This is a genomic window from Planotetraspora mira, assembly GCF_016863275.1.
Taxonomy (GTDB): Bacteria; Actinomycetota; Actinomycetes; order Streptosporangiales; family Streptosporangiaceae; genus Planotetraspora; species Planotetraspora mira.
In genome coordinates this window covers 111,998-321,100 of the sequence record NZ_BOOO01000002.1, presented here as the reverse complement: position 1 = coordinate 321,100, position 209,103 = coordinate 111,998, and the positions used below count along the sequence as shown (strand labels likewise).

The 209,103-nt window shown below is 69.2% G+C and carries 188 protein-coding genes, 1 tRNA gene and 1 pseudogene (1 of these 190 running past the window's edge); 95 read left to right on the top strand and 95 right to left on the bottom strand.

Annotated features, from left to right (window positions below; translation table 11 throughout):
* Positions 1-15 precede the first annotated feature (15 nt).
* On the top strand, positions 16-999 hold the full coding sequence (locus Pmi06nite_RS03235; protein WP_203951279.1) for an ATP-binding cassette domain-containing protein: 984 nt from the start codon (positions 16-18) through the stop codon (positions 997-999).
* Entirely contained in the window at positions 996-1,790 is a 795-nt protein-coding gene (locus tag Pmi06nite_RS03230) for an ABC transporter permease (RefSeq protein WP_203951278.1), read from the top strand. Before Pmi06nite_RS03235 ends, Pmi06nite_RS03230 begins: the two co-directional genes overlap by 4 nt.
* Before the next feature lie 81 nt (positions 1,791-1,871).
* On the opposite strand, the gene Pmi06nite_RS03225 is transcribed toward Pmi06nite_RS03230, so the two are convergent.
* From Pmi06nite_RS03225 to Pmi06nite_RS03210, 4 genes are all read right to left on the bottom strand, one after another.
* Positions 1,872-2,765, bottom strand: a complete 894-nt coding sequence (locus Pmi06nite_RS03225) for an amino acid ABC transporter permease (protein ID WP_203951277.1) — start codon at positions 2,763-2,765, stop codon at positions 1,872-1,874.
* Positions 2,762-3,430 (bottom strand): amino acid ABC transporter permease, encoded by a 669-nt coding sequence (locus Pmi06nite_RS03220; RefSeq protein WP_203951276.1) that lies wholly within the window; start codon positions 3,428-3,430, stop codon positions 2,762-2,764. The genes Pmi06nite_RS03225 and Pmi06nite_RS03220 overlap by 4 nt, the downstream gene beginning before the upstream one ends.
* Positions 3,431-3,508: 78 nt before the next feature.
* Positions 3,509-4,369 carry a glutamate ABC transporter substrate-binding protein gene (locus Pmi06nite_RS03215; RefSeq protein ID WP_203951275.1) on the bottom strand — a complete coding sequence of 287 codons (861 nt, stop codon included), beginning with the start codon at positions 4,367-4,369 and terminating at the stop codon, positions 3,509-3,511.
* A 54-nt stretch (positions 4,370-4,423) separates the two neighbouring features.
* Complete coding sequence (locus tag Pmi06nite_RS03210; protein ID WP_203951274.1) at positions 4,424-5,179, bottom strand: amino acid ABC transporter ATP-binding protein; 756 nt, start codon at positions 5,177-5,179, stop codon at positions 4,424-4,426.
* A 292-nt stretch (positions 5,180-5,471) separates the two neighbouring features.
* Between Pmi06nite_RS03210 and miaB the strand changes: the two genes are divergently transcribed.
* Both miaB and Pmi06nite_RS03200 read left to right on the top strand, forming a co-directional pair.
* Positions 5,472-6,983, top strand: a complete 1,512-nt coding sequence (gene miaB / locus Pmi06nite_RS03205) for a tRNA (N6-isopentenyl adenosine(37)-C2)-methylthiotransferase MiaB (RefSeq protein ID WP_203951273.1) — start codon at positions 5,472-5,474, stop codon at positions 6,981-6,983.
* 1,344 nt (positions 6,984-8,327) lie between these two features.
* Positions 8,328-9,050, top strand: a complete 723-nt coding sequence (locus Pmi06nite_RS03200; RefSeq protein WP_203951272.1) for a class III extradiol dioxygenase subunit B-like domain-containing protein — start codon at positions 8,328-8,330, stop codon at positions 9,048-9,050.
* A gap of 140 nt (positions 9,051-9,190) precedes the next feature.
* Here Pmi06nite_RS03200 and Pmi06nite_RS03195 read toward each other — a convergent pair whose 3' ends face one another.
* On the bottom strand, positions 9,191-9,589 hold the full coding sequence (locus Pmi06nite_RS03195) for a hypothetical protein (RefSeq protein WP_203951271.1): 399 nt from the start codon (positions 9,587-9,589) through the stop codon (positions 9,191-9,193).
* A gap of 97 nt (positions 9,590-9,686) precedes the next feature.
* On the opposite strand from Pmi06nite_RS03195, the gene Pmi06nite_RS03190 reads away from it, so the two are divergent.
* Positions 9,687-10,718, top strand: coding sequence for a GlxA family transcriptional regulator (locus tag Pmi06nite_RS03190; RefSeq protein ID WP_203951270.1), 1,032 nt, complete (start codon positions 9,687-9,689; stop codon positions 10,716-10,718).
* 2 nt (positions 10,719-10,720) lie between these two features.
* On the opposite strand, the gene Pmi06nite_RS03185 is transcribed toward Pmi06nite_RS03190, so the two are convergent.
* The 6 genes from Pmi06nite_RS03185 to Pmi06nite_RS03160 all read right to left on the bottom strand — a co-directional run bounded on the left by Pmi06nite_RS03185 (position 10,721) and on the right by Pmi06nite_RS03160 (position 17,412).
* Positions 10,721-11,644 carry a ribonuclease Z gene (locus Pmi06nite_RS03185; protein ID WP_203951269.1) on the bottom strand — a complete coding sequence of 308 codons (924 nt, stop codon included), beginning with the start codon at positions 11,642-11,644 and terminating at the stop codon, positions 10,721-10,723.
* Positions 11,645-11,789: 145 nt separating this feature from the next.
* Entirely contained in the window at positions 11,790-13,553 is a 1,764-nt protein-coding gene (locus tag Pmi06nite_RS03180) for a pectin acetylesterase-family hydrolase (protein WP_203951268.1), read from the bottom strand.
* Positions 13,553-15,133: a hypothetical protein gene (locus tag Pmi06nite_RS03175; RefSeq protein WP_203951267.1), complete on the bottom strand. Its 1,581-nt coding sequence runs from the start codon at positions 15,131-15,133 to the stop codon at positions 13,553-13,555. The genes Pmi06nite_RS03180 and Pmi06nite_RS03175 overlap by 1 nt, the downstream gene beginning before the upstream one ends.
* Positions 15,130-15,984 (bottom strand): ABC transporter ATP-binding protein, encoded by an 855-nt coding sequence (locus Pmi06nite_RS03170; protein ID WP_203951266.1) that lies wholly within the window; start codon positions 15,982-15,984, stop codon positions 15,130-15,132. Before Pmi06nite_RS03170 ends, Pmi06nite_RS03175 begins: the two co-directional genes overlap by 4 nt.
* On the bottom strand, positions 15,981-16,847 hold the full coding sequence (locus Pmi06nite_RS03165) for an anti-sigma factor family protein (protein ID WP_203951265.1): 867 nt from the start codon (positions 16,845-16,847) through the stop codon (positions 15,981-15,983). Before Pmi06nite_RS03165 ends, Pmi06nite_RS03170 begins: the two co-directional genes overlap by 4 nt.
* Before the next feature lie 19 nt (positions 16,848-16,866).
* Positions 16,867-17,412, bottom strand: a complete 546-nt coding sequence (locus tag Pmi06nite_RS03160; RefSeq protein WP_203951264.1) for an RNA polymerase sigma factor — start codon at positions 17,410-17,412, stop codon at positions 16,867-16,869.
* Between the two features lie 1,121 nt (positions 17,413-18,533).
* Between Pmi06nite_RS03160 and Pmi06nite_RS03155 the strand changes: the two genes are divergently transcribed.
* Complete coding sequence (locus Pmi06nite_RS03155) at positions 18,534-19,379, top strand: helix-turn-helix transcriptional regulator (protein ID WP_203951263.1); 846 nt, start codon at positions 18,534-18,536, stop codon at positions 19,377-19,379.
* Positions 19,380-19,649: 270 nt separating this feature from the next.
* Here the strand turns inward: Pmi06nite_RS03155 and Pmi06nite_RS42500 are convergent, their stop codons facing one another.
* The 4 genes from Pmi06nite_RS42500 to Pmi06nite_RS03140 form a co-directional block, all read right to left on the bottom strand.
* The gene (locus tag Pmi06nite_RS42500) at positions 19,650-19,772 is read right to left on the bottom strand and encodes a hypothetical protein (protein WP_275409540.1); all 123 of its coding nucleotides are present in this window, start codon (positions 19,770-19,772) and stop codon (positions 19,650-19,652) included.
* A complete protein-coding gene (locus tag Pmi06nite_RS03150) occupies positions 19,769-20,419 on the bottom strand; it encodes a DsbA family oxidoreductase (RefSeq protein WP_203951262.1) in 651 nt (216 codons plus the stop codon). Before Pmi06nite_RS03150 ends, Pmi06nite_RS42500 begins: the two co-directional genes overlap by 4 nt.
* Positions 20,420-20,704: 285 nt before the next feature.
* A complete protein-coding gene (locus tag Pmi06nite_RS03145) occupies positions 20,705-21,265 on the bottom strand; it encodes an NAD(P)H-dependent oxidoreductase (RefSeq protein WP_203951261.1) in 561 nt (186 codons plus the stop codon).
* Positions 21,266-21,344: 79 nt separating this feature from the next.
* A complete protein-coding gene (locus tag Pmi06nite_RS03140; protein WP_203951260.1) occupies positions 21,345-22,115 on the bottom strand; it encodes an SDR family NAD(P)-dependent oxidoreductase in 771 nt (256 codons plus the stop codon).
* A 237-nt stretch (positions 22,116-22,352) separates the two neighbouring features.
* Between Pmi06nite_RS03140 and Pmi06nite_RS03135 the strand changes: the two genes are divergently transcribed.
* Positions 22,353-22,802: a winged helix-turn-helix transcriptional regulator gene (locus Pmi06nite_RS03135; RefSeq protein WP_239113557.1), complete on the top strand. Its 450-nt coding sequence runs from the start codon at positions 22,353-22,355 to the stop codon at positions 22,800-22,802.
* Complete coding sequence (locus tag Pmi06nite_RS42915) at positions 22,786-23,229, top strand: hypothetical protein (protein WP_203951258.1); 444 nt, start codon at positions 22,786-22,788, stop codon at positions 23,227-23,229. Before Pmi06nite_RS03135 ends, Pmi06nite_RS42915 begins: the two co-directional genes overlap by 17 nt.
* A gap of 35 nt (positions 23,230-23,264) precedes the next feature.
* Here Pmi06nite_RS42915 and Pmi06nite_RS03125 read toward each other — a convergent pair whose 3' ends face one another.
* Positions 23,265-24,257 (bottom strand): aldo/keto reductase, encoded by a 993-nt coding sequence (locus tag Pmi06nite_RS03125; protein ID WP_203951257.1) that lies wholly within the window; start codon positions 24,255-24,257, stop codon positions 23,265-23,267.
* On the bottom strand, positions 24,254-24,538 hold the full coding sequence (locus tag Pmi06nite_RS03120; protein WP_203951256.1) for a MerR family transcriptional regulator: 285 nt from the start codon (positions 24,536-24,538) through the stop codon (positions 24,254-24,256). Before Pmi06nite_RS03120 ends, Pmi06nite_RS03125 begins: the two co-directional genes overlap by 4 nt.
* 662 nt (positions 24,539-25,200) lie before the next feature.
* Between Pmi06nite_RS03120 and Pmi06nite_RS03115 the strand changes: the two genes are divergently transcribed.
* Positions 25,201-25,830 carry a TetR/AcrR family transcriptional regulator gene (locus tag Pmi06nite_RS03115; RefSeq protein WP_203951255.1) on the top strand — a complete coding sequence of 210 codons (630 nt, stop codon included), beginning with the start codon at positions 25,201-25,203 and terminating at the stop codon, positions 25,828-25,830.
* Between the two features lie 276 nt (positions 25,831-26,106).
* Here Pmi06nite_RS03115 and Pmi06nite_RS03110 read toward each other — a convergent pair whose 3' ends face one another.
* The 4 genes from Pmi06nite_RS03110 to Pmi06nite_RS03095 form a co-directional block, all read right to left on the bottom strand.
* Complete coding sequence (locus Pmi06nite_RS03110; RefSeq protein WP_203951254.1) at positions 26,107-26,559, bottom strand: hypothetical protein; 453 nt, start codon at positions 26,557-26,559, stop codon at positions 26,107-26,109.
* 1,005 nt (positions 26,560-27,564) lie between these two features.
* Positions 27,565-27,771 carry a hypothetical protein gene (locus Pmi06nite_RS03105; RefSeq protein WP_203951253.1) on the bottom strand — a complete coding sequence of 69 codons (207 nt, stop codon included), beginning with the start codon at positions 27,769-27,771 and terminating at the stop codon, positions 27,565-27,567.
* Between the two features lie 1,376 nt (positions 27,772-29,147).
* The gene (locus Pmi06nite_RS03100; RefSeq protein ID WP_203942909.1) at positions 29,148-29,633 is read right to left on the bottom strand and encodes a nuclear transport factor 2 family protein; all 486 of its coding nucleotides are present in this window, start codon (positions 29,631-29,633) and stop codon (positions 29,148-29,150) included.
* 272 nt (positions 29,634-29,905) lie between these two features.
* Complete coding sequence (locus Pmi06nite_RS03095; protein WP_203951252.1) at positions 29,906-30,910, bottom strand: LacI family DNA-binding transcriptional regulator; 1,005 nt, start codon at positions 30,908-30,910, stop codon at positions 29,906-29,908.
* A 447-nt stretch (positions 30,911-31,357) separates the two neighbouring features.
* Between Pmi06nite_RS03095 and Pmi06nite_RS03090 the strand changes: the two genes are divergently transcribed.
* Both Pmi06nite_RS03090 and Pmi06nite_RS03085 read left to right on the top strand, forming a co-directional pair.
* Positions 31,358-31,867 carry a hypothetical protein gene (locus tag Pmi06nite_RS03090; RefSeq protein ID WP_203951251.1) on the top strand — a complete coding sequence of 170 codons (510 nt, stop codon included), beginning with the start codon at positions 31,358-31,360 and terminating at the stop codon, positions 31,865-31,867.
* Positions 31,868-32,415: 548 nt separating this feature from the next.
* Positions 32,416-32,955, top strand: coding sequence for a GNAT family N-acetyltransferase (locus Pmi06nite_RS03085; protein ID WP_203951250.1), 540 nt, complete (start codon positions 32,416-32,418; stop codon positions 32,953-32,955).
* 452 nt (positions 32,956-33,407) lie between these two features.
* Here Pmi06nite_RS03085 and Pmi06nite_RS03080 read toward each other — a convergent pair whose 3' ends face one another.
* The 3 genes from Pmi06nite_RS03080 to Pmi06nite_RS03070 are packed head-to-tail and all read right to left on the bottom strand — an operon-like array spanning position 33,408 to position 35,569.
* Positions 33,408-33,692 (bottom strand): putative Ig domain-containing protein, encoded by a 285-nt coding sequence (locus tag Pmi06nite_RS03080; protein ID WP_203951249.1) that lies wholly within the window; start codon positions 33,690-33,692, stop codon positions 33,408-33,410.
* Positions 33,693-33,699: 7 nt separating this feature from the next.
* Positions 33,700-35,058 (bottom strand): DHA2 family efflux MFS transporter permease subunit, encoded by a 1,359-nt coding sequence (locus Pmi06nite_RS03075; RefSeq protein WP_203951248.1) that lies wholly within the window; start codon positions 35,056-35,058, stop codon positions 33,700-33,702.
* Positions 35,051-35,569 (bottom strand): PadR family transcriptional regulator, encoded by a 519-nt coding sequence (locus Pmi06nite_RS03070; RefSeq protein ID WP_203951247.1) that lies wholly within the window; start codon positions 35,567-35,569, stop codon positions 35,051-35,053. Before Pmi06nite_RS03070 ends, Pmi06nite_RS03075 begins: the two co-directional genes overlap by 8 nt.
* A gap of 38 nt (positions 35,570-35,607) precedes the next feature.
* On the opposite strand from Pmi06nite_RS03070, the gene Pmi06nite_RS03065 reads away from it, so the two are divergent.
* The 11 genes from Pmi06nite_RS03065 (at position 35,608) to Pmi06nite_RS03015 (ending at position 48,887) form a co-directional block, all read left to right on the top strand.
* A complete protein-coding gene (locus Pmi06nite_RS03065) occupies positions 35,608-36,159 on the top strand; it encodes a methylated-DNA--[protein]-cysteine S-methyltransferase (protein ID WP_239113555.1) in 552 nt (183 codons plus the stop codon).
* Between the two features lie 29 nt (positions 36,160-36,188).
* Positions 36,189-37,094 (top strand): tRNA (adenosine(37)-N6)-dimethylallyltransferase MiaA, encoded by a 906-nt coding sequence (gene miaA, locus Pmi06nite_RS03060; protein ID WP_239113553.1) that lies wholly within the window; start codon positions 36,189-36,191, stop codon positions 37,092-37,094.
* A 58-nt stretch (positions 37,095-37,152) separates the two neighbouring features.
* Positions 37,153-37,968 (top strand): diaminopimelate epimerase, encoded by an 816-nt coding sequence (dapF, locus tag Pmi06nite_RS03055; RefSeq protein WP_203951246.1) that lies wholly within the window; start codon positions 37,153-37,155, stop codon positions 37,966-37,968.
* Positions 37,969-38,054: 86 nt separating this feature from the next.
* Entirely contained in the window at positions 38,055-38,822 is a 768-nt protein-coding gene (locus Pmi06nite_RS03050; RefSeq protein ID WP_239113552.1) for an SCO6745 family protein, read from the top strand.
* Positions 38,823-38,889: 67 nt separating this feature from the next.
* Positions 38,890-41,172, top strand: coding sequence for a tetratricopeptide repeat protein (locus Pmi06nite_RS03045; protein WP_203951245.1), 2,283 nt, complete (start codon positions 38,890-38,892; stop codon positions 41,170-41,172).
* 76 nt (positions 41,173-41,248) lie between these two features.
* The gene (locus Pmi06nite_RS03040; RefSeq protein WP_203951244.1) at positions 41,249-42,010 is read left to right on the top strand and encodes an SDR family NAD(P)-dependent oxidoreductase; all 762 of its coding nucleotides are present in this window, start codon (positions 41,249-41,251) and stop codon (positions 42,008-42,010) included.
* Between the two features lie 439 nt (positions 42,011-42,449).
* The gene (locus Pmi06nite_RS03035; RefSeq protein WP_239113550.1) at positions 42,450-43,565 is read left to right on the top strand and encodes a quaternary amine ABC transporter ATP-binding protein; all 1,116 of its coding nucleotides are present in this window, start codon (positions 42,450-42,452) and stop codon (positions 43,563-43,565) included.
* A 2-nt stretch (positions 43,566-43,567) separates the two neighbouring features.
* A complete protein-coding gene (locus Pmi06nite_RS03030) occupies positions 43,568-45,490 on the top strand; it encodes an ABC transporter permease (protein WP_239113548.1) in 1,923 nt (640 codons plus the stop codon).
* Positions 45,487-46,467 (top strand): ABC transporter substrate-binding protein, encoded by a 981-nt coding sequence (locus Pmi06nite_RS03025; RefSeq protein WP_203951243.1) that lies wholly within the window; start codon positions 45,487-45,489, stop codon positions 46,465-46,467. The genes Pmi06nite_RS03030 and Pmi06nite_RS03025 overlap by 4 nt, the downstream gene beginning before the upstream one ends.
* A gap of 131 nt (positions 46,468-46,598) precedes the next feature.
* On the top strand, positions 46,599-47,546 hold the full coding sequence (locus tag Pmi06nite_RS03020; RefSeq protein ID WP_203951242.1) for an ABC transporter substrate-binding protein: 948 nt from the start codon (positions 46,599-46,601) through the stop codon (positions 47,544-47,546).
* Between the two features lie 606 nt (positions 47,547-48,152).
* Positions 48,153-48,887 (top strand): HNH endonuclease family protein, encoded by a 735-nt coding sequence (locus Pmi06nite_RS03015; RefSeq protein WP_203951241.1) that lies wholly within the window; start codon positions 48,153-48,155, stop codon positions 48,885-48,887.
* 3 nt (positions 48,888-48,890) lie between these two features.
* Here the strand turns inward: Pmi06nite_RS03015 and Pmi06nite_RS03010 are convergent, their stop codons facing one another.
* Together Pmi06nite_RS03010 and Pmi06nite_RS03005 are read right to left on the bottom strand one after the other, a co-directional pair.
* Positions 48,891-49,562, bottom strand: coding sequence for a response regulator (locus Pmi06nite_RS03010; protein ID WP_203951240.1), 672 nt, complete (start codon positions 49,560-49,562; stop codon positions 48,891-48,893).
* Positions 49,559-51,166, bottom strand: coding sequence for a sensor histidine kinase (locus Pmi06nite_RS03005; RefSeq protein ID WP_239113546.1), 1,608 nt, complete (start codon positions 51,164-51,166; stop codon positions 49,559-49,561). Before Pmi06nite_RS03005 ends, Pmi06nite_RS03010 begins: the two co-directional genes overlap by 4 nt.
* 106 nt (positions 51,167-51,272) lie before the next feature.
* On the opposite strand from Pmi06nite_RS03005, the gene Pmi06nite_RS03000 reads away from it, so the two are divergent.
* The gene (locus Pmi06nite_RS03000; RefSeq protein WP_203951239.1) at positions 51,273-52,643 is read left to right on the top strand and encodes a cation:dicarboxylate symporter family transporter; all 1,371 of its coding nucleotides are present in this window, start codon (positions 51,273-51,275) and stop codon (positions 52,641-52,643) included.
* A 126-nt stretch (positions 52,644-52,769) separates the two neighbouring features.
* On the opposite strand, the gene Pmi06nite_RS02995 is transcribed toward Pmi06nite_RS03000, so the two are convergent.
* The 9 genes from Pmi06nite_RS02995 to aceB form a co-directional block, all read right to left on the bottom strand.
* Positions 52,770-53,873: a CU044_5270 family protein gene (locus tag Pmi06nite_RS02995; RefSeq protein ID WP_203951238.1), complete on the bottom strand. Its 1,104-nt coding sequence runs from the start codon at positions 53,871-53,873 to the stop codon at positions 52,770-52,772.
* Positions 53,870-54,520 (bottom strand): RNA polymerase sigma factor, encoded by a 651-nt coding sequence (locus Pmi06nite_RS02990; protein WP_203951237.1) that lies wholly within the window; start codon positions 54,518-54,520, stop codon positions 53,870-53,872. Before Pmi06nite_RS02990 ends, Pmi06nite_RS02995 begins: the two co-directional genes overlap by 4 nt.
* Positions 54,521-54,630: 110 nt before the next feature.
* Positions 54,631-54,867 carry a DUF2277 domain-containing protein gene (locus Pmi06nite_RS02985; RefSeq protein WP_203951236.1) on the bottom strand — a complete coding sequence of 79 codons (237 nt, stop codon included), beginning with the start codon at positions 54,865-54,867 and terminating at the stop codon, positions 54,631-54,633.
* 76 nt (positions 54,868-54,943) lie between these two features.
* A complete protein-coding gene (locus Pmi06nite_RS02980; protein ID WP_239113544.1) occupies positions 54,944-55,678 on the bottom strand; it encodes an IclR family transcriptional regulator in 735 nt (244 codons plus the stop codon).
* Positions 55,675-56,934, bottom strand: coding sequence for a (Fe-S)-binding protein (locus Pmi06nite_RS02975; protein WP_203951235.1), 1,260 nt, complete (start codon positions 56,932-56,934; stop codon positions 55,675-55,677). The genes Pmi06nite_RS02980 and Pmi06nite_RS02975 overlap by 4 nt, the downstream gene beginning before the upstream one ends.
* Before the next feature lie 49 nt (positions 56,935-56,983).
* Entirely contained in the window at positions 56,984-58,204 is a 1,221-nt protein-coding gene (locus tag Pmi06nite_RS02970; RefSeq protein ID WP_203951234.1) for an FAD-binding oxidoreductase, read from the bottom strand.
* A 49-nt stretch (positions 58,205-58,253) separates the two neighbouring features.
* Positions 58,254-59,705, bottom strand: a complete 1,452-nt coding sequence (locus tag Pmi06nite_RS02965) for an FAD-linked oxidase C-terminal domain-containing protein (RefSeq protein ID WP_203951233.1) — start codon at positions 59,703-59,705, stop codon at positions 58,254-58,256.
* A 46-nt stretch (positions 59,706-59,751) separates the two neighbouring features.
* Entirely contained in the window at positions 59,752-60,831 is a 1,080-nt protein-coding gene (locus tag Pmi06nite_RS02960) for a PDDEXK nuclease domain-containing protein (protein WP_203951232.1), read from the bottom strand.
* Positions 60,832-60,940: 109 nt separating this feature from the next.
* On the bottom strand, positions 60,941-62,527 hold the full coding sequence (gene aceB, locus Pmi06nite_RS02955) for a malate synthase A (protein WP_203951300.1): 1,587 nt from the start codon (positions 62,525-62,527) through the stop codon (positions 60,941-60,943).
* Positions 62,528-62,681: 154 nt separating this feature from the next.
* Here aceB and Pmi06nite_RS02950 point away from each other — a divergent pair, with 154 nt between their 5' ends.
* The 7 genes from Pmi06nite_RS02950 (at position 62,682) to holA (ending at position 72,117) form a co-directional block, all read left to right on the top strand.
* Positions 62,682-63,377: a DUF4097 family beta strand repeat-containing protein gene (locus tag Pmi06nite_RS02950; RefSeq protein WP_203951231.1), complete on the top strand. Its 696-nt coding sequence runs from the start codon at positions 62,682-62,684 to the stop codon at positions 63,375-63,377.
* A 124-nt stretch (positions 63,378-63,501) separates the two neighbouring features.
* Positions 63,502-64,914 (top strand): GTPase HflX, encoded by a 1,413-nt coding sequence (gene hflX, locus Pmi06nite_RS02945; protein ID WP_203951230.1) that lies wholly within the window; start codon positions 63,502-63,504, stop codon positions 64,912-64,914.
* A 470-nt stretch (positions 64,915-65,384) separates the two neighbouring features.
* Complete coding sequence (gene hutI, locus Pmi06nite_RS02940; protein WP_203951229.1) at positions 65,385-66,593, top strand: imidazolonepropionase; 1,209 nt, start codon at positions 65,385-65,387, stop codon at positions 66,591-66,593.
* A 234-nt stretch (positions 66,594-66,827) separates the two neighbouring features.
* A complete protein-coding gene (locus tag Pmi06nite_RS02935) occupies positions 66,828-67,673 on the top strand; it encodes a DegV family protein (protein WP_203951228.1) in 846 nt (281 codons plus the stop codon).
* Between the two features lie 331 nt (positions 67,674-68,004).
* Complete coding sequence (locus Pmi06nite_RS02930; RefSeq protein WP_239113542.1) at positions 68,005-68,655, top strand: ComEA family DNA-binding protein; 651 nt, start codon at positions 68,005-68,007, stop codon at positions 68,653-68,655.
* A complete protein-coding gene (locus Pmi06nite_RS02925) occupies positions 68,652-71,096 on the top strand; it encodes a ComEC/Rec2 family competence protein (RefSeq protein WP_239113540.1) in 2,445 nt (814 codons plus the stop codon). The genes Pmi06nite_RS02930 and Pmi06nite_RS02925 overlap by 4 nt, the downstream gene beginning before the upstream one ends.
* A gap of 55 nt (positions 71,097-71,151) precedes the next feature.
* Positions 71,152-72,117, top strand: a complete 966-nt coding sequence (gene holA / locus Pmi06nite_RS02920; RefSeq protein ID WP_203951227.1) for a DNA polymerase III subunit delta — start codon at positions 71,152-71,154, stop codon at positions 72,115-72,117.
* A 158-nt stretch (positions 72,118-72,275) separates the two neighbouring features.
* Here holA and Pmi06nite_RS02915 read toward each other — a convergent pair whose 3' ends face one another.
* Positions 72,276-72,788: a MarR family winged helix-turn-helix transcriptional regulator gene (locus Pmi06nite_RS02915; protein WP_203951226.1), complete on the bottom strand. Its 513-nt coding sequence runs from the start codon at positions 72,786-72,788 to the stop codon at positions 72,276-72,278.
* 66 nt (positions 72,789-72,854) lie between these two features.
* Between Pmi06nite_RS02915 and Pmi06nite_RS02910 the strand changes: the two genes are divergently transcribed.
* Positions 72,855-74,102, top strand: a complete 1,248-nt coding sequence (locus tag Pmi06nite_RS02910; protein WP_203951225.1) for an MFS transporter — start codon at positions 72,855-72,857, stop codon at positions 74,100-74,102.
* Positions 74,103-74,110: 8 nt separating this feature from the next.
* On the opposite strand, the gene Pmi06nite_RS02905 is transcribed toward Pmi06nite_RS02910, so the two are convergent.
* The 6 genes from Pmi06nite_RS02905 to Pmi06nite_RS02880 all read right to left on the bottom strand — a co-directional run bounded on the left by Pmi06nite_RS02905 (position 74,111) and on the right by Pmi06nite_RS02880 (position 82,563).
* Positions 74,111-74,797, bottom strand: coding sequence for an ABC transporter ATP-binding protein (locus Pmi06nite_RS02905; protein WP_239113538.1), 687 nt, complete (start codon positions 74,795-74,797; stop codon positions 74,111-74,113).
* Positions 74,790-75,743, bottom strand: a complete 954-nt coding sequence (locus Pmi06nite_RS02900) for an ABC transporter ATP-binding protein (RefSeq protein WP_203951224.1) — start codon at positions 75,741-75,743, stop codon at positions 74,790-74,792. Before Pmi06nite_RS02900 ends, Pmi06nite_RS02905 begins: the two co-directional genes overlap by 8 nt.
* Complete coding sequence (locus Pmi06nite_RS02895) at positions 75,721-78,213, bottom strand: ABC transporter permease family protein (RefSeq protein WP_203951223.1); 2,493 nt, start codon at positions 78,211-78,213, stop codon at positions 75,721-75,723. The genes Pmi06nite_RS02900 and Pmi06nite_RS02895 overlap by 23 nt, the downstream gene beginning before the upstream one ends.
* Positions 78,210-80,837: an FtsX-like permease family protein gene (locus Pmi06nite_RS02890; RefSeq protein WP_203951222.1), complete on the bottom strand. Its 2,628-nt coding sequence runs from the start codon at positions 80,835-80,837 to the stop codon at positions 78,210-78,212. The genes Pmi06nite_RS02895 and Pmi06nite_RS02890 overlap by 4 nt, the downstream gene beginning before the upstream one ends.
* 243 nt (positions 80,838-81,080) lie before the next feature.
* Positions 81,081-81,353: a 30S ribosomal protein S20 gene (rpsT, locus tag Pmi06nite_RS02885; RefSeq protein WP_203951221.1), complete on the bottom strand. Its 273-nt coding sequence runs from the start codon at positions 81,351-81,353 to the stop codon at positions 81,081-81,083.
* A 196-nt stretch (positions 81,354-81,549) separates the two neighbouring features.
* Positions 81,550-82,563, bottom strand: a complete 1,014-nt coding sequence (locus Pmi06nite_RS02880; protein ID WP_239113536.1) for a glycoside hydrolase family 18 protein — start codon at positions 82,561-82,563, stop codon at positions 81,550-81,552.
* A 128-nt stretch (positions 82,564-82,691) separates the two neighbouring features.
* Between Pmi06nite_RS02880 and lepA the strand changes: the two genes are divergently transcribed.
* A complete protein-coding gene (gene lepA, locus Pmi06nite_RS02875; protein ID WP_203951219.1) occupies positions 82,692-84,524 on the top strand; it encodes a translation elongation factor 4 in 1,833 nt (610 codons plus the stop codon).
* Between the two features lie 4 nt (positions 84,525-84,528).
* Here the strand turns inward: lepA and Pmi06nite_RS02870 are convergent, their stop codons facing one another.
* From Pmi06nite_RS02870 to Pmi06nite_RS02860, 3 genes are read right to left on the bottom strand one after another with little or no spacing between them, the layout of a single operon-like run.
* Positions 84,529-85,197: a response regulator transcription factor gene (locus Pmi06nite_RS02870; RefSeq protein ID WP_203951218.1), complete on the bottom strand. Its 669-nt coding sequence runs from the start codon at positions 85,195-85,197 to the stop codon at positions 84,529-84,531.
* Entirely contained in the window at positions 85,194-86,264 is a 1,071-nt protein-coding gene (locus tag Pmi06nite_RS02865) for a sensor histidine kinase (protein ID WP_203951217.1), read from the bottom strand. Before Pmi06nite_RS02865 ends, Pmi06nite_RS02870 begins: the two co-directional genes overlap by 4 nt.
* On the bottom strand, positions 86,261-86,743 hold the full coding sequence (locus tag Pmi06nite_RS02860; protein WP_203951216.1) for a hypothetical protein: 483 nt from the start codon (positions 86,741-86,743) through the stop codon (positions 86,261-86,263). Before Pmi06nite_RS02860 ends, Pmi06nite_RS02865 begins: the two co-directional genes overlap by 4 nt.
* 141 nt (positions 86,744-86,884) lie before the next feature.
* Between Pmi06nite_RS02860 and Pmi06nite_RS02855 the strand changes: the two genes are divergently transcribed.
* Entirely contained in the window at positions 86,885-87,511 is a 627-nt protein-coding gene (locus Pmi06nite_RS02855) for an MOSC domain-containing protein (protein ID WP_203951215.1), read from the top strand.
* Between the two features lie 109 nt (positions 87,512-87,620).
* Here Pmi06nite_RS02855 and Pmi06nite_RS02850 read toward each other — a convergent pair whose 3' ends face one another.
* Complete coding sequence (locus tag Pmi06nite_RS02850) at positions 87,621-88,892, bottom strand: glycoside hydrolase family 18 protein (protein WP_203951214.1); 1,272 nt, start codon at positions 88,890-88,892, stop codon at positions 87,621-87,623.
* A gap of 136 nt (positions 88,893-89,028) precedes the next feature.
* On the opposite strand from Pmi06nite_RS02850, the gene hemW reads away from it, so the two are divergent.
* The gene (gene hemW, locus Pmi06nite_RS02845; protein ID WP_203951213.1) at positions 89,029-90,249 is read left to right on the top strand and encodes a radical SAM family heme chaperone HemW; all 1,221 of its coding nucleotides are present in this window, start codon (positions 89,029-89,031) and stop codon (positions 90,247-90,249) included.
* A 68-nt stretch (positions 90,250-90,317) separates the two neighbouring features.
* Here the strand turns inward: hemW and Pmi06nite_RS02840 are convergent, their stop codons facing one another.
* On the bottom strand, positions 90,318-91,130 hold the full coding sequence (locus tag Pmi06nite_RS02840; protein WP_203951212.1) for a DUF3097 domain-containing protein: 813 nt from the start codon (positions 91,128-91,130) through the stop codon (positions 90,318-90,320).
* Positions 91,131-91,418: 288 nt separating this feature from the next.
* Between Pmi06nite_RS02840 and hrcA the strand changes: the two genes are divergently transcribed.
* From hrcA to Pmi06nite_RS02825, 3 genes are read left to right on the top strand one after another with little or no spacing between them, the layout of a single operon-like run.
* Positions 91,419-92,432 carry a heat-inducible transcriptional repressor HrcA gene (gene hrcA, locus Pmi06nite_RS02835; protein WP_203951296.1) on the top strand — a complete coding sequence of 338 codons (1,014 nt, stop codon included), beginning with the start codon at positions 91,419-91,421 and terminating at the stop codon, positions 92,430-92,432.
* Complete coding sequence (gene dnaJ / locus Pmi06nite_RS02830; protein ID WP_203951211.1) at positions 92,433-93,566, top strand: molecular chaperone DnaJ; 1,134 nt, start codon at positions 92,433-92,435, stop codon at positions 93,564-93,566. It begins immediately after the preceding gene.
* 19 nt (positions 93,567-93,585) lie between these two features.
* Positions 93,586-94,317 carry a 16S rRNA (uracil(1498)-N(3))-methyltransferase gene (locus Pmi06nite_RS02825; protein WP_203951210.1) on the top strand — a complete coding sequence of 244 codons (732 nt, stop codon included), beginning with the start codon at positions 93,586-93,588 and terminating at the stop codon, positions 94,315-94,317.
* 33 nt (positions 94,318-94,350) lie between these two features.
* Here the strand turns inward: Pmi06nite_RS02825 and Pmi06nite_RS02820 are convergent, their stop codons facing one another.
* Positions 94,351-94,971: a hypothetical protein gene (locus Pmi06nite_RS02820; protein WP_203951209.1), complete on the bottom strand. Its 621-nt coding sequence runs from the start codon at positions 94,969-94,971 to the stop codon at positions 94,351-94,353.
* Entirely contained in the window at positions 94,968-95,447 is a 480-nt protein-coding gene (locus Pmi06nite_RS02815) for a SigE family RNA polymerase sigma factor (RefSeq protein ID WP_203882703.1), read from the bottom strand. The genes Pmi06nite_RS02820 and Pmi06nite_RS02815 overlap by 4 nt, the downstream gene beginning before the upstream one ends.
* Before the next feature lie 246 nt (positions 95,448-95,693).
* On the opposite strand from Pmi06nite_RS02815, the gene Pmi06nite_RS02810 reads away from it, so the two are divergent.
* From Pmi06nite_RS02810 to era, 7 genes are all read left to right on the top strand, one after another.
* Positions 95,694-96,038: a histidine triad nucleotide-binding protein gene (locus tag Pmi06nite_RS02810; protein WP_203951208.1), complete on the top strand. Its 345-nt coding sequence runs from the start codon at positions 95,694-95,696 to the stop codon at positions 96,036-96,038.
* A 54-nt stretch (positions 96,039-96,092) separates the two neighbouring features.
* Positions 96,093-97,112: a PhoH family protein gene (locus tag Pmi06nite_RS02805; protein WP_203951207.1), complete on the top strand. Its 1,020-nt coding sequence runs from the start codon at positions 96,093-96,095 to the stop codon at positions 97,110-97,112.
* 25 nt (positions 97,113-97,137) lie between these two features.
* Positions 97,138-97,614 (top strand): rRNA maturation RNase YbeY, encoded by a 477-nt coding sequence (gene ybeY / locus Pmi06nite_RS02800; protein ID WP_203951206.1) that lies wholly within the window; start codon positions 97,138-97,140, stop codon positions 97,612-97,614.
* A complete protein-coding gene (locus Pmi06nite_RS02795) occupies positions 97,611-98,906 on the top strand; it encodes a hemolysin family protein (protein WP_203951205.1) in 1,296 nt (431 codons plus the stop codon). Before ybeY ends, Pmi06nite_RS02795 begins: the two co-directional genes overlap by 4 nt.
* Positions 98,907-99,209: 303 nt before the next feature.
* The gene (locus Pmi06nite_RS02790; protein WP_203951204.1) at positions 99,210-99,863 is read left to right on the top strand and encodes a hypothetical protein; all 654 of its coding nucleotides are present in this window, start codon (positions 99,210-99,212) and stop codon (positions 99,861-99,863) included.
* A complete protein-coding gene (locus Pmi06nite_RS02785; RefSeq protein ID WP_203951203.1) occupies positions 99,860-100,195 on the top strand; it encodes a cytidine deaminase-like protein in 336 nt (111 codons plus the stop codon). Before Pmi06nite_RS02790 ends, Pmi06nite_RS02785 begins: the two co-directional genes overlap by 4 nt.
* Before the next feature lies 1 nt (position 100,196).
* Positions 100,197-101,120: a GTPase Era gene (era, locus tag Pmi06nite_RS02780; protein ID WP_203951202.1), complete on the top strand. Its 924-nt coding sequence runs from the start codon at positions 100,197-100,199 to the stop codon at positions 101,118-101,120.
* 392 nt (positions 101,121-101,512) lie between these two features.
* On the opposite strand, the gene Pmi06nite_RS02775 is transcribed toward era, so the two are convergent.
* Positions 101,513-101,857, bottom strand: a complete 345-nt coding sequence (locus Pmi06nite_RS02775; RefSeq protein ID WP_203951310.1) for a hypothetical protein — start codon at positions 101,855-101,857, stop codon at positions 101,513-101,515.
* Between Pmi06nite_RS02775 and Pmi06nite_RS42910 the strand changes: the two genes are divergently transcribed.
* Together Pmi06nite_RS42910 and Pmi06nite_RS42905 are read left to right on the top strand one after the other, a co-directional pair.
* Positions 101,766-102,299, top strand: coding sequence for a DNRLRE domain-containing protein (locus tag Pmi06nite_RS42910; RefSeq protein ID WP_373317242.1), 534 nt, complete (start codon positions 101,766-101,768; stop codon positions 102,297-102,299). The genes Pmi06nite_RS02775 and Pmi06nite_RS42910 overlap by 92 nt on opposite strands.
* Before the next feature lie 773 nt (positions 102,300-103,072).
* Entirely contained in the window at positions 103,073-103,723 is a 651-nt protein-coding gene (locus Pmi06nite_RS42905; RefSeq protein WP_373317241.1) for a LamG domain-containing protein, read from the top strand.
* 147 nt (positions 103,724-103,870) lie between these two features.
* Here Pmi06nite_RS42905 and Pmi06nite_RS02765 read toward each other — a convergent pair whose 3' ends face one another.
* The 7 genes from Pmi06nite_RS02765 to Pmi06nite_RS02735 form a co-directional block, all read right to left on the bottom strand.
* Complete coding sequence (locus Pmi06nite_RS02765) at positions 103,871-104,350, bottom strand: hypothetical protein (RefSeq protein WP_203951200.1); 480 nt, start codon at positions 104,348-104,350, stop codon at positions 103,871-103,873.
* 2 nt (positions 104,351-104,352) lie between these two features.
* A complete protein-coding gene (locus Pmi06nite_RS02760) occupies positions 104,353-105,213 on the bottom strand; it encodes an urease accessory protein UreD (RefSeq protein WP_203951199.1) in 861 nt (286 codons plus the stop codon).
* 5 nt (positions 105,214-105,218) lie between these two features.
* Positions 105,219-105,917 carry an urease accessory protein UreG gene (gene ureG / locus Pmi06nite_RS02755; protein WP_203951198.1) on the bottom strand — a complete coding sequence of 233 codons (699 nt, stop codon included), beginning with the start codon at positions 105,915-105,917 and terminating at the stop codon, positions 105,219-105,221.
* Positions 105,918-105,987: 70 nt separating this feature from the next.
* Complete coding sequence (locus Pmi06nite_RS02750) at positions 105,988-106,845, bottom strand: urease accessory protein UreF (RefSeq protein WP_203951197.1); 858 nt, start codon at positions 106,843-106,845, stop codon at positions 105,988-105,990.
* Positions 106,846-106,896: 51 nt separating this feature from the next.
* Positions 106,897-108,621, bottom strand: a complete 1,725-nt coding sequence (locus Pmi06nite_RS02745; RefSeq protein WP_203951196.1) for an urease subunit alpha — start codon at positions 108,619-108,621, stop codon at positions 106,897-106,899.
* Positions 108,614-108,958, bottom strand: coding sequence for an urease subunit beta (locus Pmi06nite_RS02740; RefSeq protein ID WP_203951195.1), 345 nt, complete (start codon positions 108,956-108,958; stop codon positions 108,614-108,616). The genes Pmi06nite_RS02745 and Pmi06nite_RS02740 overlap by 8 nt, the downstream gene beginning before the upstream one ends.
* Positions 108,959-109,055: 97 nt before the next feature.
* On the bottom strand, positions 109,056-109,358 hold the full coding sequence (locus Pmi06nite_RS02735) for an urease subunit gamma (protein ID WP_203951194.1): 303 nt from the start codon (positions 109,356-109,358) through the stop codon (positions 109,056-109,058).
* Between the two features lie 538 nt (positions 109,359-109,896).
* Here Pmi06nite_RS02735 and Pmi06nite_RS02730 point away from each other — a divergent pair.
* Positions 109,897-110,592, top strand: coding sequence for an ATP-binding cassette domain-containing protein (locus tag Pmi06nite_RS02730; RefSeq protein ID WP_308442478.1), 696 nt, complete (start codon positions 109,897-109,899; stop codon positions 110,590-110,592).
* A gap of 207 nt (positions 110,593-110,799) precedes the next feature.
* Here Pmi06nite_RS02730 and Pmi06nite_RS02725 read toward each other — a convergent pair whose 3' ends face one another.
* Entirely contained in the window at positions 110,800-111,783 is a 984-nt protein-coding gene (locus tag Pmi06nite_RS02725; RefSeq protein ID WP_203951193.1) for a GNAT family N-acetyltransferase, read from the bottom strand.
* Positions 111,784-111,867: 84 nt separating this feature from the next.
* Entirely contained in the window at positions 111,868-112,113 is a 246-nt protein-coding gene (locus tag Pmi06nite_RS02720; RefSeq protein WP_203951192.1) for a DUF2630 family protein, read from the bottom strand.
* A gap of 336 nt (positions 112,114-112,449) precedes the next feature.
* On the opposite strand from Pmi06nite_RS02720, the gene leuA reads away from it, so the two are divergent.
* Positions 112,450-114,177: a 2-isopropylmalate synthase gene (gene leuA, locus Pmi06nite_RS02715; protein WP_203951191.1), complete on the top strand. Its 1,728-nt coding sequence runs from the start codon at positions 112,450-112,452 to the stop codon at positions 114,175-114,177.
* Positions 114,178-114,729: 552 nt separating this feature from the next.
* Here leuA and Pmi06nite_RS02710 read toward each other — a convergent pair.
* Positions 114,730-115,440, bottom strand: a complete 711-nt coding sequence (locus tag Pmi06nite_RS02710; RefSeq protein WP_203951190.1) for a TetR/AcrR family transcriptional regulator — start codon at positions 115,438-115,440, stop codon at positions 114,730-114,732.
* Positions 115,441-115,554: 114 nt separating this feature from the next.
* Here Pmi06nite_RS02710 and Pmi06nite_RS02705 point away from each other — a divergent pair, with 114 nt between their 5' ends.
* The 3 genes from Pmi06nite_RS02705 to Pmi06nite_RS02695 all read left to right on the top strand — a co-directional run bounded on the left by Pmi06nite_RS02705 (position 115,555) and on the right by Pmi06nite_RS02695 (position 117,908).
* Complete coding sequence (locus Pmi06nite_RS02705) at positions 115,555-115,893, top strand: YrdB family protein (protein WP_203951189.1); 339 nt, start codon at positions 115,555-115,557, stop codon at positions 115,891-115,893.
* Positions 115,894-115,907: 14 nt separating this feature from the next.
* Positions 115,908-116,837, top strand: coding sequence for an NAD-dependent epimerase/dehydratase family protein (locus Pmi06nite_RS02700; protein ID WP_203951188.1), 930 nt, complete (start codon positions 115,908-115,910; stop codon positions 116,835-116,837).
* Positions 116,838-116,957: 120 nt separating this feature from the next.
* Positions 116,958-117,908 carry a Gfo/Idh/MocA family protein gene (locus tag Pmi06nite_RS02695; protein WP_239113533.1) on the top strand — a complete coding sequence of 317 codons (951 nt, stop codon included), beginning with the start codon at positions 116,958-116,960 and terminating at the stop codon, positions 117,906-117,908.
* Positions 117,909-117,987: 79 nt separating this feature from the next.
* Here Pmi06nite_RS02695 and Pmi06nite_RS02690 read toward each other — a convergent pair whose 3' ends face one another.
* The 3 genes from Pmi06nite_RS02690 to Pmi06nite_RS02680 all read right to left on the bottom strand — a co-directional run bounded on the left by Pmi06nite_RS02690 (position 117,988) and on the right by Pmi06nite_RS02680 (position 121,662).
* Entirely contained in the window at positions 117,988-118,998 is a 1,011-nt protein-coding gene (locus Pmi06nite_RS02690) for an acetamidase/formamidase family protein (protein WP_203951187.1), read from the bottom strand.
* Positions 118,995-120,419, bottom strand: a complete 1,425-nt coding sequence (locus tag Pmi06nite_RS02685) for an APC family permease (protein WP_203951186.1) — start codon at positions 120,417-120,419, stop codon at positions 118,995-118,997. Before Pmi06nite_RS02685 ends, Pmi06nite_RS02690 begins: the two co-directional genes overlap by 4 nt.
* Before the next feature lie 148 nt (positions 120,420-120,567).
* Positions 120,568-121,662, bottom strand: coding sequence for a substrate-binding domain-containing protein (locus Pmi06nite_RS02680; RefSeq protein ID WP_203951185.1), 1,095 nt, complete (start codon positions 121,660-121,662; stop codon positions 120,568-120,570).
* 47 nt (positions 121,663-121,709) lie between these two features.
* On the opposite strand from Pmi06nite_RS02680, the gene Pmi06nite_RS02675 reads away from it, so the two are divergent.
* Both Pmi06nite_RS02675 and Pmi06nite_RS02670 read left to right on the top strand, forming a co-directional pair.
* The gene (locus Pmi06nite_RS02675) at positions 121,710-122,207 is read left to right on the top strand and encodes a MarR family winged helix-turn-helix transcriptional regulator (protein ID WP_239113531.1); all 498 of its coding nucleotides are present in this window, start codon (positions 121,710-121,712) and stop codon (positions 122,205-122,207) included.
* A gap of 75 nt (positions 122,208-122,282) precedes the next feature.
* Positions 122,283-123,863, top strand: a complete 1,581-nt coding sequence (locus Pmi06nite_RS02670; protein ID WP_239113530.1) for an alkaline phosphatase D family protein — start codon at positions 122,283-122,285, stop codon at positions 123,861-123,863.
* 80 nt (positions 123,864-123,943) lie between these two features.
* Here Pmi06nite_RS02670 and Pmi06nite_RS02665 read toward each other — a convergent pair whose 3' ends face one another.
* Both Pmi06nite_RS02665 and Pmi06nite_RS02660 read right to left on the bottom strand, forming a co-directional pair.
* Positions 123,944-126,391 (bottom strand): poly(ethylene terephthalate) hydrolase family protein, encoded by a 2,448-nt coding sequence (locus Pmi06nite_RS02665; protein ID WP_203951184.1) that lies wholly within the window; start codon positions 126,389-126,391, stop codon positions 123,944-123,946.
* 711 nt (positions 126,392-127,102) lie between these two features.
* Entirely contained in the window at positions 127,103-127,561 is a 459-nt protein-coding gene (locus Pmi06nite_RS02660) for a hypothetical protein (protein WP_203951183.1), read from the bottom strand.
* Between Pmi06nite_RS02660 and Pmi06nite_RS02655 the strand changes: the two genes are divergently transcribed.
* Positions 127,556-127,696, top strand: a complete 141-nt coding sequence (locus tag Pmi06nite_RS02655) for a hypothetical protein (RefSeq protein WP_203951182.1) — start codon at positions 127,556-127,558, stop codon at positions 127,694-127,696. The genes Pmi06nite_RS02660 and Pmi06nite_RS02655 overlap by 6 nt on opposite strands.
* 70 nt (positions 127,697-127,766) lie before the next feature.
* On the top strand, positions 127,767-129,176 hold the full coding sequence (locus Pmi06nite_RS02650) for an HNH endonuclease signature motif containing protein (RefSeq protein WP_203951181.1): 1,410 nt from the start codon (positions 127,767-127,769) through the stop codon (positions 129,174-129,176).
* Positions 129,177-129,495: 319 nt separating this feature from the next.
* Here the strand turns inward: Pmi06nite_RS02650 and rocD are convergent, their stop codons facing one another.
* The 4 genes from rocD to Pmi06nite_RS02630 all read right to left on the bottom strand — a co-directional run bounded on the left by rocD (position 129,496) and on the right by Pmi06nite_RS02630 (position 132,926).
* Entirely contained in the window at positions 129,496-130,749 is a 1,254-nt protein-coding gene (gene rocD, locus Pmi06nite_RS02645; RefSeq protein WP_203951180.1) for an ornithine--oxo-acid transaminase, read from the bottom strand.
* On the bottom strand, positions 130,746-131,582 hold the full coding sequence (gene ddaH / locus Pmi06nite_RS02640) for a dimethylargininase (RefSeq protein ID WP_239113528.1): 837 nt from the start codon (positions 131,580-131,582) through the stop codon (positions 130,746-130,748). The genes rocD and ddaH overlap by 4 nt, the downstream gene beginning before the upstream one ends.
* Positions 131,583-131,689: 107 nt before the next feature.
* A complete protein-coding gene (locus tag Pmi06nite_RS02635; RefSeq protein ID WP_203951179.1) occupies positions 131,690-132,139 on the bottom strand; it encodes an Lrp/AsnC family transcriptional regulator in 450 nt (149 codons plus the stop codon).
* A gap of 109 nt (positions 132,140-132,248) precedes the next feature.
* Positions 132,249-132,926 carry a TetR/AcrR family transcriptional regulator gene (locus Pmi06nite_RS02630; protein WP_203951178.1) on the bottom strand — a complete coding sequence of 226 codons (678 nt, stop codon included), beginning with the start codon at positions 132,924-132,926 and terminating at the stop codon, positions 132,249-132,251.
* Positions 132,927-132,991: 65 nt separating this feature from the next.
* On the opposite strand from Pmi06nite_RS02630, the pseudogene Pmi06nite_RS02625 reads away from it, so the two are divergent.
* The 4 genes and pseudogenes from Pmi06nite_RS02625 to Pmi06nite_RS02610 all read left to right on the top strand — a co-directional run.
* Positions 132,992-133,654: pseudogene (locus Pmi06nite_RS02625) on the top strand (ABC transporter ATP-binding protein); the annotation flags it as partial.
* A 77-nt stretch (positions 133,655-133,731) separates the two neighbouring features.
* Positions 133,732-134,460 (top strand): ABC transporter permease, encoded by a 729-nt coding sequence (locus tag Pmi06nite_RS02620; protein WP_203951176.1) that lies wholly within the window; start codon positions 133,732-133,734, stop codon positions 134,458-134,460.
* 79 nt (positions 134,461-134,539) lie between these two features.
* Entirely contained in the window at positions 134,540-135,457 is a 918-nt protein-coding gene (locus tag Pmi06nite_RS02615) for a LysR family transcriptional regulator (protein WP_239113526.1), read from the top strand.
* 160 nt (positions 135,458-135,617) lie between these two features.
* On the top strand, positions 135,618-136,145 hold the full coding sequence (locus tag Pmi06nite_RS02610; protein ID WP_203951174.1) for an ATP-binding protein: 528 nt from the start codon (positions 135,618-135,620) through the stop codon (positions 136,143-136,145).
* Between the two features lie 60 nt (positions 136,146-136,205).
* Here the strand turns inward: Pmi06nite_RS02610 and Pmi06nite_RS02605 are convergent, their stop codons facing one another.
* The 4 genes from Pmi06nite_RS02605 to Pmi06nite_RS42490 form a co-directional block, all read right to left on the bottom strand.
* Positions 136,206-137,882, bottom strand: a complete 1,677-nt coding sequence (locus Pmi06nite_RS02605; protein ID WP_239113525.1) for a CDP-glycerol glycerophosphotransferase family protein — start codon at positions 137,880-137,882, stop codon at positions 136,206-136,208.
* A 74-nt stretch (positions 137,883-137,956) separates the two neighbouring features.
* The gene (locus tag Pmi06nite_RS02600; RefSeq protein WP_203951172.1) at positions 137,957-139,348 is read right to left on the bottom strand and encodes a bifunctional cytidylyltransferase/SDR family oxidoreductase; all 1,392 of its coding nucleotides are present in this window, start codon (positions 139,346-139,348) and stop codon (positions 137,957-137,959) included.
* Positions 139,349-139,377: 29 nt separating this feature from the next.
* The gene (locus Pmi06nite_RS42495; RefSeq protein ID WP_203951171.1) at positions 139,378-140,088 is read right to left on the bottom strand and encodes a DUF5941 domain-containing protein; all 711 of its coding nucleotides are present in this window, start codon (positions 140,086-140,088) and stop codon (positions 139,378-139,380) included.
* The gene (locus Pmi06nite_RS42490) at positions 140,085-141,662 is read right to left on the bottom strand and encodes a CDP-alcohol phosphatidyltransferase family protein (RefSeq protein ID WP_203951170.1); all 1,578 of its coding nucleotides are present in this window, start codon (positions 141,660-141,662) and stop codon (positions 140,085-140,087) included. Before Pmi06nite_RS42490 ends, Pmi06nite_RS42495 begins: the two co-directional genes overlap by 4 nt.
* 267 nt (positions 141,663-141,929) lie before the next feature.
* Here Pmi06nite_RS42490 and recO point away from each other — a divergent pair, with 267 nt between their 5' ends.
* On the top strand, positions 141,930-142,742 hold the full coding sequence (gene recO, locus Pmi06nite_RS02585) for a DNA repair protein RecO (protein ID WP_203951169.1): 813 nt from the start codon (positions 141,930-141,932) through the stop codon (positions 142,740-142,742).
* A 30-nt stretch (positions 142,743-142,772) separates the two neighbouring features.
* Entirely contained in the window at positions 142,773-143,543 is a 771-nt protein-coding gene (locus tag Pmi06nite_RS02580; protein ID WP_203951168.1) for an isoprenyl transferase, read from the top strand.
* Between the two features lie 47 nt (positions 143,544-143,590).
* On the opposite strand, the gene Pmi06nite_RS02575 is transcribed toward Pmi06nite_RS02580, so the two are convergent.
* The 3 genes from Pmi06nite_RS02575 to Pmi06nite_RS02565 all read right to left on the bottom strand — a co-directional run bounded on the left by Pmi06nite_RS02575 (position 143,591) and on the right by Pmi06nite_RS02565 (position 145,110).
* Entirely contained in the window at positions 143,591-144,139 is a 549-nt protein-coding gene (locus tag Pmi06nite_RS02575; RefSeq protein ID WP_239113524.1) for a CGNR zinc finger domain-containing protein, read from the bottom strand.
* 36 nt (positions 144,140-144,175) lie between these two features.
* Positions 144,176-144,562, bottom strand: coding sequence for a Fur family transcriptional regulator (locus tag Pmi06nite_RS02570; RefSeq protein ID WP_203951167.1), 387 nt, complete (start codon positions 144,560-144,562; stop codon positions 144,176-144,178).
* A gap of 110 nt (positions 144,563-144,672) precedes the next feature.
* Positions 144,673-145,110, bottom strand: a complete 438-nt coding sequence (locus Pmi06nite_RS02565; RefSeq protein WP_239113523.1) for a DUF6703 family protein — start codon at positions 145,108-145,110, stop codon at positions 144,673-144,675.
* Between the two features lie 68 nt (positions 145,111-145,178).
* Between Pmi06nite_RS02565 and Pmi06nite_RS02560 the strand changes: the two genes are divergently transcribed.
* From Pmi06nite_RS02560 to Pmi06nite_RS02550, 3 genes are all read left to right on the top strand, one after another.
* Complete coding sequence (locus Pmi06nite_RS02560; RefSeq protein WP_203951166.1) at positions 145,179-145,502, top strand: antibiotic biosynthesis monooxygenase family protein; 324 nt, start codon at positions 145,179-145,181, stop codon at positions 145,500-145,502.
* 149 nt (positions 145,503-145,651) lie between these two features.
* Positions 145,652-147,034 (top strand): glycine--tRNA ligase, encoded by a 1,383-nt coding sequence (locus tag Pmi06nite_RS02555; RefSeq protein ID WP_203951165.1) that lies wholly within the window; start codon positions 145,652-145,654, stop codon positions 147,032-147,034.
* A gap of 264 nt (positions 147,035-147,298) precedes the next feature.
* A complete protein-coding gene (locus Pmi06nite_RS02550; protein WP_203951164.1) occupies positions 147,299-147,880 on the top strand; it encodes an ATP-dependent Clp protease proteolytic subunit in 582 nt (193 codons plus the stop codon).
* Positions 147,881-147,888: 8 nt separating this feature from the next.
* Here the strand turns inward: Pmi06nite_RS02550 and Pmi06nite_RS02545 are convergent, their stop codons facing one another.
* Complete coding sequence (locus tag Pmi06nite_RS02545; protein WP_203951163.1) at positions 147,889-149,367, bottom strand: alpha/beta hydrolase; 1,479 nt, start codon at positions 149,365-149,367, stop codon at positions 147,889-147,891.
* Between the two features lie 354 nt (positions 149,368-149,721).
* Here Pmi06nite_RS02545 and ppdK point away from each other — a divergent pair, with 354 nt between their 5' ends.
* Together ppdK and Pmi06nite_RS02535 are read left to right on the top strand one after the other, a co-directional pair.
* Complete coding sequence (ppdK, locus tag Pmi06nite_RS02540) at positions 149,722-152,370, top strand: pyruvate, phosphate dikinase (RefSeq protein ID WP_203951162.1); 2,649 nt, start codon at positions 149,722-149,724, stop codon at positions 152,368-152,370.
* Positions 152,371-152,521: 151 nt separating this feature from the next.
* Positions 152,522-154,363, top strand: a complete 1,842-nt coding sequence (locus Pmi06nite_RS02535) for a M14 family metallopeptidase (protein WP_239113522.1) — start codon at positions 152,522-152,524, stop codon at positions 154,361-154,363.
* Positions 154,364-154,381: 18 nt separating this feature from the next.
* Here Pmi06nite_RS02535 and Pmi06nite_RS02530 read toward each other — a convergent pair whose 3' ends face one another.
* Entirely contained in the window at positions 154,382-155,206 is an 825-nt protein-coding gene (locus tag Pmi06nite_RS02530; protein ID WP_203951161.1) for a hypothetical protein, read from the bottom strand.
* Between the two features lie 263 nt (positions 155,207-155,469).
* Here Pmi06nite_RS02530 and Pmi06nite_RS02525 point away from each other — a divergent pair, with 263 nt between their 5' ends.
* The gene (locus tag Pmi06nite_RS02525) at positions 155,470-156,765 is read left to right on the top strand and encodes a deoxyguanosinetriphosphate triphosphohydrolase (protein ID WP_203951160.1); all 1,296 of its coding nucleotides are present in this window, start codon (positions 155,470-155,472) and stop codon (positions 156,763-156,765) included.
* A gap of 111 nt (positions 156,766-156,876) precedes the next feature.
* Positions 156,877-158,133, top strand: coding sequence for an NAD(P)/FAD-dependent oxidoreductase (locus Pmi06nite_RS02520; RefSeq protein ID WP_203951159.1), 1,257 nt, complete (start codon positions 156,877-156,879; stop codon positions 158,131-158,133).
* A gap of 38 nt (positions 158,134-158,171) precedes the next feature.
* Here Pmi06nite_RS02520 and Pmi06nite_RS02515 read toward each other — a convergent pair whose 3' ends face one another.
* Positions 158,172-159,029 carry a M23 family metallopeptidase gene (locus tag Pmi06nite_RS02515; RefSeq protein WP_239113560.1) on the bottom strand — a complete coding sequence of 286 codons (858 nt, stop codon included), beginning with the start codon at positions 159,027-159,029 and terminating at the stop codon, positions 158,172-158,174.
* 189 nt (positions 159,030-159,218) lie between these two features.
* Between Pmi06nite_RS02515 and dnaG the strand changes: the two genes are divergently transcribed.
* The 3 genes from dnaG (at position 159,219) to Pmi06nite_RS02500 (ending at position 163,040) form a co-directional block, all read left to right on the top strand.
* Positions 159,219-161,087, top strand: a complete 1,869-nt coding sequence (gene dnaG, locus Pmi06nite_RS02510) for a DNA primase (RefSeq protein ID WP_203951157.1) — start codon at positions 159,219-159,221, stop codon at positions 161,085-161,087.
* Positions 161,088-161,233: 146 nt separating this feature from the next.
* Positions 161,234-162,373 (top strand): RNA polymerase sigma factor RpoD, encoded by a 1,140-nt coding sequence (gene rpoD / locus Pmi06nite_RS02505; RefSeq protein ID WP_203951287.1) that lies wholly within the window; start codon positions 161,234-161,236, stop codon positions 162,371-162,373.
* 295 nt (positions 162,374-162,668) lie between these two features.
* On the top strand, positions 162,669-163,040 hold the full coding sequence (locus Pmi06nite_RS02500) for a hypothetical protein (protein ID WP_239113521.1): 372 nt from the start codon (positions 162,669-162,671) through the stop codon (positions 163,038-163,040).
* 67 nt (positions 163,041-163,107) lie between these two features.
* On the opposite strand, the gene Pmi06nite_RS41750 is transcribed toward Pmi06nite_RS02500, so the two are convergent.
* Positions 163,108-163,407: a YtxH domain-containing protein gene (locus Pmi06nite_RS41750; RefSeq protein WP_239113520.1), complete on the bottom strand. Its 300-nt coding sequence runs from the start codon at positions 163,405-163,407 to the stop codon at positions 163,108-163,110.
* Positions 163,408-163,562: 155 nt separating this feature from the next.
* On the opposite strand from Pmi06nite_RS41750, the gene Pmi06nite_RS02490 reads away from it, so the two are divergent.
* Positions 163,563-163,635, top strand: a tRNA-Asn gene (locus Pmi06nite_RS02490).
* 268 nt (positions 163,636-163,903) lie between these two features.
* Here Pmi06nite_RS02490 and Pmi06nite_RS02485 read toward each other — a convergent pair.
* Positions 163,904-164,290 (bottom strand): MerR family transcriptional regulator, encoded by a 387-nt coding sequence (locus Pmi06nite_RS02485; RefSeq protein ID WP_203951156.1) that lies wholly within the window; start codon positions 164,288-164,290, stop codon positions 163,904-163,906.
* Between the two features lie 114 nt (positions 164,291-164,404).
* On the opposite strand from Pmi06nite_RS02485, the gene Pmi06nite_RS02480 reads away from it, so the two are divergent.
* Positions 164,405-165,718, top strand: a complete 1,314-nt coding sequence (locus Pmi06nite_RS02480; RefSeq protein ID WP_203951155.1) for an alpha/beta fold hydrolase — start codon at positions 164,405-164,407, stop codon at positions 165,716-165,718.
* Between the two features lie 400 nt (positions 165,719-166,118).
* Here the strand turns inward: Pmi06nite_RS02480 and Pmi06nite_RS02475 are convergent, their stop codons facing one another.
* Complete coding sequence (locus Pmi06nite_RS02475) at positions 166,119-167,003, bottom strand: LysR family transcriptional regulator (protein ID WP_203951154.1); 885 nt, start codon at positions 167,001-167,003, stop codon at positions 166,119-166,121.
* Positions 167,004-167,177: 174 nt separating this feature from the next.
* On the opposite strand from Pmi06nite_RS02475, the gene Pmi06nite_RS02470 reads away from it, so the two are divergent.
* The 4 genes from Pmi06nite_RS02470 (at position 167,178) to Pmi06nite_RS02455 (ending at position 171,405) form a co-directional block, all read left to right on the top strand.
* Positions 167,178-167,657 (top strand): transcriptional regulator, encoded by a 480-nt coding sequence (locus tag Pmi06nite_RS02470; protein WP_203951153.1) that lies wholly within the window; start codon positions 167,178-167,180, stop codon positions 167,655-167,657.
* A 906-nt stretch (positions 167,658-168,563) separates the two neighbouring features.
* Positions 168,564-169,013: an ester cyclase gene (locus Pmi06nite_RS02465; RefSeq protein ID WP_203951152.1), complete on the top strand. Its 450-nt coding sequence runs from the start codon at positions 168,564-168,566 to the stop codon at positions 169,011-169,013.
* A 398-nt stretch (positions 169,014-169,411) separates the two neighbouring features.
* A complete protein-coding gene (locus Pmi06nite_RS02460; protein WP_239113519.1) occupies positions 169,412-170,569 on the top strand; it encodes a nitric oxide synthase oxygenase in 1,158 nt (385 codons plus the stop codon).
* Positions 170,570-170,634: 65 nt separating this feature from the next.
* Positions 170,635-171,405, top strand: coding sequence for an enoyl-CoA hydratase-related protein (locus tag Pmi06nite_RS02455; protein WP_203951150.1), 771 nt, complete (start codon positions 170,635-170,637; stop codon positions 171,403-171,405).
* Positions 171,406-171,456: 51 nt separating this feature from the next.
* Here Pmi06nite_RS02455 and galK read toward each other — a convergent pair whose 3' ends face one another.
* The 4 genes from galK to Pmi06nite_RS02435 form a co-directional block, all read right to left on the bottom strand.
* Complete coding sequence (galK, locus tag Pmi06nite_RS02450) at positions 171,457-172,578, bottom strand: galactokinase (RefSeq protein ID WP_203951149.1); 1,122 nt, start codon at positions 172,576-172,578, stop codon at positions 171,457-171,459.
* 79 nt (positions 172,579-172,657) lie between these two features.
* Complete coding sequence (locus tag Pmi06nite_RS02445) at positions 172,658-173,080, bottom strand: hypothetical protein (protein ID WP_203951148.1); 423 nt, start codon at positions 173,078-173,080, stop codon at positions 172,658-172,660.
* A gap of 77 nt (positions 173,081-173,157) precedes the next feature.
* The gene (locus Pmi06nite_RS02440) at positions 173,158-174,948 is read right to left on the bottom strand and encodes an alpha/beta hydrolase (protein ID WP_203951147.1); all 1,791 of its coding nucleotides are present in this window, start codon (positions 174,946-174,948) and stop codon (positions 173,158-173,160) included.
* An 88-nt stretch (positions 174,949-175,036) separates the two neighbouring features.
* Positions 175,037-175,942 carry a helix-turn-helix transcriptional regulator gene (locus Pmi06nite_RS02435; RefSeq protein ID WP_239113517.1) on the bottom strand — a complete coding sequence of 302 codons (906 nt, stop codon included), beginning with the start codon at positions 175,940-175,942 and terminating at the stop codon, positions 175,037-175,039.
* A 268-nt stretch (positions 175,943-176,210) separates the two neighbouring features.
* Between Pmi06nite_RS02435 and Pmi06nite_RS02430 the strand changes: the two genes are divergently transcribed.
* Positions 176,211-177,410, top strand: coding sequence for a bifunctional glycosyltransferase family 2/GtrA family protein (locus Pmi06nite_RS02430; RefSeq protein WP_203951145.1), 1,200 nt, complete (start codon positions 176,211-176,213; stop codon positions 177,408-177,410).
* 45 nt (positions 177,411-177,455) lie between these two features.
* On the top strand, positions 177,456-178,151 hold the full coding sequence (locus Pmi06nite_RS02425) for a hypothetical protein (protein ID WP_203951144.1): 696 nt from the start codon (positions 177,456-177,458) through the stop codon (positions 178,149-178,151).
* A 35-nt stretch (positions 178,152-178,186) separates the two neighbouring features.
* Here Pmi06nite_RS02425 and Pmi06nite_RS02420 read toward each other — a convergent pair whose 3' ends face one another.
* Complete coding sequence (locus Pmi06nite_RS02420) at positions 178,187-178,660, bottom strand: GNAT family N-acetyltransferase (protein WP_203951143.1); 474 nt, start codon at positions 178,658-178,660, stop codon at positions 178,187-178,189.
* A 232-nt stretch (positions 178,661-178,892) separates the two neighbouring features.
* Between Pmi06nite_RS02420 and Pmi06nite_RS02415 the strand changes: the two genes are divergently transcribed.
* The 7 genes from Pmi06nite_RS02415 to Pmi06nite_RS02385 all read left to right on the top strand — a co-directional run bounded on the left by Pmi06nite_RS02415 (position 178,893) and on the right by Pmi06nite_RS02385 (position 191,109).
* Positions 178,893-179,459, top strand: a complete 567-nt coding sequence (locus Pmi06nite_RS02415) for a copper resistance CopC family protein (RefSeq protein WP_203951142.1) — start codon at positions 178,893-178,895, stop codon at positions 179,457-179,459.
* Positions 179,460-180,133: 674 nt separating this feature from the next.
* Positions 180,134-182,248: a ThuA domain-containing protein gene (locus Pmi06nite_RS02410; protein ID WP_203951141.1), complete on the top strand. Its 2,115-nt coding sequence runs from the start codon at positions 180,134-180,136 to the stop codon at positions 182,246-182,248.
* Positions 182,249-182,356: 108 nt separating this feature from the next.
* Positions 182,357-185,671 carry a galactose-binding domain-containing protein gene (locus tag Pmi06nite_RS02405; protein ID WP_203951140.1) on the top strand — a complete coding sequence of 1,105 codons (3,315 nt, stop codon included), beginning with the start codon at positions 182,357-182,359 and terminating at the stop codon, positions 185,669-185,671.
* A 445-nt stretch (positions 185,672-186,116) separates the two neighbouring features.
* The gene (locus Pmi06nite_RS02400; protein WP_203951139.1) at positions 186,117-187,403 is read left to right on the top strand and encodes an L-fuconate dehydratase; all 1,287 of its coding nucleotides are present in this window, start codon (positions 186,117-186,119) and stop codon (positions 187,401-187,403) included.
* A gap of 153 nt (positions 187,404-187,556) precedes the next feature.
* On the top strand, positions 187,557-188,603 hold the full coding sequence (locus Pmi06nite_RS02395; RefSeq protein WP_203951138.1) for a sugar ABC transporter substrate-binding protein: 1,047 nt from the start codon (positions 187,557-187,559) through the stop codon (positions 188,601-188,603).
* On the top strand, positions 188,603-190,099 hold the full coding sequence (locus Pmi06nite_RS02390) for a sugar ABC transporter ATP-binding protein (protein ID WP_203951137.1): 1,497 nt from the start codon (positions 188,603-188,605) through the stop codon (positions 190,097-190,099). Before Pmi06nite_RS02395 ends, Pmi06nite_RS02390 begins: the two co-directional genes overlap by 1 nt.
* Positions 190,096-191,109 carry an ABC transporter permease gene (locus tag Pmi06nite_RS02385; RefSeq protein ID WP_203951136.1) on the top strand — a complete coding sequence of 338 codons (1,014 nt, stop codon included), beginning with the start codon at positions 190,096-190,098 and terminating at the stop codon, positions 191,107-191,109. Before Pmi06nite_RS02390 ends, Pmi06nite_RS02385 begins: the two co-directional genes overlap by 4 nt.
* Positions 191,110-191,214: 105 nt before the next feature.
* On the opposite strand, the gene Pmi06nite_RS02380 is transcribed toward Pmi06nite_RS02385, so the two are convergent.
* The 6 genes from Pmi06nite_RS02380 to Pmi06nite_RS02355 all read right to left on the bottom strand — a co-directional run bounded on the left by Pmi06nite_RS02380 (position 191,215) and on the right by Pmi06nite_RS02355 (position 198,870).
* On the bottom strand, positions 191,215-193,017 hold the full coding sequence (locus Pmi06nite_RS02380) for a discoidin domain-containing protein (RefSeq protein WP_203951135.1): 1,803 nt from the start codon (positions 193,015-193,017) through the stop codon (positions 191,215-191,217).
* A 129-nt stretch (positions 193,018-193,146) separates the two neighbouring features.
* Positions 193,147-194,124 carry a substrate-binding domain-containing protein gene (locus Pmi06nite_RS02375; protein WP_203951134.1) on the bottom strand — a complete coding sequence of 326 codons (978 nt, stop codon included), beginning with the start codon at positions 194,122-194,124 and terminating at the stop codon, positions 193,147-193,149.
* 28 nt (positions 194,125-194,152) lie between these two features.
* On the bottom strand, positions 194,153-195,151 hold the full coding sequence (locus tag Pmi06nite_RS02370) for an ABC transporter permease (protein ID WP_203951133.1): 999 nt from the start codon (positions 195,149-195,151) through the stop codon (positions 194,153-194,155).
* The gene (locus tag Pmi06nite_RS02365; protein WP_203951132.1) at positions 195,148-196,635 is read right to left on the bottom strand and encodes a sugar ABC transporter ATP-binding protein; all 1,488 of its coding nucleotides are present in this window, start codon (positions 196,633-196,635) and stop codon (positions 195,148-195,150) included. The genes Pmi06nite_RS02370 and Pmi06nite_RS02365 overlap by 4 nt, the downstream gene beginning before the upstream one ends.
* Positions 196,632-198,041, bottom strand: coding sequence for an aldehyde dehydrogenase family protein (locus tag Pmi06nite_RS02360; RefSeq protein ID WP_203951131.1), 1,410 nt, complete (start codon positions 198,039-198,041; stop codon positions 196,632-196,634). Before Pmi06nite_RS02360 ends, Pmi06nite_RS02365 begins: the two co-directional genes overlap by 4 nt.
* Positions 198,042-198,054: 13 nt before the next feature.
* The gene (locus Pmi06nite_RS02355; protein ID WP_203951130.1) at positions 198,055-198,870 is read right to left on the bottom strand and encodes an IclR family transcriptional regulator; all 816 of its coding nucleotides are present in this window, start codon (positions 198,868-198,870) and stop codon (positions 198,055-198,057) included.
* A 767-nt stretch (positions 198,871-199,637) separates the two neighbouring features.
* On the opposite strand from Pmi06nite_RS02355, the gene Pmi06nite_RS02350 reads away from it, so the two are divergent.
* Both Pmi06nite_RS02350 and lepB read left to right on the top strand, forming a co-directional pair.
* Positions 199,638-199,838: a hypothetical protein gene (locus tag Pmi06nite_RS02350; RefSeq protein WP_203951129.1), complete on the top strand. Its 201-nt coding sequence runs from the start codon at positions 199,638-199,640 to the stop codon at positions 199,836-199,838.
* Between the two features lie 7 nt (positions 199,839-199,845).
* Entirely contained in the window at positions 199,846-200,379 is a 534-nt protein-coding gene (gene lepB / locus Pmi06nite_RS02345; RefSeq protein WP_275409539.1) for a signal peptidase I, read from the top strand.
* Positions 200,380-200,382: 3 nt separating this feature from the next.
* On the opposite strand, the gene Pmi06nite_RS02340 is transcribed toward lepB, so the two are convergent.
* Complete coding sequence (locus tag Pmi06nite_RS02340) at positions 200,383-200,847, bottom strand: putative DNA-mimic protein (RefSeq protein ID WP_203951127.1); 465 nt, start codon at positions 200,845-200,847, stop codon at positions 200,383-200,385.
* A gap of 143 nt (positions 200,848-200,990) precedes the next feature.
* On the opposite strand from Pmi06nite_RS02340, the gene Pmi06nite_RS02335 reads away from it, so the two are divergent.
* From Pmi06nite_RS02335 to Pmi06nite_RS02305, 7 genes are read left to right on the top strand one after another with little or no spacing between them, the layout of a single operon-like run.
* The gene (locus Pmi06nite_RS02335) at positions 200,991-201,866 is read left to right on the top strand and encodes an FAD binding domain-containing protein (RefSeq protein ID WP_203951126.1); all 876 of its coding nucleotides are present in this window, start codon (positions 200,991-200,993) and stop codon (positions 201,864-201,866) included.
* 1 nt (position 201,867) lies between these two features.
* Positions 201,868-202,353: a (2Fe-2S)-binding protein gene (locus Pmi06nite_RS02330; RefSeq protein ID WP_203951125.1), complete on the top strand. Its 486-nt coding sequence runs from the start codon at positions 201,868-201,870 to the stop codon at positions 202,351-202,353.
* The gene (locus Pmi06nite_RS02325; RefSeq protein WP_203951124.1) at positions 202,350-204,740 is read left to right on the top strand and encodes an aerobic carbon-monoxide dehydrogenase large subunit; all 2,391 of its coding nucleotides are present in this window, start codon (positions 202,350-202,352) and stop codon (positions 204,738-204,740) included. Before Pmi06nite_RS02330 ends, Pmi06nite_RS02325 begins: the two co-directional genes overlap by 4 nt.
* Positions 204,741-204,756: 16 nt before the next feature.
* Positions 204,757-205,695, top strand: a complete 939-nt coding sequence (locus Pmi06nite_RS02320; protein WP_203951123.1) for an XdhC family protein — start codon at positions 204,757-204,759, stop codon at positions 205,693-205,695.
* 19 nt (positions 205,696-205,714) lie between these two features.
* Entirely contained in the window at positions 205,715-206,596 is an 882-nt protein-coding gene (locus tag Pmi06nite_RS02315; protein ID WP_203951122.1) for an AAA family ATPase, read from the top strand.
* Between the two features lie 54 nt (positions 206,597-206,650).
* A complete protein-coding gene (locus Pmi06nite_RS02310; protein WP_203951121.1) occupies positions 206,651-207,430 on the top strand; it encodes an SRPBCC family protein in 780 nt (259 codons plus the stop codon).
* A 60-nt stretch (positions 207,431-207,490) separates the two neighbouring features.
* Positions 207,491-208,693, top strand: coding sequence for a vWA domain-containing protein (locus Pmi06nite_RS02305; protein WP_203951120.1), 1,203 nt, complete (start codon positions 207,491-207,493; stop codon positions 208,691-208,693).
* 37 nt (positions 208,694-208,730) lie between these two features.
* Here Pmi06nite_RS02305 and Pmi06nite_RS02300 read toward each other — a convergent pair whose 3' ends face one another.
* On the bottom strand, positions 208,731-209,103 hold the final stretch of the coding sequence (locus Pmi06nite_RS02300; RefSeq protein ID WP_203951119.1) for a LysR family transcriptional regulator. The gene runs 584 nt beyond the window's last position; the window shows 373 of its 957 coding nt (coding positions 585-957); its start codon lies beyond the right edge, outside the window; its stop codon occupies positions 208,731-208,733.

Genomic DNA, 209,103 nt, shown 5'->3' with positions numbered 1-209,103 from the left:
TGAGGAGCACCCATCATGACGAACCTGGCCATCGCGGCGAACGGGCTGCGCAAGTCCTACCCCGACAAGAACGGCGACAAGAACAGCGGTAAGAGCGGCGGCAAGGTCGTGCTCGACGGCATCGACCTGGCCGTCCCCGAAGGAACGATCTTCTCTCTGCTCGGCCCCAACGGCGCAGGCAAGACCACCACCGTCCAGATCCTGTCCACCCTGACCCCGGCTGACGGCGGCACCATCCAGGTCGCCGGCCACGACCTGGCCCAAAAGCCCGACGACGTGCGCGGCGCGATCGGCGTCACCGGGCAGTACTCGGCCGTCGACAAGCTGCTCACCGGCGAGGAGAACCTGCTCCTCATGGCAGACCTGCGGCACCTGTCCCGCAGGGAAGGCAAACGCAAGGCCGCCGAATTACTCGAACGCTTCGACCTGGCCGACGCTGCCCGCAAACCCGCCGCGACCTACTCCGGCGGCATGCAACGCCGCCTCGACCTGGCGATGACCCTGGTCGGCGACCCCCGCCTCATCTTCCTGGACGAACCCACCACCGGCCTCGACCCGCGCAGCCGCCGCACCATGTGGCAGATCGTGCGTGAACTCGTCGCCGGCGGCGTCACCATCTTCCTCACCACCCAATACCTCGAGGAAGCCGACGAACTCGCCGACCGCATCGCCCTCCTCGACCACGGACGCCTCATCGCCGAAGGCACCGCCGAAGAACTCAAGCGGCTCATCCCCGGCGGCCACGTCCTGCTGAAGTTCCCCGACCCGAGCCGTCTCGACACCGCCCGCCACCTCCTCGGCGCGGGCACCGCCGACCCCGAGGCGCTCACCCTGCAGGTGCCCAGCGACGGCAGCGTCCACGCGATCCGCGAACTGCTCACCCTCCTGGACGACCACTCCGTCGACATCGACGACATGAGCATCCACACCCCCGACCTCGACGACGTCTTCCTCACCCTCACCGGCCGGCAGAACCAGCAGAAGGAGACCACCCGATGAGCACCGTCACCCTCGCCGCCCGCGACTCGGCCACCATGGTCCGGCGCCAACTCAAACGCCTGCTCCGCTACCCGTCCATGACCGTGCAGCTGGTCATCACGCCCGTCATCATCCTGATCCTGTTCGTCTACGTCTTCGGCGGCACCCTCGGCGCCGGTCTCAGCGACGGACTCAGCAACGGCCTCGGCGGACGCGACGCCTACATCAACTATGTCGTCCCCGGCATCCTGCTCATGGCCGCCGCCACCGCCGCGACCGGAACCGCCGTCATGGTCGCCACCGACATGACCGAAGGCATCATCGCCCGCTTCCGCACCATGCGGATCTCCCGCGCCTCCGTCCTGACCGGCCACGTCGTCGCCAGCGTCATCCAGCAACTCCTCGGCATCGCCGTCGTCATCGGCATCGCCCTGGCCATCGGCTTCCGCCCCAACGCCACCGCACTCGAGTGGCTTGCCGCCGCCGGCCTGCTCACCCTGTTCGTCGTGGCCATCACCTGGCTCGCGGTCGCCCTCGGCCTCAAATCCCCGACCCCCGAAGCCGCGAGCAACGCCCCGATGCCCCTGGTCTTCCTGCCCTTCCTCGGCAGCGGCTTCGTCCCGACCGACTCCATGCCCACCGCCCTGCGCTGGTTCGCCGAGTACCAGCCCTTCACCCCGATCATGGAAACCGTCCGCGGCCTCCTGCTCGGCACCCCGATCGGCAACAGCGCCGCCATCGCCACCGCCTGGTGCGCCGGCATCGCCGCCGTCTCCTACCTCTGGGCCAAGAACACCTTCAACAAGGCCTGACCGTGAACCGGCCGAACAGGGCCGTCAGACCAACAGGTCTGACGGCCCTGACCCTTTCCAGACCTGGTGCGTCTCACTTGATCACGGTGTCGTCTCTTCCGGCAGCCCGGCTCCGGCGCCCAGGCCGACGGCTCCTGGCGGCGCGATCGGCCTGGCGGAGGTCTTCCGGCTGCGCCTGCTCCGCTTCTCCAGCCAGTTGGCCAGGGCGCTGAGCGTCATGTTGAGGCCGATGTAGATGATCCCGATGACGATGGCGGCGGGCACCAGGGAACCGAAGAACACCGCAGGGATGATCTTGAAGCCATAGTTGAGCAGGTCCTCGTAGGCGATGATGTAGCCGAGCGCCGTGTCCTTCAGCAGCACGACGAGCTGGCTCACGATGGCCGGCATCATCGCCGTCACGGCCTGGGGGAGCAGGACCAGCCGCATCACCCCGCCCTTGCGGAGCCCGATCGCGTAGGCCGCCTCCGACTGCCCCCTGGGCACGGCCTGGACACCGGCCCGGACGACCTCGGCGAGCACGGAACCGTTGTAGAGGGTGAGGCCCGTCACCAGCGCGATCAGCGTGTAATCGCCGCTGCCGAGGACGCTGGGCGCGAGATAGGCGAGGAAGAAGATCAGCAGCAGCAGCGGGATCGCACGGGACGTCTCGACGATCGCGCCCGCGGGCACCCTGATCCAGCGGTGGTCGGACAGCCTGGCCAGGCCGAAGACCGCGCCGAAGACCAGTGCGCACACGGCGCCGAGGCCCGCGGCCTTCAGTGTGCCGAGCAGTCCGGGGATGATGTAGTCGGTCCAGGTCGAGGCCTCGATGAACGGGTGCCAGAGCTTCCCCGCCCATTGGCCCTTCTCATCGAACCCGCGGTAGACGAAGTAGAGCACCGCGAGGACCCCGGCCGCGGCGAGCACGGTCAGAGCGTGGTTGCGCAGCCGTGCGCGGGGACCAGGGACGTCGAACAGGACGCTGGAGCTCATCGGGCCACCGCCAGGCGTCGGGCCAGCCATCCGGTCAGGAATCCGATCGGGAGGGTGAAGGCCATGAAGGCGAGGGCGAGCCCGATGAAGATGGGGATCGACACGCCGGTGTCGTCGAAGGTGTCCTTCATGACGAACGCCGACTCCGCCAGATAGCCGGCGGCGACGGACACCGTGGTGTTCTTGATCATTGCGATCATCACGCTGCCCAGGGGACGGATGACGGCGCGGAAGGCCTGAGGCAAGATGATCAGCCGCAGGGACTGGAAGAACGTGAGACCGATGGCGCGCGCGGCCTCGGCCTGGCCCAGCGGCACCGTGTTGATGCCGGACCGGAGCGCCTCTCCCACGAAGGTCGCGGTGTAGGCGGACAGACCGAGCACCACGAGCCAGAATCCGTTGGTGGAGGGCTCGTCGGAGATGGTGAGACCGAGGGTGTCGCTGAGGCCCAGCGCGCTGAAGGCCAGCACCAGCGTCAGCGGTGTGTTCCGTACGACGTTGACGTAGGTGGTGCCCACGGCGCGCAGGACCGGTGTCGGCGAGACCCGCATCGACACGAGGATCGTGCCGAGGATCAGCGAGAGCACCCCGCTCACCAGGGACAGCTTCACGTTCACCAGGAAGCCCGCCGCCAGGTCCGGCGCGTATTTGATCAGGTCATCCATCGTGCTCCACCACGTGACGGCGGCGGCCGGTAACCGGGGAACAGGTCACCGGCCGCCATGGGCGACGGGTCGGACGGCTCAGGCGCAGGGCTCGAACGTGGGTGCGGCGGTGGGGGCCGTGAGCCCCTGTGCCTTGCCGAACCACTTGGCGAACAACTGCTGGGCGGTGCCGTCCTGGTACATCTTGGTGATCGCCGCGTTCACGGCCTCGCAGGTCTTGGTGTCGCCCTTCTTGAGGCCCACGCCGTACTTCTCGTCGGTGAACGGCTGGCCGAGGATCTTGAAGTTCCCGCCGGTCTGGGTGGCGAACCCGGCGAGGATCAGGTCGTCGGTCGTGACCGCGTCGAGGTTGTTGCCGCCGAGCTTGGCCACGCACTCCGAGTAGTTGGCGGCGCCCACGAGCTGGGCGTCGAGGTCGAGCTCGCCGTCCGGCGGCGGGTCGGTGATCCGCTTGTAGGAGTTGGAGCCCGCGGCCTGGCAGATCCGCTTGCCGGCCAGGTCGGTGGGCTTGGTGATCGCGGCGTCGTCACCGCGGACCATCACGTCCTGGTGGGCCACGATGTACGGCCCGCCGAAGGTGACCTTCTGCTTGCGGCTGTCGGTGATCGAGTAGCTCGCGAAGATGATGTCGACCGTGCCGTTGGCGAGGAACGCCTCGCGGTTCGACGAGGCCGACTCCTTCCACGTGATGTCCACGTCGTCGGCGCCTCCGGCAAGCTCCTTGACGACGTACTTGGCCACGTCGACGTCGAACCCCTCCGGCGCCGTGCCCTTCTTCAGGCCGAGGCTCGGCTGGTCCCACTTGGTGCCGACGACGACCGTCTTACCTTCCTTGATCTTGTCGGCGACGTTGGCGTAGGTCTTGTCGCCTCCGCACGCCGCCAGGCCCGCGGACATGGCGGTCACAGCGAGCACAGCCCCGATTCGGCGTAGTCGCATACCTTCCCCCTTCTCTTCCCTGCGCCCGGCCGGTCATGGCCGACACATATGTGGTCAGTGCGTAAGGATCTTGGACAGGAAGTCCCGTGCTCGGTCTGACTTGGGCTGGGTGAAGAACGCCTCAGGAGCGCTCTCCTCGACGATCTGGCCGTCGGCCATGAAGACGACCCGGTGGGCGGCCCGCCGGGCGAAGCCCATCTCGTGGGTGACGACGAGCATCGTCATGCCGTCGCTCGCGAGGCCGACCATCACGTCCAGGACTTCCTGGACCATCTCGGGGTCGAGCGCGGAGGTGGGCTCGTCGAACAGGATCATCTTGGGGTCCATCGCGAGCGCCCGGGCGATGGCGACGCGCTGCTGCTGGCCGCCGGACAGTTGCGCCGGATACTTGGCGGCCTGGGACGCGATGCCGACCCGCTCGAGCAGTTCGAGGCCCCGCTGCTCGGCCTGCTGCCGGGCGATCCCCCTGACCTTGATCGGGCCGAGGGTGACGTTCTCGAGGATCGTCTTGTGGGAGAAGAGGTTGAACGACTGGAACACCATGCCGACCTCGGACCTGAGCTTCGCGAGGGACTTGCCCTCCGCGGGGAGCGTCTGCCCGTCGAACGTGATGTCGCCCGAGTCGATCGTCTCCAGCCGGTTGATCACCCTGCATAACGTCGACTTGCCGCCGCCTGAGGGGCCGATCACGACGACGACCTCGCCGCGGGCGACGCTCAGGTCGATGTCCTTCAGCACATGCAGGGCGCCGAAGTGTTTGTTCACTGCCTCGAGCTTGACTAGAGGGGAAGAGCTACCGGCCTCGGTCATGGTCAACAACGTAGGGGCGTAAATATCGCCAAGTCACTAATCCCTCGGTACCGATCCGATCACAGCCCGCGCACTTCGGGAGGATCCGGACGGTTGTCAACGTGGCTGAAAAGGCCTGGGCGGGCCGATCCAGCGGCGCCGCGATGCTCGTCAGGACCGTTCCCGCGCCAGGTGAAGGGGGTTTTCGGGCGATCCACATCGGGCTTGCGGCCACCGCTCAGGGACCGTTCAGGCGGCCGGTGCTCGCCTGCCGTACGGGATGGGCGGGGGGAGAGCCTAACCTTGTACTGCGATGACTGTGACCACTCAGGGCCCCGAGGGCGCGACCCGGACGTACGAGGTGCGGACCTACGGCTGCCAGATGAACGTGCACGACTCCGAGCGACTGTCCGGGCTGCTCGAGGACGCCGGATATGTCCGCGCCCCCGACGGGGAGACGCCGGACGTGGTCGTGTTCAACACCTGCGCGGTGCGGGAGAACGCCGACAACAGGCTCTACGGGAACCTCGGTCACCTGAGGCCGATCAAGATGGCCCGCGAGGGCATGCAGATCGCCGTCGGGGGATGCCTGGCGCAGAAGGACCAGGGGGAGATCGTCCGCAGGGCGCCCTGGGTCGACGTGGTCTTCGGCACGCACAACATCGGCTCACTTCCGGTGCTGCTGGAGCGGGCCCGCATCGCCGAAGAGGCCCAGGTCGAGATCAAGGAATCCCTGGAGACGTTCCCCTCCACGCTGCCGACCAAGCGGGAGTCGGCCTACGCCGCCTGGGTGGCGATCTCGGTCGGCTGCAACAACACCTGCACGTTCTGCATCGTGCCGTCGCTGCGGGGCAAGGAGAAGGACCGCCGCCCCGGCGACGTGCTCGGTGAGATCCGCACGCTGGTCGATCAGGGCGTCCTGGAGGTCACCCTCCTCGGGCAGAACGTCAACACCTACGGCGTCGAGTTCGGCGACCGGTTGGCGTTCGGCAAGCTGCTGCGGGCGTGCGGCGACGTCGACGGGCTGGAGCGGGTCAGGTTCACCTCGCCGCACCCGGCGGCCTTCACCGACGACGTGATCGCGGCGATGGCCGAGACGCCGAACGTCATGCACCAACTCCACATGCCGCTCCAGTCGGGCTCCGACCGGGTGCTGAAGGCCATGCGCCGGTCGTACCGTTCGGACCGGTATCTCGGGATCATCGAGCGGGTCCGCGCCGCCATGCCGGACGCGGCCATCTCCACCGACATCATCGTCGGCTTCCCCGGCGAGACCGAGGAGGACTTCCAGCAGACGCTCGACGTCGTGCGGCAGTCGCGGTTCGCCAACGCCTTCACGTTCCAGTACTCCATCCGCCCGGGCACCCCGGCGGCCACCATGGACGGCCAGGTGCCGAAGGCGGTCGTGCAGGAACGCTACGAGCGGCTCGTCGCCCTCCAGGAGGAGATCTCCTGGGAGGAGAACAAGAAGCAGACCGGTCGCACGCTCGAGGTGCTCATCGCCGAGGGTGAGGGCCGCAAGGACGACGCGACCCACCGCCTGTCCGGCCGCGCCGCCGACAGTCGCCTGGTGCATCTCGCCGCCGTCGACGCCCGCCCGGGCGACATGGTGACGGTCGAGGTCACCTACGCCGCGCCGCACCACCTCGTCGCCGACAAGGTCCTGGACGTGCGCCGTACGCGTGCGGGCGACGCCTGGGAGGCGCGGCAGGGGCGACCCGCCACCGGCAACGCGGTGAGCCTGGGCATGCCCTCCATCGGGCGTCCCGCTCCCGCGCCGGAGTCGTCGGACGGTTGCTCCGTCCTGTCGCCTCTCGGGAACTAACCGCCGGCCGTCAGGTCGGCGACCACGCGGTAGCAGTAGTCCCGGCGGGCGTCGTGGTAGGTCGCGCACGGATCGGGGAGGCGGCTGGGACCGGGCCGAGGCGCGAGCGCGGTGGGGCCGGGCTGAACCGGGTTTGGGCCGGGCTGAACCGGAGTAGGACCGGGCTGAACCAGGTTTGGGCCGGGCTGAACCGGGGCGGGACCGGGCCGATCCGGGTTTGGGCCGGGCTGAGGCGCCGCCGATCTCGCGGCGCCGGGCGGAGCCTGGGCCGGTGTCACTTCCCGGGGCGCTCGCGCGGCCGGTGCCGCAGGGGCCGGTTTCTCCACGGGCATGCGCGGGGGCAGGACGGGGCGCGGCGCCGGGCTGGTGGGGAGCTCATTCCGACCCGGATGTCCGGGGTTCCGTCGATCGGGGTGCTTCGGGGGAGTGCCTGGACGCGTTTCGGGGGCACCCGGTTGTTCGGCCGGGTCTGTCGGGGAAATCGTGTCGGGCGGCACTTCGCCGGCCCCTTGTGCGCCGGGAGCCTCCCCGGCCACCACACCGGGCGCCCATGTCGCCTCTGGATTCTCAGGGATCGTCTCCGGGGGCGTGGTCGGCGCCTGGACGATGAAGGACGCCGGCGCGGCCGAAGGAGTCGCCGGTTCGTGGGCGACGTCTCCGTTCGACGACAGGGCCAGGACGATGCCGAGCCCGGCGAGGCCGACGACGCTCATGACGCCCATTAGGGCGAGAGCCGTACGGGGCCGCTGGGGATGCCCGGTGCGTGGCGGGGGAGAAAAGTCCGACAATGCCGTGATTCTTCCGTTATTGTTCGGCGACCATTTCGTTATCGCCCAAGTGTTGCTTGCCTCTCCCTCACCCCGCCCCCCAATTCCCCAAACATCTCCCGCGTGATCACGCACAAGTCCCGCGTGATCATGCACAAGTTCGGAGACGGTGGCCCCTGCCAGCCCCAACACCGGGCGTGATCATGCACAGGTTCGGATGAATGGCCGTTGACCTGCACATATAGAGTTCGTGATCATGCGTAAATTCGTGTTGATGTCCGCTGACCTGCTGGTTTGCCCCCCGTGATCATGCACCAGGCCGGGAAGTGCCTGATCACGTACGGCGAAGCCGCAGGTGGGCGACCCTGTGGCCGAGCCTGTGCATGATCACGAATGACGTGGTCCCAGGTGGGCGCCGTGATCCACGAATCTGTGCATGATCACGACTGGGATCGTGGCTGGTCAGATGGCCTGCCGCCGAATCTGTGCATGATCACGCCGAGAAAAGGGCCAGGCGGGGGAGCTGATCCACGAAGGTGTGCATGATCACGGGCGGGGGTGTGGGTAGGGTGGGTGGGTGCTGGTCGCAGCGGGTGTATGCCCGCATCCTCCGCTGATCGTGCCGGAGCTGGCCGGAGCCGCGGCGCCAGAGCTCGACGATCTCCGTGTCGCCTGCGCCGAGGTGATCCGCTCCCTTGTCGACGGAGATCCCGATCTGCTGGTGGTCGTCGGGCCGGCCGAGAGTTCCGCCACCTATCCGGGCGATGCGGCGGGGACCATGGGGCCCTGGGGGGCGGACGTCCGCGCCGGCCGGGGGGAGCCGGTCCTTCCGCTCTCACTGACCATCGGCAGATGGCTGCTCGAGAGATACGCCCCGGACCCCGACGATCTGCCGGCACTGCGCTTCGAGGCCGTGGCCGCCGACACGTCGCCCGATGACTGCGCCGCCCTGGGCCGGGGCATAGCCCGGTCCGCCGATCGGGTCGCGCTCCTGGCCATGGGGGACGGCTCGGCCAGGCTCACCGAGAAGTCTCCCGGATATCTGCATCCCGACGCCGTGCCGTACAACGACATGATCGGTGAGGCGATCGCGGCGGGGGAGACCGGCCTGCTCGCAGACATGGACCCGGCGATGGCCGAGGAGTTGTGGGTCGGCGGCAGGACGGCGTTCCAGGTTCTCGCGGCCGCCGCGGTCGAAGCGGCCGAGAAGTGCGTCAGCGGGGCGCTCTACGACGACGCCCCGTACGGTGTCGGCTACTTCGTCGCGCGGTGGTCCTTCGAAAGGACGCGCCCGTTGTGAGCCGATCATCCGGGGAACGGTTCGAGGAGGTTCGCCGGAGGATTCGGTCAGGGGTCACTCCTTGCGTACCAGGGCGTTCAGCACGCCGAACGGCGGCGTCCTGCGACTGCTGTCCGCCCTGACCGAGACAGGCCCGGTGCTCAATGTGCGTACTCGTCGCGGCGCCACAACATCGCGACGAGCATGAGCGGGAACATCGCCACGTGCGCGATGACCATCAGCGACTCGCCGTCGACGACGTACAGCCACAGGAGAGGGAAGAGCGGCAGCGCGGGAGCGAACATGGCGCCGCACATCTCCAGGGTCGGCGCCCAGCCGTGCCCGCGATACCGCATCCACGCGGCCATGCCCACGGACATGTCGAACGCCATGAGCAGGTAGGCGAGTTCGGGATCCCGTTCGTGTGAGAACCCGAGCCCTGCGGCGCCCAGGAGCAGTCCGAGGAGGATCATCCCGGCGAACATGGCGATGATCATCTCGATGTAGTGCCGGATGAATCCCAGCCGTCGGGAGCGGGTGTCCGATGTCGTCGAAGTCATGCCCCAACGGTGTTTCCCCGCCGGCCGGTGGCCAAGGAAGGTGGATGTGCCGGTCCGAATACTTGGGCTCCCTGTCTTTGCGACATAGTGTCGTGCCATGGCGGAACGGCGGGTCGTCGTCATCGGGTACGACGCGGCGGAGTTGCTCGACATCGCGTGCGTGACCACGGCGCTCCAGATGGCGAACGCCGAGGGCGCGTCGCCCTGTTACATCGTGCGCCTGGCCGCCCCCGGAGGCCGGCCCATCACCTGCGGCACAGGCCTGACGCTCCAGGTCCAGGAATCGCTGGAACGGGTCATCGGCCCCCTCGACACGCTCGTCGTGGTCGGCGGAATCGGGCACGAGGCCGCGGCCCGCGACCGGTCGATCATCGGTCATGTCCGGCGTCTCGCGCGGGAGAGCCGCCGTACGGCGTCGGTGTGCACCGGGGCGGGCATCCTCGCGGCGGCGGGCCTGCTCGACGGCCGGCGGGCCACGACTCATTGGCAGTGGGCGGACACGTTCGCCGCGCGCAATCCGGATGTCGTCTTCGATCCGGGCCCGATCTTCATCAGGGACGGGAACACGATCACCTCGGCGGGGGTCACCAGTGCCCTGGACCTCACGCTCGCCCTCATCGAGGAAGACCACGGCCCCGAACTGGCGCGCCGGGTGGCCCGCAATCTGGTGATCTACATGCAACGGCCCGGCAACCAGGCCCAGATGAGCATGTTCACGACCGCGCCTCCTGTCGCGGACGGCCTGGTCAGGAGGATCGTCGACCACATCAATGGCGACCTGTCGGCGGACCTGACCACGGCGACGCTGGCGGTCGCCGCCGGAGTGAGCGAACGGCATCTGACCCGGCTGTTCCTGCGGCACGTGGGACGGACACCGGGCCGGTTCGTACGGCAGGCGCGCATTGAGGCCGCGGCGCACCTCCTGGCCACCACCTCCCTACCCGTCGCCGTCGTGGCGGCGCGCTGCGGTTTCGGCACGGCCGAGACCCTGCGCCAGGCGTTCGTGGACCGATACGGCATTCCACCGTCGCGCTACCGGTCCGTGAACTCGTCCACGTCCACGTCCACGTCCATGTCCGCGTCCAAGGACACAGTCGCCACCACGGCCATGTCCACGTCGCGCGCCTGAGGTCAGGGACGCCGGCGCGGGACCGGAACCCGCGTCAGGTCGCGAGCTGTGACGATCTCGCCGCCGAACGCCTTCGCGGCCTCCTCGACGAAACGTGGCTCGTCCGCGAAGGAGTACCGCTCGGAGAAATGGGTCAGCACGAGGCGCCGCACTCCGCAGGCCCGCGCGACCTGGCCCGCCTGGGCCGCCGTCAGGTGGCCGTACTCGGCGGCCAGCGCCTCCTCCTCTGACAGGAAGGTCGACTCGATCACCAGGAGGTCGACCCCGTCAGCCAGCGCGTACACGCCGTCGCACAGGCGGGTGTCCATGACGAAGGCCGCGCTCTGCCCCGGTCTCGGCACGCTGCAGTCCGCCAGCGACACGACCGAGCCGTCGTCCAGCGTCACCGAGCCCTCCCGCTGCAACTCGCCGATCATCGGTCCGGCGATCCCTCGAGCGGCCAGTTCGTCGGGCAACATCCGCCGGCCGTCGGGCTCGTCGACGCGGTAGCCGTACGACTCGACGGGGTGGGAGAGGGGCCGGGCGGTCAGGGTCACGGGTCCCGCCGGCCACTGGACGACGTCGCCGGAGGCCGGGCGCGGGGTGATCGCCGACGTGTCGGCGAACGCGGCGGCATGGCGCAGCCGTCGCCAATACGTCTCTCCGCTCGCCGGATAGGCCGCCTGTACGGCGTGGCTCACCTTGTCGCGCGCGATGCGCTGCACGACGCCGGGCACACCGAGGCAGTGGTCGCCGTGGAAGTGCGTGACGCAGATCCAGGTCACGTCGTGCGCGCTCACCCCGGCCATCGTCATCTGCCGCTGGGTGCCCTCGCCCGGGTCGAACAGGAAGCCATGACCGTCCCAGAGCAGCAGGTAGCCGTTGTGGTTGCGGTGCCGGGTCGGCACCGCGCTTGCCGTGCCCAGGACGACGAGCTCGCGGGTCATGCGGGTCAAACTACCGCCCGCCGCCGGGTGCCGGTCGTTCACGTCAAGCCACCGCGCTGAGCCGCCAACGGCCGGATTGTGTGCTCGGCGTCGCACCAGGCACTGACCGCCCGATCGTGGATCGGCTGACTTGGGGCCTCTGTCGTCACTGGTTGCATGTGTCGCAGTGGACGTCGCTGGGCGATTTGCCGGTTACGAGCTGTTTGAGCCAGTCGATCAAGCGGACGTCGTTGACCTTGAGGTCGTAGAACCTGTCGAACTCGAAGAGTCCGTGGCCCTTGCCGGGCGCCGTATAGCTGTGCAGGGTCACCCCGGCGGTCTCGATCGCGGTCTCGTTGGCGTCGATGACGGTCAGGAGGTTCGGTGGGTTCCCGGGCATCCATGTGGTCACCTCCACTGCGGCGGCGGGGTCGAAGGCGTGGTCGAAGCGGGACAGGACGAGTTCAGGAGCATGATGGACGGCTTGGACCCAGAACCGGGGGATGCCCCAGTTACGGACGGTGAGCCCGTCGACCGCCCAGGCGGGCACGGCGTCATAGGCACCCCACGCCTTGGCGAGGACCTTGGCGTTGAAGTCGGGATTGTCGGGCCAGGCGCCGGACTGCGCACCGAACACGGTGACCTTGGCGTGCGGAAGCCGGTCGGCGACCAGGCCGCCGTAGAGGGGAGCGGCGATCGACCCCGCGGTCTTGCCTATGACGACGACCTGCGCGGCGTTCGGATAGTGCGTGGCGAGGTAGTCGAGCGCCGCGGTGCCGTTGACATAGCCGCGGTGCTGGACGGTCAGCGTCGGTGAGTACTTCTGGGCGACGTTGCCGAGGTGCGCGTCACCGGTGCAGGAGCTCAGGTAGATGATCGAGTATCCGGCGAACGGGTTGTCGGCCCGGGTCAGGTCGAAGAAGCCGGACTTCTGGTCGTACGGTCTCTCGCCGCCCTCGTCGTTCCAGTCGTAGAAGTCGTTCTCGCCCGGCTGGCCGGTGCTGGTGAAGGCGCACATCGTGGCGTCCCAGCAAACGCCTCCGCCATTCAGGAACAGCACGACCCTGGTCGGATCGGCCTGCCGTTCCCAGAAGGAGAACCGGCTGCCGTTGGCACACTGGCAGGCGCCTCCCGGCACGATCTGTCTCCACGCGGGCGTTCCGGTGTCGATGCCCCCCGACGGCGGCGCGGTGCGCTGTTCGCTGTCACTGCGGAAGGCGAACACCGTACCCCCGCCCACCAGCAGTATCAGGACGGCGATGACGGTGAGCCGCCATCCGCGCGGAACCGGCCGCCGTTCCCGCTCATGGCCGGCCCACAGGAACGAGACGAGCGCGATCGCGAGGACGGCAGTCCAGCGGTCGTGCGACGCTGTCCAGTCCGGGTCGGTGGGCGTGAGGATCAGTGCCGCCGAGTGCGGCAGGAACCAGGCGACGGCTGCGAGCAACAGCACGGCTGGCGCCGCGATGACGCCCGTGTTCCCGTCGGCGGTGCGCCGCTGCGCGATGGCGGCCAGGGCGAGGGCGGCGGTCAGCAGGGTCGCTGCCTCCAGCGTCAACGCGGCGACGGGCAGGTGTGCGGCGGCCGCGTGGTGGCCGGTCGTCTTCGCGAGGCCGAGAGTGAGCGTCCACCACAGCGCGACGGCCGGCACGGCCAGGGTGACCCGAACCAGGTTGCGGGCCACGCGCGGAGTCGGCACCGTGGGGGTGCTGCGGGTGGCGGGGTCGTCGAGTAGGAAGGCCGCGCCGAGCGCGACGCAGATCGCCGCGATGCGGGCCAGCGTGGTCAGGTGGGTGGCGGTCAGCCTCTCGGTGAGCACCTCGGGTACCAGCAGGACGGCCGATCCCAGGGCCGCGCCGAGCACCATCGGCCGCCACGTGATGGCGTGCGCGGTGGACCGCATCAGCGGGTACAGGGTCCTGGTGTTCATCAGCAGGCCGTGCTCGTGGCCGGGGCAGGTACGCCGAGGATCTGCGCGGCCTGCGCGGCGGTTGTGCCGGGCGCGGTCAGCGTGGCCCACGACTGCTGGACGCGGGCGGCGATGTCGGCGCGCGGGCGGGCCAGCGCCTGCGTCGCCACCGTGAGTTCGGGCGTCGGTACGTAGACGGTCGGGAACCGCTGCGTTTCGTAGAACGAGACGCCACCCCGTTCATCGCGCGCGTCCTCGGCGAGCAGGCCCAGCCCGGTGCCGGCGTGTGTGCTGGCCTGCCCGGCGAGCCAGACCACGAGCACGCCCGCGCCGCCGCAGGCGGTGGCGCCGTCGCGTTGCTCGATGGGTGCCTCGCCGGTCTGGCCGGTGACCAGCCGATATGCGACCTGCCCGGCGAGGTTGGCGGCGGCGGGGCTGTCACCCCAGCTGGTGTCGATGCCGATCGCGCCGGGGGTGCCGGCGGCAGCGTCGTCCGCCCGCCAGGCGGCGAGCAGCTGCTCCGGCCCGGTCCCGCGGTCGAAGGCCGGGATCGCGATGCGTTGCCGGACGGTCAGCTGCGTGGACCGGGCCGTGGCGGGTACCCGGGCCACGACAGCCTGCACGACTGTGTTCCACGCGGGGATCCAGCGGCTGAACTCCGCGAAGGCGCAGTAGGTGACGTGTCCGAGCTCCTGGCAGGTCTCGTGCTGGGACGGCTGGTTCATTACCGCGATCCGGGCCGCGGTGACGGCGGGACTCGGCGGGGACAGCTGGGCCGTGCCGCCCGCCACCGTGCAGGCCAGCGCCACCGCCCCGGCCCCGGCCACCCGGACGCCACGGGCGCCGGCGCGCAGCACGGCGGCGGTGGCCAGCAGCCCGGCCAGGCCGAGGAGGTACCCGAGGTGGGCCGCGGCCGGGCGGGCCAGCAGGGATACCGGTATGGGCATCATGGGGGTCGGCTGGCCCTGCGGTGCCAGCCACAGGGCCTTTCCGCCGTTGGTGAGCGGCTCCAGGAAGACGAGGCCGGCCAGCAGGACGAGCAGCGCCAGGGGTGCGACGACCGCCGACCGGGTGAGCCGGCCCAGCAGGACGCCGAGCGCGCCGAGCAGCAGGACAGTGGCCGGCCCGACCGCCAGCTCGTACGGGTTCGGGTGGCCCGCGGCCGGGGCGCAGATCGCGAGGACCGCCATGCGGGCGAGGATCAGGACGGCGCCGACCACGGCCAGCGGGAGCGGGGCGAGCAGGTGCGCGAGGGTACGTGCGTGGTCCGGGAGGATGAGCACCCGGCTGAGGCCCGTGGTGCCGTCGCGGTGCGCCCGCAGGACGGCGAGGTTGCCGACGATCAGCGCGGCGCCGCCGAGCAGAATCATCATGCCCATCGCGCTGTCGTGGTCGAGTTCCTGCAGCACCGGGTAGCGGGTGGTCTTGGTCGTGAACCAGTCGGACACCCACAGGCCGGCCAGGAGGAGGGTCGCGGCCACGGTCACCGGGTGCCGGAGCATCCGGACCATCTCCACCCGGGCCAGGGCCAGGACGGCTCGGCGCGGGGCCGAGGCGTCGGCCGCCGGGGAGCCGGGTGCTTCGGCCACCACTGCGGTCATGCCGCACGCCCCGCGAGGCTCGCGGCGTCGATCACCATCAGATACCCGTCCTCGATGCTCGGATCGACCAGCCGCGCGCCGGGCGGCGGGTCGCCGATGTTGTGATAGTCACCGTTGCCGGTGCGCCACGCGGCGAGCGCGCCATCCGCGCGGGCCGGGCTGGTCCACACCCGACCGCGCGCCACGCCGGCCAGTGCCACAGGCTCGCCCTCGAACGGGATCCGGCCCTGGTTCAGGACGATGACGCGCTGGCATACGGTGGCCACGTCCTCGGTTTGGTGGGTGGACAGCAGCACGGTGCGTCCCTCGCCGATATGCGCGATGAGCTCCCGGAACCGCAGCCGCTGCTCAGGATCCAGGCCGACGGTGGGCTCGTCGAGGATCACCAGTGCCGGGTCGTCGAGCAGTGCCGCGGCCAACCCGACGCGCTGGCGCATACCACCGGACAAGGCTTTGATCTTCTTGCCGCGCTGGTCGTCCAGGCCGACCGCGTGCAGCACCCGGCGTACCTCGTCGTGCCGGCCGGCCACGATCTCCTTGAGGATCGCGATGTAGTCGACGAACTCGAACGCCGTGAAGTGCGGGTGGAAGCCGGGGTTCTGCGGCAGGTACCCAAGGCGGCGCCGGACCGCCAGTCGGCCGGCGGCGCCGCGCGGGTCCGCGCCGAGGATGCGCAACTGCCCGGCGTCCGCCGGGATCGCGGTGGCCAGGATGCGCAGCAGCGTGGTCTTGCCCGCCCCGTTCGGCCCGAGCAGCCCGGTGACCCCGTCGTCCAGCGCGAACGACACGTCTTTCAGGGCCGTCGTGCGCCCGAACCGCAGGGACAGTCCCTCGGCCTGCACCGTCGTCACGTCGTCCTCCTCGTGGTCGGGTCGGCGGTGCGACCCAGGTGGTGGTTGGTATCGAAGGCGGCGCGGACCTTCCACAGGGCCATCGCCGCCGCGGCGGCGATGGCCGCGAGCCCGGCCTGGCCGGGCGCGGTGAACAGGACCGACTCGCCGGTGGTGACGTGCACGGTGGCCCCCAGCAGCGCCAGCCAACCGAACCCCACGGCGAGCGCCGCCGTGACCGGGCCGAACCGGGGCGTCAGCGCCAGACTCAACAGGGTCAACGCCAGCGACGGTGCAAGCCAGCCGAGCACCACCGGGCTGTACTCCGGCATGGCGAGGCTGGCCACGCCGGTCAGCGCCGTGGTCGCGGACAGCACCGCCGCGCAGCGCAGCAACAGCAGGCGGAAGGTGTGCAGCGGCGCGACGACGGCCAGTTCGTAACTGGGGTCAACGCGCGGGCCGAACGAGATCGCCACGCCGATCAGCGGAAGCAGCGGGGCGATCGCGAGCAGGGGGATCGGTACCGTATTCGACCGTGCCAGGTGCGCGGCGGCCGTGGTGACCGCGAGGGCGAAGCCCACCGCGGTGAGCCACGATCTGCGCAGCGCCGGTGTGCAGGCCAGCAGTCGGGCGGTGTGCGCCGGCAGGCCCAGCCGCACCAGCAGCGCCTCGACCGGGCCCGGCCGGGGGGCGTCCAGCTCTGCGTCCAGCCGTGCCCAGCCGGCCCGGACCGCTGCCGGATCGACGTGCTCCGCCAGCCGTTGCCGGCAGCGCGGGCAGGCCGCGAGGTGTGTCTCGGTCGACCATAGCCACGGCGGCTGTGCCGCGCCGTCGGCGTATGCCCGCAAGTCGTCGTCCGCGACGTGCCAGTCACGGGCGCTCATCGCCCACCTCCCGGGGTCGTCATGTCAGGTCCCCACGCAGTTGCCGCCGCGCCCGCATCGCCCGGGTCTTGACCGTGCCCACCGGGATGCCCAGCAGCGCCGCCGCCTCGTGCGTGCTCAGCCCGTCCAGCACCGTGGCCTGCATCACCGCGCGCAGCTCCGGGGACAGGCGGGCCAGCGCCCCAGCCAGGTCGCCATGCTCCACGCCCAGCAGCAGCTCCTCCTCCGCCGAGGGCGCGGTACGCCAGCGGTGACCGGACAGCAGCCGCAGCAGCCGGTCCCGGGCGTGCTGCCCGCGGATCGCGTCGACCAGCCGTCGGAACCCGATCTGCCACAGCCAGCCGGCGACGTCACCGCGCTCCCGGTACCGGGCCGAACCGCGCCATACCGCCAGGAACGTCTCCTGCACCGCGTCGTCCACCAGCGCCGCGTCCGGGCACCGGTACCGCAGCCGGGTCGCCAACCACGGCCCGTAACGCCGGTACAGCGCCTCGAACGCGGCGCGGTCGCCGGCCGCGGTCGCGGCCAGCAACTCCGCGTCGCTCTGCTCAGGTACGGCGCTCACACCCCATCATCGGATCGAGCCCGTTCGACGGTTCACGCTTCGGTTCGCAACGTGCCGGCCACGGGGTGGCGGGCCCCGGCTGGCCCGGCAGCGCGATGCCGCTACTAACCCCGCCAGGTAAATCTGGACACCGTCAGGTGGTGGAGGGTGATGGGCTGATCTCCAGCGGAGGTGAGCAGTCCACTTTGCGACGCGGCCGGGGATGGCCCGAGTGGCTCGGTCGGGGAGTTGAGAGTCGGTCAGGACACCGGGCTGGCGGCGATATCGAGATAGTCCGATTTGGCGGCTGTTGGCCGGACATAGCGGGCAACGCCAGACTCGACAACGGGGACGAGATCGCTCATGGGACCCCTCCTAGAGTTCTTACCCTAAGGAAAGATCTACCCGTTGTGGTTGCGGTGCCGGGTCGGCACTGCGCTTGCCGTGCCCAGGACGACGAGCTCGCGGGTCATGCGGGTCAAACTACCGTCTGCCGGACGCTCTCCAGCGTGTGCCGGAGCGCCAGGGCGGCCACCGCCGCTGGTCGTGAGTACAGGGCCGGTCGACGCCCGGCAGTTCGAGATGTTTGCGGCGAGAACCTTCTCTACAAGGTCATGGCGGCCCTAACCGGGCCGCACGCGGCGCCCTCACGGCGTACGCCGCCGCCTCCCCCTAGCGCTCCCGGCGGACAGCGCGCAAACAACGCCGGAGGGCTGGCGCGGACGAGTGGAAGGGCCGCCAGGTGACAGTACAAGTCCGCTCACAGGGGATGTCGGGCTGAGCTGGAAGTGCCCGCCAGGTGCCGGCCGCGCGTGGTGATGCCTCCGGCGGGGGCTCCGGCTCCGGGGTGGTGTTCGAACGTACGTGCGGGTTGTGGGGGTGGGTGACCATCCCGCCATCGACCCAGGCAAGCCCAGCAGCCCGCCTCCTCCACCGCAAGCCCGGCTGTGACCGTTGGCATCCAATCACCGAGGAAGGTGCACACGCGCAGGGACACGTCAAGCCGGGCTTGCACCTCCGTCACCGGCCCGCTGCCGCTCCGCGGTCGGGTCGACGGCAAACGGGATGGGGCAGGCAGGTGGCACAGACTGGAGTGAGTCGCCTTTTTGCGCCTTTACCTGCGATTTCTTACGCTGTCTGGCATGGGGACTCCTCTTGGCGACTTCCTTCGCGCTCGGCGACAGATCATGTCCCCCGACGAGGTGGGCTTGTCGCGCGGTGCCAGCCACCGGCGGACACCGGGACTGCGCCGCGACGAGGTGGCCCTGCTGGCCGGTGTCAGCAGGGATTACTACACGAGGCTGGAGCAGGGAAGAGACCGCTGTCCGTCGGATCAGGTGCTCAACGCCCTGGCACGGGTGTTTCAGCTTGATGCCGATGCCACCGAGCACCTTTACCAGCTCGCTCACCCTCGGGCGCGTAGCTGGGGAATCGATGGCGGGAAAGACAAGGTCAAGCCGCAGGTGCTGCGACTCATGGACAGTTGGGGCCACGGGCCGGCGTCCGTGGTGAACCGTCGAACGGACGTGCTGGCCCATAACTCGCTGTTTGCCGCTCTCGCCGAAAGGTTGGGGCGCACCGACAACTTCATGCGGATGCTTTTTCTCAGCCCGGAGGCCAGGCGGGTGTGGCCAGACTGGGAACAGGAGGCCGGTTCCATGGTCGCCCACCTACGCGCCGCTGTGGGGGCAGACAACAAGGATCCGTCCGTGCTCGAGCTGGTCGAGGAGCTCTCGGAGAGCAGCGAGGACTTTCGGCAGATGTGGGCTCGCCATGACGTACGCGCCAGGCGGCACAACGTCTATCGCCTCCACCATCCTCTTGTCGGCGACCTGATCTTCTGGGATGAGTCGTTCTCCATCGACAGTGCCCCCGGCCAGCGTGTTTTCCTCAGCCAAGCGGAACCCGGTCCCTCCGAGGAGGCCCTGGCCAAGTTGAGCGCTATGAGGCCTCGTGTGGACCAGTCATGCGAAACGTCGTCACGCTGAGACGGGATGATTCCCCACCCGACCCCTCGGCGAGACGGGGGTAGGGACTGGCAGGCTCCACGGATGGAGTAGTCGGAGTCCACCTCATCAACGAAGCCGGGATGACGCTGCGTCACAAGCCGCGACCTGCGTCGAGCATCTTCAAGTAAAGGATTCGCTGTCATGCAGGTTCCCCTGGTCCACTCCGGCCTCGGCCAGGCCGTCAGCGCGCGCGATCAGACGGATCAGTGCTCCTTCTACTGGGCGCAACGACAGGCGGCGGGTAGGCCGTCACGACTTGTCGTCTGCTGAAAGCGGCGAGGTGACGCATTTGCCGGTTTCGAGGTCGCAGTACCCCTCGACAGCGTCGGGCAGCAGCTCGAGGGGCTCGAGCGGGTCGTACTTGTCACTCATCGGTTCTCCCACGCCGTGCGGATGGCATCCGCGTATGACTGAACGGTCCCGGCACCGGGGACGCCATAACGACCGGCGAGCACAACGAACGGGACGCCTGTAGCCCCCAGGCGGAGCGCCGCCTGCTGATCGCGGCGGACTTGGGCGGCGAACTGGTCCCCGGCCAGCACGGTGCGGACCTCATCCTCAGGGATACCCAGGTCGACCGCTGAGGCGGTCATGGCGGCGTGGTCGTAGGTGTCCCGGCGACCGCTGAACAGGGAGCGCTGCAACCGGCTCATGAGCTCGTTGGCGACCCCGTGCTGCTTGGCCAGCTGGAGCAGCCGCAGCGCGTCGAAACTGTTGGCATGGATGCGCTCCGTCTCGTACGGCAGCCCATCCTGATCAGCCATGCCCTTCACGCGGCGATCCATCTCGAGCGCCCGCTCCCGGCTCACTCCCATTTTCTGGGCGGTGTAGCTCGCGATCTCGGCCGGCTCTTTCGGAGCTGTGGCGTCAAGTTCGAAGGTGTGCAACTCCAGCTCGATCTCCTCCTGGTGTCCGGACCGCGAGATCGCGGTCTTGAGGCGCTGCTTTCCGACGTAGCAGTACGGGCAGGCCACGTCTGCCCAGACGTCGATGTGCAATTTGTCGGTTTGTGCTGCCATCAGAACTCCTTTAGTGGTACCGGTGCTGGTGCGGTCGTGGGTTCAGGTTGTGGCCGGCTACGACGGCCGCGAGCGTGACTTGCTGCTCTCCGCGAATGATCCGAACCTGCCGGTTTATCCGGATGGTGCGGCCGAGGAAGTCGACGTCATCGACAGCGATTCCGAAGCTTGCCGGTGGCCACAGCCACCGAGGTACGCCATTGCTGCACGCCGGATGGAATGCCGTCCCCGCCCGCCATCTGGCCCCGGAAAGCCTCCGCTCGGAGCGTGCCGGGAATACGGGGCTCAGGACGCGGGGACCTTGATGGCGGCGGCGAGGGCGCTGAGCACCTGCACGAGCTGCGCGACGGCTTCGGCGTCATCGGCCGGGTGGGTCTGGGCGAAGCGAGTCACTGAGTCGGGTATCGCGAGTTTGGCGTCCTTCAGGATCGTGGCGCCGGCGATACCGGCGGACTTGCGGGCGTCGTCCTGGGCCCACACGCCACCGTACTGACCGAAGGCGGTGCCGACGACGGCGGTCGGCGAACCCGCTAGGGCGCCGGAGCCGAACGGGCGGGACAGCCAGTCGATGGCGTTCTTCAGCACGGCGGGGATGGTGCCGTTGTGTTCGGGGGTGACGAGCAGGAACGCGTCGGCGCGCGCGGCGGTCTCGCGCAGGCGGGTGGCGGCGGCGGGACGCTGTTCGTCGGTGTCGATGTCCTCGTTATAGAAGGGCACCTCGGCCAGGCCCTCGTAGAGGGTGACCTTGACGCCGTCGGGGGCGTGTTTGACCGCGGCTTCGGCGAGCTGGCGGTTGTGTGAGCCGGAGCGCAGGCTGCCGACGAGGGCGAGGATGTGGACGGGCATGGGTTCTCCAGACATAGACGTGCCCGGGACAAATACGACTGAGAGAGGTGTGGATCTTGGTTCGCGGTGGTGAGCGGCGCTACTCGCGCATGGTCAGGCCGCCGTCCACCGACAGGATCTGGCCGGTGATCCAACCGGACTCCGCAGACAGGAGGAAGGCGAGCATGGAGGCGAGGTCCTCGGGCTTGCCAAGCCGCGGGAGCGCAGTTTTCTCCAACAGAGCCTCGCGAACCTCTGGGGGCGTGCCGGTACGGACGTTCTCCGTGAGGACGACCCCGGGGGCGACGGCGTTGCACCGGATGTTCTTTTGGCCCCACGCATGGGCGGTGTGGCGGGTGAGCGCGTGCAGGGCGATCTTGGATGAGGCGTACGCGGCGAGCGCCGATTCCCGCTGCCACGCCGCCAGGGAGGAGACGTTGACGATCGAGCCGCCGCCCGAGGCGACCAGCGCGGGCAGGCTTTCGCGGATCATGAGCCCGGCGCCGGTGACGTTGATCCGCATCATCTCGGCCCACACGTCGGGGTCCATGGTGTCGACGCCCTGGTCGCGGGCCATGAGGTCGGCGCCGACGGCGGCGGCGACGTTGGCGACGCCGTCGAGTCGGCCGAATCGGTCAGTGGTCTGGGCGACCAGAGAGGCGATGGAATCTTCGTCCCGAAGGTCAAACTGGACCGTGAGCAGCCGATCGGCCGTTTCCGATGCCTGCTCGCGGGTCCACGCGAGCTTCTCGGCGTTGGTACCGGCCGCGGTCACTCGGGCGCCTTCGGCCAGCAGTCGCTGTACGGTGGCCGCGCCGATGCCCGATCCGCCGCCGGTGACAATGAAGACCTTGTCCTTGAGCCCTTCCATTGCTGGGCATGTCCTTTCGGCTTGTGAGGGTGCGGCGCCGGCTCGGCAGGCGGGAACAATGCCGGAGGCGATGAGGCGGGAATACGCCTAAAATGCCTGGTAGTTACCGCCACGTGCGCAGAACGACCGCTTCGACCGGCGCGTTGACGCTGGTGCGTAAGCCCACTGTGCAGCAGCGCGACAAGGGTTACAAAAGGCATGTTTGTGTTCCTGAGGAACACCGGAAGGGCGTCATCAGTGAGCAACTACGAGGGCCAGGCGGCCTCCACCGGCGAGGCGCGGGCAAACGTACTGCGCCTCTCGGGCCCGTGTGAGCGCTGGGACGAGCGGGACGCGGACTTCATTCGCGAGATCCTCGACCTGGTGGGCGACAAGTGGAGCATGCTGGTCATCGGCGCCCTGGCCAACGGCGACGCCCGCTACTCGGACCTCGACACCGCGATCCCCGCCATCTCCCGGCGCATGCTCACCCTCACCCTCAAGCGCCTTCAGCGCAGCGGGCTAGTCGACCGCGCTGCCTACGCGGAGGTGCCACCCCGCGTCGAGTATTCCCTCACCAGCCTCGGCGCCTCCCTGCTCTCCGCCATCGAGCACCTGGCTGCCTGGAGCGCCGAACAGCACACCGAGATCCGACGCCACCAGGACGCGTACGACATGAGCGCCACACGGAGTGCGTCCCTGGCGTGAGGCGGAGTGGATCCCGTGCCAGAGTGAGGCTTTCTATGATCGCGCTCGTTCGGGCCGGCCGCGCACTCTGGGCCATCGTGCGATCGCGGCCGAGACGCTCAAGCCCCCGCCAAAGAAGTTCGGTGTCACGCACTGGTCGAGCCGACTTCTCGCCGATCGGCTCAAGATCTCCAACATCTCGGTCGCGCGGCGTGGCGGGCCTATGAGATCGAACCGTGAAGCGGAGTCGTTCCGGTTCTCCACCGACCCCGAGCTGGTCGGCAAAGTCACCGACATCCGTAGCCTGTACCTGGGCGCCCACGAGGATCTGCCCGATGACGCGATCGTGCTGTGCATCGATGAGAAGTCCCAGATCGAGGCCCTGGACCGCACGGTGCCGGTACTGCCGATGCAACCCGGCCCGATCGAGCGACGCTCCCACGACTAGTACCGGCACGGCACCACGACCCTGTTCGCCGCGCTCTACCGGTTGATGCGGCTCATGTCGGCGTACCGGTCGCCGACCGGCGCCGCCACCTCGGACAGCTGCTCCAGCTGCTCGGCCGAGAGCACCAGCTCGTCCGCCACCACATTCTGCTCCAGGTTGGCGACCCGGCGCGTGCCGGGAATGGGCGCGATGTCGTCGCCTTGCGCGAGCAGCCACGCGAGCGCAACCTGAGCGGGCGTCGCGCCGAGCTGCTTGGCGACGTCGTCCACCTGCTCCACGATCCGGATGTTCGCCTCCAGGTTGTCCCCCTCGAAGCGCGGGTTGGACCGGCGCCAGTCGTCGGCGTCGAGCTGGTCGAGCGAGCGGATCGTGCCGGTGAGGAAGCCGCGGCCGAGCGGCGAGTAGGGCACGAAGCCGATGCCGAGCTCGCGCACGGTGGGGAGCACTTCGGCCTCGGGGTCGCGCGTCCACAGCGAGTACTCGGTCTGGATGGCGGTCACCGGGTGCACGGCGTGCGCACGCCGGATGGTGGCGGGCGCTGCCTCCGACAGCCCGTAGTGGCGGATCTTGCCTTCCTCGATCAGCTCGGAAAGCGTCCCGACCGTGTCCTCGATCAGCGTCCCCGGGTCTATCCGGTGCTGGTAGTAGAGGTCGATGTAGTCGGTGTTCAGGCGTCGCAGCGAACCCTCGACCGACCGCCGCACATTCTCGGGGGTGCCGTTCAGCCCGAGGACCGGCAGCCCGTTCTCCTCGGGCACGAGGTGGTTGATCTGACCGAATTTGGTGGCGATGACCACCTCATCGCGGTGGCCAGCGAACGCCTTGGCGAGCAGTTCCTCGTTCGTGTACGGACCGTAGATCTCGGCGGTGTCGAAATAGGTGACGCCCAGCTCCATGGCGCGGTGGATCGTAGCGATCGACCCGGGGTCGTCGGTGCCGGCGCCGGTGTAGCCCCCGGACATGCCCATGCAGCCGAGGCCCAGACGCGAGACCTCGAGCCCCTCGCCTCCCAGTGTGATCTTCTTCATGTGGATAGCCTTTCCTGATAGAGACCGATCTTGTAGTCGATAGCGGCGAGGCTCGCCGTCATCTCCCCGAGTTGGCGCTCGACGTTCATCCGGTGGATGAGCAGCAGTTCGAGCCGTTCCGCGGTGCTTTCGTCGCCGCGGCAGGCGAGCTCGACGTATTCGCGCATCTTGGCGATGGGCATCGAGGTCATGCGCAGCTTGGTGAGAAAGGTCACCCAGTTGAGGTCGGCCTCGGTGTACCGGCGATGCGTCGACGACGCCCGGTCGACCGGCGCGAACATGAGCCCTTCGCGCTCGTAGTAGCGCAGCGTGCGTCAAAAGTCCGGTGCGTTCGGCGACATCGGAGATCGACATCGTGCCCCGTGCACGATCCCTATCGATTCGGCCATATCGGCGACAATAGGACTTGAAGTGCGCTCTAAGTCAATCTGGCAGCCTGGGGACATTGGGGCCACCGTGGAGGCCTTGAGCGAGCCACACCATGCCGACGAGCATGAGGGTGCCCCAGGTCCCGTCACCTGGCCGACCACTGGACCGAAAACGAATACGTCGAGTACCTGCACGGCGAGCGTCGGCGCTTCGCGTCGGTGATGCAACCGCACCGGAGGCATCACGCCGGCTCAGGCGGAAACGGCAGCCTCGGAGCGCTATCCCTACGAGGCGAGCAACGCGCTATTCCGCAGGCACATCTTCCCATGACGAGGCATGGCGTTGGGCGATGCTGGCAATCTACGGACGAAGCAAGCCGGGCTTGCCCCTCCCTCGTCGGCCCACTGCCGCTCCGCGGTTGGGTCAACGGTAAACGGGATGGACGGCGGCTCCTGTTCGGTCGGGTGTCAGGCCATCACGGTGTTCATGATCGCGTTGGATGGGCCCAATGTTTCGCTATCCAGCGGAATAGGAACGGAACATTACGGTCGGTAGCGGCAGAGACGCGACTAACGTGATGTTCATGGGTGGGGTTAGCCGCGGCAGCGAGCTCGAGTCGAACATGGTGCGGGAGCGCATCATCGAGAAGGCCACTCGGCTCTTCGCGTCTCTGGGGTACGACGGAACCCCGGCCCTGACGATCGCCGATGCCGCCGGAGTCGACATCGCCACCGTCACTGACCTCGTCGGCGGTAAACGCGAGATCTACATGATGGTGGCGCGTCGGAACTACCTCGCCACACAGGCGATGTTGGACTCGGCATTCGCCGAGTTCACACCCGATCGGGCGGGTGTTCTCTTGGTGGTGGACCGCTTTCTGGACTTCTACATCGATCACCCGGAGATCCCCGAGTTGTGGATACACCGATGGATGTCCGACGCCGCCGACGTCGCCGGGGTTGAGGCTCAGTACGTCAAGCCGAATCGAGACCGCGTCAACGAAGCGTTCCGGCCCGTTGTCGGACCCGATGTGGACGTCGGGCAGACCGTGGAGGTCATCGTCTGGTGCGTCCGCGGCTTCGTGGTAGGTGGCATGCTCTCCCCGAAAGGGGAGCCCCATGGGCCTCGCGACATTGTGTACCTGCAGCGGTTCCGTGCGTACCTGCACCAGCTAGCCACCAGGTTGCTCGGATTGGATGGCTGACGGCTTTCCCTGCTTCCTCCGCTGATCCGCGCCGACGCGGCTGCTCGGAAGCCGACCCAGGGCACTTTTGGGGCCCAGGGGCCTCGCGTGCCCGTTGCGTGCCCGTACGTCGGCAACCAGCGGGGAATCACGGGGACTCACGGTCACTCGACCGGCATATGCCCAGGTCAGCCTTTCCGCAGCTCAGACCGGATGATGTTGAAAGACTTCCCAAGCTGATAGGACTCTGAGCAGACCGGAGAGCACAGCGCGGGTCCGCACCTTTTGTGTGCACGACTACATTGCGGAAAGCACTTCCATTCCCTCCAGATAGTTCAGCTGGATATCAGGGGTTTTGCCGAATGCGAAGCCGACCTTCACAAGGAGTGCAGCTCTTTCTAGCTCTCCAGGTAGTTCGAACGACAGAATCGGTCGTGCTGGCATGCCGTACTGCGTGTAGCGGTTGTCGTCTATCTCGTTCCACATAAATAGGTGTGGCCCATATGTCAATGCGACAAGACAGTGTGGCTGGTACTCATCGTGAGGACAATACGCGTCAAACCAATCCGGGTATCGGGCCTTGGCACTGGCCGTCGCCTCGTCCATGACCTGCACATTGGCCGCAACCGTCAAAGGCACCGGGCCCATCGCGGACGAGAACAGACCGACGCAACCCGACGGATCGACCGCCCACCAATGGAACTGAAGGCCCCAACGCGGATGAACGAAGGGAGACTCCGATGTCGACATGATCCCAGTATAAGAACGCATCTACGACAACCATGGAGTCATCGGGCCGCCGTCGAGCGGCGGCATAGAAGTCCATCGAGACAAGCTTGATCGCGTGCCAGATGCGTGCCAGATTGAACGGCGATCAGCGGGGACTGACGGGGAGTCACGGGGACTCGACCAGCACTGAGCTGCACCCCTGTTTCCCAGCTCAGAGAGGGTAGATCACTAGCCGATTCCCAAGCTGACAGTGTGCACATCTCCGCAGCGCTGCGTACTTGCGGCCTGCGCGCGTTCGGCGGCGGCCTGGCGGGCTTGCGCATGCGGCCCTGGGGGCCGTACGCGCCCGCCACCGCCACGCGCTCGGCCGCTATCCGGACAGGCGCGGTGTGAGCTGTCGCGGCGGGAACGGTGATTGCTACCGGGCGAGCCCAGCCAGCAAGCGTGACCACCACACGTATGCATCAGTTCGCCGCCATCCGCCGGCATATGACACCGAGTGACCGTCGTGCCGTTCAGTCGTACGTCTGAGCCTGTAGATCCCGCCGTATGACACCAGTTCGTAGACCGTCATGACGCACATACAGGTGTGGTCAACAGACCGTCCATCGCCAGGCGAGTCGTCGCACCATGACAGCTCAACCCGTCGTGCCTGCGGTGCCGCAGCATGGGGCGAGACCCTGGGGCAGTCCGACCAGTCGTCATCGGGGCCGAAGGCAATGGCCGCGATCCATGGGTGCGTTGCCCGCAACTCGTCTGCGACAGCTTCCACGTCGGGGGATCCGAGCATGAGATCCGACCGCACGGCGTCGATCATCTCGCCTGTTCGCAGGCGGACCAGAGCAGCCCTACGCCTCGTCTCCGTCGTGATTGTTCGGATGTAGTCAGTGATCAGGCGACCCTCTTGGAGATCGAGCTTGAGTTCGCGCCTGACCGCGTCGCCAGCTTCCCCGGCGAGGATGCGCCGCACTGCTTCGTCGCGGAGGGCGGCAATCTGCGTGCCTGGCCTCCACGGAGGCGCGGACGTCACCGCAGATCGCCGACCGTGAAGCGAGCCTCTTGCTCCGCCCGCTGCCACGTGATCACCATTCGCGCAGCGCAAGCGGCGAGGTTGAGCCCACCTTCGGAGTCAGCGGAGATCTGTCGCCCAGTGGACTTGTGACGACCGTAGAACCGTCCGTCGTCGCCGATCCACGTGTCGAACTCGGCAACCTCGGGGGCAGGCTCGCGCATGGTCTGACCTCCGAATCGGGGGAGCCCTTCGGCGCAATCACCGAGGACAGGGCTGCACGCTTTTCAGGCGAGTCCCCGCCATGCTGGCCAGGTCCCCATACTTGATCTACTCCGTTCGCGGTCTGGGCAGTATCGTCGCCGCAGTCGAGCAGGGTGGCGACGAGTCCTAACTCTTCGGTTCGTGAGCAGTTCCATGCAGCCTGTTGATGTCAACCGTTGATTGATTGCATAGCCAAAGTTCTAGGCAAGTCGTATCCGTACAATAATCTGCGGGGCATGCTGCGCCGGCGCTTATTAGTGCTGGCGCGGTTGTGCTTCTGCCTGCTTCAATATGAGGAAAATAATCATGGAAGAGGTACGCAATACCTCATCTGTCTGGTACTCCGGATGCTTAGTCGGAGGTCTCGTTGGTGTTCCGACAACCCTCATCACGATTTTTGTCATCGGACATATGTGGAGTTCGTGCAATGTAGGTGTGAATGCGGGCGCTAATTCTCTGACGCTGATTTTGTTCGCGCCGATAATTTGGTTGGCCTCTGCGCTTTCATGGCTGATTCTGTATGGTGCGATCGGAAGATTCAATCATGGCGTGGCAATAATGTTCGGAATAGTCTTCAATCTTGGGCTTCTTTGGTTCCTGGTGGCGCACTTCGGTGCGATGGAGTCATATCCAGATCCAATATGCCCGGGGAACGTGCCACCATGGTGGCCGAGTTTCATACCTGTTTGATCTAATCTGTCTGTATGCAAGGTAAGTATTTCCGATCGGGGTGCCCCCGTGATGAAGCGCATTTTATTACTCTCCCACAGAAGGGCGCGTTCGTGTCTGCTCCTAATCAGGTCCAGTAGGAGGTGGTGACACAAATGAAATGGAAGATGGATCGTCACAAGTGGGCGGATCTTGGTGAGGGCGGAATAACTCTCTCGGAGCGGATCGCGGAGTTCATTTCCGCATGCGATCTGATCGTGTGCGTGAGCTCTTTTTTCTGATCGAGGAGGCTGTCGTACCGGGTAAACGGACCAATGAGAGTCGGTGTAGAGACTGTCTCGGCGTTCGGCGGCCTTCTTCTTACCCCACTCACGTGCCAGCGTGCTCGGCTTAGCCTCCAAATTCACTCCTTCCTCTCGACGGAAGGAGACACGCAAGAAGCAGACCGGCAGGGAGAAGCCCCGTAGGGCTGCGCGTACAGCGCAAAACCTACGAGGCTTCAGACAAGTCGCTTCATTCGAGAGTTTGGATTTTTTGGAGGCATCTAGTTATCGGCTATTGCGACATGATGCCGCTGGCGCCACCCGGCGACCGAGAGCCCACCTCGATCTAACATGGTTCGGCCGGAGACCAAGCACGCGATCCCGCGATCACCAGCAACTGCCTTTTAACGGTCGACGTCGCTCGATGGGCGCAGCGCGGTCAGGAGGCTTTCGAGCTGGCCCCATGCCCGTGCGCTGGCAATGTGATCGATGTAATCGCGAGACTCGACGATGAGCCCGTCGCGAATACGGAGAACGAAGACACAGGGCACGGTGAACGCCTCTCCTGTCTCGTCCACGTGCCCCTGGTAAGCGAACTCGGCGACGATCACCTCTGGATCGGCGGTGTCGTGGATGATGATGTTGACCGGCTTACGGTTCAGCGTCCGGGCAAACGGCGGCGGCGCGGTGAAGTGCTCGTGCAGTTCGCTACGGCTCAGCAGCGGCGGCGGGTTGAGCGGGTGAAACGGGTGGGTGACATGGGTCTGTTCGGCATAGAGGTCGGCCAAATTTTCGTACGGCCCTTCGCAGACCCCATTCACCAGGCGGAGAAACACGTCACGCGGGCTACTGTGACCATCGCCGCCGTCCGGATCGGCTCGGGAATCCATGGACCTCACCTTATCGATTTCCACCTCGACAGCTACCCGCACCGGCGTTTCTAGCCCGTGCCCGTCGCGTGCCCGTCAGCACGGTGACTCACGGCAAGCCGCGGAAAGCCATGAGCGAAACGATTAGGCGCGTGACCAGCGTCGCAGCAGGCTAGACAATCGCGTACCGAAACCTTCCGAACTGGGGGTCTAGTCGCCAATGAACCAGAGCTGACGATGGTGCACGCGCCCGAGTCCTGCGCACGGTGGGCGGTCAACGGGTCCTGTCGCCGTCAGACGGCCAGGCTTGATCCGCGAACCACCAGCTCGGTGGCGAGTTCGATGTGGCGGGACTCGATCTTCTCGCCGGCTGCCAAACGCAGTGCCGTGTGCAGCGCGACGGCGCCCATCTCGCGCAATGGCTGCCGGACGGTGGTCAGTGGCGGCGCGGTCATCGTGGCGATCTGGGTATCGTCGAAGCCCACCACGCTGAGGTCCTCGGCGATGCGCAGCCCCCGTGCCCTGGCGACCTGGATGACGCCGAGGGCGTTCTCGTCACTGGCGGCGAAGACGGCCGTCGGCGGGGTCGGCAGGTCGAGCAGTGTGGTCCCTTCCTGGATCCCGTGGGGGTAGCAGAAACCCGCGGTGCGCACGTATTCAGCGGGCACGGGCACGCCTGCGGTTTCCATGGCGGCCCGGTAGCCGTGCATGCGCGCCTGGTTGGAGGCGGCGGTGACGGGGCCGCCGAGGTAGGCGATGCGGCGGTGTCCGAGGGCCAGGAGGTGTTGCGTGGCGGACATGCCGCCGGCGAAGTTGGTCGAGCCGACGCTCGTCACAGGGCTGGCCGGCACGTTCATCGGGTCGATCACCACCACTGGCAGGTGCGCCCGGAGCAGCACCTTGAGTTGAGCCGGCGTTGGCTCCGCGGCAAGTGTGATCACCGCTCGCCGCCCGGCGTCGATTAGGCCGCGAGCCCAGGAGACACCGCCGGCCATGTGCTCGGTGCTGGTCACGACGACCGCCACGCCCGATTCGGCTGCGGCCTGCATCACGCCCTGGACGATCTCGGCCGAGTACGCGCACAGCGGCCCGTCCACCTGCAGCTCGACCGTCGCCGTCAGCTCCGGGCGTGCCGATCGGTGCACGTAGCCATGTTCCACCAACAGGCGCTGCACCAGCATGCGGGTGGCCGGAGCAACGTCGCTGCGGCCGTTGAGCACTTTAGACACGGTGGCCACGGACACGCCCGCCGAGGCCGCGACGGTGGCCAGCGTGGCCTGTGTGGACTTGCTCGGCATTGCTTCCTCCTGGCGCCTGAAGTGTCCCGGCAGGGCCTCACGATGACGCCGTGAGCGCACGGCTCGCCTGGGCGCCACTGCGAGGATCTTCGCGGAAGTCCCCATCGGGTCCCTCCCCGCAGACTGCGATACCTGCCGGAATGTACCGTGAGCCGCGCGTGCCCGTACGGTCGGCAAGCAGTGGGGGAACCACGGTGACTCACGGTCACTCGACCGGCATACGCGCAGCTCACCGTTTCCCCAGGTCACCCGGCATGATGTTGAAAGACTTCCCAAGCTGACAGCGCGGGTTCGATTCCCGTCACCCGCTCCACGCGCAAAGACCCAGGTCAGAGGATGGTTCTCAACCCAGCGTTGATCGTCTCAAAGTACTGGTCTGTCTTCCTTCGTGCGGGACGATGGCGGACGGGATGAGCAGGGCCGTCTGTATCGCTAGTGTCCCAACACATGACAGCTAGACCCACTGATAGCTGGCGGCAAGCCATTGCGGAGGAAGCCCGGGAGCTCGCTGCTGGCGAGCTTGACCCGGAATGCGCCGGTGCTTCAGAGAGCTACCCCGAGCCGATGCTGGCGGACACGGACGAAGTGCTGCTGACCTTCGAGGCGGACCTCTCAGCCCTCGCAAAGCCAACGGACGAAGCCGTACTCGATGTCATCAAACACGTGGTCTTGGCACTCAACAAGGTCAACGCCCATCACGAAGGGGCTTACCAAACGGATGAACGGGAAGCCTTGTGCATGTACATCGACCGAACGCTCGTCCACGCTGGCATCGATGTCGCAGCATTGGCTACACGCCGGGGCCTCCACCGCTACGAGATCACGGACCGCCTGGCGCACCTGGTGAAGCCAGACGCGAACAGCTCCTTCGCCCAAGGTCGCGTGCCAGATGCGTGCCAGATTGAACGGCGATCAGCGGTGAATCACGGGGACTCACGGTCACTCGGCCGCCGCTGAGCTGCACCCCCGTTTCCCAGTTCGCAGAGGGTAGATCAGTAGCCGATTCCCAAGCTGATGGCGCGAGTTGGGCTCGGCCGGCGGATCGTCGGCAAACACGAATGGGCCGACGACGTGTTCACCTCGTGGCGCTGGTGATCGGCACTGATTTACCCGTCGACGGATCGAGCCGCGTGCGGCGAACCTTCAGGTAGGTCTGCCCGTCGATGGGGTTGGACCTGGGCGGCGGGACGCCAGGCGTCGCACTGCAGATGGAATTCGGTCCGATCCCGATCGAGGACCTGCGTGAGGCGTTCCACGCGCTGCACGCGGCTCTGGTGGTCTGACGGTTGGTTCCATTCACGAATCCCGACAGCAGATGTACGGCACTTCGGGAGAGGCGCCGCGCCGCTGCCGAAGTCGATGTTCACGAGAACGGGAGACATCCCGTTCCTAGCAGGCGTGGCTTGTAGGGCCCGGCCCCGCAGGTGAGGGTGAGGCCCGGGCCGGTGGGTTGATCGGTCCGCGAGTCTTGATCGCTGCCGAGTCTTGTTGATTAGCTGGCCGACATGACTGAGCTCGGACCCGTTGCCTGGCCGCCTGAGCCGATCCGGACCGAGAGGCTCGTGCTCCGTGAGTCCGAGGCCCGGGACCGTTCGGCGTTCATCGAGCTGCTGGCGTCGCCTGAGGTGCACACCTACCTCGGCGGGCCCCGGCCGCGTGAAGAGCTTGAGCGCGAGATGCCCGGGGCGCCCGAGCGGTGGCCTGGGAGTTTCGTCGTTGATCTCGACGGGGCGATGATCGGCCAGATCCTGCTCAGGAGAGCAACGGGGCACCGTCGCCCGGCTGCCGCGGGGAAGGCCGATCTCGGTTACCTGTTCCTGCCGCGGGCGTGGGGATTCGGGTACGCCGCCGAGGCGTGCGCGGCGGCACTTGACTGGTTCGACGGCGTCCTTCCCGGCGAGCCGGTGGTGCTTACCACCCAAACCGCCAACGTCGGCTCGATGCGCCTTGCGGCAAAGCTGGGGTTCACCGAGGTAGAGCGTTTCCAGGCCTGGGACGCCGAGCAGTGGCTCGGCCTGCGGTCCCCGGTCACGCCGTCTGCTTGAGCTCGTGCTCGACAGCACTGCTAGGACGGAGCCCAGCAGTGTTGAAACTCATGAACGTCTCACCAGGCGGTCACGGCCGAACGCCTCCCGAAACGCTGTCGACGCGCTGTCCGTTCTCGTGGACGAAGCCAGACGGTCTGGGGCGCGGTGTGGTCAGACTGCCGTTGTGAGTGGGCGTCCGCCGGAGCGGATGCCTTTCTCGCTGCGGATGCGGGCGCGTCGACCCCGAGGGCACATTTGGTCGTGGCCTGAGATAGCGCAACATCGACCTTCTGCCTTTCAGACGTAGGGGACTGTAAGACGCGGCTCTGGCACGAATTCGGTGGTGCCGGATGTTCTCCGGAGTGTGCCGGAGAGCCAGGGCGGCTTCGGGCTGACTGCCAGCTTGGTCGTGGATTGTCCCAGGGGCTCGGTGGTGTGCCGGGTCCCTGGGATCGTCGGGTCCGTGCTGGTTATCGGACGGTGACGGTTTTGGTGGCGGTGGCGGGGGTGCCGATGCCGTTGGTCGCTTGCAGGGTGAGGGTGTAGGTGCCGCCCTGGGTGGGGGTTCCGGACAGGGTGCCGCCGGGGGCCAGTTGCAGGCCGGGCGGGAGTGTCCCGGAGGCGAGGGTGACCTTGGGTGCGGGGGTCCCGGTGGCGGCGAACTGGTAGATGAAGTACTTCCCGGTCTCCGCGGCCGGCGCGGTGGCCGCGGCGAATCTGGCCGGGGCGTTGACGACGATGGTCGCGTCCTCCACGGCGACGTCACGTGTGCCGGAGCGCGAGGGCGGCCAGCGCCCCCACGCCCGCCACGGCCGACAGCAGCAGCCCGCTCGCGTGCAGGGCGTCCACGGGAGACCCCGTGATCGCATGGGAGCTGTAGAAGGTGGCGAGCAGGGCGATGCCGACCGATCCCGCCAGCCGCTGGGAGATGCTGTACAGCGTGTTGGCGTCGGCCACCCGATCGTCCGGCAGGCCGCTCAGCAACATGATCGTCAGCGGTTGCACGGTGAACCCGAGCGCGAGGCCCCGGCCGCACAGCAGCAGGGCGGTCACCCACGACGGAGTGGTGGCGTCGAGGAGGAGCAGCAGACCGGTGGAGGCGGCGAGCACGGTCATGCCTGAGGCGACGATCCCGCGGATCGGGAACCGCTCCGCGGTCCGGTTGCCCAGGGCCACGCCGAGCCCCATCACCAGCCCCTGGGGCAGCAGCACCAGGCCGGTCAGGGTCGTCGAGGCGTTCTGGACCCCGCGGAGGAAGACCGGTACCAGGAACAACACGGCGAACAGCACCACGCTCGCGGCTCCGGCCAGGGCGACGGCGAGGGCTCTGCGCGAGTCGGCGAGCAGGCCGAGATCGACCACGGGCCGCACCGGCCGCTCGCGGCGGGCCCACACGACGTAGACGGCCAGCAGGGCCACACCGGTCGCCCACCACGCCGCCGTCGACGGCCATCCCTGCTGGGCGGCCTCGCTCGTGCCGTACGCGGTCAGTGCGAGTCCCGGGGCGAGCACCATCAGTCCGGGGACGTCCAGGCGGGCCCCGCGATCACCGGGCGCCCCGGCCGACCGCGCGGCCCGGACGGCGCCCACCAGCGCCACCAGGCCGAGAGGGACGTTGACGAGGAACGCTGAGCGCCAGCCGTACGCGCTGATCAGCAGACCGCCGAGGGCGGGACCGATCGCGGGGGCGGTGAAGAAGATCAGCCCGCCGGTCACGGGCATCTTGCCGGTGCCGCGACCGAGCAGCATGCCGACCGCGAGGGGGACCATGGGTGCGGCCACCAGCCCCTGCAGCGCCCGTGCGGCTATCAGGGCCTGCACGCCCGGCGCCAAGGCGCACAGGGCGGAGGCGAGGGTGAACGCGGCGAGCACCCACGAGTACGCGCGGAGGAGGCCGAACCTGCGTCCCAGGTAGGCCGACGCCGCCAGCCCGGCGGCCATCGCGAGCAGGTATCCGCTGATCGTCCACTGGACGGTCGGCAGGTCGCCGCCCAGGTCCCGGGCGATCTCGGGAACCGCCACGTTGACCACGGCCGAGTCGACCATGGACAACACCGGCCCCGCGACGAGGCCGAGGAGCATGAGGGGCGACAGCGGGGGAGTCTCGGGCCGGTCATCCATCGGGGGGCTCCTCGGCGGCGTCCGCCAACTCGTCCAGCCAGGTCAGTTCGAGGCGGTAGGCCTTGAGGTTGTGGTCGACGACGCGGCGGGCCCAGGCGCGGCCGGTGCCCATGAAGGCCTTCTGGTGGAGGTCGACCATGCGCTCGACCGCCTGCCGCCTCGCCGCGATGATCGCGCGGCGGGTCCCGACGTCGATCAGCTCGAAGTAGGCGACCCGGATCTCGAACTCCGCGTGGTCGGCGAGGACCGCCGGGTCGGTGTCGTGGAGGAGGGCGTGAAGCTGGTCGCGTCCCGTGTCGGTGATCGCGTAGATCGTCCGGGGCGGGCGGCCCGGGTCCGTCTCCGCGGCCACGCGCTCGATCGCGCCCTGCTGCTCGAACCTGCGCAACGCCGGATAGAGCGTGTTGTTGTTGATCGCCTGCCCGGTCGCGAGCTCGACACGCTTCTTGATCTCGTAACCGTGCGCCGGGCCCTGCGCCAGCCGATTCAGGATGAGTATGTCGGAGTACACGGAGTTAATCTAATCTAGGTTAACTTAACCTACAAGGCATGATGCGCGACAATGGGCGCATGGCGGAGACCGTGGCGTTCGGCAGCGTGCCGACGAAGCTCGGCGACGTGCTCGCGGCAGTCACCGAGACGGGCGTGGTGGCCACGTCGTTCAACGACGGGCCGGATGTGCGGGCGCGCATCGCCGGTCGCGTCGGCCTGGCCGTCGCCGACGACCCCGCCCGTACGGCCGGGGCGCGCCGGGAGCTTGAGGCGTACTTCGGGGGAGACGTCAGGGAGTTCGCCGTCACCGTCGACTGGCGGCTCATGTCGGCCCTTCAGCGGCAGGTCCTCGGCACGCTCTACACGACCGTTCCGTACGGACAGGTCGTGACCTACGGCGAGCTGGCGGCCAGGAGCGGGACGGCCGTCCCGGCCAGGGGAATCGGGTCGATCATGGGCAGCAACCCGATTCCGATCATCGTGCCGTGCCACCGCGTCGTGGCGGGCAACGGGCTCGGCGGGTTCAGCGGCGGCGACGGAGTGGAGTCCAAGCGCTGGCTGCTGACCCTGGAAGGTCATCTCCCTCCCACGCTCGACTGGGACCTGTGAGCACTCCCGGCGCTGGGAGACTGGGCCCTGTGGGGCAACTACCAGTGATCGCCGTCGTGGGCGCCACGGCGGCAGGGAAATCGGACCTGGCGGTCGAGTTGGCGCTCGAGTTCGGGGGCGAGGTCGTCAACACCGACTCGATGCAGCTGTACCGCGGCATGGACATCGGCACGGCCAAGCTCTCCCTTTCCGAGCGCCGGGGCGTGCCCCACCATCTGCTGGACATCTGGCCGGTGACCCGGACGGCCAGCGTCGCCGAATACCAGGGGCTGGCGCGCCCGCTGATCGAGGAGATCAGGGGCCGCGACCGCGTGCCGATCCTGACCGGCGGCTCGGGCCTGTACGTCAGGGCGGCCATCGACGACCTGGAGTTCCCCGGGACCGACCCGGGGATCCGGGCCCGCCTGGAGGAGGAGCTGTCGGCGACCGGCCCGGCTCCTCTCTACGAGCGGCTCAGGAATCTCGACCCGGCCGCCGCGGAGAACATCCTGCCGAGCAACGGCCGCAGGATCGTCCGAGCGCTCGAGGTCATCGAGCTGTCCGGCCGTCCGTTCTCCGCCACCATGCCGTCGTTCGACGCGATCTACGACAGCGTGCAGATCGGAGTCGAGGTGCCTCGGCCGGTCCTGGACGAGCGGATCGAGCTCCGGGTCGGCCGCATGTGGGAGGCCGGCCTGGTCGACGAGGTCCGCGCCCTCGTGGCGGAAGGCCTGGCCGAGGGCAGGACGGCGAGCAGGGCGCTCGGGTACGCCCAGGTCCTGCGCTTCCTCGACGGCGAGTGGACCGAGGAGCAGGCCCGTGCGGAGACCGTGCGCGCCACCCGGCGGTTCGCCCGCAGGCAGGAGTCGTGGTTCCGCAGGGACCCCCGCGTGGTGTGGCTGCCGTTCGACGCGCCCGACCTCATCGGCCGCGCTCTCGCCCTGGTCGGCGGCTGAACCCGGAGCCGGGTCCTGGGCACTGCCCGAGCGGCCGGCCCGCCTAGACTTCGTTCACATGCGATTCGTGAAGGGGCACGGCACCGAGAACGACTTCGTCATCCTGCCGGACGCCGACGGCCGTCTCGAGTTGGGCCACAAGCAGGTCGTGGCGCTGTGCGACCGGCGCGCGGGCATCGGCGCCGACGGGGTGCTGCATGTCGTGCGGACGAAGCTCTGCGCCGAGGTCGCCGGTCAGGCGGCCGAGGCCGAATGGTTCATGGACTACCGCAACGCCGACGGCAGCATCGCCGAGATGTGCGGCAACGGTGTCAGGGTCTTCGCCCGCTATCTGGTCGACTCGGGGCTGGCCGGCGCGGGGGAGCTGGCCATCGCCACCCGTGACGGCGTCAAGCGCGTACGGCTCGGCGCGACCGGTGACGTCTCCGTCGACATGGGGATGCCGCGGGTGCTCGGTGTGAGCGGCGTGAACGTGAACGGCCGCGAGTATCAGGGGCTCAACGTGAGCGTCGGAAACCCCCACCTCGCGTGTGTCATCGACGACCCGGTCGGGGACCTCGACCTGCGCTACTGGGAGCCGGACTTCGACCGTGAGGTCTATCCCGCCGGCGTGAACATCGAGTTGCTCAACCTGGTCGCGGACCACACCGTGTCCATGCGCGTCCACGAACGCGGCTCCGGCGAGACGCGGTCGTGTGGCACCGGAACGGTCGCCACCGCGGTGGCCGCGGCACACGGGATCGGTGAGACCACCGGCACCTGGACCGTGCGCGTGCCCGGGGGCACGCTGACGGTCACGCTCGACGAGCGGACGAGCCACCTGTCCGGGCCCGCCGTGCTCGTCGCCTCGGGCGAGTATCCCGCCGTCGTCTAGCCGGATCCCCACTGCGGCGGTGGGTTGCAGAAGGTTGTTCTGTTGGCCCATTCTCGGTCCATTAAGTAGACCGAGGAGGAGGACCGATGGATCCGCGCGGCACGGTGGTGGCGACGAAGGCGGCGATCTGGGCCCTGGGCGGGGGCTTCATGATGTCGAGAGAGGTCAAGGGCCTCTGCGACCGCCTCGGCCTGAGCAGCCGGGAGATGTACTTCCGCGGGCGGTGCGGCGTCCTGGGCGAGGTCCATGCCGACGTGGTGGTCGCGGCCTCGATCTTCTTCCCCGCCGACCGTGTGCGCGAGTGGTGGGAGGGCGGCAGGAAACTGCCCGCCGACGAGGCGGCGGACCTCTACGCGTCGGCGTGCCACGCGTGGGGGCGGCGCAGGCTGGCCGGCTTCGAGGGCGCGGGACGTCTCGCCGAACTGCTCGCCGCGATCGCGGACGGCTCCGACGTGTTCTGCGCGCCGTTGTTCGCCGGTTGGCGTGCCGTGTCGCGTCCAACGGGGGAGGCGGAACTCGCCGCCCATCTGCTCCATGTCCTGCGCGAGCACCGCGGCGCCCAGCACACGACGGCCATCGTCGCCTGCGGTCTCAGTCCCCTTGAGGCCACTCTCATCGGCGCGCCGGAGGCCGGAGCGTGGGACCCGCAGTCAGGCAACGCCTCCGTCGCGCGCTTCCTCGAGTGGCCCGAGCCGTACGGCACGCCGTCGCCCGAGGCGGTCGAACGGCGGGCCAGGGCCGAGGAGATCACCGACGACCTGGTGGCCCCCGCGTTCGGCGTGCTGGACGACGCCGAGCGCGCCGAACTGGCCGATCTTCTCGCCGCGGCCGTCGCCACGGCTTTCGCCAGGTGATTTCCCCGGAGCGGTGGCCCTCGCGGTTGTTTGGGGCAGGGTGACCGACCTGGCAGACTGACTGCCCATGGACGTGGACATCTGGGCCTGGGTCGGCGGCACCCAGCGGGAACTGCACGAAGCCGGCAACGCCGGTCTGGCCATGGCGCTGGGCGACGTGCCCGGGCAGGCCCTGGAGGGGCGCTATGCGCAGCTTGACGTCGTGGCGCCCGCCGTCGCCCAGCACGCGGAGACGCTCGGCCTGCCCTGGCTGGAGCTCTTCGTGCGCTATTGGCACCTGATCGGCAGGGTCGGAGACCGGGCCAACGGCGCCGTCGCCCTGGGCGACGCCTCCGATCTGGCCGAGTTCGCCAAGCGCGACGACGTCCGCGACTGCCCGGCCGCACCCGCGGCCGTCGAGGCCCTGGCGATGGCGCAGGCGAACACGGACGGCCCCGGATATGCCGAGGCGCGGCTCGCGTCGCTCGGCGAGGCTCTGGCCGGCGTCGAGCCCGACTCGCTCGTCTTCTCCGGGCTGACCACGCAGTACGTCGCCGCCCTGCTGGACGCCGGACGTCCCGAGGAGGCCGTCACCTACGCGGAGGCGGCCATCGGCCGCCTGGGCAAGGCGGGACGGGAGGCGAGCTGGGAACTTGGCGCCGAGGCCGCCCGCGCGCTGCTCGCCGCCGGGCGCGGGGAGGACGCGCTGTCCGCGCTGGAGGCCGCGACCGGCTTCAAGCCGGACGACCCCGTGGCCAAGGCCCGCCGTGAGGCGCTGCTCACCTCGCTGATCCTCGGCACGCTCGGGCGCATGGAGGGGGCCTACGAGGCCCTGCCCGACCTCGACGTGGTGGGCGACCACCCGCGTGACTGGGTGGAATGGTCCCGGGCCATCGGCCTCCTGGCGAACAGCGGCTCGATCGCCAACACCTGGCAGCTCGGCCGCATCCTCGGCCAGTGGATCACCTACTTCGAGACGATGGGCGGCCACCGCGCGCGGTTCGAGCTGGCCCTGGCCGCCGGCCATCTCGCCGTCGCCCGCCAGGGGATCTGGCAGGCCCGGCTGCTCGCCGACCAGGCGGAGGCGGTGCTGCCCGCCCTGACGACCACCGATGGACTGCCCGAGCGGATCGCCGAACTGCGCGCCGCAGCCGACGGGGCCGCCGAGATCCCCGCGCCGGGAGGCGCGGACGAGCTGGTGGCCCTCTTCGACGCCGCCGACGGGCAGAGCGCGGACCCGGAGCGCTGGGTCGGCTGGCTCGCGCCGCACTCCGGGAAGGACCTGGAGATCACCCGCCGCCACACGACCACGCTCGGCTTCCTCGGCTACCCCTCGATCGGGGCCGGCGTCTACTGGAAGGTGATCGTCGAGGACGGCGACCCCGCCACGGCGAGCGAGGAGGACATCGCCTACCTCAGTGGCCTGCTCATCGAGGCCGGACAGGACGACCGCGTCGAACAGCTGGCGGCACGGCTGCCCGCGGCCGGTTCCCACCTCGCCCTGGCGCGTCTGTACCGGGCGCGCGAGCGCTGGGCGGAGGCCGCAGCGGAGGCCGAGGCCGCGGTCGCGGCCGAAGACTCGGTGGAGAGCCGCCGCCTGTGGTCGGTGGCCGCGCAACAGCTCGGAGACAACGCCGCCGCGGCCGAGATCCTGCGGCCGCTGCTCGACTCCGACGAAGCCGAGGAGGAGGACATCTGGCGGCTGATCGTGGCCGCCACCGCCGCGGAGGACTGGGCGACCGTCCACGCGGCCTCCGCCAAGCTGAACCTGCCGCTCCAGACCACGGAGGGGCCGATCGATGAGCAGTGGCACCTCATCCGCGCCGTCCTCCCCGCGCCCGACGGAAGCCGGCGCGAGGTGCTGGCCCTGCGCACCGGGCCGGCGACGGCACGCCTCGCCGTCCCGCAGCCGCGCGGCATGGAGTACAACGCGGGCGATGTGATCGTCTTCGACCCCCGCCCGCTGGAGCCGGTCCCCGAGGACCCCAAGGAGCAGGAGGACTTCGTCATCCCGTTCGCGGGGGTCACGATGTTGCGGCCCGGCGGCTTCACCAGCTGGTTCTTCGACGGCGTCGCGCCCACCGAGCACGAGTGGACCGAGTTCAACGAGGTGCTGGCCGAGCGGGGCTGGCCGATGTGGGTCTACAGCGACGAGAACTACGGCGTCACCCACCCGGTGTCGGGAGAGCGCCTGCCCGGCGTGTTCGGCTGGATCGCGGTGCCTCCGACCGTCGAGCCGGCTGAGCTCGACGCCGTTCTCGACGACGCCACCGAGCAGTGGACCCACCCCGTCACCTGGGTCGACCTGGCCCGCGAAGTCGGCGTCGAGGTCGAGCGGCACGAGCGCATCGCCAAGGAATACGGGCTGTGACCCGCCGCCGGTCGCTGTTCTAGGATCACGTTCGGTCGATCCCGGGGACGTGGACCCCGGGACCAAGGAGGTCGGCGTGGTACTGGAACGCTTCCGGCTGGACGGCAGGGTCGTGATCGTCACCGGGGCCTCGTCGGGCCTCGGAGTGGCCTTCGCACGAGGCTTCGCCGAGGCGGGCGCCGACATCGTGATCGGGGCGCGCCGCCTGGACATGCTCGAGGAGACACGGCGGCTGGTCGAGGAGACCGGCCGCCGCTGCCTGGCGGTCGCCACGGACGTCGCCGTCCCCGAGCAGTGCCAGGCCCTCGTCGACGCCGCCGTCGCCGAGTTCGGCCACGTCGACATCCTGATCAACAACGCGGGCGTGGGCACGGCCGTACCGGCCCTGCGCGAGACGCCCGAGCAGTTCCGCCACGTGATCGACGTCAACCTGCACGGCACGTTCTGGATGGCGCAGGCGTGCGCCCGCGTCATGCGGCCCGGGTCGGCGATCGTGAACATCGGGAGCGTGCTCGGCGAGACGACCGCCGGGCTGCCTCAGGCGGCCTACAGCGCATCGAAGGCCGCCGTGGCGGGGCTCACGCGTGACCTCGCGCAGCAGTGGACCTCCCGACGGGGAATCCGCGTCAACTGCCTGGAGCCCGGGTTCTTCCACTCGGAGATGACCGAGCAGTATCCGCCCGGCTATCTGGACCGGGTGATGGAGCAGCGGGTGCTGATGAAGCGGGCGGGTGAGCCGATCGAACTCGTCACCACCGCGGTCTTCCTGGCCTCCGACGCGGGCTCCTACATCAGCGGCGCCGTCCTCGCCGTGGACGGCGGCATTCTGATCACCTGACGGATCGGCGGCGTGACGGCCCCCTGGCCGGCGCCGCGCCGTCCCACCTGATGGTTACGTGTCCCATCTGGTGACCAGGCCTGTCCATCGGACGGCGGGCCCGAAGCCTTTCCAGGTAGGCGGCTTTCCCTGTACCGCCGTGGTTCCCGCGGCCACGCAGGCGCGCGCCCAAGGCTCGGATGCATAGATCACTGAATGATCACGATATGGCGCTTATCGTGTTATTTAGGGCTATCTGTGGGGTTGGTGGGGCCTAGCCTCATCACTGTTCAACACGATGAGTTGCGCATCGCGCAACTCCTGTGCATATGCCCAATGAGGAGTCGTTGACCCCCAGCTCTTCATCCACGGTGTGCGAGCGACGATCTCCACGCCGTGCTGTGGCGTTCCCGGGCGTTCACGCCGCTTCTCGGGCGATAGCCGAGTGAGGGGAATCAGAGTGGGCACAGCCGCGATCGAGGTTCGCGGGCTCTGGAAGATCTTCGGCCCCAAGGCCGATCGGATCATCGGTAGTCCCGACGCGGAGCTCGACTCCGCCGCGCTCCGGGCCAAGACCGGATGCACCGCCGCCGTGAGGGACGTCAGCTTCGAGGTCCGCCCGGGCGAGGTCTTCGTCGTCATGGGATTGTCCGGCAGCGGCAAGTCCACGCTCGTCCGGTGCCTCACCCGGCTCATCGAGCCGACTGGCGGCGACGTCGCCATCGGCGGCGAGGACGTGCGGGGCATGTCGGCCGCGCAGTTGCGCGAACTGCGCCGCCACCGGGTCAGCATGGTGTTCCAGCACTTCGGCCTGCTGCCGCACCGCCGGGTTCTCGACAACGTGGCCTACGGCCTGGAGATCCAGGGCGTCGCGAAAGCCGTACGGCACGAGAAGGCGCGGGCGATCCTGTCCCTCGTCGGGCTGGAGGGGCACGAGGACTCCTACCCCGACCAGCTCTCCGGGGGCATGCAGCAGCGCGTGGGCCTGGCCCGGGCGCTCGCCGTCGACCCGGAGGTGCTGCTGTTCGACGAGCCTTTCAGCGCGCTCGACCCGCTGATCAGGCGGGACATGCAGGCCGAGGTCGTCCGCCTGCACCGTGAGGTGGGCAAGACGATGGTCTTCATCACCCACGACCTGTCCGAGGCGCTCAAGCTCGGCGAGCGGATCGCGATCATGCGGAACGGGTCGATCGTGCAGGTCGGCACGCCGGAGGAGCTCGTGGGAGCACCCGCCGACGACTATGTCGCCGACTTCGTGCGCGACGTCCCCAAGTCGCATGTGCTGTCGCTGCGCTGGATCAGCCGGCAGCCTGACGCGGACGAGCCGCTGGACGGGCCGGAACTGCCGGCCGACACGGTGATCCACGACGCGATCCCGGCCGCCATGGCGTCCGCCCGGCCGATCCGGGTGGTCGCCGACGGCGAGCTCGTCGGCGTGGTCGACCGGGTCGACCTGCTCGGCGCGGTCCGCCTCGGCGAAGGGATCGGCGCCCAGGCGGGTGAGGCCCTCGCCGGGACGCCGGCCTCGTCGTCGGCGTCGTCAGCCTCGGCGTCGTCGTCGGCCGAGGAGGCGTAGTGGTGGCCGCCCCCGCCGACATCGCACCGCCCGTCCCCGTAGGGGAACGGGCGCAGCGGCTCGTCCGATGGTTGCCGGTGGCCGGGGCCGTCCTGGTCGTGGCGCTCTACGTGGCGTTCAAGAACACGGCCGTGCTGCCGCACGACGACGACGCCTCGCTGTTCCACTGGCTCAACGACGCCCGTGACTGGGTCGACGAGAACCGCAACACCAGCCCGTTCTTCCTGTACTTCATCAACTACGTCCGCCTCGGGGTGGCCGAGCTCTTCACCCTGTTCCAGACGGCGCTGACCGCTCTCGGCTGGCCGGGGCTCATCGGCGTCGCCGCCGGGCTCGGCTGGCTGGCGGGCGGCTGGCGGATCGCCCTCGTGTCGGTCGTCGGATTCGCCGGGATCGGGGCGCTCGGCCTGTGGGATGCGAGCGTCGACACTCTCGCGCTCACCCTCAGCTCCGTGCTGCTCTCCCTGGTCATCGGCATCCCGATCGGCATACTCGCGGGCCGTTCCCCCCGCGTCCGGCGGATCGTGTCCCCGGTGCTCGACGTCATGCAGATCATGCCGACGTTCTCGTACCTGTCGCCGATCGTGCTGCTGTTCCTCATCGGCCCGGCGTCGGCCACGATCGCCACGATGATCTATGCGATCCCGCCGGCGATCCGGATCACCGCGCTCGCCATCCAGCGCGTCTCACCCACGGCGGTCGAGGCCTCGGAGTCGCTGGGCGCGACCGGCGGCCAGACCCTGCGCAAGGTCCGGCTCCCGATGGCGCTCAACACGATCACGCTGGGCGTCAACCAGACGATCGCGGCGGCGCTGTCGATGGTCCCGCTCGTCGCGCTGATCGCGGCGCCGGGGCTCGGCGTGGACCTCATCCGCGCGCTCGCGCGGGTCAACGTGGGCGCCGCGCTCGTGCCGGGCATCGCCATCGTGATCATCGCGATCGTACTCGACCGCATCACCAGGTCCGCCGCGGTCTCCCGCGCCCGGTCCTCCGTCGTGCGCTGGGCGGGCTTCGCGGTGGCGATCGTGGCGGGCCTCGCGCTCACCCCGGTCCTGGCGCCGGAGTTCCCCGAGCAGTGGCAGATCCAGATCGTGCGCCCGATCAACGACGTGGTCGGCTGGATCGAGGCCAACTGGTACGGGTTCACCGGCTTCCTCAACGACACCGTGGCGTACGGACTGCTCAACCCGCTTCAGGACGTGCTGACCAGCGCGCCCTGGTGGCTGGTCACCCTCGCGGTGCTGGCCTTCGCGTGGCGGTTCAGCGGGCTGCGCGCCGGCCTGGTGGCTGCGGGGTGCCTGGTGGCGATCGCGGCTCTGAGCCTGTGGGAGCACGGCATGGAGACGCTGACGATCGTGCTGGTGGCCTCCGTGATCACGATCGCGGTGGGGCTGGCACTCGGAATCGCCGCGGCCAGGTCGAGATGGTTCGCCGCCGTGCTGCGGCCGATCCTCGACGCCGCGCAGACCATGCCGTCCTTCTCCTATCTGCTGCCCGCCGTCGCGCTGTTCGGCAACGGGCGGTTCACCGCGATCATCGCGTCGCTCATCTACGCGGTGCCCGTGGTCGCACGTCTGGTCGAGGACGGCGTACGGGCGGTGCCGGGGACCGTGGTGGAGGCGGCCAGGTCCGCGGGTTCGACCGATCGGCAACTCCTGTGGAAGGTCCAGCTTCCGATGGCCAAGAGCTCGCTGCTCCTGGCCGCCAACCAGGGGATCGTGATGACCCTGGCGATGGTGGTGATCGGCGCGCTGGTGGGGGCGGGAGCCCTCGGATATGACGTCGTGGCCGGGATCGCGCAGCAGGAGGACTACGGCAAGGGACTGGCGGCCGGCGTGGCGCTCGTCCTGCTCGGAGTCATGCTCGACCGGATCACGCAGGGCGCCAGCGGGCGCCCGAACTCCAAAAAGAAGAGGATCGCATGAAGAAGTTACGCCTGATCGCAGGTGTTCTCGTACTTGGCCTGGGCGCCGCGGCCTGTGGCGGCGCGAAGGTCGACGACACCTCCTCGGCCGCGCCCAGCGCGAACGCGTCCGCAGGTGCGGCCGCGGGCTCGGCGGGAACCGTCAAGATGGCCATCAACGGCTGGGTCGGGTACGAGGCCAGCGCGGCCGTCGTCGACTACCTGCTGGAGAACGAGCTCCACTACAAGGTCGAGAAGGTGACCCTCAACGAGGAGCCGTCGTGGCAGGGCATGGAGTCCGGCGACGTCGACGTCGTTCTCGAGAACTGGGGTCATGACGACCTGAAGAAGAAGTACATCGAGGAGAAGGGCGTCGCCGTCGAGGCGGGCCCGAACGGCAACAAGGGTGTCATCGGCTGGTACGTCCCCGAGTGGATGGTCCAGAAGTACCCGGACATCACGGACTACAAGAACCTGCCCAAGTACGCCGACCTGTTCAAGACCTCCGAGTCGGACGGCAAGGGCCAGCTGCTGGACGGTGACCCCTCCTACGTCACCAACGACGAGGCCCTCGTCAAGAACCTCAAGCTGCCGTACAAGGTCGTCTACGCGGGCAGTGAGGCGGCCCTCATCAAGGCGGCCCAGACGGCCACTCAGCAGCAGAAGCCGCTGCTCATGTACTTCTACGAGCCGCAGTGGCTGTTCTCGCAGCTCAAGCTGGTGAAGATCAACCTCCCGCCGTACACGCCGGGATGCGACGCCGATCCCAAGAAGATCGCGTGTGACTACCCGCCCTACGATCTCGACAAGATCGTGAGCAAGAAGTTCGCCGAGACCGGTGGCCCGGCCTACGAGCTGATCAAGAACTTCACGTGGTCCAACGACGACCAGAACAAGGTCGCCGACGACATCACCAACAACGGCCTGTCCGACGAGGCCGCCGCCAAGAAGTGGGTCGACGCCAACCCCACCGTGTGGCAGGCCTGGATTCCGAAGTGATCGAGTGAATCGGCCGCGATCCTTTGGATCGCGGCCGATTCGCCGCTTTCGGTTGTGAAATACTCTGCCGGTGTCGCCCGCGGTCTCGTCGCCCGCGCACGCCGCTCGTCCTACTTCTGATGAGGTCACTTATGAGGGTCCGTCTTCTTGCCGGGGTGCTCACGATCGCGCTGGCGATGACCGGGTGCAGCGGGAGTTCCGAGAACGCGGGAGGCCCGAGTGCAGGCGCCTCCGGCACGGTGCGCCTGGCCATCAACCCGTGGATCGGCTACGAGGCCAGCGCCGCCGTGGTCGAATATCTGCTCGTTCACCAGCTCGGATACAAAGTCGAGCGTGTGGAGAGTGCGGAGGCGGAATCCTGGAAGGGCTTCGAGAATGGCAAGGTCGACGCCATTTTGGAGAACTGGGCCCACCCGGAGCTGAAGAAGGAGTACATCGACGAGAAGAAGGTCGCCCTAACGGCGGGGGAGGACGGCAACAAGGGCGTCATCGGGTGGTATGTGCCCGAATGGATGGTGAAGCAATATCCGGACATCACGGACTATCACAAGCTTGTCACCTACAAGTCCTTGTTCCAGACCGAGAAGTCGGGCAATTTGGGGCAATTCCTCGCGGGTGATCCGAGCTACGTGACCAACGACGACGCGCTGATCAAGAATCTCAACCTCCCGTACAAGGTGGTCTACGCCGGCAGCGAGGACGCGCTGATCAAGGCGGCGCAGGACGCCGACAAGAACAAGAAGCCGCTGCTCATGTACTTCTACGAGCCGCAGTGGCTGTTCTCCCAGCTGAAGCTGGTGAAGATCAACCTCCCGCCGTACTCGATCGGATGCGACGCCAACCCCGCCAAGGTCGCGTGCGACTATCCGCCGTACCTGCTGGACAAGATCGTCAGCAAGAAATTCGCCGCGGAGGGTGGCAAGGCGTACGAACTGATCAAGAACTTCGTGTGGACCAACGACGACCAGAACGCCGTGGCCTACGACATGGCCGTCGGGAAACTGAGCGCGCAGGCCGCAGCCCAGAAGTGGGTCGAGCAGAACAAGATCGTCTGGCAGGACTGGATCCCCGCCGCCTGACGCCCCCACTCGCCCACCTCCCCGCCCGGCCCCCACACTCCGCCCGCCCGCCCCACACTCCGTGATCATGCACAGGTTCGTGGATACCACCCCTGACCTGGCCACCCCTGGGTCGTGATCATGCACACATTCGCGTAGAGCACCGACGAGCTGGCCGTTCATCGCCCGTGATCATGCGCACATTCGGCGACAGGCGTCCTGACCGGCCACGATACAAATCGTGATCATGCGCAAGTTCGGGGAAACGGCGGATGACCTGGCCGTCCCCTGTTCGTGATCATGTACGAGCGTCGCCCGCAACGGTGAGTGTCACTGCATGATCACGATCGTCGTCGTGCCAGTTCAAGGCGCCTTCCTCCGAATCCGTGCATGATCACGAAATGAGCTTGCGCAGCTCGGGCCGTGCATCACCGAATGTGTGCATGATCACGGGCAATGAACGGCCAGCTCGTCGGTGCTCTACGCGAATGTGTGCATGATCACGCCGAGAGAGGGTGGACTGGGTACGTTTATTTGCGGGTTCTTGGGCATTTGCTATACCTAGGTGGAAAATTTCATGACCTAGGGGTGACTGTGGGCGGGCGCGGATCTCGGATCTTCGTCGGTATGTCGGTGGCGATCGCCGTACTCGCCGGATGTGGGCCCTCGGAGGGGCTCAGCCTGGACCAGCCAGGACATAAGGACTCCCAAGGTGACGACACCGGGAAGTCCCACGGCACGAACCCTCTCGACAACCCGGACGGCGTGGAGCCGGGCCTGGCCCGGATCACCTCGGACAAGGACCGGGCCGACGCCCGTGACCTGATCGACAAGGTGACGACCAAGGGGCGCGGGCCCAAGACCGGTTACGACCGTGACGAGTTCGGCTACGCGTGGGCGGACAACGCCGACGACGTCCCCCTGGCGCACAACGGGTGCGACACCCGCAACGACCTGCTCAAGCGGGACGGGGCGGAGGTCAAGTACCGCAGCGGCTCCGATTGTGTCGTCGTCTCGATGACGTTGTACGACCCCTACACGGGCGACACCATCGAGTGGCGGAAGGAGGACGCGTCGGAGGTACAGATCGACCATGTAATGCCGCTGTCCTACGACTGGCAGATGGGCGCCTCCCGCTGGAGCGACGCCGAACGCAAGCGGATCGCCAACGACCCCCTCAACCTGCTGCCGGTGGACGGCTCGGCCAACTCGGCCAAGGGCGACTCGGGCCCGGCGTCATGGTTGCCGCCCGCCAAGGGCATCCGGTGCTCCTACGCCGTACGGTTCGCCCAGGTCTCCCTCAAGTACGACCTTCCGGTCACGGCCGCGGACAAGGAGACGATGCTCGACCAGTGCGCCTGAGCGTCAGATGAGTCGGTAGAGCAGTTCCGGCCGGCCGACCGACCCGTACTGGGGGACCCGTTGGGCCATCCCGGACTCAGCCAGGTGCTCCAGGTAACGCCGGGCGGTCACCCGGGCCACGCCGATCGTCACCCCCACCGTGTAGGCGGAGACGCCGCCGGGAGTGTCCGTCAAGACGCCGACGATCGCCGCCATGGTCATCGGCGACATCCCCTTCGGCAGGCGCGGCTGAGGGGGTCCGTGCAGCGCCGCGAGGGCGTTGTCGACCTCCTCCTGCCCGCTGGCCTCCCCCGACGCGTCGACCGAGTCCCGGAAACGGGCGTAGTGCCGGAGCCTGTCGCTGAACGCGGTGAAGGTGAACGGCTTGAGCAGGTAGTGCGCGACTCCCACCGACACCGCCGACCGCACGATCGACAGGTCCCTCGCCGAGGTGATCACGATGACGTCGCAGAGGATGCCCGCGCCCCGGACGGCCTTGCACAGGTCGAGTCCGTGCATGTCGGGCAGGTAGAGATCGAGCAGGATCAGGTCGACCGGCCGGCGTCCGAGGAAGCGCAGCGCCTCCCCGCCCGAGCGGACCACACCGGCGACCTCGAAGCCCGGCACACGTTCGACGTAGACCCGGTTCGCCTCGGCGGTGATCTCCTCGTCCTCCACGACCAGTACGGAGATCATGGCCGGCTCTCCACCGGCAGCGGGAGCCGTACGGTGAACACGGCGCCTCCGTCGTCGGACACCTCGATCGTGCCGTTCAGCCGCCGCACGGCCTGGGCGACCATGGCGAGCCCGATGCCGCGGCCGGTGCCCTTCGTGGTCCACCCCCGCTGGAACGCCTCCTGCGCCGCCGCCGGGTCGAGCCCGGGGCCGTTGTCGGTCACCCGGATCAGGCAGTCCGTCCCGTCGGTCCGCACGTGTACGGTCACACGGGCGGGCGGGCTGCCGGACATCGCGGCCTCCATCGCGTTGTCGATGAGGTTGCCGAGGACCGTCACCAGGTCGCGCTCGTCGAGGCCCACGTCGTCGAGCTCGGTGTCCTCGCTGATCGACAGCTCCACGCCGCGTTCGCCCGCCTCGGCGGACTTGCCGAGAAGCAGCGCGGCGAGCACCGGTTCGCGTACGGCCGCGACCACGCGGTCGGTGAGCTCCTGGGCGGCCCTGAGCTCGGCGGTGGCGAACGCCACGGCCTGCTCCGGACGGCCCAGCTCGACCAGGGTGATCACGGTGTGCAGCCGGTTGGCCGCCTCGTGCGCCGCGGAGCGCAGCGCCTCGGCGAAGCCGCGCTCGGCGTCGAGCTGCCCGGCCAGCCCCTGCAGCTCGGTGTGGTCGCGCAGGGTCACCACGGTGCCGAGCGAGCGCGCCCCCGACCGCACGACGGCGACGTTGACCAGCAACACGCGCTCACCGGTGAGGTGGATCTCGTCGGTACGGTTCTCACCGGATGCGAGCAGCTCGGTGAGGGACGGCGGCAGACCGAGATCCGTGACCTGGCGGCCCTCCGCGTCGGCGCCGAGGCGGAGCAGTTCGCGGGCGCCGTCGTTGCACAGCGTGAGCGTGCCCCGGGCGTCGATCAGGAGCAGCCCCTCGCGCACGGCGTGCAGGATCGCCTCGTGGTGGTCGTACATGCGGTTCAGTTCCGTCGGCCCGAGGCTGTGCGTGTGCCGCCGCAGGCGGGTGCCGACGAGATAGGAGCCGACCACCCCGGCCGACAGGCCGACCAGCCCGGCCAGCCCCGCGGCTCCGATCTGCGCGCGGAGCCTGCTGCTGAGCCTCTCGACCGTGATTCCGGCACTGACCAGGGCTCTGACCCTCCCCGCCGGATCCTTCACGGGAGTGATCGTACGCACCGAGGGGCCGAGCGTTCCCGTGTAGGTCTCGCTGAAGGTCTTTCCGGCGAGGGCCTGGGTGATGCTGCCCAGGTAGTGCCCGCCGATCTGACTGCGGTTGGGGTGGGTGAACCGGATGCCGGCCGGGCTCATGATGGTGATGAAGTCGACCTTGGTCTCCGCGGTGACACGGTCGGCGTACGGCTGCAGCGCCGCCGTGGGGTCGGACCCGTTCAGCGCGTCGAGCACCGCGGGGGAGTCGGCCACGCTGACCGCGACGGCCGTGGTCACGCCCGTGGCCTCGTCGGTCAGCAGGTCACGCGCCTGGAGGAACCCGATGGTGGTGCTCACCGCCACGGTCACGCCCACGATGACGATCTGCAGGATCAGGATCTGCCGGGCGAGACTCCAGCGCCGCACCCGGCCGGAGATCACCATCTGCTGTCTCACTTCCACGAGCGCACTTCGGTGATGAACGAAATGTACGCAATAGTGACCCAGGTCATATCGGGCCGCATAGTCGCTCCACTGAAGTTCCTTCCCCCGAGGAAAGTGAGTGTCGATGTCCGCGTCCCCGGTTGAACCCCAGGCCGCCACCCCCGAGCGCCCAGACCGGACCCGTTATTTGTACCTCGCCGTCATCGTGGCGGTGTTGGCCGGCATCGCCGTCGGCTTCGTCGCCCCTGACCTGGGCGCGGCGCTCAAGCCGCTGGGCACCGCCTTCGTCGCGCTGATCAAGATGATGATCAGCCCGATCATCTTCTGCACGATCGTGCTGGGAGTCGGCTCGGTCGCCAAGGCGGCGAGTGTGGGCAAGGTCGGCGGGCTCGCGCTCGTCTACTTCCTCGTGATGTCGACGGTCGCGCTCGCGATCGGCCTGGTGGTCGGCAACCTCATCGACCCGGGGCAGGGGCTGCAGCTCACCGACGAGCTCCGCAAGGCCGCGGAGGCCCAGGCGGCCACCGGCGGTGAGAGCGACACCACCGAGTTCCTGCTCGGCATCATCCCGACCACGCTCGTGTCGGCGTTCACCGAGGGCCAGGTTCTGCAGACGCTGCTCGTCGCCCTCCTCGCCGGGTTCGCCCTCCAGGCCATGGGCCCGAAGGCGGCGCCGATCCTGGCCGGCATCGAGCACATCCAGCGGCTCGTCTTCCGCATCCTCGCCATGATCATGTGGGCTGCGCCCATCGGCGCCTTCGGCGCGATGGCGGCGGTCGTCGGCGCGACGGGCATGGACGCGCTCAAGAGCCTCGGCCTCATCATGGTCAGCTTCTACGCGACCTGTCTGGTCTTCGTCTTCGTGATCCTCGGGCCGCTGCTGTGGTCGGTCGCCCGGATCAACGTGCTCGCGCTGCTGAACTACCTGCGGCGGGAGTTCCTGCTCATCCTGTCCACGTCGTCCTCGGAGTCGGCGCTGCCCCGCCTGATCGCCAAGATGGAGCACCTCGGCGTGAGCCGTCCGGTCGCCGGCATCACCGTGCCGACGGGCTACTCGTTCAACCTCGACGGGACCGCCATCTACCTCACGATGGCCACCCTGTTCGTGGCCAGGGCGACGGGCGCTCCGCTCGAGCTCGGCGAGCAGATCGCCCTGCTGGCCTTCATGATGATCGCGTCGAAGGGCGCCGCGGGCGTGACCGGCGCGGGCCTCGCGACGCTCGCGAGCGGCCTGCAGTCGCACCGGCCCGAGCTGGTCGACGGTGTCGGCCTCATCGTCGGCATCGACCGGTTCATGTCCGAGGCCCGCGCGCTGACCAACTTCGCGGGCAACGCGATCGCCACCGTGCTCGTCGCCACATGGACGAACGAGTTCGACCGGGAACGGGCCGAGGAGGTGCTCGCCGGACGGGAACCGTTCGACGAGACCACCCTGCTGGACGAGGACGCACCCACGCCGCTGAAGGACCGTGAGGAGCCCGCCCTCCAGTCCTAGATCCAGCGGTACGGCACGGCGCCCGCCTCTCACGATCGAGAGGCGGGCGCCGCTGCGCCGTATGCGGGCGGCCGATCAGCCGTGCCGCGGAAGCCCGCGGCCGGTCGCACCGGGACATGCGGTGGATCAGCCGCAGCTCGCGCCCTTCTTCTCGCTGATCGGGTCCGGCGCCTTCGGGGCCTTGTCCTCCACAGAGACCTGGAGCCGCGCGGTGGCCTCCACCACGCTTCCACGGGGTGCTTTCGCCGTCTTCGGGTCGACGACGGTTCCCCGCTCACCGAGCAACTCGAAGGTCTTCGCATCGAAGACGAGATCCTCACGGATGCCCACGTGCACCCGGCCGACGCCGATGCCCCTGCGTCCGGCGGCGTCCGTCACGTTGTCGGTCACCCTGACTCCGGGGATCGTTCCTGCCGCCTTGAACAGCGCGGCACGCTGGTCCGCCGGCATATAGGTCTCCCTGAGCAGATCACCCACCCTGGTCCACGCGTCTGTGTCGGCCGGATTCTTGGTGTCGGGACCCGAGTACAGGTAGGCGCGCATCCCCTTGGCGTCGGTCGGCAGCCTCTTGAGCTTGGTGTAGGTGCTGTCCGGCACGTAGCCGCAGGTGGGCAGCATCAACCATTCGGTATGGCCCGCTTCCCCATAGGCCTCCTTGGGAATGGGCCAGCCCGGATAGGCGCGCGGCTTCAGGTGCTCGACCTTGAGCGCGCCATCCTTGCGGCCGTCGGCCGAGAGCCAGATGGTCCGCTTCGTCCGGTAGAGGTACCGGAACTCCGTGCTGGCCTCCTCAGTCGCCGGGTTCGTCGCGGCACCGTCGGGTCGGGGCGGCGGAGCAGGTAGAGCCTGATCGCTTCCACCCACAGCGTGACCACCGAACGATCCGTACATCGTCTGCGAGGTGACCTTGATGAACTGGTTGTTCCGCGGCTTGAGGTCGGTCACGGCCTGCGCGGCCCTGCCGAGCACCTCGCTCGCCGACATGTTCGTGACCTTCGGCAGCGCTGTCACGTCCGGTGCGCGTCCGCTGCCGCCGGGGGCGGCCGCCAGCACGTTGACCGCCACGACGCTCGCGCCCGCGACCACGGCCACTCCGGCGATCGCGAAGCCGTACGGCTTGCGCCGGGCCGGGGGAGAGGCCAGTTTCCGGCGGGCCGCGGCCTTGGCGGCGGCGGAGTAGGCCGGCACCTCAGGCCGCGCCCGGGTGACCAGGTCGAGTTCGTCGTTCATGAGGTCTGCTCCTTGGGAAGGTCAAGGTGGCGGCGGAGCTTCGCGCGGATCCGGTGTAACCGGGATCGGACCGTCCCTGCCGGGATCTTCAGTGCGTGGGCGGTCTCCTCGTAGCTGAGGTCGGCCCAGGCGATGAGCAGGAGCAACTCCCGCTCGGCCGTCGACAGCCGCGCGAGCGCGGCCGCGAGGGCGGGGCGAAGCGCCGCGGCGCTGGCCCGCTCGGCGCTTCGCTCCTCTTCGTGGAGCTCATGTGTCTCCGCGCCGCCCGCCGTCCGGGCGAGCGCCTTGAGACGCCGGACCTCCGACCTCCGGTGGCCGGAGATGAGGTTGCCGGCTATGCCGTACAGCCATGGCCGGGCGTCCGGCCTGTCCAGGTCGTACCGGTGCCGCTTGCGGAACGCGACGAGGAACGTCTCCGCCGTCACGTCGTCCGCGTGCCCGTGGTCGAGGCCCAGTCGCCTGCTCGCGTAGGCGTGGATCTCGTCGGAGTGCCGGTCGAAGACGCCTGCGAACTCGTCGGGGTCGGCCAGCGACGCGCGGATCAGCCCGGCGTCGGTGGCGTTCTCTCCCGGACCGGCCTGGAGGCCTCGCGCGGCGGCACGGCGACTCCAGGGTCGGGTGCCCTGTTCGGTGGCCGCGGTACTCACCACCCGTTCTGTCCGTTCATAGGGGGAATCCTTCCGTTGGCGGCTTCGCGCCTTTCACCCCTACTCCGCCGGACCCGCTCGGGCTGTTCCCTACTTCCCGCGGAACGGATTCACGACGCGGCGGCCTCGCCGGGAGGTCGCTGGCCGCGGACCTCCAGGGATGCGAGAAGCGCCGCGCTGGCCTCGGTTATCGCCTCGACGGCGCGCTGGAAGGCCTCCGCGTTGTGCGAGGCGGGCGCCCGGAATCCCGAGATCTTCCGCACGTACTGCAGGGCCGCCGCGTGGATGTCCTGCTCCGTCACCTCGTCGGTGAACGGCGGACGCAAGGTCTTGATGCTTCGACACATACGTTCATCCTCCACGGAAACGCCGCAAACGTGTGGGGGATCAGCGACCGAATCAGCGACCGTTTCAGCGATCGTTTCAGAGGCCGAAGACCGCAGAGCCGAAGTCGCCGGCCACCTTCCGCAACATCGAGGCCAGCTCGTCGCGGTCGATGGCGTCGATCCGGTCGGCGGGACCGGACACCGACATCGCCGCGAAGGTCCTGCCGCCGTCCACGACCGGGACCGCCATGCAGTGCACGCCGCCCTCCTCCTCGCCGAGGTCCAGCGCGTACCCCCGGGTGCGGACCTCGTCCAGCTCGCCGAGGAGGCCGTCGACGGTCGTGATGGTCCTGTCCGTACGGCGCGGCAGGCCGGTCCGCTGGAACACCGCCGCGGCGTCCGCGCGCTCGGCGAGCAGTACCTTCCCGACCGCCGTGCTGTGGGGGAGCACCCGCCGGCCCACCTCGGCGAACATGCGCAACCTGCGCGGCGACGGCACCTGGGCCACATAGACGACAAAGTCGCCCTCCAGCACCGCCAGGTTCGCCGTCTCGCCCGACAACTCCACCAGCCGCGCGAGGTACGGCTCGGCCCGGGCGGCGACCATGCGCTCGGCCGTGCCGCCGATCCGCAGCAGCGCCCCGCCGAGCGCGTAACGACGGTCGGACTCCTGCCGGACGTACCCGCGCGCGAGGAGCGTCTGCAGGAGCCGGTGGATCGTCCCGTACGGCAGGCCCGTCCGAGCCGCGATCTCCGACAGACCGGCCTGCCCGCCCCGCTCGGCGAGGGCCTCCAGAACGTCGAGCGCCCTGTCGACGCTCTGCACGCTCACCCGGCGTCCTCCGTGACCCACCCCAGGGTCTGCGGGGAGAGCCCGCGCAGCGCGGCGTCGAGCACCTCCGCGGTGTGCGCGACGCGGATCTCACCCTTGCCCGCGCGCCGGGTCGCGGCCGCGATCTGCATCGTGCAGCCGGGGTTGGCCGACACCAGCAGGTCGGCGCCGGTCGCCAGCACGCGCTCGGCCTTGCGGTCGCCCAGCTCCCGGGCCGCCACAGGCTGGAACAGGTTGTAGGTGCCGGCCGACCCGCAGCAGATGGCGGACTCCGCGATCTCCCGCAGGTCGAGTCCCGGAATTCCGCCCAGCAGCTCCCGCGGCTGGGACCGCACGCCCTGGGCGTGGGCCAGGTGGCAGGCGTCGTGGTAGGCGACGGAGACCGGCAGGGGGTGGCGCTCGGCGACGGGCCCCAGCTCGACCAGGAACTCGGCGAGGTCGCGGACCGCCAGCGCGTCGGCGCGCCCGGACCAGCCGGGCTCGTCCTTCAGCACCTCGGCGTAGTCCTTCATGCTCGATCCGCACCCGGCCGCGTTGACCACGACCGTGTCGACCCCGGCCCGCTCGAAGGTCGCGATCGTGCGCATGGCGAACCTCTTCGCCTCCGCCTCGCGGCCCGAGTGCAGCGAGAGCGCACCGCAGCACCCCTGCCGCGGTGGGATGACCACGTCGCAGCCCTCGAGTGCGAGCACCCGGGCGGTGGCCGCGTTGACCTGTGGAAAGAACTCGCCCTGGACGCATCCGGTGAGCAGCCCCACCGTGGCCCTGCGCCGTCTGCGCGCCCTGACCACGGGCGGGAGCCGTACAGGCCTGGCGGCCGGGGGAGCGAGCTCGGCCATCGCGCCCAGCGTCGGATTCGCGCGTTCGAGCAGCGGCTGGAGCCGCTTGCTCAGCGCCATCGGCAGGCGCATCGCCCGCAGCCTCCGCCGATAGGGGAACAGCGCGAAGACCATGGCCCTGACGGCCCGTTCCTCGGGCGTCCGCGTGTGCTCCTCCTCGACCACGGCGCGCGTCTGCTCGATCAACCGGTCGTACCGCACACCCGAGGGGCAGGCGGTCACGCAGGCCATGCAGCCGAGGCAGGCGTCCAGGTGCCCCGCCATCTCGTCGGTGACCGGCGTGCCGTGCACGTGCTGGTCCATGAGCTGGATCCGCCCGCGAGGGGAGTCCATCTCCTCGCCCCACAACACGTACGTGGGACAGGTGGGCAGGCAGAACCCGCAGTGCACGCAATCCTTGATCAGCTCGGGGTCCATGCGGCGTCCTCCCTGTGACGGTCCGGCGGCCTGCGGTCGCGGGGCTTCATCAGAGGCCTCCGACGAACCGGCCGGGGGACATCCGGTGATCGGGGTCGAACCGGTCCTTCACCCGGCGCATGAGACCGAGCGCCCCGGTCTCGCCCCAGAAGTCCACCGCGACGCCGGGCGGCAGCGCCACGCCTGTCAGCCGGCCGCCGAGTGGCCGGATCTCGTCGCGGACGGCGCTGACGAAGCCGGCGACCCGATCCGGATCCGACGACGTCGGGAGGGCGACGTGCAGGTCGTCCGTGCCCGCCGAGCCGCGTACGTGCGGGGTCAGGGCGAGGCGGGCGGCATGCGCGTCGACCACCCGGAGCGTGGCCGCCAGTGCCGCGGGCAGCCCGCGCAGCGACAGCAGGAGGTCCTCGCCGGGAAGGCGCCCCCACCAGGAGGGCGGCTCCTCGCCGATCTCGGCGTCGACCCCCATCAGGTCCTGTACGGCTTTCGCCCGCTCGGCCGCGGCGACGCCTTCGACGAGGACCGCGAGCATGCCGCCGCCGGGCACGGGCCGGTCGAGCTCGATCGCGGCGGGTTCGAGGACGGACGCGGCCAGCGTCGCCGCAAGTTCCTGGCCGCGCTCGGCCTCCGGAAGGGGAGCGGTGACCCACCGGCTGTCGGCGGCCAGCGGATGCAGCCGGAACGCCGCCTCCGTGATGACGCCGAGCGTGCCGTACGAGCCGGTGAACAGCTTGCCGAGGTCGTATCCCGCGACGTTCTTCACGACCTTGCCGCCCGACTTGGCGATCGTGCCGTCGGCCAGCACGACGGTTATGCCGATGAGCAGGTCGCGGCTGGTGCCGTACCGGAACCTGAGCGGCCCGGCCACTCCGGTCGCGAGCATCCCGCCCACGGTGGAGCCCGCGAGCGGCGGCTCGGCGACGAGGCGCTGCCCCTGCGACGCCAGCGTCTCGCCGAGGGCGCCGAGCGTCACCCCGGCCTGGACGCGGGTCACCAGGTCGCCGGCGGCGTGTTCGAGGACCTCGTTGAGGCAGCAGGTGTCGACCAGCAGGTCGCAGCGGCCGGGCGGCGGCCCCCAGTCCAGCATCGTCCCCGCGCCGGTGGGCACGACGGCGAGGTCGTGCGCGGCGGCCACGCGGAGCACGGCCGAGACGTCCTCGGTCGTCTCCGGCAGCGCCACCCAGCGCGGCAGGACGCCGGCCACCGCGTCGCCGTCGCCGGCGGGGCGCACGGTCGTGCCGCAGGCGGCGAGATCGGCGTCGGCGCTCATGACAGCCACCTCCTGTGAGAGTCGGCCGGGGCCTGCGGGCGGGTGCTCATCAGAACTGCTCGGCCGCGCCGGACTCCACGAGCGGGTGGACGCCCCTGCGCACCCCGGGGACCTCCCCGCACAGCCGTGGGGTGGGGAAGACCTTGCCGGGATTGGACAGGCCCTTCGGATCGAAGGCGCACCGGACGAGTTGCATGGTGTCGAGGTCCTCCTCACTGAACATTCGCGGCATGTAGCGAGATTTATCAACACCGACGCCGTGTTCGCCGGTTATCGAGCCGCCGTGCTCGATGCACAGGTCGAGGATCCGGCCGCTGACGGTCTCGGCGCGCTCGCCCTGGCCGGGCACGGCGTCGTCGAACAGGACGAGAGGGTGGAGGTTCCCGTCGCCCGCGTGGAACACGTTCGCCACCCGGATGCCGAACTCCTCCTGGAGCCGGTCGATCCCGGCGAGGACCTCGGGCAGCGCCGTCCGCGGGACCACCCCGTCCTGGACGATGTAGGCGGGGCTGATCCGTCCCACGGCGGCGAAGGCCGATTTGCGGCCCTTCCAGATCGCGGCCCGCTCCTCCGCGGAGGCGGCGACCCGGATCTCGAAGGCGCCCGTCTCGCGGCAGATCCGCTCGACGGCGGCGAACTGGTGGTCCACCTCGGCGTGCGGGCCGTCTAGCTCCACCACGAGCACGGCCCCGGCCCCCTCGGGGTAGCCGCAGTGGACCGCGGCCTCGGCCGCCTCGATCGCCAGGGCGTCCATCATCTCGATGGCCGCCGGGACGATCCCCGCGCCGATGATCGCCGACACGGCCCGGCCGCCGCCCTCGATCCCGGTGAAGGCCGCGAGCACGGTCGTGACCGCCTCGGGCGTCCGCGACAGCCGTACGGTGATCTTGGTGGCGATTCCGAGCGTGCCCTCCGAGCCGATGAAGGCCCCGAGGAGGTCGTAGCCGGGATCGCGGTCCGACAGCTCGACGATCTCCCCCTGCGGGGTGACCAGTTCCACCCCGACGACGTGGTTGACCGTGAAGCCGTATTTCAGGCAGTGTGCGCCGCCCGAGTTCTCCGCGACGTTGCCGCCGATCGAGCAGATCTGCTGGCTGGAGGGGTCGGGCGCGTAGTAGTGGCCCTGGTCGCGGACCGCCTCGGTGATGGCCAGGTTCGTCACCCCCGGCTCGACCACCGCGCGCCGGTTGGGGATGTCGATCTCCAGGATCCTGCGCATGCGCGAGGTGACGATGAGCACTCCGTCGGTCCGGGGGAGGGCGCCGCCCGACAGCCCGGTCCCCGATCCCCTCGCCACGAACGGCACGCCGTACTCGTCGCACAGCCGCACCACGGCCGCGATCTGCTCGGCCGACTCCGCGAGCACGACGACGCCGGGGGTGGCCCGGTGATAGGTGAGCCCATCGCAGTCGTAGGTCCGCAGCCGTACGGGATCGGTGATCACCGAGTCCTGGTCCAGGATCTCGCTGAGCCGTGCGGTCAGCCGCTGGAGGGTGGACATCGCTACCGTTCCTCCTCGTGCGTCTGCGGCCCCGGGCCCTCGTCGTTCATGGGCCGGCCGGGCCTTCTGTGATGGTTCGCTCGAGAATGTCGTCTTCCCTTGAATCATCTCGCAGAGCAGGGGCGATGGCACCTGCCAGCTCCGCGGGCGTCGGAAGGGCCGCCTGGAGGTCGGCGGGCAACGTGTGCGGACCCACCGAGAGCGGCGAGATCATCGCGCCGAGCCTGTACTCGACCATGATCTGATCGCGCGAGGCGACCAGGAGGACGCCCAGCGTCGGCTCGTCCCGCATCCGGTCGCGGACCTGGTCGTCCACGGCGGCGACGCAGAGATCCAGCCGGTCGGTGTGCTCCGGGGCGAAGCCGTCGGTCCTGAGATCGACGACGACGTAGCGGTGCAACGTCAGGTGGTAGAAGAGCAGGTCGGCGAAGAACTCCTCGCCTCGGGCGGACAGGCGGCGCCGCCTGGCGGCGAACGCGAAGCCCACCCGGAGGTCCTGGAGGAACGTGACGACGGCGTCGACGATCCGCGCCTCGAGGTCGCGCCCGCGACGCTCGCCCCCGTCGAACAGTTCCCTGACGTAGGGGTCGGTGAGCATGTCCCGGACGCAGTCCCGGTCCTCCAGCGGGACCGTCCTGCCGGTGTCGTACAGGGGATGATCGGGCCGCAGGTGGAGCCCGCTCCGGATCATCATCGTCAGCGTGCTCCTGGCCCAGCCCTCGTGGGCCGCCTTCATGGCGTAGAACTCCCGGGTCGCGCGGTCGTCGAGCATGTCGAGCAGGACGACGACGTGACCCCACGGGATCAGCTCCATGGACTGCGGGACGAACTCCGGCCACGCGGCGGCGAAGGTCGTCATGCGGTGCAGGTTGGCCCGGGAGTACCCCCTGGCCCGGGGATATTCGGCCCTGATCTCGGCCGTCAGGCGGGCGAGGACCTCGTCGTACCGGCTGTCGCTCAGCCGGTGGCCGAGGATGTGGCGGCCGATGCGCCAGTACTGGTGGATCAGCTCGCCGTTGGCCGTGAGCGCCGACCGGTAGTGGCTCCTGGCGATCTCGCGAGTGATCGTCCGGGGCGGCTCCACGGGGCCCTCGGCGTGGTCGCCTGTCTCTCTGAATTCGGTCATGCTCCAGATGTAGCGACATCTGGAGGGATGCGCTCGTCTAGTCGTACACCGTTCGAGATCAGGAACCTTCCACCGGGCGGGGAGATTCCTGACCGTCGAATCGGTCATGTCATTGCATGCGGGCATATGCGGGGAGGGTAAGGAACTCCGCGAAATCGTCGTCGAGTGCGACTTCTTTGAACAGCGCGGTCGCCTGGGCGTACAGACCCTCGTCGTAGCCGGGTTCCCCGGCGATCTTCGCGAGCTCCTCGGTGATGATCCGTTCGACGAGCTCGCGGGTCACGACGGCGCCCGAGTCGGCGAGCTCGATGTCGTTGTGGATCCACTGCCAGATCTGCGACCGCGAGATCTCGGCCGTGGCCGCGTCCTCCATGAGGTTGTGGATGGCGACCGCGCCCAGCCCGCCCATCCACGCCGCCAGGTAGCGCAGCGCCACGTCGACGTTGTTGCGCAGGCCGGTCTCGGTGATCTGGCCGGGGGTCTTGGACACCGCCAGCAGGTCTTCGGCGGTGACGTGGACGTCCTCACGCAGGCGGTCGAGCTGGTTGGGGCGCTCGCCCAGCACGCCGTCGAAGACCTCACGGCAGATCGGCACCAGGTCGGGGTGGGCGACCCACGAGCCGTCGAACCCGTCGCCGGACTCGCGCGTCTTGTCGGCCCGCACCTTCTCCAGGGCGACCTTGTTCACCTCGGGGTCGCGGCGGGACGGGATGAACGCCGCCATGCCACCGATCGCGTGCGCACCGCGCTTGTGGCAGCTGCGCACCAGAAGCTCGGTGTAGGCGCGCATGAAGGGCGCGGTCATCGTCACGGAGTTCCGCTCCGGAAGCAGGAACTCCCGCCCGCGGGTGCGGAACTTCTTGATGACGCTGAACAGGTAGTCCCACCGGCCGGCGTTGAGGCCGGCGGAGTGGTCCCGCAGCTCGTAGAGGATCTCCTCCATCTCGAACGCGGCCGGGTACGTCTCGATCAGCACGGTCGCCCTGATGGTCCCGTGCGGGACGCCCAGCAGTTCCTGCGCGCGGACGAACACGTCGTTCCAGAGCCGCGCCTCGAGGTGCGACTCCATCTTGGGCAGGTAGAAATACGGTCCGCGTCCCTTGTCGAGCTGCCGCCGGGCGCAGTGGAAGAAGTACAACCCGAAGTCGAGCAGCGAGCCCGAGATCTCCGAGCCGTCGACGAGGACGTGCTTGTCCGGCAGGTGCCAGCCGCGCGGGCGGACCACCACCGTCGCGAGCTCCTCGTCGGGCTTGAGGACGTAGTCCTTGCCGCCCGAGGAGAAGTCGATCGTCCGGTCGAGGGCGTCCCGGAGGTTGAGATGCCCGCTGATCGTGTTCTCCCACGTGGGCGCGTTGGCGTCCTCGAAGTCGGCCAGCCACACCTTGGCGCCGGAGTTCAGCGCGTTGATGGTCATCTTGCGGTCGACCGGGCCGGTGATCTCCACGCGGCGGTCCTCGAGCCCGGGGGCGGGCGGAGCCACGCGCCACTCCGACTCGCGCACCTGCCTGGTCTCCGGCAGGAAGTCGAGTGTCCCGCCCGCGGAGAGCCGCGCCTGCCGTTCGTCACGTACGGCCAGCAGCTCCCTACGCGTCGTGTCGAACTCGCGATGCAGGGTAGCTACGAAGGCGAGTGCCTTGGGGGTGAGGATCTCGTCGAACCGATCGAGCAGGGGACCTGTGATCTCAACGCCTTCCATCGGCACCCTTTCCACGATACGGAAATATAGTTCTAAAAGGTGGAATCGACGCTACTCCACCGCTGATCCGAGGGTCAATGCAGGGGACGCGTCAGGGGCACTCTTGGGGATCTCCCTGATTGGGCGGGCCGTACCAGGCTGAAGAATCGGTGTCATGAGAAAGCAGAGCATGATCATGGCGGGAGTGGCCCTGGGCTCCGCCCTCACTCTCACCGCGTGCGGCACGGACCTCGATCTGGGCAAGGTCGGTTTCGGCGGCGAGCAGGCCGTCCAGTCCTACGACGTGACCGACGAGATCACGGCCCTGCACGCCAACACGGGGGCAGGCGAGATCGTCATCAACGAGTCCGACAGGACCGGCGTTCACGTCACCGAGACTCTGCACTGGCGGGGTGACAAGCCGCAGGACGGGCACCAGGTCGACGCCGGAACGCTCACGTTGCGCTACCGGTGCCACGACTGCTCCGTCGACTACGAGGTGGAGGTCCCCAAAGGCCTGGACGTGAAGGTCGACTCGGGGTCGGGGACGATCACCCTCCGCCAGCTGACCGGCCCGGTGAGCGCCGCGACGGGCTCCGGCGACATCGAGGCGAGGGGACTGGCCGGCCGTCAGGTGACCGCGACGACCGGGTCAGGCGAGGTCAAGCTGCGCTTCGCGGCCGCCCCCGACAACGTGCACGTCGAGACCGGCTCGGGCGAAGGAGCGGTCTGGGTGCCGTCCGGGTCCTACAACGTGACCGCCGACCCGGGTTCGGGGGAGAGGGAGGTCTCCGTGGTCCAGGACCCGTCGTCCCCCCGGACCGTCGTGGTCAAGACCGGTTCCGGCGACGCCCGGGTCCTCAAGGCGTGAAGGTCCCCCCGGGGCTCCGGGCCTGGCGGAACGCGGCACGACCATAACCAGATGCGGACATCGGGGCGTCGTGCAACCATCGATGGGAAGACACCAGGGGTGTCGGACCGTTCTCCTAGAAGAGATGACATATATGCATGACGAGCCCGAAGACCTGGCCATGGGCGAATACGAACTGGAAGAGCGCCAGGCGCTCCGCCGCGTGGCCGGTCTTTCGACGGAGCTCGAGGACATCACCGAGGTCGAATACCGCCAGCTGCGGCTGGAGCGGGTCGTCCTCGTAGGAGTCTGGACCAGCGGCTCCGTCTTCGACGCGGAGAACTCGCTGCAGGAGCTGAGGCTCCTCGCGGAGACCGCGGGATCGGACGTCCTGGAAGGGCTGATCCAGCGCCGTGACAAGCCCGACCCCGCGACGTACATCGGATCGGGGAAGGCGATCGAGCTGCGTGACACGGTGGCCGCCTCGGGCGCCGACACCGTGATCTGCGACGGCGAGCTCACCCCCGGTCAGCTGCGCCAGCTGGAGGAGATCGTCAAGGTCAAGGTCATCGACCGGACCGCGCTGATCCTGGACATCTTCGCGCAGCACGCCAAGAGCCGCGAGGGCAAGGCCCAGGTCGAGCTGGCCCAGCTCCAGTACCTGCTGCCGCGCCTGCGAGGCTGGGGCGGCAACCTCTCCCGGCAGGTCGGCGGCCGCGCCGCCGGCGGCGTCGGCATCGGCGGCCGTGGTCCCGGTGAGACGAAGATCGAGCTGGACCGGCGCCGGATCCGTGAGCGGATGGCGAAGCTGCGCCGTCAGATCAAGGGCATGTCGACGGCGCGCGAGACCATGCGGCACCACCGCCAGGCCCGCGAGGTGCCGGCGGTGGCGATCGCCGGCTACACCAACGCGGGCAAGTCGTCGCTGCTCAACCGGCTGACGGGTGCGGGTGTGCTGGTCGAGGACGCGCTGTTCGCGACCCTCGACCCCACCGTGCGCCGGGCCCGCACGCCCGAGGGCCGGCTGTTCACGCTCGCCGACACCGTCGGGTTCGTCCGGCACCTGCCCCACCAGCTGGTCGAGGCGTTCCGCTCGACCCTGGAGGAGGTCGGCGACGCCGACCTGATCCTGCACGTGGTGGACGGGTCGCACCCCGATCCCGAGTCGCAGCTCGCCGCCGTCCGCGAGGTGTTCTCCGAGATCGAGGGCGCGAGCGAGATCCCCGAGATCGTCGTGATCAACAAGGCCGACGCCGCCGACCCGGTGACGCTCGCCCGGCTGACCATGAAGGAACGGCGCAGCGTGGTGGTGTCCGCGCGCACCGGCTCCGGCATCGACGAGCTGATGACGATGATCGAGACCGAGCTTCCCCGCCTGGACCACGAGGTCCGGATGCTCGTGCCGTACGACAGGGCCGATCTGGTCGCGCGCGCCCACAAGGAGGGCGAGGTGCTGTCCCTCGAGCACACCGGTGACGGGACGATCCTGCACGCAAGGGTTCTCGGGGCGCTGTTCGCCGAACTGGACCGGGCCGCCAAGCCCGTCGAGACCGTCTGAGGGACGCTTTCCGTCCTCCCGACACGCCCCTGTGAGGGTCACGATTGGTTAGTGGCCCTCCGGGGGTGACCTTGGTACGATAACGCCAGCCTAACGAGACCTTATGGCGCGGGTAACAAAATGACACTAGAACGTGCTGTTACGCGTTGGCGAGTGCGAGGGCATCGGGTTCAAGCTGCGGGGAACGGCTGCCGGTGCGAAGTCGGGGACAGATGTGACGTATCAATACGGCTGTGGCGTATTGGCGTTCTTTCTCAATAGCCCTGTACATCCAGTCGACCTGTGAAATAACGTAACTGAACTGAAATCGCCCGGGTTCAAGATCCTGGCGATAGGGTCATCGCACAACAACCGGTGCGCGATGAGGCAGGAGACCCCCCAATGACGTCCGGACACGGAGCGGACCCAGTGGGCGCGGCGCCCATGAACTGGGACTTTGTCGTGTTCCGGGATGACGGGCAGGTGGTCGGATGACCGTTCGGCTGCTCACCAACATCGGCCGGCTCTGGACCGGTCACGACGTATGCAGCAACGCGGCCATCCTGGTCCACAACGACCGCATCGCCTGGGTCGGACGGGCGGCTGACCTGCCCCAGAGTGTTCCCGGGGTCGTCAACGACATCGTCGACGTCGACCATGTGGAGAACCTCGGCGGCGCCCTCGTCACGCCCGGTCTCATCGACGCCCACACCCACCCCGTCTACGCCGGGAACCGCTACGCCGAGATGGCGATGCGGTCGGGCGGCTCCACGGCCTCCGCGATCAACGCGGCGGGCGGCGGCATCGGCTCGACCGTCACGGTGACCCGCGGCACCGACCCGTGGACGTTGTGCAACGGCGTCCGCGAGAGGCTGCGCGAGTGGCTGCTGGCCGGAACGACGACCGTCGAGGCCAAGACGGGCTACCACCTGACCCGCGACGGAGAACTGGCGGACGTCCGCCTGCTGCGCGAGCTCGAGAAAGAGCCGATGATGCCGCGGGTGCACGTCACGTTCCTGGCCGCTCACGTGGTCCCGCCGGAGTACTTCGGCCGCCAGCGTGACTACGTCGAGGCCGTCGCCACCTGGTGCGCGGACGCCGCCGCCGCGGGGGCCGACAGCGTGGACGTCTACTGCGACGACGGCCACTTCAGCGTCGACGAGGCCCGCTGGGTGCTCGCCTCCGGCCGCAACGTCGGCCTCCTTCCCCGCGTGCACGCGGGCGCCTACAACCGCCGCGGCGCGGTCCAGTTGGCCGCCGAGATGGGATGCTCGTCCGCCGACCTGCTCCACCACACCTCTGACGAGGACATCGCGCTGATGGGCAGGTACGGCGTGCCGGCCGTCGTCTGCCCTGCCACCGCCCTGCAGGGTGGCAGCCTTCCCCCGGTGCGCCGCATGATCGCCCAGGGCGTCCCGATCGCGCTCGGCAGCGACCACAACCCGGGTCACTGCGGCATCACCTCGATGGCCCTGGTGATCAGCCTGGCCGTGTCGGCGTTCGGGATGAGCGTGGGGGACGCGCTTCGCGCGGCGACGCTGGGCGGAGCCCAGGTGTTGGGCGCCCCCGACCGCGGCATCCTCGCGCCGGGTCGCCTGGCGGACATCGTGCAGTGGGACGCCGACCACGAGGGCGCGTTCGCCTGGTCGTACGGCCTCAAGCCCCGCCGGGTCTGGCGTGGCGGCACCCCCGTCCAGTAACCTCAGCTCACCCCCGCATCCCTTGCGCGTGATCATGCACAGGTTCGGCCGAACCCCCGCCGACCTGCCCCTCCCTTGGGCGTGATCATGCATGGATTCGCCGGCAGCGCGCATGACCTGCGGCGATGCGCTTCGTGATCATGCGCACTTTCGCTTATGTGTGCTCTCACCTGCGAAGACACATTCCGTGATCATGCACGTGCCCAGCGGATCGGGAGGGGTTACTCTCTCGATATGTCCTCGATGATCGCTGTCGTCACGGATTCCACCGCGTATCTGGGTGAGGCTGAGGCGGTCAGGTGGGGCGTCGCCGTCGTCCCGCTGCAGGTCGCCTACGACGATCAGATCCTTGAGGACCGGACCCCGATCGACGCCGCCGCCGTGGCGAGCGCTCTACGTGGAAGGGCCACCACGTCGCGGCCGTCGCCGCAGGTGTTCGCCGATGCCTACGAGCAGGCTGCCGCGCGGGGGGCGACGGGCGTCGTGTCCATCCATCTTTCTGGCGATATGTCGGGCACGGTGGACTCCGCCCTCATCGCCGCGCGGGACGCACCGATTCCCGTCGAGGTGATCGACAGCCGGTCCGTCGCGATGGGACTCGGGTTCCCCGTGCTGGCCGCGGCCCAGGCGGCCCAGCGGGGGGCTGCGCTCGCGGAGGTCGTGTCCGCGGCGAGGCGATGCGCCGACGTCACCCGCACGTTCTTCTACGTCGACACGCTCGAGCACCTCCGGCGGAGCGGCCGCATCGGCGCCGCCGCCAACCTCGTCGGCTCCGCGCTGGCGATCAAGCCGCTGATGCATCTCGGCGATGGTGCGATCACCGTCCTGGAGAAGGTACGTACGGCGGGGCGCGCGATCGCCCGCCTTGAGGACCTGGCGGTCGGGGCGGCCACGGACGGGCCGGTGAACGTGGCGGTGCAGCATCTGATGGCGTCCGCACGCGCCGACGCGCTCGCGGAGAGTCTGAGCACGCGGTTGCCGAAACTCGCCCGCATGATGGTCGTCGAGGTCGGGCCGGCGCTCGGCGCCCATGTCGGCCCGGGATTGCTGGGTGTGACGATCTCCCCGACGGCCCAGTGAGCGCCAGGTCTCGGCGGCGCCGCGGTTTCCACAGGCATCCGGTCATCCACAGAGCGCCGTTCCGGCGGAGGCGGAACACCCGCCCGCACCTAGCGTCTCCCGCGTGCGAACCACGCAGCAGGCGGCTCATCGCGTCGCCGCAGAGGCACGTCTGCGCTGTCTGACAGCGTCGGCGCGGTCCGGGCCGCCGGCTGCTCCGCCACGCTCCTCGCCAGGCTCGCCACCGTCACTCAGCCCGCCACCGTCGTTCGGCTCACTCCATGAGGCTCGTACGGCTGCCGCGACGCGTGAGGCTGACGAACCCGGCCCATCGGAGGAGGAACCACCGACCGTGGACACACTCGGGGCGCGGATACGCGGGCGCCTGTCCGGGACGGTGCCGCTGCTCGATCCTGGCGTGCCGGGTCTCAGGGCGCTCGTCGTCCTCGGCGCGCTCGCGGCGATCGCGGCCGGCATCTTCGCGTTGCGGTCGCGGCCGGTGGCCGAGCCGTTGGCCCCTCCCGCACCTGTGAGCGTGGCCTCGGTCGTGGCTTCCCCGTCGCCGACGACGAGTGTGGTCGTGTACGTGACCGGCAAGGTGCGGCGACCGGGGGTGCTGTCGCTGGTGACGGGGTCCCGGGTCGCCGACGCCATCGAAGCCGCCGGCGGGGTCCGGCCGGGTGCGAAGCCGGGTGCCGTGAACCTGGCGCGACGTCTCGTGGACGGCGAGCAGATCGTGGTGGGTTCTCCCACACCGATGACTCCCGGCGGCGGCTCCGTTGCGGGCGCGGCGGCAGGGTCGGCGGCGGGCGGCCTCATCAGCCTCAACTCGGCGACGGCGGAGCAGCTCAACGGCCTACCGGGGGTCGGCGACGTGCTCGCCGCGCGCATCATCGAGTTCCGCGAGGCCCACGGCGGGTTCCAGAGCGTCGACCAGTTGCGCGAGGTGTCCGGGGTCGGAGAGAAGCGGTTCTCGGAGATGAAGGACAGGGTCGCCCTGTGACCGCCGGGCAGGCCGATCCCGGAGGCGGCCCGACGCCGAAGCCCGGGATGGCGCACTCGCTGCTGCTGGTCGCACCCGCTCTGGCGTCCTGGGCGGCGGCGCTCGTCCTGCTGGGGCAACCGGCCGTCGTCGGAGCGGTGGTAGCGGTCACCGCCGCCGTCGCGGCGGCGGCGTGCTGGGCCCTTTGCCCGCGTGCTTCCAGACCGTCCGGCCTGCGAACACGGAGGACATGGCGGTGGGCCCTGGGCGCGAGATCTCCTGCTTTCCGGAACGTGGTCGTGGGAGTCCTCGCCTGCCTGTCGGCCACCGCGGCGGTCGTGGCCTTCAAGGTGCACACCGTCAGCACCGGCCCGGTGCCCGGACTGGCGGCGCGGAGTGCCTCGGTGACGGCCGACGTCGTGATCACCGACGACCCTCGCGTCCGGCCCCATCGCGGTGGGGTCGCCCGCCGGGACAGCGCGGTCGTCGAGGCTCGGATGGTGTCCGTGAGCGCGGGCACGGCGCGGTTCGCCGTGGACGTCCCGGTCGTGTTGTTCGGGTCGGGGGATGGATGGAGTTCCCTGCTGCCGAGCCAGCGGGTCAGAGTGCGGGGGCGTCTGGGGCCCGCGGAGCCGGGCGAGCTCACCGCGGCCGTCATGCTCGTGCGCGGGCCTCCGCGATCCCTCTCCGGGCCCTCGGCGCCGCAGACGGTGGCCGGCGCGCTGCGCGCCGGCCTGCGGGAGGCCAGCGATGTGCTCTCTCCCGACCAGCGAGGTCTGCTGCCAGGCCTGGTGGTGGGCGACGTGTCACGCCTGGACGACCAGGTCAGGCAGGACCTCACAACGGCCGGGCTCAGCCATCTGACCGCCGTCTCCGGCGCCAACCTCGCCCTGATCGCGGGAGCCGCCCTCGCCCTCGCGAGGCTCGGAGGGCTCTCACTGCCGTTGCGCGCCCTCGTCGCGGTCGCCGCGATGGTGGGCTTCGCCGTGGTCGCGAGACCGTCTCCCAGCGTGCTGCGCGCACTCGTCATGGGGACGATCGCCGCCGTCGCACTCGGCACCGGCCGGCCGAAGGACGGGGTGGCCATCCTCTCGGCCACCGTGCTCGGCCTGATCCTCTTCGATCCGGGACTCGCCAGGCAGTACGGCTTCGCCCTGTCCGTCTTCGCTACCGGCGGCATCCTGGTCCTCGCCCCGCCCTGGCGCGAACGTCTGGCGGAGCGGATGCCCGTGCTCGCCGCCGAGGCGATCGCGGTGCCCGCCGCGGCCCAGGCGGCCGTGACCCCGGTGCTGGTGCTGATGTCCGGCAGGATCGACCTGGTGGCGATCCCGGCGAACCTGCTCGCGGGGCCGGCCGTCGCACCGGCCACCGTGCTCGGCTTCGCCGCGGCGATCGTCGCTCCGTTGAGCATGGGCGCCGCGCAGATCCTGGTCCATCCCGCGGGCTGGGCGGTCGGCTGGATCATCGTCGTCGCCGAGCACGCCGCCGGGGTCCCCATGGCGACGATCGGCTGGCCGGGAGGTCCGGGCGGGCTGGTTCTCCTGGCGGTCGCGGCGGTGACCGCTTGGGCGCTGCTACGCGGACGGGCGCGCAGGCGGATCGCCCTCGCTCTGCTGGCGGGCGCACTGGTCGCCGTCCTGGTCGCCGGGCCGGTGGCCTCGCGGTGGCCGCCTCCGGGCTGGTTACTGGTGGCCTGCGATGTGGGCCAGGGAGACGCGCTGGCCGTATCGGCGGGGCCTGGCAAGGCCATAGTGATCGACACGGGCCCGGAGCCGGGACCGGTCGACCGGTGTCTGCGTGACCTCGATGTCCGGCAGGTGCCGTTGATGGTGCTCACGCATCCCCACCTCGACCACGTCGGAGGTCTTGAGGGAGCCATGCGAGGCAGAGCGGTGGGCGCGGCGCTGGTGAGCCCGGGCCGCGTCCCCGAGCGGGAGAGCGCCCGCGTCTCCTGGCGCCTGCGGACGAAGGGAGTCCCCGAATGGGTGATGCCGCCAGGGACGCGGTGGCGGTTCGGCGGCGCGGAGATCACCGTGATCGCCCCGTCCTCTGACGCCGCTCGTGAGGGTCCGGGGGAGGGAGCCATCGCGAACAACGCCAGCGTCGTGCTGCTCGTGCGCTGGTTCGAACCGGCGGGGAGGCTCCTCGGATCCGCGTTGCTCGCCGGAGATCTCGAGACCGAGTCGCAGGCCGTCCTGTCGCGTCTCGGGATCCCGCCCGTCGACGTCCTGAAGGTCCCGCATCACGGTAGCGGGCGCCAGGATCCGGGATTCCTGGCCGCCACCCGGGCGCGTGCCGCGCTGATCAGCGTCGGCGCAGTCAACGATTACGGGCATCCCGCCCCGTTGACGACGAACCGGCTCAGCCGGCTCGGCATGCGGGTCTACCGTACCGACCTGTCCGGTGACCTCGCGGTGACCGTCCAGGAGGGCCGGCTCGGGATCGTGCCGCGGAAGGGCTGAGATCCATACGCCGGCGGATGTGCCACACCCGGCGCGGCGTGGCATGCTGCCAGACATGGCGAACCCAGCTCCCGTGACCCTTGTCGTCGGCGACGAGGAGTTCCTCGTGGACCGCGCCGTCGGGTCGATCGTGTCGGCGGTGCGCGGGACCGACCCGGAGGCGGAGGTGCACGACCTCGTGGGAGGGAAGGTCGAGATCGGGGAGCTGACCCGGCTCGCCTCGCCGTCCCTGTTCGAAGACCGGTCTGTCGTCGTGATCCGCTCGGCTCAGGATCTCCAGAAGGACGTCATCGCCGAGATCGTGAAGTACACCGCTCACCCGGCGGACGACACCGTCCTGATCCTGGCCCACCCCGGCGGGGTCAAGGGCAAGGCCCTCGTCGACGGCGTCAAGAAGGCGGGCGCCGAGGTCGTCACCGTGGCCAAGCCGACGAAGCCGGGGGAGCGGCTGGACTTCATCAAGGCCGAGGTCAGGCGGCACGGCCGGACGATCGCCCCCGCCGCGGCCCAGGCGTTGCTCGACGCGGTGGGCAGTGACCTCCGCGAGCTGGCCGCCGCCTGCGGCCAGCTGGCGTTCGACACCTCGGGGAAGAACATCGACGAGGCCGCGGTCGCCCGCTACCACCGTGGCCGGGCCGAGGTCACCGGATTCGCCATCTCCGATCTCGCCGTCGAGGGACGGCTCGGCGAGGCGCTCGAACAGCTCCGCTGGGCAGTGGCCACCGGGGTGGCGCCGGTGCTGATCGTCAGTGCCCTCGCGGGGGGCCTCCGCTCACTTGCGAAGGTGGGGGGCGCGCCGCGAAACCTGCGCGGAGCTCAGCTCGCCGGCCACGTCGGGATGCCCCCCTGGAAGATCGACAGGGTCAAGCGCCAGCTCAGCGGATGGGGGCCGGAGGGCATCTCCATCGCCATGCAGGCGGTCGCGTCGGCCGACGAGCAGGTCAAGGGCGCCGGCACGGACCCGGCGTACGCCCTGGAACGCGCCGTCCAGGTCATCGCTGCCAGCCGTACCGGCCGCTGAGCCTCCGTACCGGCGGGCCGCGAACAGCTGAGCCGCCGTACCGCCCGCGAACAAGCTGAGCCGTCGTACCGCTCGAGCACAGCCGAGCCTCCGTATCGGCCGCGAACAAGCTGAGCCGTCGTACCGGCTTCGGCCGCCGATCCTGGCGGGGCGCGAGCTCACTCGGCCGGAGCCGCTGGAGCGTGGGGTCCTTCCATCTGCAGCAACATCCGTTTGAGGAGTGCGGCCAGCACATCTTGCTCGGCCGGGGTGAGAACGCCGACCATGTCCGTCTCGGTCTCTCCTCGCACGTCCATCGCCCTCAGCCAGGTCGCACGCCCCTGTTCGGTGAGTTCGACGTCCACGCGCCTGCGGTCCTCCTCACTGCGGACCCGCCGCACGAGGCCGGCCTTCTCCAGGGTGTCGAGCCGCCCCGTCATGCCGGCCGGTGACAGCTTGAGGTCCGCGGCGAGCTCTGAGGGAGTGGCTCGGCCGTGCTCGCCACGTGAGGCGAGCTGATGCAGCGTCTCGAACTCGAAGTCCTGGAGGCCGACGACGGCGAGCGCGGTGTCCTTGCTCCGGTAGAGGTGTTTCACCAGGAACTGCAGCCTGGTGACGATCGCCTCCGCGCGTTCGTCGAAGGGCGCCTTGCCGCGCCAACGGGCGATGTGCCGGTCCACCGAGTCGTCCACCTCCCGATCATACGGCGAAATATATTTAGTTGACGAATAGTTTGCTGACGAAATACCTTCGAAAACATGATTGCTCGACTCCTCGCCGGACGGGCGGTCGCCGCACTGGCCACCGCACTCATCCCCACCGGGCTGACCCTCGCCGTCATCCGGGCCACCGGCTCGGCGCTCGATCTCGGCATCGTGCTCGCCGCCGAGACGATTCCGATGTTGCTGCTGTTGCCGATCGGCGGGGTGGTGGCGGATCGGCTGCCTCCAAGACGCGTCATCCTCGTCGCGGACCTGGCGCGATGCGCGGCCCAGGTGATGATCGGCGCGAGGCTGCTACTCGGTGATCCCTCCGTCGGTGAGATCGCCGGACTGGCGGCACTGACGGGTGTGGCCGTGGCGTTCGGGATTCCGGCCGTGTCACCACTGGTCGTAGCGGTGGCTCCGCCCGACGGGAGGCTGAGGCTTAACGCGCGACTGGGGATGGTCAACGGGTTCGCCCAGATCGGCGGGCCCGCGCTCGCCGGAGGTCTGACCCTCTGGGCCGGCCCGGGCTGGTCCTTCGTGATCACGGGGATTCTGTTCGCCGGCTCGGCCGTCACCCTGGGCGGGCTCGTCACGGCGCCGCCCGCCGGCCCGCGGCGGCACTTCCTCGCCGACCTGCGTGAGGGCTGGCGTGAGGCCAGGCGGCACCGATGGTTCCTCACCAGCCTGCTCGGTCACGGCGTCTGGCACCTCGCCGCCGGTTTCCTGCTCACGCTCGGGCCCATCATCGCGGTGCGCAGCCTGGGCGGGGAGTCCGCCTGGATCGTCATCGCCCAGGCCGGGACCGTGGCGACGGTCGCGGGCGTCTTCCTCGCGCCGAGGCTTCCGATCTCACGGCCGATCGCTGTCGCGAACGCCTCGGCCGCTCTCTACGCCGTCCCCCTGGTGGCCCTGGCGATTCCGGCGCCGCTCGTGGTGGTCGCGTGCGCCTATTTCATCGCCATGTTCGGCCTCGGCCTGCTGATCCCGCTGTGGGACACCGTCATGCAGCGCCGGATCCCGCAGGAGGCGCTCGGCCGGGTCGGATCGTTCGACGCGCTGATCTCGTTCGCGTCGCGTCCGATCGGTCTCGCCGTCGCGGCTCCCCTCGCCGCCTGGGCGGGGACTGCGATCCCGCTGATCGCCGCAGCGGTGCTCGTCGCCTCGGTCAACCTCGCCGTCGTCGCCCTGCCCGAGGTCCGAGAGCGTACGGACCCGGCTCGAGAGCGTACGGACCCGGCTCAAGTGCGTACGGACCACGTCCGCGAAGTGGGCACGCCCGTGGCTGCTCCCGAGAGATGAACCGCACGCTAGGAGGCGGCCTCCTCGAGCAGGCCGTCGCGCAGTTCGAGCACCCGGTCGGCCAGCGCGATCAGGCCGAGGTCGTGCGTCGCGACGACGGCGGTGACCCCCTCGCTCCTGACCAGGGCACGGATCAGCTCCATGATCTGGCGTGCCGTCTGCGAGTCGAGCTGCCCGGTCGGCTCGTCGGCGATGAGGACGCGCGGCCGGTTGGCCAGAGCTCGGGCGATCGCCACCCGCTGCTGCTGACCGCCGGACAGCTCGTAGGGCCGCTGGTTGACGTGATCGGCCAGCCCCACCAGCGTCAGCAGCACCCGGACGCGTTCCTCGCGCTCCTGCGCCGCAGCCTTCGCGAGCCGGAGCGGCACGCCCACGTTCTCGGCCGCCGACAACACCGGCACCAGGCCGAACGTCTGGAAGACGAACCCGACCACGTCCCGGCGCAGCTCCACCAGGCCGGACTCCGCCATGCCGGTGACGGAGCGGCCCGCGATGGTGACCTGCCCCGCGTCCGGCCGGTCCAGCCCGCCCACCAGGTTGAGCAGGGTGGTCTTGCCCGAGCCCGACCGTCCCTTGATGGCGATCAGCTCGCCGGGGAACGCCTCGAACGAGACGTCCTTCAGCGCCGCGACCTCCTTGGGGCCCTTCTGGTAGGTCTTGCGCAGACCCTTTACGACGACCAGCGGCTCAGTCATTCGGCTCACCTTCGCGATCGGCCGGCCATACTCCGATGTGGTCGCGTTCGAGCTCCAGCCGGACCCGGCGCTCCATCTCGAGTTCGTTCATGAAGTCCCGGGGGAGCTGCAGACGGCCGGCGCGGTCAAGCACGGCGTACTCTTCCGCGATCACCCCGCCGTCCTGTGACGTGCGGCGCAGCGTCTCGCTCGACGTGCGCCCGTCGCGGATGCCGATGGTGCGGTCCACCTGTTCCGACACCGTCGGGTCGTGGGTCACGATGACGCAGGTGACGCCGAGCTCGCGGTTGGCGCCGCGGAGGGCGGCGAAGACGTCCTCGGAGGTGTCGCTGTCGAGCTCGCCCGTCGGCTCGTCGGCGAGGATCACCTCGGGGGAGTTGGCCAGGGCCACGGCGATGGCGACCCGCTGCTGCTGGCCGCCGGACAACTCGCCGGGCCGCCGGGCGGCGCATTCGGCGACGCCCAGAAGCTCCAGCAGGTCGCCGGCCCGTGCCTTGTCGACCTTGCGGCCGGCCAGCCGCATCGGGAGCGTCACGTTCTCCCGCGCGGTCAGGTACGGCAGGAGGTTGCGCGCCGTCTGCTGCCAGATGAACCCCACGATGGAGCGGCGGAAGCGCAGCCGGTCGCGGGAGGTCATCGACAGCAGGTCCATCCCGGCGACGCGGGCCAGCCCGGCGGTCGGGATGTCGAGCCCCGAGAGCACGTTGAGCAGGGTGGACTTGCCCGAGCCCGACGCGCCCACGATGGCGATCAGCTCACCCTTGTCGATCAGCAGGTCGAGGCCCTGCAGGGCGACCACCTCGACCGCGGCGCTCCGATCAGAGCCACGGGAGGAGCCTTCGGTCTTGTAGATGCGAACCAGGTTGTCGCACAGGATATGGGCGTTTTCACCGAAGGCGGGACGTGTGACTCCCGCCTGCGCCTCAAGATCGGCCAGACTTGGCATGGCCACCTCCAAGGTAGGAGCCTACGAGGGCGATGAGCGCGACGCCGGCCGCGAACAGCAGCGCGGGCGTCTGCGGGGCGAGCGACGGGGCGCCGTCCGGCAGGCCCGCGTAGGCCGCCAGGTCGACGCCCGCTCCGAGCAATGAGGGCAGGCCGATGCCCAGGGCGACCCCCGCGCAGGTCGTCAGCAGGAGCAGCGGGGTCACCTCCAGGAGGGTGAGGACCCTCGCCTGCCGTCCGGTCAGGCCGAGCACGGCCAGCAGCGCATGGGCCCGGGCACGCTCCGGCGCGCGGGACACGAAGGCGATGGCCACGCCGATCAGCGCGTACACGGCGAGTGCGAGGGTGACCACCCACAGGCCGGTGACGAGTGCCGACGCGAGCGGTTCATCCGCGATGCCGTCGAGCGCCCCGTCCACGGTCCTGATCACGGCGCCCGACGGCATCCCGGCCTTGACCACCGACCTGACGGCCTCGGCGTCTCCGCTGATGAGCAGGGTGTTGGCCTTCCCGGCGACAGCGGGGACGACGATGAGATCCTGACCCGCGACGTCCACGCCGGGGAACGACGTGACGATGCCCTTCGGCACCACGGTCATGTGCTTCGGCCAGGTGATGTCGAAGCTCGACATGGCGGACAGACCGCGGGTGATGAGGGCTCCGGAGCCCGGCGCGCGCGGCAAGGTCAGCGGGCTGCCGGCGACCAGCCGGCGGTAGGCCTCCAGATCGACGGCGACCACGATTGCCGGAAGCCCGCGGAAGCCCACATCGGCGGTGATCGAGCCCACGGAGGCCGGCACCACCGCGTTCACGCCCGGTGTCCGCCGTAGTTCTTCCACCAGGCCGGTGGGGGTGTCCCGATCCACCTCCACCCGGATCTCCGCGCCGATCATCTGCCACGCGGCCTGCCGCTGGGCGGTGTCGATGCCCTGCACGGTGGCCGAGCCGTACGCGCCGATGGACAGGGCGGGAAGCAGCGCCAGCACGGGCAGCGCGACGCCCGCCGCCGCACGCGCCGCCATGGTCAGGCCCAGATACGAGGAGGCGTTGCGGCCTCGTGCGGTCAGCCGTACCAGCAGCCTGAGCGGCAGGGGATAGACCCGCAACGTCACGACCGCGGCGGCGAGGGCGAGAAGCAGGGGAGCCAGCGAGAGGAGCGGGTCGTCGGTGCCGAGCCCGCGGGTGCGCAGCAGTTGCACGCCTCCCACGCCCAGCGCGACCACGAGCACCTCCATGGCGATCCGCCGTGGAGAGGGCCGCGCCGCCACGATGTCGTCTCTGCGCTGGTCCAGCGGTTTCCGGTGTGCGCCGGCCACCCAGACGGCGCAGAAGCAGACGGCCGCCAGGGCGAGCAGCGCGGGCCCGATGTGGACGATCGGCGTGACGGGCCCCGGTACGGCGAAGGAGACCAGGTAGCCGATGAGAGCCGCGGGCACGGCCATGAGGGCGGCCGCTCCGGTGCCCATGAGGGTGACCTGCCGGAGCGAGGCGCCGCGGGCGCGCATCAAGGCGAGGTCGCCGCGTACGCGTTCGGTGAGCAGGCGTACGGCGAGCGCGATCGTGCCGGCACAGACCACGATGAGGCCGCCGAGGAGCACCGCGATGAGCGTCCGCGTCAGGGCGAGCCGGTCCAGGAACTGCGTCATGAGCCGGTCGAGGTTGGTCGACAGGGAGATGCCGGAGCCGCTGTCGGAGATGCGGTAGCGGAAGTCGGCGACCCCGGTGCGCACGGCTTCCGCGTTGCGGGCCGTGACCGCGCCGGACTTCACGGTCATGAACCACTGGTAAGTCCGCTTGGTGTTCATGGTCGCCACGCTGTCGCCGTCGGTGAGGCCGGCGAGGTACATCTGCTCTTCCATCGCCCCGACGGGGAGCGCCCTGATGACACGGCCGAGGCTGTCGTAGTGGGCCCAGAACGCCTTGGCGCCGGTCACCGGCTCATACAGTCCGGTGACCTTGGCGGAGAAGCCGTCGAGTCGGAGGACGTCACCCACCTTGATGCCGACTTCCGCGGCCGCGGGTGCGGCGAGGCCGACGTCGAACCGGGTGCCCTTCCTGGGCCCGGGCGGGCGGCCCTTGACGTAGCGGACGGCGGATTCGGCGGAGGAGACCCATGCGAGCGTCAGATGCTCGTTGCGCCTGTTGAGGATCCGCTGCCGCTCGGTTTCGACGCTGAACAGCTTCTCGGCGTTCGTCACCTGCCGCAGGGCGGGAGGGAGTTCCGCGCGCCAGTCGTCGTCCTTCGCGACGACCTGCTCGATGCTGCCCAGCGGCTCGGCGTAGTAGCTCGTGCTCAGGACCACGCCGAGCGACGTGAGCTGCGGGGGCGAGTTCGACAGAAGCCGCTGGGCGCCCTCGTCGTAGGACGCCTCCAGCATCCGGGGAAGGGCCGCCACGAGCAGGGAGACACTCAGCACCAGCGCGGCCAGCAGGGCCGCCACGCCCCGGTGGGCCGCCAGCAGCCGGATCATCGGTCCTCCCCGGTTCGCAGCACGCCGCCCGGTCCCCGCCGGTGCAGCGACCGGGCCAGGCCGCCGACCACCACCAGGAGGCTCACCGTGATCGTCAGGATGAGGACGGCCACGGTCGGCCACGGGATGTCCAGCAGGACCGGGGGCGTGACGGCGGTCGCCTGCCCGGTCAGCACGATGGCCGGCACCACGACGGCGGCGACGACCCCCGCGAGGAGGACTCCGCCCGCCAGGGAAAGGGCGATGACGAACGACTGCTCGACCGCCAGTAGGGCGATCATCTGGCGGAAGGTCACGCCGAGCGCCCTCAGCAGGGCGAACTCCGCCCGGCGTTCTCTGGCCGACACCGCCGCGTTGACGAGGAAGCCCAGCAGCGCGAACGCCAGGGCGGCGGCGAAGCCGAGCGTCAACGCCCCCTGGAGGCCGGCCGCCAGCGGGTCGGCACCGAGCCGCCGGGCGAGCGCGCCCAGATCGGTGACGGTCTCCGCGGGATCCGCCCCCAGTGCGGTCACCGCACGCGAGGTGTCATGGCCGCTGATGGAGATCCACCATTCCGTGGGATCGCGGGGGACCTTCGCCGCCCGTAACGCCGACAGGTCGGCGAGCACGGCGGGGGTCCCCGCGGCCGTGCCGGGCATGGCGGCGATCGTCCCCGCCACGTGGACGGGCACCACCTGCGAGCCGATCGTGATCGTCTTGAGCTGGGCCAGGCCGGGGGTGACCACGACCGGCAGCGCCGCGCCCTTCTGCTGAAGCCGTGAGGTCAGCGTGGCGAGCGGGGCGTCCGACAGGTCGGGCCGCAGCAACATGATCGTGCCCAGTTTCGCGGCGTCGGCGCCGAGGAGGGTGACGTCGCCGCCGCCCATGGACGCCACACTCCGGTGGACGCCGGTCACGGCGGTCACTCCGGGCAACGACTCGTAGGCCGACTCCCTGGCGTCGCCTCCCGGGGGCACCGCGATCCGGAGATCGGCTCCGGCCAGGTGCCGGGCCTGGTCGTCCTGGGACGCCCGCCAGGTCGAGCCCGTGGCCAGGGAGAGCACTCCGATGGCGATCGCCATGGTCAGCAACAGGGTGGGGCCGGAGTACCGGGTCGGGCGCCGGCTCACCTGGCGCGACCCGAGAGCCGAGGCGAGCCCGGTGCCGCGCGCGGTGAGCCGCTCCACGAGGGCCGACGCCGGTGCGAGCAGGCGAAGGCCGAGCATCCCTCCGCAGAGCAGCGCGAGCGCCGGTCCCGCCACGATCAGCGGGTCGATCCCCAGGCCGCCGCCCGCCGTAGAGGTCACCGGCGCGCCGTAGTGGCGCAACTGCCAGATCGCGAGCCCGGCCAGCACGAGCAGCACCAGGTCGGCGCCCGCTCTCTGGAGGATGCCCTGTCGCGCTCCGCGGCCCCGCGCCCCGCGTTCCTCGACGTAGGTGCGGCGGGCGCTCCTGATGGCGGGCAGCGCCAGGAGCACGGCGCAGGCCAGCGCCACGGCCGCGGAGACCGCGAACATGGCCGGCGCCGACGGCGGCGAGAGCCGTACGTCGGTCGAGCTGGTCAGCCGGAGCAGGACGGGTGCGAGGAACGGCGCCGCGACGGCGCAGGGCAGGGCGACCAGCAGCGCCTCGCCTCCGGCCAGTACGGCGAGGCGGATCGAGCCGCCGCCTCTCGACCGGAGCAGCGCGACCTCCATCTGCCGGTGGTCCGACAGCAGGCGGGCGGTGAGCGTCAGCGCGTAGGCCGCGAGGAGCAGCAGTTGCAGGACCGGGACGAGCATCGTCGAGCGCGCCACCAGGGCCGCCCGGTCGAGCTGGGTGAGCATGTCGGGCAGGAGGCTGGTGACGGTGCAGTCGGTACAGCTCGACCTGACCCCCGGTTCGATCGCGGCGACCGACCCGGCGAAGGGGCGCAGCCGCTCCCGGGGGAGGCCGCTCAGATCGGGTACGGCATGCCAGCTCGCGGAGACGGACGTGGTGAACCGGTCCAGGAAGGTGCCGGCGGACACGACGAGCGGGCCGTAGGTGGTGTAGTCGCCGTTCTGGACGCCTGCCAGGAGCAGCTCGTCACCGATGCCGCCGTCGCCGTACGGGTCGCCGGGACGGAACACTCCCGTGATCCGCACGGTGACCGGTCGGCCGTCGAGCCGCCCCACGACCCTGAGCCGGTCACCGGCCGACAGGCTCATCGCCCGGGCGGCGGCCTCGGACACCGACGCCTGGACGGTGGTTCCGGCGCCCGCGTCCGCCGGCCAGGTTCCGCTGAGGAGTGTGGAGTGCCGGTCGAGGCCCTCATAGGTGGCGAACCTGGTCAGCTCGGGCCGCTCAGCCCTCTCCTGGCCCGGCATCGCGTAGGAGTCGGAGAGCGCGCTCGACGTCACCTGGGCCGGCACGTCGCCGAACCGGGCGGCGACCTGTTCGCGGACGAGCCCGTCGATCCGGGTGAAGTCGCCCGCCGTGACGGAGGAGGTGACCGTGACGACCCGGGTGGCGAGCGGAGCGGTCTCCATCGCCCGGCGGACGCCGTCCTCGGTCACGGACACCGCGTAGACCATGAGGGCGACGAGTGTGGTCGTGGCGAGAAGCACCGAGCCGAGTGCCGCGACCAGTAGCAGTGGCTCACTCAGCGCGCGCCGGACAACCATCGGTGTACGCCCCCGCATGAACCGTCCCTGTCCGCGCCGAATCCAGAGCTTGACACTCTAGGGATCCGGAACGGGTCGTGGATGATCGGTGATCGAGCCGATACGGTGCGGGGATGCCGCTGTGATATCGAAATCGAGACATGAACCGGACGTTCCGTACACACCAGTCGCCAGGTGAGGCGGGAACGTCAAAACGCCGCATCCCGAAGACGGGATGCGGCGTGGACGTCCGCTACGGGACTGCTACTTGGCGGCCTGCAGAGCGGCGGCGCGCTTGGCGATCGCCGACTTGCGGTTGGCGGCCTGGTTCTTGTGGATGACGCCCTTGCTGACGGCCTTGTCGAGCTGGCGGGAGGCGGCATGGAGAGCCGCGACCGTCGCCTCGACGTCGCCCTGGTCTGCGGTCTCGCGGAACTTGCGGACCGCCGTCTTCAGAGACGACTTGACGGCCTTATTGCGCAGCCGGGCCTTCTCGTTCTGCTTGTTGCGCTTGATCTGGGACTTGATGTTCGCCACGAAGAAGCCTCGGTAAAGTCTTGGTCGGATGGGGCGCGCGGGCTCGAGAGAGGGCGCGCCACACGCAGAGAAACAGATTACCAACAGTCCGGCTCGCCGCTCAAATCGCGCATGAGCAGGGGCCTGTCTCTGGATCCTACCCTGCGCCGGCCGGGCGGGGGCCGAAGCCGGATCCGCGATTCCACGTGAACGGCGTTCACCCTGGCCGGACCCAGGCCGTCTCGTACTCCTTCCAGTCCTCCTCCGTGGCCGCGAAGTCCACATAGAGGGCGAGGCCGAGGTTGGACCGGGGGCCGTCATCCGTGAGGGCGAGCCGGGCGCCGTCGGCGGCCGCCTTGACACTCTCGGCGAAGTCGCTCAGGCCGACGAGGTGGTCGTGGTAGGCGGGGGCGCCGATGAGGACGGTCTTGTCCTCGGGCACCAGGCCCATGGCCAGCTTCGCCTGCCGTACGACATGGCCGCCGTAGAGCGACGGCAGGGGAGTCCAGGAGTCGTAGGTCATGATGGCGACCTGGTCGGTGAGATCCGCGACCTGCCGGAAGTAGCCGGGCGTCCAGTACTTGTCGTGGCCGACGATGAGGCGGAGGGGGAACCGCATGCCGGGCAGTGGCTCGATCTGCTGCGTGGCCACCGACAGGAGCTTGGAGCCGATCGCCTGCCGCGTTTCGGTCAGCACGTCCAGGAAGGACCGGTCACCGTCCGACACGGGCTCGAAGTCGTAGTGGACGCCGTCGAACCCGAGATCGGACAGCGCCTTCGCCCCCGCGACGACCCTCGTCCGGGTCGCCGGATCGGCGAGGTCCAGGCCGCCTGCGACTCCGCCGTCCACGACCTGGCCGAGCCAGGCGGACACCCGGACTCCGGGGAGCTTCTCCCGCCACCACTTGAGGAAGTTCGCCGCGTTGGGGTACTTGCCGGCCGGGAGCGTGCCGTCGGCGTCGAACGGGCCGCTGTGCACGTATACGTCACGGATCCCGCTCTGGCGTAACCGGACGGCCAGCGCGTCCACGTCGGCGGCCGTCTTCCTGCCGTCCACCCAGGCGTGCCCCATCCACAGCGCGTCGTGTCCCGTCGTCCTGGCCCAGGCCGCCGGAGAGCCGGTGAATTGGAGCCTCAGCGCGCCCGCCGCGATCAGCCCCAGGGCCAGCACCACGGCCAGGACGATCATCGTCCAGCGGAGAACGTGCCTGATGGTCCGTCTGATGGTCAAGGCAAGCATCCGGACATGCCACCATGGAGGGTGGCTGCTCCGCCAGCCCCGACCGGAGAGCGCGCTGAGCGTGAGGCGAGGCGGTTCGGCCGATCGGGCACACACCTACCTTGTTGAAACGGACTTCGGTGCGCACCCAGCCTGGCCAGACCGACCCCGCGTTGATCCGCAATTTCTGCATCATCGCGCACATCGACCATGGCAAGTCGACCCTCGCCGACCGGATGCTCCAGCTCACCGGTGTGGTCGACGACAGGTCGATGCGTGCGCAGTACCTCGACCGGATGGACATCGAGCGCGAGCGCGGCATCACGATCAAGTCGCAGGCCGTGCGGCTCCCGTGGGACGGCCACGTCCTCAACATGATCGACACGCCCGGCCACGTCGACTTCACCTACGAGGTGTCGCGGTCGCTCGAGGCGTGCGAGGGCGCGATCCTGCTCGTCGACGCCGCCCAGGGCATCGAGGCGCAGACGCTGGCCAACCTCTACCTGGCCATGAACGCCGACCTGCACATCATCCCGGTGCTCAACAAGATCGACCTGCCCGCGGCGCAGCCGGACAAGTACGCCGAGGAGATCGCCGGGCTCATCGGCTGCGACCCGGGCGACGTCATGCGGGTGTCGGGGAAGACCGGCGTGGGCGTCAAGGAACTGCTCGACCACGTCGTCGAGCACGTGCCCGCGCCCGTCGGCGACCCCGACCGGTCCGCCCGCGCGCTGATCTTCGACTCGGTCTACGACACCTACCGCGGCGTCGTGACCTACGTCCGCGTCATCGACGGGCACCTGTCCAAGCGCGAGCGGGTGCTCATGATGTCCACCGAGGCTCAGCACGAGCTCCTCGAGATCGGCGTGATCTCGCCGGAGGCCGTGCCGTCCGACAAGGGCCTCGGCGTCGGCGAGGTCGGCTACCTGATCACCGGGGTGAAGGACGTGCGCCAGTCGCGCGTCGGCGACACGGTCACCAGCGCGGTGAAGCCCGCCACCGACGCGCTCGGCGGCTACGACCACCCGAAGCCGATGGTCTACTCGGGCCTTTATCCGATCGACGGTGACGACTACCCCGAGCTCCGCGAGGCCCTCGACAAGCTCCGGCTGAACGACGCCGCGCTGGTCTACGAGCCGGAGACGTCGGCGGCGCTGGGATTCGGCTTCCGCTGCGGCTTCCTCGGCCTGCTCCACATGGAGATCGTCCGGGAGCGGCTGGAGCGGGAGTTCAACCTCTCGCTCATCTCCACCTCGCCCAACGTCATCTACCGCGTGGTGATGGAGGACGGCAAGGAACTCGTGGTCACCAACCCGTCCGAGTTCCCGGGCGGCAAGATCGCCGAGATCCACGAGCCGATGGTGAAGGCAACGGTGCTGGCGCCCTCCGAGTTCATCGGCGCCATCATGGAGCTGTGCCAGGGCCGCCGGGGCAACCTCATGGGCATGGAGTACCTCTCGGAGGACCGGGTCGAGATCCGCTACACCCTGCCGCTCGGTGAGATCATCTTCGACTTCTTCGACCAGCTCAAGTCGAAGACGCGCGGCTACGCCTCGCTCGACTACGAGCCGTCGGGCGAGCAGGACGCCGACCTCGTGAAGGTCGACATCCTCTTGCAGGGCGAGCCCGTCGACGCCTTCAGCGCCATCGTCCACCGGGAGAAGTCCTACGCCTACGGGGTCGAGATGGCCAAGAAGCTCAAGGACCTCATTCCCCGGCAGCAGTTCGAGGTGCCCATCCAGGCCGCCATCGGCGCCCGGGTGATCGCCAGAGAGAACATCCGGGCCATGCGCAAGGACGTCCTGGCCAAGTGCTACGGCGGCGACATCAGCCGTAAGCGCAAGCTGCTGGAGAAGCAGAAGGAGGGCAAGAAGCGCATGAAGATGGTCGGCCGGGTCGAGGTGCCCCAGGAGGCCTTCGTCGCGGCGCTGTCCACCGACTCGGGCGCCGCGGCCGACAAGGCCAAGAAGTAGCGCGTCAGCGAGGTCCCGGATCGTCGGGCGGCTCAGCGAGGCCGTGCTCGTAGGCGTACCGCACCGCCTGGGCGCGGTCGCGGAGGCCGGCCTTGGCGAACAGGTTGTTGATGTGCGTCTTGACCGTGGCCTCGCTGATGAACAGCTCCCGGGCGATCTCGGCGTTCGTCCTGCCCCGGGCGATCAGCCTGAGCACGTCCTCCTCCCGCGAGGTGAGACCGGCGGTCCTGTTCCGCTGCGGCTCCTTGGCCGTCATGCTCTCCAGCAGGCGACGCTGGACCGAGGGGTCGAGCTGTGCGTCTCCCTCGTGCACGACGGTGACGGCCTGGGCGATCTCCTCCGCGCTCGCGCTCTTGGTGAGGAAGCCTCGTGCGCCGGCCCGCAGCGCGGAGAACACCGACTGATCGTCCGCGTACGTCGTGAGGACCACCACCTGGACGTCCGGGTAGCCCTCGCGGATCCGCCGGGTGGCCTCGACGCCGTCCATCCGGGGCATGCGCAGATCCATGAGCACGACATCCGGGCGGCGCTCACCGGCCAGGTGGACCGCCTCCTCACCGTCTGCCGCCGTTCCGACGACCTCGACGCCGGGGATCAGGCCGAGAAGCAGGACGAGTCCCTCGCGGACGACCGTCTGGTCGTCGGCGACCAGCACGCGGGTCACGTGGCTCACGCGGGCACCTCCAGCCGTACGCGGAACACGCCGTCGCGCTCGCCCGCCTCCAGGTGCCCTCCGAGCAGTTCGGCCCGTTCGCGCATGCCCACGAGGCCGTAGCCGCTGCCGGGTGTCCCCGGCGAGGCGGCCAGTTCGTTCGTCACCTCGAGTGAGCACGACTCGGGACCGAAGATCAGCCGGACGCCGGGCGCCACCCCCGGAGCGTGTCGTCGCACGTTGGTCAGGGCCTCCTGGGTGGTACGGATGATCGCGAGCTCGGCCTCCGGATCGAGGCGGCGCCTGTCTCCGGCCATCGTGAGCTCGCAGCCCACACCGGTGGCGGTCTCGAACTCCCCGGTGAGCGTGGAGACGGCGTCGACGAGCGGCGGCATGTCCTCCCGCAGCGCGGTGATCGCCCTGCGGGTCTCCTCCAGGCCCTGCTTGGCCATGTCCCTCGCGAGCTCGACCCGCTCCAGCGCCTCGTCCGACCTGTCCGCCCGCAGCAGGAGCCGGGCCCCTTCGAGATGGACGATCTGGGCGGAGAGGGAGTGGGCGAGGATGTCGTGGATGTCCCGCGCGATGCGCGCCCGCTCCGCCAGGACCGCCTCGCGGTCCTCCGCCGCCCGCGCGGCCAGGGTGGTCCGCCGGACGTAGGCGAGCAGGTAGATCACTCCGCCGATGGCGATCACGTCCCACGACGGGCCCTTCCCCTCTTCGAGGGTGCCCACCGCCAGTCCGGCCAGGGCCGTGACGGCGGCGGGCAGGGAGAAGGCGGGCGACAGCCGCAACGCGATGACGCCGATCGCGACGAAGACGGCGGAGATCGCGGGGCCTTCCGGCCGCAGGAGATGGAGCAGGAGCGCGCTGGCGACCATCGCGTACGACGCGACGATTACGCGGGGCGTCATCCGGTCGCGCCGTTGGACGGCGAAGAAGGCCGCCGTGACGAAGCAGACGGACAGCAGGGAGTTCGCCAGGCTCGCACCGGAGAGCCGTGGCCCCGGGTCGGACTGCAGCAGGGCGATCAGGAACACCACCACTACTGCGATTCGTATGGCGAGCCTGATGGTCCGCTCCCTGTTCACGCCTTGACGGTAGCGGCCGCCGGCGGGGCGGTCGAGCGCGCCCGTGTGGTGACCGCCACGGCCTGGACGACCAGCGAGAGGCCGAAGAAGATCAGGATGCTTCCCGCCTCCATGGCCACGCCTGCCGCGATTCCTGCGGCGACGAACCCGGCGCGGGCGGCGATCGCGACGAGCCACGCGGCGATCGTCCAGGCCGTGCCCCTGCGCCAGAGCCTGCCGCTCTCATCGCGCCAGATCCGCATGGTGTAGGCCCGCACGAGGCCGAGCGCGACTCCGACGACCAGTTCTCCGGCGAGCAGCCAGACGCTCAGGGCGAAGTGGTCGCCGTCGACGAGGTGTCCCTGGGCCGCCCCCAGGGCGATGAGGACGAGCGGCAGGACGAGGGCGCGGCCTTCCCCGACGGGGCGGGTGCGCATCTGGCGGTAGATCGACAGGGCGAGGACGGCGAGGGCCAGGAGGATGGCGAGCTGTTCGTTCATGGACTTGAAATTAGGCAAGCCGGGCGGCGAGAGGATCGGAGCACGGGTGGAGATCCAGTTCTCCACCCCCCGGGTGGATCCTCGACGTGCCCGCCGGAAAACCGGATGCCCGCGGCGATGCGGATTCATTAGCGTCGGCTCATGCGCATCCTTTCGGTGAACGTGGGCCGTGCCGTAGCCGCCGAGTGGGCCGGGACGCTTCGCCGGACCGCCATCGACAAGAGGGCGGCCGAGGGGCGCGTCGCCGTACACGAAAACGGCCTGGCGGGGGACGAGCGGGCCGACCTCGTCCACCACGGCCATCCTGACCAGGCGGTCTACGCGTACGCGCGGGAGGACCACGACTGGTGGGAGGCGCGACTGGGCCGGGAACTCGGCGACGGCGCGTTCGGGGAGAACCTCACCACGTCGGGAGCCGACGTGACGGAGGCGCTCATCGGGGAGCGGTGGCGGATCGGGACCGCCCTCCTCGAGGTGACGGCGCCCCGGATCCCCTGCGTGACGTTCCGCGGGTGGATGGGGGAGCCCGGCTGGGTCAGGCGCTTCACCCTGGCCGCCCGCCCGGGCGCGTACCTCCGGGTCGTCGAACAGGGTGAGCTGGGCGCGGGCGACGAGATCGAGGTGCTGGTCCGGCCGCGGGACGGCGCGACGATCCGTGAGGCGTTCGCCGCGTATCACGGGGACAAGGACCTGATGCGCAAGATCCTCGCCTACCCCGGCCACGGCGAGAAATGGGACGCGATCGCGGAAAGAGTGCTGAAGAGCTGACCGTCGTGGATCACGAAGGGGACCGGAGCCCGACCCAGGAGCCCCGGCCCCCTCGTGCCGCCCGCCCGTGCTGCGGCGGGCGGGCCCACCCCCACAGGTGGGTTCGGGATCAGCGCAGTACGGAGTACAGCGCCGAGGTGAGTGACGCCTTGGCGTCGTCCTGGTCGATGGACCACAACATGGATCCGCCGAGGCCCTTGAGCCTGATGTAGGCGGCCTTCTCCACCATCACGGCCGGGTCGTCGTAGGACCAGAACTCGTTGCCGTCGTAGAGCCAGAGCGTTCCGGTCAGCAGGTCGCGGTAGCGCTTGCCCGGCTTGGCGACGAGGTTCTTGTAGTCGTCACTGCCGGGGGCCCAGGTGCCCGGAGCGGGTCCGGTGGCCGGGGCGTAGAGGCCGTTGCCCTTGGACGTCACGCCTGTCCAGCCCTGGCCGTACGCGGGGACTCCCACGACGATCTTCTGGGCGGGAGCTCCGCGGCTGATGTAGTCGCGGACCGTCTGGTCGACGCTGTACCGCACGGGGTTGGGGTCGCGCCGGTCGGTGAACAGGTTGCCGTTGTGGCCGGTCTGGAGCTCCCACGGGCCGTGCAGGTCGTACCCCTGGACGGTGGCGAAGTCGAGCTGGCTGAAGACCTTCTTGACCTCGAAGCCGGCGTCGATCTTGGTGGCCGCGGCGGGGAGGAAGGCGGTGAGCTCCGACTTCCGGTCGGCCGCCTTCATCTGGCGGCGCAGATCGGCGAGGAACAGCGTGAAGTTCTGCTTGTCCTCCGGGCGGATGACGTTGCCGTCGTTGCCGGAGGAGCCGGGCCACTCCCAGTCGAGGTCGATGCCGTCGAAGACGCCCGCGCCCGCGCCCGCGGGCAGCCCGGGCAGGTTGCCCTTCAGCCACAGGTCGACGCAGGACGCGGCCAGCGTGGACCGCGCCGCGGGGGTGAGGACGGCGTCGGAGAAGTACTTCGAGCCGGTCCAGCCGCCGAGCGAGATCAGCACCTTCAGGCCGGGGTGCTTGGCCTTGAGCTTCTTCAGCTGGTTGAGGTTGCCCTTGAGCGGCTGGGCGTCTGCGTCGGCGACGCCGTCCACGCTCTCCTCGGCGGGGACGCCGCGCTGCCAGTCGGCCCACGGGTCGGCGGAGTAGCACGTGCCCTCGGGGCCCACGAACCCGAACGCGTAGTTGATGTGGGTGAGCTTGGCGGCGGCGCCGCTGGTCTCGAGGTCCTTGACGTGGTAGTTCCGCGCGTAGATGCCCCACTGGATGAAGTAGGCGACGCGCTTGAAGCGGTCGTTCTTGCCTGTCTGGGCCTGGGCCGCGGGAGGCACGGCGACGGCCGCGAGGCCGACGGCGACCGCCGCGACGAGGAGGTGCTTCAGGAATCGGCGCACGTTTGTGTCTCCTGCTGTCGTTGGGACAACTATTAGGAAACTTTCTTGTAAATTGTCGCCGATCGTAGACCGGGGCGATCGGGCCGTCAATGGCACGGCGTCGATGGCATAGGGGGACTGGCGGCAGACTGGGGGTGTGCCTTCCGCCCTTCCCGACGGTGATCCCGTTCCCGCGTCCGGCGACCTGCCGCAGACCGCGCTCGACGGGCTTGGTTCACGCCCGTTCGGTTTTTATGTGCATGTCCCGTTCTGCGCCACGCGCTGCGGCTACTGCGACTTCAACACCTACACCGCCGCCGAGTTGGGCCCGGGGGCGTCGCAGCGGGACTACGCCGCCACGGCGATCGAAGAGGTACGGCTGGCGCGGCGTGTGCTCGGAGCGGCCGCCCTGCCCGTGGAGACCGTGTTCTTCGGGGGAGGCACGCCGACCCTGCTGCCCGCGGCCGACCTGGTGCGGGTGCTCGGCGCGATCGACGACGAGTTCGGCCTGGCGCCGGGCGCGGAGGTGACCACCGAGGCCAACCCCGAGTCCGTCGACCAGGCCTACCTGGAGGCGTTGCGGGAGGGCGGCTTCAACCGGATGAGCTTCGGCATGCAGAGCGCCAGCGAGCACGTGCTGAAGGTGCTCGACCGCAGGCACAGCCGAGGGCGGCCCGAGCAGGCCGTACAGGAGGCGAGGAAGGCCGGCTTCGAGCACGTCAACCTGGATCTGATCTACAGCACTCCGGGGGAGACCGACGACGACTGGCGCGACTCGCTGGCGGCCGCCCTCGCCGCCGGGCCCGACCACGTGTCGGCCTACTCGCTGATCGTCGAGGACGGCACCCGGCTCGCCGCGCGCATCCGCCGGGGTGAGCTGCCGATGCCGGACGACGACGTGGCCGCCGACCGCTACCTCATCGCGGAGGAGATGCTCTCGGCCGCGGGGCTCGAGTGGTACGAGGTCTCCAACTGGGCTGCCGCCGACGAGGCGCGCTGCCGCCACAACCTGCTCTATTGGACCGGTGGGGACTGGTGGGGCGTCGGCCCCGGGGCGCACAGCCATGTCGGGGGCACCCGGTGGTGGAACGTCAAGCATCCGGCGGCCTACGCGTCCCGCCTGGCGTCGGGCGCCTCGCCCGGGCACGCCAGGGAGGAACTGACCGCCGAGGACCGGGCCGTCGAGCGGATCATGCTGGAGCTCCGCCTCGTCTCCGGGTTCCCGCTGTCCGACCTGCCCCCTCAGGCGCGTACGGCGTGTGCCAGGGCGCTGGGGGACGGCCTGCTCGAGGTCGAGCCGTTCAAGCGGGGGAGGGCCGTGCTCACCCTGCGCGGGCGCCTGCTCGCCGACGCTCTGGTGCGTGATCTGACGCCGTAGCGATTTCGTGCATGATCACGGTTGATGGTTGTGCTGGTCGGGCGGCCTGTCGCCGAAGGTGTGCATGATCACGCGGGGGGTTGGGCGGTGACGAAGTCGATCAGTTCTTCGACGCGTCCGAGGAGTTCGGGCTCGAGGTCGGCGAACGTCTCGACCCGGCCGAGGATGTGCCGCCACGCCTCCTGGGGGTCCATCCGCCAGCCGAGAGCGGCGATCACGCCCTCCTTCCACGGGAGCCCGCGAGGGACGTCCGGCCACCCGGCGATGCCGAGCGCCGACGGCTTGACCGCCTGCCAGATGTCCACGTACGGGTGTCCCACGATCAACACGTGGTCCCCGGTCACCTGGGCCGCGATCCTGCTCTCCTTGGAGCCCGGGACGAGATGGTCGACCAGCACCCCGAGGCGCCTGCCCGGCTCGGGGGCGAACTCCGCCACGATGGCCGGCAGATCGTCGACGCCTTCGAGGAACTCGACCACCACGCCTTCCACGCGCAGGTCGTGGCCCCAGATCTTCTCCACGAGGGAGGCGTCGTGGACGCCCTCGACGTAGATTCGGCTCTCCCTCGCCACCCGGGCGCGCAGGCCCTCCACCGCGACGGATCCCGAGGCGCTCCGCTTGGCGCCCTGCGGCGCGGCGGCCGGCCGTACCAGCGTCACGGGCTTGCCGTCCAGGAGGAATCCGGCGGGCACCAGGGGGAAGATCCGCCGTCGCCCGAACCGGTCCTCCAGGGTGACGGCCTCCTTGTCGCAGGCCACCACGGCGCCGCAGAAGCGGCCTTCCGCGTCCTCGACCACGAGGTCCGGTTCGGCCGGAATCTTGGGGATCTGCCCCCGCTTGGGGCGCCGCCAGTCTCCGGAAAGCACGTCCTGCCCGTACATGCCGGGAACGCTAGCAAATCGCGGACAGGCGCGGCGTGAGGTCGGAGTGCTGATCACGGGATCTCGGGTCCGACGAAGTCCGGCGAGAGTCCGGCGAGAGGACGCGGGGGATCGGGCTCGGACCTTCTCCGGAAGGGGTATTCCTGTTATGTGGCTTGAGAGTGATTCGTGGATGGTTTGTCCGCGGCATCGTCTGTGTTATCGCACCCCGTGGGCGGTAGCCGTACACTTGGCACTCGGGAACACAGAGTGCCAGAGCCCGTGTTCCCCGCACAGGGAGGTGACACTTTGCTCGACGACCGCAAGCTGGCCGTGCTGCGTGCCATCGTCGAGGACTACGTGTCCACCAACGAGCCGGTGGGCTCCAAGGCCCTTGCCGACAGGCACAATCTCGGCGTCTCACCTGCGACGATCCGCAACGACATGGCCGCGCTCGAGGAGCAGGGGTACATCCACCAGCCCCACACGAGCGCGGGCAGGGTGCCGACCGACAAGGGATATCGCCTGTTCGTCGACCGTCTCTCACAGGTGAAACCACTCTCGGGAGCCGAACGCCGCGCCATCGAGACGTTCCTCGCGGGAGCGGTCGACCTCGACGAGATCGTCATGCGGACGGTCCGCCTGCTCGCCCAGCTCACCCGCCAGGTCGCGGTGGTGCAGTATCCGTCGCTGACCAGGTCGACGGTCCGGCATGTGGAGATCGTGCCCGTCGGCGAGCGACGGGTGATGCTCGTGCTGATCACCAACACCGGCCGGGTCGAGCAGCGCGTGATCGATCTGGTCGAGGACGTGGCGGAGGACCGGATCGCGAATCTGCGGGCCGTCCTCAACACGTGCCTCGACGGCTGCGGCCTGTCCAACGTCCCGGAGACCGTCGCCGAGTTGCCGGAACGGCTTCCGCAGGAGGACAGGTCGGTGGCGGCGACCATCCTGTCCGTGCTCCTCGAGACGCTCGTCGAGCGGCACGAGGAGAAACTCGTCTTCGCAGGGACCGCCAACCTCGCGGCGGCCGACTTCAGCGTCGGCCTGCGCGACGTGCTGGAGGCGCTGGAGGAACAGGTCGTCCTGATGCGTCTCCTCGGAGAGACAGGCGGACTGTCCGAGCTGACCGTCCGGATCGGCTCGGAGAACCCGTACACCGGACTTCGCGGCACCTCTATCGTGGCCGCGGGATACGGTTCGGGCGACAAGGAACTGGCCCGGCTCGGAGTGCTGGGCCCGACTCGAATGGACTATCCCGTGACGATGGGTGCGGTGCGCGCCGTGGCGCGCTACGTGGGCCAGATCCTGGCGGGGTCATAAGTGGCCCAGGACTACTACGCGACCCTCGGGGTACGCCGTGACGCCAGCCAGGAAGAGATCAAGAAGGCGTACCGCCGTCTCGCCCGGGCGCTGCACCCAGATGTGAATCCGGATCCGGAGACCCAGGAGCGGTTCAAGGAGGTCACCCAGGCGTACGAGGTCCTCTCGGACACGAGCAAGCGCCAGATGTACGACCTCGGCGGCGACCCGTTCAGCAGCGGCGCGGGCGCCGGGGCGGGCGGTTTCGGAGCCGGGTTCCCGTTCAGCGACATCATGGACGCCTTCTTCGGGTCCTCGGGGACCTCTCGAGGGCCGCGATCGCGCGCCAGGCGCGGCCGCAACGCGACGATCCGGGTCGAACTCGACCTCGCGGAATCGGGGTTCGGCACCACGCGTGAGCTGGTCGTCGACACGGCCGTGTTGTGCGAGGTCTGCCAGGGATCCGGCGCGGCGGCGGGCACCCACCCGGACACCTGTGACATGTGCCACGGCCGCGGAGAGGTCTCGCAGGTCACCCGGTCGTTCCTCGGCCAGGTCATGACCTCGCGCCCGTGCCCGCAGTGCGGCGGCTTCGGAAGTGTGATCCGCCACCCGTGCATGGAGTGCTCCGGCGAGGGCCGGGTCCGCACGCGCCGGACCATCAAGGTGCGCATCCCCGCCGGTGTCGAGGACGGCACCCACATCCAGCTCGCGGGTGAGGGCGAGGTCGGCCCCGGTGGCGGCCCCGCCGGCGACCTCTTCCTGGAGATCGTCGAGCGCCCGCACCAGATCTTCGAGCGGCGCGGCGACGACCTCCACTGCACGGTCCAGATTCCGATGACGGCCGCCGCCCTCGGCACGTCGCTCACCGTCGAGACCCTCGACGGCGCCGAGGACATCGATGTACGGCCCGGCACACAGGCGGGCCAGGTCATCCCCCTGTACGGCAGGGGCGTGCAGCGTCTCAACGAGACGGGCCGCGGCGACCTGCTGATCCACGTCACCGTGGAGACCCCCACCAAGCTCGATCCCCAGCAGGAGGAGTTGCTCAAGGAGTTGTCGAAGCTGCGGGGCGAGGAGCGGCCCCCGGGCAAGTTCACGCCCGGGCAGCAGGGCTTCTTCTCCCGGCTGCGAGACGCCTTCAACGGCCGCTGAGGTCCGTTGTGAGCGGCGCATGAGCGTTCCCGTCTTCCTGGCCGACGCAGCCGACCTCGAGGCGGACCACGTCGTGCTCGACGGCGCGGAGGGACGGCACGCGGCCGCCGTCCGCCGGATGCGCGCGGGCGAGCGGATCGACCTCACCGACGGCGCCGGCCTCCTCGCCGAGTGCGTGGTCCTCGAGGTGGGCAAGGATTCGCTCACCGCCGAGGTGGTCGGACGCCGCCGCGTCGAGGCGCCGGCGCCGCGCCTGGTCGTGGTCCAGGGCCTCCCGAAGGGCGACCGGGGTGAGCTGTCGGTCGAGATGATGACCGAGGCGGGCGTGGACGTCATCGTGCCCTGGTCGGCCGCCCGCTGCGTGACCCAGTGGAAGGGCGACCGGGCGGCCAAGGGGACGGCCCGCTGGCGGAGCACCGCCCGCGAGGCGGGTAAGCAGGCCCGCCGTTTCCATCTCCCCGAGGTCACGGAGCAGGCCACGACCGGCCAGGTCGCGGAGCTGATCTCGCAGGCGGCCCTCGGGATCGTCCTGCATGAGGAGGCCACGGCCTCGCTGTCCGGCGTCACGCTTCCCGAGAAGGGCGACATCGTGATCGTGGTCGGCCCTGAGGGCGGCATCGCCGGCGAAGAACTCGACAGGTTCGCGCAGGCGGGAGCCGTACCGGCCCTGCTGGGGCCGACGGTGTTGCGGACCTCGACGGCGGGGGTCGCCGCCGCGGCCGTGCTGCTGTCCCGGTGCGGGCGCTGGTGACGGAGACCTCAGACGGACCTCAGACGGTCGAGGTCAGGAGGCCACCGCGACTTCGTCGCCCGCGTCGAGCGTGGCCGTCTCCGTCGGGGTGGGTGTCGGCGTGGGCGTGGGGGTGACCGACGGCGTCGGGGTGGGTGTCGGCGTCGGCGTGGGCACCGGAGGAGACGGCGTCTCCTTCTCCGGAGGGCATGACGGAGACGGGGGGATCTTGCCGGGCGGGTGCGTGGCGCAGACCGTCGCCTTGGGAGGTGAGGGCCGCATGCTCGTGGTCGGCTTGTGCGAGGGAGTCGGCGTCACCTGAGAGTGCGGCGTCCCACTGGGGGAGATCACGGGGGTGGGAACCGTTCCGGCGGGGGGACGTCCCGTCGAGGAGGTGTCGGGAAGCTCGGAGCCGTCCGCTCCCGCGACCGAGATGCCCGTGCTCTGGCTCACCTGAGTGCGCAGGTCGGGGACCAGCATGACGACCGTTCCGGCCACGAGGACGGCTCCGGCTACGGAGACTCCGGCTCGCCACCAAAACGTGCCCCGCAGGCCGCGCTTCTCGATCCGGCCGCGGATGATGTTCAGTCCCTCGGGAGACGGCACGATGGAGTCCGCCTCCGCGCGCATGGAAGCGCGGAGCAACTCCTCGAAGTCGTCGTCGGGGAAGGTCATGAGAACTGCTCCAGTGCCATCCGTAGTGCGGCCATGCCGCGGGCCGTGTGACTTTTCACCGCGCCCTTGCTGATTCCCATCGCGTTGGCGATCTCAGCCTCGGACAGGTCGCCGTAGTAGCGGAGCACGAGCGCCTCCCGCTGCCTGGTGGGCAGGCCACGGAGTGCCTCGATCACCGCAGTGCGCTCCAGCTCTCCGATAGCGCCGTTCTCCGCGCTCGGCGCGTCGGGAAGGCCCTTGGGCGCGTATCTCTCGACGACGGCACGATGGCGCAGCACGGATCGTGATCGGTTGACGACCGACTGGCGGAGGTAGGCGAGTGCCTTGTCGGTGTCACGAAGCCGCCGCCACGCGCCATGGATGGCGACGAAGGCGTCCTGCACGACTTCTTCCGCACTGGCCACATCACGGACCAGTAACACCGCGAGACGCACCAATGACCGATAGTGGGCGCTGTAAAGCGCCGTCACGGCCATGTCGGCATCCCACCCGACGGGCACCGCCCCCAGCGACCTGTCGGCCACGAGGGTTTCGGTGGTCACGTCAGTAGGACGCTCGTCACTCCCGGGAAGTTTACGTTCTTCCGAATCATTAGGGGGCATGACCCAGTGGTGTCCTCGCCCGACACTAGGGGTGTTTTTTCGGTGCAGTGTCGCACACACAGACTATCTACGCGGATCTTTCCACGGCATCACTGATTGGCAACGGCTACTCTTTCGCTCGTGACCGACTGCCTGTTCTGCAACATAGCGGCCAAGGAGATTCCCGCGGAAATCGTCCTGGAAACCGACCGGGCGCTCGCGTTCCGCGACATCAACCCGCAGGCGCCCACGCACGTCCTGGTGATCCCCAAGGCCCACCACGAGAACGCGGCGGCGCTGGCGGCGGCCGACGACGGCCTGGCCGACGATCTGCTCCAGGCATGTCACGCCGTGGCCGTGCTGGAAGGCGTGGCCGAATCCGGATACCGCGTGGTCCTCAACACCGGTCTCGGAGCCGGGCAGACCGTCTTCCACGTCCACGCGCACGTCCTCGGAGGCAGGAGTCTCCTGTGGCCACCGGGGTGAGCGGCTAGCATGACGGTAGGAAACTAGGGAGGCGAGCAGGCCGTAGGGCCGCCCATGTCCGAATCACAGGAATTCAACAAAACCCAGGCCAAGGTGGTCATCCCCGATGGGCAGCCGATGGTCAGCCTCCTCGGCTCGCGCGACGAGCTGCTGCGGGTCATTGAGAAGGCCTTCCGCGCCGACATCCACGTGCGCGGCAACGAGATCACCGTCACCGGCAGCCCCGAGGAGAGCGGCGTCGTCGTGCGCCTGTTCGAGGAGCTGGTAGAGCTGGTCACCTCGGGCGCGGTGCTGACGCCCGACTCCGTGGAGCGCAGCATCGCGATGTTGCGGATGACCACCGACCGTCCGGCCGAGGTGCTGTCGCTCGACATCCTCTCCTCTCGCGGACGGACGATCCGTCCCAAGACGGTCAATCAGAAGCGGTACGTCGACGCGATCGACAAGCACACGGTCGTCTTCGGCATCGGCCCCGCCGGCACGGGCAAGACCTACCTGGCGATGGCCAAGGCAGTGAAGGCCCTGCAGAACAAGCACGTGAACCGGATCATCCTGACCCGGCCCGCCGTGGAGGCGGGTGAGCGGCTGGGGTTCCTGCCGGGGACGCTCTACGAGAAGATCGACCCGTATCTGCGGCCGCTCTACGACGCCCTGCACGACATGCTCGACCCCGACTCGATCCCGCGTCTGATGGCCGCGGGCACGATCGAGGTCGCGCCGCTGGCCTACATGCGCGGGCGCACCCTCAACGACGCCTTCATCATCCTCGACGAGGCGCAGAACACCTCGCCCGAGCAGATGAAGATGTTCCTGACCCGTCTCGGGTTCAACTCCAAGATCGTGGTCACGGGTGACGTGACGCAGATCGACCTGCCCGGCGGGCAGGAGAGCGGCCTCAAGGTCGTGCAGACCATCCTCGAGGGCATCGAGGACATTCACTTCAGCAGGCTGACCAGCGCCGACGTGGTGCGTCACCGGCTGGTCAGCGACATCGTGGACGCCTACGGACGCTACGACGCGGCGGTCGCGTCCGAGCCCCGTGAGATCGCCAAGCGGTCCAGGGGCAGACGATGACGAGCACGCGCACGAAGGAGATCCGGTGAGCATCGAGGTGGCCAACGAGTCCGGCGTCGAGGTCGACGAGTCGGCGCTCGTCGAGCTGGCCGGACACGTGCTCGGCCGCATGGGCATCCACCCACTGGCCGAGCTGTCGATTCTGATCATCGACGAGGCGGCGATGGCCGTCCTGCACGAGCAGTGGATGGGGGAGCCGGGGCCGACCGACGTCCTGGCCTTCCCCATGGACGAGCTGCGGCCCAATTCCGGCGGCGGCCGCGAGGACGACTCCTCCACCGACCCCGCGCTGCTCGGCGACGTGGTGCTCTGCCCCCAGGTCGCCGCCAAGCAGGCCGCGGAGGCCGGGCACGGCGCCCAGGACGAGCTGGAGATGCTCTGCACCCACGGCATCCTTCACCTGCTGGGCTATGACCACGCGGAACCAGAGGAACACGCCGAGATGTTCGGCCTTCAGGGCGAGCTGCTCGAGGCGTGGCGGGAGGTGCGGCGGAAGCCGTGAACAACGGCTGGCTGATTTCGGCCGTCATCCTGATCGTGATCGGCGGCCTGCTGGCGAGTGCGGAAACGGCCCTCACGCGCATCTCCAGGGTGCGCGCTGAGGAGTTCGTCAAGGAGGGCCGCCGCGGCGCGGTGCGCCTCCGGGCGATCGTCGCCGACCCGCCGCGCTATCTCAACCTGCTGCTCCTGCTCCGGCTGAGCTGTGAGTTGGTGGCCACCGTCATCGCCACCCTGCTGACCGTCGACTGGCTCGGCGACCAGGGACAGGCGTACGCGGTGGCGGCCGCCATCATGATCGTGGTGAGCTACGTCATCGTCGGCGTCTCCCCGCGTACCCTCGGCCGGCAGCACGCCGAGCCGGTCGCGCTGGCCGGCGCCCCCATCGTGTACGGCCTGACCAGGATCTTCGGCCCGCTGCCGAAGCTGCTGATCCTGCTGGGCAACGCGCTCACGCCCGGCCGGGGGTTCCGGGAGGGCCCGTTCACCTCCGAGGCCGAGCTGCGCGACCTGGTCGATCTGGCCGAACAGCGCCGGGTGATCGAGCCCGACGAGCGGGAAATGATCCACTCGGTGTTCGAACTGGGCGACACGCTCGTGCGCGAGGTCATGGTGCCGCGCACCGACATCATCTTCATCGAGCGCGGCAAGACCCTGAGCCAGGCGCTCTCGCTGGCCCTGCGCAGCGGCTTCTCCCGCATCCCCGTGGTCGGCGAGAACGAGGACGACGTCGTCGGCATCGCGTATCTCAAGGACATCGTCAGGCGGATGCAGGACAACGGCGACTCGGGAGCCCGGATCGACGGGTTCATGCGCCCGGCCACCTACGTGCCGGACAGCAAGCCGATCGACGAACTGCTGCGCGAGATGCAGGCCCGGCAGATCCACCTGGCGATCGTGATCGACGAGTACGGCGGCACCGCCGGCCTGGTCACGATCGAGGACGTGCTCGAGGAGATCGTGGGCGAGATCGCCGACGAGTACGACCAGGAGGCCCCCCGGGTCGAGTGGCTCGACGGCGGAGCCGTACGGGTGACCGCGCGGCTTCCGATCGACGAGTTGGCGGAGCTGTTCGACACCGAGATCGAGGTGGAGGACGTCGACACCGTGGGCGGGCTGCTGGCGCACGCGCTGGGACGCGTGCCCATCGCGGGCTCCGAGACCACGGTCGGCGGTCTCCGGCTGACGGCGGAGACCCTGGCCGGGCGCCGCAACCGCATCAGCACCGTGGTCGTCCGCCCGGTCGAGCCCGCCCCGGGGGACGACGTCGTCAGGGCCTCGGCCGAGCGGGACTGATCCACCCCGATTGTTCGGGTTTGTGCCTCATGTGGCTTGGGCGGCAAGCGTCCGTTAAGCGTTCTGCAAGTGGGTTGGGCCACAGTTCTTGCAAGGCGTCCGGGAGGGGTTCGGGACGCCGGAGGGGGGAGCCCGGCGCGCCGGAAGGGGTTCGCGGCGCACCGGCACCCTCGCTCGGGGGCTCGTGGGGGCTCTCACCCGGCCGGATCGGGTGGGAGCGCCCCATACGTCGTCGCTCGTCACTCCTGGTGGTTGTCGATTTCCGTCCGGGGAAGGAACGGGTCGGCGGAGGAGACGACGGGTATGCGGATCATCCAGGCGGCCCTCGTATGCGGACTTATCGCGATGACGGGGGCGTGCGGCACCGAGGACATGATCCACGCACGCGCGAGATCCACGGCCGAGACCGTTCGACTGCGTGCCGCGCTCGGCACCATGGACGACCTGCCGGCCGGTTTCTCCGATCAAGCCAGAGACGGGTGGCAACCTCCCTTCCGGCCGAAGAAGAAGGCGTGCCGCGTGCTCTTCGACGCCGTGGCGGGCAAGCCGCCTCCGGACGGGCTCGGCGGCACGGCCACGGTCACCTATGAAGGCGACCGCATCGGGGAACTGGCCGGTGTCGGTCTGGCGGTCTACCTCGGAGATGAGGCCGAGGACCACCTGGAGGAATTGCGCGAGGCCATGGGCGAGTGTGTCACCGCCCAAAGTGGTGGCGCGGGGCGCGGAGACCGGCTCGTGGTCTCCCCGTTCCCGATCGAGGACGTCGGCGACGACGTCGAGGCCCGCCGGCTGACCGGCCGCGTCGGGGGATACCCGTACGAGATGCATCTGGTCGTCGCCAACGTCCGGCACACCCTCGTCGCCCTCGTCCACGCCGGTCTGGCGCCGCCCGATGCGGGCCGTACGGAGGAACTGGCCCGGTCACTGGTCCGGGAGGTCGGTAGCCTTGACCCGTGACAGAGACGCTGGACCCCGAGGACTCGAAGATCATCACGCTGGCGCGTTCGATCCGCGCCCGTAACGGCTCCGCCGAGGGAGCCGCGGTGCGTGACGAGACGGGGCGGACGTATGCCGCGAGCGGTGTCGATCTGCCCTCGCTCCAGCTGTCGGCTGTCCAGGTCGCGGTCGCGATGGCGGTGTCGAGCGGCGCGAAGGCCCTGGAGGCCGTCGCGCTCGTCTCCGAGGCGGAGGACCCCGAGGAGCAGGACCTGTCGGTCATGCAGGACCTCGGCAACGGCACGCTCTTTCTGGCGGATCCCGACGGTTCCCTGAAGGGCCGGTACATCTGACGTGAGCGATTTCCGCGCCGACTTCCCTGATGACTTCCACGCCGGGTTCGCCTGCTTCGTCGGCAGGCCGAACGTCGGCAAGTCCACCCTGATGAACGCCCTCGTCGGCACCAAGGTGGCCATCACCTCGTCGAAGCCGCAGACGACCCGGCGGGCCATCCGCGGCATCGTGCACCGGCCCGAGGCGCAGCTCGTGATCGTGGACACGCCCGGCTTCCACCGGCCCCGCACGCTTCTCGGCGAACGGCTGGACAGCCTCGTGTTGTCCACCCTGACCGAGGTCGACGTGATCGGTTTCTGCGTGCCGGCCAACGAGCCGATCGGCAAGGGCGACAAGTTCATCACCGAGAAGCTCGCCGCCGTGAAGAAGACCCCGGTGGTCGCCGTCGTGACCAAATGCGACCTCGCCTCGCGCGAGCAGATCGCCCGCCAGTTGCTGGCGGTGTCGGAGCTGGCCGACTTCGCGGAGATCGTCCCGGTGTCGGCCGAGAGCGGGGAACAGCTCGACGTGCTCGCCGAGCAGCTCATCGCCCGGCTGCCGGAGTCGCCTCCGCTGTACGCCGGGGGAGAGCTGACCGACGAGCCGGAGGCGATCCTGGTCGCGGAGCTGATCAGGGAGGCGGCGCTCGAGGGCGTCCGCGACGAGTTGCCGCACTCCATCGCGGTCGTGGTGGAGGAGATGGGCCCACGAGAGGGCCGCGACGACCTCCTGGACATCTACGCGTTCATGTACGTCGAGCGCCAGTCGCAGAAGGCGATCGTGATCGGGCCCGGCGGCGCCCGGCTGAAGGACGTCGGCACCCGCGCTCGGCAGCAGATCGAGGCGCTGCTCGGCAGCCGCGTCTACCTGGACCTGCGGATCAAGATCGCCAAGGAGTGGCAGCGCGATCCCAAGCAACTGCGCCGCCTGGGCTTCTACGACTGACGCGTTTCCTGCGCGCCCGGTCATCTCGATGACGCTGAAGGGCAACTCCGGGGTCGACGACCGTTCACTGTGTGATCAAGGTCACATCGAGCCCGGAGGGACGGTCGAAAGAACGGCTCGGGGCCGCCCCTCGAGAGGTGCCGCCATTGTCGAGCTGGGAGTTAACCGTACGCTTACCGCCGAGTGGCCGTGGCTATCGGCTGGCCCGCTCGATCCGTTACACGCTTACTCGTGGGGTCACTAAAAGCGGCTTTACCGCTGTTAGTCACCTTCCATACGATCAGTGCGTTTTGTCGCTCCTGATCTTGTAACGGGGTTTGAGTGCGTTCATCCTGGCTAAGGCCTAGTTCCCCCGATTTGACGTCACATCGAGATCGTCCGTCCTCCCGGAGTCACCCAGCGGTCCGGAGGGCGGCTGCAACTTTCGCGGCGTTCGTCCTCGTCACCACGTCGTCGACGATCGCGCTCGTTCCATCCGCCTCGGCGACGTCGAGCGGGCCGTCGAAGGGCGTGGGCCTGTCCGTGGTGGACAAGGCGTCCGCTTCGACGCTGGCCCGCACCTCGGGCAAGGAGGTGCCCGTCGACGGTGCGACGACGCCCTCGTCGCGGACCGTCGCACTGCCGGACGGCTCGTTCCGGCTGGAGGTGACCAGCGGGCCGACGTCGCTCCAGGCGGCGACCGACGTCTGGACGTCCAGTGCCGCTTCCGCCGCCCGGCAGGAGTCGGACGTGCTCAAGGTCGGGCACAAGGCTCATGCGCCGAAGTGCCCGGAGGGGTGCACCGCCCGGTCGTACCTGAAATTCGCTGATTCCTCGATCGTGGGCAAGCAGATCCTGGACGCCGATCTGTGGCTCTACTCCTGGGGGGCCTCCAGTTGCGCCGAGGGCACGGGCCTGCAGGTCAGCCGGGTGACCGGCGAATGGGATGCGGCCGCGTTGACCTGGTCCACGCAGCCCCCGGCCACCACCGCGGACGCGGTGACCAACCGGGAACGGCACGGGCACTCCGCGGCCTGCCCGGCCGCCTACATGAGCTGGGACATCGACTCGATCGTCTCGGCCTGGGCATCGGGTACGGCCTGCGGGTCGCCGCGGCCGACGAGAGCGACCCCGACTCGTGGACCAAGTTCTACTCGGCGGACGAGTATTCGGGCGCGGACGAACGCGAACCCCGGCTGATCATCACCTACAACGACCCGCCCTCGGCCCCCGGCGCCGCCGATCTGTCGTCCGACCCGGGCGGGGCGTGCGCGACCGACTCGTCCGCTCCGGCGCTGTCGAGCACGGCCACGCCCAACCTGACCGCGGTTTTGCGGGATCCCGACAACCGGGTCGGGGGGACGATCGAATGGTGGGACGGCCAGACCCGCAAGGGCGGCAGGGATTTCGCGCCCATCACGAACTCCGGCGTCTCTTCCGGGCTGCCGTTCTCCGCGACGGTTCCCTCCGGAGCGTTCACCGACGGGCGGACGATCGCGTGGCGGGCCCGGTCGTCGGACGAGAACGCGACGTCGGACTGGTCCGGCTGGTGCTATCTGAAGGTCGCCACCGCGACGCCGCAACCGCCGACGGTCTCGTCGGCCGACTACCCGGATGACGGGCAGGCCCACGGCGGCGTCGGCCGTCCGGGAGACTTCACCTTCACCGCGGGCAGCCCGAACGTGGTCGCCTACGAGTACACCTTCGTCGGCCAGGCGCCGGTGACCGCGAGCGTCGCGCCCGGAGACCCGCTGACGATCACGTGGGCTCCCACGAGCGTCGGGACGCAGACCCTGGAGGTGCGCAACAGGAACGTGGCCGGCCGTTGGAGTTCGCGAGTCAGCTACAGGTTCAGTGTGGCGGCGGACGGCGGGACCGGCGGAGGCGGCGACGAGGCCACGCTGAGCTCCTACTGGCCGTTCGACGAGGGCTCCGGATCGAGCGCGGCGAACGCCGTGCCCGGCGGTCCCTCCATGACACTGCGATCCGGAGCAACCTGGCAGCCGTCGCCTGAGGACGGCGGCCCGGGCGGGTGGATGGGCTCATCCAACCTGGTGGTCGACGCGCAGTCGGGCGGATATGCCGACGCGCCAGGTGGAGTCGTGTCCACTGACGGGTCGTTCTCGGTCATGGCCTGGGCCAGGCAGACAGTCCTGCCGCAGACGCCGGATGACCGCATGACCGTGGTCAGCCGGTTCGGGGGCGCGACCTCCGGCTTCAGCATCGAGGAGCGGGTCAGCCCCGATGATCCGTTCCCCATCCCGAGGTGGGCGCTGGTGCGCTCCGGCGGCGCCGCCGACGGGCAGGTCCTGATCTGGTCGGATGACCCGGTGAGTCAGTGGGGCGACTGGACGCACATCACCGCCGTCTACGACGCGGCGAACCACACGGCTCGCCTGTATGTGAACGGCCAGTGCTCGGAAGCGATCCCCGGCGTCGGGACTGTCGCCGGGTGCGCGCCGGTGCCCGTCTCCGACCCGATCGACGCCGACGGACCCATCACCGTGGGCAGCGGCGGCCCGGACTCGGCGCCGGGACGGTACTTCTCCGGCGACATCGACGAGGTCCGCCTCTACGACGGAGTGGTCTCCGAGACGGAGATCGCGCAGCGGCAGGGCTCCTGACCCGACGGGTCGACGTTCCTGATTTCGGCCGGCGCGGTGGGGATTCGCTCCCGCCGCGCCGGCTGCTTCCGGGGGCCGGCTCTCGGCCGCAGTGTTCAGCGGCGGTGTTCAGCGGCGGTGTTCAGCGGCGGTGTTCAGCGGCGGTGTTCAGCGGCGGCGGAGGAGGGAGGCGGCGGCCAGCACGGCGACGACGACGGAGGCGAGCAGTCCCGCGAACCAGCCGTACTCGATCGTGGGATGCACGTCGATCAGCCCGGGGACGCGGAAGTTCAGCCGGTCGGCCAGGTCCTGGGGGTCCATGAGGAACATCGCCAGGGAGAACGCGGCCACCGCGCCCGGCAGGATCGCGAACCCGGTGAACAGCCAACTCCGCACGACGCCGAGCACTCCGAGCAGCATCGCCACGAGCCCGGCGACCATGACGGCCCAGCCCGCCCCGTCGCCCACGCCCCGCACCACATGGTTGACCTCGGTGTCCAGCACGCTGAACCGCGCCGTCACCCCCGCCCATGGCAGCAGCGCCGTAACGGCCAGCGCGAGTCCGGCGACGATCACACCGATGGCGAGCAGCAGACTGGGGGTGCTCCGGCCCGGCATTCCGTAGCCCGGCAGGGTGGGTTCCGACACGATCACCAGGCTACGGCCCGGCGTCCACCGCTGGTGTCCGTTGCGGCACGGCAAGCTCCGTTTTCTCCTGCCATGTGGCCGGCGTAGACATCGGCCATGCTCTCGGCGCGTTCGAGGCGGGAGCGCAACTCCACGGTGTCCTGGGCGAGGGCGGAGGCGAGCACTCCCGGCCCCGCCAGGGGCAATGTGGCCCACCCGTCGCCGATCGTGGCCCGGCGTTCCCCCTTCTGGTCACGTACGGCATCCCACGCCGGGCCCGCGATGAGGGTGGAGCCGACGCATCGGGCGTCGCCGTACACGGCGGGGCTCGCGTCGACCGCCGGATCCCCGATGAGAAGCTCCTGCCGCAGCAGCGGCCGTCCGGCGACGGTGGCGTCGAACCTGGTACGGCAGCGGCCGGGCCGTTCGCCGTGCCGTCCGAAGACGATCTCCTCGCGCCACACGACGTTGGCGTCCTCTGCGAGCGAGAGCCGTACGGCCATGCGGTGCGAGCACCCGGCGGCGAGCACGGTCGGCTCCGGCGAGAAGCGCAACGACGCGCCCGCGCCGACGCGGGCGTCGACCACCATGACCGAGTCGCCGGGGGAGGAGCCGGGCAGCACCAGCGTGGACGCCACCGAGCGCACCTCCAGTTCGGTGCCGGGGGCGACGTCGATCACGAGCAGCAGGTGGTCGCCGCCGAGCGGGCCCGCCGCGGTCGAGACCAGATGGACCAGGCCGGGACCCGTCTGGCGCAGTGTCAGCGGCGGATCGGACCGCAACGTCTCCAGACGCGTCCGGCCCCCCGCGGCCTCCGTCGTGATGACCGCTCGTGCCGTCACCGAAGCCCGGGACGCCGCGGGGCCGCTGGGCGGTGTCGTCATGGCGCTCAGGCGGCCGTCGTCGGGGTCGTGTGCTCGTGGACGTGGTCGTTGGCGTGCTTCCAGGTGTTCACCAGGCTGGTGACCCATTCGGCGACGGAATGGGCGCTGCGGTCCTCCCTGAGCGAGGTGAACAACACCGGCCTGCCGTCCCGCACGGCCGCGGCGTCGCGGGACATCACGGTCAGGTCGGCCCCGACGAGCGGAGCGAGGTCGGTCTTGTTGACCACCAGGAGGTCGGCCGTGGTGACGCCGGGGCCGCCCTTGCGGGGCACCTTGTCGCCGCCGGAGACGTCGAGCACGAAGATCTGCCGGTCGGCCAGGCCCCGGCTGAAGGTCGCCGTCAGGTTGTCGCCGCCGCTCTCGACGATCACGAGGTCGAGGGGGCCGAAGCGCTCCTCCAGCGTCTCCACCGCGTCGAGGTTGGCGGCGATGTCGTCGCGGATCGCCGTGTGCGGGCAGCAGCCGGTCTGCACGGCGAGGATCCGCTCGGGGTCGAGGACCCCCGCACGGCGCAGGAACTCGGCGTCCTCGGTCGTGTAGATGTCGTTGGTCACCACCCCCAGGCGCATCGACGGACCAAGACTCCTGCACAGTGCCGCCACCAGGGCGGTCTTGCCGCTTCCTACGGGCCCTCCGATGCCGAGGCGCAGCGCGCGCCCGTGCGGGTCGGCCGCGTCGTGGAGGTCGTCGTGCTGAGCGCCCATATGTGGCCCGTCCTTCTGGCTTTTCGATCCGATGCGGGTGGGGTGTCGTTTCTCGGCTGGGATGACCTCGTCAGGAGACGAAGAGCTTCATCGGGTTGTTGAGATGGCCTTCGGCGAGCAGGTCCAGGGCCGGGGCGGTGTGGCCGGGCAGAGCGGGCCATCCCGATCCCCGGGTCTTCGCGGCCGCGCCGTTCTGTGTTGCGGCGTTATGGGCGGGGCCGTTCTGAGGTGCGCCGTCCGGCACGACGTCGTCGATGAGCGACGCGCAGGCGGCGTGGGCGGCGTCGTTCAGCGCCGGGGCGAGGTCGGCGAGCAGCCGGTGCACGGTCACCGGGTCGAGCCCGAGCAGCCGCACCGCGGCCGTTGCCGGGCCCGTCACCGAGTTGTACGCCGCCGCCATGGCCGCCTGGTAGGGGTCGCAGCCCGCCGAGGCCGCCGCCGCTCCCAGGGCGATGGGATGGTGTGCACCTTCCGGTACGGCCTTCGCCAGCGTGTCGAGCACGGCCGACGGCCAGATCCTGCGGGCGGTGCGGATGAGCAGCCGTCCCTGGACCCGGCTCGCCTCGCGCTGGGCGGGTGAGGCGGTCCTCGCGTCGGCCTCGGCGTCGAGTCGCCGCCAGGGGCGGGCCGGATCGGCGTCCGTTCCCGCGTCCGGTGTGTTCCCGTCGCCGTCTGCTTGGCCGTACGGCTCGGCGGGGTGGTCCGCGGTGGCGGCGGCGAGTTCGCAGGCGGCGGCGGCCAGTGCCGCGGTGACCAGCCCCGCGGTGGCCAGCCGGCCACGGAGGAACCGCGCCAGGTCCTCCGGGCCGGTGATCGTGCCGAGCCGCACCGCCTCTTCGGCGCCGCCCGAGTGGGCGTGGCCGCCCGCGGGAAGCCGGGAGTCGGCCAGCAGCAGCAGCGCCGCGTCGCCGCTCGGCCTGTCGCGCATCCCGGCTCCCCTTCCTTCCCCGATGTCCTGGCGCATCCCGGCCCCTCCGGCTCAGAAGAGGAAGTAGAGCTGCGCCATCGGCAGCCGTTCCGCGGGGGCGGGCTCGATCAGCTCTCCGTCGATGCGGACGGTGAACGTGTCGGGATCGACCTCGATCGCCGGCAGGGCGCCGTTGAGGGGCATGGAGTCCTTGTGCCGGCTCCGCACGTCGGCCACCGGCACCAGCCGACGTCGTACGGCCAGGCGGTCGGCCAGACCGTCCTCGATGGCCAGTGGCGCCACGAAGTGCAGGGACGTCGCAGCCGCCGTGGCCGGGGCCGCCCCGAACATCGGCCGGGGGAGGACCGGCTGCGGGGTCGGGATGGAGGCGTTCGCGTCGCCCATCTGGGCGTAGGCGATCACGCCGCCCTTGACGACCAGATCGGGCTTGACCCCGAAGAAGGCGGGGCTCCAGAGCACGAGATCCGCCAGCTTGCCGACCTCGACCGAGCCGACCTCGGCGTCCAGCCCATGGGCGATAGCCGGATTGATCGTATATTTCGCGATGTAGCGGCGAGCGCGGAGATTGTCCGCCGGATTGCCCGGTTCGCCGCCCAGCGTGCCACGCCGGGCCTTCATGACGTGCGCGGTCTGCCAGGTACGGATGATCGTCTCGCCGACCCGGCCCATCGCCTGCGAGTCCGAGCCGATCATGGAGATCGCGCCGATGTCGTGGAGCACGTCCTCGGCCGCCATCGTGGTGGGCCGGATGCGCGACTCGGCGAAGGCCAGGTCCTCGGGGATCGACGGGTTCAGGTGGTGGCAGACCATGAGCATGTCGAGATGCTCGTGGTGGGTGTTGACCGTGTGCGGCCGCGTGGGGTTGGTGGAGGAGGGCAGCACGTTGGCGTGGGAGGCGACCTTGATGATGTCCGGGGCGTGCCCGCCTCCCGCGCCCTCGGTGTGGTAGGCGTGGACGGCCCGGCCGGCGATGGCCTTCAGCGTCGACTCGACGAACCCCGCCTCGTTCAGGGTGTCCGTGTGGATGGCCGCCTGCACGCCGGTGGCGTCGCAGACGCTCAGGCAGGCGTCGATCGCCGCCGGAGTGGTGCCCCAGTCCTCGTGCAGCTTGAACCCGGAGGCGCCGGCGCGCAGTTGTTCCAGCAGGCCCTCGGTGCTGACCGTGTTGCCCTTGCCGAGCAGCGCCACGTTGATCGGATACGAGTCCAGGGACTCCAGCATCCGGGCGAGGTACCACGTCCCCGTCACCGTGGTCGCCTTGGTGCCCTCGGCCGGACCGGTGCCGCCACCGATGATCGTGGTGATGCCGGAGGCGAGGGCCTCGTCGAGGATCTGCGGGGCGATGAGATGGACGTGGGAGTCCACGGCCCCAGCCGTGATGATCTTCCCGTTGCCCGCGAGGATCTCGGTCGACGGCCCGATGACCAGGCCGGGGTGCACGCCGTCCATCGTGTCGGGATTTCCGGCCTTGCCGATGGCGACGATCCGCCCGTCGCGCACGCCGATGTCGGCCTTGATGACGCCCCAGTGGTCGAGGATCACCGCCCCGGTGATCACGAGGTCGGCCGCGCCGTCCGCCCGGGTCGTGCGGGCCTGGCCCATCGACTCGCGGATGACCTTGCCGCCGCCGAAGACCACCTCGTCGCCCGCCCCCGAGGGGCCCATCGACAGATCTTCTGTGACCTCGATGAACAGGTCGGTGTCGGCCAGCCTCACCCGATCGCCCGTGGTCGGGCCGTACAGGGCCGCGTAACGCGACCGTTCGATGTCAGGCACGGGCGCCGCCGTCCAGCGGGCCGGCCCACTCGGAGCGCAGCCCGGGAACGATGCGGTTCCCGGCGATCGGCACCAGCGTGACGTCGCGCTCGACGCCCGGCTCGAACCTGATCGCGGTGCCGGCGGGGACGTCCAGGCGCGTGCCCCACGCCGCCTGCCGGTCGAACTCCAGGCCCGGGTTGGCCGCCGCGAAGTGATAGTGGGAGCCGACCTGGATGGGCCGGTCGGCCGTGTTGACCACCCGGACGGTCACGCGTTCCCTGCCCGGGTTCAGCGGGACGGGCGCGTCGCCGTACACGATCTCGCCGGGCACGCCGGGTGTGCTCGGGCTGCTCATCGGCCGCCTCCCTCTCGGTGCGGTACGGCTCTCGCCACGCGGCCCCGGCCTGTGGCGGTGTGCCCCGGGACCGTGCTGCCGCGTGCGGCGCCCGTGCTCATGTGATCGGGTTGTGAACGGTGACGAGCTTGGTGCCGTCGGGGAAAGTGGCCTCGATCTGGACGGAGTCGAGCATCTCGGGCACACCGTCCATGACGTCGTCGCGGCGGAGCACCTTGCGGCCCGCGTCCATGAGGTCGGCCACGCTCCTGCCGTCGCGTGCGCCCTCCAACAGGAAGGACGCGATCATCGCGGTCGCCTCGGGGTGGTTGAGGCGCAGACCCCGTTCCCTGCGGTCGCGGGCCACGCCGGCCGCGACGTGAATGAGCAGGCGTTCCTGTTCGTGTGGAGTGAGCCGCATGGCGGGACGATAGATAATCGCCGTTTCCCCCGCGTTACCTATTCATTTCCAGCGTGTATCGAGATCGGCGTGAGCGCAGGCTAATGAGTTGTTAACTTTCCGGAGGTTTTCGAGAAATCTCACGGTATCACCTTGGTCGTAGACGGATCGGCGCGGGGACCATATCGGCAAGGAGGGGCAATTACGCACTTCAGCCTGGCGGGCCGGGGTGCCGCCGTGATTCCGGCGATGGCGTTCGCCGCCGGTGAAGGGGAATCGGCCACCACCCACGGAGCTGGCATTCTCCCCGTGCGCGACCGAACTCCCGCGGATCGTGCCGGGCCTCGACTATGTCAAGGAACGGGGAAATAAGAAACTGTTCTCCGGCCGGCAGCGCTTCCCCGGAACGGCGGGCGAAATCATCCCTCCATATCGGGGCGCGGCAACTCCCGCGCAACGGGTTCGGACGGCTTTGCTCGCTGTACCGGGACGGTCGAGCAGGTCAGGCCGGATCCGCGGGTACAGGAGATTCATCTGGGACGGGCGCGCGAGGAGGCCGATGATGTTGTCCGTTGAGGGACTCGAGGCCGGGTACGGCAGGGCGCGGGTGCTCTTCGGGGTCTGCGTGAAGGTCGGCGAAGGCCGGCTGACCTGCGTGATGGGCCGCAACGGCGTGGGCAAGACGACCCTGCTCAACACCATCATGGGCGTCGTCCCCGCGACGGGCGGGTCGGTGGTCTTCGAGGGCAGGCCGGTGACCGGCCTCAGCCCGGACGAGCGCGTACGGCTCGGCATGGGCTACGTGCCCCAGGGCCACGACACCTTCCCCCAGCTCAGCGTGATGGGGAACCTGATGGTCACGCTGGAGGCCTCGCCGCACAAGGACGCGACGGCGGTCGACGACGCGCTGGAGGTGTTCCCCGGGCTCAAGCCCCTGCTGAACAGGCCGGCCGGCTTCCTCGCGGGCGGGCGGCGGCGTCAACTCGCGATGGCCAGGGTCCTGGTGACACGGCCCCGGCTGCTGATCCTGGACGAGCCGACCGAGGGCATCCAGCCGTCGATCATCATCGAGATCGAGGAGGCCATCGAGCGGCTGCACGCCTCCGGGCTCACCATGTTGCTTGTGGAGCAGTACCTCGACCTCGCGCTGCGCCTGGCCGACGACTTCGTGATCCTCGACGCCGGGCGGGTGGTCCGTTCCGGCGCCGCGGAAGAGCTCAAGGGTCTGGACGTCCACCGCCTGCTCGCGGTCTGAATCGAAGCCCGGCCGATGCCGGCCGTACGGGGTGGTCGGCGGTCCGGGGCGTCGTCCGGGTTATGGTCGAAAGGAGGAAGCGATCGTATGCCTGAACGCCTTCGGCCTCGCCGGGACTGATCGATCAGGAAGTCCTGTGGACCTGGCCTTGAGCATGGCCGATTCGCTTCCTCATCGCCGCCGGGCCGTGTCCGGGCTCATCCGGGCTCAGATGTGCAACTGCCACTCGTTCCACACGTCGAGCACCTGGTAGCCCATCTTCTCGTTGATGGCGAGCATGTGGCTGTTCGACGTCGAGTTCCACGTCACCACCTGCTCGACGGACGGCTCGCAGGCATGGAACCAGGCGATGTTGGCGAGTTTCAGGATGAGGCCGAGCCGCCGGCCCCGATGGGGACGCAACACCCCTGTGTCGTGTTGCCGGGCCCACCCCTCCGGCTCGTGGGCGTCGACGGCGATCCGGGTGAATCCGGCGGGCTCGCCGGTCGCCGCGTGCCGCGCGACCATCGTGTACGCCCTGAGTCCCGCCGCAGCCATCACCTGGTCGTGCGCTCGGACCCTGGCGGGATCCCAGCGCTGGTCCTCGATGTCCAGGTCGCCGAGCGGCTCGTCGTTCATGCCGATCATGAGTGTCGCCATGTCGCCGAGTTGCTCTTCGCCCACCGGGCCGGCCCAGCGTTCAATCACGTAGTCACGCGCGTGCCGTACCGCGTCGCCTCGCATGAGCTCGAAGCCGGACCAGTCGGCCGTGCGCAGGTCGAGGACCCGCCGCGCCTCCGTTGTGGCGGGGGAGAATCCGTGGGCCTTGGCGAAGGGCGCGCCCGGCCGGTCGACGGCAGCCTCCGCGACGATCACCCGCCGACCCTCGGCTCTGACCCGGCCGATCGCGTGGGTGACCAGGGAACTGCCCACGCCGTTGCGCCTGTGGCCGGGATGGACGGCCAGCGTGCTGATCAGCGCCAGATGCGTGTTGTCCGACTGCGGATAGTGGAGGGCGTACCCGCCGACGATCTCGCCTGCCACGCGAGCCACCCAGGCCTCGCTGCGCTCCTCGGACCAGCCGCGCTCGGTCATGACCTGGAAATGGCGCAACGACATTCCCGGCCCCCGCCTCAGATCGGCGCGGTAGACGGCGTAGAGGCCGGACATGCGATCGTCGGGGACGGCGAAGTCGAGGCGCTCGATCTGCATGCCATCAAGACAATCGCACCGCCGTCCGCGGGCGCGAATGCTTTTCGGCTGGTGAGACGGCGGAGGATTCGAGGCGGCTTAGAGTTACTGCAGGTAGTTCTCGACCTCGCCGACCGGGCGGGCGGCGGCGTCGTCGGGGTCCTCGCCTGCGCCGCGACGGGCCCGGCGCTGACGCAGCAGGTCCCAGCAGCGGTCGAGCGACTCCTCGAGATCGCGAATCCTGGTGTGCTCCTCGTCGGAGTTCAGCTCACCTGCCGCCAGGCGGCGGCGCAGGGTGTGCTCCTCGTCGATGAGCTCACCGATCTGATCAAGGATCTCGTTGTCCTTCATGGCGCAACCCCCTTCGTTGTGAGTCACCCTAGCGTGCGAGGTAATCAGAACATTTGGCCGTATATAAGTATTCGTGGAGGTGGTTCTGTGAGTGGTGGGACGGGCGAGGATGCGGGGCGGGGTCCCGGTCCAGACGGCGTTCGGATGTCTGCTAGTCTCGCTGGCATGCTGCGCGGGCTCCTTCTTATCCGCCGCGTCGAGGGCCTGTAAGAGGTCGGCTCCCTCGTCGCGGTGAGGCTCACGCGCGTCGGCCGTCAATGATCTCTCTCACTGGCGACGCCTCTCTCATCTGATCGGGACTTCGTTTCCCGCGTCGCCGTGTGCCCGACGAGGAGCATGATGAATTCGCAGCAGCCCAGCCCCATGCCTTTCCACCGCTATACGCCGTTCGAGCCGATCCGGCTGACCGACCGCACCTGGCCGGACAAGGTCATCACCAAGGCGCCCCGGTGGTGCGCCGTCGACCTCCGCGACGGCAACCAGGCGCTGATCGACCCCATGGACGCCGACCGGAAGCTCAAGATGTTCGAGCTGCTGGTACGGATGGGATACAAGGAGATCGAGGTCGGCTTCCCCGCCGCGTCGCAGACCGACTACGACTTCGTCCGCCAGATCATCGAAGAGGACCGCATCCCCTCCGATGTCGTCATCCAGGTCCTCACGCAGGCCAGGCCCGAGCTGATCGAGCGCACCTATGAGTCGCTGCGCGGAGCCCGGCAGGCCATCGTCCACCTGTACAACTCGACCTCGACGCTCCAGCGGCGGGTCGTCTTCGGCCAGGACAAGGACGGCATCACCGCCATCGCCGTCGAGGGCGCCAAGCTGTGCAAGAAGCTGGCCGCTCAGATGGACGGCACCGAGATCTTCTTCGAGTACTCGCCGGAGTCGTTCACCGGCACCGAGCTGGAATACGCGGTCGAGGTCTGCAACGCCGTCAACGACGTCTGGCAGCCGACGCCCGACCGCAAGGTGATCATCAACCTGCCGGCGACCGTCGAGATGGCCACGCCCAACGTCTACGCGGACCAGATCGAGTGGATGAACCGCCACCTGGCCTACCGGGACTCCGTGGTGCTGTCCCTGCACCCCCACAACGACCGGGGCACGGCCGTCGCCGCCGCCGAGTTCGGGTACATGGCGGGAGCCGACCGCATCGAGGGCTGCCTGTTCGGCAACGGCGAGCGGACCGGCAACGTCTGCCTGGTCACCCTGGGGATGAACCTCTTCTCCCAGGGCATCGACCCTGAGGTCGACATCTCGGACATGGACGAGATCCGGCGCGTCGTCGAGTACTGCAACCAGCTGCCCGTCCACCCCCGCCACCCCTGGGGCGGCGAGCTCGTCTACACGGCCTTCTCCGGCTCCCACCAGGACGCCATCAAGAAGGGCTTCGACCATCTCGAGCGTGACGCGGCGGCCGCAGGAGTCCCGGTGGACGAGTTCACCTGGGCCGTGCCGTACCTGCCGATCGACCCCAAGGACATCGGCCGTTCGTACGAGGCCGTGATCCGCGTCAACAGCCAGTCGGGCAAGGGCGGCGTGGCCTACATCATGAAGGCCGACCACCAGCTCGATCTGCCCAGGCGACTGCAGATCGAGTTCTCCCGCGTCGTCCAGGCCCACACGGACGCCGAGGGCGGCGAGGTCACGGCGGCCGCGATGTGGGAGGCGTTCGCCGACGAGTACCTGCCCAACCCGGACAAGCCGTGGGGCCGTCTCGGCCTGCTGGCCCACCGCCACTCCTCGACGGTTGACGACAAGGACATGATCAGCGCCGACGTGCGGATCTCCGGTCAGATCCGCGAGATCGAGGGCGTCGGAAACGGCCCGATCTCGGCCTTCTGCGACGCGCTGGAGGGCGTGGGCGTCGAGGTGCGGGTGCTCGACTACACCGAGCACGCGATGAGCGCGGGCGCCGACGCGAAGGCCGCGTCCTACGTGGAGTGCGAGGTCATGGGGCCGAACGGCGCCGTCGTGCTGTGGGGAGTGGGCATCGACGCCAACACGACGACCGCCTCACTCAAGGCCATCATCTCCGCAGCCAACCGCGCCACCCGCCCCTGACCCCCCCTCCCGCGTGATCATGCACAGGTTCGGGATCATGGCCCTTGACCAGCCCGAACACCGGCCGTGATCATGCACAGGTTCGTGAGAGTGGGGCCTGACCAGCGCACACACTGTTCGTGATCATGCATGCTTTCGGAGATGTGTGCGCTGACCAGTGTTGATATCTGGCGTGATCATGCGCGAATTCGTGGAGATGCGCGCTGACCAGCGTGTTCGGCGTCCGTGATCATTCAGCAAGGGTGATTCGCGGAGTCGGGCGCACACCAGGCGCGTGAGATGTGGTGATGGAGCGGCAGGAGGCGGCACCCCGTATTGGGGTGCCGCCTTCACTGCATGATCACGGCTCGCGTTTAGGCAGGCGAGGCGGTGTGCCGCCGAATCCGTGCATGATCACGACTTGCGTATGCGCAGGTGGGACCATGTTTCGTCGAAAGTGTGCATGATCACGAACGGTGTGTGCGCTGGTCAGGCACCACCCTCACGAACCTGTGCATGATCACGGCCGGTGTTCGGGCTGGTCAGGGGGCATGATCTCGAACTTGTGCATGATCACGCCCGGGGGGTGGGGGGTAGGCCGATCAGGGAGGCCAGGCTGAGCATGTTGTGCTCGAAGAGCTCTCGCCGGTGGGTGATCACATTGTTGAACTGGCCGAACAGCTCGAAGTTCACCATCCCGAACAGTCCGGTCCAGGCGACGATCCCGCGCGCCACCACGTCGTCCGAGACGCCGGGCATGAGTTGCCGCACCGCTTCAGCGTCGGACGACAACACCTCGGGGGGCGCCGGACACATGTCGGGCGGAGTCAGCCGGCCCGCCGCCTGTGCGTCCGAGATGATCCGCCCGTAGACCACGACGTCCCGGGCGGCCGGTCCGATCGTGTCCTCGGGCGCCTGGTAGCCCGGTACCGGCGAGCCGTACAGCAGGGCGTACTCGTGGGGGTGGTCCAGGGCCCAGGTCCGTACGGCATGGCAGACGGCCAGCCAGCGCCCGGTGAAGTCGTCCCGCGCGCATCCCGCGTCGGCGATCTCCACGGACTCGCCGATGGCGTTGTATCCATCGATGATCAGTGCCGTCAGCAGGTCGTCGCGGCTCGGGAAGTACCGATAGATCGCCGACGAGACCATCCCCATGTCCCTCGCCACGGCGCGGAGCGACAGGCCTCCGGCTCCGTCCGTCGCCAGGTGGCGGCGCGCGATATCCGTGATCTCCCGGATCAACTCCGCTCTGACCCGCTCTCTGGCGGTACGGCTCGCGTTCATGTTCGCAGGCTATCAGAGCAGTGAGAAAAAAAGAGAGCACTGCTCTTGACGATCCGTGCTCTCAAGCGAGAGCATTGCTCTCATAACGAAGTGGTGAGCACGACGGAGGCGGAAATGGCCAAGGCAGCGAATGCCGCACTGATGTTCTTCCTGGAGATCGGAGTCCTGTTCTCGGTCGGCTACTGGGGATTCACGGTGAGCGAGAGCCTGGCCCTGCGACTCCTGGCCGGCATCGGGGCTCTCGCCCTGTTCATCGCGGTGTGGGCGGTCTTCGGGGCCGCCAACAACCCGCCTGTTCCGCTCAAGGGCGCCGCGCGCGCCGTGCTGGAGATCCTCTGGTTCGGGGGAGGGGCCGCGGCTCTGATCGCCTCCGGCCTGGTCACCGCCGGCGCCGTCTTCGCCGCCGTCTACATCGTCAACGCCGTGCTGCGGCTCGTCTGGCACCAGGTCTGAAGGAGAAGGTCATCATGGGGAAGCACGTCATCGTCGGGGCAGGACAGGTCGGCGGACACGTCGCGAAGTCGCTGGCGGAGCAGGGCCACGAGGTGGTCGTCGTCACCCGGTCGGGCTCCGGCCCGAAGCATCCGGGGATCAGCCTGGTCGCCGGGCACGCCGCGGACGCGGCCGCGATGCGCCGTCTCTCGGAAGGGGCCGACGCGCTCTACAACTGCATGAACCCGAAGTACCACGAGTGGGTCCGGGACTGGCCGCCCGTCGCCACCGCGCTCCTGGAGGCGGCGGAGGGCGCCGGCGCCGTCCTGGCCACGATCGGCAACCTGTACGGCTACGGCCCCGTCGACGGCCCGATGACCGAGGACCTGCCGCTGGCGTCGACCGGCACGAAGGGCCGCGTGCGCGCCGGGATGTGGGCGCAGGCCCTGGCCGCCCACCAGGCGGGTCGAGTGCGCGTCACCGAGGTCAGGGGCTCCGACTACTTCGGCCCGCGTTCGTCCGACCAGTCGTACCTGGGTGGGCGGTTCCTCGGACCGGTCCTGAGCGGAAAGCCGGCGATGGTGCTGAGCGACCCGGACATCCCGCACAGCTGGACCTACCTCCCGGACGTGTCCCGTGCGCTGATCGCCGCGGCCGCCGAAGAGAAGGCCTGGGGCCGTGCGTGGCACGTGCCGACGAACGCGCCCCTCACTCTGCGGGAGATCGCCGGGAGCCTGGCGGCGCTCGGCGGAGCCCCCGCGCCGCGCCTGCGGCGCATCCCCGAGTGGGTCCTCAACGCCGCGGGACTCGCCGTCCCGATGCTCAAGGAGATGAGGGAGACGCGCTACCAGTTCGACCGGCCGTTCGTCCTCGACTCCACGGCCTCGGAGGCCGTGCTCGGCCTCGCCCCCACGCCCACGGACGACGCGCTGAAGGCCACCATCGCCTGGTGGCGTGAGCAGTGATCACAGAGCACCGCAAAGACGAAGAGTAGGGCGAAACTATGACAGGGTGATCCGCGTGACTGAACGAGTGACAGCAACGCCGGACGACGCGGACTCCGCGCGGCTGCTCGTGGACGACCAGTGACGTCGCCGCAGGACGGCGCGAGCCGGCCCCCCATGCGCGTGGCGATGATCGGGCTCGGGGACATCGCGCAGAAGGCCTACCTCCCGGTGCTCGCGGCGACGCCGGGCATCGACCTCCTCCTCTGCACGCGGGACAGGCCGACGCTGGACCGGCTGGCAGACGCCTACCGCGTCCCCGCGAGGTGCACCTCGGTCGACGAGGTCGTCGCCGCGGGGGTCGAGGCCGCGTTCGTCCACGCGGCGACGCGTGCCCATGTGGACATCGTGGCGGCGTTGATCGAGGCGGGAGTCCACGTCTATGTGGACAAGCCGCTCGCGGACCGCCTCCCCGACGCGGACAGGCTCGTACGGCTGGCGGGGGAGCACCGGCGGTCGCTCATGGTCGGGTTCAACCGGAGATACGCGCCGGGGTACGCCGCCCTGCGGGACCTGCCGCGTGACCTCGTGGTCATGCAGAAGAACCGCGCGGGCCAGGCGGACGACCCGCGCCGCGTCGTGTTCGACGACTTCATCCATGTGGTGGACACACTGCGCTTCCTCGCCCCAGGCGACGTCTCCGACGTGTCGATCGACGTACGGGTCCGTGGCGGGCTGCTGGAGCACGTCGTCCTCCACCTGCGCGGCGCCGCCGCGACCGGGGAATCGGGGAACGCGGACTTCACCGCGATCGGCATCATGAGCAGGGTCAGCGGTGCGAACGAGGAGACCTGCGAGGTCATCGGCGGCGGCGCCAAGCGCCGGGTCGTCAACCTGGCGGGCGTGGTCGACTACTCGGGCACGGAGGCGGTCAGCCACCGGGGCGACTGGGTGCCGGTGGCCCGCCAGCGCGGCATCGAGCAGGCCTGTCAGGAGTTCCTGTCGTCGGTGCGCGAAGGCCGTCTGATCACCGCCGACGACGCGCTGCGAACCCACGCCCTGTGCGAGGAGATCGTGGCCGCAGCGACTTAGAAGGTGACGGCCCACCCTCGTACGGCTGAGCGCCGACAAGAGTGGGCCGTGTCCCCGATGTCTCGATGCCGCCGGGTGCTCAGCGGGAGGAGAGGTACTCCTCGCCGAGCGTCCGGAGACGGCTGTGTGCCGACTCGTAGATCTCGGGACCGCCGAGGTACGCCTTGGGCAGCTTGGCGACCATCGTGTAGTTGGTGTCGCACACGTTGCCCACGGGGGCCTCGCCGCCCTGGCTGACCAGCTGGTAGGCGTCCAGCTCGTCGAGGCCGGTGAGCGAGGAGGCCCAGGTGACCAGGTCGTGCTGGCTGATGCGGTAGGCGTCCTCGAGCGGGCGGGCCGAGCCCGTCGACATCAGATGGCCGTCGTCCTCCAGCCGCGGCCACGGCGTCGAGACGCCCTTGACGAGTTCCACGGCCACGACGGTGTTCATCGCGGCCTCGACCGCGGTGCCGCAGACCTCGCCGTGCCCCTGGCGGCAGTGGCCGTCCCCGATGGAGAACAGGCCGCCCTCCACGTTGACCCCGAGGTAGACCGTGACACCCGCACGCAACTCGGGGGTGTCCATGTTGCCGCCGTGGGCGTCCGGGGTGATCGTCATCCGCGCCTCGGACGCGGCGGGCGCGACGCCCACCGTCCCGTGCATCGGGTCGAGCGGCATCTCCACGGTGAAGTCGCCCCGGCGTGCGCGGTAGCGCACGGTCCGCTTCTCGGCGTCGACCTCGTACAACCACACGACCTCGTCGAGCGGCGGGTGCAACATCGCCGTGGTGTGCGTGGCGGTCAACGCTCCGAAGTGCGGGAACGTGGTCGAGACCGCCCAGTCGCGGGCCGGCTCGATGGAGACGAAGTGCAGCGCGAGGGTGTCGCCCGGCTCGGCGCCCTCGACGTGGAAGGGGCCGGTGACCGGGTTCAGGTACGGGAACTCGCACACCTTCGAGGGAAGGTCGTCCAGCCCGCGGACCCGGCCGCCGAAGCAGTCCTCGGTGAACATTTCCACCACCGTGCCCGGGGTGATCCTCGCCACCGCCGGTCGGCCGCCGAAGGTGTAGGACAGCTCCTCTGGCGCCGGCCGGTAGGAGAAGACGTTCACTCGTTGACCTCCGTGTTGATTCCGGAAAGGGTGGGACGCCGGCCCAGCAGGTAGGAGCCGATGAGGATGACGACGCCGACGGCCAGCCAGCTCAGGCCGACTGCCTGGGCGGCGATGTTGGCGTTGATCACGACGTAGAGCAGGATCAGGAACCCGATCACAGGCGCGACGAGGTGGCGCCACCAGTCGCGGCTGCGCTGCCGTACGAGGTAGTGGACGACGACGGAGACGTGCAGTGCGAGGAAGGCGGTCATCGCGCCGAAGTTCACCAGTGTGGTGAGCAGGGAGATGCCGTCGTCGCGCGAGTTCATGTACAGGCCGAGGGCCAGCGACACCGCCGCCACGAGGAAGGTGGCGTTGACCGGCACCTTGCGCGTGGGGTGGATCTTGCCGAGGAAGCTCGGGAGTTGCTTGTCGCGGGCCATGGCGAACAGCAGACGGGAGGTCGCGGCCTGGGCGACGAGGGAGTTGGCGAAGCCCCACGCGATGGCGGTCGCGACGGCGGTGAGCACGCTCAGCCAGTGTCCGCCGGCGTATTCGGCGGTGTCGTAGAACGCCGAACCCGCCGGGTCGCCGTTCGCGATCAGGTCGGCGCGGTTCGGCACGAGCAGCGCCGCGACCCAGGTCTGCACGACGAACAGCACACCCGCGAGCCCGAGGGCGGCGATCATGGAGCGACCGAGGCGGCGGGTGTTCTCCCGGGTCTCCTCGGCGAGCATCGAGATGCCGTCGAAGCCGAGGAACGAGAGGACCGCCACGGACACCGCTCCGAACACCAGCGACCAGGAGAACGTCGAGGAGTCGAACAGCGGGGTCAGCCCGCCGCCGTGACCCTTGCCATGGGCGAGGGCGACGACGCCGATGACCAGGAAGATCGCGAGCACGATGAGCTCCGCCACCAGCATGATCTTGTTCAGCCGGGCGGTCATCTCGATGCCGAGGTAGTTGACCACCGTGTTGAGCACGATGAAGCCGATCAGCCATGCCCAGATCGGGATGGCGGGGACGAACGACGCCATCGCGGCGCTGGCGATCAAGTACAGCAGCGAGGGCACGAGCACGTAGTCGAGCAGGATGACCCAGCCGGCGAGGAATCCGACCGGGGCGGCGATGCCGCGGCCCGCGTAGGTGTAGACGGAGCCCGCCATCGGGAAGGCCTTGGCCATCTCCGAGTACGACAGGGCGGTGAAGGCCATCGCCACCATGCCGATGATGTAGACGAGCGCCACCATCCCGCCGGACGCCTGGAAGACGCTGCCGAAGATGCCGAACGGCGCGATCGGGACCATGAAGATCAGGCCGTAGATCAGCAGGTCGGTGAAGCTGAGTGAGCGCCGGAGTTCCTGCTTGTAGCCGAACTGCTCGACTCCGGCGGCTGGTGGTGATGCGGGCGATGGGGAGGCCTCAGAGGGAGAGGACATTGACGGCTCCTTAACACGCGGGTACGGAGCCGTACGATAGAGCGAACCCTTTAAGACGAAAAGGTTTCGTTTGAAAGTTTTACGCGACGGACATAACGGCCCCAATGCGCCCGGCAGCGGCTCCCCACCGCGGGCGCACCGAGATGATCTAGGCGGACGTGACGAGAGAGAAGTCGAGCCCGTCGGCGCGCCCGACGTAAACGCGTTGCAGCACGTGGCGGTCGCGGAGGGTCAGCCGCCCGCGGCCCGTGGTGACGGTGACGCCGTCGGCCACCGCCTCGACGGCCGGCACGACCAGGGTGCCCGCCCGGCCCGCCAGGGCCGCCAGCATGAGGACCCCCTCATAGCAGCCGTGCCCGTGCCCGTTGAGCGACGGGGCGTCCGGCCCGAACATCCGGGCGTAACGCTCGCCCAGGCCGAGGTTGGCGTCGGTGGCGAGGCTGCCGAAGTAGCCCATGGCCGCGTAGAGCTCGCCTGTGGTGTCGCCCCCGATGGCGAGCAGGCCGTGCTCCTCCAGCGCCCCGCACAGGCGCGCGCAGCGCAGGCCGCTCAGCGCGAAGGCGCGGTTGAACATGACCAGATCGCTCCCGATGAGGTTGAGCAGCACCGCGTCAGGCCGTGCCGCGGCGAGCTCCTCGATCAGCGCGTCCATCGCCGTCGTGCCGGAGGGGACGAGCCTTTCCCCGACGATCGTGGCGGACCGCGCGCGCAGGTGCCGCCGGGCCGACGCGTGCACCAGCCGGGGCCAGACGTAGTCGTTGCCGAGCAGGAACCACCGCCGGGCCCTGCGATGCTCGACCAGCCAGTCGAGTCCCGGTCCCACCTGGAGGGAGGCCGGCTCGCCGAGGAAGTACACCCCTGGTTTGCGGGCGCCTCCCTCGTAGGGCGGCGTGTAGACGAAGGGCGCCGAGCCCGACAGCGAACGCTCGACGGCGACCCGCACGTCACTGGCGTGCGTGCCGACGACCGCCTGCACGACCCCTGCGCGCACCAGTTCCGAGACCTCGCGGGCGACCTCCGCCGGGCGCTTTCCGCCGTCGACCAGCACCAGTTCCACCGGCCTGCCCAGCACCCCGCCCGCGGCGTTGACCTCGGCGGCGCCGAGCATCGCGCAGTTGATCGCGCACGGCCCGAGCAACCCGAGCACGCCGGAGACGGGCACCACCAGGCCGACGCGGAGCGTCTCGGCACGCAGCAGATGCGCTTCGAGGGGGTCGATGACCACCGTGACAGGATCGGCCACGTGCACGAGTATGGCGCTTGCGCGCTCGCGAACGAAGGGAGCCCTCTGTGGTGACGGCGGGACCCGACGGGGGGCGTGAGACCCCCCTTCCCCCTGTGCGTACGGAGCCCCCTCCGGCGGTCACCGGGCTCGGTTCCTCACTCGCCTACCTGCTGAGCCGGGCCGAGCGGAGCGTCAACCGGGCGCTGGCCGCCGCACTCGCCTCCGAGGACGTGTCCGTCGAGCAGTGGCGCATCCTCCAGGCGCTCGCGGACGGGCGCGGGCATTCGATGGGCGACCTCGCCGAGGCCGCGCTGATGCCGCATCCCACGCTGACCAAGGCGGTCGACCGGCTCGTCGAGCGTGCCGTCGTCTACCGGGGACACGATCCCGCCGATCGCCGGAAGGTGGCGGTATTCCTGGCGGATCGGGGCAGTGACCTCCTGGGCCGTCTCGAAGCGGGGATCGCCGAGCACCACCGGGCGATCCTCGCGATGTACGGCACGGCCAGGACCGGGGAGCTCATGCGTGAACTGGAGGTCCTCGTGCGGTCATTGGAAGGCTGACCGCGGCGGGTCCTGGTGTCCCCGGTCTTACCCCCGATCCCGAGACCCCCGATCCCCGATCTCCGAGGAGGCTACGTGCCCGACTTGCTGGTGGGGCCGATGTTGCGCCACGTCGACGATACGAGCGCCTCCGTCTGGGTGGAGACGAGCGAGCCGTGCGAGGTCACCGTCGGCCTGGGCGGCGGACGCAGCACGGAGCGCACCTTCACCGTGCACGGCCATCACTACGCGATCGTCGACGCCGAGGGTGCGGGCGAGTACACCGTCGAGTTGGACGGACGGCCCGTGTGGCCGGTCGAGGGTTTCCCGCCGAGCCGGGTACGCCCTCTCGCGGAGCTGGGCACGGTCGTCTTCGGCTCCTGCCGTACGAGCGTCCCGCACGACGACGCGCACGAGAGCGTCCACGGCCCCGACGTGCTCAGGGGGTACGGCTTACGCCTGATGGCGGGGGAGGACCCGCCGAGCCTGCTGCTGTTCCTCGGCGACCAGGTCTACGCCGACGAGCCCTCGCCGGAGATGATCGACTTCATCCGGGCCCGACGGCGGGACGGGCCGGACGAGATCGTCGACTTCGAGGAGTACGCCGAGCTGTACCGGCAGGCCTGGACCGAACCGGTGGTCCGCTGGGTGTTGTCCACCGTGCCCACAGCGATGATCTTCGATGACCACGACGTGCGCGACGACTGGAACACCTCCGACGTGTGGCGGCGCCAGATGGCCGCGGTGCAGTGGTGGCCGTCCCGGGTGGTGTCGGCGCTCGGCGCGTACTGGATCTACCAGCATCTCGGGAACCTCTCGCCGTCCGAGCGCAAGGCCGATCCCACGCTCGCGGCGATCCGGGCGGCCGACGCCGATGGCGCGGTGATCCTCGACGCGTTCGCGAAGCGGGCCGACGAGGATCCCCCCTCGACGCGGTGGAGCTACGCGCGCGACATCGGCGGCACGCGCCTGATCATGCTGGACACGCGGTGCGCGAGGAGCCTCGAACCCGGGCGCCGCAGGATGATCGACGACGAGGAATGGTCCTGGTTCACCGATCTGGCCACGGGCGGCGTGGACCACCTGCTCATCGGATCCTCGGTGCCGGTGTTCCTGCCGAGCGGCATCTTCGACGTGGAGAGCTGGAGCGAGGCCGTCGCCGGCGGGGTGTGGGGCCGCCGCGCGGCCGTCTGGGGGGAGAAGGTCCGGCAAGGGCTCGACCTCGAGCACTGGGGCGCGTTCCGCAGGTCCTTCGACGACCTCGGCCGCCTGCTCGTCGACGTCGCCGCGGGCCGGCGCGGGCGGGCGCCCGCCACGATCGTGCTGCTCTCCGGTGACGTGCACTACTCGTATCTGGCGGCGGCGGGACCCGCGTCCGCCGACCTGGACGCGGCCCGCATCTACCAGGCGGTGTGCTCGCCGATCCGCAACCCGCTGAGCCGTACGCTGCGGTTCGCCAACGTGGTCGCCTCGTTCGGCGTCGCGGGTGTCGCGGGCGCGATCCTGGCGCGTCTGGCGCGGCTGCCCCGCCGCTCCTTCCGCTGGAAGATCACCGATGGCCCGTGGTTCCCCAACGCGCTGGCCGCTCTCGACCTCGACGGCCGTTCGGCCGTCGTCCGCTGGTATGCGGCGCGTCCCGACTTCGGGGAGACAGTCCGGGTACGGCTGGCGCCGTGAGCGCGCCAGGCCGTACCCGTCTCAGAGTCTTCTCAGGGTCTTCTCAGAGGGCTTTCGGAGGGTTTTCTTGAGGGGCCCGGTCAGGGGAGAAGGTCGTCGTCGGTGACGATCAGCCGTGTGAAGCCCGCGCCGATCGTCGCGTTGGTCGGCACGGACGCGACCACCTGGTAGGACTGGGCGGCGGCCGCGGGTGTCGTGTCTCCGGCGAGCGGCACCTGGAAGGTGGCCGACGTCCTCCTGGCGGGGATCACCACCTTCTCGGCCAGCTGGGTGATCACCGGGGTGGCACCACTGGTGATCGACTGGATGTTGACCGTGACCGGCACCTTGCTCCGCTCCGACAACGTCAGCGTCATCGTCGCGGTGCCCGGCCCGTCGCCCTCCGGAACGGTGAGGCCCTGGACCGAGACCTGCGGCAGGTCGGCCAGATCGGTCTCACCGACCTTGGACGTGGAGAACGCGAGGTCGCCGAGATAGACGCCGCCGGCCGTACCGGCGCCCATGAGGCGGATCTCACGCACGTCCCGCAGGTCGACGCCGGCGAGCGACTTCGCCGGGACGCGGACCGTCCGCAGCCAGGTCTTCGGCAGCGGCGAGGTCGTGCCGGGGAACGGCGTGAGCGCCGAGCTCACGCTGGACAGCGGGACCGACTTCGACCGGCCCCGTCCGTCGACGACACCGACCGTCAGGTCCGTGCTCGTCTTGACGTTCTCGTCCAGCGCCGCGCGGAAGGTCAGCGCGTCGTAGCGGGAGACGTTCCGCGACGACTTGGGCAGAGCGATCCGCACCTGGCCGGTGGCGTCGGTCCAGGCGAACCGGAGGACCGGCGTCGCGGTGACGTTCCCCGCGTACGTCGCGGGCGTCCACGACGGCGCCTGCGAGGTGGTCAGCGCGGCGGCGCAGGACGGGAGGCCGCTCTGCGGCGAACGGTCCAGCATGCTCGCGCAGATCGTCGCGGTCGCCGCACCGGTGATCCGCACGGACGGTGAGACCGAGGTGAACGGCGCCACGTCCAGGCGATCACGTGCCGGAGCCTGTGCCACGGCGTGCACGACGGCCCGGCCGGCGGACGCGGCCGTGGCGCCACTGCCGTCGAAGAGCGGCAGCAGTCCCTTCTCGTGGCCCTGGACGAGGCGGAAGAAACCCGCGATGTAGGCGGTGCCGACGGCGTACTGCTCGGCCGCGGTCAGCCGGGTCGGGGCGGTGCTTCCGCAGACCGGGTCGTTCCTGTTGCTCCAGTCGTCCGAGGCGGGGGCGACGGCCACGCCGGGGGTCCACTCGGTGTTGAAGAAGTTGTGGTCGGCGCCCATGACCATCAGCGAGGAGCGGAAGGCGGAGTCGTCCGGATCGGCGTACAGGGAGTCGTCGTAGAAGTGCTGGCCCTGCTGGTTGGAGACGTCCCCGTCGCAGTAGGGGAGGATCACGGCCATCGGGACGTCGGGCAACGTCGCACGGGCGAAGTCGGTCGGCGCGAGCGGCAACACCGCCTTGATCCCGTACGGCTTGGCCCGCCCGGCGTTGAGCAGCGCCGCCTTGACCACGCCCTCGCCGCCGCGTGAGTGGCCCATCAGGCCGATGTCGTCCATGTCGAGACGGTTCTTGAAGAGCTTGACCATGGTGGCGTCGCCGCGTCCCTTGGCGGCGTCGGCCAGCAGGTCGAGGTGCCGCATGACGACTTCGCCGCGGGCGAGGGCTCCCCGGTCGTCGCTGAAGGGGTTGTCGGCCGCGTTGACGCCGTTGGCGCTGACGGACACGACGACGTATCCGTGGCTCGCGAGCACGTCGGCCGCGCCGTCGTAGCCCTTGTAGCTGGGGATGGGCACCTGGCCGGCGGGGCACGGCCACTGGGAGTTCGACGTGGCCGGGGTCGTGGGGTTGTAGCACGCAGAGTGGCGGCCGTGGAGGAAGACCACCAACGGCCGCTTGCCGCGTGCGTGGTCGGGGAGGTAGACGGCGGCACGGATCTCCGCGGGGCGGCCGCCGAGGCCTTCGAGCGTGATCGCGGTGTCGCCGAGGTCGTATTCGCCGTGCGTGACGTGGTAGGGCCCGGGTGTGGCGGGGTCGACGGGACTCTTGGTGGGACTGGTCGTTTGCTGCGGAGCGGGAGCGGTCGATGGAGAGGCAGTGGTTTTCGGAGTTTCCGGAGCATGAGCGGTCGTCCGGGAGTTCACCCCGGTGTCGCCGGAGGGCACCTCGCCGTTCCAGGCCACCTCGACGGACGACGGGTCCGCGGCGCTCGGGTCGGAGGTGATGATGGTCAGGGCCGTGCCATCCGGCGACTCCTCGGCGGGGCCGAGTGACGTGCCGTCGACCGCGAGTTCCGGAACGGCGTCGCGGACGGGCAGCGGCTCGTCCAGGTGGAGGGTGATCCGGTGGCCGCCGTCCACGGGTTCGACCGACCAGCGGCCGTCGCCGCCGACGGGCTCCGGGGCGGCGAGAGCGGGTCCTGCGAAGAAGGTTGTGGAGATTGTCGTGGCGGTCGCCAGGGCGAGGACCGTCCGCTTCCAGGCCTGCGCGGGTGAGCGCATGTCTTCCCCTTCGGGTGCATGGCCCTGGTACCGGTCCGACGAGGGACTTTTGCCAGGGTTTGGTGCATTACAGCCCGAATAAGATCATTCCTGGATTGCCGGTGCGTGTTACGGCATGTTGCGTCGTCGTTAATGATCTACCGGTCGGAAAGGCCGGGTTGGGACGCCGGGTCGGGACGCTGGGTTGGGACGCGCTGGCACGAGGCGCCGTGAGGTGGCATGCGGCGGCATGGGGCCGTTGGGCGCGGGCATGAGGCGCGGGGGGGGCGTGGGGCGCGGGCATGAGGCGCGGGGGGCGTGGGGCGCGGGCATGAGGCGCGGGGCGGCATGGGGGCGGCATGGGGGCGGTACGGGGTGGTACGGGGCTGCAACGGGGGCTGCCGCGCTTCGCCGGGGGCGACCGCGAACGGCGTGAAGGCCGCAGAGAGGGGCTGCCTGGGGCCGTTTGGCGGCCGGCCTGCATGGCTGGCCCGCCTGGCTGGCCCGCCTTGGTCCGCCCTTGCCTGCCCAACTGTTGCTGCCCGGCTCCGCTTGGCTCGTCCTGAACCTCGCCATGTGGTCGTATCCGCCCAGTCAGCCCGCAGCCCTCCCTTGACCATTAGGTCCCGGTCCCGGGCTTAGCTCTGCCGATCTATGCGGGGTTGCTCGCCGCGAGCGAACGGATGGAAATCCTGTTCGAGATTTGTAGCTGACCGGTCACGGAGTGTGAGATTATTCGTACAGGTTTTCGATTAGGGTGACCGGAAGGGAGAGGGACGTGGTCAATTCACACGGGCGGCACGTCTCGGGTTCTTCTGTGGCCGATCCCGGTGTCGAGGAGATGCCGTGTGGCCCGAGATGGTGGGCGGAGGTCACGGCACGGGCCCAGACGTGGTCGTCCGACGGCAGTTCGGCCTTGAGCCGCCCGCCGTTGGAGGACGTGTGGCCCGACTTCACCGAGCCGAGGCCGTCACGGCCATACGCGACATGGCCGGATGCCGACTGGCCGGAATCATCCAGTGCAGAGTCACCCGACCCAGAGTCGCCCAGCCCGGAGTCGTCCAACGCGGGGTCGTCCAACGCGGGGTCGTCCAACGCGGGGTCGTCCAACGCGGGGTCGTCCAGCGCGGGGTCGTCCAGCGCGGGGTCGTCTGAAGCGCCGTCGCCTGCCCGGGGCTCGAACCCGTGCACAGACCCGGCCTCCTCCTCCTCCCCTTCCTCGGACTCGGACTCAAGAGCGGGCTCGGGCGCACCGACCTCCGGGACGTCGATGTCGGGTTCGGCGGGCGCAGGCTCGGCCCGCTCGGATTCGGCCGGATCCGCTGATGGGCACGGCACAACCAGCACAGCCGGTTGGGCCGGCTCGGGTGGTTCGTCAGCCGAGTCGGATGCGCTGGTGGCCGCGATCGTCGAGACGGCCTCGGGGCTGGCGCTCGCGGGGTTGCCGGGTTCGGTGGCGGTGTGTGTGGAGCAGGTTCAGGAGTTGGTGTTCGCGCGGGATCGGTTGACCTCGGCGATCGCCGCCCGGGTGGAATGGGTGCATCGGGCGGGTGCGGCCAGGTCCCAGGGGCATGCCAGCACCCGGATGTGGTTGCGGGGCGGGTGTGGGACAAGTGCGGGGTCGGCGTCGCGGCTTGTCGTGTTGGCGACGGAGTTGGCGCGTCTTGGTGTGGTGCGGGTGCGGTTCGCTGAGGGGAGTTTGTCGGAGGGGCAGGTGAGTGCGATCTGCGCGGCGACGAGTGGGCTCACTGATGAGCAGGCCAGGCTCGCTGAGCCGATCTTGGTGGGGTTGGCGGATCGGGCGAGTCCGGCCGAGGTGGCCAAGGCGGGCCGGTATCTGCGGGAGTTGCTGGATCCCGGTCAGGCGGGCAAGGACAGGGATGCTGATTACGCGCAGCGGTTCATGGTGGTTCGCCCGACTGGTTCTGGTGGGGTGGAGGGCGAGTTCCGGCTTCCCCGTGAGGCGGCGGCCCGGTTGCGGACTTGGCTGGACGCCTATGCCAAGCCCAGGGTTGAGGGTGATGAGCGGCCGCTGCGGGTCCGCAATGCCGATGCGTTGATCACGCTGTTGGAAAACAAGATCACTACTGAGTTGCTCGTCCTGGTCAACGCCGAGTCCCTCCCCAAAGACCACACCGCCCACGATGACGCAGATGAGGCCGGTGAAGGCGACCAGGCCGCAGGTGGTCATGCCAGGAGTGGCAGTCAGGGGGCTGGACACGCTGCGGACGCTCAGGCCAAGGGTGGTCAGTCCGCTCGAGGTCAGACCGATTCCAGGGGACCTTGGGGGAGTGTGCCTGGCCTGTCCGGGCTGGGGTGTGTGATGCCGGGATTGTTGCTGGCCACCGGCCAACTCCTGTCCCACGACGACATAAGCCGTCTCGCCCGCACCTCGACCCTGGTGCGGCTGGTGATGGACGCCGATGGCCAGGTCCTCGATATGGGACGCGCTGTACGGTTGGCAACCGGAGCGCAGAGAAGGGCGGTCTTCGCCCGCTACGCCACCTGCTGGATCGACGGCTGTCCGCTCCCGGCGACGCTGTGCCAGATCGACCACGCCGACAACTGGGCCGACGGCGGCCTGACCGACCTGCGCCTGCTCGGACCGGCCTGCCAGTTCCACAACCGCGACCGCTACCGCCACCCCGACCGGTACCAACGCCGCCGCGAAGGCAAAGACCGCTGGGCCTACACCTACACCGGCCGCCGCTGCACCACCCGCAGATCGCCTTCTTCGCCCGAGAGCAGACCACGCGACACCCAAGACAGTGCGTCAGCGGGTGGGAGGGGGCCGAACGCACCCTGACCAGACCGCCGGGGCAACGACCGCTCCTCGGCCCTCCCTGGCCGGTCAGCAGCCTGTGGCCCGACGCGGCGGCGGGGTCGCGGTGCCCGGTCAGCAGTCAGCTGCGCCGTGGCCACTGACCGTTCTCCACCCGTCCGGCCGAAGCCGACGGGGGAGGCTGAACGTCGCCCGCAACCGGGTCCGTGCGACCAGGCACGCCGACCGGGCTACGTCGACGGGCCAACGTCTCATCGCGACCGGCCGGACGGCGGGTTGATCAAACCCGACATCCGGCCAGATCGCGACGGTCCGATGCCTGACGTCTCAGGCTCTGAGGGGCCTAGCGACTCGCGAACTCGGACAGTACAGCGGCGAGCTGATCGACGGCCCAGCCGAGGTCCTCTTCCGTGACGACGATGGGCGGAGCGAGCCGGATCGTGGAGCCATGGGTGTCCTTGGCGAGCACGCCCCGGCGCATGAGCGCCTCGCTGACCTCGCGGCCGGTGGCGAGAGAGGGGTCGATGTCGACACCCGCCCACAGCCCACGACCGCGCACGGCCACCACGGGCGTGCGTCCGGCCGCATCCGGGGCGATCAGCGCACGCAGCCGCGTGTGGAGGAACGCACCGAGATCGCGGGCCCTGGTCTGGTACTCGCCGGTGTTCAGCAGCGCGATGACGGCGTTGCCGACCGCGCATGCCAGGGGGTTGCCGCCGAACGTCGAGCCGTGCTGACCCGGCTTGAGCACCCCCAGGATGTCGGCGTTCGCCGCGACCGCCGAGACGGGGACGACTCCGCCGCCCAGAGCCTTCCCCAGGACGTACATGTCCGGGACGACCCCTTCGTGGTCACAGGCGAAGGTGTCGCCTGTGCGGCCGAGGCCCGACTGGATCTCGTCGGCGATGAACAGGACGTCGTTCTCCGAGCAGATCTCGCGGACCGCCGTCAGGTAGCCGTCCGGCGGCACGAGCACGCCCGCCTCACCCTGGATCGGCTCGATGAGGACGGCCACCGTGTTCTCGTCGACGGCCTCCCTGATCGCTTCGGCCGAGCCGTACTTCACGATCCGGAAGCCGGGCGTGAAGGGGCCGAAACCGCCTCGCGCGTCCGGGTCGGTGGAGAAGCCGACGATCGTCGTCGTACGGCCGTGGAAGTTGTCCTCCATGACGATGATGTTCGCCTGGTCGGCGGGTACGCCCTTGACCTCGTAGCCCCACTTGCGGGCGACCTTGACCGCGGTCTCCACGGCCTCGGCGCCGGTGTTCATGGGCAGGACCATGTCCTTGCCGCACAGGTCGGCGAGGCCCGAGACGAACGTCGCGAACTGGTCGTGCAGGAAGGCCCGGCTGGTGAGCGTCAGCCGGTCGAGCTGCTCACGGGCGGCGGCGATGATCGCCGGGTTGCCGTGGCCGAAGTTCAGCGACGAGTAGCCGGCAAGGCAGTCGAGATAGCGCTTCCCCTCCACGTCGGTCACCCAGGCGCCCTCCGCCGACCGGATGACGACGGGCAGCGGGTGGTAGTTGTGCGCACTGCGGCTCTCGCCGAGCCGGATGAGGTCCTCGGTGCTCAGGGGCACGTTCGTCGGCGCGCTCATCGGCGGATCTCCAGGGTGCAGCACTTCGGGCCGCCGCCGGCCTTGCGCAGCTCGCTCAGATCGACGGGGACGACCTCGTAGCCCCGGTTCTCGAGTTCCAGCGACAGCTCCTTGGCCTCGGCGTTCACGACGATGTGCCGTCCGTCGCTGACCGCGTTGAGACCGAGGACCTCCGCGTCGGCGGCCGTGGCGATGACGGCGTCGGGGAACAGCCGCTGGAGCACCCTCTGGCTGCCAGAGGAGAACGCCTCGGGGTAGTAGGCCACGTTGTGTCCGTCGAGCGGGAACAGCGCCGTGTCGAGGTGGTAGAACCGCGGGTCGACCAGCCGGAGCGTGACCACCGGGCGGCCGAGGAACTCCTGGGCCTCCATGTGCGCGGCCACGTCGGTGCGGAAGCCGGTCCCGGCCAGGATCATCTCGTCGAGCGTCAGGTAGTCGCCCTCACCCTCGTTGGTGAACGACGCTTCCATCGACTCGTAGCCGCGGTCCGCGAACCACCGCAGGTAGGCGGGACCCTCCGCCGCCCGCTCCGGGTGGGTGAACCTGGCGCCGTAGACGCGTCCGTCGACGACCAGGGCCCCGTTGGCGGCGAACACCATGTCGGGCAGGCCCGGGATCGGGTCGATCAGGCTGACCGTGTGCCCCAGGCTCTCGTAGGCCTCTCGGAGGCCCTCCCACTGCCGTACGGCGGTCGCGGTGTCGGCCCCGGCCAGCGGGTCCATCCACGGGTTGATGGCGTACGAGACGGCGAAGAACTCGGGTCGGCACATCAGGTAGTGCCGTGCCGTACCGGCTCGTTCACTACGCGTCGTCACGGCCAAAGGTGTGGTCATTCAGGACTCCATGCGGAAAACCGGTCAACGGTCCCCTTAGCGTAAGAACGCCGAAAGACCAGGCCAATCAGTGCGCGTTGCGCCTTGGCGTGGATTGGTTGCGTCCTTCAGCCTGTTTGCGGTGATCCGTTAACCAGCCGGGAAAGCACGATGGCGCTCTTGGTCCGCACGACGAACGGTTCGGCGGCCAGGCGCTCGATGATGCGTTCCACGTCCCGCACATCGGTCGCGCGGATGTGCAGAAGGGCGTCGGCCTCGCCGGTCACCGTGCAGGCCGAGATGACCTCCGGATGCACGGCGACGGCGGCCCCGATCTCGGCGGGAGAGGTCTTCCCCCGGCAGAACAACTCGACGTAGGCCTCTGTCGTCCAGCCGAGGGCCGACGGCTCGATCCTCGCGCTGAATCCCGTGATCGCGCCGGTGGCGACGAGCCGGTCGACCCGCCGCTTGACCGCCGGAGCGGACAACCCAACTTGAGCGCCTATTTCGGCATATGTAGAACGGGCATCCTCGACCAGGGCCCGGATGATGGTGCGATCCAGCTCGTCCAACTTCACGTGGACCTGTATACCGGGCGCCGAGCCCGGCACGGCGATCGCGTGGGTCCCCGATTCCCGTGTCCTGATTTCTACGTCCTGTCCCGTGCTCGCGGCCGTGGGGTACGGCTCAGGTCTGGACCCGGTCCCCGGCGACCGGCGTGCCGGGATCGGCCTGTCGCAGGGCGTAGTCGCCCACGCCGAACTCCAGTTGGTCGAAGGCCAGTGTGGCGTCCAGCCGGATGCCCTCCACGACCCGGTCCATGTCCTCGCCGGCCATCCGCCGGATCGTGAAACGCCGGGTCAGCGTACGGAGGACGGAATTGATCTGGGCCGCCACCAGCCACGGGGTCAGGTCGTCCGGGTCGGCGTCCACCGCGTCGGCGAGCGCCCGGGCGAACTGCTCCTCCCGGTTGTAGTCCAGGACGGTGAGGCGGGCGACCAGGGACTGGCTCTCCCGGACCCGCCGCGCGAACAGGTCGCTGCCCTCGTGGATCCCGTATCGCCAGTCGCCGGTGTCGAGGGCGTCGAAGAAGTCGCGTCGCACGGCCTGGACCGCCGACTCTCCGAGGCGTCGCTCCTCGATGATCCGTCTCGGCAGGCTCTCGACCTCGTCACTGCGGTCGAGGAACAGGTCCTCCTTCGTCTGGAAGTAGTTGAAGACGGTGTTCACGGACACGTCGGCGGCCCTGGCCACCTCGGCGACCGTGACGTTGTCGAACCCGCGTTGCAGGAACAGGCCCATCGCGATGTCGGCGATCCGCTGGCGGGTCTCCCGCTTCTTCCGCTCCCGCAGTCCCTCTTCCATGCGACCGATTCTAGTATGCCATCCAATTTTTAAGTGACACCAAAATTGGCGTTACTCTAAGAAACATGATTCATGTCAGAGGGCTCACCAGATCCTTCGATTCCGTCGAAGCGGTCCAGGGCGTCGACATCGACGTCTCCAAGGGGGAGATCGTCGGTTTCGTCGGCCCCAACGGCGCCGGCAAGACCACGACGCTTCGCATGCTCACCACACTGCTGCGCCCCACGTCGGGCACCGCCACCGTGGCGGGCCACGACCTGTTCGCCGACCCCGCGGGCGTCCGGCGGCGGATCGGCTACGTCGCCCAGGGCGGCACCGTCGGCCCGTTCTCCGAGGTGGGAGAGGAACTCGTGCTCCAGGCCCGCCTGTACGGCCTGAGCCGGGCCGACGCCCGTGACCGGGTGACCCGGCTCCTGGCCGAACTCGACCTGACGGGCGTGGACAAGCGGCTCGCCGGATCGCTCTCGGGCGGTCAGAAGCGCCGGGTGGACATCGCCATGGGACTGCTTCACCGGCCCGAGTTGCTCTTCCTCGACGAGCCGACCACCGGGCTCGATCCGCAGAGCCGTACGAACCTGTGGGGCCACGTCCGGCGGTTGCGCGAGGAGGCCGGGATGACGGTCTTCCTGACGACGCACTACCTGGAGGAGGCCGACGCCCTGTGCGATCGGATCCTCATCATCGACCAGGGTCGGATCGTGGCGTCGGGCACACCGGCCGAGCTCAAGGCCGCCCACGACGCGGGCACGCTCGACGAGGTCTTCCTCTCGGTCACCGGCCACGAGCTTCGCGAGGGGGTCGCAGCGTGACCGCTCTCGCCGCCCTCACGGGCTATTACCTGCGTGCGAGCTTCAAGAGCAAGTTCGCCGTCGTCTTCGGCGCGGTCCAGCCGGTGTTCTATCTCGTGATCTTCGGCCCGTTGTTCTCCCGCAGCGGCGTCGGCTCCTGGGACACGCTCGTGCCCGGTCTGCTCATCCAGCTCGGCCTGATGAGTTCGGGGCTGGTCGGCTTCGGCATCGTCTTCGACCAGCGGTTCGGGGTCCTCGAACGTCTGCGGGTCACTCCGGCCCGCCGATCGACGCTGCTGTTCGGGCGGGTGCTCAAGGACAGCCTCGTCCTGCTGATCCAAGCCGTGGTGATCATCGCGCTCGGCTACGCGCTCGGGCTGCACGCGCGGCTGACGGGTGTGCTGCTCGGCCTGCTGCTGCTCACCGTGCTCTCCGTCGGGATGGCCGCGCTGTCGTACGCGGCCGCGCTGACGATCAGGCAGGAGCTCTTCGCCCCCGTCATGTCGACGCTGATGATCCCGTTGATGTTGCTCTCCGGCGCGCTGCTTCCCATGTCCCTCGCCCCGGCGTGGCTCGACGTGGTCTCCAGGTTCACTCCCTTCCGTTACGCCGTCGAGGCGCTCCGCGAGTTGTTCGCCGGCTCGTACGCGTCACCCACGGTGCTGTGGGGAGTCCTGGTGACGCTGGTGTTCGTCGGCGGGGGGTTCACGATCGGCACGAAGGTGTTCCAAAGGGAAAACACCTGATCAAAGGCTGGAACGGTTCAGGCAATTCGTAGCCGCGCACCTGGGGGTTCCGGAGTCGGGAAGGTCCGCGGCGGTCACAATGGGTTGCGTGGCGGACGTCAACTTCACCCTCGTCCAGCTGCGTTACTTCGTAACGGCGGCCGAGCTCGGCAGCATGACCGCTGCCAGCAGGGAGCTCATGGTGGCGCAGTCGGCGATCTCCGCCGCCATCGCCCAGGTCGAGCGCGAGCTCGGCGTGCAGCTCCTGATCCGCCATCACGCCAGAGGGCTGTCGCTGACCCGCTCCGGCGAGCGGTTCCTCGTCGAGGCGCGTGAGTTCCTCTCCCACGCGGCGGCGCTCGCCGCGTCCGCCCGAGGGCTGGCGGGCTCGCTCACGGGCGAGCTCGCCATCGGGTGCGTCACGACCCTCGCGCCCTTCTACCTGTCACGGTTGTTGCGGGAGTTCTCCGTGCGTCATCCGGGGGTGCGGGTCACCGTGGCCGAGGGAGAGGTCTCCGCGATGGAGAGCGCCCTGCTCGACGGCCGCTGCGAGGTGGCCCTCGTCTACGCGATCGATCTCGCTCTGGACCTCGATGTCCAGCCGCTGACGCAGGCCAGGCCGTACGTGCTGCTGGCGCCGGGCCATCGGCTCGCCGGAGCTGACGCGGTGTCGCTCGCCGACCTGGCGGCCGAGCCCATGATCCTGCTCGATCTGCCGCGCAGCCGCGACTACTTCCGCGCGCTGTACACCGCCGAGCCGCGGGTTCGGTTCCGCACCTCGAGTTATGAGACGGCGCGTTCGCTGGTGGCGGGCGGGCACGGCTACTCGATACTCAACCAGCGGGCCTTGACCGACCAGACCTACGACGGGGGACACGTCGTCAGCGTGCCGATCAGCGATGACGTGCCGCCGCTCGACGTCGTGCTGGCGTCCGTGCGCGGGGTCCGGCCGACCGCCAGGGCGAGCGCCTTCACCGAAACCTGTCAGGCGTTCTTCACCGCCCTCGCTGACACCTGATCCAGGTCTGGCTGGAGGGGTTTCGGGCGGCTCAGGGGAAAATCGCCGACTGGCAACATTTGCACGTGCACGCGTGCTTGCACACGCAAGGTACAGGGCAAGATACAGCGCGACAGGGTTAATCACATCATGTAGTAGGTGACGACCTGAGGGATTGGCGATGACCGCAGACCTGGCAGGCCCTGGAGCCGCGGCGGCGCCTCCATGGTTGACCTCGATGTTCGAACGGGACGACGTCGCCGACCTGCCCGTCCCGCCTCCGGTTCCGCTGTCGGCCACGTGCACCCTCCAGGGGAGGGTGACCTCGGCGGCCGCCGCCCGTGACTTCACCGCGGTGACGCTGGACGAGTGGGGATTTCCCTGCCTCATCGACGACGCGCAACTCGTGGTCTCCGAACTGGTCACCAACGCCCTCCGGCACGCCCGCGTCGATGTGGCGCCGGGGCCGCCCATCCAGCTCCGGCTGGTGAACCACCGGTTTCATATCGGCTGTGCCGTCCGCGATTCGAGTGAGCGCGTCCCGGCGCCGGCCGCGGGCGGCGACCTGTCCGAGACAGGGCGCGGCCTCCACCTGGTCGAAGCGCTGACCGCCACCTGGGGATGGATCCTCATCGGCGACGGAAGCAGCGGAGGCGGGGGAGGCGGCGGCAAGGTCGTCTGGGCCCTGTTCGAGGCCCGCGCCTCCTGAGCGATCGATCCCCCATGAGGCCGGTGCCGGGATGGCGCGTGGCCACCCCGGCGGATGTCCTCAGTCCTGGCCCGAGGCCTTCGCGGCCGCCTGGTCGTACAGGGCGTTGACGGCCGCGTTGAAACGGGTCATCGCGTCCGGCTGGTCGGGGCCGAGCAGGTAGGTCTTCAGCTTGCGCCGCGCCCCCGCCATCGTGTCCTCGGGCCGCTCCAACTCGGCGATGATCTCAGGCAGCTCGCGCAGGGCGGGCCCCAGCAGGTACGCGGCGTCCGCGCTGGGATAGCGCTCCTTGAACTCCTCCTCCGGACGCCCGGCGACGTTCGTGACGACGTACGGCTTGCCGCTGGCGAGGAAGTCGGCGACCACGCTGGAGATGTCGCTGATCAGCAGATCGGCCTCGTTGAAGCACTCGTAGAGGTGCGGTTCCGGGCCCGTGACGCTCTTGTGCTCCCCGCCGGCCGAGGCGAGCATCGACATGATCTTCCTGTGGCCCGACGCGGCGGCGGGGTCGCGGTGCCCGGTCAGCGGATGGGGCTTGTAGATCACCCGTACGCCAGACTTCAGCAGCGCCTTCACGATCTTGGGGCCCATCGTGATGATCGAGGTGTGGAACAGGTCGTCCTGCCAGCCCTCCCAGGTGGGCGCGTACAGGACGGTCTGCTGCTGCCCGCCGGGACGGGTGGTGGAGATCCCGGCCAACTGCGGACGGCCGACCTCGTCGACGTCCTCGTCGCGCACACCGACCTGCGCCTTGATGTAGCGGTCGCGGCCCGCCTGCCCCGCCACCCAGACCTTGTCGTACACCTTGGTGAAGGGGTTGAACGAGGCTTCCTTGTCGCTGTCGCCGTGCCCGATGAACACACTGAGGTGGCCGGGGAGGCGCAACATGTGGATGTTCTTGCCGACGTTGGAGGCGAACAACGTCACGCGGACGGAGTCGAGGCCGCGGAAGTTCATCAGGTCGGTGCCGGAGGGGATGCAGATCACCGGCAGCGTCGTCGGGCCGAGCTTGTCGACCATTCCGCGCTCACGCAGGACGATGATGGCCCGGCGGTCGATGCGCGCCAGCGTGTTCAGCCACATCGAGGCCTGGTAGGCGGAGTCGAGCGACCCGGAGAAGTAGAGTGCCACCTCCGGGTCGTAGGCGCGGACCTGCTCGTCCACATGCGCGATGACCCGGTCCCGGTCGCGGAGCACCGCGGCCCGCCTGAAGTGGGGGAGCAGGACCACGATGGCCGCGGCGCAGACGGCGAGCGCGAGCGCCGCGCCGGCGACGCCGAGCCAGGAGACGCCGGCCGCGACGCCGACGGCCGCGCCGCCCACCGGCAGGATGTCCAGGTAGAGCAGCCGCGCACCCCTGTAGCTGATGAGTGCGGCGGGAGGCGGCGGCGGGATCCGCAGGGCCGTCAGGTCCACGTTGCGGGTGACCGCCGGCAGCACGTTGACCCAGCGGTTGAGGTGGAACGCGAGCGTGGTCTGCACCGAACGCGCCCCGTGCAGGAGGAACATCCCGGCCGCGAGCGCGATGAACCACGAGGAGTCGGCACCCAGGACCCGCACCGCCAGCAGGAGCGTCGCGGTCTCCCGGATCACGAAGCGGAGGGTGGTCCCCAGGTGCACCTTGCTGAGGATGTCGTTGAGCGCCGGCGCCACCCGCGGAGTCTGGTTGTCCGCGGCGTAGGAGACGGCCGCGACGACGACGAACGCCCAGGGTAGCGGCCACAGCGCGGTGACCATCAGCAACGGGTAGGAGAGGAATAACGCGGCGATGGTTGCGCGGCCGCGCCACGATCTTGCTTGCATTAAGGCCCTTATCTGCGGATCCGGACGTCGATTACCTGGCCTGTGAGATCGGAGACCAGCACGTCGAGGGATGTCTCGGCGACGGCCTGCGACGTCAGCAGGGAGCCCTCCGGCTCCTCGCCGAACGCGCGCAGGCGCATGGGGGTGCTGGTCCGCTCGGGATTGATGCAGTTGACGCGCACCCCGAACTCGGTCCACTCGTCCGCCAGGGCCTGGGTCAGGTTGACCACGGCGGCCTTGGCCGAGGAGTACAGGCTGTAGGTCGCCCGGCCCCGTGTGTAGGAGGAGGAGGTGTAGAGCAGCAGTTGCCCGCGGCTCGCGCTGAGATAGCGGATCGCGGCGCGCGCCACGTTGATCGGACCGAGGTAGTTGATGTTCATCGCCTCGGCCACCGTCGCGTCGTCGAGTTCCGCGAGGCGGCCGGTGTGCAGCACGCCCGCCGTGTTCACGACGTAGTCGATCGGCTCGCCCACCTTCTCGAACGCCGCCTCGACCGAGGAGGCGTCCTCGACGCGGACGCCGTTCAGCGTGCGGGAGAAGCAGTGGACGTTCGCCCCGTGATCCCGGGCGAGCGCGGCGACGTCGGCGCCGATGCCGGAGCTGCCCCCGAACACGACCACCGTCTTGCCGTCGAGCCCGGCGCGCAGCGCCTCCGGCGAGGCGGCCGGAGCCCCGGCGCTGCCCAGTTGGAAGAGCTTGTCGGCTAGGTAGACGTCGAGCGGGTGCGTCACCTTCATGTTGTGCTCGCTGCCGGGCACGATGGCGATCGGCACGTCCGGCAGGTAACGCAACATCACGCCGCAGTCGTCCGTCGGCGGGTGGAGCAGGAACTCGGGGTCGGCGAAGGCCCGCTGGTACGCCTCGCGGATCGCCGACAGCCGGAAGCACTGCGGCGTCTGGCCGCGCCGCAGGAACGCCCGATCCGGGATCTCGCGGATGATCTCGCCGTCCGGCGTCGGTTCCGCCACCACCACCGTGTCGGCGCTCGGGATCGCGACGTCCACGCCGGAGTAGGTCTCCAGCGCGCGGACGCACTCGGTGACGATCCGCTGCTCGAGCAACGGACGCACGGCGTCGTGCAGCAGGACGTTGCACTCGCGCTCGCCGAGCTCCTGCAGGGCCCGCCAGGTCGATTCCGTACGGCTGGCGCCGCCCTCGATGACCTTGCCGCCCTTGGCGAGGCGGGCGACCATCTTCTCGGCCTCGGCGGTGTGGCCCGGAGCCATGACGACGAGGATCTCGTCGATCTCGGGCGCGCCGTCGAACAGGGCGAGCGTGTGCTCGAGGATCGGCTTCCCGGCGATCTTCAGCAGCTGCTTGGGCGTGCGCAGGCCGACGCGCTGCCCGATGCCTCCCGCGAGTACCACTCCTACGACGGGCAAGCGCTCTTCCACAGTCATCTCTCCTCTTCGGACTCGGTGCCGCCCCTTCAGTTGCGGTCGGCTCGGCCGGTGAGCTCCTCCGCCGCTTCCTCAGGGGACTGCTCGAGGTCCTGCTCCGCCCTGGCCTGGGCGGAGGCCTTGTCGAGGCGCACCCAGCTGAGCACGCTCTCGACCGAGAACAGCACGAGGAGGTACGCGGTCAGGATCGCGGCCACGACGGTGAGCTGCCCGACGGCCGCGCCCACGCCCAGGATGAGCAGGCGGACCTCCCAGCCGAGCCCCGCCATGAAGAGCCACGCCGGGGGCCAGATGCCCTGCCGGGTCCGGTAGACGGTGTCGTAGGTGTGGTAGCCGACGATGTAGATGAGCACGAAGAGCAGCCACTTGGGGGTGTCCTCGGCCAGCCCGAGAAGGATGATCGTGACGAACTCCGCCGCGCGGAGCAGCGGCGGAGCCAGCCAGTCGAACCGGCCCAGGTGGTCGCGTGAACCGGTCGTCACGACCAGGACGACGAGCACCAGCACGGGGGCGAGCAGGATCGGGCCGTCGCTCAGCGTTCCCGTGACCGCCAGCGCCACGATGGCGAGCAACGCCACGAGGAGCGACGGGATGGGAGGCAGACCGCGGCCGACCCGTCCCTTGAGCACGCCGACGAGGGGGCCGTCGTCGCGGTAGGCGAGCAGCCGCTCGGTCTGCACGCGGCGCTGCTCCTCCTCGGGATCGGCGGCGATGGCGGGAACACGCGGCTGGGTGATCATGCGAGTGACCTCAGGAGACGTCCGGTGAGGGTGTAGATGGCCGCCACGCCGCCCCAGATGAGCAACGTGAGGAAGGTGACGCGGGGGTCGAACAAGGCGGCGGTGATCGCGATGGCGGCGAAGCGCTCGCCGATGGGGAACACGATCATCTTTCTGGCCCAGTGCACGGACCTGAACCGGCCGGCGTCGGTCCAGAACTTGAGCAGGCCGCTGACGCCGCCGCGCTTGACGGTCCTGCGCCGTTCCAGCTCCTCGCGCAGCTTGACGTCGTCGACGACCTTCAGCTCGAGGGTGGGCAGCGGCGCCGGAGGCTTGCGCCGGTTCGCCGCGCCGAAGGAGAAGTCGAGCAGGTGCCGTCCGGACTGCAGGGCGAGCGCGACCAGCGCCAGCGTCCACACGCCCTCGCCGTCGCCGAACCTGCCCGACACGGTGGCTCCGGCCGCGAGGCCGACGAAGACGGCGTACTCCTTGAACCGGTCGAAGGTGGCGTCCAGCCAGGCGCCGAGGACGCCGAATCTCCGGGCGTATCTGGCGACCTGGCCGTCGACGCAGTCGAAGACGAACGCGAAGTAGATCAGCACCGCGCCGGCGACCGCGCCCCATCGGGTGCCGGTGGCGAAGGCGCCCGCCGACAACAGCCCAAGGGCGATCGAGATCAGGGTGACCTGGTTGGGAGTCATCCCCCTGCGGGCCGCCCATCGGGCGATGAACCGGGAGTAGGTGCTGACGAAGAACGTGGTGAAGAAGCCGTCGGCGCCCTTCACCGCGTTGTCGAGGCGGACCCGGTCCTCGTCGTAGCCGGACATGGCCACCTGGGCCTCGTCGGCCTCCCGCTGGTCGCGGACGCGGGCGTAGAACTCGCCGGCCCGCTCGTAGAGGCCGACGGAGACGCCCTTGCGGACCAGGCCGAGCACGAGCAGTTCGGTGACGTCGTCCTCGGGCCCGAACAGGTGGGCCAGGTCGGCGAGTTCGCGGGCGGTCTCGGCGAGGAGCGCGGTGTGCCGCAGGTGCAGGTGCAGCGGGCCGAGCAGCGCGGCGTTCGGCCGGGTGACGGCGTGATAGGCCGTGCCGACGGAGATGACCCGGCCGAGGCCGACGCGCGTGCGCATCGGCAGGCCCTCCAGGGTCTCGCCGCCGATCTCGGGGCGGGCCTCGCCGGGGGACGGCTCCTCCGCGGCGCTCTCGGGGTCCCGGACGATCAGGGCGATGGCGGCGCGCTTCGCCTTGGTCAGCTGGTAGATCAGCTCGTCGTGGGCCAGGGAGTCGGCCGGCATGATCAGCATGTTCTCCGTGGCGCCCTCGGCCACGTCGGCCAGCGCGCGCAGGTCCCCGGCCAGATCCTGGCTCTCCACGACCTGCCCCGCGTGCGCCCGGTACGCCGGGGCGTCGCCGGGCCGGGCGATCGTCGTCGGCTGCGGGTCCAGCGAGGTGAGCTGTTCCAGGAGCCTGCCGTACACCGTGGGCGCTCCGGGCTGGGACGCCAGCGAGATGTCCGTGGCGGGGACGTGCTGGCCGCCTGGCAGGGGAGAACCGATCGGGCCGGGCGGCGAGCCCAGCAGGACCACGCGGGTCATGGCACCCTTTCACATGGCGGGGGGATCAGGCCGTGGGCGGCTTGTCCGGCGCGGGGGAGTCCGCCGGAGGTCAAAGCTTAGTGACCTTTCGGTGAAGCCGTCGCGTCCCAGGTTTACCGTATGTACACCTGATGTCCAGCTTGACAAGGCTATTCACCCGGTTGTCGTCGCCGGATCCTTACCGAAATTTCACCATTTTTGGTCTCTGTGATGGCCTTACCGGTCGGTGAACGCCCGGATACGCCCTGGCTCTCCTACGATTGCGGGGTGAGCCTCTATCGGGATGAAGGCGTCGTGCTGCGGACCCAGAAGCTGGGTGAGGCCGACCGCATCATCACGATCCTCACCAAACGGACAGGCAAGGTCCGGGGCGTGGCCAAGGGCGTGCGCAAGACGATGTCCCGGTTCGGCGCCAGGCTTGAGCCGTTCTCCCACATCGACCTGCAACTGCACACCGGCAGGTCGCTCGATGTGATCACCCAGGTCGAGACCCTCCGCCCGTACGGCGAGGCGCTCGTCTCCGACTATCCCCGTTACACCGCCGGCACGGCGATGCTGGAGACGGCCGACCGGCTGACCGTGGGGGAGAAGGAGCCGGCCCTGCGCCAGTTCCTGCTGCTCGTGGGAGGACTGCGCACGCTCGTCGAGGGCGGGCACGAGGCACGCCTGGTGCTCGACGCCTACTTCCTTCGCTCGCTCGCGGTCGCCGGGTACGCCCCCGCGCTGTCGGAGTGCGCCCGGTGCGGGGCGGAGGCCGTCCGCGCCTTCGCGATCGCGGCGGGCGGGGTGGTGTGCGGCGCGTGCCGGCCCGCGGGAGCGGCCGTGCCGTCAGCCGAGACGATCGCACTGATGATCGCGCTGCTGCGCGGCGACTGGCAGACGGCGGACGCCTCCGAGCACCGCAACCGCACCGAGTGCAGCGGCCTGGTCGCCGCCTACCTCCAGTGGCACCTGGAACACGGGATCCGGTCCCTCCGCCACGTGGAGAGAGACCAGGTGGACAGGGCGCGGATCGACGCGGAGCGAGGCGAGCGAGAGGTGTGGGAATCAGCACAGAATCCGCACATCTCACGCGCATGAGGACCGCCTGACACCCAATACGCTCGTGACATGGCTCGTCCTCCTGCCCAGCACCCGTCAGGTGCCACTCCGCCTCCCATCCCGCGTGATCTTGTGCCGCGCCATGTCGCGATCGTCATGGACGGCAACGGCCGATGGGCCAAGGCGCGCGGGTTGCCGAGGACAGAGGGCCACAAGATGGGCGAGGCGTCGCTGTTCGACGTCATCGAGGGTGCGATCGAACTGGGCATCCCCTACCTGTCGACGTACGCCTTCTCCACGGAGAACTGGAAGCGCTCGCCCGACGAGGTCCGCTTCCTCATGGGCTTCAACCGCGACGTGATCCGCCGCCGGCGCGACCAGCTCAACGAGATGGGGGTCCGGGTCCGGTGGGCCGGGCGTCCGGGGCGGCTCTGGAAGAGCGTGATCAAGGAGCTTGAGGACGCCGAGCGGATGACCGTGGGCAACTCCACGCTGACCCTGCAGTTCTGCGTCAACTACGGCGGCCGGGCCGAGATCGTCGATGCGGCCGTGAAGCTCGCGCAGGACATCGCCGCGGGCAGGGTCAACCCCGCCAAGGTGTCGGAGAAGACCTTCGCCCGCTACCTCGACGAGCCCGAGATCCCCGAGGTCGACCTCTTCCTGCGGTCGTCGGGAGAGCAGCGCACGTCGAACTTCATGTTGTGGCAGTCCGCCTATGCCGAGATGGTCTTCCTCAACCAGTTGTGGCCCGACTTCGACCGCCGGGACCTGTGGCAGGCGTGCGAGGTCTACGCCAAGCGCGACAGAAGGTACGGCGGGGCCGTACCGAACGCCGTCTGAGGAACTCTGAGGAGCACTGAGCGGAGTCTGAGCGGAGACCGCCGGGGTCAGGCCCGCCTGCGCGCCCGGTAGGCGGCGACGTGGATGCGGTTGCCGCAGGTCCGGCTGTCGCAGTAGACCCGGGACCGGTTGCGCGACTCGTCGACGAACACGTGGGAGCAGTCGGGGGCGGCGCAGGTGCGCAGCCGCTCCCACTCGTCCTCGACCAGCACGTGGGCGAGGGCCACGCCGCAGTCGGCGGCCAGGTGTTCGGCGACCGAGGCGCCGGGCGCGAAGTAGTGGACGTGCAGCGGGAAGCCGTCGTGCTCGGTGAGGCTCGGTGTGATCCTCGTACGGCCGAGCAGCGTGTTGAGCCGGGAGACCGCCGTCGTGCGGTCCGGGGCCGTGAAGACGTTGTGGAAGGCCTGCCGCAACTCCAGCACCTCGGTGAGGTCCTGCCGGGTCAGAGCCGCCACCCCGCTGACCTGGCGGAGCCGTACGAAGGTCTCCAGGTCCGCGAGGTCGGCCAGCCCGTCGTGCTCACCCGCCTCGGGCGAGGTGTTGATCAGGTCGACCACGGTGGACAGCGAGTACACCATGTCATGGCTGAACGGCACGGCACCTCCTTCTGTGGTCGCGACTGTGCATTGCGATCAATCGCTCATGGCCGCCGTGCACGAGGCGCAGGTGCCGAAGACCTCGACGGTGTGGGTGATCTGGGTGAAGCCGTGCTCTGCCCCGACCACCTCGGCCCAGCGCTCGACGTCGGGCCCCGCGACCTCGACGGTGCGCCCGCAGTGGCGGCAGACGAGATGGTGGTGGTGGACCTGGCTCTGGCATGCCCGGTAGACGGACTCGCCGTCGTCGTTGCGCAGGACGTCGACGCGCCCGTCGTCGCAGAGCGATTGGAGGGCCCGGTACACCGTGGTCAGGCCGATCTTGGCGCCGTCGGCCCGCATCTCGGTGAACACGTCCTGAGCGCTCCGGAACCCCGTGTTCTGGCGGAGGATCTCGTGAACGGCGTCGCGGCTCTTACTCATGAGGGACTCCTGTGTACGGCTTGCACTTCGAATCTACCGACCCTGGAGCCGATCGCGAACCATACATGATCCGCCCGTGCCGAAGCCGCACGTACACGCCTGCGCCGGGCTCAGAGGAGGCCGAACCGGGTGACGGCGAACAGGACGAGGAAGACCAGGACCGCCACGCGCAGCAGGCGGCCGCGCAACTCCAGCGACGGCCAGGACATGTAGCCGAGCCAGGCCACGAAGGCCAGCACGGGGATCAGGGCGACGCCGCCGCGCCAGTCGGCCACCGCCAGGCCCACCAGCAACAGCACCACCAGCACCACAGGCATGAGCCAGCGCGGCAACTGGAACAGGAACACCAGCGGAGTCGCGCTCTTGAGCTCGATCGCGCGCCTGAGGCCGGTCGCGCCCGGCGTGAAGAACTGCTCGCCCGCCGGCAGCGGGCGCTTCACCGGTCGCGCCGGCCCGGTTCCCGGAGCGGGCTTGCGCGCCAGGGGATGGCTCGGCACCCTGCGGCCCGGAGCCGGGGTGCCGCGCGTCGGATCGGATTCGCTTCCCACGTGCCCGAGCCTAGCCATTCCCGGCCCGGCTCCGCGCGCCGCCACGTGGGGATGGCATCCTGGGCGGCATGCTCGCCCTGATCCGCTACTCGGTTCCCGACGCCCAGACCGAGGAGTTCGCCGCCCACGCACGGGAGATCCTCGACGTGCTGGCGGCCCAGCCCGGTTACGTGCGCGGGCAGGTCTGCAGGTCCGTGGACGAGCCGGTGCTGTGGGCGCTGGTCACCGAGTGGGAGGGCGCCGGCTTCTACCGCAGGGCGCTGTCGGCCGCCCGCATGGCCATGTACCCGCTCATGATCCTCATGATCAACGAGCCGAGCGCCTTCGAGATCGTGGACGGCCGGCCTGGCGTTTCCGACCGTAGTCGTGAAGGGACTGTGGGCAACGCCTGAGCGAGCCGCCGGGGGATTCCCCTAAGCTTGATGACGGATCAGGGCAGGGGCCGGAGTCTCCGGCCGCCTCCGGCGTGAGATCCCGCCGGAGCGCCCGATCTACCGAACCCGATCTCAGGGCCGACACCCAGCCGGATGGAGCTCCACTGATGGCACGTCGCACCGACGTCTTGGAAACGATCGTCAGCCTCGCCAAGCGGCGCGGGCTGGTCTTCCCGTCGAGCGAGATCTACGGGGGTCTGAAGGCGTCGTGGGACTACGGTCCCCTGGGTGTCGAGCTCAAGAACAACGTCAAGCGCGAGTGGTGGAAGTCCGTCGTGCAGGGCCGCGACGACGTCGTCGGCCTGGACTCCTCGGTGATCCTCGCCCGCGAGGTCTGGGAGGCCAGCGGCCACGTCAAGGAGTTCACCGACCCGCTGACCGAATGCCAGTCCTGCCACAAGCGGTACCGCGCCGACCATCTGATCGAGGCGTACGCCGAGAAGCACGGCGGCAAGGAGCCGGAGAACGGCCTGGCCGACATCACCTGTGCGAACTGCGGCACCAAGGGCGCGTTCACCGATCCCCGCCAGTTCAGCGGCCTGCTGAAGACCTACCTCGGCCCGGTCGAGGACGAGTCCGGCCTGGCCTACCTGCGCCCGGAGACCGCGCAGGGCATCTTCATCAACTACCTCAACGTGCAGCAGTCGGCGCGTAAGAAGATCCCGTTCGGCATCGGCCAGATCGGCAAGTCGTTCCGCAACGAGATCACGCCGGGCAACTTCATCTTCCGCACCCGCGAGTTCGAGCAGATGGAGATGGAGTTCTTCGTCAAGCCGGGCACCGACGAGGAGTGGCACCAGTACTGGATCGACGAGCGCCTGCGGTGGTACGTCGACCTGGGCATCAGCAAGGACAACCTCCGCCTCTTCGAGCACACCAAGCTCGCGCACTACTCCAAGAGGACCGTCGACATCGAGTACCGGTTCAACTTCACCGGCACCGAGTGGGGCGAGCTCGAGGGCATCGCCAACCGCACCGACTTCGACCTCACCACGCACGCCGCGGCCTCAGGCACGGAGTTGTCCTTCTTCGACCAGGAGTCCGGCGACCGTTACGTGCCGTACGTCATCGAGCCGGCGGCCGGTGTCGACCGGGCCACGCTGACGTTCCTCCTCGACGCCTACACCGTCGACGAGGCGCCGAACGCGAAGGGCGTCATGGAGCAGCGCACGGTCATGCGCCTCGACCACCGGCTCGCGCCGGTCAAGGTGGCCGTGCTGCCGCTGTCGCGCAACGCGGACCTGTCGCCCATGGCCCGCGATCTGGCCGCGCAGTTGCGCCGCCGGTGGAACGTGGACTTCGACGACGCCGGCGCCATCGGCCGTCGTTACCGCCGCCAGGACGAGATCGGTACGCCGTTCGCGATCACGGTCGACTTCGACACCCTGGAGGACCAGGCCGTGACGATCCGCGAGCGCGACACCATGGCCCAGCAGCGGGTGTCCCTCGACCAGGTGGAGTCCTACCTCCGCCAGCACCTCAACGACTGAGCGGACACCGAGCCGGACACTGAGCGGCCGCTGAGTCTCACAGAGCGCGAAAGGCGCCTTCCCGAATTCCGGGAAGGCGCCTTTCCGCGTTTGCGGACCATTGCGGCCCGTGTTCTCGGATCACGTTGAGCGGGCCGGGAGAAGTGGATTTGCTTAAAGCGTATGCGCTGAGAGTGAAATGTGCCGACGGCGAAAAGACCGGGCTTTCCCCCGATGCGCGGAGTTAATGTCGCTTGAACGATCTGCTGCTACGAGGGAGACCACATGACGGATCAGGGACGCCGGGGCGAGCGCAGGGAGCAACTCGGAGACCGCCTGCTGGGCCAGCGCATCATCATTCTCGGCCAGGAGGTCAACGACGAGATCGCCAACAAGATCTGCTCGGAGCTGCTTCTGCTGACGGCGGAGGATTCACAGCGCGACATCAGCCTCTACATCAATTCTCCGGGCGGATCGGTGTCGGCGGGGATGGCCATTTACGACGTGATGCAATACGTGCCGAACGACGTCGTCACCGTGGCGATGGGATTCGCCGCGTCGATGGGTCAGTTCCTTCTCTGCGCCGGCGCCAAGGGCAAGCGGTACGCCCTGCCGCACGCCCGGATCGTGATGCACCAGCCCCTCGGCGGCATCGGCGGCACGGCGGCCGACATCGCGATCCAGGCGGAGCAGATGCGCTACACCAAGAAGCTGATGGCCGAGCGCATCGCCACCCACACGGGGCAGCCGTTGGAGCGGATCGAGGCGGACTCCGACCGCGACCGCTGGTTCACGGCCGAGGAGGCCAAGGACTACGGATTCGTCGACCACGTCGTGGCCAGTCTCGCCGCCGCCCGCGCGACCTGACCCCGGGGTCAGCAGGTGAGGCCGTTGGCGGGGACCTTGCCGTCGTTCAGGTAGGCGTTCACAGCGGTGTCGATGCACGGGCTCTGGCCGTACGCGCCGTGACCCTCGCCGTTCAGGGTGAGCAGCACGGCGGTGCGGAGCTGGTTGGCGAGCCTGGGCGCCCACTGGTACGGCGTGGCCGGGTCGTGGGTGACGCCGACGACGACGATGGGGTTCGACCCCGTGGCGTCGACGTGCTTGTTGGTGTCCTCACCCGGCGTCCGCCAGACGCTGCACATGCCCGCGCTGGCCGCGGTGGAGGCGAAGATCGGAGTGGGCTTCAGCAGTTGCCGTGCCAGCGCGCCCGCCTGGGCGACGGTCGGGCGATCCGTCGTGTCCGCGCAGAGGATCGCGGGGAGGGACGACTGCAGCGTCGAGAAGGTCCCGTTCGGCTGGCGGCCCGCGTACTGGTCGGCGAGCGCGAGCAGGCCGCTCGGATCGCCCTTCCTCGCGTCGACCAGCGCGTCGGTGAGCAGGGGCCAGGTCAGCCTGCTGTAGAGGGCCTGCGTGATGCCGGTCCTGGCGAGCGTCGCGGTGACCTCGCGGTCCCCGACCTTCACGGGGCGGCGCTCCAGGTCGTCGAGGAGGGCGAGGACCGCGCCGTTGGCCGCGGCCTTGTCCGGGCCCAGTGGGCAGCTCTGACCGGTCTTCGCGCAGTCGGCCAGGTAGTCCTCATAGGCCAGTTGAAAGCCCAGTGCCTGGGTCTTGGACATCTCGAGCATGCTCACCGAGGGGTCCAGCGCGGAGTCCAGCACCATCCGGCCGACGTTCTTGGGATAGAGCGTGGCGTACACGGCGCCGAGATGGGTGCCGTAGGAGAAGCCGAAGTAGTTGAGGTGGGAGTCGCCCAGCGCCGCACGGAGCGCGTCGATGTCCCGTGCGGCGTTGACCGTGCCGATGTACGGAAGGATCTTGCCCGAGTTCTTGTAGCAGGCGTTGGCGAACTCGACGTCGAGGGCGCGCTCGGTGTCGACGTTCATGCTGGGTTCCTCGGCGAGGAACTGGTCCATCCGCCGGTCGTCGAGGCACTTGACCCCGCTGCTGCGATCCACGCCGCGGGGGTCGAAGCTGACGAGGTCGTAGCGGCGGCCGAGGACGGAGAAGGCGGAGGCCGCGTTGAGCAGCGTGGAGACGCCTGAGCCGCCCGGGCCGCCGAAGTTGAACACGAGCGAGCCGAGTCGTCTGCCGGGGTCGGCCGCCTTGAGCCGGATCAGGGCGATGCCGATCTTCTCACCGTCGGGCTTCGCGTAGTCGAGCGGCACCTGCAACCTCGCGCACTCGAACCCTGACGACGTGGAGACCTGCTCGCACTGCGTCCATGCCAGAGGGTCCAGGCGGGTGGCCCCGGCCGTGGCGACCTCCCGGGATCCGCAGGCCGCCGCGCCCAGCCCTGCCGCGCCGAAGCTCACGATCCCCGCCAGCGTGGCACGCCACAGCCTTCGCGACACGAGTACCCTCCGTAATCGGTTGTATCGGGAGGGTTGCTCCTTTATATCGCACGGTCCCGCACGATGTGAGCGGACTCACCGGAAAGCGGCACCGGTCGAAGAAATGGTCTACACCAATTAACCCGGTCGAAACGTGAGGTGAATCACCGGCGATGTCGTGAAATTGGTTTATACCACTTGTGGTGCAGCGGAAAAATGATCGACTTTTACGTGACTATGCAGTGGATTAGACCTATGCATACCCTCCTACCTGGGCATATGCCCTATCACTGGAGGTGTGACGTTTCACCCTGTTATTTGTCGGTAGAGTCCGGGCATCTGCGCGTTGGATTTTGAAGTCGCGAAGGAGCTCACGTGCCCAAGTACGTTTACGACTTCACCGAGGGCAACAAGGACCTCAAGGATCTGCTCGGTGGTAAGGGCGCCAATCTGGCGGAAATGACCAATCTCGATCTCCCTGTGCCTCCCGGCTTCACGATCACGACAGAGGCGTGCCGCCACTACCTGGGTCACGGCGGCATGCCGGACGGGCTCGACGGCGAGGTGGCCGCCCATCTCGCGGGTCTCGAATCCCGGATGCGCAAGCGGCTGGGCGACTCCGACGACCCCCTGCTCGTCAGCGTCCGATCCGGGGCGAAGTTCTCCATGCCCGGCATGATGGAGACGGTCCTCAACATCGGCCTCAACGACGACTCCGTGCTCGGCCTGGCCAAGCAGTCGGGCAACGAGCGGTTCGCGTGGGACTCCTACCGCAGGCTGATCCAGATGTTCGGCAGGACCGTGCTGGGCATCGAGGGTGACCTGTTCGAGAGGGCGATCGACGAGCTCAAGGGCGACAGGGAGGACACCGACCTCGAGGCGGCCGACCTCCAGCGGCTCGTCGAGACGTACAAGGGCATCGTCCGCGCGGAGAGCGGCCGTGACTTCCCCGCCGACCCGCGCGAGCAGATGGACCTCGCGATCAGGGCGGTCTTCGACTCGTGGAACGCGCCCAGGGCCGTGCTCTACCGGCGTCAGGAGCGCATCCCCGCAGGGCTCGGCACCGCCGTCAACGTGGTCGCGATGGTCTTCGGCAACCTCGGGGCGGACTCGGGCACCGGCGTCGCGTTCACCCGGGATCCCGGGTCGGGGCAGCGGGGCGTCTACGGCGACTACCTGCAGAACGCCCAGGGTGAGGACGTCGTCGCGGGGATCCGTAACACCGTGCCCCTGCAGGAGCTGGAGAAGATCGACACGGCCGCCTACCGCGAGCTGCTCGAGATCATGGCGACTCTGGAGGGCCACTACCGCGACCTGTGCGACATCGAGTTCACCGTCGAGCGCGGCAAGTTGTGGATGTTGCAGACCCGGGTGGGCAAGCGGACCGCGGAGGCGGCGTTCCGGATCGCGATCCAGCTCGTCGACGAGGGCCTGATCGACATGGCCGAGGCCGTCACGCGGGTGACCGGGGGCCAGCTCGCGCAGCTCATGTTCCCCCGATTCGCGACCGGAGAGGACAACCGCCGGCTGACGACGGGCATGAACGCCTCCCCGGGGGCCGCGGTGGGCAAGGCCGTGTTCACCTCCGCCAGGGCCGTGGAGCTCGCCGCGCGCGGTGAGGACACCATCCTCGTGCGGCGGGAGACCAATCCCGACGACCTCTCCGGCATGATCGCGGCTAAGGGCGTCCTCACCTCGCGCGGAGGCAAGACGTCGCACGCCGCCGTCGTCGCCCGGGGCATGGGCAAGACCTGCGTGTGCGGGGCCGAGGAGCTCGAGGTCGACGTCAGCGCCCGGCGGTTCACCACTCCGGACGGCACGGTCGTCGAGGAGGGCGACGTGGTCTCCATCGACGGCAGCAACGGCGCCGTCTACCTGGGCGAGGTCCCCGTCGTCGCGTCTCCCGTCGTCGAGTACTTCGAGGGAAGGCGGCCGGACGACGAGCTGGTCGCCGCGGTGGACCGGATCATGGCCCACGCCGACTCCGTCCGCGCCCTCGCCGTGCGGGCCAACGCGGACACGCCGGAGGACGCCGCCAGGGCCAGGAGGTTCGGAGCGCAGGGCATCGGGCTGTGCCGTACCGAGCACATGTTCCTCGGCGACCGGAGGCGTCTCGTCGAAGACCTCATCCTGGCCACCACACCCGAGGAGCGGCAGGCCGCGCTCGACGCGCTCGAACCCCTCCAGACGGCCGACTTCACCGGGCTGTTCGAGGCCATGGACGGGCTTCCGGTGACCATCCGGCTGATCGACCCGCCCCTGCACGAGTTCCTGCCGGACCTCACGGACCTGTCGGTCCGGGTGGCCCTGGCGGGTGACAGGGCGGGTGACGCGGCGGCCGACAAGGACCGGAGGCTCCTGGAGGCGGTCAAGCGGCTCCACGAGCAGAACCCGATGCTCGGCCTCCGCGGCGTACGGCTCGGCCTCGCCATCCCGGGCCTGTTCGCCATGCAGGTGCGCGCGATCGCCACGGCCGCGGGGCGGACGGGCGCCCGGCACGCGGAGATCATGATCCCGCTGGTCGGGGCCGTGCAGGAGCTGGAGATCGTCCGTGAGGAGGCCCAGGCGATCCTCGCCGGGATGGGCGTCGACGCGCTCATCGGCACGATGATCGAGGTTCCCCGGGCGGCCATGACCGCCGGCCAGATCGCTGAGGCGGCCCAGTTCTTCTCCTTCGGCACCAACGACCTGACCCAGATGACCTGGGGGTTCTCCCGCGACGACGTCGAGAGCGCGTTCTTCGGCAAGTACCTCGACCTGGGGATCTTCGGCGTCTCGCCGTTCGAGTCGATCGACAGGGACGGGGTCGGGCGGCTCATGCGGATCGCGGCGGAGGAGGGGCGGCGCACCCGGCCCGGGCTCAAGCTCGGCATCTGCGGAGAGCACGGCGGCGATCCGGACAGCGTGCACTTCTGCCACGAGATCGGGCTGGACTACGTTTCCTGCTCACCCTTCCGCGTGCCCGTCGCGCGGTTAGAGGCCGGGCGGGCGGCCCTCGTCTCGTCGGAGAGTGACACCCGCTGATTGTGAAGTTCCACAGATCCGCCGGATTCATTGTGGAAGGCCCTGGTCGGAAGACAGGAAGGTTGACGGAGTGGGGCCGTGGATCCGGCGGCTCTTGATGGCCTGAATCCGTTTGATCACTCTACGTACCTACCTTCAGGGAGGGCGTGGAGTGAGAAGAGGCCTGTTCCTACCTTTATTAGGCATCCTGACGGTCCTGGCGGCCGTCCTCGTGGCCGGCCCCCCGGCATCGTCGGCCTCTGAGCCGCCCCCGTCGAAGCAGTACCAGGTCGACGGCCCGTCGAACGTCACGCAGCGTTCCGCGGTGGCGCGCACGGGTGCGGCGATCGACGAGGTCCACGGCCGGAACCTCGTGGTCACGGCCAACCTCGAGGAGGTCAAGGCCATCCGCAGGCTCGGGTTCACGGCGACCGAGCTCCCGGCGGAGACGGGCGACGGGCAGGTCCACACCCTGGACTTCCCGCCGGCCGACTCCGGCTATCACAACTACGCCGAGCTGACGGCCGTGGTGAACCAGCTCGTGGCCGATCACCCGACCATCGCGAGCAAGTTCACCTACGGCACGTCGTACGAGGGCAGGGCCCTCATCGGCGTCAAGATCAGCGACAACGTGGGGACGGACGAGGGCGAGCCCGAGGTCCTGTTCACCGCCCACCAGCACGCCCGTGAGCATCTCACCGTCGAGATGGCGATCTACCTGATGAACCTGCTGACCGACTCCTACGGCAGCGACAGTCAGATCACCAACCTCGTGAACACGCGGGAGGTCTGGATCCTGCCCGACCTCAACCCCGACGGCGGCGAGTACGACGTCGCGACCGGGTCGTACCGGTCCTGGCGCAAGAACCGCCAGCCCAACTCCGGCTCCACCGGCGTCGGCACCGACCTCAACCGCAACTGGGCCTACAACTGGGGCTGCTGCGGCGGCTCGTCGGGCAGCACCTCCAGTGAGACCTACCGCGGCTCGGCGGGAGAGTCCGCTCCCGAGGTCAAGGCCACCGCGAACTGGGTGCGCAGCCGGGTCGTCGGCGGCGTCCAGCAGATCAAGACCAACATCGACTTCCACACCTACGGCGAGCTCGTGTTGTGGCCCTACGGGTACACCACCGCCGACACCGGTCCCGGCCTGACGGTCGACGACAGGAACGCCTTCGCCACGCTCGGCCGGAACATGGCGGCGACCAACGGCTACACCGCCGAGCAGGCGAGCGACCTCTACATCACCGACGGTTCCATCGACGACTGGTTGTGGGCCACCCAGAAGATCTTCAGCTACACGTTCGAGATGTATCCCGTCGCGAGCAATCCCGGCTTCTACCCGGGTGACGAGCAGATCGCGACGCAGACCGCGCGGAACAAGGCGGCCGTGCTCATGCTGCTGGAGTACTCGGACTGCGTCTACCGCGTCATCGGGAAGGAGTCGACGTACTGCGGCGGTGGAGGCGGGCCCGCGCCCACGACCGTCTACTCCGACACGTTCGAGACCGCGACCGGCTGGACCGTCAACCCCTCCGCCACCGACACCGCGACCTCCGGGGCCTGGGAGCGGGCCAACCCGGCCGACACCAACTCCAGCGGCGCCAAGCAACTGGGGACGACGGCCGGCGGAAGCTTCGACCTGGTCACCGGCGCCGCGGCCGGAGCGAGCGCCGGCGACTTCGACGTGGACGGCGGCGTGACCTCGATCCGGTCCCCGGTGATCACGCTTCCGTCGTCGGGCACCCTCACCCTGTCGTTCGCGTGGTACCTCGGGCACGGTTCCAACGCCTCCAGCGCCGACTACCTGCGCGTACGCGTCGTGGGCAACACGACGAGCACCGTCTTCCAGCAACTCGGCGCCGCGACGGACCGGGACGCCGCCTGGAGCACGGCGACCGCGACGATCACCGGCTTCGCGGGGCAGAGCGTGCGGATCCTCGTCGACGCGGCCGACGCCTCCGGTGCCAGCCTCGTGGAGGCCGGCGTGGACGAGGTGAAGATCACCCAGTCCTGACCCCTGTCCCTGTCCCTGTCAGACCCACTCCCATCGGATCCCGCGGGCGCCCGGACGGGCGTCCGCGTCGATGAGGTGGACCGTCCCGTACGCGTCGACGTGCAACTCGCCCGCGTCCCCCGGCTCCCCCCACGGGTCGGGGGACCAGGTGTGGAAGCAGCGGACCGGCAGCGTGGGGCCTTCGAAGCGGATCTGCACGACGTGCTGCTGGACCGGGACGTGCAGGAGGCGGACGTGGTGGTCCGCGTCGAGCGCGCCTCCGGAGAACCCGGTCGAGTACTCCAATATCCGCGTCTCCCCGGCGGCCAGCGGCCGGTCGAAGATCAGCTCGTCGAGTGTGGTGGTCCCCGTCTCGTCCACGCCGCTGCGTCCCGGCCTGCAGCAGTCGGTGCGGAGCAGGCGGATGCCCGTCGGGTGCGCGACGACGCAACGGTCGGCGCCCGCCGCCGTCGCCCGTAGGACCAGCCGGGCACGGGCCAGCCGCCGTCTCCGGTCCGCCCCCACGACCACCTGCTCGTGCTGGCTGAGGACCGTGATCACGCCAGGAGACGGGTCCGTACGGCGTCCGCGCGGGCGGGGCGGTCCCAGCAGGCCGATCAGCGAGTACGCGGGAAGCGCCAGGATGGTCTCGAGTTCGCGCAGAGCCACGAGAGAGGCGGCACGCTCGGGACGTGACCGGCCCCGCTGCCAGTAGCTCAGGCTCGACAGGCTGATGTGGACGCCCCGCTCGCGCAGACGGGCGTGGATGCGGTCGAGACTCAGCCCCCGCGCCCGGATCGCCACCCGCAGGGCGTGCTCGAAGGGTCCGGAACGGAGAACCTCCACGAGCTCACGATCGGCCACCGAAGCTCCTTCTCAGGCGTGACGGAATCCCCGACTTTCCCCGAGTTCCACTCATGGTGCTTGACCCGACCAAAGTCATCAATGTCGAAATATGTGTTAGTCGACCAACATTCAGACCGACATTCGTCGGTGAGCGGGGCCGAGCGCCCCGAAGTGTTCCCAGGGTGTTCGTCGTGAGGTCGGGATTCGAGGGGTACGGTTCTCTCCCCGTCTCCGGAGCCGCGGGAGAGGTACGGGGCCGGGGAGGGGAAGGGGGAGGACGGATGACCCGTTACGACGAACACGACCAGGCGCGATGGGCGCCCGAGCCGCCGGGCAACCCCGAGCGGAGCGCGTTCGAGCGGGACAGGGCGCGGGTGCTGCACAGTGCCTCGCTGCGCCGGCTCGCGGCCAAGACCCAGGTGGTGACCCCCACCGACTACGCCAGCATGCACAGCCCGCGCACCCGGCTCACGCACTCGCTCGAGTGCGCCCAGATCGGCCGCGAGATGGGCAAGGCCCTCGGCCGCGACCCCGATCTCGTCGAGACGGCCTGTCTCGCCCACGACCTCGGCCACCCGCCCTTCGGCCACAACGGCGAGATGGCGCTCGACCGCATGGCCGCCCGGTGCGGCGGCTTCCAGGGCAACGCGCAGAACCTGCGCCTGCTCACCCGCCTGGAGGCCAAGGTCATGACCGAGGACGGCCGCAGCGCCGGGCTCAACCTGACCCGCGCGACCCTCGACGCGGTGTGCAAGTACCCCTGGACCAGCCACGCCTTCCAGGCCCCCGGAGTGCCCCACGCCCGTGAGGGCCGGCCGTACTGCGTCTATCCCGACGACCTCGCGGTCTTCCGGTGGATCCGGGAGGGAGCGCCCGGCGACTCGATCAGCTTCGAGGCGCAGATCATGGACTGGGCCGACGACGTCGCCTACTCCGTCCACGACCTGGAGGACGCCCTGACCTCCGGCCACGTCACCCTCGAGGCGCTGCGGGACCCCGAGGAGAGGGCGGCCGTCTGCCGTCTGACGCGCGACTGGTACGTGCCCGACGCCGACCTGAACGAGCTGGCCGAGATCTTCGCGAGGCTGGTCGCGGACCCGCTCTGGCCGGGCCGTTTCGACGCCGGCCTGGTCGACCTGGCGGGGCTCAAGCGCCTCACCAGCGGGCTGATCGGGCGCTTCTGCACATCCGCGCAGGTCGCCACCCGCGACGTGTACGGCTCCAGCGCCGTACGCGGGGCACGGGCCGGGGGAGAGCCGGCCGGTCGCCATTCGGCGGACCTCGTCGTGCCGGCGGCGACGCGGCTGGAGTGCGCGCTCCTCAAGGGGGTGACGGCCTACTACGTGATGTCCAGGGACGACCACCACGCCACCCAGGCCAGGCAGCGCGACCTGATCGCGGAGCTCGGGTCGCTGATCATGCTGGGCGCTCCCGCGACGCTCGAGCCCGCCCTGCGCCCCCGGTTCGAGGAGGCCGCCGACGACGCGGGGCGGTTGCGCGCGGTCGTCGACCAGATCGCCTCGCTCACCGACGCCTCGGCGCTGGCCTGGCACCGCCGGTTGTCGGCCCGTGCCTGATCGCGGCGATTCGGTCGCTTGACGGAAGCACCGTGGGCGCCGGACGGCCTGAGATAGTTTCGACGGCGTGTGGCCCGTGGCGGGCGCACGAGGACCGGTCGAGGAGGATCCATGCCCATTTTCGTGATCATCGGCGCGGGGCTGGCCGGGGCGAAGGCCGCTGAGACGCTTCGTGCCGAGGGCTTCACCGGGGACATCGTGCTCGTGGGAAGCGAGCGGGAACGTCCGTACGAGCGCCCGCCGCTCTCCAAGGGCTACCTCCAGGGATCGACCGAGCTGACCAAGGTCTACGTCCACGATCCCGAGTGGTACGACGCCCAGGGGGTCGACCTGCGGCTGGGGACCACGGCCACGAGCATCGACCCGCGGGCGCGGATGGTGACCCTGACCACGGGGGAGGGGCAGGACGTCGTCGCGCCGCAGCCGTACGACAAGCTGCTGATCGCGACCGGCGCGAGCCCGCGGCCGCTCCGCGTGGAGGGCGCCGATCTCGGCGGCGTGCACTATCTCAGGACCGTCGCCGACAGCCAGGCGTTGCGGAACACCTTCGCACGCGGTGGCGACGTGGTGATCGTCGGGGCGGGGTGGATCGGCCTGGAGACGGCGGCCGCCGCACGTCAGGCGGGGTGCGCGGTCACGGTCGTCGAGCCCGATCCCACGCCGTTGCACCGGACCTTCGGGCCGGCCGTCGGTGAGATCTTCGCGTCGCTGCACCGGGCGCACGGGGTCGAGTTCCGGCTGCGCGCCTCGGTCCAGGCGCTGCGCGGCACGTCAGATGTCCGGGAGGTGGTGACCTCGGAGGGTGAGGTGCTGCCGGCGACGGACGTCGTGGTCGGCATCGGCGCCTCGCCCAACGTCGAGATCGGCAGGACTGCCGGGCTGGAGATCGCGGACGGGATCGTCGTGGACGCGTCGCTGCGCACCTCGGACCCGGATATCTACGCGGCCGGCGACGTGGCGGAGGCGGTCAACCCTTTGCTCGGCCGCCGGATCCGGGTGGAGCACTGGGCCAACGCGCTCAACGGAGGCCCCGCCGCGGCCCGCGCGATGCTGGGGCAGGCCGTCGTCTACGACCGCGTGCCGTACTTCTTCACCGACCAGTTCGACCTCGGCATGGAGTTCTCCGGGGACGTCGCCGGTCATGACCAGGTCGTATACCGCGGCGACCCGGCGATCCACGCGGCGGTCACGCCCGAGTTCCTGGTCTTCTGGGTCGAGCAGGGCCGCGTGCTCGCCGGGATGAACGTCAACGTGTGGGACGTCACGGAGGAGATCCAGGCCCTCGTACGGGCGGGACAGGCGGGCCGGGCCGTGGATCTCGGCCGGCTCGCCGACCCCAAGATCCCTCTCGGCGACCTCCTGAACTGACCTGAGCTGACCTGACCCGCCCGCCGTCGCCGTACGGGCTAGGTGGTGGCGGCGCCGTCGCCCTGCGAGTTCTGCGGGTCGGGCTTGTCCGCGGGCTTGGGCACGCAGAGCACCGTGCACTTGGGGAGCGCGCCGACGCGCTTGCGCTCGTTGAGCGTGGCCTGCTTGGGGGACAACGTATGGTTCCCGTTGCGCCACGCGTCGAGGAAGGTCCACGGCTCGACCATGCCCCGGCGGACCCACCAGTACTTGGGGTCGGTCGGCCACGACATGCCGAAGTAGAGGTTGCTCGCCGTGTCGACCGCGTTGCCGGAGTTGCCGATCGATCCCAGCCGCTGCCCGGCGCGGACCTTCAGGCCCGGCTTCAGGCCCGGCGTGACGGAGGCGAGGTGGCCGCCCAGGTAGAGCACGCCGTCCTTGCCGAGGATCGTCACGAAGCGGCCTTCGCGGTCCGCGCCGACGTCGGTCTCGGGCTTCCACGTGCTCTTGGTGTTCACCTCGCGCACGACGCCGTCGACCGGCGAAACGAAGGCGCATCCCTTGGCCGCCCAGATCGTGCTCTTGGGCAGGCCGGCCAGCAACTTGCGGGCATAGGTCACCCGGCATCCCTTGACCGGGAACGCGTAGGTGAAAGGCGACACCTTGGGGGGGAGGACCCGTACCGGGGCGCCCCCGGCGGAGACGATCCCGGCCGCCGGCCGCGGTGTGGCGGTGGCTTTCGTGGGCGTGCCGTTCGACGACGTGCCGCCTGAGGATGTGGCGCCTGTGGACGTGCCGCCTGTGGATGTGGCCGACGACGGTCGCGCCGCAGTCGCACCGGCGTCCCCGGCGGGGCCGCTGCAGGCCGCGACAAGACATCCGGCACCCGCGAGGAGGGCCAATTTCCCCGATCGCATGATCTCCACCTGGTTGACCTTACTGAACTTCTCCTTTGTAACGGACCGCCGCATTCGTCACGACCCGTTCGATGAAGTCACCCTGCCCCGTCTCGGGCGGAGATCGCCACGTCGCCCGCGGCCATACCGACCGGAACCGTGTGGGGCGGGGAGCCCACGGTACCGCCGGCAGGGCCTAAACTCGCCAGAGTGGCAGGGCGGATCAGTGACGAGGACATCGCGATCGTTCGCGAGCGATCACCGATCGCCGATGTGGTCGGTGAGCACATCCAGCTGCGCAACGCGGGCGGCGGCAACCTGAAGGGTCTGTGCCCCTTCCACGACGAGAAGTCGCCCTCCTTCAACGTCACCCCGGCCCGCGGTTACTACTACTGCTTCGGCTGTGCCGAGGGCGGCGACGTGATCACGTTCGTCCGCAAGATCGAGAACCTGACGTTCACCGAGGCCGTCGAGCGGCTCGCGCAGCGCGGCGGGATCCAGCTCCGCTACGAGCAGGGCGGTTACGTTCCCGGCCGCGAGCAGGGGGAACGGACCAGGCTCATCGAGGCGCACCGGGCGGCCGCCGAATTCTACGCCGAGCGTCTCGCGACGCCGGACGCCGCGCCGGGACGGCGCTTCCTGTCCGAGCGCGGCTTCGAGCGCGTCGACGCCGAACGCTTCGGCGTCGGCCACGCGCCCGCCGAGTGGGAGGCGTTGTCGCGGCACCTCATGGGCCGTGGTTTCACCGCGCAGGAGCTGATCCGGGGCGGCCTCGCCCGGGAGGGCCGCAGGGGACCGATCGACCGGTTCCGCGGCAGGCTCGTGTGGCCCATCAGGGACATCACCGGCGACGTCATCGGCTTCGGAGCGCGCAAGCTGCTCGAGTCCGACGACGGCCCGAAATACCTGAACACCCCCGAGAGCCCGATCTACCACAAGAGCTCCGTCCTCTACGGCGTCGACCTGGCCAAACGGGAGATCGCCAAGCGGTCCCAGGCGGTCATCGTCGAGGGCTACACCGACGTGATGGCCTGCCATCTCGCCGGCGTGCCGACGGCGGTGGCCACCTGCGGCACGTCGTTCGGTGAGGAGCACATCAAGGTCCTGCGGCGGCTCCTGCTCGACCAGGCGGAGTTCCGCGGTGAGGTGATCTTCACCTTCGACGGTGACTCCGCCGGGCAGAAGGCGGCCCTGCGGGCGTTCCAGGACGAGCAGAAGTTCGTCACCCAGACCTTCGTCGCCGTCCAGCCGGACGGGCTCGACCCGTGTGACCTGAGGGTCAAGCAGGGCGACGCGGCCGTGCGGGACCTCGTGGCCAGCCGCGAGCCCCTGTTCGCGTTCGCCATCCGCAGTGTCCTGTCCCGGTACGACCTCAACACCAATGAGGGGCGCCTGGGCGCGCTCGACGCGGTCGCCCCCGTGGTGGCCGCCATCAAGGACCCGGGCCTGCGGAAGACCTACGTCGTCGACCTGGACCGCTGGCTCGGCTTCATGGACGAGGGTTTCGTCATCCGGAGAATCCAGCAGGTCATCGGGAAGGACCGGGGCCCCGGCCAGGCGCGCGCGCCGAGGCAGGAGGCGGTCGACCCGGCGGTGCGGCTGGAGGTCGAGGTGCTCAAACTCGCGGTCCAGCGGCCGGCCCTCCTCGGGCCGGAGTTCGACGCGCTCGGCGCGGAGACGTTCACGTTGCCGGAGCACGTCGGCCTGTACGCGATCATCATGGCCGTCGGCGGGACCGCCATGGGAGGGTCCGGCGGCCGCGAATGGGTCGACCGGCTGCTCGAGCAGGCCGGCTCGGCCTCGGCGACGGGCGAACAGGGGGCGGACCTCCGGTCGATGACGACCCGGTTCGCCGTCGAGGCGCTGCGCGCCGACACCGCCGTGGAGGAGCGGTACGCCTCGGCGATGCTGGCGAAGCTCCACGAGACCGCGGTGGGCCGGGCGCTGACCCAGGTGAAGTCACGATTGCAACGGCTCAATCCGGTCGAGGAGCAGCAGGAGTACAAGCGGCTCTTCGGCGAACTGGTGGCTCTCGAGCAGCAGCACCGTGTGTTGAGAGAACGCGCCGCCGGGGCCTGAATAAACCTTCCTTTCCGCATCTCGTGACGGTCAAACATTATTTTTGATCTCAATACGGTGTTGGATTCTGTCTTACCTTGAGTGCCAAAAATAGGCCTGCCATTTTCCCGTATCTATATTGCAGACTGTGTTCCGTGGGTGCATCGGTGCTGCCAAGCAGGCCGCCATCGGTAGACCAGGTGGCGGAGCTCGTCGCTAAGGGAAGGGAACGCGGAAGCGTCACGATAGATGACGTGGCCTCCGCGCTCGACCGGTCCGAGCTGCCTGCCGACGCGCTTGAGCGCGTCGTGCGCATGCTCGCTGAGAACGGGGTTGAGGTCCTTGAACCGCAAGGGGATGAGGAGCCCAGCAAGCCCGACGAGGAGGACGTTGCCAAACGAGCTCCAACGAGTGACCTGGTCAGGATCTACCTGAGGGAGATCGGCCGAGTTCCGCTGCTGACGGCTGAGGAGGAGGTGGAGCTCGCCAAGGCCATCGAGGCCGGGCTGTTCGCCGAGGACAAGCTCTGCGAGAACACCGCGCTCCGACTCGCCCGTCCGGAGTTCGAGGATCTCGTCTGGGAGGGCGTCCGGGCCAAGCAACGGCTCATCGAGGCGAACCTCAGGCTGGTGGTCTCGATCGCCAAGCGATACGTGGGCCGTGGAATGCTCTTTCTCGATCTCATCCAGGAGGGCAATCTCGGGCTCATCCGCGCCGTCGAGAAATTCGACTACACCAAGGGTTATAAGTTCTCGACGTACGCCACCTGGTGGATTCGTCAAGCGATCACCCGGGCGATAGCGGATCAGGCGCGCACGATCCGAATTCCGGTCCACATGGTCGAAACGATCAACAAATTGGTACGGGTGCAACGCCAGCTCCACCAGGATCTCGGCAGGGAGCCCGCTCCCGAGGAGATCGCGGGGGAGATGGGTCTGCCCATCGACCGTGTGGTGGAGATCCAGCGGATCGCTCAGGAGCCGGTCTCGCTCCAGTCGCCGATCGGTGAGGAGGACTCCGACCTCGGCGACTTCATCGAGGACGCCGACGCCGTGGTGCCGATCGAGGCGGCGGCGTTCATCATGCTGCAGGACCAGCTCGACGACATCCTGGCGACGCTGTCCGAACGTGAGCAGCGGATCATCCAGCTCCGGTTCGGCCTGGCCGACGGCCATCCGCGGACGCTGGAGGAGGTCGGCCGCGAGTTCGGCGTCACGCGCGAGCGGATCCGGCAGATCGAGTCCAAGACGCTGGCCAAGCTGCGCCACCCGACCCGGGCGCAGATGCTGAGGGACTACCTCGACTGACCCCTGGTGCGGGGTCTCGCCTGGCTCAGGCGGGGCCCCGCGCCTCCGGGTCCTCCGGCGGGGCTCGGCGCCGCCGGGCGGATTCGGCCACGGGCCGCGCGCCGGATAGCCTGCCGGTATCAATGGTCGTGCTCAGTGGCGGTGCTCGTTGGCTGGTTCGAAGTTGTCTCTGTTCGGCCTATCCGGGGGACGGTTCGGGTCTCGCCGTCTGCCCTCCGAGGTCCGTACGGCTCTCGCCCTGGATCCGCACGAGCGGGTGATCAGTCACGCATTGGTAGCCGAAGGCGACCATGTTGTGGCCACCACGCACGCGCTGCACCTGCCTGACGGTCAGCGGCTCCCGTGGCACCTCATGGACAAGGCGGTCTGGGACGAGGAGGGCGTGACCGTCACGATGACCGACGGCGTCTCCCACCGGGTTCTGCTGCCCGAGCCCGGCCTGCTGCCTGAAACGGTCCGTGAGCGGGTCACCGCCTCGATCGTGGCCAGCAGGCGGGTCCAGCTCGACGCGCGCGGGGGAGTGCGGCTGGTCGCCCGGAGGGTGCCGGGATACGACACCCCCCGGTGGGAGTTCATCTTCGATCCGGGCCTTGATCCGTCCGACCCCGGGCTGAGGGCTCTCGCGGAGCAGGCCCTGGAAGAGGTACGGCGGAGCCTCGGGGTCTGAGAACGCGGGTCTGGAGGAGCGGAAGCCCCCGGCCTGGGCCAGGGGCTCGTGGTGCTGTGCGGGTCGCTCAGGTGATCCGGTCGGGGTCGGTGTGCGGCCAGCCGGTCGCCACGCCCACCCTCTCGTCCTCCCAGGCGTCCTGCCTCTTCAGGAACTTGCCGCCGAACTTGTCGCCGGCCAGATCCTTCGCCTTGCCCGCCACCTTGGAAGCCTGAGCGCCGACCAGTCCCGCCGCCTCCTGGACACTGGGGCTGTCCGCCACTCGCTGTGCGGCCCGCTTGATCTGCTCGTAGCGCTCACGCCCGGCTCGGGTTCCCAGGACGTAACCGATGGCCAGCCCGGCGGCGAACATCGCCTTGTACCGCATCTTCCACCTCCGCGCTCGTGCTCTCCGCCCCTTCTACCCCGGAGGCCTGCATCTATCCAAGCGGAATGGACGTGACAGACTCCCCCAGGAGTGCGCTAATCTAGTTCCGCGCCGCAAGATGGACCGCAAGGCCCGATCAGGCGGTGTCACCGCAATCCCGTGTAGCTCAATCGGCAGAGCAGCCGGCTGTTAACCGGCAGGTTATAGGTTCGAGTCCTATCGCGGGAGCTTCAGTAGAACTGAGGAACATTCAGCTCGGGCCCCTTTCCTTGATCCAGGAAGGGGGCCTGAGTCGTTTCGGGAGTGACTACCCGACTTGGTCTCCGTCGCCGGAGACAGCGTCCATGGTCTCGGCCCCATGGGCGCTCACGGGCCTGATCTGGTGTCGATAGACGGTTCGCGTGGTGTCGGGTGTCGGGTGCCCGACAAGATCGACGATGCGTTCCACCGAGACATCCCCGTCACTCAAGATCGAGACGAAGGAGTATGGACTTCGTCATCTGCCCAGAGTGGCGTCTCTCACAGAGAGCTCTTGCGCCTCCACCGCCCGGCAATAGTCGAGTTGCTGCTGCGCCAGCTTCCGGACTCGGTTCAGTGATGCGATCCGCTCGTCGATGAGGTTGATCTTCGACTGCAGGCTCTCTTGTGCTCGCGCGTGATCTAGCACGCCTTCGGTCATCTCCTGGGAGAAGGCCAGGATCTCGCGCAGGGAGAAACCTATCGATTTCCCGGAGGCGATGAGGTCGGCCGTTTCGATGTCCTTCTCGGTGTAATGCCGATAGCCGTTCTCGCTGCGGCTGCTGGAGAAGAAGCCCACCTTCCCGTAGAAGCGGATCGTGTCGGTGCTGACGCCGACGCGTTTAGCGAATTCGCCGATCAACATGCGCTGAGCCTCCCTGTCGATCCGAGCGGAGTGGAGTGAGGCGCGGATCACTCTGGACCTTGGAGCATACTCCAAGGTTTACGTTTGAGCCGACCGACAATCAAGGAGGCTCCGATGACTGTGATTCATCCCGAACCGGGAACTGCGGTAGACGGCCTGCCCGGCTTCCATCACCGCTACGCCGAAGGGAACGGCACCCGCATCCACTACGTGATCGGCGGCGCCGGCCCGGCGGTCGTGCTGGTACATGGCTTCCCGTTCACCTGGGCGGTATGGCGTGAGCTGATGCCGATGCTGGCGGCCCAGGGCTACACCGTGCTAGCCCCCGACCTGCGCGGCATGGGCGATTCCGACCCAGCCGAGAGCGACACCTTCGCCAAGACCAACGTCGCCGAGGACATCCGGCAGATCGTGCTCGGGCTGGGTCTCGGACCGATCAACCTGGTCGGCATGGACGTGGGCGGCATGGTGGTCTACGCGTACGCGTCACGGCACCCTGACGAGGTCCGCCGGCTGGTGCTCTCCGAGACGCTGATCCCCGGCTTCGGCCTTGAAGAGATGATGAACCCTTCCGTCGAGGGCGGTACCTACGCCTTCGGGTTCAGCGGCCAGGTCGACCTGGCCACGTTCCTCACCCAGGGCAAGGAAACCGAATACCTCACACCGTTCTACCGGCTGACCTCGGTGCGGCCGGACGCCGAGGAATACGGCGTCGCCCACTATCTGCCGCATTTCACCGGCCCGAACGGCATCCGCGGCGGCTTCCAGCACTACGGCGCCATGATCGAGGACGGCAAGGCCAACCGGGCCGAGTTCACGACCCGGCTCCCGATGCCGGTCCTGGTGCTCAACGGCGACCACGGCTACTATCGCGGCCAGCTGCTGGCCGGCGCCCGGCAGGTCGCCGAGAACATCGAAACCGATGTCATTGCGCAGGCTTCCCACGCGTACGCGTTCGACAACCCGCAGGCCACCGCCGAGCGATTCCGCCGATTCTTCGCGGTGTCCGATACTGAGCGGCTGGTCATCGTCGACGAGATCCGCCAGTTCATGGCCCGGTACGCCTACTACGCCGACCACAAACAGTTCGACCAGCTCGCGCGGCTGTTCGCACCGGAGGCGACCTTCACGATCTATGACCCGCAAGGCGTCCAGGTTATGCAGATGACCGGCCCGAAGGAGATCGAGGACGTCATCACCACCAGCGTCGGCGACGCCACCGCGATCCACCACCTGTTCTCCTTCACTACCGAGGTCCACTCGCCGGTGGCTGCGTCCTCGACCATCAACATGGAGGACTGGATCGACGGCAGCACCCTCAAGGTGCGCGGCTACGGCCATTATCACGGCGAGTTCGCCAAGGTCGATGGCTCCTGGCGGATAGAGAAGTTCGTCCAGACCCGCCTGCGCACGGATGTGCTCCCGTGAGCGCGCTGGGCGCTACAAGTGGCGACCTGCTGAAGCGCAGACTCGCGGGACTGAGGGACAACCTGCGGGACAACCGCTACGGATGGCCGCTCCTTAACGGATCTGGGCTCGGGTGGCTGGGCCGACATCGCGTCCGGACCGGCGTGAACTGATCCAAACGGCGGGCAGCTGGTTCGAGTCCTATCGCGGGAGCTTCAGTAGAACTGAGGAACATCCAGCTCGGGCCCCTTTCCTCGATCCAGGAAGGGGGCCTGAGTCGTTTCGGGAGCGACTACCGGTCTTGGTCACCGTTGCCGAAGGCAGCGTCCATTGATCACTCGCAGGCCATGCAGCACACGCATGAGATCAAACAGGGTTCCGTCGTCGCGAGTGATCACGAGACTGTCGAGCGTGAACGCGATCACGGCGTTTTGAGGTGTGCGGCGAGCGCTGCTGCGGCTTCGGAGAGCCCGGACCAGCCTCGGCTGCACAGCAGCAGATTGCGTTTCGCCCAGGAATTCGTCAGGCCCACGGCCCGCAGGTCGTAGGCACGCTGCCAACGGGCGGCCGCAACCGCGGGAACGACGGCGATGCCGACCCCAGCCGCCACCGCACTGCAGATCGCCTCCGTGGTCGGCAGACGCGCTCGGTAGCGAGGCCGGAGCCCGAGCGGCTGGGTCTGCCCGCTCAGATGCTCCTGCAACGGGTTCCCCTCGGTGAAGCCGACGAATGGGTGGCCGAGGCACTCGCTGAACGCGACATCAGCACGCCCGGCCAGAGCATGGCCTGGCCGCACGATGACAACCAGCGGGTCGGGACGCAGTACCGCGCGTTCCAGCCGGCCCGAGTCCACGGTGTCGGCGATGATCCCCAGTTCCACCCGGCCGTCGGTGACGGCGGCGACGATCTCATGGCTTGGCCGTTCCTCCAACTCCAGGTCGATGTCGGGGTTGCCGGCCATGAAGTCGACCATCATCGACGGCACGAGCGTTTCGGTTGCCGAAGTGTTGGCCAAGATCACTAAAGTGGACCGCAGGCCGTCGGAATACCGGGCCAAATCTGAACGCATTCGGGCGATCTGCCCAACGACTTCACGGGCATGGGCCACCAGCAGCCATCCTGCCGGTGATGGCACAACGCCACGGCGATGCCGGATCAACAGCGGCGCCCCCAGAGCCTTCTCCATCGCCTTGATCCTTGCACTGGCCGAGGCCAGCGACAGGTGTGACCGATCCGCCCCCTGGGTGATGCTGCCCTGGTCGACCACCTGCAGGAACAGCTGAAGATCGGTCAGGTCGTACGTCATGGGTCAAGACGCTACCCGCACCGGCCCATCCGAGAAGCCTTCGACTCAGCCGAAGGCTTACTCACAAAAAGACTCATTGTGAACTCGATGTCAGACGTCCAAGCTGAATACAGGACACCAGACACCGTCTGTCGAGTACGACGGGTATCCAGCCAATCCTTCCCGGAGGCACCAATGACGACATCTCGGGCCGAGCTAGCCGAAGTCGCCGAGAAACGCATCGCCACGGACTGGGGTCTAGACGAGTGGGCGGACCGGCTTGTCGAGCAGGCCGGAGTCGGAGTCACCATCGTGGACCGCCACGGAACGGTGATGTATTACAACAAGTGGGCATCGGAGCATCTCGACCGGATGCCCGAATACATCGACGACGACGTCCGGAGGCGGCATCGCCGAGCGGTGACCAATCCCCGTTTCGACGCCATGCTCAAGCTGTTCGAAGACGGCCGCGTTGAGCCGGTGCGCTACGTCGCCAGGCCCTATGGGAAGACGACAATCCTGGTCACGGTCTCACCGATCCGGATCGAAGGCGAATTTGTCGGCTTGTCCCAGATCGTACTTCTCAAGGACGAGGTACAGGAACTTTGCGCGCGGTTCGACACGTCGGGACGCGATTCCTTCGAGAGAGAAATGCTGCCTGATGGCCGGTTGTAGGTGCGGTTGTCGGTGCTGAGAGTCTGTCCGTCGGCGGGGGTTTTGATCGGATTGAGGACGCAGACTCCGGCGCCGTCGTAACCGCTGTCGGCCAGTGTGGGCAGGCCGTTCGGGGCGGACGGGGCCTGGACGTTGCCGGCGTGCTCGTGCGCCTTGCCGGAGTGCCAGGAGAACGCCCGGCCCGCAGGCCAAGACGTGACTTGACCTGCGTCAAGGGTAGTCCGGCTGGTCAGGTCCCAAGCGTTCTCGATACACCAACTACTACACCAAGGGCCGAGCCTCCATCGAAGCCGGAGCGACTCAAGTCGAGAGCCACACGCGGTGAACCAGTGTGAACGGGTCTGGACCCAGTTGACCAGCCTGACCTCGCATCCGGATCAGCGTGTACTGATCGACACGGAGAGAGTCTGATTCGTGTCCTTTTGCGGGAGCTTCAGTAGAACTGAGGAACATTCAGCTCGGGCCCCTTTCCTTGATCCAGGAAGGGGGCCTGAGTCGTTTCGGGAGTGACTACCCGACTGGGGCTCCGTTGCCGAAGACAGCGTCCATGGTCTCGGCCCCCGTGGGCGATCACGGGCCTGATCTGGTGCCGATAGACGGTTCGCGTGGTGTCGGGTGTCGAGTGCCCGACAAGATCGACGATGCGTTTCCACCGAGACGTCTCCGTCACTCAGGATCGAGACGAAGGAGCGTCGTGGCTCCCGTACCTTCCAGCGGTTCCGAATCCCGCCTTCTCGTGATCACTCGCAGGCCACGCAGCACACGTGTGGGAGGGTCTACACGGATTTGCCCCGGCGGGGATGTTGCCAGGCATTCCCTGGCGTGCCCGCGACGGCCTCGTGGTCCATGGTCGGCCTACCCGTGGGTAGTGTCATATATGGGTTGATATCCCGACCACGGAGGGGCATGGCCATGGTCGAGAAGTGGGAAATCAAGCGCGGGCTGGCCGACGCTATCAACGACCACGACGTGCGTCGGATGCTCGATTTCTTCACCGAGGATGCCGTCTTCGTCTCTCCCGTCGGAGTGGCGGAGGGACACGAACAGATCGCGTGGTTCTTTGAGCAATTCTTCAAGGGATTCCCTGACCTCCACCTGGCGGTGTGGTTCGAGGCCACCGATACCGACAACCCCATGATGGTCGAATGGACGGGGACCGGCACGCACACCGGACCGGTTCTGCTGCCCGACGGTCAGGAACTGGAAGCGACAGGCCGCCGCATCACTCTGCGCGGCACCTGCGCCTCGTTCGTCGAGAACGGAAAGATCGTCACGCACCGGGAGTACTTCGACCAATTGGAGCTGTACACACAGCTCGGCTTGCACCTGTCAAGGGACGAGCCGGCCCCCGTGTAGCCCCTCCGAGAGTTCGAGCTCTCCTGGGGCTGCCGACACGTCGGCGATGCCATCCTCCGCCGGCGACGCAGGAGCATGATCGGCCGGACATGGCTAGACGGTCCCTGAGCTGCGACGTACCCGGTCAGCCCTTCACGGAACGACACCTTCTGGCGTCGACGGGCACTGATCGTTTCCCGTTCGGACTCCGGCGGCGTCACGGGGAGCTCCGGACGTTTCTCCCGAAGATTGCCCCCTTGTATCCAAATGCGGGGGACAAATCACGGGACTTCGCCGAAAATGTGAGGCGCTGCGCCTTTTCTGAGAGGTCGTGGCTGCCGCGGACCACAAACGCGCAGTGGGGTGAGGGCCACTGCGGCAGAGGGCGTCATCGCCACCCCGGAACCGGCGTGATGTCCGTGAGTACGAAGTGTGTGGCGGTCGTGCTGACATGGTTCAGGTCCAAGCAGGTTACGGAAGCCGTACAGGAACCAGGATGCGAGGAGGGCATCGACAAGGAGGAGGCTGAGGATTTCATCCGGCTCTACCACGCGGAGAACCCGTCCGTGGGGTCGGTCAAGCCCAGGCTTCGCGAGATCGCCCGAGAGATCTCCCAGACAGGCACCTACACGCACACGCCAGGAGAGCTCGCCTTCGGGGCTCGGGTGGCGTGGCGCAACAGCAACAAGTGCATCGGCCGGCTCTACTGGAAATCCCTCCGCGTCCGAGATCGCCGGCACGTCGACACGGCCGACGGCGTCGCAGAGGAGTCCGTGGAACACCTCCGGGTGGCCACCAACAAGGGCAAGATCCGGCCGACGATCACCGTGTTCGCGCCGGACAGGCCCGGCGAGCAGGCCCCGGTGATCTGGAACGACCAGCTCATCCGGTACGCCGGGTACACGCAGCTCGACGGATCGGTCGTCGGCGACCCCGCGAACGCCGAGCTTACCGAGGCCGCCATACGGCTGGGCTGGCGCGGGCGCGGCACCAGGTTCGACGTCCTCCCACTCATCATCGAGGCCAAGGGCACACCTGCCCTGCGAGGACTGCCCCCCGAGGTCGTCCTCGAAGTCCCCCTCCGGCACCCGACGTTTCGGTGGTTCGCCGAGCTCGGGCTGAAGTGGCATGCCGTACCTGTCATCTCGAACATGTGCCTGGAGATCGGCGGCATCCGCTATCCATGCGCGCCCTTCAACGGCTGGTACATGGGCACCGAGATCGGCGCCCGCAACCTTGCGGACGCGGACCGGTACGACCAGCTCGGAGTGGTCGCCGAGCGGCTCGGCCTGGACATGTCGCACGACCGTACGCTCTGGCGCGACCAGGCCCTCGTCGAACTGAACCTGGCCGTCCTGCACTCCTTCGAGGAGGACGGAGTCGCCGTGACCGATCACCACACCGAGGCCAGGCGCTTCATGATCCATCTGGAGAAGGAGGAGCGCAGCGGTCGCGTCTGCCCGGCGGACTGGTCCTGGATCGTGCCACCCCTGTCGGGGGCGGCCACCCCCGTGTTCCACCGTTACTACGACGACGTGCAGCTGACCCCGGCGTTCACCCGCCGCCAGCGGCAGTAGTGACCCGGGAGGTTCACGGAAGGGCCCCTCCCGGGGTAGAACATAATTCGGTAGGGGAGGTCGACATGGTGGTGCTGTCCGAGGACGACGGCAGTGTGCGGATCCTCACGTTCAACCGGCCGGAACGGCTGAACGCGTGGACCGACGAGATGGGACGGCGCTACTTCGACCTCCTCGAGGAGGCCGAGCGGGATCCGTCGGTCAGGGTCATCGTGGTCACCGGCGCGGGGAGGGGTTTCTGCGCCGGCGCCGACTTCGCGACCCTGACCGCCATACAGACGGGGGACTACGACGGCAAACCGGACACCCGGCCCAACACCTTTCCCGTGACGATCCGCAAGCCGGTGATCGCCGCGGTGAACGGCGCCTGCGCCGGGCTGGGCATGGTCCACGCCCTGGTGTGCGACATCGTGTTCACCGCCGACGACGCCAAGTGGACGACCGCCTTCTCGCGCAGGGGCCTGGTCGCCGAGTACGGCCTGGCCTGGATCCTGCCCAAGCTCGCCGGGCAGGCAAGAGCGATGGACCTGCTGCTGTCCGGCCGCGTGTTCACGGGTTCGGAGGCGTACGAGCTGGGCCTGGCAGGCAGGGCCATACCGCGTGACCGGCTCATGGACGAGACCCTGGCCTACGCGGGGGAGCTGGCCACGTGGTGCTCGCCCGCGTCGATGGCGGTCATGAAACGGCAGGTGTGGGGCGACTGGAACGGGTCTCTCGACGAGTCGAGGGAGGCGGCGGAGGGCCTGATGCGGGAGTCGTTCGAACGGGCCGACTTCGCCGAGGGCGTGGCCAGCTTCCTCGAACACCGCCCGCCGGACTTTCCACCGCTCGGCTGAGCGGCGTGAACGGGCCCGATGGACCCGTTCCCGCCGGGATCTCGGTCGTGCCTAGGCGAGCCTGCGCGCGCCGGCCGCCGCCGTCGCCAGGAAGATCGTCGGAGCGGCCCAGCCGCGCTCGTCGTAGGCGCGCAGGACCTCCTCCCGCACCCGATCCGCCTTCTCTTCGGCGACGAGGGCGATGGCCGAGCCGCCGAAGCCGCCGCCCGTCATCCTGGCACCCCTCGCTCCGCCCTTGACGGCCGCCTCGACCGCCACGTCCAACTCCGCGCAGGAGACCTCGAACTGATCGCGGAGTGAGAGGTGGGAGGCGATGAGCAGGGCCCCGATCTCCTGTACGGCTCCCGCACGCAGCAGCCCGATGAGGGCTTCGACGCGGTGGTTCTCCGTCACGACGTGCTGCGTCCTCTTGCGCTCGTCGCCCGTCAGCTTCTGGAGGGCGCCCGCGAGGTCGGTGACGTCTCGCAGCGAGGCGACGCCCAGGTGCTTGGCGGCGTTCTCGCAGTCCTGTCGGCGGCGGGCGTACTGGCCGTCGGCCAGCTCGTGATGCACGCCGGTGTTGATGATCAGCAGCTGCAGTCCGTGCGCGGCCAGGTCGAGCGGGACGGTGCGGGAGGCCAGCGATCGGCAGTCGAGGAACAGCGCATGGCCCTCCTCGCTGAGGACGGACGCCGCCTGGTCCATGATCCCGCACGGCATGCCGACGAAGTCGTTCTCGGCCTTCTGCGCGATCCTGGCCAGCTCGATCTTGGGCCGGCCCAGGCCGTACAGGTCGTCGAGGGCGACCGCGACGGCGACCTCGAGGGCCGCGCTGGACGACAGTCCTGCGCCCTGGGGCACGTCGCCGTCGATCACGATGTCGGCGCCGCGGATGGGGAGGCCCTCCTGGCGCATGACCCAGAAGACCCCGGCCGCATAACGCGCCCATCCCTCGGCCTGGTCGATCTGCTCGAGGACCTGGGGTTCGGCGGACGCCTGGAGTGACATGAGTCGGACGGTGTCGTCCTCGCGCGGGCGCACCGCGGCCGTGACGCCCCAGGGAACCGCGAACGGCAACACGAATCCGTCGTTGTAGTCGGTGTGCTCCCCGATCAGGTTGACCCGGCCCGGTGCGTGCCACACTCCTGCGGGCTCGCCGCCATAGGTCTGCCGGAAAGCATCAACAACGCGCACAATCCCACACTCCTGAACATTTTCGACCTTTCGTAGGTTACCGAGTCCCGGCTCGACAACCCACTTGGCGAGACGTCCCCTACGGCTCGGGCGTCCCGTCAGGCCAGACGCAGGGGGAGGTGGCGGCGAGGTAGAGGCGATCCCCTTCGGCCCAGCCCAGCGCCAGGATGAACCCATCCGGCCGACTCTCGCCTGCGATATGAGGATGCCCGGTCTCCAGCCCGCCTGTGCCGGTGATGATGTGCCGCTGCTGTTTCCAGTGATCCATGACCTGGCGGGCGATGGCCATGTTGGCTGAGGCCGGGACGTCACGCAGCCAGTACGCGCGGCTCACCACCACCTGCTTCGAGGATTCCGCCGGGCCGGGATCGAGGCATGAGGAGGTGGTCGGAAAGATGGTGTTGAGCTCCAGTCGTGGTCCGGGATCAAGGACGGAAGCGGTGCTCGTCAGGAGCTGCTCCACGCGCGTCAGGGCCTGCGCCTGGGTGATCGTTTGGGGCATGGAAGACCTTGGTTCCGTGCAGCCGGCCAGCATGACCAGCAGGAGAGCGCCTGTTGAGGCGTGATGCCGGAGGGATGTCATCTGTTGAGCTCTCTCACCGCCGGGGGAGCGAGTTCGGGCATCAGCAACTGCGGCTGCGACAGAGGCTCGGCCTTGATCAGGTGGCCGTACTGGCTGTTGACGATCATTGCCATGTTGCGCAGAGATGCCGAATAGGGTTTCCAGTAGTTGGAGTGGGCTTCGGTGATCACGCTGCGCTCGACGAGGAATCGCTGGGCCCCGAAGCCGGTGTCGCCCGGATCGGCCGCGAACCTGCCGAGGTAGGCGACCGGATCGTTGCCTGCCTCGCCGACCCAGACGTGGCCGGGCGCGAGCCCCAGATCGCTCGCGTGCTCGACCCCGACGCCGGGGCTGCCCACGAAGATGATGTCGTCGGCGAGGAGCCCGGGACGCAGAACGGCGGCCTTTCCTGTGACCAGGGAGCCGTAACTGTGTCCGAGCAGCACGTTCCTGGCGGAGGCGACAGTCTGATGGGCGGCGTGCAGGCCGTCGACGAAGGCGGCCAGCGCGCCCGCGCCCCTGTCGGCGGCGCCTCCCATGGCGACCGAGCGGCTGGGCGACACGATCCCCGGATCGAGTTGGGGAGCGTCATAACCCAGCCAGGCGATCGAGGCGACCTGCCTGTCGCCGGCGGTCGTCTGGCACTGCTGCCAGAGGCGCCGGGCACGCTCGACGCCGCCGTCGAAGGTATCCAGCCGCGTCCCCAGCCCGGGGACGTAGGTGACGGTCGTGTCCGCCGTGTCGGGATCGCCCCAGGACACGACGAGCCGGCCGAGCCCCGCGTGGTTGAAGGAGAGCAGGAAGACGGGCGGATGGCCGTCGGCGCCGCCGAGCGCCAGCGTCCGCTCGATCATCTCGATCCTCTTGAGCGCGCTCAGGACGGCGTCAAGCGGCAGGAACATGGTGGGCTCGCCCGACTCCGCTATCTGGCGGGTGAGACGGGCGGACTCGGCCCGCAGGCGGGCCTTCTCCATGGCGAGGAACAGCCGGTTGGCCCGGTCGCGGATCGAGGCGGGCAGGCCGTTGAGCGACCCGACCCCCTGCGGCATGGCGGAGACCAGTTGCTCGCGCAACCCGCGGGGGAGTCCGCGCCACCACGTGTGGACGCGGGCCGCCAGGCCCGGGTCCTGGCCCTGCTCCTGGAGCGCGACCACGGCCATGAGCGCCGTGTGGTCTCCGGCGGCGATCCTGCGCAGCAGTGCCGCCGCCATGCCGGGGTCGGGGGCGAACGCCTCGAAGAGCCCGAAGCCGATCACGCCGGACGGCACCACGCCGCTGTCCCACGGGGTCCAGCTGTCCGGCTCGGCCCGCTGGATCCAGGACAGGCGCCGCTTCAGGTCGCGAGCCTGCCCGCGGGCCCAGTCGGCGCTGTGCGCCACGTCCCAGCCCGCGTTGGTCGGCAGACAGAGCACGGCGAGCTCGGCGTGCAGCCGCACAGAAAGATCGGACATCCGCTCCGCGGCCCGTTCGAGCGAGCAGACCAGGCCGTTCATCGTCTCGACGTTCACGCCGCGGAAGGCGCTCGAGGTGGCGGCCATGCTCGTCACCGACGTCTGGGCGGAGGGCATCCCCGGCGGGAGCATGCCGTGCCGTACGACCAGGCGGGAGACCTCCGCCAGAGCGGTCTCCAGACACGACTGCAGTATCGCGCGGTGCCTGGCCAGCTCGGCGGCGAAGCGGGGCGCGCCGCCGCCGACCCACGCGTGGGCGGCCATCAGATGCACGGCCTGGTCGAGGTCGGCGCGGTGGTCGGCGACGAGCGCGGACGCCCGGCGGAACGCCTCACGCACCTCACCCGTGTCAGACATGACGGTCAGCATGGCAGGGGGCGGTCGCGGCTCACAGAGAATCGGCAGTTCACGGTGCTATGTAGCGGTACGGGCCGCTTGGGGCGTGCTACTCGCCGGATTCCTCGTCGGAGACGTGGCCCTGCTCGGCCGATCGCTCCAGGGATTCACGCGCTCGTTCGCCCAGGTCGTCCGTTTTGGCGATCATGCTGGCGAGCAGCGCCAGACTCTGGGCGGTGGGGCTTCCCGGCTCGGCGTGCTTGATGACCAGAAGCTGGCCGTTCGTGCCGCTGATCAAGAGTTTCTCGAAACGGAGCTCCAGCGGGCCGACCTGAGGGTGATCGATGACGCTGGACCCGCACCGCCGGGCCCGGACGTCTTGGCGCGCCCACAGACGGCGGAAGATCTCGCTGCGCACGGAGAGCTCGCCGACGAGATCGGTGAGCCTGGGGTCGTCGACGTCGGGCCCGGCGAGCTCGCGCAGTGTCCCCACGGTCCCCGAGGTGATCTTCTCCCAGTCGCGGTAGTACTCGCGGACGCCCGGGTCGAGGAACAGGGCGCGCAGGACGTTGACACCGGGCCGGTAGACCGGCGACAGGGCGCAGGCCAGCGGGTTGGCGGCGAGCACGTCGAGGAAGCGGCTCTGGACGTACGCCGGGGTGTCCGACCACGTCGCGAGCAGTTGCCGGATGCCGGGCTGCACCCGCTCCGAGTGGTCGGGGAAGCGGCGGCGGCGCCGCTTGGGCCGCGCGAGCTGATGGAGGTGCGCGGTGGCGTCCTCGTCGAGTTGAAGCGCCCGGGCCAGGGCTTCGAGGACATGCTCGGAGGGATGCTGGTCGCGCCCCTGCTCCAGCCGCAGGTAGTAGTCGGTGCTGATGCCCGCCAGCATGGCGAGCTCCTCGCGCCGGAGCCCGAGCGTCCGCCCGCGCCCGAGATCGGAGAGCCCGACGGCCTCCGGGCGCATCAGCTCTCGCCGGGCGCGGAGGTATTCACCGATCCGGCTCTCCGTCTCCACGTCTTCGACCATACGTGCGTGAAGGCGGGGTCACCTGGCCCTGTCACACCCAGGACCGGGGAAGCCCCGACACCCGGGACCGGGAACCCCGCCGGCCGGAGCCCGAGCGGGGATTTCAATTTACGAGGATATATCCGTTTTCGGATTAATGCGTATTAAGTGGATTCGATGACGCTCCGCGCGATGTCTTCCTGTTATTGGGAATACTTCATCGATAATCCACTCAGGCCGGTTAAAGACGGATCGGTGCTCGGGTAGGACGTGCGGCATGAGTCAGATGACCGCAGCTAGAAGCATTAATCCGGTCGTCGAGGTGGTCGTTCCTGTTTACAACGAACAGCGCGTGCTGGATGACAGCATTCGCCGCCTCCACGACTACTTGGCGACGACATTTCCGTACGGATACCTCATAACGATTGCCGACAATGACAGCACCGACGGGACGTGGCCGCTCGCCATGGACCTCGCGGGCGACCTGCCCAACGTCCGGGCCGTGCGCCTGGAGAAGAAGGGGCGGGGCCGGGCTCTACGCAGAGTGTGGGCCGACAGCGAGGCGGACGTGGTCGCCTACATGGACGTCGACCTGTCCACCGACTTGAACGCCTTCCTGCCACTGGTCGCGCCTCTGCTGTCCGGGCACAGCGACCTGGCGATCGGCACCCGGTTGTCCCGTGGGTCGAACGTGACGCGTGGTGCCAAGCGTGAGTTCATCTCGCGGGGCTACAACCTGCTTCTGCGGTCGACCCTGGGCGTGCGATTCTCCGACGCCCAGTGCGGCTTCAAGGCCGTGCGCGCCGACGTCGCCCAGGTGCTGCTGCCGGCGGTCGAGGACGAGGAGTGGTTCTTCGACACCGAACTGCTGCTCCTGGCCGAGCAGCACGGGCTGCGCATCCACGAGGTGCCCGTGGACTGGGTCGACGATCCCGACAGCCGTGTGGACATCCTCAGGACGGCCCGCGACGACCTGCGCGGAATGGTCCGGGTCGCCCGCAAGACCCTTTCCGGCGCGGCGCGCCTGCCGATCCCCGCGAAGGTGCAGCAGGCCAGGCTGCCCGCCGGCATGGCGCGGCAGTTGTCGAGCTTCGCGATCGTCGGCCTGATCAGCACGCTCGTCCATCTCGCGCTCTACATGGGCCTGCGGACCGTCATGGCCGCGTTCGCCGCCAACGGCCTCGCCCTCGCCGCCACCGCGATCGCCAACACCGCCGCGAACCGGCGCTTCACGTTCCTGGTGACCGGCCGGGCCAGAGCCGTACGGCATCAGCTGGAAGGCGGGATCGCCTTCCTGGTCGGCCTGGTGCTCAGCACGGGCGGCCTCGCGATGCTCCATCTGCTCGCGCCCGCGCCGTCGACCCACGCGGAGCTCAGCGCCGTGGTCGTCGCCAACGGACTGGCCACGCTGGTCCGTTTCCTGCTGCTGCGCGCGTGGGTGTTCAACCCGCGCCGGGCGCGCGAGGCCGTCGGCTGAGCACGTCATGAACCCACTCTGCGACCGCCGATGAAAGGAAGGGCGATGCCCGTCACAATGACCGACTCACGTCCGGGCACCGGGACCGGGCGCCGTCTCCGCGACCGGATGCCCGTGGAGGTCGGCGCCCTCGGGGTGCTGGCGCTGGCCCTCGCCGTGCTCATGACGTGGCCCGCACTGGCCCACCCGTCCCGCACCATCCCGGGGGACTTCGGCGACCCGTTGTTCTTCGCGTGGGAGATCTCCTGGTACGGCCACGCGCTGCTGAGCCAGATCGGCCACCCGTTCGACGCGAACGCCTACTGGCCGCTGCCGCACACCGGCGTGTTCAGCGACACCCTGCTCGGCCTGGCCCCGTTCGGCATCGGCGTGTCCGACATGGGGGACGCCCTCGTCCGCTACAACGTGGCGTACGTCCTGGCCTCGGCGTTCAACTTCGCGGGCGCGTACCTGCTCGCCCGCCAGCTCGGCAGCGGCCGGATCGGCGCCCTCGTGGCGGGCGCGGCCTTCGCCTTCTGCCCGTGGCGCCTGTCCCACGCGATCCACCTCAACATCCTCGTCAGCGGCGCCATCCCGCTGTCGATCGCGCTCCTGCTCAGGGGCAACGGCATCGGGCGGAGAGGCGTCCCCCGCGAGCGTGCCGCCGGGACCGCGTTCCAGAACGCCGTCGAACGGTCGGTGGACGGGCTCGAGGTGGAGCGGCGTGACATGGGCGACAGCGTGCTGTTCATCCTGCGCTGAGGGCTCCGCCGGGCGGAGAGCCGCCCGGCGGGGTGCTAGACGAGGGACTTCTCGAACGAGTGCTCGCCGACCGTCTCGGGGTCGGCGGTCACGTCGTACAGCGGGCGGTAGCCGGTCGCGAGATAGAGGGCGGTCGCTTCCGGCTGGCGCGGACCCGTGGTCAGGACGACCCGCAGGTATCCGCGCCCGGCCGTCTCGCGTTCCAGTTCCCGCATGACGAGGCGGCCGAGCCCGCGGCGGCGGTGACCGGGATGCGTCCAGATGCGCTTCAGCTCGGCCGTGGTCGCGTCGTAGCGGCGGAAGGCGCCGCCCGCCGTGGTCTCCCCGTTCTCGACGAGGATCAGGAAGCCGCCGTCCGGTGGCGCGAAGTCCGACTCGGGGAAGCGGGCCAGTTCGTTGTTGGCCCCGTAGCGGCGGTGATACTCGATCGCGAGGTCGTCGAGGAGCGGGCGGAGCGCGGCGTCCCCCGGCGCGACCAGACGGAACTCCTGCGCGTGCTCGATCGTCATCTGCCCTCTCCCAACGGGTCGGACGGGGTCCTCCCGCCCGTGGACGCCCGGGAGCCGCATCCTATTGACCTGGTGGTTCTCCGCCGCAGGTCGGCCCCCGGGCGGCGTGGCCGTCCGGGGACCGAGGGTGCTCTGTGACAGAATTTGTCGCGTCATGCGCGCCTATCTGCCCCTTATGGCTCGCGGAAAGTGTGGCGGCTCACGCCTTCTTCACGCGTTCGGAGTTGGTCCCATGAAGTTCTCCGCCATCAAGGCGACGCTCGTCCTCCTTCTGGGGGGCGTGCTCGTGGCGGCACTCGCAGCACCCGCTCTCGCCCATGACAGCCTGAAGAGCAGCTCACCCGCCAGGAACGCCGTCGTCTCCACCCTCGACCAGATCGAGTTGGAGTTCAGCGCGCACGTGACCTATCCGGTCGTGATCCTCCACGACGCCGCCGGGCGCCGTTTCGAGTCGGGCACCCCGCGCGCCGACGGGCCGAAGGTGGTCCAGGGCGTGGCCGGTCCGCTCCCGTCCGGGAACTACGTCGTCGCGTGGCGGGTCGTCTCCTCGGACGGACATCCCGTCGAGGGGGAGATCCCCTTCACCGTGAAGGCCGCCGCCGGTGCGGCGGCGGCCGGTACGCCCTCGACTCCCGCGTCTCTGACGGCGACGGCTCCTTCCACGTCCGTGGCCGACGACAAGGGCTCGAACAACCCTCTGCTGCTGTGGGGCGGGCTCGCGCTGCTCGTCGTCGCCGGAGGGGCGGCCCTGTTGGGCCGCCGCAAGAAGCCCGAGCACGAGGCGGGCCCGGCGGCCTGACTCCGGCGGTTCCGCCGCACGTGCCCGGAGAGCCCGCACGGCGCGGCGGATCGGCCGTACGGCGATGGGCAAAGGGGGCAGAGGGGCCGGTGAGCCGCCGTAAGCTCGGCGATCGGCGACCGGCTGACGTGCCTGCTCACCGGGCCCCTCCACAGCACAGATCCGGCGCGAGCGGACGGCGGCCGTCGGCCCGGCACACCATCGCACTTGCCCCGAATCAGGACTGTCAGGCGCAGTTAACATTGGATGTATTGACCAGTCAATAGACGTCTCACGGGTCACTGTGTCAGCGGGACCGTCCCAGAAACCCGCCCGTGCCGTCGATCAGGCAAGAGTTTTGTCGTTTCGAATTCGAAATTCAAAGATCTTGATCTCCGACACATCCGATGTATGAAGATCAATAATGCCGATCTGGATCACTGTCGGGTGTTACCCGTCTGACCGATCCGACGAATATTGACGCTTTCGTTTTGATGTGCCAATCTTTCGTCGACGGCGACAAAAGTTCCCCTGTAGTCGTTGATTCTTTTTCACTAGGTGCGGCGGCGCGCTCCTCTTTCTCCAGAAGGAGTACCGCATGTGCCCATGTGTGCCCGCCTTCGTCCCTCTCTCGGTGTCCCGGCCCGTGCCGGTGACGCCCCGTCTCGCGTCCACCGGTTGAGAGGGGCCGGCTCATGCGTGCGATCATCCGGACCGTTCTCGCGCTCGTCGTCGCCGCCGCGGCCGTCCTGACCGTGCAGGCCGCCGCTCTCTCCGCCCCGCTGACCAAGATCCTCGTCTTCTCCAAGACGGCGGGCTTCCGGCACTCCTCCATCCCGAACGGCATCGCGGCCATCCAGCAGTTGGGCGCCGCCAACGGGTTCACGGTGGTCGCCACCGAGGACGCGGCGGCGTTCACCACCGCGAATCTGGCGCAGTACCAGGCCGTCGTCTGGTTGTCGACGACCGGTGACGTGCTCAACGCCGCCCAGCAGACGGCGTTCCAGTCCTACATCGCGTCGGGCGGCGGATACGTCGGCGTCCACGCGGCGGCGGACACCGAGTACGACTGGCCCTGGTACGGCGGCCTCGTCGGCGCCTGGTTCAACTCGCATCCGGCGACCCAGCAGGCGGTCGTCCGGGTCGAGGACCGGGCCAACGTCTCCACCTCGCACCTGCCGCAGACCTGGACGCGCACCGACGAGTGGTACAACTACCGCACCAATCCTCGGGCGAATGTGAAGGTGCTGGCCAGCCTCGACGAGTCGTCGTACTCAGGCGGGGCCATGGGCGACCACCCGATCACGTGGTGCCAGGACTACATGGGCGGCCGCTCCTGGTACACCGGTCTCGGCCACACCGAGGAGTCCTACGCCGACCCCAACTTCACGAAGATGTTGCTCGGCGGCATCCAGATCGCTTCTCGTGCCAAGCCGGCCGACTGCCGTCCCGAGACCGGCTACACCCCGCTGTTCGACGGCACCCAGGCGAGTTTCAGCCGGTGGCGCATGGCGGGTCCCGGCGGCTTCACCCTGGCCGACGGCACACTGACCTCCTTCGGCGGCATGGGCCTGCTGTGGTATCCGGTCAGCACGTTCTCGAACTACTCCCTCAAGCTCGACTGGATGATGCCGGGCGACGACAACGGCGGCGTCTTCATCGGCTTCCCCGACCCGCAGGGCGACCCGTGGAAGCCGGTCGACGCGGGCCACGAGATCCAGATCGACGCCAGCGACGCGGATCCCACCCGCACCACCGGCAGCGTGTACAGCTTCAAGGCGCCCGACACGGCGCTGCGCGCCGCGGCGCTCAACCCGCCGGGTTCGTGGAACACCTACGAGATCGCCCTGCACGGCCAGCACGTCGAGATCTTCCTGAACGGCGTCAAGATCAACGACTACGTGAGCACCAGGAACATCGCGGCCGGCTACATCGGCGTGCAGAACGACGGCGACGGCGCCGACATCAACTACCGCAACATCCGGATCAAGCAGGACGGCGGCCCGCCGCCGGCGACCGACCTGGCGCAGGGCCGCCCGACGGCGACCTCCAGCGTGCAGAGCGGCAGCACCCTGACCGGGTCGCTCGCGGTGGACGGCGACGCCGCCACCCGCTGGGGCAGCGCGTACGCGGATCCGCAGTGGATCTCGGTCGATCTCGGGGCGTCCTACGCGATCAACCGGGTGCGGTTGAACTGGGAGGCGGCGTACGGCAAGGCGTACCAGATCCAGACGTCTGCGGATAACGCGAACTGGACGAACGTGTACGCCACCACCACGAGTGATGGTGGCGTCGATGACGTCACCGTGTCGGGCACCGGTCGTTATGTGCGGGTCTACGGCACGCAGCGGGCGCTGACGCAGTACGGGTACTCGTTGTGGGACCTCAACGTCTACGGCACCCCGGTAGCGGGTGGCGGGACGTTGTTGTCGCAGGGGCGTCCGACGGCCACCTCCAGTGTCGAGACCGGGAACGTGCTGGTCGGGGCCAATGCGGTGGACGGCAACGCGGCGACCCGCTGGGGGAGCCTGTATGCCGATCCGCAGTGGATCTCGGTGGATCTGGGTTCGTCCCGCTCGATCAGCCGGGTGCGGTTGAACTGGGAGGCGGCGTACGGCAAGGCGTATCAGATCCAGACATCTCCGGATAACGCCAACTGGACGAACGTGTACTCCACCACCACGAGTGACGGCGGCGTCGACGACGTCACCGTGTCGGGCACCGGTCGCTATGTGCGGGTCTACGGCACGCAGCGGGCGCTGACCCCCTACGGCTACTCGCTCTGGGAACTGCAGGTCTACGGCACCTGAGCCTCTCGGAACCACGACGTGACCGTCAGGGAGCTTCAGGTCCGCCGCGGACCTGAAGCTCCCCGGAACCACGACGCACATCCGCCTCCGCACCCCCCAGGAGACTTCGTGTTCGGTTTCGCGCGCCTTCGGACAGCCGTCGGCGCCCTCATCCTCGCGCTCGCGGGGACCGCCGTCGCGGGAGCGCCCGTTCCCGCCGCCGCCGCGGTCCCGGCCCTGCCCCTGGCGGCCACGGCCGCCCTCGCCCCGCCTCCCACGAGCGGGTTCGAGAAGGTCAAGCTGGACGGCGGGCTCTCGATGGGTGAGCCCATCGAGTTGTCGGTCCTCCCCGACGGCAAGGTCCTCTACATCAACCGGGGCAGCACCACCGGCGGCGGCCAGGTCCGCCTGTACAACCCCGTCACCAAGGCCACGACGGTGGCGCTGACCGTGCAACTCGACGCCCGGTTCGAGGACGGTCTGATCGGCATCACGATCCACCCGCAGTTCGCCGCCAACCACTGGGTGTACCTCTTCTATTCGCCGAAGGCGACGCCGCTGGTCAACCGGATCTCCCGGTTCACCTTCAACACCTCGGCAGGCGTCCTCGACCCCGCCAGCGAGGACATGATCATCGAGTGGCCGACCGAGCGTGACCTGTGCTGCCACTCGGCCGGGTCCATGGCCTGGGATTCCAACGAGAACCTGTACTTCGCGGTGGGTGACAACACCAACTCCGGCGGCGACTCGGCGGGCATGGCGCCCGTCGACGAGCGGCCGACCAGCAACCCCCAGTACGACGCCCAGCGCACGGCGGGCAACACCAACGACCTGCGCGGGAAGATCAACCGGATCCACCCGGAGAACAACGGCACCTACACGATCCCGGCAGGCAACCTCTTCGCACCGGGCACCGCGAAGACCCGTCCCGAGATCTACATCATGGGGGACCGCAACCCGTACCGGATCTGGGTCGACAAGAAGGCGAACAACACCCTCTACTGGGGCGAGGTCGGGCCTGACGCGGGCGCGACCGTCGCCAACCGCGGACCGGCGGCCTACGACGAGTTCAATCGGGCGACGGGCCCGGGCAACTACGGCTGGCCGTACTGCGGCGGTCCGAACGTGGCCTACAACGACTGGGACTTCGCGGCCAACGCCCCGCGCGGCTGGTTCCCCTGCGGAGGCACGACCGGCCCGGTGAACAACTCGCCGCGCAACACCGGCCTCCAGCAGCTTCCCCCCGCCAAGCCCTCCCTGGTGTGGGAGCAGCACGGTGGCAGCAAGGAGTGGCCCGCCCTGGACAACCCGGGCGGTTGCGGAGCACCCAACCACGCCGAGGTCTACCACTACGACCCGAACCTGGTCTCGGACGCGAAGTGGCCCGCGTACTACGACAACAAGTGGCTCATCTCCGAGTACTGCCGCAACTGGATCAAGGAGGTTCAGTTCGACAACGGCAACCCGGCCACGGGGAACCCGACCGTGATCGAGCCCGTCCTGGCTGGGATGAACCTCGTCCACCCGATCGACATGGAGTTCGGGCCCGACGGGTCGCTGTACCTGCTGGAGTACGGCAGCGGCTACTTCTCCGGCGCCGCGGACGCCGGGCTGTACAAGATCAACTATGTCCAGGGCGGCCGCTCGCCCGTCGCGTCGGCCGCGGCCGACAAGGACAACGGCCTGACGCCGCTCGCGGTGACGTTCTCCAGCGCGGGCTCGTCCGATCCCGACGGTGATCCGATCACCTACGCCTGGGACTTCGACGACAACGGCACCACCGACTCCACGGCCGCCAACCCGTCGTTCACCTACACCACCAACGGCGACAAGCGGGCGCGTCTGACCGTACGGGATCCCGCGGGTCACACGGGCACGACGGTGCTCCCCGTCGTGGTCGGCAACAACCGGCCCGCGGTCACCCTGGCGGGCATCCCCGCGGGCGGCATGTGGAGCTGGGGGGAGAACCTCACCTCGACCGCGAGCGCGACCGATCCGCAGGACGGCACGATCAACTGCGCCGACGTCGTGATCCGGGCGGCGCTCGGACACCAGGAGCACGCCCACGAGGAGGGGCAGGGCACCGGCTGTGGGTTCACCGTCAACACCGGTCCGGTGCACGCCGGCCCCGACGCCGTGCAGTTCTTCGTCCTGCGCGCCTCCTACACCGACCGAGGCGCCTCCGGCACGGTGGCGCTGACCGGGGAGAAGGAGATCTCGGTCTGGCCGAAGCAGTGGCAGGCCGAGCACTTCGTCCAGTTCAACGGTCTCAGGGTCGTCGACCAGGCCGCGGCCGAGGGCGGCAAGCGCCTCGGCGACATCCAGAGCGGCGAGTGGGTGAGGCACCACGCGGTGAGCCTGAAGGGCATCACCGGGGTGAAGGCCCGCGTGTCGTCGGCCAACGCCGGCGGCACCCTTTCGTTCCGCTACGACTCGCCCACGGGTCCCGAGGTCGCGCGCGTCGCGGTCTCCGGCACGGGAGGCTGGGACAACTACGCCGAGGTGACCGCGCCGGTCACCAGGCCCGACGACGGCACCCACGACCTCTATCTCGTGTTCACCGGGAACAACACCGGCACGAACGCGCTGTTCGACCTCGACAGCTACACCTTCACCGGCCCCGGCGTCAGCACGCCGCCGACCACCACGAGCGACCTCGCCCAGGGGCGCCCGACGGCGACGTCCAGCGTCGAGCCGAACAACGGCCGTGTGGGTTCCATGGCGGTGGACGGCAACGCCGCCACGCGGTGGAGCAGTGACTACGCGGATCCGCAGTGGATCTCGGTCGATCTCGGGGCGTCCTATGCGCTGAGCCGGGTGCGGTTGAACTGGGAGGCGGCGTACGGCAAGGCATACCAGATCCAGACGTCTGCGGATAACGCGAACTGGACGAATGTGTACTCCACCACCACGAGTGATGGTGGCGTCGATGACGTCACCGTGTCGGGGACCGGCCGGTATGTGCGGGTTTACGGCACGCAGCGGGCGCTGACGCAGTACGGGTACTCGTTGTGGGACCTCAACGTCTACGGCACCCCGGTAGCGGGTGGCGGGACGTTGTTGTCGCAGGGGCGTCCGACGGCCACCTCCAGTGTCGAGACCGGGAACGTGCTGGTCGGGGCCAATGCGGTGGACGGCAACGCGGCGACCCGCTGGGGGAGCCTGTATGCCGATCCGCAGTGGATCTCGGTGGATCTGGGTTCGTCCCGCTCGATCAGCCGGGTGCGGTTGAACTGGGAGGCGGCGTACGGCAAGGCGTATCAGATCCAGACATCTCCTGATAACGCCAACTGGACGAACGTGTACGCCACCACCACGAGCGACGGCGGCGTGGACGATCTCGTCGTCTCGGGGACCGGGCGTTACGTCCGGATGTACGGCACGCAGCGGGCGCTGACGCAGTACGGCTACTCGCTGTGGGAGTTCGAGGTCTACGGCACCTGAGCGACGGCCGGGCCGGAGTCCCTCGCGGACCCGGCCCGGCCCTGTCCGTCCGGGAGATCCGATGTTCTTTTGACTCTCACGCCTAACACGGCCTCTGGAAGCCAAGTTATCCGATGTATTCCTGCCGGAAACCTCTTGACTTGCACGCAACCAGCGGACATTCTTGGCGAAACATCGGATGTATTGGAGGCGTTGTGAAGCTGCTGCGGGTTGGTCCGAGTGGCGTCGCTCATCCACGCTCGGCCACGTCCATCGGCTTCTCGCAGCTGGATCACCGCGGTGCGGCGACTTTCCCGGCACCGGTGGAACCGGCCTCCCGTGCTCTCGCGGGTGCCTCTTTCGGGGAGAATAACCCAAAGGCGTTCTTTGAGATGAGGATGACGGCGTCCATTGGTCGGATGGATCGCTCCCACGAGGCCGGGGCAGGCCGGACGGCGGGGCAGGCGTGAAGATCACCTCCCTGGAGACGCATGACATCCGCTTCCCCACGTCGCGGGAGCGGGACGGCTCCGACGCCATGAACCCCGATCCCGACTACTCCGCCGCCTACGTGGTGCTCAGGACCGAGGACGGTCAGGAGGGCCACGGGTTCGCCTTCACGATCGGCCGCGGCAACGACGTGCAGACGGCCGCGATCAGGGCCCTCGAGCCCTACGTGGTGGGGCGTGACTGCTCCGACATCGGCGCGCTGTCGCGCGGCATGGTGGGGGACTCGCAGTTGCGCTGGCTCGGCCCGGAGAAGGGCGTCATGCACATGGCGATCTCCGCCGTGGTCAACGCCCTGTGGGACCTCAAGGCCAAGCGGGAGGGCAAGCCGGTCTGGTTGCTGCTGAGCGAGATGTCACCCGAGGAGATCGTCGGCCTCGTCGACTTCCGCTACATCACCGACGCCCTCACGCCCGACGAGGCGCTGGAGATCCTCCGTAAGGCCCAGCCGGGCCGGCAGGAGAGGATCGCGAACCTCCAGGCGAACGGCTATCCCGCCTACGCGACCTCGCCCGGCTGGCTCGGCTACGACGACGACAAGCTGCGCCGCCTCTGCAAGGAGGCCCTGGCCGACGGCTTCACGCAGATCAAGCTGAAGGTCGGCGCCGACCTCGACGACGACATCCGCCGCATGCGGGTCGCCCGTGAGGTCTGCGGCCCCGGGTTCCCCATCGCCGTCGACGCCAACCAGCGCTGGGACGTGGACACGGCGGTCCAGTGGGTCGAGGCGCTGGCCGAGTTCGACCCGTGGTGGGTCGAGGAGCCGACCAGCCCCGACGACGTGCTCGGCCACGCCGCCATCGCGCGCAGGATCGCGCCCATCCCGGTCGCCACCGGTGAGCATGTGCAGAACCGCATGGTCTTCAAGCAACTGCTCCAGGCGGGTGCGGTCTCCTACCTGCAGCTCGACGCGGCCAGGGTCGGCGGGGTGAACGAGAACCTCGCGATCCTGCTGCTCGCCGCCAAGTTCGGCGTGCCGGTCTGCCCGCACGCCGGGGGAGTCGGGCTGTGCGAGCTGGTCCAGCATCTGGCGATGTTCGACTACGTCGCGGTGAGCGGGTCCATGGAAGGCCGGGTCATCGAGTACGTCGACCATCTGCACGAGCACTTCCTCGATCCGGTCGTGGTCGAGGGCGGCAGGTACGCCGCGCCCGGCGCGCCCGGTTTCGGCTCCACGATGCGCCCCGAGTCGATCGCCGAATTCTCCTACCCCGACGGTCCCGTCTGGAGGGGCGCGAATGGTTGAGTTCGGTGAGTCGTGTTCTCCGGCCAGATGCGGTCCCACACCGTCGCGCTGGCCGGTCCGCTTGTCGGTGCCACCCAGGCACCTGACCGGCCGCGGGCGGGGACACCTCGTGTCCTCGCCTTCTACCCCCCACGTCATGAAAGGCCAAATGGCATGAAACATTTCCTCAGCGCCGCGGGCGTCGCCGCCCTCGCGCTCGCGCTCGCCGCCTGCGGTTCCACCTCGGACACCTCGACGGCGTCGGGTGGCGGCTCGACCGCGGCCGCCGGTGGAAAGGTCGGTGTCGACTTCCCCCGAGCCGACTCCGACTTCTGGAACTCCTACAACAAGTACGTTCCGGAGATGGGCAAGGAGCTCGGCGTCGACCTGATGCCGCCGACCAACTCGCAGAACGACATCGCCAAGGTCGTGGCGAACACCCAGGCGCTCGTCAGCCAGGGCGCCAAGGCCATCGTGATGGCTCCGCAGGACACCGGCGCGATCGCCTCGACGCTGCAGTCGCTCGAGGCCAAGAAGATCCCCGTCGTCTCGGTGGACACCCGCCCGGACACCGGCAAGGTCTACATGGTCGTCCGCGCCGACAACCGCGCGTACGGCCAGAAGGCGTGCGAGTTCCTCGGCGACAAGCTCGGCGGCAAGGGCAAGATCGTCGAGCTCATGGGCGCGCTGTCCTCCATCAACGGCCGTGACCGCGCCGAGGCGTTCCGCGAGTGCATGAAGACCAAGTTCCCCGGAATCACCGTCTTCGAGGAGCCGACGGAGTGGGACGGCACCAAGGCCGCGTCCATGCTCCAGACCCGCCTCGAGCAGAACCCCGACATCAAGGGCATCTACATGCACGCGGGCGGTGTGCACCTGGCCCCGACCCTGCAGGTGCTGAAGGCCAAGAACCTGATCGTCCCGCCGACGGACCCCAAGCACATCTTCGTCATCTCCAATGACGGCATCCCGCAGGAGTTCGCCGCGATCCGTGACGGCTCGATCGACGCCACCGTCTCGCAGCCGGCCGACCTGTACGCCAAGTACGCGCTCTTCTACGCCAAGGCCGCGGTCGAGGGCAAGACCTTCCAGCCCGGCCCGACGGACCACGACAGCACGATCATCCAGCTGCCCAACGGCCTGGAGGACCAGCTTCCGGCTCCGCTCGTGACCAAGGACAACGTGGACGACCCCGCGCTCTGGGGCAACCAGGTCAAGTAATGACAGTTACTGAAACGGCGGCGGTCGAAGCGCGTGGCATCACCAAGCGCTTCGGCCCCACCGTCGCCCTCAACGACGCCGGAATCGTGATCACCCCCGGTGAGACCCACGCGCTGGTCGGCCGGAACGGCGCAGGCAAGTCGACCCTTGTCTCCATCCTGACCGGGCTCCAGCGCCCCGACCTCGGCGAAGTGCTCTTCGCCGGTGAGCCGTCGCCGCCGCTGACCGACAGGGACGCCTGGCGTCGCCGCGTGGCGTGTGTGTACCAGAAGTCGACGATCATCCCCTCCCTGACCGTCGCCGAGAACCTCTTCATCAACCGGCAGACCGAGCGCGGCCCGATCAACTGGCGCGCCCTGCGCGCCCGCGCCCGGCAACTGCTCGACCAGTACGGCGTGGCGGTGGACGCCGACTCCCTCGCGGGCGACCTCAACGTCGAGGAACGGCAACTGGTGGAGATCGCCAGAGCGTTGTCCTTCGGCGCGCGGTTCATCATCCTCGACGAGCCCACGGCCCAGCTCGACGGCCCGGCCATCGAGCGGCTCTTCGAGCGGATGCGCGACCTGCGGAACCAGGGCGTGACGATGATGTTCATCTCGCACCACCTGGAGGAGGTCTACCAGGTCTGCCAGAGCGTCACGGTCTTCCGCGACGCCCGGCACGTCGTCACCGCCCCGGTGGCCGATCTCCCGCACGACGAGCTGGTCAAGGCGATGACCGGCGAGGAGACCCAGGCGTACGAGTCCAAGGCCCGGGAGATCGACGGCGGGGCGAAGGTCGTGCTCTCGGCGTCCGGCCTGCGGTTGAAGGACCGCTATGAGGACGTCGACCTCGCCGTGCGCTCGGGGGAGATCGTCGGGCTGGCGGGCTCCGGCAGCAGCGGAAAGGTCGGCCTGGCGGAGTCGCTGGTCGGGCTCCGCAAGCCGGACGGCGGCGACGTCACGGTCAACGGGACGGCGATCCGCCCCGGAGACGTGACCGCCGCGCTGAAGGCGGGCCTCGGGTTCGTCCCGCAGGACCGCCACCACGAGGGGTTCGTGCCGCTGCTGTCGATCGCGGAGAACGCGACCATGCCCATCGCCCACAAGCTGGGCAGGTTCGGCATGATCTCCGGAGAGCGCCGCAAGGCCCGCGCCACGACGATGATCCAGGATCTGGACATCAAGACCACCGGGCCGGACCAGCCGGTCGGCGACCTGTCCGGCGGCAACGCCCAGAAGGTCGTGCTCGCCCGCGCGCTGGCCGACAGCCCGGCGGCGCTCGTGGTGATCAACCCCACCGCCGGCGTCGACGTCAAGGCCAAGCAGTCGCTGCTCGGCGCGGTCGAGGACGCGACGGCCAGGGGAACGGGCGTCCTGCTGGTCTCCGACGAGCTGGACGACCTTCGGATCTGTGACCGGGTGCTGGTCATGTTCCACGGCAAGGTGGTCAAGGACGTGCCACGAGGCTGGAGTGAGAACGATCTCGTGGCGGCAATGGAAGGTATCGACTCATGACCGAATCGGCCGTGCCCGACTCCCTGGCCGTCAGGTCACGCGGGACGGGTCTGAAGCTCGGCAGGTTCAGGGACCTCACGCTGGTCCCGGTTATCATCTTGCTGCTGATCGTCGGCTCCTTCGCCGACCCGGTCTTCATGACCACGGGCAACCTGACCAACGTGCTCCAGCAGCAGTCGGCGCTCGCGCTGGTCGTGCTCGCCGAGGCGCTGGTCCTCATCGCGGGTAAGTTCGACCTGTCGCTGGAGTCGACCGTCGGCCTGGCTCCGGCCCTCGCGGTGATGCTGGTCATCCCGACGTCGGCGGGCGGCTTCGGCCTGGGGGTGCCCGTCGCGCTGGCGATCCCGCTGTGCCTGCTGATCGGGGCCGCGGTCGGCGCGTTCAACGGTTTCCTCATCCTGCGTTTCCAGCTGTCGGCGTTCATCGTCACGCTGGCGATGCTGATCGTCGTCCGAGGCCTCCAGACCGGCATCACCGGAGGCAAGAGCCTGTTCGCCCTGCCCCCGTCGTTCCTCTACCTCGGCAGCGCCACCTGGCTGGGCATCCCCGCGGCCATCTGGATCACCGCGGTCCTGTTCGCGGCCGGCATCGTCGTGCTCCGCTTCTTCCGTACCGGCCGGGCGCTGTACGCCATCGGCGGCAACGCCGACGCGGCACGGGCGGCGGGCATCCGGGTCGAGCGGGTGACCTGGGTGGTCTTCGTGATCTCCGGCACCCTTGCGGCGGTGGCGGGAATGCTCGAGACCGGCAGGCTCGGCGGCATCAGCGCCAACCAGGGCGACGGCTGGATCTTCATGGTCTTCGCCGCCGCCGTCATCGGCGGAGTCAGCATGGACGGCGGCAAGGGCACCATCCTCGGCGCCCTCACCGGTGTCCTCGTCATCGGCCTGGTCGAGAACATCCTGACCCTCAAGGGCGTCCCCGGCGAGTGGAGGAACCTCGTCTACGGCGCCATCATCCTGGTCGCTCTCATGATCAGCCGTCTTGCCGGAGGCAAGGCGCAAGATTGAACGGCCGGCCGTACGGGCTCCGGAGGACGTGCGGCCGTCACGGGAGGACAAGAGGAAGGGCACCGGTGCGATGCGCCGGTGCCCTTCTTCTGCGCCGTACGGCCGTCAGGAGGCGTAGGCCTCCAGTTCGAAGATCCGGGCGGCCTTGTCGGAGTCGCTGGTCGGCGTGATCACGTTGACGCGCACGTACCGGGCGTCGAGTGGCGTGAACGTGTGGGTGGTGACATTGGCCGTGTTGCCGCGCACCGTCGCCACCGTCGTCCAGGTCGTGCCGTTGACACTGGTCTGAAGGTCGAAATCACGGGTGTTCCAGCTCGTCTTCTCACCGCCCGCACCCGAGTGGCGCACGACCAGCCGGCCCACCTTGGTGGTGGACTGCAGGTCGACCCGCAGCCACTTGCTCGCCCCCAGCGAGCACCACTTGTCGGACGTGCCGCCCGTCCAGCTGCCGTTGACCGCCTTGGCCGGGCTCTCGGCGGCCGCGCACTGGCTGTCCGCGGTGGCGGGCCTGTTCAGCGCCAGGTTCGTGGTGCTCGTCTGCTGGGGGACGTAGAGCCGGATGTCGGTGAGGCTCGCGCTGCCCTCGTAGACGTTGGTGTACAGGTCGCCGATGACGAAGTAGTCGGGGTACTGCGACCCGGCCGGCCACTGGTTCGGCCACGTCGTGCTGCCGTGGGCGTCGTTCTGCACGAGGCTCGCGTTGTACCTGCCGTCGTACTCGCCCGGCTTGACGTTGTAGTGCCAGATCGGGTCGTTGCCGACGATGAAGTTGCGGTGGAAGCGCAACGTCTTCTGCCCCGCGCGGGCGAAGTTCCCGCTGGCCTCCAGCGTGTAGCCGGTGGCGTCCCGCTCGATCGCGAACGTGTAGAACTGGTTCGGCATGAGCTCGGGCTGCAGTTCGGCGGCCGACGACAGTTGCTGCTCGGCGACGCCGCCCGAACAGCTCGTCATGAACCACTGGGAGTTGCCGGCCAGGCCGCCGGGGCCGGGGGTCCAGTTGGGCAGCCCGCTGATCCACATGTTGACGGTGTTGAAGCTGCTGTCGCGGTAGTTGTAGTACGTGTTGTTCGCCGAGTTGCAGACCCGGCCGCCGGTGCCGGTTCCCACCCGGTCGGGGTGCTGGGAGAAGGCGTCCATCAGCACCTTGCGGTGGTAGTGCCAGAAGTGGTTGTTCCGCGGGGCGGGGTTGGCGAAGTCGACGATCGACAGGAAGTGGTAGCCGTTGTAGCCGTAGTTCCCCTCCCTGACGTTCTGCCATTCGCAGTAGGGCACGGACGCGTCGCCGGTCCAGCCGGGTGACCGCGATCCCTCACCCCAGGGGTGCTGGGTCTTGCATCCCGCGGTGGAATACCCGTTGATCCGGCCGCCGTAGTTGATGGTGCCGTTGCGCTTGCCGCCGAAGTCGAGGGTCTTGAGCTTGTACTCGATGCGGTACTGCTCGGGCAGCTTGTTGGTCGGCCGGAAGATGGCGCCGCCGGTGGACTCCGGCACGTTGAGCACCGCGACGTGTTCGGCGCCCAGGGTCTGGGTGGTGATCGACGGCGGCGACTCGAGCACGCCGTCCTTGTTGAAGTCGCGGGCCGACAACGAGGCCGTCAGCCAGCCGTTCTGGCCGACGGTGAACTCCTTGCGGTAGGTCGCGAAGGAGTTGAAGGCGGTGTTCCACGCCGGGCCGTAGTCGTTCTGGTACCACAGCCCCGAGTCGTCCATGATCGTGTCGAACGGCTGGCTGTAGGTCTCCTTGACCCACGGGGCGTTCGCGCCGGTGAGCGGTGCGGAGAAGTCCTCCGAGTAGAGGAGGGTCCATCCCGGGCGGGTGGGGTCGTCGGCCGAGGCGGGGACGCCCGCGGCGAACGTCGCGAGGCTGATGGCGGTGGAGGCGATCGCGGCGAAGGTCGTCGCGCGCACGACCCTCCTGGCTTTGCTTCGCATGGTGCTGCCCTTCGGTCGGGGAGCGTCGCTCCGCGTGACGCCGGAGGCGTCGTGTGGCCGGTCGGGGGTGGCGTCGCCGCACGCCACCTGACCGCGGGCTGACTGTCAGAAACTTCCGTCGGGGTTCTGGTACTTGGCCGCGTTCTCCTTGGTGATCATCGGAGAGGGCACCACGGTGTCCTTCTCGACCTGGGCGCCGCCGAGGATCTCGACCGCGCGGTCGAGTCCCATCGCGCCGATGACGTCGGCGTCGTTGAGGCCGGTCACCAGGTAGTTGGTGCCGTCGAGGATCGCCTTGAGCGCCTCTGCCTGCCCGTCCACGCCGGCGATGATGATCTGGTCGGCCTTGCCGGCGTCCGCGATCGCGCGCTGGGCGCCCAGGCACATAGCGTCGTTCTCGCAGAACACGGCCTTGAGGTCGGAGTCGGTCGCCAGCAGGCTCTCCATCACGGTCAGCCCGCCGTCGGATCCCCAGTTGCCGAAGTCGGGGGCCTCGACCAGGGTGATGCCCGCCTTGCTCTGGAGCACCGACTTGACGCCGTTCGTGCGGGCCAGGCCGATGCTGTTGTCGGCGGGGCCGCCCTTGATGATGGCCACCTTGCCGCCGTCGGGCAGCTTCTGTGAGAGGAACTCCCCGTTCTGCCGTCCGATCGCCTCGTTGTCCGGGCCGATCCAGCTCGTGTACTCGCCGGTCTGGAACTTGCGGTCCACCAGGACCACCGGCTTGCCCGCCGTCTTGATCGCGTTGAGCGCCGCGGGCGCCGACTCCAGCGGGCCGCCGGAGATGATCACCGCGTCGACGTTCTTGCTCAGCAGGTCCTCGACGTTGGAGGCGAGCTTGGCCGCGTCCCCGTTGGCGTCGGTGCTGATGACCTCGATCTTGCCCTTCTTCTTGGCCTCCGCGGCGATCGCCTTGTCCATGCCGCTGAAGTAGGGCCCGCCCAGCGTGAAGTTGGCCACGCCGATCGTGTAGGAGCCGTCGCCGCCCGCCGTGGCGGTGTCGCCGGACCCGGATGAGCAGCCGGCCAGCCCGGCGGCGAGGACGCCGGCGGCCAGTAGACCGCTGAGTTTCTTCCCATTCATGTAGGGGCCTCCCATTGGTGGTGACTTATCAGGAGCGCACCCGGTTGGTGCGCTGGACGAGGATGACGGCGATGATGATCAGTCCCTTGAGCACCTGTTGCCAGAAGCTCTGCACGCCGTACAGGTTGAGCAGGTTGTTGATCAGAACGAGGACGAGCACCCCGCCGAACGTGGCACGCACCGAGCCGCGCCCTCCCGCCAGGCTCGCGCCGCCGATGACGCAGGCGGCGATCGCGTCGAGCTCGAACGCCACCCCGACGCTCGGCTGGGCGATCCCCACCCGGCTCGCCAGGACCACGCCCGCGAGCCCGGCGCACGCGCCGCTGATGGTGTAGGCCAGCACCACGTGCCTGCGCACGTTGATGCCGGCGAGCCGTACGGTCTCGGCGTTGCCGCCGATCGCCACGATGGAGCGCCCCGGGGGAGTGCGGGTCAGGAAGACGCCCCCGACCAGGAAGACGGCGAGCATGATGAGGGTGCTCACCGGAACGGGCCCCAGCGTCGCCGATCCGAGCGTGAAGAATCCCGGGTCCTCGGGGGCGATGGGCACCTCGGAGTAGACGAAGGCGAGCCCCCGGATCGTGGTCAGCGCGGCCAGCGTGACGACGAACGGCGCCAGCTCGAACCTGGCGATCAGCGCACCGTTGACCAGGCCGAAGCCGATGCCGGACACGACGCCCACCGCCATGGCCACCGGGATCGGCAGGCCGGAGACGAGGCCGGCGGTGACGATGCCGGAGAACGCCACGATCGAGCCCACCGACAGGTCGATGCCGCCGGTGAGGATGACGACGAGCATGCCGAACGACAGCAGGCCGGTGGTGACCATCTGCTTGAGCAGGTTGGTGATGTTGGTCGGGGTGAGGAAGGTGTCGGCGGTGAGCGCCGCCACCAGGACGAGCGCGGCGATGAGCGTGACGAACGCCGCCGCCATCGTGACGTCCCGTCCGCCCACGACCAGCCGGGGGACCCTGCGCCCCCGGGGATCGGTCGTGGTCGGCGCCGGCTCGGTGAGCTGCCCGGTCATGCGGCCTGTCCAATCGCGTGCGCGAGGATCTCGTCCTCGGTGGTCCGGTCCGAGCGCAGCTCGCCGGTGACACGGCCCTGGTTCATCACGAGGATCCGGTCGGTGGCGCCCAGCACCTCGGTGAGGTCGGAGGAGATGAGCAGGACGGCGAGGCCGTCGCGGGCGAGATCGTCGATCATGCGGTAGATCGCGATCCGCGTCGACATGTCCACGCCCCGCGTCGGCTCGTCGAGGATGAGCACCCGCGGCTCGGCCAGCAGCCACTTGGCCAGGACGGCCTTCTGCTGGTTGCCGCCGCTGAGGTTGACGACGCGCATCGAGGCGCAGTGGGCCGGCTGGATGCTCAGCCGATCGATCATCTCCTCGACCCGCTCGCGCCGCCGCGCGGCGTCGATCAGCGGGCCGCGCCGCATGCCGTACATCGTGGTGAGGCCGATGTTGTCCAGCACGCTCATGCCGCCGACCAGGCCCGTGCGCTTGCGGTCCTCGGTCACCAGCGCGAGCCCGGCCGCGATCGCGTCGGACGGCGCGCGGAACCGCACGTCTCCACCCGCGATCTTGACCTGCCCGGACGTCGCGGGCTCGGCGCCGAACACGCACCTGGCCAGCTCACTGCGGCCGGAGCCGACCAGGCCGAACAGTCCCACGATCTCCCCGGCGCGCAGGGTGAAGGAGACGTCCTCGAACTCGCCCCGGCGGGTGAGACCGTGGACGCTCAGCCTCACCTCGCCCGGCTCGGTGCGGCGGTCGGGGTAGATTTGCTCCAGACGCCGCCCGGCCATGAGACCGATGAGCTCGCTCTCGCTGGTCCGCGCGGGCTCGGTCGTCGCGATCACGCGGCCGTCCTTGACGACGACGATGGACGTGGCCAGCTCCATCACCTCGGCGAGCCGGTGGGAGACGTAGATCACGAGCACTCCGCGCTCGCGAAGCCGCCGGATGAGCGCGAACAGCGACGCGAGGTCGCTTCCCGCGAGGACGGCGGAGGGCTCGTCGAGCACCAACACTCTGGGCTCGCTGACCAGCGCCTTCGCGATCTCCACCATCTGCTGCCTGGCCACCGACAACCGGCCCGCGAGGGTGCGCGGGTCGATCGCGCCGAACCCGATGCTCTCCAGTAGTTCCTTCGCGCGGGCGTGCGCCGCCGCCCAGTCGATGAGCCCCCGCCGCTTCGGGAAGTTCCCCATCAGCAGGTTCTCGGTGACCGAGAGACCGGGGACGATGGAGAGCTCCTGGTAGACGGTGCGGATGCCGCGCGCGTGCGCGTCGTGCGGAGACCGGAACTCCACCGCCTCGCCGTCCATCCGCATCTCGCCGGCGCTCATGGACTGCGCGCCGGAAAGGATCTTGATGAGGGTGGACTTGCCGGCTCCGTTCGCGCCGACCACGGCGAGCACCTCACCGGGACGCCCCACGAGGTCGACCCCGTGGAGCACCTCGACGCCGCCGTAGTCCTTGCGCACGCCGCGGAGCTCGAGGGTCATCCGAACGCCTCCATCACGAGCACCGTCTTCTGGCGGGTGAAGTCGAGGACCGTCTCGTGCAGGCCCTCGCGGTAACCCCCGGTGTCCTTGGTGCCGCCGAACGGCAGGTTCTCCGCGCGCAGCGCGGTCGAGCCGTTGATGACCACGCCGCCGACGTCGAGGTTCCTGGCCAGGGTGAACGCCCGGGAGACGTCCCGCGTGAACACCGCGGCGTGCAGGCCGTACGGCGACTCGTTGGCCATCCGCACCGCATCGGCGGGGTCACCGAACCTGGCGATCGGCGCGACCGGGCCGAAGATCTCCTCGGCGAACGCGGGACTGGACACCGGGACGTCCACCAGCACGGAGGGGTCGACGAACGCCCCGCGCCTGGTGCCTCCCGCGACCAGGCGGGCGCCGTCCTCGACGAGCCTGCCCACGGCGGCCTCCACGCGCTCGGCCGCCTCCTCGGTGATCAGCGGGCCGACGTCGGTCGACTCCAGCAACTGGTCGCCCACCGTGAGCTTCGCCGTCTGCGCGAGCAGCGAGGCGACGAAGGCGTCGTGCACGCCGTCCTGCGCGTAGACCCGCTTGACCGCGCAGCAGATCTGGCCGTTGCCGCGGGCGAGCCGGCCGAGCACCACCGCCTGGGCGGCCTCGTCCACGTCGGCGTCGTCGCAGACGATGAGCGCGTCGTTGCCGCCGAGCTCGAGGAGGACCTTCTTCAGCGTGCCCGCCGCCCTGCGGGCGATCTCGCGACCCGCGTTGGTGCTGCCGGTGAGGCTCACCGCCGCGATGCCGGGCAGATCCGCCAATGTCTGGGACACCTCCACCCGGCCGGTGACGAGCTGGTGGGCGTAGCGAGGCGCGCCCGCCTGCTCCACGAGCTCGGCCACCCGGATCAGCGCGAGCGGGCAGTGCGCGGGGGGCTGGACGACGACGGCGTTCCCGGCGGCGAGCGCCGCGGCCGCCTTGTGCGCGTAGAGCTCGACGGGGTAGTTGAACGGCACGAGGGCCGCCACGACCCCCAGCGGCTCCCGCATGGTCACCGCCAGGTGTCGTTCCAGGCCCGGAACGGCGTCGAGCGGGATCTGGCGGCCGAACAGCCGGGTGGCCTCTCCCGCGTATCCCCGGAAGATCCGGATCGCGGCCTCGACCTCGCCCCTCGTCTGCTGTACGGGCTTGCCGTTCTCCTCGGCGAGCAACGTGGCGAGGCCCTCCTGCTCGGCCTCGATCAGGTCGGCCACCCGGCGCAACAGGCCGGCTCGCTGGTGGGCGGGCATGGCGGCCATCGCACGCTGCCCCTCCTGGGCGTCGTCGACGACCCCGGCCACCGCCTCCGGGGTCATGGCCTCCACTTCCCCGAGTGCTCTTCCCGTGCCGGGATTGCGGACGGTCATGGCCGGTCCCGCTGACGATTGGGACATCCTGGTCGACTCCTCAGATTCGTGTGTTGTCGCGTCCGTTGGGTGTTCTGGCGTCTGCTCTGGCGCGCCGGGGGATCACGTAACCGATCCGGCGGCTGATGTCGGCGGCCATGGCGAGCGCGGTCGGCGCCAGGCGGTGGCAGTCGTCGAGGCTGAACCGGTTGGCGGGCGCGGAGACGCTGAAGGCGCCGACGGGCTGGCCGGAGGCGTTCATGATGGGCAGCCCCACGCAGCGCACGCCCTCCTCGTTCTCCTCGTCGTCGATCGCGTAGCCGCGGTCCCGCACGACGCGGAGCTCGGCGAGCAGCGCGTCGCCCGTGAACGTTTTCGGGGTGCGCCGGTCCAGGGGGCCGGCCAGGATCTCCTCGGCCCGCCGGTCGTCCAGCGAGAGGACGGCCTTGCCCATCGCGGTGCAGTGCAGGGGGGACCGGCTGCCGATCCGGGAGACCAGCCGGACCGACTTGGCGCTCTCGACCTTGTCGACGTAGACGATCTGGTTGCCGACTGGCACACCCAGATGGACGGTCTCGCCGCTCAGCTCGACCAGCTCGACCAGGTACGGCCGGGCCGCCGCGCGCAGGCCGTCCTCCTCGAGGTACTGACCGGCCAGCGTGATCAGGGTGACGCCCAGGCGGTACGAGCCCGCCGCGTCGCGGTCGAGCACGCCCAGCTCGAGTAGCGACGTCACGTACCGGTGCGCCGTGCTGACCGCGATGCCGGCCTGGCCCGCGAGCTCACCCAGCGAGACGCCGGCCTGGCCGGCTTCCGACACGGCATTGATGAGCTCGAAGGCCTTGTCGACACTTGAGGATTTCCGCCCGCTCTTCATTCGAGTAACTCGAATCCATTTTCATATTTCTGCACTATTTTCGCGATGGTTACACCCGAAATAGGTCATGTCAACCCTTTGGGTGTGGGGCTAATCGACGGGAGGAGAGAGGTGTGGCAGGCGTTGCCGTACGAGCTGGTTGAGCTGGGCAGACGTGTGTATTCAGAAGGTTTCTTGTCGAATCGCGCGCATGGCGGGCCGAATTCCTCCGTGCGACTGAATTATGTCTTTATGTACGATCCGTCACTCGGGCTGCTGCCTCGTAGTGACCTATCCCGTATGCGCCTATCTCGTAAGCACCAAAACCATTACCGTCGGTCCATTACCGATTTATCCCCCCACCCGCCATTCCCCACCGCCACCACCACCCCCCGCCCGCCACCCCCGCGTGATCATGCACAGGTTCGTGGGAACGTCCCCCGACCAGGCCTTTCTCTGCCGTGATCATGCATACTTTCGGGAAAATGGCCGTTGACCTGCGGCGATACCGTTCGTGATCATGCATGAACGGGCGCGCTGGGACTGAAGCCCTGGCGCAGGGCGTCCAAGTCAGGACCTCGATTTCGCTACCGTGACCGCTGCGTCGCTGACGGACGCCACTGAGGGCATGGCGAGCGCCTACCGGCGGCATGGGTTCGACGTTCACAACGTGCGTGGCACGCCCCGGCTCGGCCGGCTGATCGTCACCGATCCAGTGATCGAGCAGTCTTGCGCGGTAGACCTGATGAAGGGGCCTGTTCGAGGACGGCTTTCAGCTGGAGAATCTGGTGTTCCGCCTGGAAACGGGGCTGTCCCTGGACGACCCCGTCTTCACGGACTACGGCCTGAACGCCGACGACGTCCAGCAGGTGCGGCGCTTTGCTCTCGACTGGTATTCCGACCTGTGCCTCCGCCTGGCGGAGGGCGACATCGATTCCGATCAGGTTGCCCGGAGCCGTATCCACCGATGTGGGGTACTAGCCCGATAATGCCTGGGTGAACTCTCGTGGGCTGAGTGCCCTTATCGTCGGATTGATCACTTTTTCGGCCACCGGCTGTGGTGTCGCGTACCGATTGACGGGGAGGGAGGCGTTCGACATCCCCGGCATTTCCATGGAGCCGACGATCAAGAAGGGGGAACGCGTCGTCGCCCATCTGACGGATGGGGACTACGCGCCGCACGAGGGCGACGTCATCGTGTACAAGGCCCCGCCGTCCTGGAGCAACGGGAATCAGAGTGCGCTTCGCATCTCCCGAGTGATCGGCACGCCGGAGGTCGACGTGCGATGCTGCGACGACGCCGGACATCTCGATCTGGACGGCAAGCCGCTCAGCGAGCCCTATCTCGCCACGCGCGCCGCGTCCGCGGTCGATTTCGACGTCGTCGTCCCTCCGGGGCGCCTGTGGGTCATGGGGGACAGCCGCGACGTGTCCATGGATTCGCGGGCTCATCTAGCCGACTCGGATAAGGGGACGATCTCGGTTGCGGACGTCGTCGGTGTGGTCGACGTGCCCGATCGGGCGGGATGACGCCTACGCGAAAGTGATCGCGGCCCCTGTGCTGATCGACGTACGGGCGGCGGCGATCAACCGCAGACAGCTGAACGACTCCACCCTGTACTGCTGCCACAGTGCCGAGGGGTCGCTGATGGCGCCTTCCGCGGCGTCGCACACGGCGTCCGACCACGGGTCCAGATCGTCGGGAAGCTCGAGTAAGCGGGCGAGCCGGAGACATTCGTCCAGCAGCCGATGGGACGAGCCGAGGTAACCGCCGGAGACCCGCTCATCGATGATCACCGGCTGGAAGTCGACGGGAACGTAGTACCCGTACATCTGCTCGTCGTAGGCCTCATCAGGGTCGACGTCCGGCTCGTGCCAGGTGGGAAGGCCGGCCGCCTTCAGGGTCGCGGTGACCATCGCGAGCTCGCCCCGATAGTGCGCGACTCCCTCCTCGTCGTCCAGAGCCGTGAGGATGCCGACGAACACGTCCAGTCCCATGGAGCAGATCATGGCCGCGGCCACCGACAAAACGGGCGGCTCACGGTGGAGCAGTGGATTAAGTGAATCCTTAGGTGGCCGTTGACAGTGCCGCCGTGCAGGGGTCCACTTGGCCGACCACCCACAAGTCAAGGGGGTCCGCCATGCAGGTTCCCGCGCCGGTGGAGTACGAGCGCGCGACCAGTGTCGATCACGCCATCGGCCTGCTGGAGCGGCTGGGAGGCTCGGCCCGGCTCGTCGCGGGCGGCCACAGCCTGCTCCCCATGATGAAGCTCCGGCTGGCGAGCCCGGAGTACCTGATCGACATCAACGACCTTCACGGCGAACTCGGATACATCCGGGTGGAGCCGGCGGAGGTCCGTATCGGAGCGATGACCCGGCACAGGGAACTGCTGGAGTCCGGCGAACTGGCCGAGGTCTTCCCCATCTTCCGTGACGCCGAGCGCGTCATCGCCGATCCGGTCGTCCGCAACCGCGGCACCCTGGGCGGTTCGCTGTGCCAGGCCGACCCGTCCGAGGACCTGTCGGCCGTGTGCACCACCCTCGGGGCGAGCTGCGTCATCCGGGGCGGCTCGGGGGAGCGGGTCGTGACGATGGAGGAGTTCTACCGCGGGCCGTATGAGACCGCGGTCGAGGACGCCGAGATGCTCGTCGAGATCCGCGTCCCGGTACGGCCCAGCGGGTCCAGCGCGTACGAGAAGGTCGAGCGCCGCGCGGGGGACTGGGCGATCGTGTCCGCGGGCGCCGCGGTGTGGCTCGACGGCGGGCTGATCGCCGACGCGCGGGTGGGCCTCGCGGCGGTCGGGCCGAACACGACCGGGCTGACGGCGGTGTCGGACGCGCTGCGCGGCAGGGAGCCCTCGGAGGAGCTCTACGAACAGGCGGGAGCTCTGGCCGCCGACTCCTGCAGCCCGGTCACCGACATGCGCGGCAGCGCCGAGTACAAGCGGCACCTCGCCAAGGAACTCACCAGGCGCGCCCTGCGCCGATCCGTCGCCCGGATCAACGAGAGGGGCTGACATGCAGGTATCCATGATCGTCAACGGCGAGGAAGTCACCAGGGAGATCGAGGGCCGGCTGCTCCTCGTGCACTTCCTGCGCGACGATCTCGGCCTGACCGGCACCCACTGGGGATGCGACACGAGCAACTGCGGCACGTGCGTGGTGTGGCTCGACGGGGAGCCGGTCAAGTCGTGCACCGTGCTCGCCGCGATGGCCGGCGGCCACGAGGTGCGCACGGTCGAGGACCTCGAGCAGGGCGGCGAACTCGATCCGGTGCAGCGCGGGTTCATGGAGTGCCACGGCCTGCAGTGCGGATTCTGCACCCCCGGCATGATGATGACGGCCCGGGCCCTGCTGGACCGCAATCCTGACCCGTCGGAGGGGGAGATCCGCGAGGCGATCTCCGGTCAGATCTGCCGGTGCACCGGCTACGCCACCATCGTCCGCTCGGTGAGATGGGCCGCCGCGCACGAGGCGAGCACACCCGCTGGAGGTGCCTCATGACCACCACCGACGAACGGCCGGCCGGATTCGAGAAGAACGACCACAAGCCGGTCGGCCACGGCCGGATGCTCCGCAAGGAGGATCCGAGGTTCATCCGGGGCAAGGGCCGCTATGTCGACGACGTGCAACTGCCGGGCATGCTGCACTGCGCGATCCTGCGGGCCCCCGTCGCACACGCGAGGATCGTGAGCATCGACACCAGTGCGGCCGAGGCGCATCCGAAGGTCAAGGCGGTCGTCACCGGAGCCACGCTGACGGGCCTGGGGCTGGCGTGGATGCCGACGTTGTCGGGCGACGTGCAGGCCGTGCTCGCGACGGACAAGGTGCGTTTCCAGGGGCAGGAGGTCGCGTTCGTCGTGGCGGAGGACCGCTACGCGGCGCGCGACGCGCTCGAGTTGATCGACGTCGAGTACGACGTGCTCGATCCGGTGATCGACGTGCGCAAGGCCCTCGATCCGAGCGCGCCCGTCATCCGCGACGACCTGGACGGCAAGCGGAACAACCACATCTTCGACTGGGAGACCGGCGACGAGGCGGCCACCGAGGCGGTGTTCGCGAGCGCGGACGTCGTCGTGAGCGAGGACATCGTCTATCCCCGTGTGCACCCGGCCCCCATGGAGACGTGCGGATGCGTCGCCGACTACGACCGGATCGACAGCAGGCTGACGTTGTGGTCCACGAGCCAGGCGCCCCACGCCCACCGGACGTTGTACGCGATCGTCGCCGGCCTGCCCGAGCACAAGATCAGGGTCATCTCACCCGACATCGGCGGCGGCTTCGGCGGCAAGGTCCCGATCTATCCCGGCTACGTCTGCGCGATCGTGGGATCGATCGTCACGGGCAAGCCGGTGAAGTGGATGGAGGACCGCTCGGAGAACCTCACGAGCACGGGCTTCGCCCGTGACTACATCATGCGGGGCGAGATCGCGGCCACCAGGGACGGCAGGATCCTGGCCGTCCGCACCAACGTGCTGGCCGACCACGGCGCGTTCAACGGCGTCGCGGCGCCGGTCAAGTACCCCGCCGGGTTCTTCGGCGTGTTCACCGGCAGCTACGACCTGCAGGCCGCCTACTGCAAGATGACGGCGGTCTACACCAACAAGGCGCCGGGCGGCGTGGCCTATGCGTGCTCGTTCCGCATCACCGAGGCGGTCTACCTCGTCGAGCGCATCGTCGACTGCCTGGCGTACGAGCTGAAGATGGACCCGGTCGAGCTTCGCATCAAGAACTTCATCCAGCCCGAGCAGTTCCCGTACCGGACGAAGACCGGCTGGCTGTACGACTCCGGCGACTACGAGCCGACCATGCGCAAGGCGCTGGAGATCGCGGGCTACGACGACCTGCGCAAGGAGCAGGCGGAACGGCGTGCCCGCGGCGAGCTGATGGGGATCGGCGTCGCCTTCTTCACCGAGGCGGTCGGGGCAGGCCCCCGCAAGGACATGGACATCCTCGGCCTCGGCATGGCCGACGGATGCGAGCTCCGGGTGCATCCGACCGGCAAGGCGGTCGTCCGGCTCTCGGTGCAGTCGCAGGGCCAGGGGCACGAGACGACGTTCGCGCAGATCGTCGCGGAGGAGATCGGCATCCCGCCCGCCGACATCGACGTCGTGCACGGCGACACCGACCAGACGCCCTTCGGGCTCGGCACCTACGGCAGCCGCTCGACCCCGGTGTCCGGCGCGGCGGCCGCCCTGGTGGCCCGCAAGGTGCGCGACAAGGCGCGCATCATCGCCTCGGGCATGCTGGAGGTGTCGGTCGCCGACCTCGAGTGGGTGAAGGGCGCCTTCCACGTCAAGGGCGACCCGGAGAAGTCCGTCACCATCCAGGACATCGCGATGAGAGCGCATGGTGCGGGCGACCTGCCGGAAGGGATCGAGGGCGGGCTCGAGGCGCAGATCTGCTACAACCCCGAGAACCTCACCTACCCCCACGGGGCCTACATCTGCGTCGTCGACATCGATCCGGGCACCGCCCAGGTCAAGGTCCGACGATTCGTCGCGGTCGACGACTGCGGCACCCGCATCAACCCGATGATCATCGAGGGGCAGGTGCACCGCGGCCTGACCGACGGCGTGGGCATGGCGCTCATGGAGATGATCGCGTTCGACGAGGACGGCAACTGCCTGGGCGGATCCCTGATGGACTACCTCATCCCGACGGCGCTCGAGGTTCCCGACTGGGAGACCGGCTTCACCGTGACACCGTCGCCGCATCACCCGATCGGCGCGAAGGGCGTCGGGGAGTCCGCCACGGTCGGCTCTCCACCGGCGATCGTCAACGCGGTCGTCGACGCGCTCAGACCCTTCGGCATCCGCCACGCCGACATGCCGCTCACGCCCTCCCGGGTGTGGGACGCCATGCGCGGCGTGCCGCGGCCGCCGGTCTGACCGGGGCGGAGCGCCCATGGCCCCCACCATCTCGGCACGGATGAAGGAACTGGCCGACGACCGGGTTCCCTTCGTCCACGCGGTCGTGGTCCGCGCCCAGTTCCCGACCGCCGTGAGCGCCGGCGACGACGCGATCGTCCTGCCCGACGGGTCCATCGAGGGTTTCGTCGGCGGCCAGTGCGCCGAGAGTTCCGTACGCACGGCGGCTCTCGGCGCACTCCAGGACGGCCGGTCCGTGCTGCTCAGGGTGCTTCCCGAGGGTGAGCTGGACTTTCCCGAGTCCCCGGGGGCCCGGGTCGTGGTGAACCCCTGCCTCTCCGGAGGCGCTCTGGAGATCTTCCTGCAGCCGCTGTTGCCGCCACCGGTGCTGTGGATCGTCGGCGACTCGCCCATCGCCGAGGCGCTGGCCGGGCTCGCGCGCTCACTGGACTTCTCGGTACGGCGGACGCGCGACGAACGGGGGCCCGCGGGCGCGACCGCGGTCGTGGTGTCGAGCCACGGGCGCGACGAGATCCCGTCCATCCGCGCCGCGCTCGACGCCGGAGTCGGCTTCGTCGGGCTCGTGGCAAGCAGCAGACGCGGTACGGCCGTGCTCGCCGAGATGGGGCTGAGTGAGGCCGAGCTCCGGCGGGTCCACACGCCCGTCGGGCTCAGGATCGGCGCCCGCACGTCGCAGGAGATCGCGCTGTCGGTCCTGGCGGAGATCGTCGCCGCAGTCCGCACCCAGGGGCTCGCCCCGGCTCCCGTGGGGGCCGCAGCCGATCCCGCAGCCGATCCCGCAGCCGATCCCGAGAAGGCTCCCGGGGTCGCCTTCGGCACGCAGGTGGTCGACCCGGTCTGCGGCATGACCGTGACCGTGTCCCCGGACACGCCGCATCTGGTCGCGGGCGGCGAGCACGTGTGGTTCTGCGGCACCGGTTGCCGCGACCGGTACGCGGCCGGCGGCGGGCGGTAGGGGCGTGGGGGATCGCGTCGTGACCGACACCGCTGACATCAGGCGGCGGCTGGACGAGGTCGACTACCTGGTCGACGAGGGCACGGCGTCGGCCCTGTTCCTCGCGCTCACGCTCGGCCGTCCGCTCCTGCTCGAGGGCGAACCGGGCGTCGGGAAGACGACCGCGGCCAAGGCCCTGGCCCGTGCGCTGAGGACGCCGCTGATCCGGCTGCAGTGTTATGAGGGGCTGACGGTGAGCGAGGCGCTGTACGAGTGGAACCACCAGCGCCAGCTCCTCGCCATCCGGCTGGCGGAGTCGCGGCAGGACAGGCTGCGGGATGCCGACCTGTTCACCGCGGAGTTCCTCCAGGAGCGGCCGATCCTGCGGGCGATCCGGCACGACGGGCCCGTCCCGCCGGTGTTGCTCATCGACGAGATCGATCGGGCGGATGACGAGTTCGAGGCCCTGCTGTTCGAGTTCCTCGGCGAGTCCGCGATCACGATCCCAGAGCTGGGCACGTTCACCGCGAAACGCCCGCCGATCGTCGTCCTGACCTCCAACCGCAGCAGGGACCTGCACGACGCGCTCCGGCGGCGCTGCCTCTACCACTGGATCGACTTCCCGTCCGCCGAGCGGACGGTGGAGATCCTCCGGCGTTCCGTCCCCGCGGCGAACGAGCCGCTGATCCGGTCGGCCGCCGAGTTCGTCGGCCGGGTACGCGGCTTCGACCTCGACAAGGCGCCGGGCATGGCGGAGGCCATCGACTGGGTCTCGGCACTGTCCGCGCTTGGGGCCGCCGACCTGGTCAGGGCGGACGTCGTCCGGACGCTCAGCACCATCGCCAAGACACCGGACGACCGGGAGACGATCACCGGCGCACTCGACCAGTTGGTGGGAGGCGCCCGTGGAGCGACCGCCTGAGCGGCGGCACATCCGGAGAAGGCACGTCGGGAGAAGGCACAGGGAGAAGAGCCCATGAAGATCACCCATGACTTCACCGTCAGCGTTCCGGCCGAGCGGGCCTGGGCGGTGCTCACCGACCTGGAGGCCGTCGCGCCCTGCATGCCCGGAGCCCAGCTGACCGGCGTGGAGGGCGGGGTCTACTCCGGCAAGGTGAAGGTGAAGGTCGGCCCGGTCGTGTCCGAGTACGCCGGGACCGTCCGCTTCGCGGAGAAGGACGACGTGAACCATCACGCGGTGATCGACGCCAAGGGGCGCGACTCGCGGGGGGCGGGAACGGCGGCCGCGGTCATCACCGCCCACCTCACGCCCGAGGGCGATCGGACGGTCGTCACCGTCGACACGGACCTGAAGATCTCCGGCAGGATCGCCCAGTTCGGCAGCGGGATGATCAAGGAGGTCTCGCAGAAGCTGCTCGGCCAGTTCGTCGAGCGCCTGGAGGAGAAGCTGGCCACCGACATGGCCGGCGCGGCGAGCCTCTCGTCAGGGGAAGCGGAGGCCGTCTCCGTGGAAGCCGGGCAGCACGGGGCCGGGGAGACCGGCGACGGTACGGCCACGCCGATCGCCGCCGCGCCCGGGGCGCCGGGAGGAACGGGCGCGGCCGCCGCTCCGGCCCCCATGACGGAGGAATCCGCTGCGAAGCCCGAGCCCACCGCCAGGCGGGTCGTCGCGCCGGAGCCTGAGCCGCTCGACGTGATGAGCATGGCGGGCGGCTCGGTCTACAAACGGGCGATTCCCGTGCTCGTGGTGCTCATCGTCGTCGTGGGCGTCGCCGTCTATCTCCTCGTCTCGTGAGCCGGCCAGGGGCTGAGCCGTACGGCATGCCGGTGCGGGCGGTCCGCGCACCCGCGCGTCATGCCCGCTGACCGCCCGGCCGTGCTGTTGCCCGGCGTCGATCGCGCGGCGCTCGCCGTCGCGCTGGCGGCCCGGCTCCGGCAGCGGGGTGTGCCGGTCGGTTTCACGGCGACGGAGGACTTCGTCCGCGCGCTGGCGGTCTCCCCGCTGGACTCCGTGTCGCGCCTGTACTGGACGGCGCGCATCACGTTCGTCCGGCGGCACACGGAGGTGGAGGCGTTCGACGCCGTGTTCGCGGCCGTGTTCGGCGGGGTGGTCACGGCGCTCGATCCGAACGCGCGGCGGCGCAGAGCCCCCGAACCCCACGGTGACGACGCCTTCGCCCCTCTCCCGGCGCCGTCCGCCGAGACCGAGGGCGGGGGCGGCCTGCCGTGGGTGACGTTGCCTCCGGTGGTCGCCGAGGCCGAGACGTCCGGCGCCGCGCAGGCCGTCCCCGAGCGGCTCCCCAGCGATGTCGCGGGGCTCGCCGACGTGCCGTTCGAGCAACTCGACGACCGGGCGATGGAGGTGCTCGGCGAGTGGCTGAGGGCGGCCGTCGCGGCCTGGCCCACCCGGCGCACCCGGCGGCTGGCGGCGGGTCCCCGGGGGCGCCGCATCTCGGTGCGCGCCACGGCCGAGCGGTCCCGCCGCACCGGATGGGAGCCGTTCCACCTGGTGCGGGAGCGGCCCGTCGACAAACCGCGGCGTGTGGTCATGTTGTGCGACGTCAGCCAGTCGATGCAGGCGCAGGCGGCGGGCTATCTCCACATGATGCGTGCCCTCGCCCTGGTCGCGGGTGCGGAGGTGTTCGCGTTCGCGACGTCGCTGACGCGCCTGACCCCGGTGTTGACGCACAGGTCGGCGGCCGTCGCCGTCGAGCAGGCCACGGAGAAGGTCGCCGACCGCTTCGGCGGGACGCGGATCGCCGCGAACGTCCACGCGCTGCTGGCCTCCCACCACGGGGGCAAGCTGCGAGGCGCCATCGTGATCATCGGGTCGGATGGATGGGACAGCGATGAGCCGGAGTCCCTGGCGGCCGGGATGGCGCGGCTTCGCCGGCGTGCCCACCGCGTGATCTGGATGAACCCCCGGGCGTCCGCTCCGGGCTTCGAACCGAGCGTCGCGGGCATGGCCGCCGCCCTGCCGTACTGCGACCGGCTGTTGCCCGCCGACACCTTCCGGTCGTTGCGGCAGGTGATCGACGAGGTCTCCCGCATCCGCTGACCCCGGTGCCCCGTCCGAGCTTCGCGGCTCGCCGGACTCAGCTCCAGAGGGTGACGTGGATCGACGGGCGGAACCGGCTGATGTTGACCCCGGGGCCGCGCAACATCGCCTGGGTGGCACGCGGGGTGGTGACGAACCGGACCAGCTCGTCGGCCGTCGTGGGAGTGCCGCGCTCGTCGAGCGTCAGCGTGGCCCAGGAGCCGTCGAAGCGGAGTGACGGTCCGGCGAGCCGGACGAGGCGGCCGTTCGCCAGATCGCGGGACACCGCGAAGGAGACCGTCGGCGCGACGCCGTTGCCGCGCATGACCTCCTCCAGGGCCGCCGCGTGGCTCTGGAAGATCTGCTGCCGGGACTCGGGGACGTTGATCCGGCGCAGGACGGCGGGGATGACGCCGATGTCCACCGCGGCC

What these genes read in the sequence shown, in the direction of transcription:
- Pmi06nite_RS03235 (WP_203951279.1), top strand. Translation starts at nt 16, where the DNA reads ATGACGAACCTGGCCATCGCGGCGAACGGGCTGCGCAAGTCCTACCCC.
- Pmi06nite_RS03230 (WP_203951278.1), top strand. Translation starts at nt 996, where the DNA reads ATGAGCACCGTCACCCTCGCCGCCCGCGACTCGGCCACCATGGTCCGG.
- Pmi06nite_RS03225 (WP_203951277.1), bottom strand. Translation starts at nt 2,765, where the DNA reads ATGAGCTCCAGCGTCCTGTTCGACGTCCCTGGTCCCCGCGCACGGCTG.
- Pmi06nite_RS03220 (WP_203951276.1), bottom strand. Translation starts at nt 3,430, where the DNA reads ATGGATGACCTGATCAAATACGCGCCGGACCTGGCGGCGGGCTTCCTG.
- Pmi06nite_RS03215 (WP_203951275.1), bottom strand. Translation starts at nt 4,369, where the DNA reads ATGCGACTACGCCGAATCGGGGCTGTGCTCGCTGTGACCGCCATGTCC.
- Pmi06nite_RS03210 (WP_203951274.1), bottom strand. Translation starts at nt 5,179, where the DNA reads ATGACCGAGGCCGGTAGCTCTTCCCCTCTAGTCAAGCTCGAGGCAGTG.
- miaB (WP_203951273.1), top strand. Translation starts at nt 5,472, where the DNA reads ATGACTGTGACCACTCAGGGCCCCGAGGGCGCGACCCGGACGTACGAG.
- Pmi06nite_RS03195 (WP_203951271.1), bottom strand. Translation starts at nt 9,589, where the DNA reads ATGACTTCGACGACATCGGACACCCGCTCCCGACGGCTGGGATTCATC.
- Pmi06nite_RS03190 (WP_203951270.1), top strand. Translation starts at nt 9,687, where the DNA reads ATGGCGGAACGGCGGGTCGTCGTCATCGGGTACGACGCGGCGGAGTTG.
- Pmi06nite_RS03185 (WP_203951269.1), bottom strand. Translation starts at nt 11,644, where the DNA reads ATGACCCGCGAGCTCGTCGTCCTGGGCACGGCAAGCGCGGTGCCGACC.
- Pmi06nite_RS03180 (WP_203951268.1), bottom strand. Translation starts at nt 13,553, where the DNA reads ATGAACACCAGGACCCTGTACCCGCTGATGCGGTCCACCGCGCACGCC.
- Pmi06nite_RS03175 (WP_203951267.1), bottom strand. Translation starts at nt 15,133, where the DNA reads ATGACCGCAGTGGTGGCCGAAGCACCCGGCTCCCCGGCGGCCGACGCC.
- Pmi06nite_RS03165 (WP_203951265.1), bottom strand. Translation starts at nt 16,847, where the DNA reads ATGAGCGCCCGTGACTGGCACGTCGCGGACGACGACTTGCGGGCATAC.
- Pmi06nite_RS03155 (WP_203951263.1), top strand. Translation starts at nt 18,534, where the DNA reads ATGGGGACTCCTCTTGGCGACTTCCTTCGCGCTCGGCGACAGATCATG.
- Pmi06nite_RS42500 (WP_275409540.1), bottom strand. Translation starts at nt 19,772, where the DNA reads ATGAGTGACAAGTACGACCCGCTCGAGCCCCTCGAGCTGCTGCCCGAC.
- Pmi06nite_RS03150 (WP_203951262.1), bottom strand. Translation starts at nt 20,419, where the DNA reads ATGGCAGCACAAACCGACAAATTGCACATCGACGTCTGGGCAGACGTG.
- Pmi06nite_RS03145 (WP_203951261.1), bottom strand. Translation starts at nt 21,265, where the DNA reads ATGCCCGTCCACATCCTCGCCCTCGTCGGCAGCCTGCGCTCCGGCTCA.
- Pmi06nite_RS03140 (WP_203951260.1), bottom strand. Translation starts at nt 22,115, where the DNA reads ATGGAAGGGCTCAAGGACAAGGTCTTCATTGTCACCGGCGGCGGATCG.
- Pmi06nite_RS03125 (WP_203951257.1), bottom strand. Translation starts at nt 24,257, where the DNA reads ATGAAGAAGATCACACTGGGAGGCGAGGGGCTCGAGGTCTCGCGTCTG.
- Pmi06nite_RS03120 (WP_203951256.1), bottom strand. Translation starts at nt 24,538, where the DNA reads ATGTTCGCGCCGGTCGACCGGGCGTCGTCGACGCATCGCCGGTACACC.
- Pmi06nite_RS03110 (WP_203951254.1), bottom strand. Translation starts at nt 26,559, where the DNA reads ATGTCGACATCGGAGTCTCCCTTCGTTCATCCGCGTTGGGGCCTTCAG.
- Pmi06nite_RS03105 (WP_203951253.1), bottom strand. Translation starts at nt 27,771, where the DNA reads ATGCGCGAGCCTGCCCCCGAGGTTGCCGAGTTCGACACGTGGATCGGC.
- Pmi06nite_RS03100 (WP_203942909.1), bottom strand. Translation starts at nt 29,633, where the DNA reads ATGGATTCCCGAGCCGATCCGGACGGCGGCGATGGTCACAGTAGCCCG.
- Pmi06nite_RS03095 (WP_203951252.1), bottom strand. Translation starts at nt 30,910, where the DNA reads ATGCCGAGCAAGTCCACACAGGCCACGCTGGCCACCGTCGCGGCCTCG.
- Pmi06nite_RS03090 (WP_203951251.1), top strand. Translation starts at nt 31,358, where the DNA reads ATGACAGCTAGACCCACTGATAGCTGGCGGCAAGCCATTGCGGAGGAA.
- Pmi06nite_RS03085 (WP_203951250.1), top strand. Translation starts at nt 32,416, where the DNA reads ATGACTGAGCTCGGACCCGTTGCCTGGCCGCCTGAGCCGATCCGGACC.
- Pmi06nite_RS03075 (WP_203951248.1), bottom strand. Translation starts at nt 35,058, where the DNA reads ATGGATGACCGGCCCGAGACTCCCCCGCTGTCGCCCCTCATGCTCCTC.
- Pmi06nite_RS03065 (WP_239113555.1), top strand. Translation starts at nt 35,608, where the DNA reads ATGATGCGCGACAATGGGCGCATGGCGGAGACCGTGGCGTTCGGCAGC.
- dapF (WP_203951246.1), top strand. Translation starts at nt 37,153, where the DNA reads ATGCGATTCGTGAAGGGGCACGGCACCGAGAACGACTTCGTCATCCTG.
- Pmi06nite_RS03050 (WP_239113552.1), top strand. Translation starts at nt 38,055, where the DNA reads ATGGATCCGCGCGGCACGGTGGTGGCGACGAAGGCGGCGATCTGGGCC.
- Pmi06nite_RS03045 (WP_203951245.1), top strand. Translation starts at nt 38,890, where the DNA reads ATGGACGTGGACATCTGGGCCTGGGTCGGCGGCACCCAGCGGGAACTG.
- Pmi06nite_RS03025 (WP_203951243.1), top strand. Translation starts at nt 45,487, where the DNA reads ATGAAGAAGTTACGCCTGATCGCAGGTGTTCTCGTACTTGGCCTGGGC.
- Pmi06nite_RS03020 (WP_203951242.1), top strand. Translation starts at nt 46,599, where the DNA reads ATGAGGGTCCGTCTTCTTGCCGGGGTGCTCACGATCGCGCTGGCGATG.
- Pmi06nite_RS03015 (WP_203951241.1), top strand. Translation starts at nt 48,153, where the DNA reads ATGTCGGTGGCGATCGCCGTACTCGCCGGATGTGGGCCCTCGGAGGGG.
- Pmi06nite_RS03010 (WP_203951240.1), bottom strand. Translation starts at nt 49,562, where the DNA reads ATGATCTCCGTACTGGTCGTGGAGGACGAGGAGATCACCGCCGAGGCG.
- Pmi06nite_RS03000 (WP_203951239.1), top strand. Translation starts at nt 51,273, where the DNA reads ATGTCCGCGTCCCCGGTTGAACCCCAGGCCGCCACCCCCGAGCGCCCA.
- Pmi06nite_RS02995 (WP_203951238.1), bottom strand. Translation starts at nt 53,873, where the DNA reads ATGAACGACGAACTCGACCTGGTCACCCGGGCGCGGCCTGAGGTGCCG.
- Pmi06nite_RS02985 (WP_203951236.1), bottom strand. Translation starts at nt 54,867, where the DNA reads ATGTGTCGAAGCATCAAGACCTTGCGTCCGCCGTTCACCGACGAGGTG.
- Pmi06nite_RS02975 (WP_203951235.1), bottom strand. Translation starts at nt 56,934, where the DNA reads ATGGACCCCGAGCTGATCAAGGATTGCGTGCACTGCGGGTTCTGCCTG.
- Pmi06nite_RS02970 (WP_203951234.1), bottom strand. Translation starts at nt 58,204, where the DNA reads ATGAGCGCCGACGCCGATCTCGCCGCCTGCGGCACGACCGTGCGCCCC.
- Pmi06nite_RS02965 (WP_203951233.1), bottom strand. Translation starts at nt 59,705, where the DNA reads ATGTCCACCCTCCAGCGGCTGACCGCACGGCTCAGCGAGATCCTGGAC.
- Pmi06nite_RS02960 (WP_203951232.1), bottom strand. Translation starts at nt 60,831, where the DNA reads ATGACCGAATTCAGAGAGACAGGCGACCACGCCGAGGGCCCCGTGGAG.
- aceB (WP_203951300.1), bottom strand. Translation starts at nt 62,527, where the DNA reads ATGGAAGGCGTTGAGATCACAGGTCCCCTGCTCGATCGGTTCGACGAG.
- Pmi06nite_RS02950 (WP_203951231.1), top strand. Translation starts at nt 62,682, where the DNA reads ATGAGAAAGCAGAGCATGATCATGGCGGGAGTGGCCCTGGGCTCCGCC.
- hflX (WP_203951230.1), top strand. Translation starts at nt 63,502, where the DNA reads ATGACATATATGCATGACGAGCCCGAAGACCTGGCCATGGGCGAATAC.
- hutI (WP_203951229.1), top strand. Translation starts at nt 65,385, where the DNA reads ATGACCGTTCGGCTGCTCACCAACATCGGCCGGCTCTGGACCGGTCAC.
- Pmi06nite_RS02935 (WP_203951228.1), top strand. Translation starts at nt 66,828, where the DNA reads ATGTCCTCGATGATCGCTGTCGTCACGGATTCCACCGCGTATCTGGGT.
- holA (WP_203951227.1), top strand. Translation starts at nt 71,152, where the DNA reads ATGGCGAACCCAGCTCCCGTGACCCTTGTCGTCGGCGACGAGGAGTTC.
- Pmi06nite_RS02910 (WP_203951225.1), top strand. Translation starts at nt 72,855, where the DNA reads ATGATTGCTCGACTCCTCGCCGGACGGGCGGTCGCCGCACTGGCCACC.
- Pmi06nite_RS02905 (WP_239113538.1), bottom strand. Translation starts at nt 74,797, where the DNA reads ATGACTGAGCCGCTGGTCGTCGTAAAGGGTCTGCGCAAGACCTACCAG.
- Pmi06nite_RS02900 (WP_203951224.1), bottom strand. Translation starts at nt 75,743, where the DNA reads ATGCCAAGTCTGGCCGATCTTGAGGCGCAGGCGGGAGTCACACGTCCC.
- Pmi06nite_RS02895 (WP_203951223.1), bottom strand. Translation starts at nt 78,213, where the DNA reads ATGATCCGGCTGCTGGCGGCCCACCGGGGCGTGGCGGCCCTGCTGGCC.
- Pmi06nite_RS02890 (WP_203951222.1), bottom strand. Translation starts at nt 80,837, where the DNA reads ATGGTTGTCCGGCGCGCGCTGAGTGAGCCACTGCTACTGGTCGCGGCA.
- Pmi06nite_RS02860 (WP_203951216.1), bottom strand. Translation starts at nt 86,743, where the DNA reads ATGAACGAACAGCTCGCCATCCTCCTGGCCCTCGCCGTCCTCGCCCTG.
- Pmi06nite_RS02855 (WP_203951215.1), top strand. Translation starts at nt 86,885, where the DNA reads ATGCGCATCCTTTCGGTGAACGTGGGCCGTGCCGTAGCCGCCGAGTGG.
- Pmi06nite_RS02840 (WP_203951212.1), bottom strand. Translation starts at nt 91,130, where the DNA reads ATGTACGGGCAGGACGTGCTTTCCGGAGACTGGCGGCGCCCCAAGCGG.
- Pmi06nite_RS02825 (WP_203951210.1), top strand. Translation starts at nt 93,586, where the DNA reads ATGAGCGTTCCCGTCTTCCTGGCCGACGCAGCCGACCTCGAGGCGGAC.
- Pmi06nite_RS02820 (WP_203951209.1), bottom strand. Translation starts at nt 94,971, where the DNA reads ATGACCTTCCCCGACGACGACTTCGAGGAGTTGCTCCGCGCTTCCATG.
- Pmi06nite_RS02815 (WP_203882703.1), bottom strand. Translation starts at nt 95,447, where the DNA reads ATGGCCGTGACGGCGCTTTACAGCGCCCACTATCGGTCATTGGTGCGT.
- Pmi06nite_RS02805 (WP_203951207.1), top strand. Translation starts at nt 96,093, where the DNA reads ATGTCCGAATCACAGGAATTCAACAAAACCCAGGCCAAGGTGGTCATC.
- Pmi06nite_RS02790 (WP_203951204.1), top strand. Translation starts at nt 99,210, where the DNA reads ATGCGGATCATCCAGGCGGCCCTCGTATGCGGACTTATCGCGATGACG.
- Pmi06nite_RS42905 (WP_373317241.1), top strand. Translation starts at nt 103,073, where the DNA reads ATGACACTGCGATCCGGAGCAACCTGGCAGCCGTCGCCTGAGGACGGC.
- Pmi06nite_RS02760 (WP_203951199.1), bottom strand. Translation starts at nt 105,213, where the DNA reads ATGACGACACCGCCCAGCGGCCCCGCGGCGTCCCGGGCTTCGGTGACG.
- ureG (WP_203951198.1), bottom strand. Translation starts at nt 105,917, where the DNA reads ATGGGCGCTCAGCACGACGACCTCCACGACGCGGCCGACCCGCACGGG.
- Pmi06nite_RS02750 (WP_203951197.1), bottom strand. Translation starts at nt 106,845, where the DNA reads ATGCGCGACAGGCCGAGCGGCGACGCGGCGCTGCTGCTGCTGGCCGAC.
- Pmi06nite_RS02740 (WP_203951195.1), bottom strand. Translation starts at nt 108,958, where the DNA reads ATGAGCAGCCCGAGCACACCCGGCGTGCCCGGCGAGATCGTGTACGGC.
- Pmi06nite_RS02735 (WP_203951194.1), bottom strand. Translation starts at nt 109,358, where the DNA reads ATGCGGCTCACTCCACACGAACAGGAACGCCTGCTCATTCACGTCGCG.
- Pmi06nite_RS02730 (WP_308442478.1), top strand. Translation starts at nt 109,897, where the DNA reads ATGATGTTGTCCGTTGAGGGACTCGAGGCCGGGTACGGCAGGGCGCGG.
- Pmi06nite_RS02725 (WP_203951193.1), bottom strand. Translation starts at nt 111,783, where the DNA reads ATGCAGATCGAGCGCCTCGACTTCGCCGTCCCCGACGATCGCATGTCC.
- Pmi06nite_RS02720 (WP_203951192.1), bottom strand. Translation starts at nt 112,113, where the DNA reads ATGAAGGACAACGAGATCCTTGATCAGATCGGTGAGCTCATCGACGAG.
- leuA (WP_203951191.1), top strand. Translation starts at nt 112,450, where the DNA reads ATGATGAATTCGCAGCAGCCCAGCCCCATGCCTTTCCACCGCTATACG.
- Pmi06nite_RS02710 (WP_203951190.1), bottom strand. Translation starts at nt 115,440, where the DNA reads ATGAACGCGAGCCGTACCGCCAGAGAGCGGGTCAGAGCGGAGTTGATC.
- Pmi06nite_RS02705 (WP_203951189.1), top strand. Translation starts at nt 115,555, where the DNA reads ATGGCCAAGGCAGCGAATGCCGCACTGATGTTCTTCCTGGAGATCGGA.
- Pmi06nite_RS02700 (WP_203951188.1), top strand. Translation starts at nt 115,908, where the DNA reads ATGGGGAAGCACGTCATCGTCGGGGCAGGACAGGTCGGCGGACACGTC.
- Pmi06nite_RS02685 (WP_203951186.1), bottom strand. Translation starts at nt 120,419, where the DNA reads ATGTCCTCTCCCTCTGAGGCCTCCCCATCGCCCGCATCACCACCAGCC.
- Pmi06nite_RS02665 (WP_203951184.1), bottom strand. Translation starts at nt 126,391, where the DNA reads ATGCGCTCACCCGCGCAGGCCTGGAAGCGGACGGTCCTCGCCCTGGCG.
- rocD (WP_203951180.1), bottom strand. Translation starts at nt 130,749, where the DNA reads ATGAGCGCGCCGACGAACGTGCCCCTGAGCACCGAGGACCTCATCCGG.
- ddaH (WP_239113528.1), bottom strand. Translation starts at nt 131,582, where the DNA reads ATGACCACACCTTTGGCCGTGACGACGCGTAGTGAACGAGCCGGTACG.
- Pmi06nite_RS02630 (WP_203951178.1), bottom strand. Translation starts at nt 132,926, where the DNA reads ATGGAAGAGGGACTGCGGGAGCGGAAGAAGCGGGAGACCCGCCAGCGG.
- Pmi06nite_RS02615 (WP_239113526.1), top strand. Translation starts at nt 134,540, where the DNA reads ATGGGTTGCGTGGCGGACGTCAACTTCACCCTCGTCCAGCTGCGTTAC.
- Pmi06nite_RS02610 (WP_203951174.1), top strand. Translation starts at nt 135,618, where the DNA reads ATGACCGCAGACCTGGCAGGCCCTGGAGCCGCGGCGGCGCCTCCATGG.
- Pmi06nite_RS02605 (WP_239113525.1), bottom strand. Translation starts at nt 137,882, where the DNA reads ATGGTCACCGCGCTGTGGCCGCTACCCTGGGCGTTCGTCGTCGTCGCG.
- Pmi06nite_RS02600 (WP_203951172.1), bottom strand. Translation starts at nt 139,348, where the DNA reads ATGACTGTGGAAGAGCGCTTGCCCGTCGTAGGAGTGGTACTCGCGGGA.
- Pmi06nite_RS42495 (WP_203951171.1), bottom strand. Translation starts at nt 140,088, where the DNA reads ATGATCACCCAGCCGCGTGTTCCCGCCATCGCCGCCGATCCCGAGGAG.
- Pmi06nite_RS42490 (WP_203951170.1), bottom strand. Translation starts at nt 141,662, where the DNA reads ATGACCCGCGTGGTCCTGCTGGGCTCGCCGCCCGGCCCGATCGGTTCT.
- Pmi06nite_RS02580 (WP_203951168.1), top strand. Translation starts at nt 142,773, where the DNA reads ATGGCTCGTCCTCCTGCCCAGCACCCGTCAGGTGCCACTCCGCCTCCC.
- Pmi06nite_RS02570 (WP_203951167.1), bottom strand. Translation starts at nt 144,562, where the DNA reads ATGAGTAAGAGCCGCGACGCCGTTCACGAGATCCTCCGCCAGAACACG.
- Pmi06nite_RS02560 (WP_203951166.1), top strand. Translation starts at nt 145,179, where the DNA reads ATGCTCGCCCTGATCCGCTACTCGGTTCCCGACGCCCAGACCGAGGAG.
- Pmi06nite_RS02555 (WP_203951165.1), top strand. Translation starts at nt 145,652, where the DNA reads ATGGCACGTCGCACCGACGTCTTGGAAACGATCGTCAGCCTCGCCAAG.
- Pmi06nite_RS02550 (WP_203951164.1), top strand. Translation starts at nt 147,299, where the DNA reads ATGACGGATCAGGGACGCCGGGGCGAGCGCAGGGAGCAACTCGGAGAC.
- Pmi06nite_RS02525 (WP_203951160.1), top strand. Translation starts at nt 155,470, where the DNA reads ATGACCCGTTACGACGAACACGACCAGGCGCGATGGGCGCCCGAGCCG.
- Pmi06nite_RS02520 (WP_203951159.1), top strand. Translation starts at nt 156,877, where the DNA reads ATGCCCATTTTCGTGATCATCGGCGCGGGGCTGGCCGGGGCGAAGGCC.
- Pmi06nite_RS02515 (WP_239113560.1), bottom strand. Translation starts at nt 159,029, where the DNA reads ATGCGATCGGGGAAATTGGCCCTCCTCGCGGGTGCCGGATGTCTTGTC.
- Pmi06nite_RS41750 (WP_239113520.1), bottom strand. Translation starts at nt 163,407, where the DNA reads ATGCGGTACAAGGCGATGTTCGCCGCCGGGCTGGCCATCGGTTACGTC.
- Pmi06nite_RS02485 (WP_203951156.1), bottom strand. Translation starts at nt 164,290, where the DNA reads ATGTTGATCGGCGAATTCGCTAAACGCGTCGGCGTCAGCACCGACACG.
- Pmi06nite_RS02480 (WP_203951155.1), top strand. Translation starts at nt 164,405, where the DNA reads ATGACTGTGATTCATCCCGAACCGGGAACTGCGGTAGACGGCCTGCCC.
- Pmi06nite_RS02475 (WP_203951154.1), bottom strand. Translation starts at nt 167,003, where the DNA reads ATGACGTACGACCTGACCGATCTTCAGCTGTTCCTGCAGGTGGTCGAC.
- Pmi06nite_RS02470 (WP_203951153.1), top strand. Translation starts at nt 167,178, where the DNA reads ATGACGACATCTCGGGCCGAGCTAGCCGAAGTCGCCGAGAAACGCATC.
- Pmi06nite_RS02465 (WP_203951152.1), top strand. Translation starts at nt 168,564, where the DNA reads ATGGCCATGGTCGAGAAGTGGGAAATCAAGCGCGGGCTGGCCGACGCT.
- Pmi06nite_RS02455 (WP_203951150.1), top strand. Translation starts at nt 170,635, where the DNA reads ATGGTGGTGCTGTCCGAGGACGACGGCAGTGTGCGGATCCTCACGTTC.
- Pmi06nite_RS02445 (WP_203951148.1), bottom strand. Translation starts at nt 173,080, where the DNA reads ATGCCCCAAACGATCACCCAGGCGCAGGCCCTGACGCGCGTGGAGCAG.
- Pmi06nite_RS02440 (WP_203951147.1), bottom strand. Translation starts at nt 174,948, where the DNA reads ATGTCTGACACGGGTGAGGTGCGTGAGGCGTTCCGCCGGGCGTCCGCG.
- Pmi06nite_RS02430 (WP_203951145.1), top strand. Translation starts at nt 176,211, where the DNA reads ATGAGTCAGATGACCGCAGCTAGAAGCATTAATCCGGTCGTCGAGGTG.
- Pmi06nite_RS02425 (WP_203951144.1), top strand. Translation starts at nt 177,456, where the DNA reads ATGCCCGTCACAATGACCGACTCACGTCCGGGCACCGGGACCGGGCGC.
- Pmi06nite_RS02420 (WP_203951143.1), bottom strand. Translation starts at nt 178,660, where the DNA reads ATGACGATCGAGCACGCGCAGGAGTTCCGTCTGGTCGCGCCGGGGGAC.
- Pmi06nite_RS02415 (WP_203951142.1), top strand. Translation starts at nt 178,893, where the DNA reads ATGAAGTTCTCCGCCATCAAGGCGACGCTCGTCCTCCTTCTGGGGGGC.
- Pmi06nite_RS02410 (WP_203951141.1), top strand. Translation starts at nt 180,134, where the DNA reads ATGCGTGCGATCATCCGGACCGTTCTCGCGCTCGTCGTCGCCGCCGCG.
- Pmi06nite_RS02395 (WP_203951138.1), top strand. Translation starts at nt 187,557, where the DNA reads ATGAAACATTTCCTCAGCGCCGCGGGCGTCGCCGCCCTCGCGCTCGCG.
- Pmi06nite_RS02390 (WP_203951137.1), top strand. Translation starts at nt 188,603, where the DNA reads ATGACAGTTACTGAAACGGCGGCGGTCGAAGCGCGTGGCATCACCAAG.
- Pmi06nite_RS02385 (WP_203951136.1), top strand. Translation starts at nt 190,096, where the DNA reads ATGACCGAATCGGCCGTGCCCGACTCCCTGGCCGTCAGGTCACGCGGG.
- Pmi06nite_RS02375 (WP_203951134.1), bottom strand. Translation starts at nt 194,124, where the DNA reads ATGAATGGGAAGAAACTCAGCGGTCTACTGGCCGCCGGCGTCCTCGCC.
- Pmi06nite_RS02370 (WP_203951133.1), bottom strand. Translation starts at nt 195,151, where the DNA reads ATGACCGGGCAGCTCACCGAGCCGGCGCCGACCACGACCGATCCCCGG.
- Pmi06nite_RS02365 (WP_203951132.1), bottom strand. Translation starts at nt 196,635, where the DNA reads ATGACCCTCGAGCTCCGCGGCGTGCGCAAGGACTACGGCGGCGTCGAG.
- Pmi06nite_RS02360 (WP_203951131.1), bottom strand. Translation starts at nt 198,041, where the DNA reads ATGTCCCAATCGTCAGCGGGACCGGCCATGACCGTCCGCAATCCCGGC.
- Pmi06nite_RS02355 (WP_203951130.1), bottom strand. Translation starts at nt 198,870, where the DNA reads ATGAAGAGCGGGCGGAAATCCTCAAGTGTCGACAAGGCCTTCGAGCTC.
- Pmi06nite_RS02340 (WP_203951127.1), bottom strand. Translation starts at nt 200,847, where the DNA reads ATGGGACTGGACGTGTTCGTCGGCATCCTCACGGCTCTGGACGACGAG.
- Pmi06nite_RS02335 (WP_203951126.1), top strand. Translation starts at nt 200,991, where the DNA reads ATGCAGGTTCCCGCGCCGGTGGAGTACGAGCGCGCGACCAGTGTCGAT.
- Pmi06nite_RS02330 (WP_203951125.1), top strand. Translation starts at nt 201,868, where the DNA reads ATGCAGGTATCCATGATCGTCAACGGCGAGGAAGTCACCAGGGAGATC.
- Pmi06nite_RS02325 (WP_203951124.1), top strand. Translation starts at nt 202,350, where the DNA reads ATGACCACCACCGACGAACGGCCGGCCGGATTCGAGAAGAACGACCAC.
- Pmi06nite_RS02320 (WP_203951123.1), top strand. Translation starts at nt 204,757, where the DNA reads ATGGCCCCCACCATCTCGGCACGGATGAAGGAACTGGCCGACGACCGG.
- Pmi06nite_RS02310 (WP_203951121.1), top strand. Translation starts at nt 206,651, where the DNA reads ATGAAGATCACCCATGACTTCACCGTCAGCGTTCCGGCCGAGCGGGCC.
- Pmi06nite_RS02305 (WP_203951120.1), top strand. Translation starts at nt 207,491, where the DNA reads ATGCCCGCTGACCGCCCGGCCGTGCTGTTGCCCGGCGTCGATCGCGCG.